Origin of the sequence: Hymenobacter gummosus, assembly GCF_003970915.1 — a bacterium.
Lineage (GTDB): Bacteria > Bacteroidota > Bacteroidia > Cytophagales > Hymenobacteraceae > Solirubrum > Solirubrum gummosum.
The window spans coordinates 56,103-283,511 of sequence record NZ_RXOF01000003.1; the positions used below are offsets into that span (position 1 = coordinate 56,103).

Annotated in this window: 196 protein-coding genes and 2 tRNA genes (2 of these 198 running past the window's edge); 112 read left to right on the top strand and 86 right to left on the bottom strand. The window is 65.9% G+C overall.

Going from position 1 to position 227,409, the window contains the following annotated elements; all coding sequences use genetic code 11:
- Positions 1–78, bottom strand: the beginning of a protein-coding gene (locus EJV47_RS06365) for a MarR family winged helix-turn-helix transcriptional regulator (protein ID WP_126692318.1). It extends 588 nt beyond the left edge of the window; only the first 78 of its 666 coding nucleotides appear in the window; its start codon is at positions 76–78; its stop codon lies beyond the left edge, outside the window.
- Positions 79–326: 248 nt separating this feature from the next.
- A complete protein-coding gene (locus EJV47_RS06370) occupies positions 327–1,301 on the bottom strand; it encodes an NAD(P)H-quinone oxidoreductase (RefSeq protein ID WP_126692319.1) in 975 nt (324 codons plus the stop codon).
- A 148-nt stretch (positions 1,302–1,449) separates the two neighbouring features.
- Between EJV47_RS06370 and EJV47_RS06375 the strand changes: the two genes are divergently transcribed.
- From EJV47_RS06375 to EJV47_RS06385, 3 genes are read left to right on the top strand one after another with little or no spacing between them, the layout of a single operon-like run.
- Positions 1,450–1,983, top strand: coding sequence for a hypothetical protein (locus EJV47_RS06375; RefSeq protein ID WP_165903642.1), 534 nt, complete (start codon positions 1,450–1,452; stop codon positions 1,981–1,983).
- Between the two features lie 34 nt (positions 1,984–2,017).
- The gene (locus tag EJV47_RS06380) at positions 2,018–2,518 is read left to right on the top strand and encodes a glycine-rich domain-containing protein (protein WP_126692321.1); all 501 of its coding nucleotides are present in this window, start codon (positions 2,018–2,020) and stop codon (positions 2,516–2,518) included.
- A complete protein-coding gene (locus EJV47_RS06385; RefSeq protein ID WP_126692322.1) occupies positions 2,518–3,336 on the top strand; it encodes a hypothetical protein in 819 nt (272 codons plus the stop codon). Before EJV47_RS06380 ends, EJV47_RS06385 begins: the two co-directional genes overlap by 1 nt.
- Before the next feature lie 182 nt (positions 3,337–3,518).
- Here the strand turns inward: EJV47_RS06385 and EJV47_RS06390 are convergent, their stop codons facing one another.
- A complete protein-coding gene (locus EJV47_RS06390) occupies positions 3,519–5,705 on the bottom strand; it encodes a glutamine synthetase III family protein (protein WP_126692323.1) in 2,187 nt (728 codons plus the stop codon).
- Between the two features lie 264 nt (positions 5,706–5,969).
- Here EJV47_RS06390 and EJV47_RS06395 point away from each other — a divergent pair, with 264 nt between their 5' ends.
- Positions 5,970–7,838, top strand: a complete 1,869-nt coding sequence (locus EJV47_RS06395; RefSeq protein ID WP_126692324.1) for an LTA synthase family protein — start codon at positions 5,970–5,972, stop codon at positions 7,836–7,838.
- A 20-nt stretch (positions 7,839–7,858) separates the two neighbouring features.
- Complete coding sequence (locus EJV47_RS06400) at positions 7,859–8,224, top strand: hypothetical protein (RefSeq protein ID WP_126692325.1); 366 nt, start codon at positions 7,859–7,861, stop codon at positions 8,222–8,224.
- 187 nt (positions 8,225–8,411) lie between these two features.
- Here the strand turns inward: EJV47_RS06400 and EJV47_RS06405 are convergent, their stop codons facing one another.
- On the bottom strand, positions 8,412–9,137 hold the full coding sequence (locus EJV47_RS06405) for a hypothetical protein (protein WP_126692326.1): 726 nt from the start codon (positions 9,135–9,137) through the stop codon (positions 8,412–8,414).
- Between the two features lie 165 nt (positions 9,138–9,302).
- On the opposite strand from EJV47_RS06405, the gene mtaB reads away from it, so the two are divergent.
- Positions 9,303–10,652, top strand: a complete 1,350-nt coding sequence (mtaB, locus tag EJV47_RS06410) for a tRNA (N(6)-L-threonylcarbamoyladenosine(37)-C(2))-methylthiotransferase MtaB (RefSeq protein ID WP_126692327.1) — start codon at positions 9,303–9,305, stop codon at positions 10,650–10,652.
- Between the two features lie 80 nt (positions 10,653–10,732).
- Here the strand turns inward: mtaB and EJV47_RS28370 are convergent, their stop codons facing one another.
- The 3 genes from EJV47_RS28370 to EJV47_RS06425 all read right to left on the bottom strand — a co-directional run bounded on the left by EJV47_RS28370 (position 10,733) and on the right by EJV47_RS06425 (position 13,599).
- A complete protein-coding gene (locus tag EJV47_RS28370) occupies positions 10,733–11,164 on the bottom strand; it encodes a hypothetical protein (RefSeq protein WP_207895840.1) in 432 nt (143 codons plus the stop codon).
- A gap of 724 nt (positions 11,165–11,888) precedes the next feature.
- On the bottom strand, positions 11,889–12,314 hold the full coding sequence (locus tag EJV47_RS06420; protein ID WP_126692328.1) for a hypothetical protein: 426 nt from the start codon (positions 12,312–12,314) through the stop codon (positions 11,889–11,891).
- Positions 12,315–12,348: 34 nt separating this feature from the next.
- A complete protein-coding gene (locus EJV47_RS06425; RefSeq protein WP_126692329.1) occupies positions 12,349–13,599 on the bottom strand; it encodes an ABC transporter permease in 1,251 nt (416 codons plus the stop codon).
- Positions 13,600–13,861: 262 nt separating this feature from the next.
- On the opposite strand from EJV47_RS06425, the gene EJV47_RS06430 reads away from it, so the two are divergent.
- The 6 genes from EJV47_RS06430 (at position 13,862) to EJV47_RS06455 (ending at position 21,171) form a co-directional block, all read left to right on the top strand.
- Complete coding sequence (locus EJV47_RS06430) at positions 13,862–15,136, top strand: asparagine synthetase B (protein WP_126692330.1); 1,275 nt, start codon at positions 13,862–13,864, stop codon at positions 15,134–15,136.
- Between the two features lie 288 nt (positions 15,137–15,424).
- Entirely contained in the window at positions 15,425–16,009 is a 585-nt protein-coding gene (locus EJV47_RS06435; RefSeq protein WP_126692331.1) for a hypothetical protein, read from the top strand.
- Between the two features lie 137 nt (positions 16,010–16,146).
- Complete coding sequence (locus EJV47_RS06440) at positions 16,147–17,289, top strand: glycoside hydrolase family 53 protein (protein ID WP_126692332.1); 1,143 nt, start codon at positions 16,147–16,149, stop codon at positions 17,287–17,289.
- Between the two features lie 116 nt (positions 17,290–17,405).
- Positions 17,406–18,173 carry a DUF6252 domain-containing protein gene (locus EJV47_RS06445; RefSeq protein ID WP_126692333.1) on the top strand — a complete coding sequence of 256 codons (768 nt, stop codon included), beginning with the start codon at positions 17,406–17,408 and terminating at the stop codon, positions 18,171–18,173.
- An 80-nt stretch (positions 18,174–18,253) separates the two neighbouring features.
- Positions 18,254–20,134 (top strand): glycoside hydrolase family 2 protein, encoded by a 1,881-nt coding sequence (locus EJV47_RS06450; protein WP_126692334.1) that lies wholly within the window; start codon positions 18,254–18,256, stop codon positions 20,132–20,134.
- A 59-nt stretch (positions 20,135–20,193) separates the two neighbouring features.
- A complete protein-coding gene (locus EJV47_RS06455) occupies positions 20,194–21,171 on the top strand; it encodes an SRPBCC family protein (protein WP_126692335.1) in 978 nt (325 codons plus the stop codon).
- 40 nt (positions 21,172–21,211) lie between these two features.
- Here EJV47_RS06455 and EJV47_RS06460 read toward each other — a convergent pair whose 3' ends face one another.
- From EJV47_RS06460 to lpxK, 4 genes are all read right to left on the bottom strand, one after another.
- Complete coding sequence (locus EJV47_RS06460) at positions 21,212–21,673, bottom strand: hypothetical protein (protein WP_126692336.1); 462 nt, start codon at positions 21,671–21,673, stop codon at positions 21,212–21,214.
- Positions 21,674–21,765: 92 nt separating this feature from the next.
- A complete protein-coding gene (locus EJV47_RS06465) occupies positions 21,766–22,407 on the bottom strand; it encodes a MiaE family protein (RefSeq protein ID WP_126692337.1) in 642 nt (213 codons plus the stop codon).
- Between the two features lie 142 nt (positions 22,408–22,549).
- Positions 22,550–24,517, bottom strand: coding sequence for a putative porin (locus tag EJV47_RS06470; RefSeq protein ID WP_165903644.1), 1,968 nt, complete (start codon positions 24,515–24,517; stop codon positions 22,550–22,552).
- Positions 24,510–25,568, bottom strand: coding sequence for a tetraacyldisaccharide 4'-kinase (lpxK, locus tag EJV47_RS06475; protein WP_126692339.1), 1,059 nt, complete (start codon positions 25,566–25,568; stop codon positions 24,510–24,512). The genes EJV47_RS06470 and lpxK overlap by 8 nt, the downstream gene beginning before the upstream one ends.
- Positions 25,569–25,670: 102 nt before the next feature.
- Between lpxK and EJV47_RS06480 the strand changes: the two genes are divergently transcribed.
- The 15 genes from EJV47_RS06480 (at position 25,671) to groL (ending at position 40,949) form a co-directional block, all read left to right on the top strand.
- Complete coding sequence (locus tag EJV47_RS06480) at positions 25,671–26,384, top strand: uracil-DNA glycosylase family protein (RefSeq protein WP_243651040.1); 714 nt, start codon at positions 25,671–25,673, stop codon at positions 26,382–26,384.
- A 51-nt stretch (positions 26,385–26,435) separates the two neighbouring features.
- Positions 26,436–27,434, top strand: a complete 999-nt coding sequence (locus tag EJV47_RS06485) for a hypothetical protein (protein WP_126692340.1) — start codon at positions 26,436–26,438, stop codon at positions 27,432–27,434.
- A gap of 252 nt (positions 27,435–27,686) precedes the next feature.
- Positions 27,687–28,790 (top strand): Nif3-like dinuclear metal center hexameric protein, encoded by a 1,104-nt coding sequence (locus EJV47_RS06490; protein WP_126692341.1) that lies wholly within the window; start codon positions 27,687–27,689, stop codon positions 28,788–28,790.
- Positions 28,780–29,526, top strand: coding sequence for a zinc ribbon domain-containing protein (locus EJV47_RS06495; protein WP_126692342.1), 747 nt, complete (start codon positions 28,780–28,782; stop codon positions 29,524–29,526). The genes EJV47_RS06490 and EJV47_RS06495 overlap by 11 nt, the downstream gene beginning before the upstream one ends.
- Before the next feature lie 74 nt (positions 29,527–29,600).
- On the top strand, positions 29,601–31,142 hold the full coding sequence (locus EJV47_RS06500) for a tetratricopeptide repeat protein (RefSeq protein ID WP_126692343.1): 1,542 nt from the start codon (positions 29,601–29,603) through the stop codon (positions 31,140–31,142).
- Entirely contained in the window at positions 31,139–32,404 is a 1,266-nt protein-coding gene (locus EJV47_RS06505; RefSeq protein WP_126692344.1) for an anthranilate synthase component I family protein, read from the top strand. The genes EJV47_RS06500 and EJV47_RS06505 overlap by 4 nt, the downstream gene beginning before the upstream one ends.
- A 153-nt stretch (positions 32,405–32,557) precedes the next feature.
- Complete coding sequence (miaB, locus tag EJV47_RS06510; RefSeq protein ID WP_126692345.1) at positions 32,558–33,997, top strand: tRNA (N6-isopentenyl adenosine(37)-C2)-methylthiotransferase MiaB; 1,440 nt, start codon at positions 32,558–32,560, stop codon at positions 33,995–33,997.
- Positions 33,997–34,320 (top strand): hypothetical protein, encoded by a 324-nt coding sequence (locus EJV47_RS06515; protein WP_207895841.1) that lies wholly within the window; start codon positions 33,997–33,999, stop codon positions 34,318–34,320. Before miaB ends, EJV47_RS06515 begins: the two co-directional genes overlap by 1 nt.
- 2 nt (positions 34,321–34,322) lie before the next feature.
- Positions 34,323–34,538 carry a type II toxin-antitoxin system HicB family antitoxin gene (locus tag EJV47_RS06520; RefSeq protein ID WP_126692346.1) on the top strand — a complete coding sequence of 72 codons (216 nt, stop codon included), beginning with the start codon at positions 34,323–34,325 and terminating at the stop codon, positions 34,536–34,538.
- 83 nt (positions 34,539–34,621) lie between these two features.
- Positions 34,622–35,944, top strand: a complete 1,323-nt coding sequence (locus EJV47_RS06525; protein ID WP_126692347.1) for a sigma-54 interaction domain-containing protein — start codon at positions 34,622–34,624, stop codon at positions 35,942–35,944.
- Positions 35,931–36,476, top strand: a complete 546-nt coding sequence (lptE, locus tag EJV47_RS06530; protein WP_126692348.1) for an LPS assembly lipoprotein LptE — start codon at positions 35,931–35,933, stop codon at positions 36,474–36,476. Before EJV47_RS06525 ends, lptE begins: the two co-directional genes overlap by 14 nt.
- 146 nt (positions 36,477–36,622) lie before the next feature.
- Positions 36,623–38,272 carry a hypothetical protein gene (locus tag EJV47_RS06535; protein ID WP_126692349.1) on the top strand — a complete coding sequence of 550 codons (1,650 nt, stop codon included), beginning with the start codon at positions 36,623–36,625 and terminating at the stop codon, positions 38,270–38,272.
- Positions 38,273–38,689: a preprotein translocase subunit SecG gene (gene secG / locus EJV47_RS06540; RefSeq protein WP_126692350.1), complete on the top strand. Its 417-nt coding sequence runs from the start codon at positions 38,273–38,275 to the stop codon at positions 38,687–38,689.
- A 293-nt stretch (positions 38,690–38,982) separates the two neighbouring features.
- A complete protein-coding gene (groES, locus tag EJV47_RS06545) occupies positions 38,983–39,273 on the top strand; it encodes a co-chaperone GroES (protein WP_059070617.1) in 291 nt (96 codons plus the stop codon).
- A 32-nt stretch (positions 39,274–39,305) separates the two neighbouring features.
- Positions 39,306–40,949, top strand: coding sequence for a chaperonin GroEL (gene groL, locus EJV47_RS06550; RefSeq protein WP_126692351.1), 1,644 nt, complete (start codon positions 39,306–39,308; stop codon positions 40,947–40,949).
- 119 nt (positions 40,950–41,068) lie between these two features.
- Here groL and EJV47_RS06555 read toward each other — a convergent pair whose 3' ends face one another.
- Both EJV47_RS06555 and EJV47_RS06560 read right to left on the bottom strand, forming a co-directional pair.
- The gene (locus EJV47_RS06555) at positions 41,069–42,694 is read right to left on the bottom strand and encodes a peptide MFS transporter (protein ID WP_126692352.1); all 1,626 of its coding nucleotides are present in this window, start codon (positions 42,692–42,694) and stop codon (positions 41,069–41,071) included.
- A 186-nt stretch (positions 42,695–42,880) separates the two neighbouring features.
- Positions 42,881–44,311 carry a peptide MFS transporter gene (locus EJV47_RS06560; protein ID WP_126692353.1) on the bottom strand — a complete coding sequence of 477 codons (1,431 nt, stop codon included), beginning with the start codon at positions 44,309–44,311 and terminating at the stop codon, positions 42,881–42,883.
- A 236-nt stretch (positions 44,312–44,547) separates the two neighbouring features.
- On the opposite strand from EJV47_RS06560, the gene pckA reads away from it, so the two are divergent.
- Positions 44,548–46,170 (top strand): phosphoenolpyruvate carboxykinase (ATP), encoded by a 1,623-nt coding sequence (gene pckA, locus EJV47_RS06565; RefSeq protein ID WP_424321754.1) that lies wholly within the window; start codon positions 44,548–44,550, stop codon positions 46,168–46,170.
- An 83-nt stretch (positions 46,171–46,253) separates the two neighbouring features.
- On the opposite strand, the gene EJV47_RS06570 is transcribed toward pckA, so the two are convergent.
- Both EJV47_RS06570 and EJV47_RS06575 read right to left on the bottom strand, forming a co-directional pair.
- Positions 46,254–47,216: a hypothetical protein gene (locus tag EJV47_RS06570; protein WP_126692355.1), complete on the bottom strand. Its 963-nt coding sequence runs from the start codon at positions 47,214–47,216 to the stop codon at positions 46,254–46,256.
- Positions 47,217–47,296: 80 nt separating this feature from the next.
- Positions 47,297–48,271 carry a phosphatidylglycerol lysyltransferase domain-containing protein gene (locus EJV47_RS06575; protein WP_165903645.1) on the bottom strand — a complete coding sequence of 325 codons (975 nt, stop codon included), beginning with the start codon at positions 48,269–48,271 and terminating at the stop codon, positions 47,297–47,299.
- A gap of 586 nt (positions 48,272–48,857) precedes the next feature.
- Between EJV47_RS06575 and EJV47_RS06580 the strand changes: the two genes are divergently transcribed.
- Positions 48,858–49,139 (top strand): hypothetical protein, encoded by a 282-nt coding sequence (locus EJV47_RS06580; protein ID WP_126692357.1) that lies wholly within the window; start codon positions 48,858–48,860, stop codon positions 49,137–49,139.
- Between the two features lie 67 nt (positions 49,140–49,206).
- On the opposite strand, the gene EJV47_RS06585 is transcribed toward EJV47_RS06580, so the two are convergent.
- A complete protein-coding gene (locus tag EJV47_RS06585) occupies positions 49,207–50,406 on the bottom strand; it encodes an SDR family oxidoreductase (RefSeq protein ID WP_126692358.1) in 1,200 nt (399 codons plus the stop codon).
- Positions 50,407–50,549: 143 nt separating this feature from the next.
- Between EJV47_RS06585 and EJV47_RS06590 the strand changes: the two genes are divergently transcribed.
- Positions 50,550–51,386, top strand: coding sequence for a S1/P1 nuclease (locus tag EJV47_RS06590; protein WP_126692359.1), 837 nt, complete (start codon positions 50,550–50,552; stop codon positions 51,384–51,386).
- Between the two features lie 78 nt (positions 51,387–51,464).
- On the opposite strand, the gene EJV47_RS06595 is transcribed toward EJV47_RS06590, so the two are convergent.
- Positions 51,465–52,214 (bottom strand): plasmid pRiA4b ORF-3 family protein, encoded by a 750-nt coding sequence (locus EJV47_RS06595; protein WP_126692360.1) that lies wholly within the window; start codon positions 52,212–52,214, stop codon positions 51,465–51,467.
- Between the two features lie 47 nt (positions 52,215–52,261).
- Between EJV47_RS06595 and EJV47_RS06600 the strand changes: the two genes are divergently transcribed.
- Positions 52,262–52,972: a 16S rRNA (uracil(1498)-N(3))-methyltransferase gene (locus EJV47_RS06600; protein WP_126692361.1), complete on the top strand. Its 711-nt coding sequence runs from the start codon at positions 52,262–52,264 to the stop codon at positions 52,970–52,972.
- 80 nt (positions 52,973–53,052) lie between these two features.
- Here EJV47_RS06600 and EJV47_RS06605 read toward each other — a convergent pair whose 3' ends face one another.
- Positions 53,053–53,793 (bottom strand): hypothetical protein, encoded by a 741-nt coding sequence (locus tag EJV47_RS06605; protein ID WP_207895842.1) that lies wholly within the window; start codon positions 53,791–53,793, stop codon positions 53,053–53,055.
- A 79-nt stretch (positions 53,794–53,872) separates the two neighbouring features.
- Complete coding sequence (locus EJV47_RS06610) at positions 53,873–54,457, bottom strand: Crp/Fnr family transcriptional regulator (RefSeq protein WP_126692362.1); 585 nt, start codon at positions 54,455–54,457, stop codon at positions 53,873–53,875.
- A 160-nt stretch (positions 54,458–54,617) separates the two neighbouring features.
- Between EJV47_RS06610 and EJV47_RS06615 the strand changes: the two genes are divergently transcribed.
- Entirely contained in the window at positions 54,618–55,286 is a 669-nt protein-coding gene (locus tag EJV47_RS06615) for a DUF4159 domain-containing protein (protein WP_126692363.1), read from the top strand.
- A gap of 162 nt (positions 55,287–55,448) precedes the next feature.
- Here EJV47_RS06615 and EJV47_RS06620 read toward each other — a convergent pair whose 3' ends face one another.
- From EJV47_RS06620 to EJV47_RS06640, 5 genes are all read right to left on the bottom strand, one after another.
- Positions 55,449–56,297 (bottom strand): methylated-DNA--[protein]-cysteine S-methyltransferase, encoded by an 849-nt coding sequence (locus EJV47_RS06620; RefSeq protein WP_126692364.1) that lies wholly within the window; start codon positions 56,295–56,297, stop codon positions 55,449–55,451.
- 174 nt (positions 56,298–56,471) lie between these two features.
- Positions 56,472–57,029 (bottom strand): 1-acyl-sn-glycerol-3-phosphate acyltransferase, encoded by a 558-nt coding sequence (locus EJV47_RS06625; protein ID WP_126692365.1) that lies wholly within the window; start codon positions 57,027–57,029, stop codon positions 56,472–56,474.
- 43 nt (positions 57,030–57,072) lie between these two features.
- Positions 57,073–57,864, bottom strand: coding sequence for a patatin-like phospholipase family protein (locus EJV47_RS06630; protein WP_243651042.1), 792 nt, complete (start codon positions 57,862–57,864; stop codon positions 57,073–57,075).
- 2 nt (positions 57,865–57,866) lie between these two features.
- Complete coding sequence (locus EJV47_RS06635) at positions 57,867–58,715, bottom strand: MBL fold metallo-hydrolase (RefSeq protein WP_126692366.1); 849 nt, start codon at positions 58,713–58,715, stop codon at positions 57,867–57,869.
- A 69-nt stretch (positions 58,716–58,784) separates the two neighbouring features.
- A complete protein-coding gene (locus EJV47_RS06640; RefSeq protein WP_126692367.1) occupies positions 58,785–58,970 on the bottom strand; it encodes a hypothetical protein in 186 nt (61 codons plus the stop codon).
- A 315-nt stretch (positions 58,971–59,285) separates the two neighbouring features.
- On the opposite strand from EJV47_RS06640, the gene EJV47_RS06645 reads away from it, so the two are divergent.
- Positions 59,286–59,540 (top strand): hypothetical protein, encoded by a 255-nt coding sequence (locus EJV47_RS06645; RefSeq protein WP_126692368.1) that lies wholly within the window; start codon positions 59,286–59,288, stop codon positions 59,538–59,540.
- Positions 59,541–59,760: 220 nt separating this feature from the next.
- Here EJV47_RS06645 and EJV47_RS06650 read toward each other — a convergent pair.
- From EJV47_RS06650 to EJV47_RS06660, 3 genes are all read right to left on the bottom strand, one after another.
- Positions 59,761–59,834: transfer RNA gene (locus EJV47_RS06650), tRNA-Asp, on the bottom strand.
- A 202-nt stretch (positions 59,835–60,036) separates the two neighbouring features.
- Positions 60,037–61,116, bottom strand: coding sequence for an FKBP-type peptidyl-prolyl cis-trans isomerase (locus EJV47_RS06655; protein WP_126692369.1), 1,080 nt, complete (start codon positions 61,114–61,116; stop codon positions 60,037–60,039).
- Positions 61,117–61,298: 182 nt separating this feature from the next.
- A tRNA-Asp gene (locus EJV47_RS06660) sits at positions 61,299–61,372 on the bottom strand.
- A gap of 262 nt (positions 61,373–61,634) precedes the next feature.
- Between EJV47_RS06660 and EJV47_RS06665 the strand changes: the two genes are divergently transcribed.
- Positions 61,635–62,585, top strand: a complete 951-nt coding sequence (locus tag EJV47_RS06665) for an acetyl-CoA carboxylase carboxyltransferase subunit alpha (RefSeq protein WP_207895843.1) — start codon at positions 61,635–61,637, stop codon at positions 62,583–62,585.
- 157 nt (positions 62,586–62,742) lie between these two features.
- On the opposite strand, the gene EJV47_RS06670 is transcribed toward EJV47_RS06665, so the two are convergent.
- Both EJV47_RS06670 and EJV47_RS06675 read right to left on the bottom strand, forming a co-directional pair.
- On the bottom strand, positions 62,743–63,726 hold the full coding sequence (locus EJV47_RS06670) for an ADP-ribosylglycohydrolase family protein (protein ID WP_126692371.1): 984 nt from the start codon (positions 63,724–63,726) through the stop codon (positions 62,743–62,745).
- Between the two features lie 241 nt (positions 63,727–63,967).
- A complete protein-coding gene (locus tag EJV47_RS06675) occupies positions 63,968–70,072 on the bottom strand; it encodes a carboxypeptidase-like regulatory domain-containing protein (RefSeq protein ID WP_126692372.1) in 6,105 nt (2,034 codons plus the stop codon).
- A gap of 382 nt (positions 70,073–70,454) precedes the next feature.
- On the opposite strand from EJV47_RS06675, the gene EJV47_RS06680 reads away from it, so the two are divergent.
- Entirely contained in the window at positions 70,455–70,700 is a 246-nt protein-coding gene (locus tag EJV47_RS06680; RefSeq protein ID WP_126692373.1) for a hypothetical protein, read from the top strand.
- 258 nt (positions 70,701–70,958) lie between these two features.
- On the opposite strand, the gene EJV47_RS06685 is transcribed toward EJV47_RS06680, so the two are convergent.
- The 6 genes from EJV47_RS06685 to EJV47_RS06710 form a co-directional block, all read right to left on the bottom strand.
- Positions 70,959–72,032: a DNA polymerase beta superfamily protein gene (locus tag EJV47_RS06685; RefSeq protein ID WP_126692374.1), complete on the bottom strand. Its 1,074-nt coding sequence runs from the start codon at positions 72,030–72,032 to the stop codon at positions 70,959–70,961.
- A 75-nt stretch (positions 72,033–72,107) separates the two neighbouring features.
- On the bottom strand, positions 72,108–72,872 hold the full coding sequence (locus EJV47_RS06690) for a nucleotidyltransferase domain-containing protein (RefSeq protein ID WP_126692375.1): 765 nt from the start codon (positions 72,870–72,872) through the stop codon (positions 72,108–72,110).
- A 252-nt stretch (positions 72,873–73,124) separates the two neighbouring features.
- Positions 73,125–73,910 (bottom strand): class I SAM-dependent methyltransferase, encoded by a 786-nt coding sequence (locus tag EJV47_RS06695; protein WP_126692376.1) that lies wholly within the window; start codon positions 73,908–73,910, stop codon positions 73,125–73,127.
- Positions 73,903–74,937, bottom strand: a complete 1,035-nt coding sequence (locus EJV47_RS06700; RefSeq protein ID WP_126692377.1) for an SRPBCC family protein — start codon at positions 74,935–74,937, stop codon at positions 73,903–73,905. The genes EJV47_RS06695 and EJV47_RS06700 overlap by 8 nt, the downstream gene beginning before the upstream one ends.
- A gap of 39 nt (positions 74,938–74,976) precedes the next feature.
- A complete protein-coding gene (locus EJV47_RS06705; RefSeq protein ID WP_126692378.1) occupies positions 74,977–75,510 on the bottom strand; it encodes a GbsR/MarR family transcriptional regulator in 534 nt (177 codons plus the stop codon).
- Between the two features lie 24 nt (positions 75,511–75,534).
- Positions 75,535–76,473: a TIGR01777 family oxidoreductase gene (locus EJV47_RS06710; RefSeq protein WP_126692379.1), complete on the bottom strand. Its 939-nt coding sequence runs from the start codon at positions 76,471–76,473 to the stop codon at positions 75,535–75,537.
- Between the two features lie 363 nt (positions 76,474–76,836).
- Here EJV47_RS06710 and EJV47_RS06715 point away from each other — a divergent pair, with 363 nt between their 5' ends.
- From EJV47_RS06715 to EJV47_RS06760, 10 genes are all read left to right on the top strand, one after another.
- Positions 76,837–77,652, top strand: coding sequence for an SDR family oxidoreductase (locus EJV47_RS06715; RefSeq protein WP_126692380.1), 816 nt, complete (start codon positions 76,837–76,839; stop codon positions 77,650–77,652).
- Positions 77,653–77,771: 119 nt separating this feature from the next.
- Positions 77,772–80,537: an MGH1-like glycoside hydrolase domain-containing protein gene (locus EJV47_RS06720; RefSeq protein ID WP_126692381.1), complete on the top strand. Its 2,766-nt coding sequence runs from the start codon at positions 77,772–77,774 to the stop codon at positions 80,535–80,537.
- A gap of 239 nt (positions 80,538–80,776) precedes the next feature.
- Positions 80,777–81,421: a cyclase family protein gene (locus EJV47_RS06725; RefSeq protein WP_126692382.1), complete on the top strand. Its 645-nt coding sequence runs from the start codon at positions 80,777–80,779 to the stop codon at positions 81,419–81,421.
- A gap of 216 nt (positions 81,422–81,637) precedes the next feature.
- Positions 81,638–82,624, top strand: coding sequence for an NADP(+)-dependent, decarboxylating phosphogluconate dehydrogenase (locus EJV47_RS06730; protein ID WP_126692383.1), 987 nt, complete (start codon positions 81,638–81,640; stop codon positions 82,622–82,624).
- A 93-nt stretch (positions 82,625–82,717) separates the two neighbouring features.
- Positions 82,718–83,350 (top strand): hypothetical protein, encoded by a 633-nt coding sequence (locus EJV47_RS06735; protein ID WP_126692384.1) that lies wholly within the window; start codon positions 82,718–82,720, stop codon positions 83,348–83,350.
- A 51-nt stretch (positions 83,351–83,401) separates the two neighbouring features.
- On the top strand, positions 83,402–85,132 hold the full coding sequence (locus tag EJV47_RS06740; RefSeq protein ID WP_126692385.1) for a M28 family metallopeptidase: 1,731 nt from the start codon (positions 83,402–83,404) through the stop codon (positions 85,130–85,132).
- 295 nt (positions 85,133–85,427) lie between these two features.
- Positions 85,428–86,891: an MBL fold metallo-hydrolase gene (locus EJV47_RS06745; protein ID WP_126692386.1), complete on the top strand. Its 1,464-nt coding sequence runs from the start codon at positions 85,428–85,430 to the stop codon at positions 86,889–86,891.
- A gap of 60 nt (positions 86,892–86,951) precedes the next feature.
- Positions 86,952–87,686, top strand: coding sequence for an energy transducer TonB (locus EJV47_RS06750; protein ID WP_126692387.1), 735 nt, complete (start codon positions 86,952–86,954; stop codon positions 87,684–87,686).
- A 39-nt stretch (positions 87,687–87,725) separates the two neighbouring features.
- Positions 87,726–88,952, top strand: a complete 1,227-nt coding sequence (locus tag EJV47_RS06755; RefSeq protein WP_126692388.1) for a hypothetical protein — start codon at positions 87,726–87,728, stop codon at positions 88,950–88,952.
- Between the two features lie 494 nt (positions 88,953–89,446).
- Positions 89,447–89,815 (top strand): hypothetical protein, encoded by a 369-nt coding sequence (locus tag EJV47_RS06760; protein ID WP_126692389.1) that lies wholly within the window; start codon positions 89,447–89,449, stop codon positions 89,813–89,815.
- 87 nt (positions 89,816–89,902) lie between these two features.
- Here EJV47_RS06760 and EJV47_RS06765 read toward each other — a convergent pair whose 3' ends face one another.
- On the bottom strand, positions 89,903–91,510 hold the full coding sequence (locus tag EJV47_RS06765; protein WP_126692390.1) for a T9SS type A sorting domain-containing protein: 1,608 nt from the start codon (positions 91,508–91,510) through the stop codon (positions 89,903–89,905).
- A gap of 156 nt (positions 91,511–91,666) precedes the next feature.
- Positions 91,667–94,468 carry a polynucleotide kinase-phosphatase gene (locus EJV47_RS06770; RefSeq protein WP_126692391.1) on the bottom strand — a complete coding sequence of 934 codons (2,802 nt, stop codon included), beginning with the start codon at positions 94,466–94,468 and terminating at the stop codon, positions 91,667–91,669.
- An 81-nt stretch (positions 94,469–94,549) separates the two neighbouring features.
- On the opposite strand from EJV47_RS06770, the gene EJV47_RS06775 reads away from it, so the two are divergent.
- The 4 genes from EJV47_RS06775 (at position 94,550) to EJV47_RS06790 (ending at position 100,389) form a co-directional block, all read left to right on the top strand.
- Positions 94,550–95,065, top strand: a complete 516-nt coding sequence (locus EJV47_RS06775; protein ID WP_165903647.1) for a hypothetical protein — start codon at positions 94,550–94,552, stop codon at positions 95,063–95,065.
- A 4-nt stretch (positions 95,066–95,069) separates the two neighbouring features.
- A complete protein-coding gene (locus EJV47_RS06780) occupies positions 95,070–95,594 on the top strand; it encodes a hypothetical protein (protein ID WP_126692393.1) in 525 nt (174 codons plus the stop codon).
- 18 nt (positions 95,595–95,612) lie between these two features.
- A complete protein-coding gene (locus tag EJV47_RS06785) occupies positions 95,613–97,067 on the top strand; it encodes a hypothetical protein (protein WP_126692394.1) in 1,455 nt (484 codons plus the stop codon).
- Positions 97,068–97,455: 388 nt separating this feature from the next.
- Complete coding sequence (locus tag EJV47_RS06790; RefSeq protein WP_126692395.1) at positions 97,456–100,389, top strand: tail fiber domain-containing protein; 2,934 nt, start codon at positions 97,456–97,458, stop codon at positions 100,387–100,389.
- Between the two features lie 97 nt (positions 100,390–100,486).
- On the opposite strand, the gene EJV47_RS06795 is transcribed toward EJV47_RS06790, so the two are convergent.
- The 3 genes from EJV47_RS06795 to EJV47_RS06805 form a co-directional block, all read right to left on the bottom strand.
- Positions 100,487–100,930, bottom strand: a complete 444-nt coding sequence (locus tag EJV47_RS06795) for a DUF5991 domain-containing protein (protein WP_126692396.1) — start codon at positions 100,928–100,930, stop codon at positions 100,487–100,489.
- Positions 100,931–101,023: 93 nt separating this feature from the next.
- Positions 101,024–103,006, bottom strand: coding sequence for an OmpA family protein (locus EJV47_RS28375; RefSeq protein ID WP_207895844.1), 1,983 nt, complete (start codon positions 103,004–103,006; stop codon positions 101,024–101,026).
- Positions 103,007–103,264: 258 nt separating this feature from the next.
- A complete protein-coding gene (locus tag EJV47_RS06805; protein ID WP_126692397.1) occupies positions 103,265–103,666 on the bottom strand; it encodes a winged helix-turn-helix transcriptional regulator in 402 nt (133 codons plus the stop codon).
- A 158-nt stretch (positions 103,667–103,824) separates the two neighbouring features.
- Between EJV47_RS06805 and EJV47_RS06810 the strand changes: the two genes are divergently transcribed.
- Positions 103,825–104,196 carry a DoxX family protein gene (locus EJV47_RS06810; RefSeq protein WP_126692398.1) on the top strand — a complete coding sequence of 124 codons (372 nt, stop codon included), beginning with the start codon at positions 103,825–103,827 and terminating at the stop codon, positions 104,194–104,196.
- 88 nt (positions 104,197–104,284) lie between these two features.
- Positions 104,285–104,767 carry a hypothetical protein gene (locus EJV47_RS06815; protein ID WP_126692399.1) on the top strand — a complete coding sequence of 161 codons (483 nt, stop codon included), beginning with the start codon at positions 104,285–104,287 and terminating at the stop codon, positions 104,765–104,767.
- A gap of 41 nt (positions 104,768–104,808) precedes the next feature.
- Here the strand turns inward: EJV47_RS06815 and EJV47_RS06820 are convergent, their stop codons facing one another.
- Positions 104,809–106,281: a 3' terminal RNA ribose 2'-O-methyltransferase Hen1 gene (locus tag EJV47_RS06820; RefSeq protein WP_126692400.1), complete on the bottom strand. Its 1,473-nt coding sequence runs from the start codon at positions 106,279–106,281 to the stop codon at positions 104,809–104,811.
- Positions 106,282–106,372: 91 nt separating this feature from the next.
- On the opposite strand from EJV47_RS06820, the gene EJV47_RS06825 reads away from it, so the two are divergent.
- The 3 genes from EJV47_RS06825 (at position 106,373) to EJV47_RS06835 (ending at position 107,809) form a co-directional block, all read left to right on the top strand.
- Positions 106,373–106,615: a hypothetical protein gene (locus tag EJV47_RS06825; RefSeq protein ID WP_126692401.1), complete on the top strand. Its 243-nt coding sequence runs from the start codon at positions 106,373–106,375 to the stop codon at positions 106,613–106,615.
- A 6-nt stretch (positions 106,616–106,621) separates the two neighbouring features.
- A complete protein-coding gene (locus EJV47_RS06830) occupies positions 106,622–107,122 on the top strand; it encodes a hypothetical protein (RefSeq protein ID WP_126692402.1) in 501 nt (166 codons plus the stop codon).
- A gap of 123 nt (positions 107,123–107,245) precedes the next feature.
- The gene (locus EJV47_RS06835; RefSeq protein WP_126692403.1) at positions 107,246–107,809 is read left to right on the top strand and encodes a hypothetical protein; all 564 of its coding nucleotides are present in this window, start codon (positions 107,246–107,248) and stop codon (positions 107,807–107,809) included.
- Between the two features lie 85 nt (positions 107,810–107,894).
- Here the strand turns inward: EJV47_RS06835 and EJV47_RS06840 are convergent, their stop codons facing one another.
- Positions 107,895–108,416: an NUDIX domain-containing protein gene (locus tag EJV47_RS06840; RefSeq protein WP_126692404.1), complete on the bottom strand. Its 522-nt coding sequence runs from the start codon at positions 108,414–108,416 to the stop codon at positions 107,895–107,897.
- Positions 108,417–108,520: 104 nt separating this feature from the next.
- Between EJV47_RS06840 and EJV47_RS06845 the strand changes: the two genes are divergently transcribed.
- On the top strand, positions 108,521–109,957 hold the full coding sequence (locus tag EJV47_RS06845) for a DEAD/DEAH box helicase (RefSeq protein WP_126692405.1): 1,437 nt from the start codon (positions 108,521–108,523) through the stop codon (positions 109,955–109,957).
- 157 nt (positions 109,958–110,114) lie between these two features.
- On the top strand, positions 110,115–110,594 hold the full coding sequence (locus tag EJV47_RS06850; RefSeq protein WP_126692406.1) for a hypothetical protein: 480 nt from the start codon (positions 110,115–110,117) through the stop codon (positions 110,592–110,594).
- A gap of 90 nt (positions 110,595–110,684) precedes the next feature.
- Here the strand turns inward: EJV47_RS06850 and EJV47_RS27935 are convergent, their stop codons facing one another.
- From EJV47_RS27935 to EJV47_RS06860, 3 genes are all read right to left on the bottom strand, one after another.
- Positions 110,685–110,858, bottom strand: a complete 174-nt coding sequence (locus EJV47_RS27935; RefSeq protein ID WP_165903648.1) for a hypothetical protein — start codon at positions 110,856–110,858, stop codon at positions 110,685–110,687.
- Between the two features lie 667 nt (positions 110,859–111,525).
- A complete protein-coding gene (locus EJV47_RS06855) occupies positions 111,526–112,107 on the bottom strand; it encodes a helix-turn-helix domain-containing protein (protein ID WP_126692407.1) in 582 nt (193 codons plus the stop codon).
- Between the two features lie 418 nt (positions 112,108–112,525).
- Positions 112,526–114,313 (bottom strand): L,D-transpeptidase family protein, encoded by a 1,788-nt coding sequence (locus tag EJV47_RS06860; RefSeq protein ID WP_126692408.1) that lies wholly within the window; start codon positions 114,311–114,313, stop codon positions 112,526–112,528.
- A 418-nt stretch (positions 114,314–114,731) separates the two neighbouring features.
- Between EJV47_RS06860 and EJV47_RS06865 the strand changes: the two genes are divergently transcribed.
- Positions 114,732–116,531: a M1 family metallopeptidase gene (locus EJV47_RS06865; protein WP_126692409.1), complete on the top strand. Its 1,800-nt coding sequence runs from the start codon at positions 114,732–114,734 to the stop codon at positions 116,529–116,531.
- A gap of 165 nt (positions 116,532–116,696) precedes the next feature.
- The gene (locus tag EJV47_RS06870; RefSeq protein ID WP_126692410.1) at positions 116,697–117,623 is read left to right on the top strand and encodes a cyanophycinase; all 927 of its coding nucleotides are present in this window, start codon (positions 116,697–116,699) and stop codon (positions 117,621–117,623) included.
- A gap of 139 nt (positions 117,624–117,762) precedes the next feature.
- On the opposite strand, the gene EJV47_RS06875 is transcribed toward EJV47_RS06870, so the two are convergent.
- A complete protein-coding gene (locus EJV47_RS06875) occupies positions 117,763–118,737 on the bottom strand; it encodes an isoaspartyl peptidase/L-asparaginase family protein (protein ID WP_126692411.1) in 975 nt (324 codons plus the stop codon).
- Between the two features lie 368 nt (positions 118,738–119,105).
- Here EJV47_RS06875 and EJV47_RS06880 point away from each other — a divergent pair, with 368 nt between their 5' ends.
- From EJV47_RS06880 to EJV47_RS06895, 4 genes are all read left to right on the top strand, one after another.
- On the top strand, positions 119,106–119,522 hold the full coding sequence (locus tag EJV47_RS06880; protein WP_126692412.1) for a DUF3127 domain-containing protein: 417 nt from the start codon (positions 119,106–119,108) through the stop codon (positions 119,520–119,522).
- Positions 119,523–119,625: 103 nt separating this feature from the next.
- Positions 119,626–120,507, top strand: coding sequence for an SDR family oxidoreductase (locus EJV47_RS06885; RefSeq protein ID WP_165903649.1), 882 nt, complete (start codon positions 119,626–119,628; stop codon positions 120,505–120,507).
- A 258-nt stretch (positions 120,508–120,765) separates the two neighbouring features.
- Positions 120,766–121,020 (top strand): hypothetical protein, encoded by a 255-nt coding sequence (locus EJV47_RS06890; RefSeq protein WP_126692414.1) that lies wholly within the window; start codon positions 120,766–120,768, stop codon positions 121,018–121,020.
- Positions 121,021–121,355: 335 nt separating this feature from the next.
- Complete coding sequence (locus EJV47_RS06895; RefSeq protein WP_126692415.1) at positions 121,356–122,000, top strand: AlbA family DNA-binding domain-containing protein; 645 nt, start codon at positions 121,356–121,358, stop codon at positions 121,998–122,000.
- Positions 122,001–122,088: 88 nt separating this feature from the next.
- On the opposite strand, the gene EJV47_RS06900 is transcribed toward EJV47_RS06895, so the two are convergent.
- A complete protein-coding gene (locus EJV47_RS06900) occupies positions 122,089–122,640 on the bottom strand; it encodes a DinB family protein (protein ID WP_126692416.1) in 552 nt (183 codons plus the stop codon).
- A 175-nt stretch (positions 122,641–122,815) separates the two neighbouring features.
- Here EJV47_RS06900 and EJV47_RS06905 point away from each other — a divergent pair, with 175 nt between their 5' ends.
- A complete protein-coding gene (locus EJV47_RS06905; protein WP_165903650.1) occupies positions 122,816–125,881 on the top strand; it encodes a T9SS-dependent choice-of-anchor J family protein in 3,066 nt (1,021 codons plus the stop codon).
- Between the two features lie 131 nt (positions 125,882–126,012).
- Here the strand turns inward: EJV47_RS06905 and EJV47_RS06910 are convergent, their stop codons facing one another.
- Both EJV47_RS06910 and EJV47_RS06915 read right to left on the bottom strand, forming a co-directional pair.
- A complete protein-coding gene (locus tag EJV47_RS06910) occupies positions 126,013–126,783 on the bottom strand; it encodes a hypothetical protein (RefSeq protein WP_126692418.1) in 771 nt (256 codons plus the stop codon).
- Positions 126,756–127,460 (bottom strand): VOC family protein, encoded by a 705-nt coding sequence (locus tag EJV47_RS06915; protein WP_126692419.1) that lies wholly within the window; start codon positions 127,458–127,460, stop codon positions 126,756–126,758. Before EJV47_RS06915 ends, EJV47_RS06910 begins: the two co-directional genes overlap by 28 nt.
- A 114-nt stretch (positions 127,461–127,574) precedes the next feature.
- Between EJV47_RS06915 and EJV47_RS29120 the strand changes: the two genes are divergently transcribed.
- Positions 127,575–128,087 (top strand): YkvA family protein, encoded by a 513-nt coding sequence (locus EJV47_RS29120; RefSeq protein WP_424321753.1) that lies wholly within the window; start codon positions 127,575–127,577, stop codon positions 128,085–128,087.
- Here the strand turns inward: EJV47_RS29120 and EJV47_RS06925 are convergent.
- Positions 128,084–128,902 (bottom strand): DUF4184 family protein, encoded by an 819-nt coding sequence (locus EJV47_RS06925; RefSeq protein ID WP_165903651.1) that lies wholly within the window; start codon positions 128,900–128,902, stop codon positions 128,084–128,086. The genes EJV47_RS29120 and EJV47_RS06925 overlap by 4 nt on opposite strands.
- Positions 128,903–129,127: 225 nt before the next feature.
- Here EJV47_RS06925 and EJV47_RS06930 point away from each other — a divergent pair, with 225 nt between their 5' ends.
- The 3 genes from EJV47_RS06930 to EJV47_RS06940 all read left to right on the top strand — a co-directional run bounded on the left by EJV47_RS06930 (position 129,128) and on the right by EJV47_RS06940 (position 132,650).
- Positions 129,128–131,374, top strand: coding sequence for a S46 family peptidase (locus tag EJV47_RS06930; RefSeq protein WP_424321755.1), 2,247 nt, complete (start codon positions 129,128–129,130; stop codon positions 131,372–131,374).
- A gap of 64 nt (positions 131,375–131,438) precedes the next feature.
- Positions 131,439–132,029 carry a hypothetical protein gene (locus EJV47_RS06935; RefSeq protein WP_126692422.1) on the top strand — a complete coding sequence of 197 codons (591 nt, stop codon included), beginning with the start codon at positions 131,439–131,441 and terminating at the stop codon, positions 132,027–132,029.
- A gap of 24 nt (positions 132,030–132,053) precedes the next feature.
- Entirely contained in the window at positions 132,054–132,650 is a 597-nt protein-coding gene (locus tag EJV47_RS06940; protein WP_126692423.1) for a hypothetical protein, read from the top strand.
- Positions 132,651–132,661: 11 nt separating this feature from the next.
- Here EJV47_RS06940 and EJV47_RS06945 read toward each other — a convergent pair whose 3' ends face one another.
- Positions 132,662–134,074: a metallophosphoesterase family protein gene (locus EJV47_RS06945; RefSeq protein WP_165903652.1), complete on the bottom strand. Its 1,413-nt coding sequence runs from the start codon at positions 134,072–134,074 to the stop codon at positions 132,662–132,664.
- A gap of 147 nt (positions 134,075–134,221) precedes the next feature.
- On the opposite strand from EJV47_RS06945, the gene EJV47_RS06950 reads away from it, so the two are divergent.
- Positions 134,222–135,511 carry a metal-dependent hydrolase family protein gene (locus EJV47_RS06950; protein WP_207895845.1) on the top strand — a complete coding sequence of 430 codons (1,290 nt, stop codon included), beginning with the start codon at positions 134,222–134,224 and terminating at the stop codon, positions 135,509–135,511.
- A gap of 261 nt (positions 135,512–135,772) precedes the next feature.
- Here the strand turns inward: EJV47_RS06950 and EJV47_RS06955 are convergent, their stop codons facing one another.
- A complete protein-coding gene (locus EJV47_RS06955; protein ID WP_126692425.1) occupies positions 135,773–136,534 on the bottom strand; it encodes a glycosyltransferase family 2 protein in 762 nt (253 codons plus the stop codon).
- A 112-nt stretch (positions 136,535–136,646) separates the two neighbouring features.
- On the opposite strand from EJV47_RS06955, the gene EJV47_RS06960 reads away from it, so the two are divergent.
- Both EJV47_RS06960 and EJV47_RS06965 read left to right on the top strand, forming a co-directional pair.
- On the top strand, positions 136,647–136,946 hold the full coding sequence (locus EJV47_RS06960; protein ID WP_126692426.1) for a YciI family protein: 300 nt from the start codon (positions 136,647–136,649) through the stop codon (positions 136,944–136,946).
- Between the two features lie 54 nt (positions 136,947–137,000).
- Positions 137,001–137,879: a DUF1571 domain-containing protein gene (locus EJV47_RS06965; protein ID WP_126692427.1), complete on the top strand. Its 879-nt coding sequence runs from the start codon at positions 137,001–137,003 to the stop codon at positions 137,877–137,879.
- Between the two features lie 262 nt (positions 137,880–138,141).
- Here the strand turns inward: EJV47_RS06965 and EJV47_RS06970 are convergent, their stop codons facing one another.
- A complete protein-coding gene (locus EJV47_RS06970; RefSeq protein WP_243651045.1) occupies positions 138,142–139,017 on the bottom strand; it encodes an SDR family oxidoreductase in 876 nt (291 codons plus the stop codon).
- Positions 139,018–139,157: 140 nt separating this feature from the next.
- On the opposite strand from EJV47_RS06970, the gene EJV47_RS06975 reads away from it, so the two are divergent.
- Entirely contained in the window at positions 139,158–139,982 is an 825-nt protein-coding gene (locus EJV47_RS06975) for an SDR family oxidoreductase (RefSeq protein WP_126692428.1), read from the top strand.
- 171 nt (positions 139,983–140,153) lie between these two features.
- Complete coding sequence (locus EJV47_RS06980) at positions 140,154–141,404, top strand: BaiN/RdsA family NAD(P)/FAD-dependent oxidoreductase (protein WP_243651047.1); 1,251 nt, start codon at positions 140,154–140,156, stop codon at positions 141,402–141,404.
- Between the two features lie 2 nt (positions 141,405–141,406).
- Here EJV47_RS06980 and EJV47_RS06985 read toward each other — a convergent pair whose 3' ends face one another.
- Positions 141,407–141,910, bottom strand: coding sequence for a DUF6756 family protein (locus EJV47_RS06985; RefSeq protein ID WP_126692429.1), 504 nt, complete (start codon positions 141,908–141,910; stop codon positions 141,407–141,409).
- A gap of 96 nt (positions 141,911–142,006) precedes the next feature.
- Here EJV47_RS06985 and EJV47_RS06990 point away from each other — a divergent pair, with 96 nt between their 5' ends.
- Entirely contained in the window at positions 142,007–142,474 is a 468-nt protein-coding gene (locus EJV47_RS06990) for a PA2169 family four-helix-bundle protein (protein WP_126692430.1), read from the top strand.
- A gap of 241 nt (positions 142,475–142,715) precedes the next feature.
- Here the strand turns inward: EJV47_RS06990 and EJV47_RS06995 are convergent, their stop codons facing one another.
- A complete protein-coding gene (locus EJV47_RS06995) occupies positions 142,716–144,641 on the bottom strand; it encodes a DEAD/DEAH box helicase (protein ID WP_126692431.1) in 1,926 nt (641 codons plus the stop codon).
- Positions 144,642–145,059: 418 nt separating this feature from the next.
- The gene (locus EJV47_RS07000) at positions 145,060–145,251 is read right to left on the bottom strand and encodes a cold-shock protein (protein WP_059070568.1); all 192 of its coding nucleotides are present in this window, start codon (positions 145,249–145,251) and stop codon (positions 145,060–145,062) included.
- A gap of 248 nt (positions 145,252–145,499) precedes the next feature.
- Between EJV47_RS07000 and EJV47_RS07005 the strand changes: the two genes are divergently transcribed.
- Entirely contained in the window at positions 145,500–146,198 is a 699-nt protein-coding gene (locus EJV47_RS07005; protein ID WP_126692432.1) for a DNA alkylation repair protein, read from the top strand.
- 170 nt (positions 146,199–146,368) lie between these two features.
- Here EJV47_RS07005 and EJV47_RS07010 read toward each other — a convergent pair whose 3' ends face one another.
- Positions 146,369–147,067, bottom strand: a complete 699-nt coding sequence (locus tag EJV47_RS07010; protein ID WP_126692433.1) for a hypothetical protein — start codon at positions 147,065–147,067, stop codon at positions 146,369–146,371.
- A 91-nt stretch (positions 147,068–147,158) separates the two neighbouring features.
- Between EJV47_RS07010 and EJV47_RS07015 the strand changes: the two genes are divergently transcribed.
- Positions 147,159–147,587, top strand: coding sequence for an acyl-CoA thioesterase (locus EJV47_RS07015; RefSeq protein ID WP_126692434.1), 429 nt, complete (start codon positions 147,159–147,161; stop codon positions 147,585–147,587).
- 36 nt (positions 147,588–147,623) lie between these two features.
- The gene (locus tag EJV47_RS07020) at positions 147,624–148,211 is read left to right on the top strand and encodes a hypothetical protein (protein WP_126692435.1); all 588 of its coding nucleotides are present in this window, start codon (positions 147,624–147,626) and stop codon (positions 148,209–148,211) included.
- A gap of 23 nt (positions 148,212–148,234) precedes the next feature.
- Here EJV47_RS07020 and EJV47_RS07025 read toward each other — a convergent pair whose 3' ends face one another.
- On the bottom strand, positions 148,235–148,630 hold the full coding sequence (locus EJV47_RS07025) for a hypothetical protein (protein ID WP_126692436.1): 396 nt from the start codon (positions 148,628–148,630) through the stop codon (positions 148,235–148,237).
- Positions 148,631–148,730: 100 nt separating this feature from the next.
- Between EJV47_RS07025 and EJV47_RS07030 the strand changes: the two genes are divergently transcribed.
- On the top strand, positions 148,731–152,855 hold the full coding sequence (locus EJV47_RS07030; protein WP_126692437.1) for a UvrD-helicase domain-containing protein: 4,125 nt from the start codon (positions 148,731–148,733) through the stop codon (positions 152,853–152,855).
- Positions 152,856–152,868: 13 nt separating this feature from the next.
- Here EJV47_RS07030 and EJV47_RS07035 read toward each other — a convergent pair whose 3' ends face one another.
- Positions 152,869–153,933 carry a hypothetical protein gene (locus EJV47_RS07035; protein ID WP_126692438.1) on the bottom strand — a complete coding sequence of 355 codons (1,065 nt, stop codon included), beginning with the start codon at positions 153,931–153,933 and terminating at the stop codon, positions 152,869–152,871.
- Between the two features lie 211 nt (positions 153,934–154,144).
- Here EJV47_RS07035 and EJV47_RS07040 point away from each other — a divergent pair, with 211 nt between their 5' ends.
- Together EJV47_RS07040 and EJV47_RS07045 are read left to right on the top strand one after the other, a co-directional pair.
- The gene (locus EJV47_RS07040; protein ID WP_126692439.1) at positions 154,145–154,618 is read left to right on the top strand and encodes a (2Fe-2S)-binding protein; all 474 of its coding nucleotides are present in this window, start codon (positions 154,145–154,147) and stop codon (positions 154,616–154,618) included.
- A 195-nt stretch (positions 154,619–154,813) separates the two neighbouring features.
- A complete protein-coding gene (locus EJV47_RS07045) occupies positions 154,814–157,024 on the top strand; it encodes a xanthine dehydrogenase family protein molybdopterin-binding subunit (protein WP_126692440.1) in 2,211 nt (736 codons plus the stop codon).
- Between the two features lie 50 nt (positions 157,025–157,074).
- Here EJV47_RS07045 and EJV47_RS07050 read toward each other — a convergent pair whose 3' ends face one another.
- Positions 157,075–158,256, bottom strand: coding sequence for a hypothetical protein (locus EJV47_RS07050; RefSeq protein ID WP_126692441.1), 1,182 nt, complete (start codon positions 158,254–158,256; stop codon positions 157,075–157,077).
- A gap of 326 nt (positions 158,257–158,582) precedes the next feature.
- Positions 158,583–159,107, bottom strand: coding sequence for a vitamin K epoxide reductase family protein (locus EJV47_RS07055; RefSeq protein WP_126692442.1), 525 nt, complete (start codon positions 159,105–159,107; stop codon positions 158,583–158,585).
- A 132-nt stretch (positions 159,108–159,239) separates the two neighbouring features.
- Here EJV47_RS07055 and EJV47_RS07060 point away from each other — a divergent pair, with 132 nt between their 5' ends.
- From EJV47_RS07060 to EJV47_RS07070, 3 genes are all read left to right on the top strand, one after another.
- A complete protein-coding gene (locus tag EJV47_RS07060; protein WP_126692443.1) occupies positions 159,240–159,785 on the top strand; it encodes a GNAT family N-acetyltransferase in 546 nt (181 codons plus the stop codon).
- Positions 159,786–159,896: 111 nt separating this feature from the next.
- A complete protein-coding gene (locus EJV47_RS07065) occupies positions 159,897–160,220 on the top strand; it encodes a hypothetical protein (protein ID WP_126692444.1) in 324 nt (107 codons plus the stop codon).
- Positions 160,221–160,302: 82 nt separating this feature from the next.
- On the top strand, positions 160,303–160,608 hold the full coding sequence (locus EJV47_RS07070; protein ID WP_126692445.1) for a hypothetical protein: 306 nt from the start codon (positions 160,303–160,305) through the stop codon (positions 160,606–160,608).
- 278 nt (positions 160,609–160,886) lie between these two features.
- On the opposite strand, the gene EJV47_RS07075 is transcribed toward EJV47_RS07070, so the two are convergent.
- The 3 genes from EJV47_RS07075 to EJV47_RS07085 all read right to left on the bottom strand — a co-directional run bounded on the left by EJV47_RS07075 (position 160,887) and on the right by EJV47_RS07085 (position 162,627).
- Positions 160,887–161,513: a hypothetical protein gene (locus tag EJV47_RS07075; RefSeq protein WP_126692446.1), complete on the bottom strand. Its 627-nt coding sequence runs from the start codon at positions 161,511–161,513 to the stop codon at positions 160,887–160,889.
- Position 161,514: 1 nt separating this feature from the next.
- Positions 161,515–162,132, bottom strand: a complete 618-nt coding sequence (locus tag EJV47_RS07080) for a hypothetical protein (RefSeq protein WP_126692447.1) — start codon at positions 162,130–162,132, stop codon at positions 161,515–161,517.
- Positions 162,133–162,207: 75 nt separating this feature from the next.
- Positions 162,208–162,627: a hypothetical protein gene (locus EJV47_RS07085; RefSeq protein ID WP_126692448.1), complete on the bottom strand. Its 420-nt coding sequence runs from the start codon at positions 162,625–162,627 to the stop codon at positions 162,208–162,210.
- A gap of 143 nt (positions 162,628–162,770) precedes the next feature.
- On the opposite strand from EJV47_RS07085, the gene EJV47_RS07090 reads away from it, so the two are divergent.
- The 7 genes from EJV47_RS07090 to EJV47_RS07120 all read left to right on the top strand — a co-directional run bounded on the left by EJV47_RS07090 (position 162,771) and on the right by EJV47_RS07120 (position 172,220).
- Positions 162,771–165,890 carry a PD-(D/E)XK nuclease family protein gene (locus tag EJV47_RS07090; protein ID WP_126692449.1) on the top strand — a complete coding sequence of 1,040 codons (3,120 nt, stop codon included), beginning with the start codon at positions 162,771–162,773 and terminating at the stop codon, positions 165,888–165,890.
- Positions 165,891–166,009: 119 nt separating this feature from the next.
- On the top strand, positions 166,010–166,444 hold the full coding sequence (locus EJV47_RS07095) for a nucleoside deaminase (RefSeq protein ID WP_126692450.1): 435 nt from the start codon (positions 166,010–166,012) through the stop codon (positions 166,442–166,444).
- Between the two features lie 97 nt (positions 166,445–166,541).
- Positions 166,542–166,847 (top strand): hypothetical protein, encoded by a 306-nt coding sequence (locus tag EJV47_RS07100; protein WP_126692451.1) that lies wholly within the window; start codon positions 166,542–166,544, stop codon positions 166,845–166,847.
- Positions 166,820–167,206 (top strand): magnesium citrate secondary transporter, encoded by a 387-nt coding sequence (locus EJV47_RS07105; protein WP_126692452.1) that lies wholly within the window; start codon positions 166,820–166,822, stop codon positions 167,204–167,206. Before EJV47_RS07100 ends, EJV47_RS07105 begins: the two co-directional genes overlap by 28 nt.
- Positions 167,207–167,319: 113 nt before the next feature.
- Complete coding sequence (locus EJV47_RS07110; protein WP_126692453.1) at positions 167,320–168,159, top strand: mechanosensitive ion channel family protein; 840 nt, start codon at positions 167,320–167,322, stop codon at positions 168,157–168,159.
- A gap of 418 nt (positions 168,160–168,577) precedes the next feature.
- On the top strand, positions 168,578–171,565 hold the full coding sequence (locus tag EJV47_RS07115; RefSeq protein ID WP_126692454.1) for a sensor histidine kinase: 2,988 nt from the start codon (positions 168,578–168,580) through the stop codon (positions 171,563–171,565).
- Positions 171,566–171,659: 94 nt separating this feature from the next.
- On the top strand, positions 171,660–172,220 hold the full coding sequence (locus EJV47_RS07120; RefSeq protein WP_126692455.1) for a hypothetical protein: 561 nt from the start codon (positions 171,660–171,662) through the stop codon (positions 172,218–172,220).
- Between the two features lie 246 nt (positions 172,221–172,466).
- On the opposite strand, the gene EJV47_RS07125 is transcribed toward EJV47_RS07120, so the two are convergent.
- Complete coding sequence (locus EJV47_RS07125) at positions 172,467–173,162, bottom strand: GDSL-type esterase/lipase family protein (RefSeq protein ID WP_126692456.1); 696 nt, start codon at positions 173,160–173,162, stop codon at positions 172,467–172,469.
- 105 nt (positions 173,163–173,267) lie between these two features.
- Positions 173,268–173,903, bottom strand: a complete 636-nt coding sequence (locus EJV47_RS07130) for a response regulator transcription factor (RefSeq protein WP_126692457.1) — start codon at positions 173,901–173,903, stop codon at positions 173,268–173,270.
- A gap of 168 nt (positions 173,904–174,071) precedes the next feature.
- Between EJV47_RS07130 and EJV47_RS07135 the strand changes: the two genes are divergently transcribed.
- The 4 genes from EJV47_RS07135 to EJV47_RS07150 all read left to right on the top strand — a co-directional run bounded on the left by EJV47_RS07135 (position 174,072) and on the right by EJV47_RS07150 (position 184,246).
- Complete coding sequence (locus EJV47_RS07135; RefSeq protein ID WP_126692458.1) at positions 174,072–175,271, top strand: T9SS type A sorting domain-containing protein; 1,200 nt, start codon at positions 174,072–174,074, stop codon at positions 175,269–175,271.
- Positions 175,272–175,494: 223 nt separating this feature from the next.
- Positions 175,495–178,857: a tail fiber domain-containing protein gene (locus EJV47_RS07140; RefSeq protein WP_126692459.1), complete on the top strand. Its 3,363-nt coding sequence runs from the start codon at positions 175,495–175,497 to the stop codon at positions 178,855–178,857.
- Between the two features lie 193 nt (positions 178,858–179,050).
- Complete coding sequence (locus EJV47_RS07145) at positions 179,051–182,284, top strand: tail fiber domain-containing protein (protein WP_126692460.1); 3,234 nt, start codon at positions 179,051–179,053, stop codon at positions 182,282–182,284.
- A gap of 183 nt (positions 182,285–182,467) precedes the next feature.
- Positions 182,468–184,246, top strand: coding sequence for a chloride channel protein (locus EJV47_RS07150; protein WP_126692461.1), 1,779 nt, complete (start codon positions 182,468–182,470; stop codon positions 184,244–184,246).
- An 85-nt stretch (positions 184,247–184,331) separates the two neighbouring features.
- Here the strand turns inward: EJV47_RS07150 and EJV47_RS07155 are convergent, their stop codons facing one another.
- The gene (locus tag EJV47_RS07155; RefSeq protein ID WP_126692462.1) at positions 184,332–184,751 is read right to left on the bottom strand and encodes a ribosomal maturation YjgA family protein; all 420 of its coding nucleotides are present in this window, start codon (positions 184,749–184,751) and stop codon (positions 184,332–184,334) included.
- A gap of 114 nt (positions 184,752–184,865) precedes the next feature.
- Between EJV47_RS07155 and EJV47_RS07160 the strand changes: the two genes are divergently transcribed.
- Both EJV47_RS07160 and EJV47_RS07165 read left to right on the top strand, forming a co-directional pair.
- Positions 184,866–185,654: an oxygenase MpaB family protein gene (locus EJV47_RS07160; RefSeq protein ID WP_126692463.1), complete on the top strand. Its 789-nt coding sequence runs from the start codon at positions 184,866–184,868 to the stop codon at positions 185,652–185,654.
- 127 nt (positions 185,655–185,781) lie between these two features.
- On the top strand, positions 185,782–188,604 hold the full coding sequence (locus EJV47_RS07165; RefSeq protein WP_165903654.1) for a T9SS type B sorting domain-containing protein: 2,823 nt from the start codon (positions 185,782–185,784) through the stop codon (positions 188,602–188,604).
- Between the two features lie 103 nt (positions 188,605–188,707).
- On the opposite strand, the gene EJV47_RS07170 is transcribed toward EJV47_RS07165, so the two are convergent.
- Positions 188,708–189,838: a putative sensor domain DACNV-containing protein gene (locus tag EJV47_RS07170; protein ID WP_126692465.1), complete on the bottom strand. Its 1,131-nt coding sequence runs from the start codon at positions 189,836–189,838 to the stop codon at positions 188,708–188,710.
- A gap of 217 nt (positions 189,839–190,055) precedes the next feature.
- Here EJV47_RS07170 and EJV47_RS07175 point away from each other — a divergent pair, with 217 nt between their 5' ends.
- Positions 190,056–191,297, top strand: a complete 1,242-nt coding sequence (locus EJV47_RS07175) for an aminotransferase class V-fold PLP-dependent enzyme (RefSeq protein WP_126692466.1) — start codon at positions 190,056–190,058, stop codon at positions 191,295–191,297.
- 244 nt (positions 191,298–191,541) lie between these two features.
- Here the strand turns inward: EJV47_RS07175 and EJV47_RS07180 are convergent, their stop codons facing one another.
- Together EJV47_RS07180 and EJV47_RS07185 are read right to left on the bottom strand one after the other, a co-directional pair.
- A complete protein-coding gene (locus EJV47_RS07180; RefSeq protein ID WP_126692467.1) occupies positions 191,542–192,486 on the bottom strand; it encodes an N-acetylornithine carbamoyltransferase in 945 nt (314 codons plus the stop codon).
- Between the two features lie 52 nt (positions 192,487–192,538).
- On the bottom strand, positions 192,539–192,907 hold the full coding sequence (locus tag EJV47_RS07185; protein ID WP_126692468.1) for a copper resistance protein NlpE N-terminal domain-containing protein: 369 nt from the start codon (positions 192,905–192,907) through the stop codon (positions 192,539–192,541).
- A gap of 443 nt (positions 192,908–193,350) precedes the next feature.
- Between EJV47_RS07185 and EJV47_RS07190 the strand changes: the two genes are divergently transcribed.
- From EJV47_RS07190 to EJV47_RS07200, 3 genes are all read left to right on the top strand, one after another.
- Positions 193,351–193,947, top strand: a complete 597-nt coding sequence (locus EJV47_RS07190) for a Uma2 family endonuclease (protein WP_126692469.1) — start codon at positions 193,351–193,353, stop codon at positions 193,945–193,947.
- A gap of 815 nt (positions 193,948–194,762) precedes the next feature.
- The gene (locus EJV47_RS07195; RefSeq protein ID WP_126692470.1) at positions 194,763–195,071 is read left to right on the top strand and encodes a hypothetical protein; all 309 of its coding nucleotides are present in this window, start codon (positions 194,763–194,765) and stop codon (positions 195,069–195,071) included.
- Positions 195,072–195,111: 40 nt separating this feature from the next.
- Positions 195,112–195,633, top strand: coding sequence for a hypothetical protein (locus EJV47_RS07200; protein WP_126692471.1), 522 nt, complete (start codon positions 195,112–195,114; stop codon positions 195,631–195,633).
- 217 nt (positions 195,634–195,850) lie between these two features.
- Here the strand turns inward: EJV47_RS07200 and carB are convergent, their stop codons facing one another.
- From carB to EJV47_RS07240, 8 genes are all read right to left on the bottom strand, one after another.
- On the bottom strand, positions 195,851–199,099 hold the full coding sequence (gene carB, locus EJV47_RS07205) for a carbamoyl-phosphate synthase (glutamine-hydrolyzing) large subunit (RefSeq protein ID WP_126692472.1): 3,249 nt from the start codon (positions 199,097–199,099) through the stop codon (positions 195,851–195,853).
- A gap of 66 nt (positions 199,100–199,165) precedes the next feature.
- Complete coding sequence (locus tag EJV47_RS07210; protein WP_126692473.1) at positions 199,166–199,564, bottom strand: hypothetical protein; 399 nt, start codon at positions 199,562–199,564, stop codon at positions 199,166–199,168.
- Positions 199,565–199,669: 105 nt separating this feature from the next.
- The gene (locus EJV47_RS07215) at positions 199,670–200,059 is read right to left on the bottom strand and encodes a hypothetical protein (protein WP_165903655.1); all 390 of its coding nucleotides are present in this window, start codon (positions 200,057–200,059) and stop codon (positions 199,670–199,672) included.
- A 163-nt stretch (positions 200,060–200,222) separates the two neighbouring features.
- Complete coding sequence (gene carA / locus EJV47_RS07220) at positions 200,223–201,308, bottom strand: glutamine-hydrolyzing carbamoyl-phosphate synthase small subunit (RefSeq protein WP_126692475.1); 1,086 nt, start codon at positions 201,306–201,308, stop codon at positions 200,223–200,225.
- A gap of 481 nt (positions 201,309–201,789) precedes the next feature.
- Positions 201,790–202,929, bottom strand: a complete 1,140-nt coding sequence (locus EJV47_RS07225; RefSeq protein WP_126692476.1) for an aspartate aminotransferase family protein — start codon at positions 202,927–202,929, stop codon at positions 201,790–201,792.
- 134 nt (positions 202,930–203,063) lie between these two features.
- Positions 203,064–204,044, bottom strand: a complete 981-nt coding sequence (argC, locus tag EJV47_RS07230; RefSeq protein WP_126692477.1) for an N-acetyl-gamma-glutamyl-phosphate reductase — start codon at positions 204,042–204,044, stop codon at positions 203,064–203,066.
- Positions 204,034–205,227 (bottom strand): argininosuccinate synthase, encoded by a 1,194-nt coding sequence (gene argG, locus EJV47_RS07235; protein WP_126692478.1) that lies wholly within the window; start codon positions 205,225–205,227, stop codon positions 204,034–204,036. The genes argC and argG overlap by 11 nt, the downstream gene beginning before the upstream one ends.
- 237 nt (positions 205,228–205,464) lie before the next feature.
- A complete protein-coding gene (locus EJV47_RS07240; RefSeq protein ID WP_207895846.1) occupies positions 205,465–206,097 on the bottom strand; it encodes a GNAT family N-acetyltransferase in 633 nt (210 codons plus the stop codon).
- An 830-nt stretch (positions 206,098–206,927) separates the two neighbouring features.
- Between EJV47_RS07240 and EJV47_RS07245 the strand changes: the two genes are divergently transcribed.
- Genes EJV47_RS07245 through EJV47_RS07255 form a run of 3 tightly spaced genes read left to right on the top strand, consistent with a single transcriptional unit; the run spans position 206,928 to position 209,198 of the window.
- Positions 206,928–207,317 carry a hypothetical protein gene (locus EJV47_RS07245; protein WP_126692479.1) on the top strand — a complete coding sequence of 130 codons (390 nt, stop codon included), beginning with the start codon at positions 206,928–206,930 and terminating at the stop codon, positions 207,315–207,317.
- A gap of 40 nt (positions 207,318–207,357) precedes the next feature.
- Entirely contained in the window at positions 207,358–208,140 is a 783-nt protein-coding gene (gene argB, locus EJV47_RS07250; RefSeq protein ID WP_126692480.1) for an acetylglutamate kinase, read from the top strand.
- Positions 208,128–209,198: a M20 family metallo-hydrolase gene (locus EJV47_RS07255; protein WP_126692481.1), complete on the top strand. Its 1,071-nt coding sequence runs from the start codon at positions 208,128–208,130 to the stop codon at positions 209,196–209,198. Before argB ends, EJV47_RS07255 begins: the two co-directional genes overlap by 13 nt.
- A gap of 84 nt (positions 209,199–209,282) precedes the next feature.
- Here EJV47_RS07255 and EJV47_RS07260 read toward each other — a convergent pair whose 3' ends face one another.
- The gene (locus tag EJV47_RS07260) at positions 209,283–209,747 is read right to left on the bottom strand and encodes a VOC family protein (RefSeq protein WP_126692482.1); all 465 of its coding nucleotides are present in this window, start codon (positions 209,745–209,747) and stop codon (positions 209,283–209,285) included.
- Between the two features lie 200 nt (positions 209,748–209,947).
- On the opposite strand from EJV47_RS07260, the gene argH reads away from it, so the two are divergent.
- From argH to EJV47_RS07275, 3 genes are all read left to right on the top strand, one after another.
- Positions 209,948–211,249 (top strand): argininosuccinate lyase, encoded by a 1,302-nt coding sequence (argH, locus tag EJV47_RS07265; protein ID WP_126692483.1) that lies wholly within the window; start codon positions 209,948–209,950, stop codon positions 211,247–211,249.
- 582 nt (positions 211,250–211,831) lie between these two features.
- Positions 211,832–212,368 (top strand): TetR/AcrR family transcriptional regulator, encoded by a 537-nt coding sequence (locus EJV47_RS07270; RefSeq protein WP_126692484.1) that lies wholly within the window; start codon positions 211,832–211,834, stop codon positions 212,366–212,368.
- A gap of 15 nt (positions 212,369–212,383) precedes the next feature.
- Positions 212,384–213,178 (top strand): hypothetical protein, encoded by a 795-nt coding sequence (locus tag EJV47_RS07275; RefSeq protein ID WP_126692485.1) that lies wholly within the window; start codon positions 212,384–212,386, stop codon positions 213,176–213,178.
- Positions 213,179–213,182: 4 nt separating this feature from the next.
- On the opposite strand, the gene EJV47_RS07280 is transcribed toward EJV47_RS07275, so the two are convergent.
- Positions 213,183–214,379: a cation:proton antiporter domain-containing protein gene (locus tag EJV47_RS07280; protein ID WP_126692486.1), complete on the bottom strand. Its 1,197-nt coding sequence runs from the start codon at positions 214,377–214,379 to the stop codon at positions 213,183–213,185.
- A 103-nt stretch (positions 214,380–214,482) separates the two neighbouring features.
- On the opposite strand from EJV47_RS07280, the gene EJV47_RS07285 reads away from it, so the two are divergent.
- Complete coding sequence (locus EJV47_RS07285; protein ID WP_126692487.1) at positions 214,483–215,721, top strand: TIGR03862 family flavoprotein; 1,239 nt, start codon at positions 214,483–214,485, stop codon at positions 215,719–215,721.
- Here the strand turns inward: EJV47_RS07285 and EJV47_RS07290 are convergent.
- Genes EJV47_RS07290 through EJV47_RS07300 form a run of 3 tightly spaced genes read right to left on the bottom strand, consistent with a single transcriptional unit; the run spans position 215,718 to position 217,081 of the window.
- Positions 215,718–216,062 (bottom strand): hypothetical protein, encoded by a 345-nt coding sequence (locus tag EJV47_RS07290; protein ID WP_126692488.1) that lies wholly within the window; start codon positions 216,060–216,062, stop codon positions 215,718–215,720. The genes EJV47_RS07285 and EJV47_RS07290 overlap by 4 nt on opposite strands.
- Positions 216,063–216,122: 60 nt before the next feature.
- Entirely contained in the window at positions 216,123–216,764 is a 642-nt protein-coding gene (locus tag EJV47_RS07295) for a hypothetical protein (protein WP_126692489.1), read from the bottom strand.
- Between the two features lie 56 nt (positions 216,765–216,820).
- Positions 216,821–217,081, bottom strand: a complete 261-nt coding sequence (locus EJV47_RS07300; protein WP_126692490.1) for a hypothetical protein — start codon at positions 217,079–217,081, stop codon at positions 216,821–216,823.
- Between the two features lie 220 nt (positions 217,082–217,301).
- Between EJV47_RS07300 and EJV47_RS07305 the strand changes: the two genes are divergently transcribed.
- Complete coding sequence (locus EJV47_RS07305; RefSeq protein ID WP_126692491.1) at positions 217,302–218,756, top strand: diadenylate cyclase; 1,455 nt, start codon at positions 217,302–217,304, stop codon at positions 218,754–218,756.
- Positions 218,757–219,009: 253 nt separating this feature from the next.
- On the opposite strand, the gene EJV47_RS07310 is transcribed toward EJV47_RS07305, so the two are convergent.
- Positions 219,010–219,999 carry an aldo/keto reductase gene (locus tag EJV47_RS07310; protein WP_207895847.1) on the bottom strand — a complete coding sequence of 330 codons (990 nt, stop codon included), beginning with the start codon at positions 219,997–219,999 and terminating at the stop codon, positions 219,010–219,012.
- A 207-nt stretch (positions 220,000–220,206) separates the two neighbouring features.
- On the opposite strand from EJV47_RS07310, the gene EJV47_RS07315 reads away from it, so the two are divergent.
- Positions 220,207–221,214: a bestrophin family protein gene (locus tag EJV47_RS07315; protein ID WP_126692493.1), complete on the top strand. Its 1,008-nt coding sequence runs from the start codon at positions 220,207–220,209 to the stop codon at positions 221,212–221,214.
- A 67-nt stretch (positions 221,215–221,281) separates the two neighbouring features.
- Positions 221,282–221,794, top strand: coding sequence for a DUF4112 domain-containing protein (locus tag EJV47_RS07320; RefSeq protein ID WP_126692494.1), 513 nt, complete (start codon positions 221,282–221,284; stop codon positions 221,792–221,794).
- Between the two features lie 196 nt (positions 221,795–221,990).
- On the opposite strand, the gene EJV47_RS07325 is transcribed toward EJV47_RS07320, so the two are convergent.
- On the bottom strand, positions 221,991–223,403 hold the full coding sequence (locus tag EJV47_RS07325) for a chloride channel protein (protein ID WP_126692495.1): 1,413 nt from the start codon (positions 223,401–223,403) through the stop codon (positions 221,991–221,993).
- Positions 223,404–223,736: 333 nt separating this feature from the next.
- On the opposite strand from EJV47_RS07325, the gene msrB reads away from it, so the two are divergent.
- Positions 223,737–224,300 (top strand): peptide-methionine (R)-S-oxide reductase MsrB, encoded by a 564-nt coding sequence (gene msrB, locus EJV47_RS07330; protein ID WP_126692496.1) that lies wholly within the window; start codon positions 223,737–223,739, stop codon positions 224,298–224,300.
- 109 nt (positions 224,301–224,409) lie between these two features.
- Here the strand turns inward: msrB and EJV47_RS07335 are convergent, their stop codons facing one another.
- On the bottom strand, positions 224,410–225,057 hold the full coding sequence (locus EJV47_RS07335; RefSeq protein WP_126692497.1) for a hypothetical protein: 648 nt from the start codon (positions 225,055–225,057) through the stop codon (positions 224,410–224,412).
- 247 nt (positions 225,058–225,304) lie between these two features.
- Between EJV47_RS07335 and EJV47_RS07340 the strand changes: the two genes are divergently transcribed.
- Together EJV47_RS07340 and EJV47_RS07345 are read left to right on the top strand one after the other, a co-directional pair.
- On the top strand, positions 225,305–226,942 hold the full coding sequence (locus tag EJV47_RS07340; RefSeq protein ID WP_207895848.1) for a pectate lyase family protein: 1,638 nt from the start codon (positions 225,305–225,307) through the stop codon (positions 226,940–226,942).
- Positions 226,943–227,137: 195 nt separating this feature from the next.
- Positions 227,138–227,409 carry the beginning of a sialate O-acetylesterase gene (locus EJV47_RS07345; protein WP_126692498.1) on the top strand. It continues 1,180 nt past the right edge of the window, so the window shows 272 of its 1,452 coding nt (coding positions 1–272); it begins with the start codon at positions 227,138–227,140; its stop codon lies beyond the right edge, outside the window.

Here is a 227,409-nt window from a genome sequence, read left to right on the forward strand (position 1 = left end):
GGCGCTGTGGCTGGCCTGCTGGTGCTGTTCGAAGGCTTCGACCTGCTCCAGCAGCTGCTTCAGCAACGAGTAATCCATGGCGGCGGGAAGCAAGAACGGGGGAAGGCCCGGCAGGTCGGCGGCAAGCTCGGCCTGGGGCGACGCGGCAACTCCCGATAGCGCAGGAGTTGTTTTTTTGTTGCGGAATCAGGTTAAAAATCCGCAAACGGGCGGACGACCGCCTGAGTCAGAACGGTTACGGCACTGTCGTGGCGCGCGACGCGCGACATCCGGGTGGGTATCGTTGACTGACTTCACTCAGATGTCGCGCGCCATGACAGCCGGGCCTACCGGTTCACGCGCAGCACAATCTTGCCGATATGCTCGCTGCTTTCCATCAGGCGGTGGGCCAGCTCGGCTTCGCTGAGGGCAAACTTGCGGTAGATGACGGGCTTGAACTGCTTGTTGACCAGCAGGGGCCACACGTGCTGCTCCACCGCGGCCGTCAGGGCGGCTTTGAAGTCGGCGGAGCGGGGGCGCAGGGTGCTGCCGGTGATGGTAAGGCGGCGGCGCATCACCTCCAGGGCGTTGAACTCGGCCTGGGCGCCCTTCATGGCGTTGATGAACACCAGCCGGCCGTCGTCGCGGAGCAGGCGCAGGTTCCGGGCCGTGTAGTCGCCCCCAATCATGTCCAGCACCACGTCGACGCCCTTTTTCTGCAGCTCGGCCTCAAAGTCCTCGGTGCGGTAGTTGAAGCAGCGGGTGGCGCCCAGGGCCTCGCAGGCGCGGCACTTCTCGTCGGAGCCGGCCGTGGCGTACACCTCGCTGCCCAGCAGCCGGGCCAGCTGAATGGCCGTCACGCCGATGCCGCTGCTGCCGCCGTGCACCAGCAGCGTCTGGCCCGGCTGCAGCCCGCCGCGCTCAAACACGTTGTGCCACACCGTCAGCACTGTTTCGGGCAGGGCGGCGGCTTCGGTCATGCGCCAGCCGGCGGGCACCGGCAGGCAGTGCCGGGCGTCCACCACGGCGTAGTCGGCGTAGCCGCCGGCCGTGAGCAGGGCGCACACTTCGTCGCCCACCTGCCAGCGCGCCACGCCCTCCCCCACTTCCTGCACCACCCCGGCTATTTCCAGGCCCGGTACGGTGCCCGTCACGTCGCCGCTGCCGCCGTACTTGCCCTGGCGCAGCAGCACGTCGGGGCGGTTGACGCCGGCGGCCAGCACCTGCACCAGCACCTGGCCGGGCGCGGGGCGCGGGGCATCGAGGTGCTGGAGCTGTAACACTTCGGGGCCGCCGGGGCGGCTAATAACAATGGCGTGCATGCTAGGCAGAGGGGTCGGTGAAGAAGGGCGCGAGTCAGGCCGCAGCGGCGTGTACGGCTTGAATCCGCAATAGAACGATTCTGCCCGCGTCGTGCAAGCTTCGGCGGGCAAATTCCGGGGCCGCCGCCGCGCCACTTTTCCCCGGCATTTGCGTTTCTTGCCCTCGATGAAAGCCCCCAGCATCTTCCCCACCCTGCTCGACGCCACCCGGGCCCTGGGCTTGCGCGCCTGGCAAACCGGCCCGCTGTTCCGCAAAGCCTTTCGCTCGGCCGCCGACGCGGTGCAGGAAGTGCTGCGCGCCGAGGTGCAGAAGGGCAACGCCAAGCTGGTGGCCGACTTCCTGATCGACAAAGCCGCCCCGGCCGCCAAGGCCCTGCTGCTGGAGCGCATGTCGGTGCGGCTGCTGGCCCGGCTGGGTTTGCGCGGGGCCCTGGCGTCCAACGTCGTGGGCTGGATTCTGCCCTTCGTGGTGGAGAAAATCGTGCGGGCCGTGCTCAAAACCGAAGCCGCCGCCCGGCTGCAGCAGCACCCCACCGTGACGAACGTGCGCCGCACCCTCGACGAGCTGACCAACCGCCTGCGCCGGGCCGTCCTGCCCGATTTCGGCTCCCGGGCCGAGGTGCTGGAACACGATTTGCCCGAGCTGCCCGCCCCGGCGGCTCCAACCGCCGAGGCCCCGTAGCGTAAAAAGCTCGTCCGCTCCTACTCGCCGCCCCATGCGCCCCGACTACCTCGCGCTCTGGCAGAAAATCGAGGCCTTCGAACTCGACGACCCGCACGCGGCCCTCACGTTTACTGACCGCTTGGCCCGCGAAAACGGCTGGCCGCTGAGCTACAGCCTGCGCGCCGTGCAGGAGTACAAGCGCTTTATGCTGCTGCTGTGCGTGTCCGAGCACCCGCTCACGCCCTCCGACCAGGTCGACCAGGTCTGGCACTTGCACCTGCTCTACACCCGCTCCTACTGGGACGAATTCTGCCCCCACGTGCTCGGGCGCCCCGTTCACCACGGCCCCACCCGCGGCGGCGCCCAGCAGCAGGCCCAGTTTACCGACTGGTACGCCCGCACCAAAGAGCTGTACCAGACTACCTTCGGTCACGCCCCACCCGCCGACCTCTGGCCCGACGGCGCCGAGCGGTTCGGCGACATCAACTTCCGGCGCGTCAACCTCGGCCGCTACTGGCTGCTGCCCAAATTCCGCTTCTTTCGTCGTTTCTGATGCAGCTGGCCCGTCTTGCCCCCGCCGAAATCATCGTTTTGCAGCGCACCCGCGAGGCTCCCGTCCGGCACATGCTGCGCCTCACCTTCGCCGACCTGGTGCTGCGCGACGTGCTGCGCCTGGAACACCGCCCGTTCCAGCCCCGGCCCCAGGATCCGCCCGTCGACTGCTACTACGTGCGCCCCGGCGACGCCTGGGGCCGCGAGCCGGCCCGGCCCCACGAAGTGCCGCTGCTGCGGCCCCTGCCCCCCGGCCGGCAAATGCTTCTGCTGCGCAACTACGTAGCCGTGCTGCTGGAGCAGATACCCCCGCGCTACCAGTACCGCCTGCTGGTCACCGAAAGCCCCAGCCTGCGGGGCTGCGTGCGCTGCACCGCCTGGCAGCAGCTCTGGCAGACGTTTGCGCTGACGCCGGCGGGCCTGGACCTGCTCTACACCGTGGACGCCGAGCTGGCCCAACTGCCGCGCGGCCCCCGGGCGGCGGCGCTGCTGCCCAGCCTGCACGGCAAGGCCCTGCTGCTGGGCGCCCCATTGCCCTTCGAGCTGCGCCTGTTCGATGCGGAGCTGCTCCGCATGCTGGGCCTGCGCCGGGGCCAGCCGGAAGTAGTCGGCGGCGACACCGGCGGCAGCTGGGACGCCGACACCAGCAGCGAAGGCAGCGACTTCGGCGGCTCGGACTTCGGCGGGGGCCACTCCGGCGGTGGGGGCGCCAGCGGCGACTTTGGCGGGGATAGTGGCTGCTCCTCGGGCTGCTCCTCGGGCTGCTCCGGGTGCAGTGGCAGCGGGTGCAGTGGCTGCGGGGGCTGCGGCGGGGATTGAGCCTGAGAACGTAAAAGCCCGTCCAGCCACAGGAGGCCGAACGGGCTTTTGGGTCGCCGAAAAATCGACTAAAAATGAAAAAACCCGCCGGCTCCCGCACTTGCTGCGGGGCCAACGGGCTTAGTGGCGAGCCGGTCGAACTGCATTCCCACCCGAATTCGAACCGGCTGCACCGGCGGCTGCTAATGCAAGAAAAGCAGCTCGCGGTATTTGACCAGGGGCCAATCTTCATCGGCCACCAGGAGTTCCAGTTTGTCTACCTGCCGACGAATAACGTCGAACAAGGGACGGATATTGGCGCCGTACGCCAGGGCCCGCTCGCGCGTGTCCTCCAGCTTGTTGGCTTTCTTACGCTCCTCAATCATCTCGCCCACCGTCGTCTTGATGGTGGCGATGCGGCGCGAAATTTCCTTGATGGAGTCCACAGTTACCTGTGAATGCTCGTCGTCAAGGCCCAGTTCGCGCAAGCCGCGCACGTTTTGCACTAGCTTATTCTGGTAGGCAACCGCGGTCGGGATGATATGGTTCACGGCCAAATCGCCCATTACGCGGCTTTCGATCTGCACCCGCTTGATGTAGTCCTCGAGCAGGATTTCGTGGCGGGCGTGCAGTTCGACGTGCGAATATATACCCAAACGCTCAAACAGCTGCGAAGCCGACTCGGTCACGAAGGCGTCGAGGGCCGGCGGCGTGGTCGGCACGTTCGACAAACCGCGGCTGGCGGCCTCTTCTTTCCACTCGTCGGAGTAGCCGTTGCCCTCGAAGCGGATGGCTTTCGAGTCAATCACGTACTGGCGCAGCACGTCGATAATGGCCATTTCCTTTTTGCGGCCGCCCTCGATGAGCGCGTCCACTTCCTTGCGGAACACCTCCAGCTGGTCGGCCACGATGGCGTTGAGCACGGTCATGGCCGAGGAGCAGTTGGCCGACGAACCCACGGCGCGGAACTCGAACTTGTTGCCGGTGAAGGCGAAGGGCGAGGTGCGGTTGCGGTCGGTGTTGTCGAGCAGGATGGGCGGAATCTTGTCGATGCCCAGCTTCAGGTACAGGTTGTCGCCCTTGTCGAGGGGCAGCTTGGCGTTGCGCTCCAGCTCGTCGAGCACTTCGGTGAGCTGCTTGCCCACAAACACCGACATGATGGCCGGCGGGGCTTCGTTGGCGCCCAGGCGGTGGTCGTTCGAGGCCGAGGCAATGCTGGCGCGCAGCAGGTCGGCGTGGGTGTACACCGCCTTCACCGTGTTGATGAAGAAGGTCAGGAACTGCAGGTTTTCCTTGGGCTTGCGGCCGGGCGAGAACAGGTTCACGCCGGTGTCGGTGCTCATTGCCCAGTTGTTGTGCTTGCCCGAGCCGTTGACGCCCGCGAAGGGCTTCTCGTGCAGCAGCACCTTGAAGTTGTGCTTGTCGGCCACCTTGTCCATGACGTCCATCAGGAGCTGGTTGTGGTCGATGGCCAGGTTGGCGTCCTCGAAGGTGGGGGCGCACTCAAACTGGTGCGGGGCCACTTCGTTGTGGCGGGTGCGCAGCGGAATGCCCAGCTTGGTAGACTCCTCCTCGAACTCCACCATGAAGGAGTGCACGCGGGGCGGAATCGAGCCGAAGTAGTGGTCTTCGAGCTGCTGGCCCTTGGCCGGGGCGTGGCCGAACAGCGTGCGGCCGGTCATCAGCAGGTCGGGGCGGGCGTTGAACAGCGCCTTGTCGACCAGGAAGTACTCCTGCTCGATGCCCAGCGTGGTGTTCACGCGCTGCACGTCCTTGTCGAAGTAGTGGCAGATGGGCAGGGCGGCGGCTTCCAGGGCGGCCAGCGACTTCAGCAGCGGGGCTTTGTAGTCGAGGGCCTCGCCGGTGTAGGCCACGAAGATGGTCGGAATGCACAGCGTCTTGGCGCCGGCCGTTTCCAGGATGAAGGCGGGGGACGTCGGGTCCCAGGCGGTGTAGCCGCGGGCCTCGAAGGTGTTGCGGATGCCGCCGTTCGGGAACGACGAAGCATCGGGCTCCTGCTGCACCAGCGCCGAACCTTTGAAGTTCTCGATGGGGCGGCCGTCGGAGTTCAGGTCGAAGAACGAGTCGTGCTTTTCGGCGGTGGCGCCGGTCAGGGGCTGGAACCAGTGCGTGTAGTGCGTGGCCCCCTTGCTCATGGCCCAGGTTTTCATGGCCCCGGCTACGGCGTCAGCCACGCTGCGCTCTACCGGCTGGCCCTGCTTGATGGCGGCCTGCAGCTTTTTGAAATAGTCGCCGGACATGGTGGCGCGCATGGCCTCCAGGTTGAACACATTGCGCCCGAACGACTCGGAGCGACGTTCGGAGGAAGTCACCGGCACAGGCTTGCGCTGGTCGACCAGATTCAGAGCACGAAAACGGAGGGTTGCCACGAAACGGGAAAAGGTTAAAAAGCGGGGAAATGCTTTTGATAGGGCCAAAGGTAGAAGCGAAAGTTATTTTTCACAACTACCCCCTCTTTTTTTAGCCTCTTTTTCGACTAAGCAAACGATTTCATCGACTATACCCCTATTAAATCAACACTAACTCCTGAAAAGCCACTCTCCAATGTCACCTTGAACTTGCCGGGGTAGCCTTGCTGCGGGCCGGGCGGCTTATCGGACGGGCGCTTACCTTTGCGGCTTCGCTCCGCCTCCGTGAGAAACCGCTTTCATTTCCAGCCGCGCTACTTTCTGTATTGGCTGCTGCTGTTTGCCTTCGGGCGTGCTGCTTTCCTGCTCTACCACTGGCCCCAGCACACGGCCGACCTCGACGCGGGCACCATCCTGCGCACCTTCGTCTACGGGGTGCGGCTCGACGGCTCGGCGGCGGCCTACCTCTGCTTGCCGGCCTTCCTGCTGCTGGCGGTGGCGGGCCTGTTTCCGCGCTGGCGGGGTGCCCGGGCGCTGGGCGCGTACACGGCCGTGGTCGGCACCGGGGTGGCCCTGCTGACTACCGTCGATTTGGAGCTGTACCGGGCCTGGGGCTTCCGCCTCGACAGCACCCCGCTGCAGTACCTCGACTCGCCGGGGGAAATGGCCGCCTCGGCCGGCTCGGCCCCCATTCTGCTGCTGGTTGGCATCTTTCTGGCGCTGCTGGCCCTGGGCTACGGGCTGTACCGCTGGCTGCTGGTGCCGCTGCCGCTGGCGCCGACCTGGTTCCAGCGCTGGCGGGCGGTGCTGGTGGCACTCCTATATATAGCCCTGCTGGTGGTACCCCTGCGCGGCGGCCTGCAGCAGATTCCCGTCAACCAGAGCGACGTGTACTTCTCGACCCAGTGGCCCTTTGCCAACCACGCCGCCATCAACGTGCCCTGGAATGTGGTGCAGTCGTTACCCCTGGGCGAGCTGCGCCAGAACCCCTACCAGTACCTGCCCGACAGCGCCGCCCGGCAGGCGGTAGCCGAACTGTACCGCCCCGCCGCCGATTCGGCCCCGGTGCAGCTGCTGCGCACGGCGCGGCCCAACGTGCTGTTCGTCATTCTGGAAAGCTTCACGGCCAAGCTGGTGGGGCATCTGCAGGGCGAGCGGGGCGTCACGCCCACCCTCGACAGCCTGGCCCGCACCGGCGTGAGCTTCGCGCAGCTCTACGCCAGCGGCGACCGGAGCCAGAAGGGCATTGTGGCCCTGCTCAGCGGCTACCCCAACCAGCCGACGACCAGCATTATCAAGTTTCCGCGCAAAACCGAGGGCCTGCCCAACCTGGCCCGGAGCCTGGGCCGGCAGGGCTACCAATCGGCGTTTTACTACGGCGGCGAGCTGGCCTTTGCCAACATGAAATCCTACCTGCTGGCCGCCGGCTACCAGCGCCTGGTGGAGCGGCAGGATTTCAACCGGCGCGACCAGAACTCCAAGTGGGGCGCCCACGACCACGTGCTGTTCAACCGCATTCTGCGCGACCTGCACCAGGCCCCGCCCCAGCCGTTTTTCCTGACGGCCTTCACCCTGAGCAGCCACGAGCCCTTCGAGGTGCCCATGCGCCCGCGCTTCCCCGGCCGCGATGAGGAAAACCAATTCCGCAACTCCGTGGCCTACACCGACCACGCGCTGGGGCAGTTTCTGCGGGCGGCCCGGCAGGAGGCTTGGTGGGACAACACGCTGGTGGTGCTGGTGGCCGACCACGGCCACACGCTGCCGGGCGAGTCGGCCCTGCCCTCGCCCGAGCGGTTTCACGTGCCGCTGCTGCTCAGCGGCGGGGCGCTGCGCCCCGAGGCGGCCGGCCGGGTGGTGCGCACCTACGGCAGCCAGACCGACGTGGCCGCTACCCTGCTGGCCCAGCTGAAGCTGCCCGCCGCGGAGTACGCCTGGAGCCGCAACCTGCTGGCCCCGACGCCCCCGGCGGCGCCCGGCGGCTTTGCCTTCTACTGCTTCACCGACGGCTTCGGCATCGTAACGCCCGCCGGCGAGCTGTCCGTCGACAACGTGTCGCGGGAGCTGATTTACCGCGACCCGCAGGTACTCGACCAGCAGCTACACCAGGGCCAGGCCTACCAGCAGGAGTCGTTTGCCGATTTTCTGCGCCGCTAACGCCCTCTTTCGCCTTCCCGATGCGGCAGCTGCTGTTCGTCTACAACGCCACCTCCGGCCCGGGCCACGCCCTGCTGGATTCGCTGCACAAAGTGGTGTCGCCCGGCACTTACCCGTGCAAGCTCTGCGGCCTCACCTACGGCTTGACCAGCATGCGGGCCGAGTGGAAGCAGTTTCTGCAAACCCTCCCCCTGCCCGCCCGCTTCGTGTACCGCGACGAGCTGCCCGCCGCATATCCGGCGCTGGTGGGCCAGGCGCTGTCAGCTATTTTCCTGGAGGATGAGGCCGGCCGCGTCGAGCCATTAATTACGGCGGCGGAAATGCAGCCGCTGGACCTGGCGGGGCTGATGGCGCTGCTGCGGCAGCGGCTGGGAGCGGTAATATGAGACGCAGCATCGAAGCTCCCATAATGCGTGATTTGATCCAAGCGCGTTTTTCCGTGGATGGCTTTATCTGAAGTTCTGTGCCGGGTGAAGGGCCAAATTGCACCTCTACTTTTAACTGGATCTTTAACAGTGATTTTTCAGCCTGACTCCCGCTTGTCAACGACCCACGCGCAATAAATGTGGAAGCTTAGAATTCTCTACAGTGGTGCAACGAGACCCCAACAAGCCGCTCGATACTATCAGCCGTGGCAACCGTGAATAACTCTGCATCAGCATGCGTAATGTCTTCCACCCGTTTCACCAATTCACTGTCGCTCATTTTCATGCGCTGCAGCACTCCGCCGTATAAGTTTTGACAATCCCAGTTGGTTCTTAGCCATAGGTAAGCCAGTGCAGTGACCCATTCTGCGTGTCGTCGTTTGGCTAAGACCGGCGTACGTGTGTTTTTGAGTGAGCGAATAGGCTCTGCGGCATTGAGTTGCGCAACGTATGGTTGCACGATTAACCAATCCAGGATTAAAGCGTCCCCGACTACGGCAAACACCAGTGTCAGCGGCACAGCACCTAAAAAGGCTGATAAACCTATTTGTTGTAGGCTGTGCGCCATTTCGGGTACAACCCGGGCTACCAACTCGTTACTAAGTTCTTCTTCCCAATTGTGAGGACTAGCAATGAATGCCCGTCGCACTTCGCTACGCTCCGTTACAAAATCATGCTCCTTAGCCTGCACCGACCACGCGTAGGGACGGAGCACGTAGGCCTCAATTAAAAAGTTATTGAGCTTCTCCTCATTATTGGCTTGGTGCTGAACATCCGTCTGACGTCGCCAGATATACCAAGGCACTACGCATGCTATACCTGCGAACATTGCGGAGAATACCGACACTATTAACGCGATAGTTCCTTGGTTCATCAGTTTAGAGGTCAGGAAACAATTTTAACTAAAGTAATCAAGATTCCTTTCTGCCAAGTAGTGCAGTCAAAAGCGGAACTTTTCCTTTTTATCACGAAGTATAGTAATCCGATGACCCGTGGCCTGCTGCATGGCCCCGCGCCGTGTTGTATCTTTGCCGGTCCTATGAACACGCGCACCGTTGCCTTTTACACGCTGGGCTGCAAGCTCAACTTCTCCGAAACCTCGGCCCTGGGCCGGCAGTTCGAGGAGCGCGGCTTCGCAAAAGTAGCCTTCGAGCAGGGCGCCGACATCTATGTCATCAACACCTGCTCCGTCACCGACCACGCCGACCGTAAGTGCCGCAAGGTGGTGCAGCAGGCCCTCAAGCACAACCCCGAGGCCTACGTGACCATCGTGGGCTGCTACGCCCAGCTCAAGCCCCAGGAAATTGCCGAAATTCCGGGCGTGCACGCCGTGCTGGGCGCTGCCGAGAAATTCCGCCTGGCCGAAATCCTCGACGAAACCGCTTTCCGCAAGCCCGCCGCCGGGCAGCCCGGGCAGGTGTTTGCCTCGCCGATTTCGGAGGCTACCGAGTTTCACGCCGCCCACTCCTTCGGCGACCGGACGCGTACCTTTCTTAAGGTGCAGGACGGCTGCGACTATTCCTGTTCGTTCTGCACCATTCCGCTGGCCCGCGGCAAAAGCCGCTCCGGCTCGGTGCAGAGCGTAGTGGAGCGCGTGCAGCGCCTGGCCGAAACGGGCGTGAAGGAAATCGTGCTGACGGGCGTGAACCTGGGCGACTTCGGCCTGCAGGGCGCCGACCGGCAGCGGCTGGAGACGTTTACCGATTTGGTAAAATCCCTCGACCAAGTAGAAGGCATTCAGCGCTTTCGCATCAGCAGCTGCGAGCCGAACCTGCTCACCGACGAGATTATCCGCACGGTGGCCGCCTCGCAGCGCTTCATGCCGCACTTCCACATTCCGCTGCAGTCGGGCTCTAACAAGATCCTGGGCTTGATGCGCCGTCGCTACCGCCGCGAGCTGTACCAGGAGCGCGTGGCCCTGATCAAGGAAGTTATGCCGCACGCCAGCATCGGCGTCGACGTGATTGTGGGCTTTCCGGGCGAAACGGAGGCGGATTTCCTCGAAACCTACCAGTTCCTGAACGAGCTGCCGGTGTCGTACCTGCACGTGTTTCCCTACTCGGAGCGCGAAAACACCCTGGCCCCAACCCTGCCCGGCCGGGTGCAGGACCGCCTGCGCCACGAGCGGACGACGCAGCTGCGCAGCCTGTCGGAAAAGAAGAAGCGCTTTTTCTACGAGCAGCACGTGGGCCAGCAGACCGAAGTGCTGTTCGAGGACGACCTCGGCCCCGACGGCCGCATCGAAGGCTACACGCCCAACTACATCCGCGTGGCCGCCAAGTACGACCCGCTGCTGGTAGGAGATCTGAAAAAGCTCCGGCTGACGGAAGTCAATCCGAACGGGCTGATGGAAGTTGAAGAGCTGGGCTTCGAGGTACTGACGCACTAGGCGCCCAGCCTCGCCCGCCCCCAACAGCAAGGCCCGCCCGGACTATCCGGGCGGGCCTTGCTGTTGGGGGCGGAAGTATTTTACCGACCCTGGCGCAGCAAATCCACCATTTGTTGCAGGAGTTTTTGCTGGTCCAGCAGGCTTTGATTGCGCAATTCCATCATTTCCTGCTGCTGCTGCTGCTGCTCCCGCAGGTGCTGGTTGCGCAGCTCAGCCAGGGCCAGCTGGTGCTGCAGCTGCTGGGCGTACAGGGCGGCTTCCCAGCCCACCACGGGCGCCCCCGGAACCGCCGGTGCAGGCGCGGCCGGGGCCGTAGCGGCGGCTGCCGGCGTGGGCGTGGGTACTTCCGGCGGGGCCGCTGTCGGCGCGGGGGCAGCAGGCGCTGCTGCCACGGGCGGCGTGGTTACTACCGGCGCCGTCTGCTCGGCTTCGTTTTCAGCAAGGGCAACAGCCGCTACCGGAGCTTCGGCGGCGCTTGCCGCGGGCGCGCTGCCGTTCGGTACGGTTGGCATGGACACGTGCAAAGCACTGGCAGCAGTTGCCGGAAACATGCTTCCTTCGCCCTGCAGCAACCAATCCTTTGACACATTTGGATAAACCTCAAATATCTTGCACAAAAGGTCGAACCCAGGTTTATTACGCTCTTCTACAATATGTTGAATTACGGTAGCCGTTTTATCCAGCGACAAGGCAAAGGCGTTTTTGGACATACCTAGTGCTTGAATGAGCTGACTGAAACGCTGCCCCACGGTGCTTACAACGACCATAAACCAAATGTTAAAACAAGAGTTTCTGCGACAAATATACACAAATGAATAAATACAGTTTCAGGCTTTCGCTCAGCATCTATTACCGCATCGTCAGCAGTTGCGCGGCGGCGCCTGAAGCTGCTACTCCGGGCGTGCCGTGCAGCGGCCCGCCATCAATTAGCAGCTATGCTGCGGCTGCTGCCCCTGGCGAAGCTGCTAGCACGGTCCGCAGACGCAAAGCCTAGCTGGTATGGGCAAGGGCTACCTGCCAGTTGCTAGCCGCAACAGTTCCGCCGCGTCGTGTATCCGAAATTGCTCGGTAGCCATTCAGCCGACGCCTACCCGTCAGCGGGCTTCAAAAGCGGCGGGCTGATGCTGTCGGCAGAAACTGGTGCTGCGCTAAGGTGGTGGCCGGCGGCGTTACGCCCGGGCCCGCTGGGCAGGGGCAGCAAACCCTATCCCGACCGTTGCAAACCTCGGCCGCCTCTCACAGCCCGGCGCCCTGCCGCCAGCGCTGCACGTCAATTGCCAGCGCCTCCAGGGCCTGCTCATCAATGCTGCCCGAACCGAACCACAGACCCTGCTCCTGCCGCAGCAGCGTCAGCAGCTGCTCGTCGGTTTGCGCCTTGCCGAGCTGGTAAATGACGGTGCGCGTCAGCTCGGGGTAGTAGGCATTGGTCGGGGCGGCGGGGCCTGTGCCGGCCGCATCGTGCTGCACCAGCAGCTGCAGCAGCTCCTCGAAACGCGGGCCGAAGGCTTCACGCACGCGGTGCTCCTCGGGAATGTGCTGGTGAATCAGCTGGCGCCGCTGGTAGGCCAATAGCTCCCGGCGCAGCTGCCGTTCATCGGCGCGGCTTTCCGTGCGCTGGCCCAGCAGCCCGACAAGCCAGGTAAACAGTCGTAGCCCGAGCATGCGCAGGGTGGTTTGACGCAAGGATCAGCGCCGCCTACTCGTAGCGCAGCGACTCGATGGGGTCGAGGCCGGCGGCTTTGCTGGCCGGGTAGTAGCCCGAGCCCAGGCCCACCGTCACGCAGATGGCCAGGCCCAGCATCATCCACACCCAGGGCACCAGGAAGGCCCCCTCGCCCACCAGCAAGGATACGGCGTTGCCCATGCTCACGCCCAGCAGAATGCCCAGCGCCCCGCCGAGCACGCAGATAACAATGGCCTCGATGAGGAACTGCTGGCGAATCTGCACGGCCGTAGCCCCAAGAGCTTTGCGAATGCCGATTTCGCGGGTGCGCTCCGTCACCGACACCATCATGATGTTCATCAGGGCAATGCTGGCGCCGAGCAGGGTAATAAAGCCCACGATAAAGCCGCCCACGCGCATGGTGCCCGAGAGGCTGTCGAGCTTGCTGGCCAGCGAGTCGCTGCTTTCCATTTCGAAGCTGTCTTCCTGCCCGAGCCGGTCGTGGCGCACGGCGCGCATCAGGCCGCGGGCCTGGTCCATGGCGAAAGGCAGGTTTTCGGGCCGCAGCACGGACGTCTTGATGTCGTAGGTGAGGGCCTGCTTGCGGGGCATCTGGTTGCCGGTGCTCAGGGGCATGAGCACGAGGCGGTCGGCCCCGCCGCCGCCGCCCATGCCGGAGCCGCTGCGCTCCAGCACGCCCACCACCAGGAAGCGGCGGCCCAGCAGGTACACGTACTTGCCCACCGCCGCCGCGTCGCCGACGTTGCCGAACAGCTTCTCGCGGATTTCGCCGCCGATGAGCACCACGTTGCTGCCGTTGTCCAGCTCCAGCTGCGAGAAGGCGCGGCCGGCCGAGAGGTTGTAACTCTGGTTGAGCAGGTAGTTTTCGTCGCCGGCGGTGACGTTGGTGTTGGGGTTGGTTTCCTTGCTGCCGGCCTTCACCTTCACGGCCCCGGCAATAAAGGCCGAAATGCCCACCCGGCCCTCGTCGCCGAGCTGCTGCTTGTACTGCATGGCCTGCAGGTAGCTGATGGCCGGGTAAATGTGCCCGCGCATGCCGCCGCGGCGGAATTTGTTGGAGTAGCCCTTGGCCTCGATGTCGAAGGAGTTGGCGCCGAGGCTGGCGAAGGTGGCGTTCAGCGAGGCCTTCATGGCGTCGATGGCGGTAAGAATGCCCACCAAGGACATGATGCCGATGCTGACGATAAGCGCCGTGAGAATCGTGCGCAGCAGGTTGCTTTGAATGGAACGGAACGCTTCGCGAATATTTTCCAGCAAATTCATGCCCACCGAGACGAAAAAAGTCTACAAATCCAACCAACGACCGGCCGGCAGCTGCGGGCCACTATTCGGTCGGCCGAAAGGTAGCGGCTTTCCCCCAAACCTATAAGCGTTTCGCTACATTTGTTTGGGCCGCCCGCGCCAGCCGCTGAACCCGGCCGGGCGCGGGCTGGTTGGTAGCATTGGCCGGAACGCAGCCGGCCCCGGCGCCGTTCACCCATGCAACGGCCCGCCCGCCGCCCTTCTCTTTTGCTTCGTGAAGTCTATGCTCTATACCCGCCTGCTTGCGCCCCTGCTGCTGCTGGCCGCCACGCTGCTGCCCGCCGCCGCCCGGGCCAGCGAAATTCTCATCCCTATGGATGGGGCCCAGAAAGAACACCTCAAGGCCTACGGCGCCGCTTACTGGCTGCTGTCGAAGGAAGTGGAGGTCGACTGGCTGCTGAACTACCGCGGCGGGGCCTTTGCCTGCCCGGCCATGCAGGGCATGGAGCAAGAGCTGGCCATCCGCGGGGTGAGCTACCAGGTGGTCAGCGACGCGCAGTACGCCGGCATCCTGGCCCAGATAGCCGACCCCAGCGCCAACATGGACGTGATGAAGCTGGAGAAGCCGCCCAAAATTGCCGTGTACACGCCCAAGGGCAAACAGCCCTGGGACGACGCGGTGACCATGGTGCTGACCTACGCCCAGATTCCCTACACCGAAATTTACGACGACGAGGTGCTCGACGGCAAGCTCACCAAGTACGACTGGCTGCACCTGCACCACGAGGACTTCACCGGGCAGTACGGCAAGTTTTTCGCCTCGTACCGCAACCGGCCCTGGTACCAGCAGCAGCAGCGCGACGCGGAAGCCGCCGCCAAGCGCCACGGCTTCGGCAAGGTGTCGCAGATGAAGGCGTCGGTGGTGACCAAAATGCAGGAGTTCGTGGCTGGCGGGGGCTTCCTTTTCGCCATGTGCTCGGCCACCGATACTTACGACATTGCCCTGGCCGGCCTGGGCGTGGACCTGGTAGAGAGCATGTACGATGGCGACCCGGCCGACCCGCAGGCCCAGCAGAAGCTCAACTACAACCGCACGCTGGCCTTCAAGGACTTCCAGATTGTGCGCGACCCGTACCAGTACGAGTACAGCAACATCGACATGCAGCCCTACGAGCGGGGCGTGGGCGAAGACAACGACTACTTCCAGCTCTTCACCTTCTCGGCCAAAAACGACCCGGTGCCCACCATGCTGACCCAGGACCACGAGAAGACCATTAAGGGCTTCATGGGCCAGACCACGGCCTTCCGCAAGTCGCTCATCAAGTCCGACGTGCTGGTGCTGGGCGACAACAAGGCCTCCGGCGAGGTGCGCTACATGCACGGGGAATTAGGCAAGGGCACCTGGACCTTCTTCGGCGGCCACGACCCCGAGGACTACCAGCACCTGGTGGAGGAAGAGCCCACCGACCTCAGCCTGCACCCCAACTCGCCCGGCTACCGCCTGATTCTGAATAACATTCTGTTTCCGGCCGCCAAAAAGAAAAAGCAGAAAACCTGATGCGCACGCTAATCCGCCCAAAGAAAAACGGCCCTGGCAGGCCGTTTTTCTTTGGGCGTGCAGGTTCTATTAAATTGCATCTCCTAATATGTTTTTTCAATGAATCGTCCTAAAGCGCTTACTGCGTGGCTGGTGTTGTGCGGCTTCGTTTTACTGCTTGTCTTTACTGGCTGCCAGAAGGAACCGGACCCGGAACCTCCTACCACTGGCGGCCTGACCGGCACCATTAGTCCGGCGGGTGCCATTAGCCGCGTCACGGCTACTGACGCTGGCGGGCTTACTTTTCCCGTGGCCCCCGATGCCGCGACGGGCGCCTTCGGCCTCCCGTCGCTGGCCCCGGGCACCTATTCCCTCTCCTTCACGCCCGCCAGCGGCTACCGTCAGCCGGCCTCGCGCAGCATCAGCATTGTGGCCGGCGCCACCACCGACGCGGGCACCGTGACGGTGGCTTCCGATGGCAGCATCAAAGGCGGCAGCGTGAGCTGGACCGTCAATGGCGTAACCCACACGGGGGTGGTTCCTACCGGTAGCGTCGACGTGGCCCGGGGCGATTTTACTTTCCTCGCGCTTGCCACCCAAACCGAGCAGCTGCGGGTGGACATAGTCACTACCTTCAGGGGCGTGGGCACCTACAACCTCAATATCCCATTTGCCAGCACCGTGCGCACCACGGCCGATTATGTGCGCACTACGGGCGGGACTACCAGCATCTACGGCAACACTCCCACCGCGGGCAGCGGCAGCATCACAGTAACGGCCTTCGACGCCAATGCCGGCACGGCGGCAGGCACGTTTTCCTTCACCCTGGTGGGCCTGAACAACACCCCGGGCAGCGTAAACGTGACCGATGGCCGCTTCTCGCTCCGTTTTTGAGCGCGGCAAGAAGCCGCCCAGGCTTCGCTCCCAGTCCTGCACCGGCCCGCGAACTGCGCAGCTCATTCCCGCTGCTTCAGGTCCGGGCCTCGGTCGAGTAACAAGAAAAAGCAGAAAACCTGATACCCCACCCCATTATGCCCTTTTTACCTCTTGCCCCAGCCCGCCTCGGCCAAGTGCTGCTAGCGGGTGCCCTCCTGCTGAGCGGCTGTAAGGACAAGCCCTCGGAAGTGAAGCCCGACCCGGACCCCACCACCGCCACCACGTTTTACCGCGGGGCCGATTTGTCGTTTTCGCCCGAAATCGAGGCGGCGGGTACGCGCTTTACCGACCAGGGCCGTAGCGCTACGCCGCTGTTCCTGCTGAAAGAGCGCGGCATGAACCTGGTGCGCCTGCGCCTGTGGCACACGCCGCCCACGGGCCACAGCCACCTGAATGAAGTGGCCGACTACGCCCGCCGCGCCAAGCAGGCCGGCCAGGCCGTGCTCCTCGATATCCACTATTCCGACACCTGGGCCGACCCCGGGCAGCAGACCACGCCCCGGGCCTGGCAAAACCTGCCCGCGGCCATTCTGCAGGACAGCGTGTACCAGTACACCCGGCGGGTGCTGCGCGTGCTGGAAACCCAGCAGGCCCTGCCCGATCTGGTGCAGGTCGGCAACGAAATCAACGGCGGTATGCTCTGGCCGCAGGGCCGCATCCAGTCGCCGGCCGACTACCCGGCCCTGGCCGCCCTGCTGCGCCGCGGCCTGCAGGCCGTCGTCGACGCCGACCCGCAGCGCCGCATCCGCACGGTGGTGCACTTCGCCGGCCCGGCCGGAGCCGATTACTTTTTTGGGCAGCTGGCCCAGCAGAACGTGAGCTACGACGTGCAGGCGCTGTCGTACTACCCGCAGTTTCACGGCCGCAGCCTGGTTACGCTCAGCCAGCAGCTCACGGCGCTGGTCAACCGCTACCAGAAAGACTTGCTGCTGGTGGAAACGGCCTACCCCTTCACCCTGAGCTGGAACGACTACACCCACAACTCCGTGGGGCAGGCCGACCAGCTCGTGCCGGGCTACGACGCCACGCCGGCCGGGCAGCGCGCCTATATGCTGGAGCTGCGCCGGCTGCTGAAGGCGCTGCCGGGCGGCCACGGCATCGGCTTCTGCTACTGGGCGCCCGATTGGGTGGCCTTCCGCGGCCCCACGGCCACCAACGGCTCCGCGGCCGAAAACCAGGCCCTGTTCGACTTCACCAACACCGGCGTGCTGGCCCTGGAAGCCTTTCAGGCCGAGTAGTCTGGCCACAGCCAACTACCCGCCGTTTCTCCCGCCAAAGCATAGCCGATTTGCTATGCTTTGGCGGGATTTTTGCGCTTGGCGGCGCTCTGTCGGAGCCCACCGCATATTCCCGTATGGCTGATAACTCTACCTCCCTCCGTTTTGGCTGGTTCGCCCTGCTGGTATTCTTGGCGGCCTGCGTGTCGCCCGAGCAGCCGGTTGCCCCCACCGGCAGCACTTTGCGCGGTTACGTGCGGCCGGCCAACGCCCTGGCGACGGTTACGGCTACCGGGGCCACGGGCGGCGTATCCCGCCCGGCCACCGTCGATACCGTCAGCGGCCTTTTCACCTGGAACGACTTGCCGGCCGGCTCCTACTCGCTGGATTTTGACCAGGCCCGCGGCTACGACAAGCCCCTGCGCCGCATCGTTAATCTGCCCTTCGGCAAGGCCACCCAGCTTGACACCCTGCGGCTGTGCCGGGATGGGCAGGTTAAAGGTGGCACGGTGACGTGGATTGCCAACGACACCGCCTTCAGCGCCACCCGCGTGCGGGGCCTCATCGAAACGTCTTTCAATAACACGCTGCTGCTGACGGCCGAAACGCGCAACGGCAGCCGCACCGAAATGCTGGATTTCAAGCTGCAAGCGCGGTTTACCGGCCCGGGCACGTACGCCCTCAACGCCTTGCCGCAGGCCGCTTACTCGTCCTATTTGTACCGCGACACCGTCCGGGCGACCTACACGACGAGCGGCAGCACCGGGGGCACGCTGGTCGTCGACTCCTACGACGCCTGCACCGGCGCCATCACCGGCACGTTTGCGTTTACTGCCACCGATCCGCGCGCCACTCCGGCCCGCCAGCGGCGCATCCGGGCCGGCCGTTTTGCCCTGCGGCTGTAGCGGCGCGGCTACTTCTGCGCTCTAAAGCATCCCCGAAGCCGGTCTTTCCGTTTGAAAGGGCCTGTACCTAGCCCGACTGCATGGATACCGAGCACGTGAACTACGGCCTCTCCGCCGCCAGCGCCGAGGAAAAAACGCCCATCGAGGAAACGCCCAACCCGCTGCCGCGGGCGGTGCTGCGCCTCAGCACCACCATGCTGCTCGACGGGGAGTGGCGCTTCGCCCTCGATGCCCACGACGCGGGCCTGCGCGAGTGCTGGTACCTGGGGCGCGATTACGAGCACGTGGCCACCTGGCCCGGCTCGGTGGAAATGCACCTGGCCGAAGCCCGCGGGCAGAGCGACCCGGCCCGCTGGCACGACCAGGTGGTGGCCTGGTACGAGCGGGAATTCACCCTGCCCGAGCAGGGCGAACCGGCCAGCCAGTCCATGTACCAGCTCACCTTCGGGGCCTGCGGCTACGAGACGCGGGTGTGGCTCAACGGCCGGCAGCTGCGCACGGTGGAAGGCGAAGACGTGCACTACGGCGAGTACACCTCGTTTTCCTTCGAGCTGCACGCCGATTTGCTGCGCCCCGTCAACCGCCTCACGGTGCGCGTGGCCGATACCATGGACGCCGAAACGCCCCGCGGCAAGCAGGAGTCGCACGTGTACAAGCGCGGCGGCATCTGGTACCAGACCTACACCGGGGCCGTGCGCTCGGTGTGGCTGGAGCTGGTGGAGCGCAACCGCCTCCGCTCCCGCGTGGGCGTGGTGAGCTTGGTGGAAGACCGGCTGGTGCGCTTCAACCTGACCACCCGCATCCACGACCCGGGCCAGTACACGCTGCGCCTGCAGGTGTTCGACCGGCACCACGGCCCCGATACCGGCGCCGAGCCGCTGGCGTCCTCCGACTTTCCGCTGCGCCTGGAGGCCGGGCAGAAGCAGCAGCGGGTGGTGCTGGAGGTGCCCGAGGCGGAGCTTTGGTCGCCCGAGGCGCCCAACCTGTACCGCCTCGTCGCCCAGCTCATCGACCACGACGGCTACGCGGCCCAGATTGAGGCCCGCTTCGGCCTGCGCAAGATTGAGGCCCGGGGCCGCTACGTGTATCTGAACAACCAGCCCATCTACCTCGACGGCATTCTGTACCAGCCCGGTACGGCCACGTTCGAAGAAATCCAGCGGCACTTCCACGCCATGCGGGAGCTGGGCTGCAACCTGGTGCGCGTGCACATTGCCGGCGTCGACCCGCGCATCTACCAGCTGGCCGACGAGCTGGGCCTGCTGCTGTGGGTGGAAGTGCCCAGCCCGCATACCTCCACCCCGCGCAGCCGCCAAAACCACTACGCCGAGCTGCAACGCATGCTGGCTTTGCTCGAAACGCACCCCTCCATCGTCATCTGGAGCCTATATAACGAGGACTGGGGCGCCCAGGACATTGCCTCGAACCCGGCTACCCGGCGCTACATCATCGACACCTACCACTACATGCACATCGAGCACCCGCAGTTTCTGGTGGTCGACAACGACGGCTGGCAGCACGTGTCGTGGGAGGGGCGCCTGAAATCGGACCTGCTCACGGCCCACCTGTACACGCCGGCCCTGGACCGCTGGCGCGAGCTGCTCGACCAGCTCATCGCCGGCCAGATGGAGGGCGTGGCGGCCTTCCCGCTGGTGGTCGGCGACCCGTTTTTCTTCCGCCACCAGGTGCCGCTCATCGTCAGCGAGTGGGGCGGCTTCGGCTTTCCCGACTACGGCGGCCCCCAGGACGCGGCGGCCCGCACCGAGCAGATCCGGCAGTTCAAGCACGAGCTGCGCCAGCGCCCCATTGCCGGCGACGTGTACACCCAGGCCACCAACATCGAGGATGAGCGCAACGGCCTGATTGACCCGCACACCGGCGCGCTGTCGGTGCCGGCGGGGCTGCTGAACTCGCGCGTGACGCCCGAGCCCCCGCAGGACCCGCCGTTGCCGGCGGTCTGAACCTGATTTTTCAGGCTGGTTGATGCGGGCTAATCAGGCGGCCGGGCGTAGTTTGCCGCATGATTCGCCCGTTTCTCCAGCGTCCCTCCCGGCCGCGCACCCTGCTGCTGGGGCTGGCCTTCGGGGTGGCTTACGGCTTGTTTGGCATGCTGCTGGTCAGCCTTACCCACCAGGCGGTATCGGTCAGCTACATTTTCGTGCTGCCCCTGGTGCTGGGCGCCATTCCGGTGCTGTTTTCAACCCGGCAGCAGCTGCAGGCCTACCTGAGCTACCTGGTGCTGCCCTGGGTGGTGGTGCTGACGACCTTTTTCCTGAGCGGGGTGGCCGGCCTGGAAGGGCTGATCTGTTTGGTAATCATCGTGGGGCCGTTTGCCCTGCTGGGCAGCATCGGGGCCTTCGTGGTGCGCTGGCTGGCCCTGCGCCACCAGCCCCAGACCCCGCTGTACACCTCCCTGCTGCTGGCCCTGCCCTTTCTGGCGGGCGTCATCGAGCAGTTTATCCCGGCCACCGACCAGGAGCACACCGTCGTGACCAGCTGCGAGGTGGCGGCGCCGGCGGCCGTGGTCTGGCAGCAGGTGCAGAGTGTACGGGCCATCCGGCGGGCCGAGCTGCGGCCCCACTTCGTGCACCGCATCGGCGTGCCCCGCCCCCTCGACGGCCACCTCGACCGCCCCGGCGTGGGCGGCGTGCGCCGCATCAGCTGGGAAAAAGGCCTGCGCTTTCAGGAACGCATTACTGCCTGGCAGCCCGGCCGTGGCTTTGCCTACAATATCGACGTGGACCCGGCCTCCATTCCACCCCAGACGCTCGACGAGCACGTGCTCGTGGGGGGCCGCTACTTCGACGTGCTGCGCGGGGGCTACCAGCTGCAGCCGCTCGGGGCCGGCCGCTGCCGCCTCACGCTCCGCTGCACCTACCGCGTCAGCACCAACCTGAACGGTTACGCGCGGCTCTGGGCCGATTACCTGCTGAATGACTTCAACGAGGCCATTCTGGAAGTGGTGCAGGCCCGCAGCGAAGCGGCTGCCCGGTCGTAGCAGCACCAGCCGCCGCTGTAAGCAGGCCCCGTTACCACCGCTAGCGCGTGAGGTGCACAATCTGCTGGGCTACCTCGGGCAAATCGGCCGTTTTTTCGGGGTCGACTTCCATGGTCAGCTGCACCAGCAGGGGCTGCCCTTTGGCTACGCCGTAAAACAGCAGCTGGTAGGCCATGCCTTTGTCGGTGGGGTAGCTGAGGTGGTAGCCTTTGGCTGGCTGGTCGAGAATAAACCCGTCCAGGGGACGCTGCTCCATGCCCTTGTGCTTCTTTTTCTCCTGCTTCAGCACGGCCTCTACCACCGGGTTGAGCTGCGGATAGTTGAAGTACGCCCACTGCAGCTCGTATTTGTCGCAGCGCAGGCCATACTTGTTGTCGGCCACGCAGCCCGCGGGCAACGGAATATCGGTGCCGCAGAAATTCGGGGTTTCCTGGGCGGCCGGCGCTTGGGCGTGGGCCAGACCGGCAGACAACATTAGCAGCAGGAACAGGAAGTAGCGCATGAGCAGAAGCACATAAAATTGGGGTAATATACAAGATATTTTATAGTCCTGCACGCCTTCCCCGCGCCTGCTGCCGCCAACGCCCCGCCGGCTTAGTGCATCCGGTCGTCGCGCACCGGCAGGCTGGTCACGATGTCGCCCTCGATTTTGAGCAGCTCCTGCAGGCGCCGGTCTACTTCCTGCGGGTCGCAGTATTCCTTGGCCAAATCCACGTAGGCCACGAAATGGCCCGCTTCGGACACCATCAGCTCGTAGTAGAACTTGCTCAGCTCCTGGTCGGGAATGTGCTTCCAGAGCAGCTTAAACCGCTCGCAGGAGCGGGCCTCGATGAGGGCTGATACCAGCAGCTGGTCCATGAGCTGCCGCTCGCGGGCCCCGCCGCGGCGCACGTGCTTGAGCAGCTCCACCACGTACTCGTCGCGGCGCGGGCGGCCCAGGGGCAGGCCGCGCTTGCGCAGCTCCTGCAGCACCCGCTCGAAGTGACTCCACTCCTCGGCCACCAGTTCGGTCAGCTCGTCGACGAGGCGGGTTTTCTCGGGGTAGCTCACGATGAGCGAGATGCCCGTGCTGGCGGCTTTCTGCTCGCAGTAGGCGTGGTCGACCAGGATGTCACCGATGTTTTTGCTGGCAATGTCGACCCAGCGCGGGTCGGTGTTGAGCTTGAGCTTGAGGATGGTTTTTTCGCGCTTCTGGGCCTCCTCGGCCGAGGGCAGCGCCGCTTGAAAGTCGGACATGGTAGTCAATTGTTAAATTGCTGAATGGCTAAATGGTTGGATGGTCAAATGGCTGGTCGTTCTTACCTAAAGCGCCACTTGCGGCAGGGTGGTCGAACAGTCAACAATTTAGCCATTTAACAAACCAGCCATTCAAAGTCATTTAGTCGAAGAAATTCCACTTCAGGCCTAGCTGGAAGCTGCGCGGATTGCCGGTGTAGAAAGGTGCGGCGAAGTACCCGGCGCGGCCCAGGCCCTGGTTGACGTGGGCCATTTTCAGGAACACCGACACGGTTTTGATGTCGGCCGTCAGGAACACGTCGGCCACGGCGAAGGTGCCGGCGGTGAAGTGGTCCTGCACGTAGAACTGCTGGGTGCTCGGGTCGTAGTCGTAGGGCGTCCAGCGCGACTGGGCGTAGGTTTCGATGCCCACCTGGGTGAACAGGGCCTTCTTGAACAGGAAGCCCTCGGCGTACACCCGCGAGTTGCCCACCAGCTTGGGAATACGCAGCCCTTCCGTTTCGCCGCCCTCGGTGTAGGTGAGCTGGTTGTCGAGGCGCAGAATGCCGTAGCGCAGCTGGTGGCGCACAAAGCCCACAAACAGCTGCTTGCTGCCGCCGAGCTGCATGGGCAGCAGCCCCCGCGGCGACACGCCCGACTCGCCGTAGTACACCAGCTTCAGGATGGTCACGAAGCTGGCCGAGGCCTGCACCCGCTGCTGCAGGCGGGCATCGGCGCGGCCCAGGCGCTGGTCGAGGCTCACGGTGAGCTGGTCGACGGTGGTGTTGTCGAAGCCGGCCTTGCGGTTGACGCGGGCCCATTCCTGGTGGTTGCCGCTGAACTGCTGCTGGGTGAGCGTGGGCGCGTAGGAGGAGTGCAGCACCTCGCCCACGAGCGGGCCGAAGCGCAGCCGCCCGCGCAGCCACACCTCGTCGAAGAACTTGTACTCACCGGCCACCTGCACGTCGAAAATCTTGCGCCAGCGGAAGGCCATGTTGCCGCCCACAAACAGCTGATTCAGCGTAGTATCGGGCAGAATCTGGCGCATGGTTTCGGGGTTGCCGAAGTTGGTCCGGTTGGTGAGCAGGGCGTTGCGGTAGCGGCCGTAGAGGCGGTACTCGGCCCAGTCGGTGCGCCCGAGCAGGCCCAGCGTGTTTTCGATTTGCCGGTAGGTGGCGCGCTCCTCCGTCTTGGTGGAGTCGTGCAGGAAGCGGGAGTAGTAGTCCCGGTCGTCGGCGTCGACGGTGAAGTCGTCGTTGTAGCGGTTGTACTGGCGCCGCCAGTCGAGCACGTGGAAGGCCGTCACGCCCCGGCCCAGCAGGTTGTAGGTGTGGGCCAGGTGAAACTGGTCGCGCTTTTCCTCGTTCTGGGCCTGCCGCAGCCACACCAGCTCGTCGCGGTACTCGAAGAGCTTCGACAAGGTGTCGCCGTCGGTGGCGCTGGGCCGGATGCCGCCCTGCTCGATGGCGCGGTGCTGGGCCACGTAGTAGTTCAGCAGGGCGTGGTACCGGTCGTTCTTGGTCTGGTAGCGGGCGAAGATGAGCACCCCGGAGTGGGCCACCTGCTGGTCGCGGCTGATGGTGGTGCCCAGCTGCTTGTTGGCCCCGAACCGCTCGTAGGCAATGCCCACGTTTACCGCTTTCTTGACGCTACGGCTGTACATGCCCTCGAACACCTGCTCGCCCAGGCCACCCTGTACGAAGCGAAAAAACGTGTAGGGCGAGCGGGTATCGTAGTACGGAATGGTGGTCTGGTCGCGGAAGTACGGGTTGAAAGCGTCGCGGCCGTTGCGGGCCCCGAGCTGGGTATTGGGCGCCCACAGCAGGCGGCGCGAAGCCAGGCCCACGTTGCCCAGCGTCTGCTGGAAGGTACTGTCGTAGTACCAGTTGCGCGAGTTGTGCATGCCCGTCAGCGTGGTATCCAGCGGCTGGCCGTCGGGCTGGTTGCGCAGCACGTCCACCTCGCGCACCACCAGCGTGGTTTTGGGGCCGTAAAGCACCTTGGTGGAGTCGTCGATAATCTGGGCGCGGCCCAGCCGGGGCAGCAGCAACAGGGCCAGCAGCCCCGGCAGCAGGTACAGGCGGCCGAGCCGCCGAAGGCGTAGCAGAAAGGGGGCAGAAACGTCAGGCAACGGCACGGGGCGTAAGCAAGGGCGTGAGCAGGGCCAGCAGGCGGGCAGCGCCGTCGGCTAGGAAGGAAACCCGAATGGGCAGGTACAACAACGGCAAAGCGGCCGCGCTGGTGTGCAGGGCCGCGTCGCGCAGGCGGGCCGCGTCTTTTTCGGTGGTGACGACCACAGCCCCGGCCGGCAGCTGCCGGCGAATCTGCTGCAGCTCGGCGGCCGTGAAGGCGTGGTGGTCGGGGAAGCGGTGGTGCTGCGCGACGGGGTAGCCGCGGCGCGTCAGCTCGGCGCGCAGGGGCTCGGGCTGGGCAATGCCGGTGAGCAGCACCACGGGCATGCCGGGCGTCACCGCCACCGGCGCCAGCACCGGCTGCAGCGCTCCGTACTCGTAGCTCGAACACAGCACCGGCACGCCGGGACGGGCGTAGCGCCGGGCCCGGGCGGCCGCGCGCTGCTGCTCGGCGGCGGGCCAGTCGGGCGGGCACTTGGTCAGGATGATAACGTCGGCGCGGCGGGCCCCGCGGCGGCTCTCGCGCAAGCGGCCCGCGGGCAGTACGTGGTCGAGCCAGAACGGGCGGGCCTGCTCGGTGAGCAGCACGTTCAGCTCGGGCCGCACGCGGCGGTGCTGGTAGGCGTCGTCGAGCACCACGGCCGATACGGCGGGCACCAGCCGGGCCATTTCGGCCAGGCCGTGGCGGCGGTCCTCATCGACCACCACCGGCACCCGGCCGCCGAAGCCGCGGAAGTGCTGCCAGGGCTCGTCGCCGATGCTTGCGGCCGTATCGGCGGCGGTAGCCAGGCGGAAGCCCGTAGTCTGCCGGCCGTAGCCGCGGCTGAGAATGGCCGGCTGCTGATCCAGGTGCAGCAGCTGCTCCACCACCCAGGCCACGTGCGGGGTTTTGCCGGTGCCGCCCACGCGCAGGTTGCCCACGCCAATGAGCGGCACCGTGGCACCGGTGCTGGCCCAGATGCCCCGGTCGTAAAGCCAGTTGCGCACGGCCGCCACGCCGGCGTACAGCCAGCTCAGCGGAAGCAGCAACAAGGTCAGCAAACGGGACATGGGAGGCTAATCGGCCGGGCCACCGGGCGCGGCGGGCGGCAAAAATACGCGAAATGCCGCCGGCCCGGCCTCGCCGGGCTTCGTTGCGTAAGGATTTCGTCTATGATGCCCGCTCCCACCTTCGCCGACGGCCTGCTGGCCCTGCTCACCGGCTTTCCCGCCGCCCCGCCCCTGCCCGACGGCGTGGAGGCGCTAAACCCCTACCAGGCCGAACCCGCCCGCGACCTACTCACCCGGTTTGCCCGGCACTACTACGCTGACGCTCAGCCCCGCGTGGCCCTGCTGGGCATCAACCCCGGCCGCTTCGGGGCGGGCAGCACCGGCGTTGCCTTTACCGACCCGGCCGCCCTGGCGCTGCACTGCGGTATTGAAAACGAGCTGCCCCGCCGCGCGGAGCTGTCGAGCCAGTTCGTGTACCAGCTGATTTACGCCTTGGGCGGCCCGGCCGAGTTTTACCAGCACTTCTACCTGGGCTCCTTGTACCCGCTGGTGCTCGTGCGCCAGGGCCGCAACTACAACTACTACGATTCGGCGGCCGTCACGCGCACGCTCTGGCCCGATATGCAAAAGTCTCTACGGCAGCAGGCGGCGCTGCCCAGCCTGCGCCGCGACGTGGCCGTGAGCCTGGGCCGGCGCAACGGGGAATTTTTCACTCGGCTGAATCAGGAACTGGGGCTGTTCGAGCAGGTTATCGTGCTGGACCATCCGCGGTTTATCATGCAGTACAAACGCCGGTTCGTGCCCGACTTCGTGACGGAGTACGCGCGGGTGCTGGGGGAATTGCTCAGCCCTTCTACTTTTGAGAGGCCCACTTGACGAGGCAATCTATAACTGAGCCACTACAGAACCAGATCATTTACAATAAGTATGCGCCAGAAAACATCTTTTTTTAGCACATCAAGACCCTCGGATACCCATGTTTTCTTTATGCATAGGACTCGACGGGCAAGATATTTTCTGTGTGCCCTAGGTGTATGGGGAGGTGTGGGGGGCGCGACAGCACAGGCTCAAAAGGTTAGCTTACTGATTGAGGCACAACAAGCCTTTGGCCAGCGACTGGAAACCACCTTACGCTACCAAGAAGCTGTAGAACGCGAAGGTGTAACAACTATAAAGCGGAGTTTACAAGTGGGGAAACGTGCTTATGAATTGGAACACTACAACGCCACCGTGGCAGGTTATGGACGTGTGAAGGAACTGTTTCTGTTGCAAAGACAAAACAAGGATACAGTTAGCACCAGCATAGCTAAGTTCCGGCTGAGTCATGAAGTGACGAGTCAAGGCAAAACCGTTTGCTCAGGTGTATTTCATAGATACTTGTCGCCACTGGCTATTGAGGCTGGGCAATTTTTTATAGTCAAGGACTTCAACCCCGCTGCCTTTCTAACGTTGGCACCAAGCCTGATACCTACCGGGCAAACGCTGTACGTCCTGAACGAGGATACGGACGTGCGCGGTGACACACTCGCCTGTTACCAACTAACACGCGCCGAGTCAGGCCAACCCTCCCTTCACTTGTATGAGCGTCGTACAGCAGCCAGCAGGCGCTGGTATAACAACAACCGTCTTACGTGTCGGTGGGATGCAGATTTGACTCATAAAACGCTGCTTGTTATGCAAATACTAGCCGATGGTAGACCGGGGCTCCAGTGGGTGCGCAGGTACGCTAACCAAACAGATTTCTTTGAAAGCCATTTCTACTTCGAGCCAGGGGTTCAAGATGGCGACGGAATGGTCAAAAGGGAGTTCTACCGCCGCGAGTTTAAGCAACGCAGCGGGCAGCAGGCGCTGGACCACTACACGTTGAATTTACAAACAGAGCCTCCCAGTACTCTTTCCTTTGACATCACACATTATCACCACTGAGCAGATGAAATTGCAGCTAAAAGCTACATCTGAGATATAAAGGCATTGTAGGCTTCCCATCAGGGCCACTCGAAAGCAGAGGGAAACAGCCTCTTTTTCTATCCTCTTCTGTATCGTCACAAAGTCGTTTCGCGACGCCGGCAACAGGCAGCCCCAACGGTAGCCGGGCCTCCGCTCGTAAGTTGCGCCACCCACACCGGCTGCACGTTAGCCCTCACGCCAGAAGCAGCCACTTCCGCTACTTTTGAGTTTATGTCCGTCACCGTCCAAGACCTTACCCGCGCCCTCGAAGCCTGGGCCCCCCTGGCCTACCAGGAAAGCTACGACAACGCCGGCCTGCAGTGCGGCGACCCGCAGATGCTGGTCAAAGGCGTGCTCATTGCCCTCGACTGCACGCCCGCCATCATCGACGAGGCCGTGCGCCGGGGCTGCAACGTGGTCGTGGTGCACCATCCCGTCATCTTCATGCCGCTGAAGCGCCTGACCGGCGCCACCGAGGTGGAGCGCACCATCATGCGCGCCCTGCGCCTCGATGTGGCCGTGTACGCAGCCCATACCAACCTCGACAACGTGCGCCACGGCGTGAGCCGCCACCTGGCCGAGAAGCTGGGCCTCACGAACCTGCGCGTGCTCGACCCCAAAGCGGGCCTGCTGGCCAAGCTGGCCGTGTACACCCCGCCCGAGCACGCCGAACAGGTGAAGCGCGCCCTTTACGACGCCGGCGCCGGCCAGATCGGCAAGTACCACGACTGCAGCTTCCAGCTGCCCGGCCAGGGCACCTATACCCCCGATGCCGACGCCAACCCCTACGAGGGCGAGCCGAACAAGCCTGAAACCGCCGACGAGCTGCGCATTGAGGTGCTGCTGCCCCTGCACCGCCAGCACCAGGTGCTGCAGGCCATGCGTAAGGCGCACCCCTACGAAGAAGTGGCCTACGACCTCATTAAGCTCGAAAACCAGCACCAGGACGTGGGCTCCGGCATGGTGGGTGAGCTGCCCGAGCCCCTGCCGGCCAAGGACTTCCTGCGCCGCCTGCGCGAGCGGCTCGGCGTGCCCGTAGTCAAGCACACCGAGTTTAATGCCGTGATTCGGCGGGTGGCCGTGTGCGGCGGGGCGGGCTCTTTCCTGACCCGCAAAGCCGTAGCCGCCGGCGCCGACGCTTACGTCACGGGCGACATCAAGTACCACGAGTTTTTCGCCCCCGAAGGCCGCCTGCTGCTCTGCGACGTAGGCCACTACGAAAGCGAACAGTACACGGGAGAATTATTCCAAAAATTGCTTATGGATAAATTTGCGCGTACTTTTGCGGTCTTGTTAGCCGAAACCCCCACGAACCCTGTTCGCTATGATTTCTAATTCCGCTTCGGACATCACCGTAGCCAGCAAGCTGGAAGCCCTGCTCAACCTGCAACGCCTTGACTCGCAGCTTGATGAAATCCGGCGCGTACGTGGTGATCTGCCCGAAGAAGTGCGTGACCTGGAAGACGAAATTGCCGGCTACGAAGTCCGCGTATCGAAATTCGACGAGGAAGTAGCGGCGCTGAACGACCAGATCAAAGCCCGCAAGCAGGCCGCCAAGGACGCCGAGGCGCTGATTCGTCGCTACGAGGACCAGCAGCAGAACGTGCGCAACAACCGCGAGTACGAAGCCATCGGCAAGGAAATGGAGCTGCAGAAGCTCGAAATCCAGATTTCCGAGAAGAAAGTCCGCGAGGCCCAGTACCAGATCGACCAGAAAAACCAGGAAATCAGCGGCACCAAGCAGCGCCTGGACGAGCGCCGCAAGGACCTCGCCAACAAGCAGTCGGAGCTGCAGGTGATTGTGGGCGAAAGCGAAGCCGACGAGCAGAAGCTGCTGGCCGAGCGCGAAGTAGCCGCCAAGCCCATCGAAGACCGCCTGCTGTCGGCCTACACCCGCATCCGCGGCAACGCCCGCAACGGCCTCGCCGTGGTGCTGGTGAAGCGCGACGCCTGCGGCGGCTGCTTCAACACCGTGCCCCCGCAGCGCCAGGCCGACATCATTGCCCACAAGAAAGTCATCGTGTGTGAGCACTGCGGCCGCATCCTGGCCGACGTGGAAAGCCGCGCGTAAGCTTCCTTGGTTTGATTTTGTAAAAAGGAACGGCCCCGCGTCGTTCCTTTTTTATTGTTCGCTTGTCCGTTCTGATGTCAGTTCCCGCAGAGGTTCGCAAAGGTCTACGCAGAGGTTCGCTGAGCGCGGCCCTGCTCCTAGCGTCTGGCTCCGCGAACCTCTGCGCAGCCCTCAGCGAGCCTCTGCGAGAAATAAAGCAGGACGAAAGCGCCGCCGAACCCGCCGGCCCCGACCAGCTCAGCCCGCACGCCCGCCGCGCCTACGCTGAGCTGCTGAAGCTGCGCCCCGGCAACGGCCGCGCCTTCGCCCAGCGCGGCACCGACGCCGGCGCCCTGCTCATGCTGGAGGGCGCCGCTTTTACGGAACTAGTGGTAACGCAGGACCCGAAGCGCTACGAGGCGGCCATCGAGGCCCAGGACGCGGCCTTGGCCCGGCTAGACCAGCAGCCCCGCTCGGCCCTGCGCGACTACGCCCGCGCCGAAATTCGCCTGCACCAAGCCGCCGCCCAGGTGATGTTCGGCCACGAGCTGCAGGGCGCCTGGAGTCTGCGGCAGGCTTACCTGCAGGTGCAGCAGAACTACAAGCGCTGGCCCGATTTCCTGCCCACGCAGAAGACGCTGGGCCTGTGCCAGTTCCTGATCGGCTCGGTGCCCGAGGGCTACCGCTGGTTTCTGAACCTGCTGGGGCTGCCCGGCAATACCCAGGCTGGCCTGCAGCACCTGCGCACCGCCGCTCAGCGCCCCCACGACTTCCAGATAGAGGCCCGGCTTCTGCTGGCCCTGATCCGCCAGACCTACTACGGCGCCGATGAGGAGGCCGCCGCCCTGCTCAGTCGCCTCACCCGCGAACAGCCCGACAACCTCTTGTTCAGCTACCTGGGCATGTCGGTGCAGAAAAAGCTGCACCACACCGCCCAGGCCCTGAGCTACTACCGCAGCCGCCCCACCGGCCCCACCTACTTGCCCGCCGCCTACCTGCACCACATGGCTGCCGACCTGCTGCTCTACCAGGGCCAGTACGCGGCTTCGGAGCAGGCCAACCAGCTGTTTTTGAGCGAGTACCGGGGCGTGCATTACCGCAAGGACGCCTGGTTTAAGCTCTACCTCGCCCACTGGCTCGGCGGCGACCAGGCCCAGGCCGAGCGCTGCCGCCAGCAGATAGCCAAGGGCGGCGACACCAGCGTGGAGGAGGACCGCTACGCCCAGCGCTTCGTCGACGACCAGCTGCCCCTGAACCGCTACCTCACCCGCGCCCGCCTGCAAATCGACGGGGGCTACTACCGGCCGGCCCTGGCCACGCTCGGCGACTTCCAGGCCACGGCCGCCACGCCGCTGCGCGACCGGCTGGAGGAGCCTTACCGCCGCGCCCGCGCCTACCACGGCCTCGGCCGCCTCGACTCGGCCCGGCTCTACTACGGGCGCTGCATCACGGCCAGCGGCACGGCGCCGTACTACTTTGCCCCGCAGTCGGCCCTGCAGCTGGGCTACCTTTGCCAGGAAGCCGGCCAGAAAGCCCAGGCCAAAGCGTACTTTGAAAAAGCGCTGAGCTACGGCAAGCACGAGTACAAAACCAGCACCGACGCCAAGGCCAAGGTGGCGCTGGCCAGTTTGCAATGACGCCGACAATTTCCCCGGCCCAGGCCCTGCGCTGGGCCGCCCAGTTTCCCTGCTGCGCCTACTACGTCCCGGCCGTGGACACTGCCGCGCCCGGCGGCGCCTTCGCGCACCTGCTAGCCGTGGGCACGACGGTTCAGCCTGCGCCTGCCACGCTGGCGGAGCTGGACCAGTGGCTAGCGGCGCAGACCGACACCGCCGCCCCACGCTGCGGCCTGCTCACCTACGACCTCAAAAACGAAGTGGAGCCGCAGCTCGGCAGCCGGCACCCCGACGGCCTGCACTGGCCCGCCCTGCACTTTTTCGTACCCGACAAGCGGCTGCGCTGGCACCCCGATGGCCGCCTGGAAACCCACGGCCTGAGCGCCGACGACCTGCGCGCCATCGAGGCCGTGCCCACCGAAGCCGTGCCTCCTGCCCCGGTGCCCGCGCTACGCCCGCGCCTGCCCCGCACCGAGTACCTGCGGGCGGTGGAAGCCGTGCGCGAGGATATCCTCAACGGCGAAGTCTACGAGCTGAACCTCTGCCAGGAGTTCTTCGCCGAGGGCGTGCAGCTCGACCCAGTGGATACGTTTCTGCGGCTGCTTCAGGCCTCGCCCACGCCTTTTGCCGGCTTCTACAAGTGGCAGGACCGGTTTCTGCTCTGCGCCTCGCCCGAGCGTTTTTTGCGCCGCGAAGCCGATCAGCTGCTTTCCCAGCCCATCAAAGGCACCAGCCGGCGCGGCGCCACGCCCGCGGAGGACGAGCAGCAACGCCAGGCCTTGCTGCACGACGAAAAGGAGCGCGCCGAAAACCTGATGATTGTGGACCTGGTGCGCAACGATTTGGCCCGCGTCAGCCTGCCCGGCACGGTGCAAGTGCCCGAGCTGTTCGGCCTCTATCCCTTCCGCCACGTCTGGCAGATGATTTCGACGGTGACCAGCCAGCCGGCGCCCGGCACCACCCTGGCCGACGCGCTACGCGCCGCCTTCCCCATGGGCTCGATGACCGGCGCGCCTAAAATCCGCGCCATGCAGCTCATCGAGCAGTACGAGCGGGCCCGCCGCGGCCTCTACAGCGGCAGCATCGGCTACGTCTGGCCCGGCGGCGACTTCGATTTCAACGTGGTCATCCGCTCCCTGCAGTACCGCCAGGACACCGGCTACCTAAGCTTCCAGGTCGGCTCGGCCATTACCTACGACTCTGTGCCGGAACGCGAGTACGCCGAGTGCCTGTTGAAGGCCAAAGCGCTGCTGGAAGTGCTGGGTAGTGAAATTGTTGAATAGTCAAATGGCTAAATGGCTGGTCGTTCTTTCTTCCTCAAAGAATAATCAGCCATTTAACAGTTTAGCCATTTAGCCACTCCCTAAAACTGCCAAACTGTCATTTCTCCCCGGGAAGCCGTACCTTTGCGCTCCTTACGCTGATTTTTCGAGGCCATGTCTCAACCCCTGCTTACGCTCGATTTTCTGGACAACGCCCCCGCGCCGGCCGCCGACCAGCTGCCCGCCGACGTGCGCGTGACCGAAGCCACCCATACCGGCCGCCAGCGCCGCCTCTACATCGAGAGCTACGGCTGCCAGATGAACTACTCCGACTCCGAAATCGTGTCGAGCATCCTCTACGACGAGGGCTTCGACACCACCACGGAGCTGGCGGAGGCCGATCTGGTGCTGCTCAATACCTGCTCCATCCGCGAGAAGGCCGAGGTAACGGTGCGCCAGCGCCTGCAGCAGATCAACGCCCACAAGCGCAAGCGCCCGGGCCTGCTGGTGGGCGTGCTGGGCTGCATGGCCGAGCGCCTCAAGAGCAAGTTTCTGGAGGAAGAGCAGATTGTGGACCTGGTGGTGGGGCCCGACGCCTACCGCGACCTGCCGCGCCTGATCAAGGAGGTCGACAACGGGCAGCGGGCGGTGAACGTGCTGCTGAGCCGCGAGGAAACCTACGCCGACATCACGCCGGTGCGCCTGAACTCCAACGGCATCACCGCCTTCGTGAGCATCATGCGCGGCTGCGACAACATGTGCTCCTTCTGCGTGGTGCCCTTCACCCGCGGCCGGGAGCGGAGCCGCGACGCGCACAGCATCGTGGAAGAGGCCCGCGCCTTGTTCAACCAGGGCTTTAAGGAAGTCACGCTACTGGGCCAGAACGTAGATAGTTACAAGTGGCAATCGGCCGACGGCACGGAGTTCGTGAACTTCGCCGGGCTGCTGGAACGCGTGGCCCTGGTCAGCCCCGAGCTGCGCATTCGCTTCTCCACCTCCCACCCCAAGGACATCACCGACGAGGTGCTGCACACGATGGCCAAGTACGACAACGTGTGCAACTACATCCACCTGCCCGCCCAGAGCGGCAACTCGCGGGTGCTCAAGCTGATGAACCGCACCTACGACCGGGAATGGTACCTCGACCGCGTGGCCGCCATCCGCCGCATCCTGGGCGAAGACTGCGGCATCAGCACGGACATGATTGCCGGCTTCTGCTCCGAAACCGAAGAGGAGCACCAGGACACGCTGAGCCTGATGGAGCACGTGTACTACGACATGGCCTACATGTTCTTCTACTCCGAGCGCCCCGGCACCCTGGCCGCCCGCAAGCTCACGGACGACGTGCCGCTGGACGTGAAGAAGCGCCGCCTCACCGAAATCATCGACCTGCAGCAAAAGCACAGCGCCCGGCGCAACCAGCTGGCCGTGGGCAAGGTGCACCGGGTGCTCGTCGAGGGCGTGTCGAAGCGCAGCGAGGAGCACCTGAGCGGCCGCAACGACCAGAACAAGGTGGTCATCTTCCCCCGCCAGCACTTCCAGAAGGGCGACTACGTGAACGTGCTGGTGCACGAGTGCACCAGCACGACGCTGCTGGGGAATGCGGTGGCGTAATGAGCCAGTTGGAAAAGTTTGTGGCGGCGCTGCTCAGCGGCCAGTCAGATAGAAATATCGACTTCGCTGCTTTATGCGGCCTGCTGCTCAAACTGGACTTTGCGCAGCGCATCAAAGGCAGCCACCACATCTTCACCCGTGAAGGCGTTGAAGAAATCATCAACCTGCAGAGCGGTACGGGTGGTCAGGCCAAACCGTATCAGGTTAAGCAGGTTCGGGAGCTGTTGCAGAAGTACCAGCTGTCGTTGAAGCCCGCCCCTGCTTTAAAAGTTGTCGTCGCCCCGCCGCCGCAGGAATCCATTCGTCTCAAACGCAAGAAATAGTCATGGAAAACGCGCAGTATCCCGTCGTGATTTTTTGGAGCGCCGACGATGAAGCGTTTATTGCCGAAGTACCAGACCTGCCCGGCTGCCTAGCCGACGGCCGTACCCAGGCAGAGGCGCTGGCTAACGTAGCCGTCGTTATTGAAGAATGGCTGGAAACTGCGCGGGAGCTGAATCGTCCGATTCCGGCCCCGCGCCCGCGGCTACGCTACGCCTGATACTGCCGGGCGCTGCTTTCGACCTTTGTCCGTAAAATATCCGCCGCCGCTGTTCGTCTACCCCCCCCGAAAACCACTCGGATTTGACACCTTCAGAAATACAGTCCATCAAGCAGCGCTTCGGCATCATCGGCAACGCCGCCTCGCTGAACTTCGCCATCCAGGTGGCGGCGCAGGTGGCCCCGACCGACATGACCGTGCTCATCACGGGCGAGAGCGGCTCGGGCAAGGAATCGTTTTCCAAGATCATTCACGCCCTCTCGCCGCGTAAGCACGGGCAGTTCATCGCCGTCAACTGCGGTGCCATCCCGGAGGGCACCATCGACTCGGAGCTGTTTGGCCACGAAAAAGGCTCGTTTACCGGCGCCACGGAGGCCCGCAAGGGCTATTTTGAAGTGACCAACGGCGGCACCATCTTCCTCGACGAAATCGGGGAAATGCCGCTGGGCACCCAGGCCCGCCTGCTGCGCGTGCTCGAAAACGGGGAGTTTATCCGCGTGGGCTCGTCGAAAGTGCAGAAAACCGACGTGCGCGTGGTGGCCGCCACCAACGTGAACCTGCTCAACGCCGTGCAGGAAGGCCGCTTCCGCGAAGACCTCTACTACCGCCTCAACACGGTGCCCATCACGGTGCCGCCCCTGCGCGAGCGGGGCGACGACATCTACCTGCTGTTTCGCAAGTTCGCCACCGACTTTGCCGAGCGCTACCGCGTCAAGCCCATCACCCTCAGCGCCGACGCCCAGCAGGAGCTGATGCGCTTCCGCTTCCCCGGCAACATCCGCCAGCTCAAGAACATAGCCGAGCAGATGTCGGTGCTGGAGACGGACCGCGAGGTGGACGCCCGCGGCCTGCGCCGCTATTTGCCGCAGGACCAGTCCTCGAACCTGCCCATGCTGCTGGGCGCCACGGCCGACGGCACCGCCCCGCAGGGCCTTTCGGAGCGCGACCTGCTCTACAAGGTGCTCTTCGACATGCGCCGCGACATGACCGACCTCAAGCGCCTGGTGCTGGAAGTGGCGGCCGGCGCGGCCCGCGGCGGCGACGGGGGCCAGGCCCAGGAGCTGGTGCGCCAGAACAGCCACCTGTTCACCAACGTCGGTAACAGCCTGAGCGTGACGCCCTACGACGGCGGCGCCCGCCTCAGCCCCCGCCCCACGGAGCCCACCGAGCCCTACATCATCAGCACCGACGCGGCCACCGACTACGAGGACGACGACGAGGTGCAGCGGGTGGAGGACATTCCGCACGAAACCGAGGAAGAAAGCCTCTCGCTGGAAGCCAAGGAAAAGGAAATGATCATTAAAGCGTTGAAGAAGCACCACAACAAGCGCAAGTACGCCGCGCAGGATCTGGGAATTTCCGAACGCACCCTTTATCGTAAGCTCAAACAGTATGATCTGGAATAAGTCGTTGACGCGGCGCCCCTTCGCGGTGGTGGTCGCGCTGCTGCTCAGCCTGCTGCCGCTGGCCGGCTGCGGCGTGTACTCCTTCACGGGCACCAACCTCGACCCGTCCATCGAGAACTTCTCGGTGGCGGTGTTTCAGAACAACGCCTCCAACGGGCCTTCCTTCCTCTCCCAGCGCTTCACCGAGGACATGAAGGACTACTTTCTGCGCAACACCACCCTGAAGCTGGTGCCGCGCGACGGGCATTTGCAGTTTGAGGGGCAGATTGTGGCCTACGACTTTGCCCCGGCGGCCATTCAGAGCACCAGCGGGCAGGATCAGGCCGGCATCAACCGCCTGACCATCCAGATTCGGGTGAAGTTTACCAACCTCAAGGACCCCAAGCAGGACTTTGAGCAGACCTTCCAGAGCAACGCCGACTTCGCCGCCTCGACCAACATTCAGAGCATTCTGAACGACCCGGTGGCTAACCGTCGCATCACCGACCGCATCATTACGGACGTGTTCAATAAATCGGCCGCCAACTGGTAAAACTGGCCGGGGCTGCTGGCCAAATGGCTAAATTCCCGTAATGTTGCGGCCCCCTTAGCCAACCGGTCGGCTGACCGGACCGGCCACGGTCGTCGTCCGACAACTGCCCCAGCCGGCCAGCCGCTTCACCCCCAGTCCGTTACCCAATGACCCGCGCCTCCCTGCTCAACATCCTGGACCACGCAACCGGTATTTCGGAGGCCGAGGTGCGGGAGCTGGAGCAGCTGGCCGTGGCCTTTCCGTACTGCCAGACCGCGCACCTGCTGCTGGCCAAAGCCGCCCACGACCGGGGCAGCATGCTGGCCAGTCAGCGCCTGCGCCGCGCGGCCACCTACGCCGCCGACCGGGAGCTGCTGCGCTATTTGATCGAACAGCCGGCCGGTACCCTACCAACTGCGGCCCAACTGGCCCCGGTAGCCGCCCCCGAGCCGGCCGACTACGATGGAGCAGCCGCCGCGCCCCTGGCGCCCGATCTGCCCGCAGCCCCTAGCGCCCCGGCGCCGGACAGCCTGGCAACCCCGACTGAGCCCGCCGCGGCTGCAACGCCGGATTTGCAGCTGCTTGAGGCGGAACCGGCCGTGGCTCTAGCGCCGGAAGCGGCTCCGCTGGTGGCCGAAGGGCCCACAACCGCTGCCGAGGCGCCGGAGACTGAACCAGTCGCGCCCCTCGGCGCAGCGCCGACAGTGACCGAGCCAGCTGCATCGGCGGCGGAACCGGTCAATGCTTCGGAAACGGGGGCGTCAGTGCTGGAGGACGAGCCCGCTGCGCCGGCGCCGGCCGAAGATCCGGCTGCCGATTCGGAAGACGCTGAGACGCTTGAAGCGGCAGCAGCCGCACCGGCCGCAGCTGATCCTGAAACCATTGCCCCGGACGCGCAGCCTCCGCTGAGTGCTGAGCTTCCAGCAGCTGACGCGGCTCCGGCCGCCGAACAGTCCGACCTTTCAGCTCCCGAAGAAGCGGCTGATACCGCCAGCGCCGCGGCCCAACCTACGGCGGAAGCGGCAGATACGGCCGAACCGGAAGACACCCGCGAGCCGGATGACCCGCAAACGGCTGGCTCTGTTGCAGCTGCCGAAACCGGGTCTGCCACGGCGTCCACCCTGGCGCTAACGGCAGATGCCGCCGCGGCTGCCGGCGCTGCCAGTAGCAGCGGGGCCGTTCCGGCCTTGCTGCCCGAAGCCGCGGACGAGCTGCCCCCGGCCGCGCCGCCCATCCGCCCGCCGGTGGAGGCCGGCAGTTCGCGCTTCGAGTTTGGCCTGGGCGAGGCCCCCATCCCGACCCCGGCCTACCAGCTGCCCGAGCTACCGGCCGAAGAGCCGGCTTCCGCGGCCGTCCCGCCCCTACGGGCCGATGAGCTGCTGGCCTATGCCCTAAGCAGCGGCAGCCGCCTGGGCTCTGCCCTCACCCTGCGCGACGCCGAGCTAACCCACGATTTGCCCGCCGCGGCGGAGTGGCACCCCGACGCCGTAGCGCTGGCTCACCTGGCCGCCCACCGCCCGCTGCCGCCGCCCGCGCCCAGCTCCCTGGCCCTGATTGACCGGTTTCTGCGCAGCCAGCCGCGCATCAAGAGCAGCACCGGCCGCCCCGCCCCGACCGACGCCCCACAGGCCGATTTGTCGGTGCGCAGCACCAGCGCGGCGCCCAGCCTGGCTTCCGAGAGCCTGGCCAAGATTATGGTCAAACAAGGCAAGCTTGACCGGGCCATTGAAATTTATGGCCAGCTGATGCAGCGGCAGCCGGAAAAAAAGGCGTATTTTGCCGCTCAAATTGACTTACTGAACCAACAAAAGGAGTAGATGTACTACGCTATTATTGGCCTTGCCCTCTTCGTCTGCGTACTGCTGGCCCTGGTGGTGCTGGCCCAGAACTCGAAGGGCGGCGGCCTGGCCGGTGGCTTTTCGGCCGGCGGCACGGCCCAGCTCATGGGCGTGAAGCGCACCGGCGACCTGCTGGAGCGCCTGACCTGGGGCTTTGCCATTGCCCTGATTGTGCTGACCCTTGGCTCCTACGTGGTGCTGGCCAACTCCAGCAACGGCCCCGTGCGCAGCGTCAACCAGCAGAAGGCCATGGAAGCGCCCCGCTTGCCCACTGCCCCGGCCCCCACGGCACCGGCTCCCGGTGGCGCTGCCGCTCCGGCTCAGCCCGGCGCCGCGGCTCCCGCAGCTGCCCCGGCCGCCCAGCCCGCCGCTCCGGCCCCTGCCCCGGCTCAGTAAATCAGCCCGGCCCGCCTTGTCAAAACCGGCGGCTTCTTGCAGCAGCGAGAAGCCGCCGGTTCTTTTTTTGCCGGTTTCCGGCGCCAGTTTACCTATACTTGCGCCGCTTCGGCCGCCGTCCTGTCAGCTTCGTGTCAGGCCGCGTGACAAAACTCGGGCGGAAAGTTCCCCGTACGGGGGCATTCTGTCAGTTTTGGGCCGATTGGCTGCGGCTGGCACAAGAAATGCCCGGCCGCTGCCGACTCTTATAGTCTTTCCCTCCAACTTCAACATACCAAACCTAACACCACAGTATGGCAGTTAGCATCAAACCGCTGGCCGACCGCGTCATCATCGCGCCGGCTGCCGCCGAAGAGAAAACCAAGTCGGGCATCATCATCCCCGACACGGCTAAGGAAAAGCCGCAGCGCGGCGAAGTAGTGGCCGTAGGCGAAGGCAAAGTGGCCGACAACGGCACTTTGGTGAAGCCCTCGGTATCGGTGGGCGACCAGGTGCTGTATGGCAAGTACGCCGGCACCGAAATCACCGTGGACGGTCAGGACTACCTGATCATGCGCGAATCGGACATTTTCGCCATTCTGTAAGCATTTCCCCCCTAATACCATAGCACAGCCCCATGGCCGCTAAACTCGTTCATTTTGACATTGAAGGCCGCAACAAACTCGTTGCCGGCGTAGATAAACTGGCTAACGCCGTGAAGGTAACCCTGGGCCCGAAAGGCCGCAACGTGGTTATCGACAAGAAATTCGGTGCCCCGAGCATCACCAAGGACGGCGTGACCGTCGCCAAGGAAATCGAGCTGAAGGACCCCATCGAGAACATGGGCGCCCAGCTGGTGAAGGAAGTGGCCTCCAAAACCGCCGACCAGGCCGGTGACGGCACCACCACCGCTACCGTGCTGGCCCAGGCCATCTACCGCGCCGGCCTCAAGAACGTGGCCGCCGGGGCCAACCCGATGGATCTGAAGCGCGGCATCGACAAGGCCGTGCAGGCTGTCGTAGCCAACCTGAAGCAGCAGTCGAAGAAGATTGAAAACTCGTCGGAAATTGCCCAGGTAGGCACCATTTCGGCCAATAACGACCAGGAAATCGGCAAAATGATTGCCGACGCCATGGACAAAGTGGGCAAGGAAGGCGTCATCACCGTGGAAGAAGCCCGCGGCACCGAAACCGAAGTGAAAACGGTGGAAGGCATGCAGTTCGACCGCGGCTACCTCTCCCCCTACTTTGTGACCAACGCGGAGAAGATGGAAGTAGAGCTGGACTCGCCCTTCATCCTGATCTACGACAAGAAGGTCAGCACCATGAAGGAGCTGCTGCCGGTGCTCGAGCAAGTGGTGCAGACGGGCAAGCCCCTGCTGATCATTGCCGAGGACGTGGACGGTGAGGCCCTGGCTACCCTCGTAGTGAACAAGCTGCGCGGCTCGCTGAAGATTGCCGCCGTGAAAGCCCCGGGCTTCGGCGACCGTCGCAAGGCCATGCTGGAGGACATTGCAGCCCTGACCGGCGGCACGGTTATCTCGGAAGAGCGCGGCTACAAGCTCGACAACGCCACCCTGGACTACCTCGGCCAGGCCGAGAAAATCATCGTTGACAAGGACAACACGACCATCGTCAACGGCAAAGGCGGCAAGGACGACATCAGCGCCCGCGTCGGCCAGATCAAGGCCCAGATCGAGACGACCACCTCGGACTACGACAAGGAGAAGCTGCAGGAGCGCCTGGCCAAGCTGTCGGGCGGCGTAGCCATCCTCTACATCGGTGCCAGCACCGAAGTGGAAATGAAGGAGAAGAAAGACCGCGTGGACGATGCCCTGCACGCCACCCGCGCCGCCGTTGAGGAAGGCGTGGTGCCCGGCGGCGGCGTAGCCCTGGTGCGCGCCATCGAAGCCCTCGACAGCGTGGACACCGCCAACGGCGACGAGAAAACCGGCGTGCAGATCATCCGCACGGCTATCGAAGCTCCCCTGCGCACCATCGTGGCCAACGCCGGCGGCGAAGGCTCGGTGGTGGTGCAGAAAGTGCGCGACGGCAAAGGTGACTTCGGCTACAACGCCCGCGAGGACAAGTACGAGAACCTGATGGCCGCCGGTATCCTCGACCCGACCAAGGTAACCCGCCTGGCCCTCGAAAACGCTGCTTCCATCGCCGGCCTGCTGCTGACCACGGAGTGCGTGATTTCGGAGGAAGCCGAGGAGAAAGCCGACGCCGGCCACGCTGGTGGCATGGGCGGCATGGGTGGCATGGGCGGCATGATGTAATCAGCCGGCCGATTGAACGGTTGTTTTAGCCACTAAAACGGATTCGTTCGATCAGCTTCCCCCCTACTAAAAAGCCCCGCCGGACTTGGTCCGGCGGGGCTTTTTGCGTTTGCGCCCGGTTACGCTGCTGCCGGCTCGTTCATCATCCGCGTCAGCCGGCGCTGAATGAGGAAGAGCAGCAGCGAGGCGGCCACCGACAGGGCCACGAAAATCAGGAAGAACGCGTAGAGGCTGCTGATTTCGAAGCCCAGGAAGTACGGGGCGGGCTTGCCGCGCTCGGGGTACAGGCCGCTGAGCACGCCGGCCAGCTTGTTGCCCGCGGCCGTGGCCAGAAACCACACCGCCATCAGCAGCGAAGCAAAGCGGGCCGGCGACAGTTTGTTGACCAGGGCCAGCCCGATAGGTGACAAACACAGCTCACCGAAGACGTGAAACAGGTACATGGCCACCAGCCAGAACATGCTCACTTTGGTGGTCGGTGCCACGCCGTGCACCCCGAAGGCAATGATGAGGTAGCCCAGCCCCAGCAGCAGCAGCCCGAAGGCCATTTTGAGCGGTGAGGACGGCTCCAGGCCGCGGCGGCCGAGGGCTGTCCAGAGCACGGCAAACAGCGGCGCCAGCGTAATGACGAACAGCGCCGGGGCCGACTGAAAATACGAGGCGGGCATGGTGTAGCTGCCCAGCTGCCGGTCGGTTTGCTCGTCGGCGAAGAAGGTGAGCGAGGCACCGGCCTGCTCATAGGCGCCCCAGAAAAAGATGACGAAAAAGCTCAGGATAAAGATGACGTAGATTTTCTCCTTCTCGCGCGGGGTCAGGGAAGCATCGGCCAGCACCACCAGCGGCACCACCAGCATGGCGGAGAAAACCAGGGCGCCGAACCAGTCGCCGCCCATGTACCAGGCAATGGCGGCGTACACGGCCGCAAACAGCGCGGCCAGGGCCAGCAGCCGCCCCGCCGTAATGCCGGTAGCCGGGGCCGGGGCGGCCAGGGTTTCGCTACGTACCGGGGCATCCGGGGTGAGCGGAACGACGGGCGCGGCGGCCACCTGCCGCTCGGGCCGGGCACCGAGCGGCGCCCCGGCGGCATCGACTACGTAGCGGTGCTTGAACAGCTCGAAGGTGGTGATGCCGAGCAGCATGCCCAGGCCCGCCGCCAGAAAGCCCCAGCGGAAATCGGCAGGGTTGTCGGTGTCGCCCAGGTAGCCGCACACCAGCGGCGCCAAGAACGCGCCGATGTTGATGCCCATGTAAAAAATGGTGTAGGCCGTATCGATGCGCTTGTCGCCGGCGGGGTAAAGCGTGCCGACCATCGACGAAATGTTGGGCTTAAAGGAGCCATTGCCGAAAATCAGCAAGCCCAGGCCGAGGAAAAACAGCCAGGTCTGCGCCGCACCGGCTGCCGGTTGCCCGGGCACGTAGAGCGAGGCGCTGCCGAACAGGCAAAACTGCCCCAGCGCCATCAGCAGCCCGCCGATGAGAATGGAGCGGCGGTTGCCCAGGTAGCGGTCGGCGAGGTAGCCGCCGAGCAGGGGCGTGAGGTACACCAGGCTGGTGTAGTTGCCGTAGAAGCGCGAGGTCAGAGCCTTGTCAAACAGCAGGGCCTTGCCCATGTAGAGGCTCAGCAGGGCCCGCATGCCGTAGAAGCTGAACCGCTCCCACATTTCGGTCATGAACAGCACGTACAGGCCCTTGGGGTGGCCGTTAGCCGCCGCGGGTCTGGTCGTCACAGTAGAGGTTGCTTGCATGTAGTCAGGGATTGAGAAGAAAGAAGCGGCGGGGACGCCGGCCGGGTGCGGGCAGTACGCACCAGCTAAGGAAGCAAGAGCGGGCCCGGCGTTGCTTAGCGGCTCTCAGGGCCGGCGCCCAACGCGAAAAAAAGCCCCGCCGGAGCGTTCCGGCGGGGCTTTTTTCTGGCGCAGCAGCGCGGACTTTTAGCCGCGGCCGTGCATCATGTGGAACAGCTTCTTGGCAATGACAATCAGCAGCAGACCGGCCGCAATAACGAAGCCGGCAATCAGGCCGAACACCGTCAGGGCGCCGAGCTCTTCCACGTACTTGGCAATGTAGCCACCGGCAATCTGGGCCACGAAGGGCGCCAGGAACCACACGCCCATGAGCATGGACGTGAGCGAGACCGGCGAGAGGCGCGACACCATCGAGAGGCCGATGGGCGAGAGGCACAGCTCGCCGATGGTGTGGAAGAAGTAGGTGGCCAGCAGCCAGAGGATGCTGGCTTTGATAGAGGTATTGGCCACGTCGCCGCCGCGCTCCATCACGGCACCGACCATGAACAGGAAGCCGGCGCCGAGCAGGATCATGCCCAGGCCCATTTTCACCGGGATGCTCAGGTCCTTGCCCTTGCGGCCCAGAGCCAGCCAGATGCCGGCCGTTACGGGAGCAAAAGCCACGATGAACAGCGGGTTTACCGACTGGAACCAGGAGGTCGGAATCAGGAAGCCGAAGACATCACGGTTGATGTACTTATCGGTGTACAGGGTCAGCGAGGAACCGGCCTGCTCGAAGCCGGCCCAGAAGAACACCACGAAAATGGTGATGATGAAGATAACGGCCATGCGGTCGGTTTCTTCCTTGGTCAGCGGGGTTTTCTCCACCACTTTGTTGTCGGCGCCTTTGCCTTCGGGGTACATCCCCACCTCGCCCAGGTACTTTTTACCGAGCAGGTTGAAGGCCAGCTGACCCAGCATCATGCCGATGCCGGCGGCCAGGAAGCCGTAGCGGAAGCCGTAGCTGCTCACCTCCGTCACGCCGTTGACGACGGTCTTGGTGGCAAACAGGTCTTCGGCCAGGTAGCCGCACACCAGCGGGGCGAAGAAGGCACCCACGTTGATGCCCATGTAGAAAATGGTGAAGGCCGCGTCGCGCAGCGGGTCGCCCTGCTGGTAGAGCTTGCCCACGATGGTCGAAATATTGGGCTTGAAGAAGCCGTTGCCCAGAATCAGCAGCAACAGGCCCACGGCCGTGGGCCAGGGCATGCCAAACACGGCCGGCACGGTGGACAGGGCTGGCTGCATAAACAGGAACAGCTGGGCAATGGCCATGGTCACGCCCCCGATCAGAATGGCGCGGCGCTGCCCGATGTATTTATCGGCCAGGTAGCCGCCGATGATGGGCGTGAAGTACACGAAGCCGGTGAAGTAGCCGTAAATCAGCGTGGCGCTGGCCTCGGAAATGCCCAGGCCGCCCTGTACGGCCGTTTTGGTGAGGTAGAGCACCAGCAGGCCGCGCATGCCGTAGTAGCTGAACCGCTCCCACATTTCGGTGAAGAACAGCAGGTACAGCCCCGGAGGGTGCTTGGAGCTGGTGGGAGTCGGCGGCGGCGCCTGGGCGGTGGCTACTTGCATGAGTGCGGGGAAGAAGGAGTAAGAGAGAGTGAAAAAGGTAGCAAAAAAGCCCGACAGCGGCCGGGGGGGCACTGGGGCTTACGGGTAAATCTAAGAAATCTTTCCCATTTCGCCCGCCGTAAGCAACCTTACAGGTGTTAGCGCAAACGTTTGCAGTGCTAAAGGTTTTTCGCCTACTTTTGTCTGACCAATCCCTGTCCCCACCCCCATTTCCAATCCCACATTCTGTGCTTATGATGGAAACTGCTGCTTCCACCTCTGCCCTGAACCGCCTCCAGCCGCTGGGCATCCGCCAGGCCAAAGAGGTTTGCCTGAACCTGACGCCCGCCGAACTGGTGGAAGAGGCGCTGCGTAACGGCGAAGGCACCCTGACCGACACCGGCGCGCTGATGTGCGACACGGGCAAGTTCACCGGCCGCTCCCCCAAGGACCGCTTCGTGGTGAAGGACGCCACCACCGCCGACTCGGTGTGGTGGGGCGACATCAACATCGCCTTCGACCCCGCCAAGTTCGACCAGCTGCACGAGAAGATGGTGGCCTACCTGGCCGACAAGAAAATCTACGTGCGCGAAGCTTACGCCGGGGCCCACCCCGCTACCCAGCTGAAGCTGCGCGTGGTGAACGAGCTGGCCTGGCACAACCTGTTCTGCCACAACATGTTCCTGCGCCCCGAAGAAGGCGCGGATACGTCCTGGACGCCGGACTTCTCCATCATCTGCGCCCCCGGCTTCGAGGCCGACCCGGCCGTGGACGGCACCCGGCAGGCCAACTTCGCCATCCTGAACTTCGCCAAGAAGATGATTCTGATCGGCGGCACGGGTTACGCGGGCGAGATGAAGAAGGGCATCTTCGGGGTGCTCAACTACCTGCTGCCCCACGAGCACAACACGCTGGCCATGCACTGCTCGGCCAACGTGGGTAAGGACGGCGACACGGCCATCTTCTTCGGCCTCTCCGGCACGGGCAAAACCACCTTGTCGGCCGACCCCAACCGCGGCCTCGTGGGCGACGACGAGCACGGCTGGATGCCCGGCGACGCGGGTATCTTCAACTTCGAGGGCGGCTGCTACGCCAAGGTCATCGACCTCTCGCGCGAGAAGGAGCCCGAAATCTGGGACGCCATCCGCTTCGGCGCCATCGTGGAGAATACCCGCTTTATCCCGGGCACCCACACGGTGGACTACGCCAACAAGTCGGTGACGGAAAACACCCGTACGGCCTACCCCATCCACTTCATCCCGAACGCGGTAGAGCCCTCGGTGGCCGGCGTGCCGAAGAACATCTTCTTCCTCACCGCCGACGCCTTCGGCGTGATTCCGCCCATCAGCAAGCTGGACAAGTCGCACGCTATGTACCACTTCATGTCGGGCTACACGGCCAAGGTGGCCGGCACCGAAATGGGTGTCACCGAGCCGCAGACGACTTTCTCGGCCTGCTTCGGCCAGGTGTTCCTGCCGCTGCACCCGACCAAGTACGCCGAAATGCTCGGCCAGAAGATGGAGGAGCACCCGGACGTGCACGTGTGGCTGATCAACACCGGCTGGACCGGCGGCAGCTACGGCGTAGGTTCGCGCATGAAGCTGGGCTACACCCGCGCCATGATTACGGCCGCCCTGGAGGGCCAGCTGGACGATGTAGAATTCCACAAGCACCCGATTTTCGGGGTGGACGTGCCCGCCCAGGTGCCCGGCGTGCCCGCCGACATTCTGGACCCGCGCAACACCTGGGCCGACAAGGAAGCCTACGACAAGACGGCTAATGAACTGGCCCACAAGTTTGTCGACAACTTCCAGCGCTTCGCCGACTTCGCCAACGAGGAAATCATGGCCGGCGCCCCCAAAGCCGCCGTGGAAGCCTAAGCTTCTCACTTTCCACTACCTCACTTCACTCACCAGGAAAACCCCGCTGGCTTTGGCCGGCGGGGCTTTTTATTGGCCCTTACTTAGTCCTCATAGTCGTCCGAAATAGGGTGGCCGAGGCTCTGGAGCAGCTGGCGCAGCTGCTCGTACGTGGCTACGTCCACTTCGAGGAACTTTCCGTTAACGGCTTGCAGGTACAGACATTGAAAGCAGATATTCAGCACGCTCACGATGCGGCCGGCGGCGTCGTGAAACACCAGCGCGTCGCGGTAAATCGGCCGGCAGCCCGACACCATGTGCAGCTTCACCGGTGCGGTGAGGATAGCGCCCAGCCGTTCTACCAGGCCAGGGTGGCGGTTTGATTGGGCTATGGGGCAGGCTAGGGGGCTGATACTGCCCGCGGGCGTGAGCAGCGCAATGTACTCGCCGGCCTGCTCCAGCTCCGCCAGCTGCCGGTGCAGCGCGGCCTGGCGCATGTAGCGGGCCGTGGCTAGTTCCTGCTTCGTGGCCTCAATGAGTTGCTCATTGGCCCGCAACTGCTCCTGCAGCGCGGAGCCGCGGTTAAACGAGTAAGTCGTCACGTACTCGAAAGGCGGCAGCTTCTGCCAGTATTCGGCGCTGGTCATAGCTGGGCGGGGGCAGGCTCGTCGGTGGCCAGGCGGTGCTGCTCGGTGAGCTGACTGATGGTGCTGGCGGCTTCGCTCTGCACCGTAAGGGCCCGAATGAGCATGATGCCCCCCGCCGAGAATAGCCCCGTAAAACAGCAGGAAGACGTGGTCCATCAGCAAATAAGCCAGCAGGCTGGCCACGACGCCAGCCGCCAGCAGCAGCCCGCCGCCCAGCTTCTGGGTTTCGGCGCTCTGACTACGGCGGCGTTGCTCATCCATTTGGTAGAGCAGGAAGTTGCGGAAGTAGTGCCGGGCCAGGCCGGGCGCCTCTTCCGGCGTGGCGCCTTCCTCAACGAGCATCTGCGCCACGTCGGCCGGCGGGTGGCCCTGGGTATACATTTCGGTGGCCCGCTGGTGGCTGTATTTAACGCGACGCATAGCGCGGAGCGAGTAAGACCGGCCAAGATAAGCCCGGGGCCGGGTTCGTCCAAGCCTTCGTTCGTCCGGGCGCGGCGCCGCTACAGGATGTGGTTGGCGCGGGCCAGCCGCAGCAGGGGCAGCAAGGGCAGCCGGTGCGGGGCGGCCAGGTAGCGGGGCAGATCGGGGCCGGCAAACTCGAACTTGTTGCGCGAGAGGTTGGTGAGCGGGTGGTACCGGTCGATGAGGCGGAAAGTGGTGTCGCGGCAGTAGTCGTACACGGCGGAAGCGGGCAGCGGCTGGGCGCCCTGGCAAGCCGCCCCGATGCAGCCGCCCAAGGACAGAGCCGCGTGGCCTTCGGTGCGCAGCTGCTCGGCCAGCGTGGCTACCACCGAGAGAAATACGCCCCAGATTTTGGTGGGCAGCAGCCGGAACTGGTGCAGCTGGTAGCCCTTCAGCCGGGCGCCCTCATACCAGGGGTCGAGCACGCAGAAACCGATGGGCTGCGCCTCGGCCCCGGCTTGGATGACGAAGAAACGCACGTCGGGCTCGGGAGCCAGCTGCAGGGCCCGGGAGATAAAGCCGATTTCCTTTTTGGCGGGCGAGAGGCGGATAAACTGCGCGTTGATGGCCTGCAGCTGGGCATACTCGGCGGGCGTCAGGGCGTTCAAGTCCCGCTCGACCACCTCCAGACGGGCCTTACGGGCTTTTTTCAGGGCGCCCAGGATGGCCGGTGAAAAGGCCGCCTCACGTTGCAGCTCCAGGCAGCGCTCCACGCCGATGCGTACGAAGCGCAGGCGCCGGCCCTCGGCCCGGGCCAGGGCCGCGGCCCCTGCCTCGCTCAGGTACCCGAACACGCTGCGCGGATGGGCCCGCCGAAACGCCGCCAGCAGCTCGGGCAGGCGGGCGGGCTCGGCCACCGGGTCGCCCAGCACCACGGGGCCAGCCAGGGCGCGGCGGTAGGCCACAAAGCCGGCGGGGTGGTCGAAGTACTGCAGGCCGGGCTGCAGGGTGGCGTAGGCGTTGGGGTCGGCGGCGCAGCGGCGCAGCTGTTCGAGGCGGGCTTCGGTGGTCATCGGGGGCGGCAAAAGCACAAAGGGCGTACAAGTTAACTCCGGGCCACGCCACCAGGCAAGCCGCGGCGGCCCGGTAGTCAACGGCGGAGTCAACACCCGAAAATACCGGGGCCACCGGGGCCGGGGCATAACATCTTCGGGGCCCGCAGCACCGTGCCGCCGCAGATGCGTCCACACCGGCCGCAGCCCAGCATGCACCCAATCAGGCACTTACCGCCGGGCCTCGAACCAGCCGCCGGCCACCCGCCTCACATGCTTGTGTGGTTGCCCGCGGCCGGCGGCCGGCCCACCTTCGCAGCCACCGACGAACGGGCCGCCGGCGGCGCCCTCTGCTGCCGCCGGCCCCTCCCACTATGCACCTTGCCCAGCCCCGTACTCCGGTTATCGAAGTAGCACGCCGCGTCACCATTGCCGCCCCGCTGGCGGCCGTTTTTGCCATGGCCGCCGATTTACGCCACGATGCCCGCTGGCGCCGCGAAATTCACCAGACCCTGCTGGACGCCCCCGCGCCGGGCCTGCACGTGGTAGCCACCGAGGACGCGTTCCTCTCCCCCGCCTGCCCCACGCCCGCACGCGCCTGGCCTACGTGGCCTACCAGCCCGGGGCCTACGTGCGCTGCACGGCTCTGGCCGGCGAAGCCACCTGGCAGGACGTGGAGCGCCATTTCCGCCCCCTTGGTCCCACCCGCACCGAGCTGACCTACACCCTGCGCTTCGAGCGGGCCCTGGTGCAGCGCGGCCTGGGGTTTGCCCCGCCCCTGTGGTTTCTGCGCTGGTACACCGGCTGGATGATGGGCCGCTACCTGCGCCGCCTGCAGCAACAGCTGGAAGCTGGCTGGCGGCCCGCCCCGCAGCCGACAACCGCCTGAACGTTCAACTAAAAAGGTCACTCCCGCGCGGGAGTGGCCTTTTTGAGGCTGCAGGTCAGCGCCCGGACTACGGCAAATCCTCGTGCCGGGTGTGCGCGGAGTAGCGGTGGTCGGGGGAAGTCCAGGAGCCGCTGGTGCCGCCCTGCTGGTTGAGGCTGGCGGCGTAGCCGGCGGGGCGGCCGTCGTCGGGGGTGCTGGCGGGGTGGTGCTGGTCGGGGCTGCCGGCCACGTAGCTGCGGCCGTTGCCCCCGCCGTGGCTGCGGGCCTTGCTCAGCCAGGTGGCCAGGGCCAGGCCGGCGCCCACCGCCAGGGCGGTTTTCAGCACCGGGCTCTTGCTGGTCACGGCCTCGGTGTAGTAGCTCGTTTCGCGGGTATGGCCGGGGTAGTTGCCGCGCTCTTCCAGGGCACCCATGGGCCGGTCGAGGGCGTTTTGGTGCAGAGGGCGCGGGGCGTAATCAGCCTTTTCCTGCTTCACGAAGGCTTTTTCCATAAACTTATCGAGCAGGCCGGGCGTCCACTGCTCCATGCTGATGAAGGCGCGGCCGCCGCCGCCCACCACCACGTTGCGCTCGGGCGCGGCGCAGCTGTGCAGAATGGCCCGGGCCACCGTTTCGGGGGCGTAGGCGGGCGGGGCGTGCTTGGCCTCGCGCTCCATGTAGTTTTTGGCGTGGATGGGGTACGGCGTGTCGATGGCAGCGGGCTGAATGAGCGTGACGGACACCGGGGCGCCGTCCATTTCCAGCTCCATGCGCAGCCCGTCGGTGAAGCCCTTCACCGCGTGCTTGCTGGCCGAGTAGATGGTCTGCAGAATGGCCGTAATGTCGGACAGGATGCTGCCCACGTTAATCAGCGCCCCGCCGCGGGTCTTGAGGTGCTTCACGGCCTCCAAAGAGCCATTGACCAGCCCCCAGAAGTTTACCTCGAACAGCTGGCGCATGTCCTCAACAGGCGTGTCCTCCACCTTGCCGTAGATGCTCACGCCGGCGTTGTTGACCCAGGTATCGAAGCCGCCGAACTCGCTCTGGGCTTTCTGGGCGATGCTACGAGCGGCGTCGGGCTGGCTCATATCGGCCACGATGTAGGCGGCCTGCCCGCCGGCGGCCTTGATTTCCTGGGTGAGCTGGCGCAGCGCGTCCTCGGAGCGGGCGGCCAGCACCACTTTAGCGCCCTTCTTGGCGGCCATGCGGGCCGTGACGAGGCCGATGCCGGAGGAGGCGCCGGTGATGACAATAACCTGGTCTTGGAGTTTCTTGAGTTTAAGGGCCATGTTCGGGTTGTGGATTTTGGGTTGATGAGGTGTAAGCTTTCTACTACGGATACGCGGGGGCTTCGATTTGGTCGAACTTTCCCCGACCTTTGCGCCCCCGTTTTGCCGCCCGGATTGCGGCCCCGGCTTTTTCCCTGCTCTTTATGTTTCGTATTCTCCCCGCTTTCCGGCGCCGCGCCGCGCATGGGTCGTTGGCTAATTCGCTGACTGCCATCCTGCTCGCAGCTCTGCTGCTCACGCCCCAGCTGCTGCAGGCCTGGGGCCGCGAAGGGCACCGCGCCCTGGCTTTGATTGCCGAAAAGCACCTTTCCCGCAAAGCCGCCGCCCAGGTCAAGGACTTGCTGGGCGACAAATCCATTGCTGACGTGGCCTCCTGGGCCGACGAGGTGCGCAACCAACCCGAGTACAAGGGCACCGGGTCCTGGCACTTCGTCAACCTGCCCCTGGGCATGGGCTACGCCGACTTTGAGCGCGCCCTGAAGGCCAAAACCGAAGTCAACGCCTACCAGGCCCTGCAAGCCAACATCAAGCTGCTCGGCGACAAAAAGCAGCCCCGCGAAAAGCGCATCGACGCGCTCAAGTTCGTGGTGCACCTCGTCGGCGACATCCACGAGCCCATGCACGTGAGCCGGGCCGAAGACAAGGGCGGCAACGACATTCAGCTGCAGTTTCAGGGCGAGGGCAGCAACCTGCACCGCATGTGGGACAGCGGCCTCATCCACGCCCACGGCATGAGCGACGACAAGCTGGCCGCCGAAAACGACCACCCCGACCACGCCTCGCGCCTGGGCTGGGAAAACTCCTCCGTGGAGCAGTGGCTGTTCGAGTCCTACCTGCTCAGCACCCAGCAGTACGCCGAGGTGCCCAGCGGCAGCAAGCTCGACGAGCAGTACTACAAAAAGCACATCGGCGAGGTGCAGCTGCGCCTGCAGCAGGGCGGCATCCGCCTGGCCCAGGTGCTCAACGAGACGCTGAAGTAAGCCGGCTCTGAAAGCGCAACAGCCCGCTGCCGGCATGCCGGCGGCGGGCTTTTTTGCGGGCGGCCGGACTACCGCCGCTTATTTTTTCGGCTTCTTCGGCGGATCGGTCGCGGCCGCCATCATGGCGGCCAGGGCCTCCAGCAAATCCGTGGCGGCCAGCTCGGTCCGGTGGGCGGGCGGCAGCTGGGCCAGCTGCCGGGTGTGGGCGGCCAGCATGGCGTCCTCCTCGGCCACGATGGCGCGCAGGTTGGCCAGGTCCTGGTTAAAGGAATCCAGCTCGAACTCCTCCGGGTCGTACTTGCCCAATCCCGCAAAGTGACTGGGCAGGCGTTTGCGCTGGCCGGCGGCTTTTTCTGCCAGCACGTCGAGCAGCTCGTAGTAGCCGGGCAGCCCGCCGATGTCCTCGGGCGGGGCGGCGCGGCGGCCCGCCAGGCAGCGCACGGCGGGCGTGGGGTGGCCGGGTGCCAGCGCCTGCACCTGCTCCACCAGCACGGTATGCTCCCAGTAGTCGCCCAAATCGTACACGTAGGCCAGCTTCTGCTTCGGGGCACTCAGCACGTCGGCCAGGGTCACATCGCGCGCGTCCTGCTGCCACTCCGGCAGCTCGTCGGCCAGCGTGGGGTCCACGGCGGGCGGGCCGGCCAAGAACTCATCGGGGGCACCCCGCCCCTGCCGAAACTCGAACAGGTGGCTGCTGTCCCAGTCGAAGAGAATCTGCAGCACGAAGTGAAACTCCCAGAACGTAAGCGTATCGGGCACTTCCACCCGCCGCCACACGGGCGGCTTGGTGCCGTAGAGCGTTACTTTGAGCTGCAGAACCTGCGTCATGGTCAGGAAGCGGCGGCTGGTGCCGTGCCCTGCAAAATAAGACAATCATGCCCCATACATTCTACGCCCCCGACCTGAGCGGCCCGAGCTACACCCTGCCCGAAGACGAAAGCAAGCACGCCGTGCGGGTGCTGCGCCTGCAGCCCGGCGACGCGGTGGAGCTGCTCGACGGCCGCGGCGGCGTATTCCGGGCCCAGGTGGCCGACGACAACCCCAAGCGCTGCCAGCTGCGCGTCACCGATGAGCAGCGGGTGCCGCGCCGCCCTTATACCGTGCACGTGGCCGTGGCCCCCACCAAAAACCTCGACCGCATGGAGTGGCTGGTGGAAAAAGCCACCGAAATCGGCATCGACCGCCTGTCGTTTCTGCGCTGCGCCCGCTCCGAGCGGCGCGAATTAAAGCTCGACCGGCTGGAGCGCATTGCCGTCAGCGCCCTGAAGCAGTCGAGCCAGGCCTGGCTGCCGCAGCTCGACGAGCTGACCGATTTCGCCGCCTTTGTGCGCGCAGTCGAGGCCGAAACCACCTTTATTGCCCACCTGGCCGAGGGTGAGCGGCGGAACCTGAGCCAGGTGGCCGCCCAGGGCACCGGCTGCTGCGTGCTCATCGGGCCCGAGGGCGACTTCACGCCCGAGGAAATCCGGCTGGCCTTGGAGCGCGGCATCCGGCCGGTGGCGCTGGGCCACTCCCGCCTGCGCACCGAAACAGCCGCCCTGGCCGCCTGCCACACCGTGCACGTGGCGCGCGAGCTGGCTCAATAAGCTGAACCGCAGCCGTTGCGACAACGGCAAATTCGTCTCGCTGGCCCTGCCACCCGCTCACAGCCCGCGCCACCAGCGGCCTAAGCCGTTGCGGGCTGGTCGGTCCCGGGTTGCTCCGAGCCGGCGGCACTAGCGGCCGGGTAGCTGCTGGAGCGAGCGAGCAGCTGCCAAATCGCGGCAAGGTGGGCCAGCAGCACCAGCGGTACCACCACGCTGGGCAGCCACACGAACGGGAACTGCAGGACGGCCACGTTGGGCTGCTCGAAACCCCAGCGCTGCCAGGGCGAGGGCACGGCCAGCAGCGCATTCACCATGATATTGAGCAGCAAGCCCAGCCCGAGCAGGTTCCAGGCCAGCAGCGCGGAACGGCCCCAGCGCGGGCGCCGAAACCCCAGGTAGTACACCAGCGGCGCGGTCAGGCCCATCAGGATGTCCCAGTTGCGGCCCTCGAAGGTCATCAGCCGGGGCACGCCCCCGTACCAGTACAGTCCCAGCAGCACCAGCTCCACCGGTAGCCGCACCACGTGCAGCAGCGTCAGCGCATCGGGGCGCAGACCGGCCAAGAAACGGCGGCCGGCGGCGGTGGCAAACAGCGCGCCGATGAGCAGCACGGGCGGGCCGATAAGCAGCGCTGGCCGGGGCGGCAGGGTGCCAGCGACGGTGTAGAAGCCCGTCAGCGTTACCGCACCCTGCACGAGCAGCCATCCCAGCAGCAGGCGCAGCACCGGGGCCGGTCGGTGCGTGGCCCGGCAAAACAGCCACCCGGCCAGGGCGGTGGTCAGGCCAAAAATCAAACTCAGGAAAAGGGGAAAGTGGGGCATGGCCGTAGGCATTTGGTACGGCCCAAAGGACGGGAGCCGGCGCCTCCCGCCGGCTTGCCAAATGACAGGAAATGCAGCCCTATTTTTTCGGCCGGGCCGCGTTGCGGATGCGGCTCAGCGACGTGTCCGTCACGCCCAGGTACGAGGCCACGTCCTTGAGCGGGGCGTGCCGGAGGATTTCGGGCTGGGAGGCCAGCAGGTGCTCATAGCGGGCAGCGGCCGGGGTCGTTATCATCTCCAGCATCCGGGATTTGAGCGTGGCCAGGGCCCGCGCCAGCACCGAGCGGCCAAACTCCCGAAACTCCGGCCGGGCGTGAAACAGACCATTCATCTGCTGGTAAGTCAGGCTCCAGCCTTCGCAATCGGTCAGGGCCTGCATGGTTTCCGGCGAAGGCGTGCGCGTGAAAAAGGATGAGGGCTCCAGCACCACCTGCCCGCGGCCGAAAAAGCCGGTCGTCACCTCGTCGCCGGCGGTGTTGTGGACGAAGGCCCGCACGACGCCGCTGCTCAGCAGCAGGTACTCGTCGCTGACCTGGCCGGCGCGCAGCAGCAGTTCGTGCCGGCGCAGGTGGCACGGCCCGAATGCCGGGGCTATGTCGGCGGCCTGCTCCGGGCTGATCAGGCCCGTGCTTTGCAAAAACTGCAGTAGGATGTCTTGGCTCATTTATAGCGGGTAAAAAGCAACGGCGGGTGCACTACGCTCCTCGCAGGAAAGCAACGCGGCCGCCTTACCTTGCGTCGTTGCAGCGGCTGTGGTCCGGTTTTGCTGAACTTTCCGCCCCGGTCCAAAATTATAGCGCCAGCGCCCTTTCCCTCGCCTTCTCATGCTTCGTCCTCTGTTACTTGCCGTTGCGCTGCTGTTTGCCCTGACCGCCGCCGGTCCGGTCGCCCCGGCGCCCAGCTTCCAGATTGCCCGCCTGCAGTACGGCGGCGGGGGCGACTGGTACGGCAACAAAACCTCCCTGCCGAACCTGATCCGCTTCTGCAATCAGACGCTGCACACCAACATTGCCCCCGAAGAAGCCGTGGTGGAGCCCGGCTCCCCCCTGCTCACGCAGTACCCTTTCGTGCACCTGACCGGCCACGGCAACGTGCTCTTTACCGACGCCGAGGCCAAGAACCTGCGCCGCTACCTGCTCGGCGGCGGCTTCCTGCACATCGACGACAACTACGGCCTGGACAAGTATATCCGGCCCGAAATGAAGAAGGTCATGCCCGAGCTGGACTTCGTGGAGCTGCCCTTCTCCCACCCCATCTACCACCAGAAATTCGCCTTTCCCAAGGGCCTGCCCAAGATTCACGAGCACGACGGCAAACGGCCCCAAGGCTTCGGCCTCATCTACAAAGGCCGCTTGGTGTGCTTCTACAGCTACGAGTGCGACCTGGGCAACGGCTGGGAAGACCCCGAGGTGTACAAGGACCCGGTGGAAAAGCACCAGGAAGCTCTGCGCATGGGCGCCAACCTGCTGGCCTACGCCCTCACGCAGCAGTAAGCCAGGTGACAGGTTAGGGGTGATGAGGTGACCCGTCACCAACTTTCTACCGCCAACAACAGCAAGGCCGGCCGCTCGCTTGAGCAGCCGGCCTTGCTGTTGAAGCAGCTGTCTGACCGACAAAAAACCTGTCACGTGTTACTTGTCACCTGTCACCCGTTTTCACCCAAAACGCGCCATTTCCCAGCCGATCAGCGCCTTTTTGGTAGCTGAGCCCCAACGGTACTCGCCCAGCGCACCTTCCTTGCGGATAACGCGGTGGCAGGGAATGAGCACGGCCACCGGGTTGGCGCCCACCGCCGAGCCTACCGCCTGCAGGGCCTTGGGCTGTCCGATGGCCCGGGCCACGTGCTGGTAGCTGACCACCTGCCCGGCCGGCACCCGCAGCAACGCCTCCCACACCTTCACCTGGAAGTTGGTGCCGCGCACCAGCAGGTGCAGCGGCCCCGCCGCGGCCGGCGCAAAGGCCTGGGCGGCCAGTGGCGCCGTCAGCGCGGCATCGGCCACCAGCTCGGCCTGGGGCCAGCTGTGGCGGACGGCGGTCAGGGCAGCCGGCTGGTCGGGCTGCAGGGCGTCGAGTAGGTGCAGGGCGCAGAGGCCGCGGTCGGTGGCGGCCAGCAGGGCCGGGCCGAAGGGTGTGGCGTGCACGCCGTAGGCTATGCGCAGACCCGCCCCGCCCGTGCGCACCTGTTGCGGCGTGGCGGCTTCCAGGGTCACCAGCAAATCGTGCAGGCGCGAGGGCGCCGAGAGGCCCGCGTCCTCGGCAGCTTCGGCCAGGGAGCCGGCCGCGGCCAGCCGCTGCTTCAGAAAATCGGCCGTGAGAAACTGCACGAAGCGTTTCGGGCTGATACCGGCCCACTCGCTGAACAGGCGCTGGAAATGAAACGGGCTGAGGCTGACGGCCGCGGCAACCTCCTCCAGGTTGGGCTGGCGGCGGAAGTTTTCTTCCAGAAAGCGGATGGCCCGGGCAATGCGCTGGTAATCGGGGCTGCTGGTTTCGGCGCTAATCATGGGGCAAAGCTACCGCCACCACCCAGCCCGCTCCGACCCGATTCTTGCGGACTTTGGCCAAGGTGTATTTCTCGCAGAGGTCCGCAGAAAAGCCGCAGAGGCGCGCGGAGCTGCGCTAGAACAACTCAGCGCACCTCTGCGCAAACCTCCGCGGACCTCTGCGAGAAACCAGCTTTACCGAATGCCCTGCTCCGGGAAACGGCCCTTCTTGGTCCGGTAGAAAGCTTTGATTTTCTCCTCGTCCTGCTCGTAGTTGCCCGTGGGGTACACCACCGGCCCCACCCCGGCTTCCTTGCGGCTGTAGTCGAGGAAGCCGAGCAGGATGGGCACGCCGGCGGCCTGGGCCACGTGGTAGTAGCCGCGGCGCCAGCGGGGCTGGTACTTGCGGGTGCCCTCGGGGGTGATGAGGATGATCAGGTCGGGGTACTTCTGAAACAGCTCCGTCATGGCCTCCACCATGCTGTTGTTCCGGCTCCGGTCGATGGGCAGCGCGCCCAGGCTTAGCAGCAGCTTGCCCAGCAGGGGAATATTGGTCCACTCGTGCTTCACGGTGAAGCGCACGTTGCGGCGCATCAGAAAGAAGGCGGCGCGGGCGTACATGAAGTCCCAGTTGCTGGTGTGCGGGGCGGCAATCATCATGGCCTGCCGCACCTCGGGCGGAATGCTGGAGTGCAGGCGCCAGCCCGTAATCTTAAACCAGAACTTGGAAAAGGCCAGCCAGAAGCTGTTCATAGAAGCGGTGGAAAAGGTAGCGTCGGGGGAAAAGCCAACAAAGCTAGCCAATTTCCCCGGCGGGGGCGGTCAGCAAGGCTTGCAGCGCCCCCGCCTGCTGCCGGGTGTGCCGGTAGCCAATGTCGAACAGGGCCGCGGCGTGGCGCAGATCGGCCACGCGGTAGTGGCGCAGCTCGGGCGGCTGCAGCACGAGCGCGCAGCGGGCCAGCCGGGGCGTCACGTTGTTACCGATGGCCAGCATGAAGGTGCGCTCGGCCACGTGGCGGATGCTGTCGATGCGCCCGTCGGGGTTAAACACGTTGGTGTGCGCGCCCACCACCGCCAGCTCGGGCCGGTCGAGCAACGGCTCCACCGGCAGGTTGTTGAGCAGCCCGCCATCCACCAGCACCCGCCCCTGGTACTCGATGGGCTGACAGAGCACCGGCACCGCGCCCGTGGCCAGCAGCGGCGGAATCAGCGGCCCCTCGTCGAAAAACACGGTTTCGCCCGCCCCCAGATCGGCCGCCGACAGCGTCACCGGGATGCTGAGGTCAGCGAAGGTCTGGCTGCCGGGCAAATGGGCCGCAAACAGCTTTTCCAGCAGGGCCAGGCTCACCAGCCCGCGCCGGTAGGCCGGCCGAATCAGGCGCAGAAAGCGCGTGTCGGTGAGCAGGCGCAGCACCTCCCGCGGCGGAATGCCGGCCGCGTAGAACACCGCCGCCAGCCCGCCCGAGCTGACGCCCGACATGGCCCCGATGGGCAGCTCCAGCTCCCGCAGCGCCTCCAGCATGCCCAGGTGGGCAATGCCCCGCGCCGCCCCGCCCGACAAGGCCAGGCCCAGTTTGCGCGCGGCCACGGCTATAGGTCGGTCAGGCGCAGCGTTTCGTGCAGGCGCACGCCGCGCTCGGTCAGTTGCACGGTGCAGGCCTCGGTGCGGGCGTCGTGCTCCAGCACCAGCACCCACTGCTCCTCGGCGGCGCGGCGCAGCACGGCCTCCTTCTCCACCAGCGTCTGCAGGGGGCGCACGTCGTAGCTCATCACCCAGGGCATGGGCAAATGGGCCGTAGAAGGCAGCAAATCGGCCATAAACGCCAGCTTACGGCCCCGGTAGTCGAGCAGCGGCACCATCATTTTCTCGGTGTGCCCGTCGGCAAACACGATGCCTTGCAGCATGGGCAGCTCGGCCGGCACGCCCCGGGCGGGGTCGACGAAGCGCAGCTGCCCGCTTTCCTGAACGGGCAGGATGTTTTCGGCCAGGAAAGAGGCTTTTTCGCGGGCGTTAGGCTGCACGGCCCAGTCCCAATGGCTTTGGTTCGACCAGTACGTAGCGTTCGGGAAGGCCAGCTCCAGCTTGCCGCCCGGGGTGCGCGTCACCGCGCCGCCGCAGTGGTCGAAATGCAAGTGGGTGAGAAACACGTCCGTCACGTCGGCGGCCGTGAAGCCGTGCTGGCGCAACGAGTTTTCCAGCGTCGCGTCGCCGTGCAGGTAAAAGTGCCCGCGGAATTTCTCGTCCTGCTTGTTGCCGATGCCGGTGTCGACAAGGACCAAGCGCCCCGCATCCTCGATAAGCAGGCAGCGCATGGCCCAGGTGCACATGTTGTTGTCGTCGGCGGGATACTGCTTGGCCCAGAGCGACTTGGGCACTACGCCGAACATGGCGCCGCCGTCAAGCTTGAACAGGCCGGTGTCGAGGGTATACACGTTCATGCCCGCAAGATGCACAAAGCCGCCGGACCCTGCCACGAGGGTCCGGCGGCTTTAGCAGCAGCCCGGGGCTTAGCGCACCCAGGCCAGCATTCCTTTGAAGGGGTTGCCGGCGCCGCGGTAGGGCGTGTAGTTAGGGCGGTGATGACCGGGTTTGCCCTTCATCACGGCGCGCACGTAGCGGGGCCGCGGACGGGCTTCGACGGAGCCGGCGGTGCCGAGCAGAAACAGAGCGAGCAACAGTACCAGTTTGTTCATAACTCAGAAAGGTGTTAGACCGAACGTTGATACAAAGTATAACATTACTTATCCAATCACCTAATAATTTCTAAAATAATATGATTATTTAAGCACGCACTAATTTAAATCATATTTCAAAACAATTGTACTTAAATTATAATAGCGTAGATTTATGTTATCCAGCGTCCCCAATTCCTGGTCCTAGGCCTCATTGGCAGCGGTAGCGAGGGTGGGCAGCAGGTACCTCACATCATCATGTGATACCCTCGGGCTCGGCTTTCACGTTAGGCTCATGGTCGGGCGCAGGGCCCGGCGGTAGGTAGCCTTTAAACTATGGATGACCATTTCCTAGCCCTGGGTTTTGAGCGGTGGACCAGTCAGTTGCCGCTGCAGACCACCATGTACGTGCATGCCCACGCCGCCTGCGACGGGGCCCGGCTGTACCTGGCCATTCCGCGCACCGCCCCCACCCCCGATGCTGCTGACGAGTACCGGCGCCTGGCCGAAACCGTGGAAAGGTTTTTTCGCAAGCACGGCGGCCGCCAGCCCGCCCCGCTGGCCGAACGCCCGAGCAGCCTGCTGGCCTGAGCAGCACCAACCACATCAATGTGTGGTACCGCCACGCCCGGCGGCAGGCTACCTTTGCCCCGCGCCGTAGCCCAACAGCGCTGTTTTGGTGAAAAATGGAGAAGCCCTGGCCAACCGGCCGGGGCTTTTTCGTGCTGGCAGCGGCGCGGCGCTCATTTCGCCGGCCGCCCCACGGCCGAAAAAGCAAAAGGCTCTCCAGCGTGCTGCTGAAGGGCCTTTGCGGTCCGGACGGGACTCGAACCCGCGACCTCCGCCGTGACAGGGCGGCATTCTAACCGACTGAACTACCGAACCAGGTAACCCGCTCTTGAGGCCGTGTGCCTTTCGTTAAGGTGCTGCAAAGGTAAGGCGGGTTTTCACATTTCAAAACCTCAAAACCGAATTAGGCGCTAAAAAAATGGCCATTGGAGCGCACAAAACTGGTTTTGAGAGATATAGCCGGCAACATTTTTTTCACCGAGACCTTGCCAGCGCCGCCGACTCAACGGGTCAGCCCCTACCGCACGGGGGCGGGCGCCGGGGTGGCGGCCTTGATGTCCACCAGTTCCACGTCGAAGCGCAGAATGGCGTGGGGCGGAATGTCGGCGCCGGCGCCGCGGGCACCGTAGCCCAGGCTTGAGGGAATCAGCAGCACGGCTTTGCTGCCCTTGCTGAGCAAGGCAATACCCTCGTCCCAGCCGGGAATAACCGAGCCCACGCCCAGCGGAAATTCAATGGGCTGGCCCCGCTTAAGCGAGGAATCAAACTCTTTGCCGTCGAGCAAGGTACCGCGGTAGTGCACCGCCACGATTTCTCCTTTGGCGGGCCGGGCGCCGCTGACGGGCTGCGTGATAATATAGTACAGGCCCGAGGCTGTTTTCTGGGCCTGGAGGCTGTTTTTCTGCAGATATTCCTGAATCAGCTTGTCGTCGATGGGCTTCTGCTTTTCATCAGCCAGATTGGCCTTGGCTTGCATGGCTTCCATCAGCTTTTGCTGGGCGGCCATAGCCTCGGCCTGGCTCTGGATGGCGGCCACTTTCACCAGCAGGCGCATGGTGTTGCCGTGGCGCTTGACCACCGCCGGGGCGGGCTGGCCGGTGGTCTTCAACGACAGGGAATCGGCGTTGAAGCGAAACACGGCCGAGTCGCCGGCTTGCAGCAGGGAAATGGCCTCCTCCAAGCCGCCCTTGACGGTCACGGTCTGCAGCGGCACGCGCACCGGGAAGCCCATCTGCTGCCTGCGCGACTGGAACAGCACCGAGTCCTTGGCCGTGCGGTACTCCACGTGCAGGGCCATGATCTGGCCCACGCGCTTGGCATAGGCCGCCGCGGCCGCGGCCGGCACCAGGGCGGGCTGGCGCACGTAGCGCCCATTCACGCGCTTGTAGATGCGGTACTCCGTGCCCGACTTCAGGCGGTTGTAGGCCGGCGGGGTTGCCGGCGCCGCCTTGGCCGGGGCGGGTTTGGCTGCCGTGGGCTTTTTCGGGGCGGGCTTGGTTTGGGTGGGCTTGGTCTGAAAAGCCAGCAGGGCGCTCAGGCCCAGACAGGCCAGCAGGGCGCCGGCCGGGCGGGTCCGGCGGGTCATTGTCGTCGACATCAACTAAAAGGAATGAGCCGACAAGATAGCCGGTCGGGCCAGAAAAGCCCCGGAACCAGCCGAGCCGACGCCAGGTCCCTCCCCCGGCGGCTCGGGCGCGTCAGGTACTGGCCGGCAGGGTAGCCGCAGCGGCCGGGCCGGAAAAGCAAAAGGCCCTCCAGCGTGCTGCTGAAGGGCCTTTGCGGTCCGGACGGGACTCGAACCCGCGACCTCCGCCGTGACAGGGCGGCATTCTAACCGACTGAACTACCGAACCAGGTTTGCAATTTGCCGGGGCGTTTCCCCGATTGCGATGCAAAGGTAGGGGGCGGATTTGGCCTGCTGCAAGCCCTGGGCAAAAGTTTTTTACCAAATCGTTACCAACTCGACCGTTCTGGCTGATTGCCAACCACAAAATTTTTCGCCGCCGGCCCCGAAAATTGCCGGCGCATGCTTGGCGCGCGTCGCTTACCTTTGCCCTCCCCCATTTTCCACCGTTAAGAACAACTGGGCGACGGCCGCGCGCCGCCCGTTTGCTTATGCTGCTCGACTTCGAACAACCCATTGCCGCCCTGGAGGGCAAGCTCCGCGAGATGCAGAAACTGGCCCAGGAAAGCCAGGTCGACGTGTCGGAAGCCGTGGAGGCGCTGGAAACCAAAATCCGCGCCCTCAAGAAAGAAACCTACGCCAACCTCACCCGCTGGCAGCGCGTGCAGCTCTCGCGCCACCCCGACCGCCCCTACACCCTCGACTACATCGAGGGCATGAGCCAGAAGTTCGTGGAGCTGCACGGCGACCGGACCGTGGCCGACGACAAGGCCATGGTGGGCGGGTTTGCCGAACTGGACGGGCGCACCGTCATGTTTATCGGGCAGCAGAAGGGCCGCAACACCAAGCAGCGGCAGCTGCGCAACTTCGGCATGCCCAACCCCGAGGGCTACCGCAAGGCCCTGCGCCTGATGAAGCTGGCCGAGAAGTTCGGCAAGCCCATCGTGACGCTCATCGACACGCCGGGCGCCTTCCCGGGCCTGGAGGCTGAGGAACGCGGGCAGGGCGAGGCCATTGCCCGCAACCTCAAGGAAATGTTCATGCTGAAGGTGCCCGTTATCTGCATCATCATCGGCGAGGGCGCCTCGGGCGGGGCCCTGGGCATTGCCATCGGCGACCGGGTGCTGATGCTGGAAAACACCTGGTACTCGGTGATTTCGCCCGAGTCGTGCTCCAGCATCCTGTGGCGCTCCTGGAACTACAAGGAGCAGGCTGCCGAGGCGCTGAAGCTCACCGCCACCGACATGCTCAAGGCTGGCCTCGTGGACGGCATCGTGAAGGAGCCGCTGGGCGGGGCCCACACCGACCCGGACAAGATGATTCAGACGCTGAAAAAGACCCTCATCAAAACCCTGGACGAGCTGGACACCCTGCCCGCCGACGAGCGGATTTCGCAGCGCATCGACAAGTTCAGCCGCATGGGCGTGGTCGTGGAGGCGTGATTAGGTGATTAGGTGATTAGGTGCCTACGGCTGCCGGATGAAAAAACAGAACGTCATCCTGAGCTTGCGAAGGACCTTCCTCTAGCCCTGGACCAGCCAACCAGCACAGTTCCCAACAAAGCAAGCGGCCCCGCAGCAGTTGCGGGGCCGCTTCTTTTTAGCTGACCGCGGCGGCCATGCGGGCCGCCAAGTCTTCAATATCAGCGCGGCGGGCCAGGGCCTGCAGCCACTCGGGCGGAATGGCCTGCTCGCCGTAGTAGAGGCCGGCCAGGCCGCCGGTGACGGCGCCGGTCGTGTCGGTGTCCTCGCCCAGGTTGACGGCGGCTAGCACGGTTTCGGCGTAGCTGTCATAGCGCAGCAGGCACCAAAGGGAGGCTTCCAGCGTGTGCAGTACGTAGCCTGAGCCGCTGATTTCGTCTTCGCGGTACTGCGGCAGGGGCAGGATTTCGTAGTCGCCGTGGGGCTGCTGCAGGATGCGGTGGAAACGGTGCTGCTCGGCCAGTAGCACCGGGTCGGTAGCAATGGTTTGCGAAACAATCTGCCGCGTGGCTTCAAAAGCGACGTGCTTTTTTGCGCCTAGCAGCAGCTGACGGGCCATTTCTAAGTAGATAAAGCAGCCCAGCACGGAGCGCGGGTGGGCGTGCGTTAGGCTTGATACCTCGCGGGCCTGTTGCAGCCGCTCAGTCACAGGTTGGTTTCGCGTGTGGAAGGCCAGCGGCAGAATGCGCATCAGGGAGCCATTACCGTTGCTGTATTCATCGGTGCCGCCGGCCAGCAGCGGCGGCGTACCCCGGTGAAAGCGCCGCAGGGCTTCGGCTGTGGCCACGCCCACGTCGAACACCTGACCATGCGGAGTCCAGTAGCCGTGTTCATACCAGTTGACGCAGCGGCGGCCCAGGTCGTCCAAGTCGTAGCCGCGGCTAAGGCTTTCGGCCAGGCAGAACGTGAGCGAGGCGTCGTCGGACCAGGTGCCGGCGGGCTGGTGGTGGGTGCCGTATTCGCGCATGTTCACAACGGGGTCGATTTTGCGGCGGGCGCGGCTTTCAAACTCCACCGGCACGCCGAGGGCGTCGCCGACGGCCAGGCCCAGCAGGGCGGCGCGGATTTGGGTTTCGAGGGTGGATGGGGAGTTGGTGGGCATAGATGTGGCGGGCGGTTAATCGGCGGGAAGGTAGAACGAGCAGTTGGGAAAGTTGTGGAACGAGTACGCCGTGAGTCGGCGGGCCGGCCTTGGGCTCTGCGGTCCAAGGCTGTTGATTACTATTCAGCATCAACACGCGAGATTCTTCGCTGCGCTCTGAATGACGTTCTGCTGGGCCTCTTTAACCAAGAAAAAAGCCCGCCGGAAACCGGCGGGCTTTTCAGCAAACGGATGGTCCCTCCTACTGTACCACCGTTTGCTTGCTGTCGGTGCGGCCGAACTTGGTGGGGAAGTACACCAGCTCGGCTTTGGCGGGATTCAGGGTGTAGCGGCCGCGGTAGCGCGGCTGCAGGCTGATGCGGAAGGTGTGGCGGCCCACGGGCAGGTGGTCGAGGAAGATGCCGGTCTGGTGGCGCAGGTACTCGCGGTGCACCTCGTAGCCGTTGGCGGGGGCCTTGGGGCCGTAGGAGCAGCCGGCCGGAATGGGCACTTCCACCAGCACGTAGCGGGCCTCGGCCTTCACGTCGACCGAAACCAGCAGCTCGGCGGGCTGGCCGGCTTTCAGGCTCACGCGGCGGCCCGATTGGCCGGCCAGGGTGGTCGTCACCGCAAAGTCGCCCTGCCGGGCCGCGGGGGCGGGGTTCCAGAAGCTCTGGTAGGCGGTGGCGTACACGGGCTGCAGGCCTTCCTTGCGCAGGCTGAGCGGGGCCGCGGCGGCGGGCAGCGTTGTCTCGAAGGGCATCTGCTTCTCCCCGATTTCCTGCGGCTGGCCGCCGCCGAGCGTCACGCGGGCGGCCACGGTGCCGCGGCCGGGGGCAAACAGGTCGGGGCCGATGGTTTCCAGAATCTGGGCGGCCTCGTAGGTGCTGCGCCAGTGGCCGGCGCGGCGCAGCCCCAGCAAATACACCCGCAGGCGCGTCAGCTCGGCCTCGTGCCCGCCTTCCCGGCGCAGGATGCGGTAGGCCAGCAGGGAGCTGCCCACCCGGTTGTCGAGCAGGTAGCGGTAGTAGGCGCCGGGCTGCAGGGTATCGGCGTAGTACACGCCGCCGAGCTGGGTGCGCAGACGGTAGCGGCGCAGGGTATCGAGCTGGTAGGGCTGCTGCAGCTGCTGGCGCAGCTCCGTCAGGGCCAGGTACCGGTCGAGGGGCTGGCGGCCGCGCTGCAGCCGGGCGAGGCGGCGCAGGTAGGTGGCAAAGCCGGTGGGGCTCTGCAGCTGGTGGAGCAGGCGCAGGAGGCGCAGCACGTCGTCGGGGAAGTAGAAATCGGGGTTCTTGGGCCGGGCGGCAGCGGCTTCGGCCCGGCTCAGCTCCTCGTCGAGGCGGCGGCCCAGGAAGTCGAGCAGCTCGGCCTGGTCGAGCTTCACCGCGTAGCCGGCCGTGCGCGCTTCCAGCAGGGCTTCGACGACGTGCGTGCTGGCCCAGTAGCTCACGGGCGAAGTGGGCCAGGTGCCCCAGAGGCGGCTGTCCTTGTAGCGGCCGGCCAGCAGCTTGCGAATGAGGTAGTTTACGGCCTTATCCCCCCCAAACTCCTCCCCCATAGCCACGCGGATGCGCCGTTCCAGCAGCAGGGCCTTGAGCTTGGAGGCGGCCTGCTCGTTGCAGAGGTAGGCGTAGGCCTGCACGTGCTGGATTTCCGACAGCAAGGCCGGTATCGGGTCGGTTTCCAGCCGCAGCGTAACGGGGCCGCGCTGGGCGTCGAAGGCGGGCAGCTGCACGGTGGTATCGGGAGCGGTGAGGGTGAGGAAGCTGCCCGTGCGCTCCAGCGTGCCGGCCGGCAGGATGGGCACCGGGCGCTGCTCCCCGTCCTGGTAGCCGGCGGCGCCCGTCAGCCCGAAGCTCAGCAGCAGCGAGTCGCCGGGCGTGGCCGGGGCCACGAGGGTGAGCGTGTCGACCACGGCGCCGGCCACGCGGTGCTGCTGCCGGCGCACTTCGGCCCCGCCGACGCGGAAGCTGGTAGCCACCCGGGCCGTGTCGGGCAGGTAATTCAGGGTCTTACCAATAATCTGGGTTTGGTCGCCGGCCACCAGGAAGCGGGGCACGGCCAGCTCGGCGCGCAGCGTCTTGAAGGAGCGCAGCAGCCCGGCCGCCGAGCCGGTGCGGCCGTGGTTGTCGGAGCCGAGCACGAAGCTGTGCCAGCCGGTCACGTCGTCGGGCAGGGTGACGGTGGTGCGGGCCTGGCCGCGGGCGTCGGTGACGAGCGTGGGCCGCCACCAGCCGTAGTCGGAGAAGCGGCGGCGCAGGGCCAGGCGCGGGTCTTGTCCTCCGGCAGCCTCCAGGTCGGCGGGGGCCGCTACCAGGTCGGATTTGGTGGTGATGAGGATGACGCCATTGGCGCCGCGGGCGCCGTAAACGCCCGTGGCCGCCGCGTCTTTCAGGGTGGTAATGTTGGCAATAGTGGCCGGGTCGAGGTCTTCCAGCCGGCCGTTGAAGGGCAGCCCATTGAGGATCAGCAGCGGCTGGGCGCTGCCCGTCAGAGAATTGGCGCCCCGGATGCGGATGTTGGCGGAACTGGCAACCGATACGCCGGCCACCCGGCCCTGCAGGCTGCTAGTTGAATAGGAAGCCGTCAGGCTGGAGCGGCTCACGGTGCCGTAGCCGACCACCACCACTTCCGACAGCTGCTTGGTATCGGCCGACAGGCCCGCGTTCAGCACGGAGCCCCCAATCCGCCGCTCCACGGTCACGTAGCCGACGCTGGAAACGCTCAGCGTAGTGGCCTCGGGCGGTACCTGCAGCGAGTAGGTGCCATCGGCCATGGTAGAAGTGCCGGTGGTGGTGCCTTTCACCATGATGGTCACGCCCGGTATGCCTTCCCCGGTGCTGTTGTCGATGATTTTGCCGCTGATGGTCGACCAGCCCGGCTGCACTACGGCGGGTTGGGTGGCCCGAATGACGCGGTGCTCTTCCCGGGCGGGCGCGGCAGCCGTTGGGCGCGGCACGCGCTGGCGCACCAGCCGGCCGATGCGGCGGCTCAGCGCCCCGGGCTTCTGCCAGTCGGCGGCGCGCAGCTGCAGGTAGGTGGTGCCGCCGGGCTGCACCGTCACCAGCTCGGCGGGAACCCAGCAGGCGCTGTCGGCGCGGAGCACGGCCACGCGGTAGCGGCCGGGCGGCAGGGCGTGCACGGTGGGCAGCCCGGCCAGCAGGCGCAGGAATTTGGGCTGATCGGGGCGGGTGACGAGCAGATACAGCGCCTCGGGCCAGAGCTGGGACGGGTCTTTGGGATTGGGCGGCTCGGGCAGGCGCAGCTGCAGCCGCCCCTGCCCGGCGGGCGTGCCGGCGGGGTTGTCGAGCACCGGGGTGTAGTAATAGTGCGCCCGCGGGCTGTACCCGTAGCCCAGGCCCCCCACGGCGGGCGTACCCGGCTGCGGGCGCAGCATGGCTTCGGTGTAGGCAAAGCCGTCGAGGGGCAATCGGGCGGGGAAGCCCGAGCCGCTGAGCGGACCGAACGCGGCGGGGTCGACGCAGCGCATTTTCAGTACGCCGGGCTCCAGGGAATACTTAAACAGGCCCTCGAACATGAACCGGCGTGGCTTCCCCTCCGCATCGTTGCGCAGCAGCACCGAATCGGGCCGGAGCGGGCCGCCGACGCCCAGGTAGCGGTTGAACCCGAGGCTCTGCACGGGCTGCAGGCGGTTACCTTGGCGCAGCAGCGTGCCGGGGCCGAACGAGCCCGGGTCCAGCAGCAGCAGGCTGCGGGCCAGGCCCAGCTGCTCCTCGGGCAGGAAACGGGGCCGCGCCTCCACTTTCAGCTCCTGGCAGGGCTGGTTTACGTCGACGCTGAAGGTGAGCTTGTGCAGGTGGCGCAGCTGCACGTCGCGCAGGGTAACCAGCCGCTTGGCCGTCCGGATGCTGATGGTGTGCGGGCCGGGCTCGGCCACGAAGCTGTAGGGCTCGTTCTGGTTTACGTCGTGCACGTAGGCCGGCACCCCGTCGATATACACGGCAATGGGCGGCTGCACCCGGCCCGAATCCACCACGAACGGGGCCACCTGCGTGAGGCCGCCGGGCGCGGGCCGGTACTCGTAGAACTGCCCGCCGGCGGGGTACAGAAAGTCGTAGAAGCGCAGCGAATCCAGGCCCAGCTGCGGGCGCCAGCGCTGCCAGTCGAGCAGGCGCTGCCGGGTGGTGCCGGGGTTGTTTTCGAAGCTGAAGTCGTCCAGCTCAAAGCGCCGCCGCGACACCCGTCCCAGTACGCGCCGCTCGAAGCCGGGTAGCGCGGGGGCCACCGCCTGCTCAAACCGGCTGGTGTGGGCGTAGCTGGTGAGGTCGGCGCCGGCCACGGGGCGCCCGCCGCCGTCCGTCACGGTGTAGCGCAACTCGATGCGCTGGCCGGGGTAGGCCACGTCGGGCTGCTCGGCCGTGATGCGCAGCTGCTTCCGAAGCAGCGGCACCACGAACTCGCGGCTGAGCATTTCCTCGCCCCAGAGGTAGTGCACCGACACGTACCAGGGCTCATCGGAGGCCGCCGGCAGGGCCAGGCGCCAGTCGGGCCCGCCGTAGCTGCGGTGCACCAGCTTGTCGCCGCGGTACACGAAGCGCCAGCAGGCCAGCCGGCGCGGGTTGTCGAGGGCCAGGAAGATGGAGTCGTGGGTGCGGTCGGACTGCAGGTTCAGCCCGGCGTTTTCTTCTTCCAGGTTCACGCTGGCCTGGTGGCCGAGGCTGTCGGTAATGGTATAGCCGTAGGCGCGCGGGTTCACCGGCAAGGTCAGCGGCAGGCGCACCGGGCCTTCCCGCAGCGGACTGGTTTCCAGGTCGGTGCCGCCCGTTACTTTCAGCTGCGCCCGGTGCGGCCGCGACTGGCCCAGGTGCAGGTAGCGCAGGCGCACGGAGTCGCCGTGCAGCTCGGCGCTGAGCTGGCCGGGGTCGAGCTGGTAGCTCACCGTGGCCGATTCAGCGTGCCGCTCGTTGTCGGCGTTGAGGAAGGTGGCCTGCACCTGGTAGCGCAAATCGGCGGCGGGCAGCACGCGGGCGGGCAGCTCCAGGCGCGTTTCCCCGGCCGCGTCGAGCGGGCCGGCGTGGCGCCAGAGCGTATCGGGCACGAACACCGAGCGGCCGGCAAAGGCAGCGGGCGGGCCGGCGGGCGTCACGCTCAGCGTCACGCGGGCGTCGAGCAGGCTGAGGTCGTTGGCGTCGGTGCCGCGCAGGAAAAACGCCTGCTGGGCCCCGCGGCGGTGCTCTTTTTCGCCCACGCGCAGGGTGTATTTAGTGTTATTTAGTTCATAGTCTTCCAGCCGGAACTGCCCGCTGGCCAGCGTGAGGCCCCGGGGCGTGGCCAGGCGCACCTGCACCACGTTGTCGGCGCGCAGGCCCAGGCTGTCGGTCAGCGGCAGCGTGTACTCGTAGGAGCCGGGCCGCACCGGGCGCAGCTCGGCCAGCTTTTTCGAAGTGCCGTCGGGGCCGCCCAGCCAGAGCACCATGCGGCGGCGCAGCGGGCGGCCGTCGGGGCGGTGGAGCAGGCGCATTTTCAGGCGCAGCGTGTCGCCGCTGGGCCGGTAGCGCGGCTTGCTGAAGGCCACGTAGCTCGTCCACTGCTGGCGGCGGGCCCAGTTGCTGCGCTGGCCCCGACGACGCTGCTGCCGCTCCTCGCGCACCTCCTCGCTGAAGACGGAGCGGCCCATGCCCACCACTCCGGTAGTGGTGTACCGAAAGTGCACCACATCGAGGATAAGCCGGCGCGTGGGCACCACCAGGTAGCCCAGCGGAATGCCGTAGGCCACGCGCTTGACGCCGCGCAGCAGCTTGGGCGGCAGCGCGGCCAGCTGCATCCCCAGCCGGTCCCAGCCTTCCTCGTCCATGTAGTCGGGCGGCGCGGGGAAGGTGCGCTCCAGGCTGTGAAAGGTGGTGCGGCCGCGATAGGTTACGGCCACCAGGCCGGCGCGGCCGGCGCGGGCCCGGCGGTGGGTGCGGGTAGCCGCGTCGTAGGGCACGGGGCGGCGGCGCAGCTGCACCTGGGCGGCCTCGCCCAGCAGGCGGCCCAGCGAGTCGCGCACCACCAGCACCAGGTCCACCTGATTGTCGAGCACGGTTACGAGGCGGTCGGTTTCGCTGCGCAGCCAGTACACCAGCTGCGGGCCCTCGGTGTGGGCCACCAGGTAGTAGCCGGGCGGCAGCGGGCGGCGCTGGTAGAAGCGGGTGCTGTCGGTGGGGAAAGAGTCGACGGGCTGGCGAAAAAACTCGGGCCGGGCGCCGTGCAAATTGTGCTCGTAGAGGAAGCGCGCCTGCTCGTTGGTGAGGCGGAATACTTTGGTGAGGTAGCTGGATTGGCGGGCCTGGGCCAGGCGCTGCTGGGCGCGCAGGGGCGCGGCCAGCCACAGCAGGCAGAGCCCACAGAGTAGCAGTCGGAGCATAAAGCGGTACGGCGGGGCGTGGAGAGAGGCGCACTGCCCGGCGGTGGCCGGCCGCGGCGGAGCAGCTTCACAGGATGGATGTGCCTTCGGCCCCGATTCCACACCGCGGCAGCAAAAAATTCCGGATGCCCCAACATCCGGACCTCACCAAAGCCGGAATAATTTGGCTCTTTCCAAGGCTGCTATAATTTTTTTCAGAGCCCGGGAATTATTTGGCCGATTGATAAAATCGTCAATTTCATCGCAACAGGCCATTATTAAGCGCAGGCAAGGCCCTGCTTCGCCGTCAAACTCGCAGCTGCGCCGAAAAAACTGGCACACAATTTTCAAGTACCCTGGAGAGTTTAATAGCCACCACCGCCACTCCAACCTTCTCTCTCCAATGATCCGCATCCTCCTTCTCTGCTTCGCGCTGCTGGTGAGCAGCGTAGTCTCGACGCCGGCCGAAGCCGCCCGCATCAGCTCCTACGCCAAGGCCAAAATGAAGGGCCGCATCTACACCCACCGCCCCAGCTACAAGGCCTACAAAGGCCGCAAAAAAGCCAAGCGCTTCAGCCTGCGCAAAACCGGCAAGAGCAGCAAAGCCAAGACGCTGTTCCGCCCCAAGCACAGCACCACGCGTTTCTAATTCGCGGAGGTAAAGGGACATAGTAGAACGTCATCCTGAGCAGAGCGAAGGACCTTCCTCACACCCCGCACCGCCGCCGCTGCCAACGTGCTGCCGTTAATCGGTCAAAACGATAAAAGCACCGCCACCAACGCTCTGATGTTGGTGGCGGTGCTGTTTTATTGCCCCTGTGTAAGAGCGTTGGTGCTTGGACTTTGGCGGCGGTGCGGGGTGTGAGGAAGGTCCTTCGCTCTGCTCAGGATGACGTTCTGTTTTACCTCAACGGCTGGCGTAGAACCGCTGCCGCGTCTCGATGAGCACCTGCTCCACGGCTCCGCGGTCGGGCTCGGCGGGTAGGGCGCTGGCGGCAAAGGCGGCGTCGACGCGGGCTACCAGCTCCTCGGCCTGCTGTACCAGGTCGGCGTACTCAAACTCGCCGCGGCGGATCTGGAGCAGAAAGTCGCGGTTGGGGCGGCGCACTTGCAGGCGGCCTTCGCGGGCAATTTCTTCGGCCATTTGCAGCAGGCGGAACACGTGCAGCATGTTTTTGGCGTCGTAGTTTTTGCCGTGCTGCACGGTGTTCTGGTAGCGCTCCGCGTTGCGCTTCTGCACCCAGTCCCAGTACTCGCGGTACACCCGGCAGTAGGTGCTGTAGCCGTTGCGGTTGAACGAGAGGTAAGCCACCGGCTCCTCCCCTTTCGGCACGGCCGAGAGCTGCACGTCGTTGCTCACGTCCGCGTCGCGCACGAGGCCGCGGTAGCCCAGGCGGCCGTCGGGCGAAGGGTCCACGAACAGGGCGTAGAGGTCCTGCAGGTGGGGCACCTTGGCCAGGCCGCACTGGGCGGCGGTCAGGTTCTGGCGCTGCAGCCAGGTTTCGGCGGGCTGGGCGCCGGCTCCGCGGGTCACGTAGCAGAAGTCCAGCACCGATTTGCGGGCCGGCGGCTCGGGGTTGTTGATTTTCTTGTTGAGGCCCTTGGCTTTCTTGATCTGGGCCACGGCGTAGTCGGCGAAGGTCTGCCGGCAGAGTTTGGAGAGAAACAGCTCGGGCCGGAACGCCCCGAACAGCGGGTCCCGGTGCCGCACGCAGTCGGGTGGCGAGGCCAGCAGCTCTAGCACGTTGGGGTTGTTTTTCAGAGCCAGCTCCACGAAGCGGCGCAGCTCGTAGAACACCTCGTCGTTGGAGGCGTTGGCCACCTGCGGCTCGTAGTCGAGGCCTAGGAACTGCCGCTCGGGTAGCACGAACACGCCCTTCAAATCGGTGTCGGAGTGGGCCAGGTTAGTGCCATAGGCCCGGCTGCCGCTCACGGCTTCGAAGAGGATGAGCTGCTGCTGGCGAAGGTCTTGGATGGTCATTCTTTTCGGGGTGGGTGGCAGCAGGCGTCAGTTCCCGCAGAGGTGCGCAGAGGGTTGCGCAGAGTTTCGCAGAGGCTAAAAGGCGCGCGTTATCAATTGCTGAAACAGCTCGTTCAGGGCCGGCGTCGGGTCCGGGCGGCGGGGCGGGGCCAGGGTGGCGCGGGCGGCCTGGCTGGCGGCGTATTCGGCTTCGATAAAGGCAGCCAGGGCGGCGGGACGCGGTACGGTGGTTTTCTCGGTGGCCCGGGCTTTCCGGCGCAGCAGCTCGTCGACTTCGGCCCGCAGCTCACTGGGCAGCAGCTCCCGCAGCCGCCGAAACTCCATGGGCGGCACCGTCTGCCGCTCCCGAATCCAGCGGGCGGCCAGGGCGGAGCGCAGGGCGTAGAACAGGCGCTTGAGGCGCGGCTGCTCCTGCGGCAAATCCTCTTCTATGCCGCGGCGCACCAGGCCCAGGTAGTGGTGCAGCGTGGCCAGCGGGTTGAAGCACTCGGCCAGCCGGGGCTGCACGGCGGCGCGGAAGTCCAGCGCCTCCAGGTACGTCTGCGGCGACTGTAGCCACTCCAGCAGGGCCGCGTTGGAGCCGCGCAGCAGCTTCAGGGCCTTGCGCAGGTCCCAGCCGGCCAAATCCAGCTCCTCGTCGACGGGAAAGTTGAGCGTGTCGGCGCCCTCGTCGAGGGTCAGGTACCAGCCCGGCGGGCGGCAGTAGATAAAGCGCACGTCGTAGTCGGAATCGGGCGAGGGGAAGCCCCAGGCGCGGCTGCCGGCTTCGCAGGCGTAGAGGATGCGGACGTGGTGCAGCTGCTCCAGGCGCAGCAGCTCGGCGTGGATGCGGGCGTGCATAGGCCGCAAATTAGGCCCGGCGCCGCCCGCCCGGCAAACGCGGCACCTTTTTAAAGCGTCGTGCGCGACTGAACTGCTTGCAGCTCGGGTGCCCAAGCCGAGCCGCCACCGGGGCGGCTGCCCTGGAGCTGCCGGCGGGCAATAACCTCTCTCCTTGTTATTACCACACGCCGCCAGCCCCGGACGCAGCCACCCCAGTGGCGGCCGAAGCCCGGGCTTCCCTCGTGCAGGCTGGCCCGTTGTTTCCTTGCCTTACCGCGCCCGCACGCCCGTCAGCGCCGTGGCGCAGCCCAGCAGCAGCGGCACCCGCCGCAGATGCCCGAAACCGGCCGCCCGCAAGGCGTCTGCCACCGCGTCGAGGTCGGGGAAGGCGTGGGCGTAGAAGGGTAGGTAGCGGTGCAGGGCGGCCCGGCCCCGGCTCAGCCAGGCCACCAGCGGCAGCACCAGCTGCAGGTAGCGCCAGAACGCCGCCCGCCGCCAGCCCTGCGCCGGTAGGGTTAACTCCAGCAGCAGCACCGTGCCGCCCGGGCGCAACAGCCGGCGGGCTTCGGCGGCCAGGGCGGCGTAGCGGCTGCTATCCAGGGTCTTGAGGCCGTAGCCGCACACCACCGCATCGGCCGCGCCGCCGGGTAAGGGGCAGCGCAGAGCATCGGCCAGGTGCAGCTCGGTGCGGGCGTGGCGCGCATCGGCGTCGAGGCGGCGGGCGGCGCCGGCCAGCATGGCGGGGGCAAAGTCCACAGCGTGCAGCTGCGTTTGCGCGCCCAGTCGGCGGCGCAATGCCGGCCACATTTCCCCGCTACCGCTCATCAGATCCACCACCGTGGCAGTGGGGGGCAGCGCGGGCAGCAGGGCCGCCGCCTGCTGGCGCCAGTAGTTTGTCAGGCCCAACGACATCCACTGGTGCCAGCTGTAGCTGTCGGCCAGCTGGTTGAAGAGGTGGCGCACGAAGCCGGGCTCGAACAGCGCGGCGGTGGGCCGTACATCGGCCGCCGAGCGGCGGCGGGCGGCGCGGGGCCGCCCCAACACGCGGCTACTCATGCTCCGCCCGGGTCTTGATGGCCGTCAGCACGCGCAGGTGCACATCGTCGAGCAGGTAGTCGCTCCACAGCTGCCAGTAGCCGCGCGGGCCGATGCTGTGGCGGTACACGGTACGGGCTTCGAGCAGCGTCGTGCCATCGGGCCGGGCGTGCAGGCGGAAGGTGCCGCTGTCGACCCGGAAGAAGCCGTGCAGGTGCGGGGCGTGAATGCGCGGGTACGGGCTCAGCTCCCGCATGGGCGCGGGCATAACGGGCACCACGAAGGTCAGCTCCCGCCCCGGCTGCCAGCGCGTAACCGGCAGCGTAGCGGCGCCCTGCGAGTAGTTGCAACGCAGGCGCGGCCGCCCGTCAGCCCCCCGCTCGATGGCCGTGCGCGTGGGGTAAGCCACCCCGGCCCGGAACAGCCAACCCACTTCGGCCGGGTACTGCACGGGCTGGCTGATAACCTGCCAGACGCGCGCGGGCGGCGCCTGAATCAGCAGCCGGGTGCTGACCAAGTGCGGCGCCGGCGGGGCCGCCCGCTCCGCCTCCCAGTCCTGCCCCAGCGGGTAGAGCAGCACCAGCAGCGTAAACATATAGCCCGAGCGCGCCGGCCCCAGCAGGTCCGCCAGCTTCTCGCCGAGCCAGGCCCCGAGCAGGGCCATGACCAGGGCCAGCGGGGCGGCCATAGCCACGCAGATCAGGCCCTCCAGCGCCGTACCTATCAGCAGCGCCAGGGTGCAGAGCACGGCCAGCACAATCACCACGTGCATGGCAATCAGCGACTTGTGCCGCGCCCCATTCAGGCGCGTGTAGATGGCATTGGCCACCAGCCCGCAGATAAAGGGCGAGGCCAGAAACACCGAGGCCCCGTAGGCGCGGTAAACGTTGGTCGACAGGAAGGTGAGGCCGGTGCACAGCACCGCGGTGGGCAGCACGGCCAGCGTGGCGCAGCCCAGCGGGGTGCCCAGCAGCCAGTGGCGGAAGCCCCGCGCCGGAGCGGGCGCGTCGTCGTTGTAGAAGTCGGGTTGGGGGTTGGTGGGGTCCATTCGCAAACCAGGAGGTTAGGGAGCGGACCGCGGCCCGGCCTACAGGAACATTCGCAAAAACTTGTCGATGAGCCAGTTCTTCTCCGCCTTCATCACCCCCGACAGCACCGAGTCGGCGCTGTCGGTCAGCTGCTGGATGTCGCCGAGCACGCGGTGAAACTCGCGGTACTCGGGGTCGGCGGGGTCGCCGGGCAGGGCGGCCAGCTGGGCGAGGCTGCGCTTCATGGCGTCCAGCTCGCGGCGCTTCCGCTCCCGGATGATGCAGCGCGTGACCTGCAGCATGTCCTTTTCGGCCACGAAATACTCGCGCCGCTCCCCGGGCTTCAACTCCTTGTATACCAGACCCCAGTCCATCAGCTCGCGCACCGTCATGCTGGCGTTGCCGCGCGAAATCTGCAGCTGGGCCATCAGCTCCTCGGTGCTCAGGGCCGCGGGCGACACGAGCAGCAGGGCGTGCATCTGGGCCAGGCTGCGGCTGATGCCCCAGTTGGCGCTGCTGGCGCCCCAGAGCTGGATAAACTGGGCTTTGGCTTGTTCGAGGGCGGGGTTGGTTGGGGTGGGCTGGTCGGGCATACTATCGGAAGCGCGGGGCCAAGGTCAGGCCGCTACGCTCCGCCGAATATCGTCAACTGCGGCTTCGCAGGTGGGAAAAAGAAACGTGAAGCCCCATTCGAGCAGCCGCTGCGGGTACACTTTGCGGCTTTTCAGGATGAGCTCGGGCTCGGTGCGCAGCAGCCAGGCGCCCAGCTCCAGCAGCCACTCGGGCTGGGGCAGGCGCAGCAGCGGCGGGCCGAAGTGCCGGGCCAGCAGCTGGTTGAAGGCCCGGTTGGGCAGCGGCTCGGGGGCGCAGAGGTTGAAAGCCCCGCTGGCCTGGGGCTGGGCGAGCAGAAAATCCACCGCCCGGCAGAAATCCTGCTCGTGCAGCCAGCTCACCCACTGCTCGCCCGAGCCCTGCGGGGTGCACAAGCCCCAGCGGGCCAGCCGCCGCAGCGTGGGAAAAGCCCCGCCCCGGTCGCCCAGCACCACGGCCGTGCGCAGGGCCACCCGCCGCGTCTGCGGGGTGTCGGCGGCCCAAAAGGCGTCTTCCCAGGCCCGGGCCACCTCCACCGAAAAGCCCCGCCCGATCAGGCCGTCGGCCTCGGTATTGGCGGGCCGCTCCCCGGCGGTATGCTCGTAGATGGTGGCCGTGGAGGAGTTCAGCCACACCCGCGGGGGCTGCCGGCAGGCCGCCACGGCCGCGCCCAGGGCCTTGGTACTGAGCACCCGGCTGTCGACGATGGCGCGGCGGTTCTGCTCGGAGTAGCGGCAGTCGACGCTGCGGCCAGCCAGGTTGATGAGGGCCGCGGCGCCTTCCAGCTCCCGGGCCCACTCCCCCACCGTGCGCCCGTCCCAGCGCACGAAGCGCACGTTGGCGTAGGCCGGCAGCTGCTCCCTCGACAGCACCACCAGCTCCACCGGCCGGCGGCGGTAGTGGCGAATCAGGCACTGGCCCAGAAAGCCGGTACCACCGGCCAGGATGATGCGTGCGGGAGCCATAGCGGCGGCGAATGAAGCGGTTAGCAGCGTACTGTTGCCTTATCCGGCTCAAATGTATCACAAGTTTCAATAATTATTGAAACTTTTGATACACAATTAATAATAGCTTAAATATCAGCGAGTTTATTTTGCATAAGCAGGCTCCTGCCCGGCTCACCGGCGGCTCAGATGCCCCGCCGAAGGCACCTGGAAATCAGCCCGCAAGACCGACCTGGCGTTTCTTCACCCAAACATCAGACGGGCCGGTGCTGCTTGCCGGGGCCAGCGGCGCCGGGTGGTGGGTACGCCGGGGTAACCACCCGGGCGTAACCCCCGGGGCGGTTTTACTGTCTAGCACTTGATTGTTTCTCCTTAACCGCAGCCATGACACCTCCTAGCGCTTCTCCCCTACAGAATCAGATTGCCCTCGTGACGGGCGGCAGCTCCGGCATCGGCTACGGCGTGGCCGAGGCCCTGGCGGCGGCCGGCGCCACCGTCGTCGTCAACTACCACAAGGAAGCCGAACCGGCCGAAAAGCTGGTGCAGGATATCAAGAGCCGCGGCGGCGAGGCCCTGGCCGTGCAGGCCGACGTGAGCAAGGAAGAGGACGTGCAGCGCATGTTCAAGACCGTCGTCGACACCTACGGCACCGTGCACATCCTGGTCAGCAACAGCGGCATTCAGCAGGACGCGGCCTTCCTGGACATGACCACCAAGCAGTGGGACAGCGTCATCGGGGTGAACCTGACGGGGCAGTTTTTGTGCATGCGCGAGGCGGCGCGCGAGTTTGTGCGCCGCGGCCCGCAGCCCGATATTTCCAAGGCCACGGGCAAGATTATCTGCATGAGCTCGGTACACGAGGTCATTCCCTGGGCCGGGCACGTGAACTACGCCGCCAGCAAGGGCGGGGTGATGCTGCTGATGAAGAGCGTGGCCCAGGAGCTGGCCCCGCACAAGATTCGCGTCAACAGCATCGGGCCGGGGGCCATTGCCACGCCCATTAACGCCGAAGCCCGCGACACGCCCGAGGAAGAGCGGGACCTGCTCAAGCTGATTCCCTACGGCCGCATCGGGGAGCCGTCCGACATCGGCAAGGTGGCCGTGTGGCTGGCCTCCGACGAGTCGGACTACGTGACCGGCCACACGCTGTTTGCCGACGGCGGCATGCTGCTCTACCCCGGCTTCGTGGGCAACGGCTGATGTAGCGCGGGCTTTAGCCCGCGTCCGCCTGGCCGATTGCCGTAGCGCATATAACGCCGGACAGGCCACTGGTTCACTATCTGACGGACGCGGGCTGAAGCCCGCGCTACTTTTCGCTTATGTCGACCACACCCGACACCCCCGAACACCAACGGCTGGCCGCCGCCAACAACCCCGACGACGCGACGCGCTGGCGGCGCTTCGGGCCCTACCTGTCGGACCGGCAATGGGGCACCGTGCGCGAAGACTACTCCGCCGGCGGCGACGCCTGGCGCAACGTCACGCACGACATGGCCCGCAGCTACGCCTACCGCTGGGGCGAGGAGGGCATCGGCGGCATTTCCGACGACAAGCAGCGGCTGTGCTTCGCGCCGGCCTTCTGGAACGGGCACGACCCCATCCTGAAGGAGCGGCTGTTTGGGCTGAGCGGGCCGGAAGGCAACCACGGCGAGGACGTGAAGGAGCTGTACTACTACCTCGACAACACGCCCACGCACAGCTACATGCAGATGCTCTACAAGTATCCGCAGCGGGCGTTTCCGTACGAGTGGCTGGTGCAGGAAAACGGGCGGCGCAACCGGCTCAAGCCCGAGTTTGAGCTGCTTGACACGGCCGTCTTCCACGAAAACCACTACTTCGACATCTGCCTGGAGTACGCCAAGGCCGGGCCCGAAGACCTGCTCATCGAGCTAACCGTGTTCAACCGCGGGCCGGAAGAAGCGGAACTGCACGTGCTGCCCCAGTTGTGGTTCAGAAACACCTGGAGCTGGGGCTGCGACGCGTACCGCCCCGAGCTGCGCGCCGACGCGGACGGGCACCTGAGCGCAGCGCACCGGCAGCTGCCCGATTTGCGCCTGTACTGCGAACCGCTCGACGGGCAGGCCCCGGAGCTGTGGTTCTGCGACAACCACACCAACTGCCAGCGCCTCTACCAGGTGGCTTCGCCTGAGTCGGAGCAGTACTTCAAGGACGGCATCAACGACCACTTGCTGCACCAGAAAGAGGGCGCATTGAACCCCGACCGGGTGGGCACCAAGGCCGCCGCGCACTACTACCTGCGCCTCGGCCCCGGGCAGCAGCAGCGGCTGCGCCTGCGGCTGGGCCCGCCCGAGCTGGCCGAACCCTTCGCCGACTTCGACGCGCTCATGCAGCAGCGCCGCGACGAGACGGACCAGTTTTACGCGGCGCTGCAGGAGAACATCAGCGACGAGGACGCCCGCAACGTGCAGCGCCAGGCCCTGGCCGGCATGCTGTGGAGCAAGCAGTTCTATTACTACGACGTGCCCGAGTGGCTCGACGGCGACCCGGCCTCCCCGCCCCCGCCGGCCCAGCGCCTGCGCGGCCGCAACGCCCACTGGCGCCACCTCAACAACGCGGACATCATCTCGATGCCCGATAAGTGGGAGTACCCCTGGTACGCGGCCTGGGATTTGGCCTTTCACTGCCTACCGCTGGCTATGGTTGATGCCCAGTTTGCCAAGCACCAGCTCCAGCTGCTGCTGCAGGACTGGTACATGCACCCGAACGGGCAGCTGCCGGCCTACGAGTGGAACTTCGGCGACGTGAACCCGCCGGTGCACGCCTGGGCCACCTGGCGGGTGTACAAGATGGACCAGAAGCAGAATGGCGGGCAGGGCGACGTGGATTTTCTGGAAGGCGCCTTCCACCGGCTGCTGCTGAACTTCGCCTGGTGGGTGAACCGCAAGGACGTGGAAAACCGCAACGTGTTCGAGGGCGGCTTCCTGGGGCTCGACAACATCGGCGTGTTCGACCGCTCGGCCGATATGCCGCCGGGCACCTTCATGGAGCAGGCCGACGGCACGGCCTGGATGGCCATGTACGCCCTGGACATGATGCGCATTGCGCTGGAGCTGACCAAGACCAACCCGATTTACCAGGACATGGCCAGCAAGTTCTTCGAGCACTTCCTCTACATCGCCGACGCCATGTTCGGCAGCAGCGGCGGCCCCGACAGCTTGGACCTCTGGGACGAGGAGGACGGTTTCTACTACGACGTGCTCAGCACGCCCGAGCGCGGGCGGCAGCCGCTGAAAGTCCGCTCCCTGGTGGGGCTGGTGCCGCTGTTCGCCGTGGAGGTGCTCGACGAGGATTTGATGCGCGAGATGCCCAAATTCGTGGGCCGCATGAGCTGGTTCTTGGAGCACCGGCCCAAGCTGGCGGAGCTGGTGTCGCGCTGGCAGGAGCCGGGCAAGGGGCAGCGCCACCTGCTGAGTCTCTTGCGCGGGCACCGCATGAAGCTGCTGCTCAAGCGCATGCTCGACCCCAACGAGTTTCTTTCCGACTACGGGGTGCGCTCCTTGTCGAAGTACCACCAGCAGCACCCCTACACCTACCGCACGCCCGAAAAAGACTTCACGGTGCGCTACGAGCCGGCCGAGTCGGAAACGGACTTGTTCGGGGGCAACAGCAACTGGCGGGGCCCGGTGTGGCTGCCAATGAACTTCCTGATTATCGAGTCGTTGCAGCGCTTTCACCACTACTACGGCGACGATTTTCAGGTGGAATACCCCACCGGCTCGGGCCAGTACACGACCCTGCTCGGCATTGCCGACGCGCTGACCCAGCGCCTGACCCGCTTGTTCCGCCGCGACGAGCAGGGCCGCCGCCCCGCCCTCGGCCCCGACGCCCACCTGCAGAACGACCCACACTTCAAGGACTTTTTGCTTTTCCACGAGTACTTCCACGCCGAAACCGGCCAGGGCCTCGGCGCCAGCCACCAGACCGGCTGGACCGGCCTCATTGCCAAGCTGCTGCAGCCCCGCCGCCCCGACGGCTACTTCTTCGCCGGCGTCACGGACGAGCAGGAGGACCAGCAGCAGATCGAGGAAATGCAGGCCCAGGAAGCCCAGCCGCCCGGGAAGTAGCCAACCTCAGAACGTCATCCTGAGGCGTAGCCGAAGGACCTTCCTCAAACCCCGCACCGCCGCTTGTGCCAATGTGCTGACGCAATCAGTCAGAACGAGAAGCGCAGCCACCAACGCCCTGATAGTAGAACGTATGCTCATTGTAGGGAGCGGCGGTGCAGGGTTCGAGAAAGGTCCTTCGGCTACGCCGTACGCCAGATAAAGGATGACAGCCGATTACTCACCGACTCAACCAACTCATGCCCCACGACTCCCCTACCGCCGCCCCCTGGCTGGATCTGACCACGCCCATCACCGACCAGATGCTGCACTGGCCCGACAACGCCCCGGTGCACATCCGCCTGACGCGCAACATGGCCTGGGGCGACGCAGCCAACGTGACCGAGCTGAGTTTGAGCGCCCACACCGCCACCCACGTCGACGCCCCGCGCCACTTCCTGGCCGACGGCGCCGACGTGACCAAGCTGGACCTCAATACCCTCATCGGCCCGGCCCGGGTGCTGCGCATCGAGCACGCCGAGTTTGTGACGCGCGCGGAATTGGAACGGCTGCTGCCCGACCTGCCGCCCGGGGAGCGGCTGCTCTTCCGCACCCGCAACACCGAGCGCGACTGGGCCCGGCAGCCCTTCACCCAGGACTTCGTGAAGGTGCGCGCCGACGCGGCCGAGTGGCTGCGCGACAAGCAGGTGGTGTGCGTGGGCGTCGACTACCTCTCCGTCGGGCCGGCCGATACGCACAAGATTCTGCTCGGGGCGGGCATCACCGTCATCGAAGGGCTGCACCTGCAAGCCGCCGAGCCGGGCCGCTACGACATGATCTGCCTGCCCCTGCTCATCGAAGGCGCCGACGGGGCGCCGGCGCGGATTATTGCCAAACGACTGTAAAGCTGGCGCCGGTTACGCAACTTTCAGTTGCTAAACCGGCGCCGAAAATAAGGCAGGCTTTCAGCCTGCGTCCGGCGCCCGCACGAGCTGACCAACCTCGTGTAGCACCGTTTCACGCAGGTTGAAAACCTGCTTTATATCGGGCACCGGTTACACTCGCTTTGCTCGCTAAACCGGCGCCATTCTCACTAAATCAGCAACTCACTAAATCACCGCATGAGCAACACCCAAATCGGCATCGTGGGGCTGGGCAAGATGGGCGCGGCCCTGGCCCTGCAGGCGGCCGAAAAAGGCTACCCCGTGGTGGGCATGGACATCCGCCCCCGCCCCGACCTGGAATCGGAAATGATTAACGTCGTCGGCTCCTTGCAGGAGCTGGCTAAGCGGCTAGAGCGCCCGCGCAAGGTATTCATGTACATCCCGGCCGGCGCGGCCGTCGACGGCATCATCGCGCAGCTGCTCGAGGTGCTGGAGGAAGGCGACATCATCGTCGACGGGGGCAACTCCTACTGGGGCGACTCCATCCGCCGGGCCCGGCACCTGAAGGAGCGCGGCATCCACTTCATCGACTGCGGCACCAGCGGCGGCCCGGGCGGCGCCCGCACCGGCGCCTGCTACATGGTGGGCGGCGACGCGGAGGCGGTGGCCCTGCTGCAGGACTTTTTCGTGGCCACGGCCGTGCCGGGCGGTTTTCTGCACACGGGCACCGCGGGCACCGGCCACTACGTGAAGCTGGTGCACAACGGCATCGAGTTCGGCATGCTGCAGGCCATTGCCGAAGGCATGGGCCTGCTCACGCACTTCCGCGAAAAGCTGGATATCAGCGCCATTCTGCAGCTGTGGAACAACGGCTCGGTGGTGCGCTCCTGGCTGGTGGAGCTGATGAAGAAAACCTACGACCAGGAAGGCGGCTTCACCGTGCCCAGCTACATCGAGGACACCGGCGAGGTGAACTGGCTGGTGGCCGACGCCTTGCACATGGAAGTGCCCATCCCGGTCATCACCCAGTCGGTGGTGCAGCTGTTCACCTCCCGCGACAAAGACCCCACCTGGGCCAAGGCCATTGCCATGATGCGCCACGGCTTTGGCGGCCACCCCTACGGCGAGGATGCCGGCATCCGCCACGAGCGGCAGTTCGGCCGCGTGGGCGAGTACGAGCAGCCCGAGCAAACCGGCGAGCAGCCGGAAAACAACCCGAAGTGAAGCGTGAATCAGGCCGTACGAATGCTGAATTTCGGGCGGGCGGTTTCCCGCCTGCGGTTCCGCTTTCGTACGGCCTGACTCAACCTTCCTTCCATGACTTTTCTGCTGCGCAGCGTAGGCTTCCGCCGCGGCACCTGCTGGGTGCCGCCGTTTGAGCTGCGGCCGGGCTGGCTGGTGCGGGTGTACCTTCCCAATTTCAGCCAGCGCAGCAACGAGCCGCTGGGCCGGGACCTGGCCCAGCAGATAGCCCTGGTGCTGATATTCCTGGCCAAGCCCGACCGCCTGCTGCCCTACGCGCGACCCTACCAAAACCGCCGGCGCGACTATTGGCCCTGGCCCCCGACGGTGGCCCGCTACCTGCGCAAGCAGCACCAAGCCTCGCCCGAGCAGGTGCGGCGCATTGCGCAGGAGCTGGAATTAAACGAGCGGCAACCCATGCGCGAGCTAGGTCTACCCCAACGCCTGGCCCTGGATATGAAAGGCTTGTGGCTGCGCTACGAGGCCGTGCAGTTTGATTTCTACGGGCTGCAGGCCGATTCCGTGGCGTGGCTGGAGCAGGTGCTGGCCGCGGAGCTGGCGCGGGGCAAGGCTGCCATCGGCTTCGACAACCTGCAGCTTCTGCCGCCGCAGGAGCCGCTGCTGTATACCGAGCGGGTCGTCGTGACGGAGCCGGGCGGCGGGCACTGGGCCTTTGAGCGCGACGCTAGTTCGCCCCCGCCGTCGTAAGTTGCCGGTCCGCGCGGCGCCCTTTGGCCGCCGCCCCAGCCTGCTACTGCCATGCCGATTCCTGCTTTCTTCCGCCTTACCGCGCCGCTGGGCCTGCTGGCCCTGCTCGGCGCCTGCCGTACCCAGCCGGCCGCTACGGCTACTGCTTCCCCCGCCGCCAGCACCCCGCCGGCGCCCGCCGCTACCACGAGCGCCGCCCCGGCGGCCGAACCCCTCATCACGGCCGGCACCATCGGGCGCTACCTGCGGGATGTTTCGTCCGATGACATGCTGGGGCGTAAGCCGTTTACAGAGGGCGAAAAGCGCATTACCGCTCACCTGGCGGCCGAATTCAAGCGGCTGGGGCTGCAGCCGACCCCGGGCGGCAGCTACTTTCAGCCGGTGCCGCTGGTCGAAATTACCGGCGCGCCTTCGCCCGCTATGCTCATCAAGGGCGGCAAGGGCCCGGCCCTGAGCCTGCAGTACAAAACCGACTTCGTGGCCTTTACCCAGCGCGAACAGCCGCAGGTGCAGGTCACGAACTCCCCCCTGGTCTTTGCCGGCTACGGGGTGACGGCGCCCGAATACCAGTGGGACGACTACGCCGGGCTCGACGTGAAGGGTAAGACCGTGGTGGTGCTCGTCAACGACCCGGGCAACGCGGGCACCGATACTGCTCTGTTCCGGGGCAAGGCCATGACCTACTACGGGCGCTGGACCTACAAGTACGAGGAAGCCGCCCGGCACGGGGCCGCCGCCGTGCTCATCGTGCACGATACGCAGCCGGCCGCCTACCCCTGGTCGGTGGTGCTAAGCGGCGCTATCAGCCCTAAGCTGCGGGCCCAGACCGCCAATAAGGGTGCCGACAAGTGCGCCCTGGAAGGCTGGCTGACCCTGGACGCGGCCAAGCGCCTCTTTCAGGCCGCCGGCCAGGACTACGACGCCTTGTATAAAGCCGCCAACACCCGGGGCTTCCGCCCGCGCGCCCTGGCGGGCCTCACGCTCACGGCCGGCATTCAGAACCAGCTGCGCCGCCAGACCTCGCAGAACGTGCTAGGCGTGCTGCCCGGCACCACCCGCCCCGACGAATACATCATCTACTCCGCGCACTGGGACCATTTTGGCGTGGGCAAGGCCATTGCCGGCGACTCCATCTACAACGGGGCCGTGGACGACGGCACCGGCCTGGCCGCGTTGCTCAGCATTGCCGAAGCCTTTCAGCAGAGCAAGCAGAAGCCTGGACGCAGCATCGTGTTTCTGGCCGTGACGGGCGAGGAACAGGGCTTGCTCGGCTCGGCCTACTACGCCCGCAACCCGGTGTTTCCGCTCAGCAAAACCGTGGCCGACCTCAACATGGACATGCTCTGGCCCTACGGCCCGATGAAGGACCTGACCGTTATCGGCTACGGGCAGTCGGAGCTGGAGGACTACGCCCGGGCGGCGGCCAAGGCCCAGGACCGCTACCTGCTGCCCGACCAGACGCCGGAAACCGGCATGTTCTACCGCTCCGACCACTTCAGCTTTGCCCACGTGGGCGTGCCCTCGCTCTACGCCGCCGGGGGCTACGAAAGCCGCGCCCAGGGCAAGCAGTACATTGCCGACAAGCGCCGCGAGTACACCACCAGCATGTACCACAAGCCCGCCGACCAGTTCGACCCGAGCTGGAACCTGTGGGGCATTGCCCAGGATGCGGAGCTGTACTACCAGGTCGGCCAGCGCCTGGCTTCCGAAACCACCTTTCCGCAGTGGCGACCAGGCTCGGAGTTCCGGGCGGCGCGGGAGAAGAGCCTGGGGCGGCCCTGAGCGCCATAGCGCGGCGCAGACCCGGTGTCCCCCTTCGCTTCACCGGACCAGCTCCCAAGGGCACAGCAAGCTATAGCTAGTTCCCCTCCTCAGATGAGGAGGGGCTAGGGGTGGTTGAAAAACTAGAGCTAGAAAGCCAGAAGCTAGATGTCGTTCCAGAACAACATCAACCACCCCCAACCCCTCCTCATCTGAGGAGGGGAGCTAACTTTTAGCTTCTGGTTTTGGGGTACCGCCTCGTTTGGCTTAACTAGCTCCGGCGGCGCGCCTTTGTTCGTTCCGTTTCCTATTCGTTATGCTGCTACTCATCCGATTCATCGTGGGCGCCCTGCTCTTGCTCGGGGCCTCTGCTGGCCCAGCCCGCCGCCGGCCGGCCGACGACCTCGCCCGCTGCTGGCGGCAGCAAGGCGGGGAACTGGGCAACCGCGCCCTGCGCTTCGCCTTCACGGAGCAAAGCCAGGAGCTGGAGCACAGCCAGTACCCCTGGCAGGCCACCGCCTACGCCAAGCAGGGCACGCTGACGGTCAACGCCCGTGCCTTTCTCAAGCTCGACTCGCTGCGCCAGGGCAGCCGGCTCTACACCTCCCAAACCCAGCTCGGCCCGGAGGAGCTGCTGCGCCTCGACTACGGCGACAAAGACCTGCTGCCCGCCACGCCCGCGCTCTACGCCGAGCACCTGCTCGGTACGGCCCGGTACTCGCCCCTGCCGCTGCTGCGCTACTTCGTGGAGCAGCGGGTGGCGCCCTCCCCCTCGGCCGCGGCGGGGCTGGCCCGCTACGAAACCCGCCTGCACGGGGCCGTGGTGCGGCTCTTTATCGATAAAAAGCCGGGGCTGCTCGACCGCATCGAAATCCTGAGCCATGACGAGCTGTTCGGGGATGTGCTGACCACCATAACCTACCGCGACTACGCCGCGCTGCAAAACCTGCGCTTCGCCCGGAAGGTGAGCATCAGCAAGCTGGGGGGCAAGCTGCAGGACGAGGTGCAGCTGCGCGGCGCGACCCTGGTGGCGCAAGTCACGCCGCTGCTTACCCGCCCGGCCGGCTACGCCCTGCGGGAGCCCGCCCTGCCCCCGCCGCCGGTGGCGCGGCGCTTCCGCCCCAACCTGCACCTGCTGGCCCTGGCCCACACCGACGACCGGGTGCTGGTGGCGGAGTTTCGCGACTTTCTGGTGGTGGCCGAGGCCCCGCTCAACAGCCGCAATGGCGAGGCCATCCTGACCGCCGCCCGCGCCCTGGCCCCCGGCAAGCCCGTGCGCTACTTCGTAGCGGGGCACTACCACCCGCACTACCTGGGCGGACTGCGGCCCTTCGTGCGGCACGGGGCCACCATCCTCTGCGGCCCCGGCACCGCCGACTACGTGCGCTACCTGGCCTACGCCCCGCACACCCTGCAGCCCGACAGCCTGCAGCTGCGGCCGCGCATCGCGCAGGTGGAAGAAGTCAGCGGCAGCAAGACCATTACCGACGGGCAGTTCACCATGCAGATTCACCACATCGGCGCGGCCTCGGCCCACACCAACGACTACCTGGTGTACTACTTCCCCACCGAGAAGCTGCTGTTCGAGGACGATTTGGTGTGGATTAAGCGCGAAGGTGCGCCGCGCAAGCCCAGCGCCCGGCAGACCGGCCTCTACCAGGCCATCAAGGCCCGGGGCCTGGCCGTGGATACCGTCCTGCAATCCTGGCCCGTCACCGACGCGGGCGTCAAAACCATCATTCCCTTTGCCGACCTGGAGCAGGCCATGCAGGTGAAGTAAGCCGTGCCGCGGTCCGCATTGCCGGATGAAATAGACCAGCGGGCCCAACGTTACCGGCTCATGCCAGTCCATTCCCGCATCCCTTACGGCTTGCTGACAGTTGCCGGCCTGCTTCTCGGCAGCTGCCAGGGCCCCGCCGAGTCGCCAACCGAGGTGCCGGCCGACGCGGCGCTGGCCACGCCCGACCCGCCGCGCTGCGCGCAGGGCATGGTCGAGGCGCTGCGGGACTTCGGTCAGGGCCACTACCAGCTGCATTCGGTGGAATTTCAGCCGCCCGACAGCCGCTACCTCGCGGTGCTGGCCGAGCGTTACCACATCGGCTGGCGGTTCGTGGAATCCGCCGCGCCGGGCACCTATTACGGCTGCTACGACTCGCTCATGCTGGGGCAGCTGCAGAAGCGCTACGGCCCGGACTTTCTCGCCCGGGCCCAGCAGATGGCCGACAGCCTCGACGCTATCAGTCCCTGGTCTGCTTACCCGGATTTTCCGGGCGGCGTCGAGGCCCTGCAGGCTTTTATCTACTCCCGCCTCAACTGGCAGCTGGCTCCGGCCCTGCCGGATACGGCCGGCCGGCCCTGCGCCGTGCATGTACAGTTCCGGCTGGACGAACGCGGCCGGGTGCAGCAGCCGCAGGTGCTGAAGGGATTGGACGCGGCCCATAACCAGGAGGCCCTGCGCGTGGTGCGGCGGCTGCCCCGCTGGCAACCGGCCTACCAACGGGGCCGGCCCATAGCCATTACCTACACCCTCATCGTGCGGTTTAGCCGAGCCAACCAAACCCGCTACCAGCGCTAAGCCCCGCCGGCCGGGCTGCCCGCTTCTTGGCCCTCTTTGATGAAACCTACCACGGCTTTTCTGCTTAGTGCCGCTATAGGGTGGCTGTTGCTGGCCGGCGGCTGCGCCCCGGCCCCTAAGCCCCCGGTGCCGGCCGAGCCCGCGTCGTACGCCGCGGTGCTGCGGCGTGCCGGCTTGGTGGCGCCCCTGCCCCGGCACCGGCGCTGGCTGCACTTCTGCGACACTACCCGGGACGCGCGGTTTCGCCTGGGCCGGCAGCTGCCGCAGGTCTGGGCCTGGCTGGCCGATTATTATGAGCGCGTCGAGGCCGGCAACGTGCCCGAGCCGGCGGAGCTGGTGCGCCTCAGCCGGCCGACGCCCCCGGATTCGTTGCCGCCGCCTTCGCCCCCACCGCCCCCGCCTACGGTGCGCTTCCATTCACCCTCGGCCGCCGCGGAGCAGCAACGCCAACGTCAGGAAAGGCAGCAGCGACTTCAACAACGGCAGCAAACGGCCCGGCTGCTAACGGCCATGCAGCGCGCCGGCCTGCTGCCCGGGCCGTGGCGGGCCCAGGCCACCCAGCTGCAGCTGCTTGCCTGCGCCGCCGACCGGAGCGAGCTGCTGTACCTGCTGGCCCAGCTCGCGACAGTGGCCGATACCCTGCGCCGGGACACCCTGCTGCTGCCGGCGCTGCAGCGGGCGGGCCTGCTGCGGCCCGAACCGGCCCGCCGCCTCCGCCGGGCGCTGGCCCGGCAGCATATCATCGACCCCATCGAGGTGCTGCCCTACCTCCGCTCGCCCAGCTGCACCTTCAGCCGGGCGGAGTACCCCGCGGCGCCGGGGGCCTACCTGCGGCAGCTGCACCAGGACGTGGCCGGGCTGCTGGGCCTGACGCTGACGGACTTCCGCTACCAGATGCGCATTCCGCCCGACGTGCTGCCCTGCGCCCCCTACTGCCCCGACAACCGGGAGCTGACGGTAAGCTTCCGCGTGGACGGGCGGCGCTACGCGTACCGCAGCGACTGGGTACCGGTGGGCAGCGAAATCGACCACGATGACTTCTGCCAACTCTTCAACCGCATCCTGGCGGAGCGGGACTCGGCCTATCGGCTGGTCAGCGTCGGCTCCAGTATCAGCCAGAACGTCGGCTGCAGCCCGGACCGCTTCGGGCTGTGGCTGCTCACCGCCGCCCAGGCCCGCCGCTTGGAAGCCGCCGATGGCCGCCTGCGCCAGCTGCGCGCCGGCTACGACTCGGTGGTTTTTCAGATGCTGCCGCCGGGGCTGTAAGGGGACGCGGGGGGCTCCCGGGCGCGTACCGGCCCCTTCGTTTGCCGCGCGGCTATGGTTTCCGCGGGTAACTCCAGGCTAGCCCGGCCCTTTTCCCTGCGTGAACCGCCGTTACTGCTCCCATTCAAGTCCTTTCCAAACCCTCCGCAAGACTTTAACAACCCTCGGGAAGTCTTTCCAAACCCTCACCAGGTCTTCCCGAACCCTCCGGAAGACCTGGCGAGGGTTCATTTGGTCTTCCTGAACCCTCGCCAAGTCTTTCCGAACCATCGGGAAGTCTTTCCAAACCCTCCGGAAGTCTTTCCGAACCCTCGGCAGGTCTTTCCAAACCCTCGGGAAGACCTGCCGAGGGTTCGGAAATGCCTTTGACAAAGCGGTTAGCCGCCAAAATTCAGTGCTAGCACTGATGTGCAGCGTTCTGGCAACCTGCATTTTGGAGTCCACTTCGACCGGGTTGGCCGGCGTGTTATTCTCCACCTTTTTCTCCTTTTACCATGGCGTACAAGCTGCGCGACTCCGATTCTATTACCAGGGCCAAGCAACGGCTGGCCGGCCTTAATGCCATCGAGCCCTCGGGCAAGCTGGACTTGGGCAACGGCTACGGCACCGAAAGCCTGGCGGCCAAGATTGAGGAAGCTGAAAACCGGCTGAACGATTACAATAAGTCGCTAAAGAACCTCAGCGCCATGAAAAACGAGGTCGACAAGGTCGAGCAGGAGCTGGACCGGCTTTCCTCCGGGGTGCTGACGGCCGTGGGTCAGAAGTACACCAAGGACAGCAACGAGTACGAGCAGGCCGGCGGCACCCGGGAAAGTAAGCGGGCCAAACCGGTGGCGAAGTCTCGTAGCAAGACCGTCGAGTAATACCTCTGGCTGCTTCTAAACGCGGACGCCGCGCTTCCCCGGGGGAAGCGCGGCGTCCGCGTTTAGAGCCGGTATGCTCGGGGGCGGCTATTCCAGCACTACCCGCGTGCTTTGCCGGCCCTGGCCGGTGCTCAGCTGCACCACGTACAGGCCCTTGGGCAGGTCCTGCACCGGCCAGTCGTAGCGCCAGGCCCCGGGCATGGCCGGCACGGCGGTATTCTTGACCACCTGGCCGAGGGCGTTGGTCAGCACCAGCCGGGCCGGGCCGCTCAGGGGTGCGGCGGCGCGCAGGTGGAGCAGGCCGGTGCCGTTGGGATTGGGGTACACGCTCCACTGGGCCAGCTGCGCGGGCCTACTGGCGGTGGCGGTGTTGCTGAGCTTGCCCACAAAGGCGCTCAGGCCCGCTGAAGTGCCGTTGCCGGCCAGGATGATGCTGCCGGCCGTCCCGCCGGAGTTCCGGTAGTTGCCGGCCACGTACAGCTCGTCGTTGCCGTTGGGCACCAGGGCAAACACGCGCTCCAGGTTGTCGTGCCGCGTCCACTGCTGGGTGCCGGCCGCATCAATGGCCATAATGCGGCCGCTCGCGCCGATGTACGTCGTGCCGGTGGCGGTGGTCACGGCCGCACGGGAGTAATCCCCCGGGGTTCCCGTCACGTCCTGGGCCCAGACCAGATTCCCGGTGGAGCTGTACTTCGCCAGGTAGGTCTGCCCCGACACGCTGGTCGAACCGAATTGGATGAGGCCGTTGCCACCGTTGGTACTACCCAGCGCGTACACGTTACCGGCCGCATCGGGCGTGGCGTCCATGTTGTAGACTTTCCCGGTGCATACGGCAGCTTTGGCCCACTGCAGGCTGCCGGCGCTGCTGAGCTGGGCCGTAAAGCCGTTGGGGAGTTGCCCGGCTTGGCTGCTCAGCGTCACGGCGCCGGCGCCCGTCCCAAACACCCCGTTCCCGGCGAAGCTGCCGGCGGCTACCACCTGTCCCTGGCTGCCCATGCTGAGGCTCTGTACCAAGCCCGCCATCGGCGTATTCCAAAGCACGGTCCCGGCCGCGTCGTACTTGGTTACGCCCCCCATCCCGGCGTACACGTTGCCGGCCGCGTCCACGGCCAAGGCGTTCGGGGTGTGCCAGGTGTTGCCCAGGTCGCCACTGAACACGCCCTGCACGCCCCACTGGGCCACGCCGCTGCTGTTGAACTTGGCCAGGAAGGTGTAGCTCTGCCGGCCCGGCAGGCCCGGCAGGCTGCTGCTGCCGATGGTCTGCGGCCCGGACAGCCGGCCGGCCACGTACACGTTGCCGCTGGCATCGACAGCCACGCGCGTGCCGCCGTCCTCGCCCGGGCCGTTGAGCGTGGTGGTCCACTGCACCGCGCCCGTGGCGTTGAGCTTGGCCAGGTACAGCCCGGTGTTGTAGTTGAAGTTCTGGTCGTAGGGCGCCACGGTGGGCAGGGCGGCGGTGCTCTGGGTGCCGGCGCCGTTGTACCAGCCGGTCACATAGAGGTTGCCGGCCGCGTCGCGCGCCAGGGCCCGGCCCCACATCGTACTCGTGGTGGTCAGGCCGGTGGCCCACTGCCAGCCGTAGGGCGCAGTTGTTTGGGCCTGACTGGCCCGGCCGGGCAGCAGCGGGGTCAGCAGCAGCAGCGGCAGCAGGCGCCGCGCGGCCGCGCGGGTCCAGTGGGTAAAGAATTGATTCATGGGCTGTATAATATGAAAAGGGTGATGTTCGGACGAAAACCCCGTGGAACCTGGGGCTTGGGCATTCGAGGTCTTAATTAACAGAAAGCCGCCGGCAAAACCCAAGGCCGGCGGCGCGTGGCCGAAGACCTTGGGTTTTGCCGGCCCCCGGGCCCCTTACAGGCGCGGGTCGATGGCTTCGCTTTCCAGGGCCAGCACGCCGAACACGCACTGGTGCACCTGCCGCAGCGGCTGCCGGGCCACGAAGCGTTCCAGGCCCTCCACGCCAAGGGCAAACTCGCGCAGGGCCAGGTTGCGCTTGCTCTTGACGGCCCGCTCGCGCAGGCGCTCCAGGTTGCCGGGCAGCAGGTAGTCGGGGCCGTAGATGATGCGCAGGTACTCGCGGCCCCGGCACTTGAGGGCGGGCTGCACCAGCTGCTTCTGGCCCGCGGGGATAAACTCGTAGGGCTTCACCACCATGCCTTCGCCGCCGGCCTCGGTGAGGTCCAGCCACCACTGGGTGGCCGCTTCCACGTCGGGAATGTCGTGCAGCTTGACTACCCGGTAGGGCGTGGCGCGCAGCAGGGCCTCGTCGGCGCGGCAGAGGGCGTGCAGGGTTTCCATGTGCCAGGCGTGGTCCTTGTCGAAGTAGGTGCGGCCCTCGGTGGCCAGCAGGTGGAAGGGCGCCAGGCGCAAATCGTCGAGGCCTTCCACCGGCCAGCAGTAGCGGCGGTAGGCCTGGGCGTAGTGCTCGGCCGCCGCCTGCCGGGCCACCGTGCGGGCCAGCAGGGCTTCGAGGCCGTCGAGGCCGCGGGTGGCCGCCTGGCTGAGCACGGCCGTGGCCTCGGGCAGGGCGGCACCCGCAGCGGCGGCCACGGCCGCGTACTGGTTCTTGATCAGCTCCTGGGCCTTGGCCGACCAGGGCAGCAGCTCCGCGTCGAGGCAGACCCAGTCGGTGCCGAACCGCTCCCAGAACCCGCTGTTGCTCAGCGCCTGCTGCAGCCGGGCCAGGAAGGCTTGCTCCAAGGTTTCATCGGTGAAGAAGTTGCGGCCGGTGCGGGTGTACACCTTGCCCGGCCCCTCGCCCACCACCCCGAAGCGGCGCCGGGCGGCGTCTTCGCTGCGGGCCAGCACCACTACCACCCGGGAGCCCATGTGCTTTTCCTCGCACACCACCCGCTCCAGGCCCTGCCGGCGGAAATAGTCGAACACCTCGGCCGGGTGTTCCAGCAGATCGGGCAGGGCCGAGGTTTCGGGGGGCGACATGGTGGGCGGCAGGTAGAGCAGCCACTTCGGGTTCAGGGCGAAGCGCGACATGACCTCCAGGGCCGCCGCCGCGTTTTCCTCCCGGATGGTCACCGAGGGCAGCAGGCGCACCTTGATAATCTGCTTGCCCAGCACATCGGTGAGGTCGAGCAGGGCATCGTGCTGCTGCTGGGCGGTGAGGTCGTTTTTCGTTGTTTGTTGTTCGTTGTTCGTCTCCTGGGGTTGGTTTTCCGTTGTTCGTTTTTCGTTGTTCGGGTTCTGTTGGTCATCTGAGCCGAACAACGAAAAACGATTAACGAACAACGAATCAGGGCGCAGCGGGCGCACCGGCTCGCAGTACACCCGGGCGGCCGGCACCGACACCAGCTCCCGCTCGGGGTAGCGCAGGGCGGTGAGCTGCCCGCCGAACACGCAGCCCGTATCGATGTCAATGGTGTTGTTGAGCCACTCCGCGTCGGGCACGGGCGTGTGGCCGTACACTACGGTGGCCCGGCCGCGGTACTCCGAGGCCCAGTTGTAGCGCACCGGCAGCCCGAACTCGTCGATTTCGCCGGTGGTTTCGCCGAACAGGGCAAAAGCCCGCACCGCGCCCGAGCCCCGGCCCTGCATGTCTTCGCGCATGCCCGCGTGGGCCACCACCAGGCGGCCGCCGTCGAGCACGTAGTGACTTACGAGGTCGTCGAGGAACTGCCGCAGCTGGTTTTTGAAGGTATCCGACTCGCCGGCCAGCTGCTGCACGGTTTCGGCAAAGCCATGGTTTTCGTTGACCTGCTTGCCGCCCAGGTAGCGTAGCAGCTTGATGTCGTGGTTGCCGGGCACGCACAGGGCCAGCCCGTCCTGCACCATGCGCATGACCAGGCGCAGCACCGCCGGCGAGTCGGGCCCGCGGTCGACCAGGTCGCCCAGGAAGATGACGCGCCGCGGCGCCCCGCTTCCGTCCCGCCCCCGCGCGGGCAACGAGCCGGCCGGTAAGGCAGCGTCTGCCGCTTCGGCGGTAACTACCGAGCCGGCGGCCGGACCGTTCTCCCGGCGCGTCACGCGCACGCCCAGGTCGCGCACGTCGTTTACCGGCTCAGTTTCCACGTCGTAGCCCAGCCGGTCGAGCAGCTGCACCAGCTCCTGGTAGCAGCCGTGCACGTCGCCGATGATGTCGAAGGGGCCGGTTTCCTGCTGGCGGTTGCTGTAGAGCGGGTCGCGCACGACGCCCTGCACCGCGTCGATTTCCTCGGGGCCGCGCAGGTGGTAAATCTGGCGGAAGCCTTCCCCGCGCAGCATTTTCAGGGAGCGGCGCAACTGCTGGCGCTGCTGGGGCACCACGTGGCGGCCCAGGTGCTGGCGCTCGGCGCGCTGGCGGTTGCGGTCCTCGGCCACGCGGTCGGGCACGTCGAGCACCACGGCAATGGGCAGCACGTGGTAGTCGCGGGCCAGCTGCACCAGGGTCTTGCGCGCCTCGGGCTGCACGTTGGTGGCGTCGACGACGGTGAGCAGGCCGCGCTTGAGGCGCAGCCCCACCAGGTAGTGCAGCAGGGCAAAGGCGTCGGTGGTGGACGACTGGTCGTTTTCGTCGTCGGCCACCAGGGCCCGGCATTGGTCGGAGGACACAATTTCGGTGGGCCGGAACAAGCGGCGGGCAAAGGTACTCTTGCCCGCGCCCGAAGTGCCGATGAGCAGCACCAGGGAGAGTTCGGGCAGTTTGAGGGAGGTCAGGGGCATGAACAGTCGGAAATAACGGGAGTGGAATACAGCTATTTTTGGCTTGGCGGGGCCCAGGCCGGCGCTGCTACGCTGTAAGCAATGGATGAAAAGGTAAAAGAGCTGCTGCGGGCCGTAGCCCGGGGGCAAATATCGTATGCGGAGGCCGCGGCCCGGCTGCCGGCCGGCTTTCAGCTCACAAAAGAACACGTGGAGGCCGAAGTCAGGGCCGCCATGGGCCAGTCTGACCCGGATGAGCTGGATTTGGCCCTCAACCTGCTGTGGCTTTATAACGACGACGCGCAGTTTATCGACCTGCTGAACCTGTTGCTGCTCGTGCCCCACCATTGGAGCCATCAGGTGGTGGCCCGCACCCTGCAAGACGTAGCCAGCCCTAGCAGCATTCCGTTTATCCGGGCCGCCCTCGAATCGACCTTCGACTACCTGGAGTACACCGCCTCCGAGCCCGGGGTTATTGCCAAATGGTTCAGCTGGGCCCTGTGCAGTATCGGCACGCCCGAGGCCATTCAGACCATCCGCGACTTTACCACCCGGGGCCGCAAGGGCGTCCGGCGCGAAATGCGCTACCGCCTGCAACAAATGGGGCTGGAGCCCTGAGCTTATGAAGATATCCGTCGAGCGCCTGATTAAGGAGGGCGACATCAGCCCCCTGCGCTGGGGCATGAACGGGGACGACCTTGCCCGCGTGCTGCCCGGCTCCTTCGGCATTATTCAGGATTACCGCCGCCAGCGGTGCCCCTGGCTGGACTTCGACGGCATCGAGTTTTACTTCGACGAGGACTTCTACCTGGGCCTCAACCAGCTCATCATCCAGGCCTGGCGCATCACGCGCCGGGACTGGGCCCACCACCGCCACTTCGACCTGGCCTGGATCCGGCAGCGGCTCACGTACCGCAAGGTACTGGGCCACTTGCAGCGCCTGGGCTGGGCCTACGAGGTCTGGCCGTCCGGGGGCGCCTATCAATCCCCGCTGCTGCTGGTGCAGGGGCGGGCCGCCTTCCTGTTTTATTACGACGAGGTGGCCACCGACGACCTGGAACTGTGTAAAATCGTGCTCTACAACCCCGGGCAGGCCCAGTGGCTGCGGCAGCGGCTGGCGGACATGCACCCGGGGGCAAACCGCTAAATGCTGTCTTTTCAATCTATGCTCCGCTTCGTTACCGGCCTGCTGCTCGTTCTGTTGCCCCAGCTCCTGTTCGCACAAGGTTGGGAAAGGCTGCCCGACTACGAGTTTGGGCCGGGCGGACGGCAGCAGGTAGCGCGTATCATCTGGCGCGAAGACGCGGACAAACCTTCCCCGGGCTTCGCGCGGCTGCGCGACAGTTCCTCCACCGACGAGCTGCTGCGCCTGAGCCGCCGCCGCAACCAGGCCTGGCAGCTGTACGCCGCCCTGGCCCTGGCCGACCGCAACTACCCACGCCTCTACGAGGTGTTCGGCCGGCTTATCCGGCGCGACCATCCGGTGCGGCAGTCCAGTTTTTCCCACGGCACGGAGCGTATCTACTTCCTGCACGCCTCGGAAGAGGTCTGGAACCGGTACGCGGGGCGCCGCTTCGAGGTGGCGAAGATGCAGCGCGCGGATAGTCTGCAGTTCGTCGGGCAGCTGCACCGCATGGACAGCGTGGCCCTGCAACTAGCCCTGCAAGGGCACCACGTGCACGGCAGCCTGCTGGAGGATTGCCTAGAGCACAACGCGGGCTACGCGGGCACTTACTCCATCGTTCGGGCGCTCTACCTCAAACCCTCCCAGCACCGCAAGCACCCCGAAGCCCTGGCGGCGGCCCTGGCCGCGTACCGGCGGCCCGAAGACGTAGCGCTGCTGGGGCAGGAGAAGGAGTATACGCTGCTGGCCGCCGCGGCGGAATTTCCCCACCCTGCCTTCCGGCCCGTTGTCGAAGGCTACCGCTTTTCGGACAATTCCCACAATGTGCTGGCCGCCGTGGCCGCTTACGCCGATGCGCGGGCCGCCCGCTTGTTGGACAGCCTGCTCACCACTGCCACGGGCATCTACCACGAAAGCACCCGTTCCAACCTGTTGCACGTGCTGTCCAAGCACTACACCCCGGTGTTTGACAGCCTGAACTGCCGGCTCTGGCTGGAGCACCACCTGATTGAGCCCGAGTTCATCCGCTACTTTGCCCGGCAGAACCCGCGCCTGGCCACCGCGGTTTTCAGCCAAGGCCTGCTCCGGTTCACCAAGCAGGATTACTGGCCCGGCTACCAGGAAAGGTGGCAGCTGCTGCCGATGCTACAAGCCATCCAGCACACCGACACGGCGGCCTACCGGCGGGTCTGCCTGCACGGCATACAGGTTTTTGAGACCGAGCCATTGGAGGCCTTGTGCGACCAGCTGCCCGGCAACGCCGCCAGCTGGAGCACCCCGGCGCTGCTGGCGCGGCTGCAGGAAGAAGACCACGCGGTCAGGCTGTTTCCCCTCGCCAAAGTCTTGCTGTCCTTCAACCAGGGCGGGCTGAGCCAACGGGTAGTCCAGACGCTGGCCCAAAAACCGGCCCGGGCGTTTCCCGGCGCCTGGCGCTCAACCTTCAATACGCTCCTGCAGGCCCAGGGGCTGCCCCGCCTGCCCGACGCGCCGCAGTAGCCGCCGTCGTTCAAATCCAGCGGCCCGGCTTTCCGAGTTCCGGCCGGCGGGCGCGGGCTTCGTCGGTAAGGTCGCACGGCACTGCTCGAAGCTTTCGACCACCGCAGCAGCCAGGGGCGGGCTTCGGCTCTGCGGTAGCCCTGGCCCGTGCGGTTCCTGCCCGAAGATGCGCGGAGCTTCAGGCGGCTGCGGCCCGGCGTTCCGCGCGGATAATCAGGCGGATACAACCTGCAAACAAGCCTTTGCGACGTGCGTGAAAGCGCCCCGGGCGGCGGCGTGCTTGCTTTGCCGACCCCGCAACGCGCCGACGGTTAGCGTGGCCAACGCTGCTGCGCGCCGCGGCCGGGGCCTGGTTTGCCTGGTTGTACCCTTTCCCCGCTGCCCTCCTATGAAACAACTGCTATCCTCCCTCCTGCTGGTACTGCCGGGCCTGCTGCTGGACACCCCGGAAGCCCGGGCCCAGGTGGGCGTGGGCACCACCACGCCCCACGCCTCGGCGGCCCTGCACGTCAGCGCCGCCAACAAGGGCCTGCTGCTGCCCCAGGTGAGCCTGACCTCCCTGACCGACGCGGCCACGGTGCCCAGCCCGGCCCCCAGCCTGCTGGTATACAACACCAACGCCGCCCTGGCCGGGGGCGTGGGTTACTACTACAACGCCGGCACCGCCGCCGCCCCCAGCTGGACGCGGCTCAACACCGGCACGGCCCCGGCCGGCGCGGGCTGGCTGCTGACCGGCAACGCCGCCACCGACTCGGCCAGCCACTACGTGGGCACCACTGACCTGCGGCCGTTGCGCTTCGGGGTGAACGGCCAGGAGCAGGCCCGCCTGCACGTCGACGGGGCCTGGTGGCTGGGCGGCGCCATCCTGGGCAGCCCGTCCTTCCCCGACAACAACCTGCTCATTGGCTACCAGGCCGGTAAAAAGCTCCCTCCGACAGCCTACAACAACCAGTTTGTGGGTTATCAGGCCGGGCTCAAGGCCACCGGCACCTTCAACCAGTTCAGCGGCTTTCAGGCCGGCTACAATACCACCACCGGGGCCGAGAACTACTTCAGCGGCATGCGGGCCGGCTTTGCCAACACCACCGGACAGCAGAACTTTTTCGAGGGCAAATCGGCGGGGCAGAGCAATACCACCGGCAATGGAAACTACTTCGTGGGCTTTCTGGCGGGGCAGAGCAATACCACCGCCAGCGCCAACCACTTCGTAGGCTACCAGGCTGGCTACAACAACACCACCGCCGGCGCCAACCACTTTGAGGGCTATCAGGCCGGCTACGGCACCACCACCGGGGCCGAAAACCACTTCAGCGGCTACCGGGCCGGGCGCGCCAATACCACCGGCTACCGCAACCTGTTTGTGGGCTACCGGGCGGGCATGGCCAACGCCACCGGCCGGGGCAACCTGTTTGTGGGCGCGGGTGCCGGCCGCCGCAACACCACCGGCGACGCCAACGTGGCCCTCGGCCACGGCGCCTACGCCGGGGGCCTCGACGCCTACGCCAACGTGGTAGTGGGCGACTCGGCCGGCAACAAGCTCAGCGACGATTCCAACGTGCTCATCGGGTTCGAGTCGGGGCTGAACGCCACTACGGCCTCCGGCAACGTGGGCGTGGGCCGCGCCACCGGCCGCTCCCTCACCACCGGCGACGAGAACGTGCTCGTCGGGCAGCAGGCCGGCGCCAGCCTGACCACCGGCAGCGGCAACGTGCTGCTGGGCTACCAGGCCGGCAACGACAACACGGCCAGCGCCAATACCATCGTGGGGGCCAACGCGGGCGTCGACAACACCACCGGCAGCGGCAATGTGTTTCTGGGCTACTTCAGCGGCAACGACAACACCATCGGCTCGGCCAATACCTTCCTGGGCTACGAGGCGGGCCTGGCCAACGGCAGCGGCGACGACAACACCTACGTGGGCCACCAGGCCGGCCGGCAAACGCCGGTGGGCGCGCGCAACACCTTTGTGGGCAGTGGCAGCGGGCTGGGCGCCGGGGCCGGCAGCAACTCCCAAGACAACACGGCCCTGGGCTACCACGCCGGCCGCGCCCTGGATTTCGCCTTCAGCAACACCTTTGTGGGCAGTGAGGCCGGCCCCCTGACGACCACCGGCGGCTACAACGCGTTTGTGGGCAGCAAGGCCGGCTGGAAAAACACCACGGGCGGGGCCAATACCTTCCTGGGCAGCGGGGCCGGGCTCTACAACACCACCGGCGCCCGCAACGTGCTGGTGGGCAGCACCGCCGGCCGCAACGCCCAGACCAACAGCGACAATACTCTGGTGGGCAACAACGCCGGCTACAGCAACCTGGCCGACGACAACACCTTCGTGGGCAGCACCGCCGGCCTCGACAACACCACCGGCGTGGGCAACGTGTACGTGGGCTCCCAGGCGGGCCGCGGCGGCACCGGGCAGTACAACGTGGCGGTGGGCTTCGACGCCGGCTCGGGTACCAACTTCAACGGCAGCAGTGGCAGCACCGCTGCCAGCAACACCACCCTGCTGGGCTACCGCGCCGGCCGCCAGAACACGGCCAGCGGCCTCACCGCGCTGGGCTACCAGTCTGGGCTTGGCAACACCGGCGCGGGCAACACCTTCGTGGGCTACGAGGCCGGCCGCATAAACGGCGCGGGCACCGACAACACCTTCGTGGGCAGCTCCGCGGGCATCATCAACACCAGCGGCAGCCGCATCACGGCCCTGGGCAGCGGGGCCGGCCCCTCGGCCGGCCAGCCCGACCTGGTCAACTGCACCTTCATCGGCTACGGCGCTCAGTCGAGCTACGACAACATCATGGTGTTCGGCAACCGCGACGTGGACTACTGGATTTTCGGGCGCCAGACGCCGGGCACCGGGCAGGTGCTGACGGTGGGCACGGGCGGCACCGTGCCCACGGCCGGCAACGGAGCCGGCCTGAGCACCGGCGGGGCCTGGACCAACGCCTCCGACGTGCACCTGAAGGAAAATATCCAGCCTGTCGACGGGGCCGAGGTGCTGGGCCTGCTGCGCCAGCTGCCCATCACGCGCTGGCAGTACAAGCACACCAACGGCGAAACCCACCTCGGCCCGATGGCCCAGGACTTCTACCGCCTCTTCCGCCTGGGCATCAACGAAACTAGCATCAGCTCCATCGACCCGGCCGGGGTGGCGCTGGTGGGCGTGCAGGAGCTGGCCCGGCAAAACGAGCAGCTGCGCCAGGAAAACGAGCAACTCCGCCAGCAGCTGCTGACCCTGCAGCGCGGCCAAACCACCCTGGAAAGCCGGCTGACCGCCCTGGAGCAGACCCGGCGGCTCGCCCCGGTGGCGCAGGCGCGGCGCTAAAGCCGACGAGGCAGAAGCAGCCGCTGAATAAATTTCCGCGGCTGCCACGGCCTCTTAAGCCAAACAGCAGGCTGATTTGCGGCTAGAGGGCCGGGCTTTATTTCCGCACGAAAGCCACCTGCCCGTCCTTATAGGTTTCGAGCAGGCGAGGCTTGAGCTTCACCCAGTAGGTCTGCACCTTGCCGTTTGGGGCCTTGTGCAGGCGCAGCAGCACGTCGCCGGGCTTGAGCTGCTGGTAGCCCTGGCCCTCAATGCCCTGCACGAAGATGATTTGCGCGTCGGTGGGGCTGCCCGAGGCACGCACTTTCATTTGCATAAAGGTTTGCTGGCCTTCCACGCCCAGCTGCCCGCCGAGGGCGCCGCCGGCCTGGGGTTGCAGGCTGAGTTTCCACATCATGGCCATGCTGTAGCCGGCCAGGGCCTTCACGGGCGTTTCCTCGTATTGATAGTTGCCGGCCCAGCTCTGCACACCGGCGGCCGGCGCGGGAGCCGGCGTCAGCAGAGAAACCCAGGTGACCAGGGGCAAAAACAGCGTCATCATGGCGAAGTCAGGATGCTGGAACTCCTCCTGTAACGCAATTCCGGAGCCAACGGTCGGGCCCGGGCGGACCGACGCGGCCCAGGCCCGCAGTGGCTAGCGGGCCACGCCCGTCACCCGAAACTCCACCCGGCGGTTGAGCTTGCGCGTTTCTTCCCGCTCGTTGCTGGCCCGGGGCTCGGCCCCGCCCAGGCCCTTGCCGCTGATGCGCTCGGCCGCCACGCCGTGGTTGACGAGGTAAGTCTTGACGGCCGCCACGCGCTGCTCGCTCAGCGTCACGTTTTTCTGCGGGTCGCCCACGTTGTCGGTGTGCCCGCGCAGCTCGATGGTCATGCCCGGGTTTTGCGCCAGCAGGGCCGCTAGCTGGTCGAGGGCGGCGAAGGACGAAGACAGCAGCGCGGCCTGCCCCTGCTCGAACTGCACCTTGTCGAGGGCAGTGGTGGCGCCCACGGCCAGGGGGCGCAGCAGAATGTCCTGTACCGAAGGCCCGGCCGGCAGGGTGTAGAGGCTGTCGGCGGCCAGGTAGCCGGCCAGCTCGGCCTGGGCCGCGTACGGAAAGCCGGGCTGGCCTGGGAAGGCAAACGTGCCGTCGGCGGCCAGGGCCACGGCGGTGGCGGGGCCCGCGCCGCGCAGCTGCAGCCGGGCCCGGGGCAGGGGTTGGCGCGTTACGGCATCGAGCACGCGGCCGCGCCAGGTGGCGGTGGGCTGGGCGGCGGCACTGGCCGCCGCCGGGGCGGGGTTGGCCCCGGGCGGGGGCTGGCGCCGGAAAAGGTTGCAGCCGGCCAGGTCGGTGTACACGCCGCGGCGCACCCGGCGGGCGTCGCGGTAGCCCAGGTTCACCTCGTAGAGCGACTTGGGCCCGGCCAGGTACAGGCGCTTGCGGCCGGCAGCGTCCTTTTGCATCAGCAGGTCGCTGTAGCCGCCGCGCTCGGGCAGGCCCTCCAGGGGCAGCAAATCGGGGTCGGCCTTGAGGCTGCGCCGGTCGATGCGCAGCAGGGCGCCGTCGGTGCTGTACACCTGGTAGATGGTGCCCTCGTCGTCGAGGCAGAAGTTGGCGTGGGTGCCGGCCCCGGGAAAGCCGATGGCGGCGTAATACGGCGCCTGCTGCACCGGGTCGTTGCGCCACACCACCGTCACCTGCCCGTCGGCGGGGCTCACGCGCACCAGCTGGGCGGCGTCGGAGGTGATGAAGTAAAGGCGGCCCTGCTCGTCGGTGGCAGCCGAAATCCAGACGCTTTCCCCGCCCTGGGCCGGCAGCCGCCAGGTGGTGTAGGCGCCCTGCCGGGTGGCCGGGTCGTAGCGGTACACCAGCTCGGGCGCATCCGACGGGGCTTTGGTGACGGAGTAGAGGCAGTTGTCGAAGCCCTTAGCCAGGGCGTAGGACTGGAAAGGCAGCACCTGCCGGTGCACCTTGGGCGGGGCCGCCAAGTCGGCGGTGTTGAACTCATGGATGGTGCGGCAGTCGTCCTCCCACACGCCGTTGTGGGCGCGCAGGGCCGCAATGCCGTACATCTTGTCGTCGCAGCCCAGCACTTCGGCGGGCCGGGCCGTAGCCGCACCACCCGCCGGGCCGGTGAACACCAAGGACTCCACCAACTGCTGGCCCTCGGCCAAATAACGGTTGTCGGCGGCCGGGGCGCGGTATTCGAGCTGAAACTGGTAACTCCCGCGCCAGAGCCGGCGGCCCAGCACGCGCTGGCGGCCGGCGGCCGTGGCGTAGCTGTAGTCGTAGCGCAGCTCCTGGTGGGTATCGGCCGCGCGCTGCTCCAGGCGCAGCACCTGGGCCTGCGGCAGCTGCCGGATGCGGCGCCAGAGCGAATCCTGCGCGCCTTGGGCCAGCGCATCGGCCGGGGCGGCGGGCAGCACCTGGCTGCTAAGCGTGGCGGCGGCCGGCGGGTTCTGGGGCGAGTCGCCGGCGTAGAAAGTCACGGCGGCCGGCTCCTGGCTGACCTGCCAGCTGAGCGGGTACGTGAGCCGGTAGCCCAGGCGGGCGTCGGCGTAGGCCTGCCCGGCCGCGGGTACCTGGGCGCGCAGGCTCAGCCCGCACAGCATCAGGACCAGCGTCAGCAACACCTTCATAGGCAAGTAAACAACGTTCAGCGCGGAGGGGCCGAAAATAAGGCTTCCGGCCCGCCTGTAACGCCAAACTGCGCCCGGAATGCTCCCCGGCCCGGCAATTTTCCCGCCGCCAAAGCCCGCATGCGGCTTGCCCGCCGCCGGTGCGCGGCTGATTATCAAGGCTGAAGCCCAGCCGAGCGGCCCGCCCCGGCCCGCGGATTTTTTACCGCCGCCACTACCCTCACTGCAAGCTCAGCCCGCCCGGACCGCGCCAGCCGCCTACGCCGAAGCCGCGTTCAGCCACTCCGCCGCCGCGGCCTCGGGGTGCATGATGTGGCGGCGGTGCTGCTGCCCCCACAGGCGCAGCGCCTCAATGACCGGGTAGAGCGTGCGGCCGTAGTCGGCCAGGGTGTAGGTCACGGCCACCGGGGCCGCGTCGGCCTGCACGTAGCGGGTGATGAGGCCGTTGATTTCCAGTTCTTTCAGCTCCTTGCTGAGCATCTTGGCCGTGATGCCCGCCACCTCGCGCTGCAGCTGCTTGAAGCGCAGCGGCCCGCCCGTCAGGCCCACGATGATGGGCAGCTTCCACTTGCCGCCGAGCAAATCGAGGGCGTCGCGCACGGGGCGCATGGCGGCGTTGCATTCCTGGGGCGTGTGCGGGGTCGATGAGTTGGGAAGCATGCCGGCAAAGCTCGTTATAAATCAGGCCACTATACCGGCGCATACCGGTATACTCCGGTAAACCGCTATCCGGAATACACCGCGGGCCGGGCACTTTTACCGGCAGTTGCGGGCCGCAGCCGGTCCGCCGTTCGTTTCACCTTCCACCGTCTATTCCGATGGCACTCAACAAGAAAGCCCTTGCAGTCGGGCTGGTCACGGCCGTTCCCGCCCTGATGATTACGGCCAGCGGCATCATGAAGCTGGTCGGCGCCCCTGAAGTCCGCGACGCCATGAGCAAAGCCGGCATAGCCCACCTCACCGTCCCGCTGGGCCTGATGGAGCTGGTATTTACGGCCCTGTTCATTTATCCGCGCACCATGAAGCTAGGCCTGCTGCTGCTCACCAGCTACTTCGCCGGCGCCATTGCCACCGACCTCACCCACGCCAAAAGCCCCGGCCCGGCCGCGCTGATTCTGACCCTGGTCTGGATTGCCGCCTTCGTGCGCGACCGGTCGGCTTTTCTGCCCGGTCCGGCCGCGCAGGCCTGAGCCAGCCTAATTAGCCGGGGCGGGCTGTTTGGGGCGCCCCCTCACCTACCCGCCCCGGGCCTTATCTTGCGGGCCGTTCTGCCGCCCGATGCCTGCTATTTTCCGCCGCTTCCCTGTCGTTCTAACCGGGCTGCTCCTGTCAGCCTGCTCCGGCGGCTACCGCAGCGGCGCCGACCTTTCCGCCGACGAACTAAGCCAGCTGCAACGCTTGGGCGTGCTGGCGTCCGGCGAAACCATCCGGCTGTTTGATTCCCAGGACGGCTTCGGCCGGGTGCGGCTGGCGGGCAACTTCTTTACCGACCGCCGCCTGGCCGCCTACTGGATCGACCAGTATCACCCCAGCCGCACCGGCATCCACTCGGCCTTTTACCCGGCCATCGACACGATATACTTCGTGCCGGCCCAACCGGCGCAGTTCAACGCGGCCTTCCTGGAAGTCCGGCGCCGCGACGGGCAGCGCTTCAACGTCTACGTGGGCACTGACAGCACCAACGCCCAACACTTTTTCCGAGCGGCCTTTGCCGAGTGGCAGCGCCATAAGTCTGCCCGCCCCGTACCAGGCTCCCACTAGCAATCTGTGGCGGCGAGCCAGCTGCGGCGCCAACCCCGCGCCTACCGCTCGAACACGGCCAGCTGCGAAGGCGCCCCGACTGCGGCATCCTCGGGCCCGAGCGGCTCCAGGTACACCCGGTAACCGTGCCGCCCGGCCACGCCGGCGGCCCACTCCCCGAACTGCGCCCGCGTCCACTCGAAGCGGTGGTCGGCGTGGCGGAATTCCCCGGCCGACAGCGTTTCGTAGCGCTGGTTGTAGTCGGCGTTGGGCGTGGTGACGAGCACGGCACCCGGCCGGGCCTTGCCGAAGACTACCTCCTCGAACGCCGCCAGCCGGCCCTCGTCGAGGTGCTCGATTACTTCTACCACGGCCGCCGCGTCGTAGCCGGCCAGGCGCGCATCGTGGTAGAGCAGGGAGCCCTGCGTCAGCGTGAGCCGCTCCCGCTGCTTGGGCGACATCTCGGCCACGTGCAGCCGCTGCTGCGCCCGCTGCAGCTCCTGCCACGACACGTCGAGGGCCAGCACGTGCTCCACCTGGGCCAGCTTCAGCAGGCGGCGCACCAGCTTGCCTTCGCCGCAGCCCAGATCGAGCACCCGCCGGGCGCCGAGGCGCTGGATGACCTCGGCCACGCGGTCGAGGCGCTGGTTGTGCAGGCTCTGCTTTTTCTCCGGGGCGTGGGCGTCGTCGGTAGCTGGGGACTCGGCCAGAGTACCAGACGCTGCCGCCGCCGTAGCCGCGGCGGTAGTTCCGGCTCCGGCCGGCCCCGTCGGCGCGTCGTCGGACGGGGCTTCTTCGCCTTCGAGCAGCCGCTCCAGGGTGGGATTCACGTACTGGGCCAGGTTGCGCAGGTAGCGGCGGGTGATAAACTCCTTTTCCGGGTGCTGGGGCAGCCAGCCGGCGCCGCGCAGCAGCAGCTTCTCGCCCTCGGCCCGGTCGATCCAGTAGTGTTTGTCGCCGCGGTCGAGCACCGGGATGAGCACGTAAAGGTGGCTCAGCAGGTCGCGCAGGCGCAGGGCCGGGTGGCTGAGGCGCAGCGTGAAGTAGCGGCTGTCGCCCCAGGCCGGCACGGTCGGGTCGAGCGGGTGCGCCTCGGTCTGCACCTCGTAGCCCAGCGGCTCGAACAGGCGGCGCAGCTGCTCGGCGCTGGCGGCGGGCATCACCGCCACGGTAGCCTCGAGCGGCAGCAGCGTCTCGGGCAGCTCGGGGCGGTCCTTGCAGGTGCCGTTCATGGCCGTGTTGAAGGCCTTGGCCAGGGCCGCGCTCAGAAACGACGAGGCCGCGTAGGGCCCGTCGTTGACGTACTGCTCCAGGGCAAACCCCTCCCCGGCCGGGCCGCGGTGGCTGCGCACCAGCGCGATGGGGTCCACGTCGAGCAGCAGGGCGGCAGTGCAGCGCTCGGCCGTGGCTTCGGGATAGAAGATGTGGGCCTGCCCGGCGGCCACCTCCAGGGTTTGCAGGCGGGCGGGGTTCTTGTGCAGTAGGTAGCCCAAATCGGTAGCAGGCTGATAGGTGGTGGTGATGGTCAGCAGCATAGAATAGCGGCGCCCGGGGCGCGTTTAGGACACATAGACGGTTAGCTTCGCGCACCAAAGCCCGCCGGGCGGCCCGCAAAATAGCGCATTGATGAGTGTTTTTCGTCCCTGGCTGCTGCTGCTGCCGGCGCTGGCCGTCTGCCAGCCGGCGCCCCAGGCTGATCCGGCCACGGCCTACCCCTCCTTCCGGCCGCCCATCGTAGCGGATACCGGCTCCGCCGTGGCGCGGGCGCCGCGCCGGGCCCGCCGGCTGGCAACCGGCAACTACGCCCCGCTCTACGTGGGTCCTTACCAGTCCCGGCTCCGCGCCGCCCACCAGCTCGGCCAGCGCTAGCACGACTTGGGCTTCGGCCCTGGCAATGGGGAAGCGGAGCCCCTGCCCACCCGGCTGCGCCTGCCCGACTCCACCCGCCTGCAGATTCTGGTCGACACCACCCAGCACCTGACCGACTACGCCCAGGTCTGGTACCCGGTCCGCCAAGAACTCACCGGGGCCGTTTTTGCCGCCTACCCCGTGTTTCTGGTCAACCGCAGCCCCGATACGCTGCTGCTGGGCGCCGGCAGCCACCCGCGCCTGCAGCTGGAAGCCTGCGACCCGCAGCGCCAGTGGCGCCCCATCGAGCGGCCGTCCAGCTACCTGTGCGGCGTGGGCCTGCGCAGCATCCAGCTCCGGCCCGGGCAGCTGGCCCTGATGACGGTGCCCCGGCAAGCAGGCCGCTACCGCACCCGCCTGCGCCTGCGCTTACCCTGGGCGCGGCACCCCGGCCCCGCGGCCAGCCCCGTCTCCGCCGACTTTGCGGGCGCCATCGAGCTGAGCCAGTTCGAGGAACATTACGAGTAAGCCCACGGGCCCCGCATTTCGATGAAACCCAGCCAATCGTGGCCGAAGCTGCGCGGCGGGGCGCGGGCAGTTGCGTATTTTTGCCGGCTGATTGGCAGTTGTTGCTCGTCCTCCCTCCCGCATATGAAGAAATTTTCCGCCCTGCTCGCGCTGCTGACCCTCGGCACCGTGGCCGCCCACGCCCAGTACCTGCCCGGGGCTGAGCGCAAGAAGTACATGATGCCCAAAAAGGACACGGAGTGCCCCTACGTGCTCAACGTGACCAAAAACACCGAGGACGACCAGGAAGTGGAGGGCACCTTTACCCGCCTGGCCTACCGCCCCTACAGCGAGCTGCTGACGGAAATCAACGAGCTGCGGAAGATGAACAACTGGGCCGACTCGACTTACCAGCGCCGCTTCAATACCCTGCCCGCCGGCGGGGCGCTGGTGGTGACCATGCACCGCAAAGGCCCCAAAAACGCCGACCCCAGCCTGCTCACCGTGGTGGCCTCCACCAAGGACGGCAAGCAGCTGATGAGCCAGCAGCTCACGCCCGGCACCGGCCGCTTCTGGAACCGCGACCTGTACATGAGCACCCGCACTATTCCATTTGTTAAAACCGAGCAACCCGGCCCGGTGCAGGTGGTCATCACCGACGACAAGCTCAAGCAACACTTTGACTACGTAGTCAATACGCAGCAATAACCCTCTAGCCAGGCCCATAATAAGCCGCGGCGGGCCGGACCATTTTAGTCGACCCGCCGCGGCTCGTTTTACCAATTGGGCATAGCTACACTTTGTTGAGTTGGGCCCACTGCACGGCAATCAGGGTCTTGGCGTCGCGCCAGGGGTGGGTTACCATTTCCTCCCAGCTCAGGCGCACGAGGCTGATGTTTTCGTTTTCGCCTTCAGCCCCGCCGCCGGCGCTGGTTTGCTGGCTGACCTCGGCGTAGTACACCCCGATCTGCTCGGCATTGCCGCCCGGCGAGGGATACATGTCCACGATGTGCTCCAGATGGTGCACTTCGGCGTAGCCTAGCTCCTCCTCGATTTCGCGGCGCAGGGCCTGCTCGGGCGCCTCGCCTTGCTTGTCGAGCATGCCGGCCGGAATTTCTTCCACTTCGGCTTCGGCTCCAATGCGGAACTGGCGCACGAAAACATATTGCTGGGCGTTGGTGTCGTATACCAGCGCCGCCACGGCCCGGCCGGGCTCAAACCGCTCCCGCGTCAGCTGCTGGTCGCCGTCCTGCACGGTGAGTTTGCGCAGCTTATAGAAGCCGTCGTAAACCGTTTCTACCTTTGTAATCTTCATGGGGTGGGTTGGACAAGGTTCAGACCTGATTCCTTACGCCAAATATGCGGGCCAGTGTTCGGCCTGCCAGCCTCCCCGGCCGCATTTCTTTTTTTCCGCTGATTTTGACTTTTAACGACCTCCACCTGCTGCCCGAGCTGCTGAAAGCGCTCCACGCCACGGGCTACGAACGCCCCACACCTATCCAGCAGCAGGCTATTCCGCACGTACTCGACGCCCAGGATTTGCTGGGGGTGGCCCAGACCGGCACCGGCAAAACCGCTGCCTTCACCCTGCCGCTGCTGCAGCGCCTGACGCAGACCCGCCCGCAGAACCAGCCCACCGGCGCCCGGGCCGTGCGCGCCCTCATCCTGACGCCCACCCGCGAGCTGGCCATCCAGATTGGGGAAAGCTTCGAAACGTACGGGCAGTTTCTGAAACTGCGCCACGCCGTGATTTTCGGCGGCGTGAGCCAGCACCCGCAGGTGCAGGCCCTCAAGCGCGGCGTCGATGTGCTGGTGGCTACCCCCGGCCGCCTGCTCGACCTCATCGGGCAGGGCTTCATCGATTTGAAGCGCCTGGAAATCTTCGTGCTCGACGAGGCCGACCGCATGCTCGACATGGGTTTCATCAACGACATCCGGCGCATCCTGCCCCTACTGCCCAAGCAGCGGCAGAGCCTGTTCTTCTCGGCCACCATGCCGCCCACCATCCGCGAGCTGGCCGATACCATCCTGCGCAACCCGGTGCAGGTGGCCGTCACGCCCGTATCGAGCACCGCCGAAACCGTGGAGCAGGCCGTGTACCTGGTGGAAAAGGCCGATAAGCCCTACCTGCTGCTGGAGGTGCTGGAAGACCCCGATTTCCGCCGCGTACTCGTTTTCACCCGCACCAAGCACGGCGCCGACCGCGTAGCCAAGGGCCTGAACGCAAAAGGCGTCGGGGCCGAGGCCATCCACGGCAACAAGTCGCAGAACGCCCGGCAGCGCGCCCTGCAGAACTTCAAGTCGGGCGAGACGCGGGTGCTGGTGGCTACCGACCTGGCCGCCCGCGGCATCGACGTGGACGAGCTGAGCCACGTGATAAACTACGAGCTGCCCAACGAGCCCGAAACCTACGTGCACCGCATCGGCCGCACGGGCCGCGCCGGCGCCGAGGGCCGCGCCGTGTCCTTCTGCGACGCGGAGGAGCGCGCGTACCTGCAGGACATTCAGCGCCTGATCAACCAGCAGCTGCCGGTAATCGACACCCACTCCTACGCCCAGAACGACGTGGCGCCGGTGCCGCTGAAAGGCCCGAACATCACCAAACCCAAGGGCCCGGCCGGTCGGCCGCCGCGTCCCGCCCGCGGCCCCGCCGCGGGCGGCGGTGCTCCGAAGGCTCCCAAAGCGCCCCGCGGCGAGCAGCAGCCCCGAACCGCCCAATCGGCCCCCCGCCCCAAGGCGGAGCGCAGCGGTCAGCCGCCGCGGCCCGCCGGTACGGCCGCGGCGGGCGGCAGCAAGCCAGCCGGCAGCGGCCGCTCGGGCCGTCGCCGCCGCGGCTCCCGCCCCAGCAGCCGCTAGCCGTAGCCAGTTTCGCCAAAGCCCCAGCCGCCCGTCTTCCCCGACGGGCGGCTTTTTTTGGTGCCAGGCCCGCCGGCTGAACAAAACCGGGCGGGTTGTGCTTATAAGGATGGCTCGGCGACGGTGCCGGGCGTTCCATCTCCCCGCCTGTCCGATTATGGCTAGCTGTTCGCTCCCGGTTATTGAAGCGCTGCGCCACACCGCCCAGCGCCTGAGCACCCAGGCTCCCTACCAGTGGGGGCACATGGGCAGTTGCAACTGCGGCCACCTGGCCCAGACCGTCACCCACCTAAGCAAGGCCGAAATCCACGCCCGCGCCCTGCGCCGCCACGGCGACTGGGACCAGCAGCTGCGCGACTATTGCCCGGCCAGCGGCCTGCCCATGGACGAGGTCATTGATGAGATGCTGGCCCTGGGCTTCACCCGCGCCGACCTGGCCCACCTCGAACGCCTCTCCGACCCCGCCATCCGGGCGGATATTCCCCTGGAGCGGCGCCTGGCCCTGCGCCACAACTACCGCGACGACGTGGTGCTGTACCTGCGCACCTGGGCCCGACAGCTCGAAGACCAGCTACTAGGGCAGCTCCCGCTACCAGCTTTGCCCGCGGCCGCCGAGCCTGCAGCGGTGGTCCAGTAAAGATCAATACGCTCAAACGCCAACCGCCCCACCTGACTTAGTGTCGGGTGGGGCGGTTGGCGTTAGGGGGCGGCAAGGCCGCTGCCCGGGTTACTTAATGGCGTTCGGGTTGCTGCTCTGCGCTTCGCGGTAGCCTTCGGCCCGGTGGCTGCGCTTATAGGCAGCATCGGCATTGGGGTCATCTTCAGCTTTCGGCGGGGGCGTGCACGACGTGGCCAGCACGGCCACCCAGGCAAACATAGCGAGCAGGCGGGTCTTCTTCATGCCCCAAAGGTAAGCAGCGCCCGCGGATTCCGGCAAATAGTCTTCGACAGAAGGATCCACATTTCTCCAGCAGCTAATTCGTCCCTGCGCCAAGAGAAGCCGTTTACATCTTAGCAACGGCTGCGTCTCGGAGCAGGCGGCCTCAGCTATGCTTATAAATTGTAAACACAACCATTAACCGCAACACAGCATCATATCTCGCAAACAGCACTACTTACAATTCTACACAGCCACGCATCAACCAAAAGTATACTAACCAAATTGGCCAGAAGGCCTCTCGCCTAACTATAACTTTTCAAACATAGCACTGTTTGCTGTTTTTTAGCAATTATTCCATATTGGCGCTTCCGCAATACAACTATATACGGGCGTCTTAAAAACATAACATTACATATCAAAAAACGACTCCAATCAACTGTAATAACCAATTCAAATAAACTATTACTTAATACTGATTTACAGTATATTATAAAAGCAAATTCCTAAAAACCACGCACCATAACCACTACCTGACAATTTTAAATAAACCAATAAAATAAGCCAGCATCAAGACACAGCCCCGTCAGGCATTTACACTTGAATTCGCAGGCTTATGTTCCAAGAGCCAACCAAGTACCTATTATTGCACAATGGCCATCAAACTTGGCTGCTGCCCCCTTAAAAGTGGTCAGAAAGCATCCTGAGATGGGCTAAAATCGGCAAAAGTCCCGTCGCTGTAGAAAATGAGCACCCGACGGATGGACTTTGAGGAGGAGGCCAGTAGCGGAACCACGGCGGGGTCGATAGCGCCAGTCGGCACGGTTGCAGCCAGCGTGGGTTGGCCTTGCTTAACCGGAGCTATGCTAGGCTCCTCGGCAGTTTGGCTGATCGATGCGGCCTCCTGTTGGGCGCCAGAGGCCACCACCGGCTCGGAACTAGCCGATACCTGCCTGCTGGGCCCGTCAGGGCTCTGAGGACTACGGCGTGGGGCCTTAGTCCGCGGTGTAGGCTCGGGCGTGGCAGGCGGCTCAGGGGCAGTAGCCGCGGCAGCCGGCAAGGCCGCGGCTAGCATGTCGCCCTGCCCGGAAAGCAACCAGGGCAACGCAACATCAGGAAAAGCCGCAATGATTTTCTGGACCACTTCCAGGCTGGGCTTGTTGCGCCCGCCCAGAATATGGCTGACAATGGGCCGGGCGACGCCGATAGCGTCGGCGAACTGTGTGGGGCTAAGCTGTCGGGCCTGAATCAGCTGGCGGATGCGTTCTACCATAGCAAAGCGGTTGAGTTTACAAAATTACAAGCATATACCGGACTCTCAAGGCTGGATACACTGGCCCCGGATATCGGTGTTTACATAGATAAACATTGTAAACTACGCCTGGCTTCACCCTGATTACATCTGTTCAGCTCAGTTTACATTTATACATATGTAAACTGAGTTCGTTCAGCGCTTCACCCACCGTTTGCCCAACGAGTGCCCCTGCTTCTCTACAAACAATAAGGCATAGCCCACGGGTGCCCCAGTAAATAATCGTGGCGTTAGGAATAGCGGGCAATGCCGTGCAGCAGCCGAGGCGTAAAAGCGCGAGGGCGCCACCTCCTTTCCGGAAGTGGCGCCCTTGTTTGCAGGCTATAGTGCAGCGGCCGGTTATGGTACGGCGGCCTTAGTGGCGGCCCGTCTCAGCAAATCAGGTGCTGAAGTACTCGCGGGCCAGGGCCTGGTCGTGGCCATAGATGTCGTCGCGGAAATGCAGGTTGCCGGCGTCATCAACCCAGGCGGTAAAGTATACCAGGTACACGGGCAGCTTCTCGGGCAGGGCCACGTATTGCTCCTTCCCTCCCGCAATGGTTTCCTGGATTTTGCCCATGTCCCAGCCGGGCTTGTTGCGCAGCAGGTACTCGGCCAGCACCAGGGGTTTCTCCACCCGTACGCAGCCGTGGCTGAAGCCGCGCCGGTTCTGGCTGAACAGCTCGTCGTGCGGCGTATCGTGCAGGTAGATGTCCATGGAGTTGGGGAAGATAAACTTGGCGTCGCCCAAATCGTTCTTCGGCCCCGGCCGGCGGCGCAGGGTGTACTTCCAGCTGTCCTGGGTCAGGCCAGCCCAGTCGATGCTGGTCGGGTCGACGGGCGTAGCTTTGGCACCCGAGCCCTTCACTACTTCCATGTCGAAGCGGTTGAGGGTGCCAACCGGATCGGCGGCCAGCTTCGGGCGCAGTTCCTTGTCGATGATGCTGAAGGGCACGTTCCAGTACGGGGCCAGCACCACGTACTCCATCTTGTCGCTGAAGACCGGGGTTGCGTTCAGGGTCTTGCCGACGATGACGCGCATGTCGAGAGCGGGCTTGCCGTTCTCATACACCCACATGTGGTAGTCGGGAATGTTTACGAGCAGGTAGTTCGGCTCGAAGCGCTTGGGTATCCAGCGCCAGCGTTCCATGTTGACGATGATTTGGTCGATGCGCTGCTGCAGCGGCACGTTGAGCAGCTTCACCGTTTCGGGGCCCAGGTTGCCGTCGGCGCGCAAGCCGTTCTGCTGCTGAAACGCTTTCACCGCGGCCGACAGCTCGGCATCATACACGTGCGATTCGCGCGGGCCGGCGGGCTGCTGCCCGGGCTTGTTGGATACCGGCACGGCCTGCACGGCGCCAGTCGTCACGGCCGGGTTGGGGGTGCCGTCGGGGCTAAAGCCGAGCAGGCGGCGGCGCAGCGCGGGCACTACCGCCGACGAGTCGCCGGGGCGCAGGGGCTTCTTCAGGGCGGGCACGGGCTGCCAGCCGCCGTTGCGCTGCATGGCGCGGTAGCGGGCCAGGGCCGTCCGCAAACGATCATACTCCGGGTGCAAAGGCGCAAATTCGTAGTACGGGTAGGTACTTTCGCGCTCCTGCAGAATGGTCATAAGGGCCTTGTGCAACTTGATTTTGTTGCGCTTGACCTTCCAATCGATGTTTTTTACTTCGCGCGGGTCTACAATCCCACGATAAAAATCGTCGGCCCAGTTGAAGTAAGTAGCTGATAACGCGACATCTGCCTCTTTTTCCAAGGCATTGCGCGCGGTGGTATCGGGGGCTTTCTTGATCTGGTCGAAGAGCTTGTCGAAGTCCACGACCTTGTACTTCTTGGGGTCGAGGCCGTTCTCGCCGGCTTTGTTCAGCTCGGCCAGCATGCGCTCGGTCTGCGGTACCAGCTCGTGGTTTTTAAACCAGCCCAGCCGGCCGCCCCGCTCCTTGTAGAACTTCTTGCCCCACTCGATTTCGTCTTTGAAGGCCGGCTTGGAAGCCATGTACTTCTCGGCGTACACGGTATCGACGAGCGGCTGCGGCCCACCCAGCTTGCCCTTGCCGGGCAGTAGGTCGGCGGCTGCGTCCTGCACCTTTTCTTTCTGCTCCTGGCTACACGCACTGGTACCCAGCAGCAGGCAGATGGCCAGCCACAGCATGAAGGTTGAATAGAAAACGGTTTTAACCGAGGATTTCATTGAGGAAGGAAGGGTGGAAAAACAACGCGGCAACTGATGCGCGGCCGGCTCAGGCACCAAACACTTGTTTGGCCCGGGCTGCGCCTGCCCCGTTGTACTCCGCCCAAGCCCGGCAGGTTGCCCGATTCCGGCGGTTTCCACGTCGCAAGATAGTTGAAAAGCCAACGCCGAAAACATTTCTAAACAGATATATACCGTTCGGACTACACCCTTTTGTGGGCTGCCGCGCTGCCCTGTTTCCGGCCCCGCCCTCCCACTGCATGGCCTGTTGCCTTTGGCGGCGCGGGTGAAATTTGGGCTTTGGCACCAGCCCGCCGCACCGCCCAGCTACCCGCAATTCTGCCCGCGCCGTAAACCCTGCCGCGGGTCGGCGGTTATCTTTGCCGTCCCCACTCACCTCACCTACTCCTTATTATATATGGCCGCTTTCCCGCTTGCCGCCGACCCGCACAGCTGCGCCCGTCCCGCCGAGGCCGTAGTGCGCCACCTCTCACTCGACCTCGCCGTGGACTTCGACGCCCGCGTGCTGCGGGGCCGGGCCACCTGGCAGATTGAGGTGCAGCCGGGCGTGACGGATCTGTGGCTCGACACCCGCGACCTGACCATTGAGGCCGTGGCGCTGGAAGACGGCGTAACCCTCACCCGCTTCGAGCTGGCCGAGCAGTCCGATGCCGTGCTGGGCCAGCCCCTGCGCATCCACGTGCACCCCGACGTGCGGGCCGTGACCATCGTGTACCGCACCGCGCCCGGGGCCGCCGCCCTGCAGTGGCTCAGCCCGGAGCAGACGGCCGGCAAACAGCACCCTTTCCTGTTTACCCAGTCGCAGGCCATCCTGGCCCGGACCTGGATTCCCTGCCAGGATTCGCCCGGGGTGCGCTTCACCTACGAGGCCACCGTGCGCGGCCCCCAGCAGTTGCTGGCCCTGATGAGCGCCGAGAATCCGCAGCAGCTCTCGGCCACGGGCGAGTACCACTTCCGCATGCCCCAGCCCATCCCGGCCTACCTCATGGCCCTGGCCGTGGGCGACCTGCAGTTTGAAGTCCTGAGCCCGCGCACCGGCATTTACGCCGAGCCCGCCACCCTGCCCGTGGCCACCGCCGAGTTTGGCGACCTGGAAAACATGGTGGCCGCCGCCGAGGAGCTGTACGGCCCCTACCGCTGGGAGCGGTACGACCTGCTGGTGCTGCCGCCCTCCTTCCCCTTCGGCGGCATGGAAAACCCGCGCCTCACCTTCGTGACGCCCACCATCCTGGCCGGCGACCGGAGCCTGACCAGCCTGGTGGCCCACGAGCTGGCTCACTCCTGGTCGGGCAACCTGGTGACCAACGCCACCTGGAACGACTTCTGGCTGAATGAGGGCTTCACGGTGTATTTCGAGCGGCGCATCATGGAGCGCCTCTACGGCCGCCCCTACGCCGACATGCTGCAGGTGCTCGGCCAGACCGGCCTGCACCACACCATCGATGAGCTGGGCAAGGAAAGCCTCGACACGCACCTGCACCTGAACCTGGCCGGCCGCGACCCGGACGAGGGCCTGAACGAAATTGCCTACGAGAAGGGCAACTACCTGCTCCTGACCCTGGAAAATGTGGTCGGCCGCGAAAAGCTCGACGCCTTTATTACCCAGTACTTCACCGAGCAAGCTTTCCAGGCCATGGATACCGCGCACTTCGTGGCTTATCTGCGCCGGGAGCTGCTGGACCAAGTGCCCGGGGCCGAGGAACAGGTGCAGCTCGACAAATGGATAAACGCGCCCGGCATTCCGGCGGTGGCCCCGCCGGTGCAGTCGGAGCGCTTTGGGGCGGTGGAAGCGGCCCTGCAAAGCTGGCGGCACGGCGCTGCTCCGGCTTCGCTCGAAACCGCCGAGTGGAGCACGCACGAGTGGGTGCACTTCCTGCACGGCCTACCCGAGCACATCAGCGCCGGGCAGCTTACCGATTTGGACCAGGCTTTCGGCTTTACCAAATCGGGCAACGCCGAAATCCTGACGGCCTGGCTGCCACTGACCATCCGGGCCGGTTACTCCGCCGCCGACGAGGCGCTGAGTGGCTTCCTCACCCGGGTGGGCCGGCGCAAATTTCTGGTGCCGCTCTACAAGGCCCTACTGACCACGCCCGCCGGGCAGGCCCGCGCCCGGCAGATTTACGCGCAGGCCCGGCCCAACTACCACTCGGTATCCACCAGCACCCTGGATACGTTAGTAGGCAAACCGCAGTAGCTTCGCGCCTGCCCCGACCGCCGAGAATATCGTGTCTTGCCGGCCGGAATTTGGTGATTTAAGCGGCCGGTGCTTTTTTGCCGCCCGCCTCCGGGACTGACTTGGCCCCAGGCTTGCAGTGCACCGGTTTCGTTTTTCATTCCCAAGTCATCTTTCCTTCGCTAGTTGAACACTCCGAAACCACTGGGTAAGCTCATTGCCGTGGGGGGCAACGAAGACAAAGGCACCTACCCCAGCCTCAATCCCCGCCGCAAAAAGAAATACTACCTCAACTTCTTCGAGCTGGGGATTCTCAAGCGCGTGGTGCTGGAAAGCGGCCAGGCCTACCCGCGCATCGAAGTGGTGACGACGGCCTCCATGATTCCGGAGGAAGTCGGCGCCATCTACGTCTCCTCGTTCGGCATGCTGAACTGCCTGAACGTGGGTGTGCTCGATATCCGCGTGCCGGCCGATACCGACCAGCCCGAGTACCTGCAGCGCCTGGCTCAGGCCGACATCATCATGTTCTCGGGCGGCGACCAGTCGCGGCTCAAGGAAATGTTCGGCGGCACGCGCTTTCTTGAGCTGCTGACCCGGCGCTACCAGCAGGAGCCCAACTTCGTCATTGCCGGCACCTCGGCCGGGGCCATGGCCATGTCGCAGATCATGATTCGCGGCGGCTCGGTGCCCGAGGCCCTGATGAAGGGCGCCGTGAAGATGGGCACCGGCCTCTCGCTGATTCAAAACGTGGTCATCGACTCGCACTTCGTCAAGCGCGGCCGCTTCGGCCGGCTCATCGAAGCCGTCGGGCTGCACCCCAAGCTCATCGGCATCGGGCTGGGCGAGGACACGGGCGTGCTTATCCGCGAGGGCAACCTCATCGAAACCATCGGCTCGAACCTGGTCATCATCATCGACGGGCACAACATCCGCCACAACAACACGGCGGCCGCGGCCAAGGGCACGGCCCTCTCCATCGAGAACATGACCATGCACGTGCTGGCCAAGGGCAACGTGTACGATATCCGCGAGCGGAAATTCTTCGCCGACAAGCGCAGCCACGACGAGGCCGTAACACCCCGCCCCGACTCGGTGGAAACGCCCGCCTCTTAGCGCGCCCACTCCTTATTATATAAGCCGCGGCCCGGAACGAGCTTCGTTCCGGGCCGCGGTGTTTTCGGTGCGCAAGCAGCACGTCATGTCTCGGCTGCGCTCGGCATGGCGTGCTGCTTAGAGTTTGAGTCCGGCCGGGCTACTGCTCGTCCTTGTAAATCCCGACGAACAGCTCCGACTCGCTGCTAAGGCTGGCGCGGTACATGCCCTCGGAGTTGAAGGGCAGCGCGATGTTGCCGCGGGCATCCACCGCCACCAGTCCGCCCTCCCCCCCGATGGGCGCCAGCTTGTCGTGCACCACCACGCGGCAGGCCTCGGCCAGGCTCAGGCCGCGGTACTCCATCAGGCAGGCTACATCGTGGGCCACCACGGCGCGGATGAAAAACTCGCCGTGCCCGGTGCAGCTGATGGCGCAGGTTCGGTCGTCGGCCCAGGTGCCCGCCCCGATGAGCGGGGAGTCGCCGACGCGGGAGAAGCGCTTGTTGGTCATGCCCCCGGTGCTGGTGGCGGCCGCCAGGTGCCCGTGCTGGTCGCGGGCCACGGCCCCGACGGTGCCCATCTTCTTTTTCGGGTCTTCGTCGAAGGCCATGGGCTCCTGCAGCGGGGCGTCCTGGCTGTGGTCGAGGCGCACCTGCCCGCTGGCCAAAGCTTCCTGCAGCTGCTGGTAGCGGTGCTCGGTGAAAAAATACTCCGGCGGCTGCATGGCGAGGCCCTGCTGACGGGCAAACTCCTCGGCACCCGGCCAGGCCAGCAGCACGTGCTCCGATTTTTCCATCACCAGCCGGGCGGCGCGGATGGGGTTCTGCACGGCGCGTACCCCCGTCACGGCCCCGGCCAGGCGCGAGTGGCCGACCATCACCGAGGCGTCCATTTCGTGGTGGCCATCGTGGGTAAACACCGCGCCGCGGCCGGCGTTGAAGAGCGGGCAGTTTTCGAGTTGCACGACGGTGTGCTCCACCGCGTCGAGGGCGGAAGCGCCCTGGCGGAGCAAGTCGTAACCGGCGGTGAGGGCGTCGCGCAGGGCCTGGCGGTACGCCCGCTCGGCTTCGGGGGTGAGCAGGTGGCGGGCAATGGTGCCGGCGCCGCCGTGCAGGGCAAGGGCAATGGGTGGCATGCAGCAAAGATGGCGGATACGCGCTCAAGTACGGCGGCCCGGGCGTACGGTTGAGGTAGCCGACTCCTTATTATATATAGCACCACCGAACTCAGGCCCCGGCGGCTTCGGCCAAAACGCCGGCCCCGGGTATTGCCTTGGGTAAGCTGGCCCAGCCCATACTACTTTAGTTAGCACAAGTTCATCCTGGGCGCACTTACTAATTTTTTGAGCTAATTTCCTGACTCGCGGCATCCACTTCATTCCCTGTCTCTTATATTAGCAGCCGGAAATAGCCCCGGGCCCAACCCGGTTTTTGGCCGCGGCCGGGGAATTATTTTTCGTAGATTTGGCTTACTGATTTTCAAACCTCCCCCTTCTTTTTGACTATGGCTTACGAAGCTACCGGCCGCCTGCACGACATCATGGACGAGCAACAGGTGAGCGAGAAATTCCGCAAGCGCGAGTTCGTGCTGGAAGTCGTAGACGGCCAGTATCCCGAGCATATCAAGTTTCAGCTGGTTCAGGACAAGACGGCGCTGATCGACCAATACAAAATCGGTGATGAAGTGCGCGTGCAGTTCAACCTGCGCGGCCGCGGCTTCAACAAGAACGGCCAGATGCTGTACTTCACCAACCTGGAAGCCTGGCGCATCGAGCCGGCTGGCGGCGCCCCCGCCGGTGGCAACCAGGGCGGCGGCTACGCGGCTCCGGCCGCCAACCAGAACCCCGGCCTGCGCCGCGACGCCCAGCCCCAGCGCCCGGCCCCCATTGCTTCGGACGACGACAACGACCTGCCGTTCTAAGCTGCTCGGCCGCTCTGATTTCTGAAAATGCCGCCCCCGACCGCCGGGGGCGGCATTTTTGCGTATGTACCGGCACCGGCCCGGCCGGCCGCTCCACCCCGCCATGAATCCTGACTCTGCCGCCTCCTCCCTGCAGGGCCGCACCGTACTGCTTACCGGCGCTTCGGCCGGCATTGGGCTGGCCGCCGCCCGGCAGCTGGCCCGCCTGGGCGCCCACCTCGTGCTGCTCTGCCGCGACGCCGACCGCGGCGAACAGGCCCGCGCCGCCGTGCAACTGGCCGCGCCCCACGCCCCCCGGCCCGAACTACTGCTGGGCGACCTATCGGTGCAGGCCGAGGTGCACCGCCTCTGCGACGAACTTCTGGCCCGCTACCCGCGCCTCGACGTGCTCATCAACAACGCCGGCGTGCTGCCCGACCAGCTTCACCGTACCCCCGACGGGCACGAGCTGTGCTGGGCCACCAACCACCTGGCGCCGTTTATCCTCACCAACCGCCTGCTGCCCCTGCTGATGGCCGCCGGCCCGGGGGCCCGCGTCATCACGGTGGCCTCGGAGGCGCACCGGCTGGGTGAAATCGAGGCCAACGCGGCCGCCCGCGCCGACCCCGGCCGCAGCAGCGCCTTCACCGCCTACTGCGACTCCAAGCTAGCCAACGTCTTGTTTACCAAAGCCCTGGCCGAGCGCCTGGAGCTGACGGGCATCACGGCGCACTGCTTGCACCCCGGCGTGGTGCGCTCCAATCTTTGGTCGCACAGCTCGCAGCTGGTGCGCCTGCTCATGCTGCTGGCCCTGCCCTTTGCCCGCTCCTCCGAAAAGGCGGCTGAGACTATCGTGCAATTGGCGACGCTCCCGCAGCCCCAGAAAGCCAACGGTCAATACTTCAAGAATGGCCGGGCGGTTTCGGTATCCAACCGGGCCGAAAACCGCTCTGAAATGCACCGGCTGTGGCGAATTTCGGCCGAGGAAACGGGCATTGCAGAATAGCAGCAATTGGAGTGAAAGCGCCGAAAAAGCAGGAATAAGCGAACTTATTATTTTCGAATTAATAACCACTCCGAATGGCCGAAACGGCAGCGGCTAATTCAGGATTACACAGCTTTTTTATATATAAAAGGGCATTTACAACCTGCTACGCGGGTTTATTAGCCACCCAAGTAAAAAAAATACTGTTCCAGCGCAGCTTTATTTTTTATTTCTCGTTCCTTTGTCCAGATTTCGCACACTCCTACTCTGCACATACCCATGGCTGAACTTAACCTGCAACATCTACAGAAAGTCCTGACGGACGCGACGCGCAACGAAAATCTGGTGCGCGAAATCCGCCGGGCCCACGGCAAAGTACAGACGGCCCTGAACGAACTGGCCGAGCTGCTGGATCCGGCCTACGAGCCCACGGAGCGTAAAAAGCCGGGCCGCAAATCGGCTCCGGCCGAGGAGGGTGAAGGCCGCCGCCGTGGTCCGGGCCGCCCGCCCAAAAACGCCGCCAACAACGGCTAATTGCCAACATAATCAAGCTGTTAAAGCCCGCCAACCAGTAGGTTCGGCGGGCTTCTTTTTTAGGCTTTCGCACGAAATTATTGCGGGGCTCGGCCTAAGACCCGTTTCCGCGTAAAAGCCTTCGGGGCTGGTCAATGCGGCGGCTACCGGCGCAGTAATGTGGCGCCGCCGCTGCGCCGTAGACGGGCCCAATAAGCGGGGCTAATTGCGGGATTAACGCCGCCCTGGGAAACCCTGGCTCGTGCCTGGCAGTTCTGGTATCAGCCGGGCCCTTCCGGTACCCGGGAATTATGCTTTTGCCGAACCCCGGCGGCCGGCATTTACTAAACCAATCCATGCCCCTCTCCTCCTACCAATTGCGCGAATTGATTGCGCAGGGCGAAGGCGAAACGCTTGAATTTAAAAAGCGGACCACCCACCCCAGCCGGATTTCGCGCACCCTCGCCTCACTCGCCAATGCCCGCGGAGGCCGGGTCCTGGTGGGCGTGGAGGACAACGGCCGGCTGGTGGGCGTGCGCGACGCGGAGGAAGAGCTGTTTCTGCTGCGACAGGCCGCCGCGCAGTACGTGGAGCCCCCGCTGACGCTGCAGGTGGAAGAAGTGGAAGACGAAGGCCGCACGGTATTGGTGGTGACGGTGCCCGAAAGTGCGCGCAAGCCCCACCGCGCCCTGGTCGGCGACGGGGACTGGCGCGGCTACGTGCGCGTGGGCGACCAGAGCGTGCAGACCAGCCAGCTCACCGAAAAAGTGCTGCGCAACGAGCCCGCCCCCGGCAGCCAGTTCGAGCGGATTCCGCTCAGCCGCCACGAGCAGGCGGCCCTGGACTTCGTGCGCCAGCAGCCCCGTCTGACGCTGAATCAGTACGTGAAGCTCATCAACGTCTCGAAGCGGCGGGCCCACCGCATGCTCATCAAGCTGGTGCTGCACGGCTACCTGCGCTACCACGACAAGGAAAAGGAGCCCTACTATACCAAGGCCTAATTAGGGTAAGAGGGTATGGGGGTAGGTGGGTAGGAGTTGTCAAAAACGATAACTCCTACCCACCTACCCCCATACCCTTCATAAATAATCAGGCTTCCAGGGTGAGCAGGGGCAGGTAGCGTTCGGCCAGAACGGCCAGGTGGTGGGCCTCGTGGCCGGCGGTGATGAAGAGCAGGGCCCGGGCCGTGGCGGGGCGGTTGTTGGCCGTGCCGGGCCGGTCGAGCTGCTCGGCGGTGAGGTGGCTGAACAGGGCCAGCGTGGCCTGGCGCACAGCGGCGTACTCGTCGAGCAGGCTGCGCAGGGTCCGGTCGTCGGCACCGGAGAGGTCGGCGTAGGAGTTTTCGTCGAAGCCGGGCAGGCTTTGGGCCTCGCCGCGGGCAAAGCTCAGGGCGCGGAAGGCAAATACCCGCTCGGCATCGGCCAGGTGCAGCACCACCTGCTTGATGCTCCACTTGCCGGGGGCGTAGCGCAACGTGGCCTGCTCTTCGCCCACCGCGGCCAGCAGCTGGTGCAGGGCGGTGGGCTGCACGGCCAGCACATCCAGGGGGCTAAGCTCGGCGCCGATGCGGCCGATGTAGGTGTCGAAGTAGGCCGGGTAGGAACCGGGCTCGGGGCGAATGGTGAGGTCGGGCGTTTCCATATGCGGCCGGCAAGATATCAGCGCGCCCAGCAAATCGGCGCCTAAGGCTCCGGCTTCATCTGCCGAACACCTTCACAATGATTATCTTGCACCTCCTAATTCTTTCCGTAACCTGCCGGTAACGTTGGGCTCACGTGAAAAGGTTAAATTTGTACCAAATGCCTTTCCCCTTCTTATGAAGAGAACCTTACTTTTTGGCTTGCTCGGTAGCGGCCTGCTGACTCTGGCGGCGGCCCCGGCCTGGGCGCAGGCCCCGACCCCGGTAACGCTGGGCACCACCCCCTACACCGAAAACTTCGACAACCTGGGCACGGCCCTGCCCGCCGGCTTCGGCGTGTACACCGGCGCCTCGGCCTCGCTGCCGGGCACGGCCGCGACGTTTGCCACGGCCCCGGCGGCCTGGAACGGCACCAACGGCGCGTTCAAAAACTTCGCCTCGGCCCTGGCCACGGGCCTGACGGCCGGCTCGTCGGCTGCCGACCAGAACGCGGCCACCAACCGCGCCCTGGGCGTGCGCCAGACCGGCTCCTTCGGCGACCCGGGCGCGGCGTTCGTGTTCCAGGTGGCCAACACCACCGGCAAAACCGGCTTCGAGGTCAGCTTCGACCTGCAGTCGTTGGACAACGCCTCGACGGTGACGCGCGCGGTGGAGTGGAAGGTGGATTACGCTGCGGGCGCCAACCCCACGGCCTTCACTGCCCTGACCTCGGGCACCGGCACCACCAACAACACCTTCGGCAGTAACCGCATCACGGCCAGCTTCGGCACGGCGCTGGACAACCAGCCCGGCCCGGTGTGGATTCGCATCGTGGCCCTGAGCCCCAGCTCCGGCACGGGCAGCCGCCCCTCGTCGGCCATCGACAACTTCTCGCTGAGCTGGCAGGGCAACCCCAACGCCCCGACGCTGACCACGGCCCCGACTTCGCTGACTTTCGGCAGCCAGAACATCGGCACCACCTCGGCCGCCCAGAACTACACGCTGACCGGCAGCAACCTGACGGCCGACGTGACCGTGACGGTGACCGGGCCCTTCACCGTGTCGAAAGACAACACCACCTTCGGCACCTCGGCTACGCTGACGGCGGCCGAAGTGGCGGCGGGCAAAACGCTGAACGTGAAGTTTGCCCCCACCGCGGCCGGCTCGGCCACGGGCAGCATCACCCACACCAGCCCCGGCGCTACCACCCGCACCCTGGCCCTGACGGGCACCGCGGTGGACCCTTCGCAGCTCTCGTTTGACTTCCAGAGCTGCACCGGCACCGCCGCGCTGTCGGATGGCTGGACGCAGTTCAGCGTGACGGGCGCCCAGACCTGGGCCTGCACCACCTTCGGCCGCAACCCCGCCGACCCGGCGTCGACGGCGGCCTTCCCGAGCGCGGTGCAGATCAACGGCTTCGCCAACAGCACCAACAACGCCAACGAGGACTGGCTGATTTCGCCCGCCCTGAACCTGGCCGGCACGAACTTCCCCCTGCTTTCGTACTGGAGCCGCGTGGCCTTCGCCGGCCCGGCCCTGCGCCTGAAGGTGTCGACCAACTACTCCGGCTCGGGCAGCCCGCTGGCCACCGGCGTGACCTGGACCGACCTGAACGCCTACTTCCCGACCCTGGCCCAGACGACGGCCTGGACGCAGACCAGCGACATCAACCTGAGCGCCTACAAGCAGGCCGGCGTGTACGTGGCCTTCGTGTACACCTCCACCACCTCCGACGGGGCCCGCTGGACCATCGACGACGTGCGCGTCACCAACTCGGCTACGGCGCCCACCCCGGGCATCCGCGCTACCGCCAACAGCGTGGCCTTCGGCTACGTGGCCCCCAACGCCACGGCTACCCGCACCTTCTCGGCTTACCTGACCAACCTGACGGCCAACGCCACCATTACCTCTTCGGACGCCGCCTTCCAGGTGTCGACGGACGGGACGACCTTCGGCAGCTCGGCCACGGTAACGCCCGCCGCGGCCGCCGCCGGCCCCGTGACGGTAACCGTGCGCTTCGCCCCGACGGCCGCCGCCCGCAACTACACCGGCACCGTGACGCTGGCTACGGCCGGCGCTACCAGCACCGTGGTGAACGTGAGCGGCGACACCTACGACGTGGCCAACACGCTGGAAGTGGTGAACTGGAACATCGAGTGGTTTGGCTCGGCCGCCAACGGCCCGACCGATAACCAGCTGCAAGACACCAACGTGCGCGCCGTGCTCAACTCGCTGAACGCCGACGTGTACGCCCTGGCCGAAGTGGTGGACACCGTGCGCCTGCGCAACCTGGTGGCCGCCATGCCCGGCTACGCCTACCGCGTGTCGGACTTCGGCTCCTACGCCGACAACCGCCAGGACCCCGACTACGCCGAAGCCCAGAAGCTGGCCTTCGTGTACCGCACCAGCGTGGTATCGAACCCGCAATTCCAGGCCTTCTTCCGCTGCACCGAAGCCCAGAACTGCCCGCAGTTCAACGCCTGGTCGTCGGGCCGCTTCCCCTTCGTGATGACGGCCAACGTGACGCTGGACGGCACCACCAAGCAGGTGAGCTTCGTGCTGATTCACGCCAAAGCCAACACGGCCCCGCTGATTACCTCGTACGACCGTCGTAAGGCCGGCGCGGATGCCCTGAAAGCCAAGCTCGATGCTGACTACCCCACGGCCAACGTGGTGGTGCTGGGCGACTTCAACGACGACCTGGACCAGACCATTACGGCCGGCGTTACCCCGCCCGTCACCTCGTACAGCGCCTTCACCACCGACGCCACCAACTACCCGGCCCTGACCCTGCCGCTGAGCCTGGCGGGCCAGAAGTCGACGGCCAGCTTCAACGACGTGATTGACCACGTGGTGGTGACCAACGAGATGAACGCCTACTTCGTACCGAACTCGGCCGCCATCCAGACCCAGGTAACGGGCCTGGTGACCAACTACGCCAACACCACCTCGGACCACTACCCGGTGCTGACGCGCTTCTCCTTCTCGCCCACCACGGCCACCGGCAAGCCGCGCTTTGCCCAGCTGGGCCTGTACCCGAACCCGGTGAGCAAGTCCATCCGCGTGGTGGTGCCGGAGCAGGGCCTGGGCCTGCAGCTGCAGGTGCTGACCACCGACGGCCGCCTGGTGCTGACCGGCAACGGCTCGGTGGAGCAGCTCAACGAGCAGCTGAACGCCAAGGTAGGCGGGCTGAACGCCGGCATGTACGTGGTACGGGTGGTGGGCCAGCAGCAGACCTACGTAGCCCGCTTCGTGAAGCAGTAAGCTTCCCGGCCGCTTCGGCTTGATGAAAAAGCCCCGCTCCGGCATTGGAGCGGGGCTTTTTTTTTGCCCGGCGCTTCGCCGAGCCTTTGTCAGCCGAGACAGTGCTTCGGCTGATAAAGGCCGCGGCGTTGTCAGCGGGCCTGGGCAAACACCAGCCAGTTCGACTGCCGGGCGGTTTCGGTGCGCCGATGACCCAGCCTGACGACCTCCCCACCGTTGCGGTACCAGCCTTCGTCCCAGTCGCCCATGTCGAGGTAGAGGGCGTGGCGGGCACCAAGCTCGATTAAATCGGCGGCGAACTGCTGCATGGTCAGCTCGTCGGCCTGGCTTTCGACGACGGCCAGGCGGTGGCCGGCCAGCTCCACCAGGGCCCGGCGCTGAAACGCGCTGCCGCCGGCCGGGCGCTGGTTCCGGCCCTCGAACACCAGCAGCTCCTGCAGCAGCAGGGTGCCCCGGCGGCTGCGTACCCGCGCCAGCTCGGCGGCGGGCGGCGTCTGGCCCTTGTCGATACGGCCGATGGTCAGGGAGTCGCCGATGATGGTCAGCACCCCGTCGAGGAAGCCCACCTTCGCCGCGGGCTGCAGCGGCCGGCCGTTGCACACCAGCAAGTCCAGGGGCTGGTCGGTGTCCAGATCGGTGTAGGCCGCGGCGACGCTGAGCTGGTACGAACTGTTTTGCGGGCTCGGGCGGCTGGTGACGACCTGCACGCGCAGGCCGTCGGGGTGAAAAACGGTGTAGCGGCGGCCGGCGGCGGTGCTGCGGCCTTCGGCGGTTACCTGCGGGCTGCCGGGCCGGGAGCAGGCCAGCGTGGCGGCGCAGCTCAGCAGCAGGCCAAGGGAGAGGATGCGCATGACGGGGCGGGTGGTGAGGCGGCTCAGGCGGGCCGGTTTGGGTATAGCCACGGGCTGCGGCCATGCTCCCACTGCGTGTGGAGCCAGTAGTCGACGCCCTGGCCCCATAGGTAATGGGACTCGGCCGGACGGCTGGTCGGAAACCACGGCCGGCCCTCCCGCACCAGGATCAGCAGGCCCCGGTCGTCGCCGATGGCGGCGAAATCCTCGCGGACGGGGCCACGGGAAAAAACATCCACGGCGGTTTCGGCGCGGACGCGCTTGACCGCCGCTGGCACGTCGGCCACAACGAGCCCGACCTCACTGATGCCCAGCAGGCTGGCCGCGGAAAAGGGCGCGGTGCTGGCATTAGGCAGGTCGTGACGGGCAATGCATTCGAGCACGTTGCCGCCCGGGTCGAGGAAGTAGAAGGCGTGGGCGTTCCAGTTCACGAAATTGGCTACTACGCCGCCAGTGGGCAGCGGCAGCAGCTCCGCGCGGGCCTGCACCCACTGCTGCGCCTCGGCCAACTGGTTGTGCGGCACGGAGAATGCGACGTGGTAGAACGGCTGGTGGCCGGGCGGCGCGGGGTAGAACAACAGCTCGGAGTAGCCTACTTCGACTCGGAGGCCCGGCAGCTCATTGGCATACTCATCCCAATCCGTCACGGGCAGGCCCAGCACCGTGCCGTAGAAATGGCGCAGGGCGGGAAGTTCGGCGGTCAGCAGGCACAGGCGGGTAATTTTCATGGACGGGCAGCTGGGACGCCCCAACTTAGCAAGCCGCGCTGGCAATTCGCGCACAACACCCCAGCCAGCCGCCCCGTACACCGGCTCAACTCCACTTTCTCCCCTTCCCTATTTATGGCGACCCTGACCGAGCGCGGCCTGCAGATTTCCAAGAACGCGCTGTTCAACATCTTTACCTCCCGCGCCGGCAAGCTGCTGGGCAAGCCCTTCAAGGCCATCCTGGTGCTCAACGAAGTGGCCGACAAGCTGGCCAGCGAGGAAAGCAAGGACAACAAGTTCAAGCAGCTCTTCGACGCGGCCCTGACGCTGGTGCGCCTGCTGCGGGCCTACATCAACGGCTCCTACCGCGAGGTGCAGACCGGCACCATCGTGTCGGGCCTGGCCGTGCTGCTCTACGCCCTCTCGCCCATCGACCTGGTGCCCGACTTCATTCCGGTGCTCGGCTTTCTGGACGATTTGAGTTTGATCAGCTGGTTTATCGGCAAGTTCCAGGGCGAAATCCGCCGCTTCCGCGAGTGGGAGGATACCTCCGCCGCGGCCGATGCGCCCACCACGGCCCTGGCGCCCCAGGCCTCGGCCTCATCGGCCCAGAACGCGGTGGCCGTGGCCGAAATGGGGCACTCCTAAGCCTCAGTCCGTTCAGCGGCCCGAACCTGAGCCGGCTCCGCGGAGCCGGCTTTTTCGTGCCCGCGCCGGTACCACAGGCCGAAGCCCAGCAGCCCCAGCCACAGGAAGGAACAGGTGGCCACGATGCTCTGCACGATAACCCAGCGGATGGCGGCGTAGTCGTGAAGCGGCGGGGCCTGCCAGGCGTTGTAGGCCACGCCCAGCGCGGCGGCGCCCAGCAGCAGCGCGGCCAGCCAGCCCAGCCGGTGGCGCAGCGGCGGAGCGGCGTCGGCGGCGGGCTGCCGCCACAGCCAGCGCCCGGCCCACCAGGTCAGCAGCAACGCCCCCACGCCGGTGCCGATGAGTTGCAGCAGCTTGCAGATGGGCATGTGGGCGAAGTACGGGAAGGGAATTTCGTGCAGCAGCAGCGGCCAGTGCTCGGCCACCCAGCCGTCGGTGTGGGTGAAGGCGTCCCACACGTCGTGGGTGACGGCCCCGACCAGAATACCGGCGCAGATGGCCGCCAGCCGCCGGCCGGGGCCGAAGCGGAACGGCTCGGTGGCGGCCCCGGCGGCCCGGCGGCCGGCCCAGGCGGGCAGCAGGGCCGCGGCGGGGTATTTCTGCACGCGGTGCCACAGCCAGAGCACCAGCAGGCTCAGCGGCAGGCAGGAAAAAAACAGCCCCCAGAACGAGTGGCCGAACTCGCCCTCGGCTTCGAGCTGCAGGAAGTAGATGAAATCGGGGCTGAGGCTGCCCACCCACAGGGCCGACAGGGGCAGCCGCAACGGGCGGGCCAGCGGCACGGCGGCGGCGGGGTGGCTGAGGGTGAAAGGCATCCGGCGGAAAGCTGAGCGCGAAACGAGGGCAGACGAAGCCGCAAAGGTAGGCCCCACCGCGCAGCCGGCCACCTGCTCGGCGCCCGAACGCCGGTGCGCCCGCCGCTCAAGCCCCCGCCGGGCGCGTCTGGCCGCTACGGCGTATTTTTGCCCTACCCGATTTTCCCAACACATCCTTACTCAGTGACAAACCGCTTTTTCCCCCGCGCCGGCCGCGCCTGGGCGCTGCTGCTCACCCTGCTGCTGCCCGCCCTGGCCGCCCGCGCCGACGAAGGCATGTGGCTGCCGCTGCTGCTGAAGCAGCTCAACGAGGCCGACATGCAGCAAAAAGGCCTCAAGCTCAGCGCCGAAGACATTTACTCGGTCAACCGCGGCTCCCTCAAGGACGCCATCGTGCAGTTCGGCGGCGGCTGCACCGGCGAAATCATCAGCAACGAAGGCCTGCTGCTGACCAACCACCACTGCGGCTACGGGCAGATTCAGCAGCACTCCTCGGTGGAAAACGACTACCTCACCAAGGGCTACTGGGCCATGACCCGGGAGCAGGAGCTGCCCAACCCGGGGCTGACGGCCACCTTCATCGTGCGGATGGAGGACGTGACCGGCCCCGTGCTGCAGGGCATCCCGGCCGGCATCCAGGAGGCCGACCGCGAGAAAATCGTGCAGCAGCGCATGGCCGAAGTCAGCCAGAAGGCGGTGCAGGGCACGCACTACAAGGCTTTCGTGCGGCCGATGTTCAACGGCGGGGAGTACTACCTGTTCGTGACCGAAGTGTTCGAGGACATCCGCCTGGTGGGCGCCCCGCCGAGCAGCATCGGCAAGTTCGGCGGCGACACCGACAACTGGATGTGGCCCCGGCACACCGGCGACTTTTCGATGTTCCGCATCTACGCCGGCCCCGACAACAAGCCCGCCCCCTACTCCAAGGACAACAAGCCCTTCCAGCCCCGGCACTCCCTGCCGATTTCGCTCAGCGGCGTGCAGCCCGGCGACTTTACCCTGGTCTTCGGCTTTCCCGGCCGCACCACCGAGTACCTGACCTCCTGGGGCGTCGATGAAACCTACTCGGTATCGGACCCGGCGAAGGTGAAAATCCGCGACACCAAGCTGCGCATCCTCGACGCCGATATGAAGGCTTCGGACAAGGTGCGCATTCAGTACGCGGCCAAGTACGCCTCGCTGGCCAACTACTGGAAGAAGTGGATCGGCGAAATGCGCGGCCTCAAGCGCCTCGACGCGGTGCGCCGCAAGCAGCAGCAGGAGCAGCAGTTCCGCCAGTGGGTGCAGGCCGGCGACGCCACCCGGCAGGCCAAGTACGGGCAGATTCTGGGGCAGCTGGAGCAGCAGTACCGCACGGTGCGCCCCTACGTGCAGGCCCGCGACTACGTGATGGAAGCCGCCCTGGGCATCGAGCTGCTGACCTACGCCAACGCCATGCAGCAGTACGTGGATCTGGTGAAGGACAAGGCCCCGCAGGCCGAAATCAGCGCGGCGCTGGAGAAGACGCGCCGCGGCACCACCGGCACCTTCCGCAATATCAACATCAGCACCGACCAGAAGGTGGCCGCCGCCCTGCTGCCCATCTACGCCGAAAACACGCCCGCCGAGCTGCTGCCCGACCACATCAAGGCCCTGCGCCAGAAGAACACCACGCCCGAAGCCTGGCAGCGCTTCGTGGCCGACCTCTACTCCCGCAGCCGCCTGACCTCGGAGGAAAGCGCCCAGAAAGTGCTCGACGAGGTGGCCAAGGGTAACATCAGCGGCATCCTCAACGACCCGGCCTACCAGCTGGTGGCGCCCATCGTGGCCACCTACCGCCAGAAAGTGCTGCCGACCTACACCCAGGCTCAGGACCAGATTACCCTGCTGCAGCGCACTTACATTGCCGGCCTGCGCGAGCAGCAGCCCCAGCGCAAGTTCTACCCCGACGCCAACTCCACCCTGCGCGTGGCCTACGGGCAAGTAGCCGGCTACCAGCCCGCCGACGGCGTGCAGTACGACTACTACACCACCCTCGACGGCATCATGCAGAAGGCCGACCCCACGAACGTGGACTTCGAGGTGCCGCAGCGCCTGGTGGAGCTGTACGAGAAGAAGGACTACGGCCCCTACGCCGTGAATGGCACGGTGCCGGTGGCTTTTACGGCCACCAACCACACCACCGGCGGCAACTCCGGCTCCCCGGTCATCAACGGCCGCGGGGAGCTGATCGGCACCAACTTCGACCGCAACTGGGAGGGCACCATGTCGGACCTGATGTACGACCCGGACCGCGTGCGCAACATCACCCTCGACGTGCGCTACATGCTGTTCGTGGTGGATAAGTACGCCGGGGCCACGCACCTGGTGAAGGAAATGAAGCTGGTGGGCGGCCCCGGCCAGGCTTCGGCCGCCCCGGCGGCCGGTGACGACAAGAAGGTGAAAAAGCAGAAAGTCAAGGTGAAGCGCGAAAAGGCCGCGGCCGTGAACTAGCCCGCCTTGCCTTGGCCGCCGAAAACCCGGACCTTGCCCCGCAGGTCCGGGTTTTTCGTTTTCTATGTTTTCCGCTGAAGTACTGGCCGAGCTGCAGGAGCTGGTGCGGCGCCTGCCCGGCCTGACCACCCTGCGCATCCGCTACACCCGCTCGGCCCTGCTGCTGACCACCAACCTGCCCGACGAAGACGGCTACGCGGGAGTTAGCATGTTCCTGTTTTTTCTGCTGGCGTTTTGCGCGAGTGGCATTTCCATAGCGGCCATGTACCGGGCCTGGGGCGTGGTGGCCGCCGGCTTGCTCGCCGGGGCCGGGCTGGGCTACCTGCTGTACCGCATCAACCGCCGGATCAACAACAGCGGGAGTTGGCCGCCGAACTTCATCGTCGATGCCGCTACGCGCCGCCTCACCCTGCCGGCGCCCAGTACCTGGTGGACCAAGGCGGCCGCGCCCGAGTTTGGGTTCGAGCAGGTGGCCGATATTCAGGCCCGGCTGCTGTGGACCGATACCGGCTACGGCGAAGGCGCCGAAGTGACGCTGCGCCTGCGCGGCGGCCACTCCCAACCCATGCTGACTATCAACAGCTACGCCTTTGCCCAGCAGCTGGCCGTGGTGCTGCGGCTGATCGTGCACGCACCAGAAGCCGCTGAGGCGTAGGTTTGCCGTCTTAGCCCCTTTTCCGTGTTTTCGCCCGCTCAGCTGCAGCAATTGCGCGTCCTCAGCGCGGAGGCCGCCCGGCGCAGCTCCATCCTGATTCGCTACACCTCCACCGAGCTGCGCATCACCGCCGACGTGGAGGCCGCCCTGGGGGCCGAGGAAGGCACGGCCGTGGCCTATGCCTTTGGCCTGTTTGGCGTAGTTGTGTCCCTGATTGGAGCCATGAGCGCGGCCTGGTGGGTGGTGGGCAGCGGCCTGCTGCTGGCGGCGGGCCCCGTGGTGCTGGGCCGCTACCTGCTGAAAGCTAACCGCCCCGCCCTGCAACGCCCGCCCGACGTGGTGCTGGATACCGGTCGCGGACAGTTGCGCGTGGGCCCGGCCGCCGCGGGCGCCCCGCTGCCAACGTACCCGCTGAGCAGCATCACCGCCCTGCGCCTGGTGCTGCTGCCGCCGCTACGGCGCTCCGGGGGTGCGGTGGAGCAGGCCCGGCTCGAAGTGGCGGTGCACGGCGCGTACCGGCCGCTGCTGCGCGTGGAGCAGCACGCCGTGGCCCGGCAGCTGGTGGCCCTGCTCGGGCAGCTGCTGGCGGCCCCGGTTGAAACAGCGGCGGCGCCCCAATAAGGTGCCGACTTTCAGCGCCGGGCCAGCCGCTGCTGCAGCCGCTGACCGCCCACCTGCACGGTGGCCAGGTACAGGCCCGCCGCCAGCCGCGGCAGCAGCACCAGGTGGTTGGGACCGGGCTGCACCGGCTGCTCGGCCTGCCACACCACCCGGCCCAGGTCGTCGGTGAGGGTGAGCGTGGCGGTGGCAGCCCCGGCCGCGGTGATGTCGACGGCCAGCTCCTGCTCGAAGGGGTTCGGGTACGTGCTCAGGGCCAGCGGCAGGGCCTCGAAGCGCACCGGTACCGGCCCGAAGTACGCCGGCGGCCCCTGCTCGTCGTCCTGCCGCAGCCGGTAGTAGCGCAGGCCCAGCTTGCCCGGCGCCGCGTCGGTGAAGCTGTAGCGGCGCGGCGTGGTGCTGGTCGGCGTCGGGCTGGCCACGAAGCCGATTTCGCGGAAGCTGCGCCCGTCGGCCGATACTTCCACCCCGAACCCGCGGCAGTGCTGCTCCTGGGCCGTGGTCCACGTCAGCACCGCCGCCGCGCCCTCGCGCCGGGCGGCCAGGGCCGTCAGCGTCACCGGCAGCGGCGCGGCGCGCAGCAGGGTGTGCGCGTCGATGAGCTGCCCGGTGCGGGTGTAGAACTGCATCGACAGCGTGGTGGCGGAGGCGTTGAGCAGCATGGCCCCGTAGTCGGCCGCGTAGAGGGCCTGGGTGTAGGGCCCCGGCTGCCCGATGCCGTAGAGGCTGCGCCCGCCCAGCCCGTTCACGATGTAGGGCAGCCCGTCCACCGTCAGCCGCTCGTAGTGGTGGTTGTGCCCGGCCATGACCAGCGAGGCGCCCCAGGCCTTGAAGGGCCACTGCATCGTGGCAATGTTGCCGTACTGGCCCGAAGAGTAGGGCGCGTGGTGGAAGTACACGATTTTCCAGGGCTTGGTGGACGCCGCCAGCCGCTGCTGCAGCCACTGGGCCTGCGCGGAGGTGCTGCTCACCCCGTCGGGCTCGTGGGCGTCGCTGTCGAGCACGAAGAAGTGCACGTTGCCCCGCACGAAGTCGTAGTACCGCTCGTTGCCGGGCAGGGCGAAGAAGCTCAGGTAGCCCTGGGCGTTGGCCGTGGCCCAGTCGTGGTTGCCGAGGCAGGGGAAGAAGCGGTTTTCATGGCCGGGCGAAGCGGCCCCGTAGCCGCCGCTGTAGGGGTAGATAAACTGGTGGTAGTACTGCCCGATGTTCTGGTCGATGGTGCTGGCCTCCCCCCACTCGTAGTTGTTGTCGCCCATCGTGATGATGAACTCAGGGTTCCAGCCCGCCACCATCGTAGCCACCTCCCGCTCCGGCGCGCCGGCCAAGCCAAAGTCGCCGATGCAGGCGAAACGCTGGGCCCGGGCCGCAAACCCACCGCCGCCGCTGACCATCATCAGCCCGCAAACCGCTGCCGTGCTCCACTTCATGCGCCTATCTGGTTGAATTAATACCATGCTCTTGATAAATATAGTACAATTAATTATTAATTAAAATCTATAAACACATTGATTGCTGCCCTATGCAGGAGCTTATCAGGCTGGTGCCGGGCAAGCATTTGTCGGCTAGCTTGCGGCATGATTCACCGACTGCTTGCGCGCTGTTTACTTGGCGGCCTCTGCCTGCTGGCGGGCCCCGCCCCGGCCCAATCGGCCCCACCGGCCGCCTGGCTGCTGCAGCCCGCAGCCGTGTTCGACGGCCAGGCCCTGCACCCGGGCTGGGCGGTGCTGGTAGAGGGCAGCCGCATCAAAGCCGTGGGTCCCGCCGCCCAGCTGTCCGCCCCCGCTGGGGCCCAAGTGCTGCCCCTGCCCGGCCTGACGCTGCTGCCGGGCCTCATCGAGGGGCACTCCCACCTGCTGCTGCACCCCTACAACGAAACCAGCTGGGACGACCAGGTGCTGCGCGAGTCGCAGGCGCTGCGGGTGGCCCGGGCCACCGAGCACGCCCGCCGCACCCTGCAGGCCGGCTTCACCACCGCCCGCGACCTGGGCACCGAGGGCGCCGACTACGCCGACGTGGGCCTGAAGCAGGCCATCGAGCAGGGCATCATCCCCGGCCCCCGCCTGCTCATCGCGACCCGCGCCCTGGTGGCTACCGGCTGCTACGGACCCAAGCTCAGCCCCGAGGTGGCGGTGCCCCAGGGCGCCCAGGAAGTCAGCGGCGTCGACGAAATCATCCGGGCCGTGCGCGAGCAGGTGGGCCGCGGCGCCGACGTGGTGAAGGTCTACGCCGACTACCGGCTTAGCGCCGGCGGGCCGGCCGTGCCCACCTTTTCGCAGGACGAGCTCAGCGTGCTGGTGGCCACGGCCCGGGGGCTAGGCCGGCCGGTGGTGGCCCACGCCTCCACGCCCGAGGGCATGCGCCGCGCCACCCTGGCCGGCGTCGAAACCATCGAGCACGGCGACCAGGGCACGGCGGAAGTATTCCGGCTGATGAAGCAGCGCGGGGTGGCCCTCTGCCCCACCGTGGCCGCCGGCGACGCCATCCTGCAGTACCGCGGCTGGCGCAAGGGCCAGGACGCCGAGCCGGAGCGCATCAGCCAGAAAAAAGCCAGCGTGGCGGCTGCCCACAAAGCCGGCGTCAGCCTGGTCGTGGGCGGCGACGTGGGCGTATTCCCGCACGGCGACAACGTGCGCGAACTGGAGCTGCTGGTGCGCGAGTACGGCCTCACGCCGCTGGAAGTGCTGCGCGGCGCCACCAGCGGCAACGCCCGCCTGCTGCACCTGCCCGACCGCGGTCAGGTACAGCCCGGTCTGCTCGCCGACCTCGTGGCCGTACCCGGCGACCCAACGCAGGACGTGGGCGCCCTGCGGCGGGTGCAGTGGGTGATGAAGGGCGGGGTGGTGATTAAGGGATTAAGGGATTAAGGGATTAAGGGATTAAGGCGTACTGCCTGCTGCGAGTTGAGTTTCGCCCGCAGCCGCGTAGCGGCGCCATGTTGGTAGACCTGACGGGCGTAAAACGGATGAGCTGCAGCGCAGCGACATGGCATTGCGGACGTCCACGCGTCCCGGCCAATACCGTGTTGCTGCGCTGCAGCTCATCCTGTTCCGTTGCGGGAACAATTCTACCAATATGGCGCCGCTACGCGGCTGAGGGCGACATTTAGCTTGTCACTTATCACCTAATCACCCCATTTCCACGCCCAGCGCCTTGAGCTGGTCGGCGTACTTGTCGTAGATGACCCGCAAATCGGCGCCGTGCTTTTCGGCGTCCACGCCGATGCTCACGTTGGCGCGGTGGAAGCGGTGCAGGTGGCTCAGGTGCGGGCAGATGACGGGCAGGTGCCCGGCCAGCAGGAAGCGCACGTAGAGGTCCAGGTCCTCGGCCATGCGCAGCTGCTCGTCGTAGCCCCCCACCTCGTCGAAGAGCTGGCGGCTGTAGCACACGTTGCCCTGAATGAAGTGCTCGGCCCGGAAAATGGCCCGCAGCATGTCGGCCGGCGTGTCGAAGCGCCAGGCGTAGTAATCCTCGCCGGGCAGGTAGCGGCGCTCCTCGTCCACGCGCAGGAAGTCGGCCACCAGCCACTGCTTGCCGGGGTTGGCCTCAATCTGGGCGCCGTAGTGGTAGAGGCAGCGCTGCAGCAGCAGGTCGTCGTCGTCGAGGGGCACCAGCCAGGCCTGGGCGTCGGTCTGGCGGATAAGCTGGTTGCGGGCGGGGCCGGGCAGCAGGCGCTCGGGGCCCGGGTGCTGCCAAGTGCGGATGGGCGGCCCCTCCCAGCCGGCGGTTTCGCCCAGGTAGGCGGCCGTGTCGTCGGTGCAGGCGTTGTCGAGGATGAGGTGCTCGTACTGGGCATCGAGCGGGGCCAGCACGCTGGCGCGCACGCTCTGCACGGCTTCGGGCAGGAAAGCGGCCCGGTTGTGCGTGGGGGTGATGACGGCGAATTGCATATGGCTGCTTGTTCGGCTTGCAGCCAAAAAAAGTTACCTTCCCCGGGCTACTGCCAACTTTCCGTGCGGCGGCGGCGTTTACCGGCCAACTCCCATTTGCCCCCACTCCTTTATGGGCCTGTACGTTGTCACGCTCCGCTTCCCCGAGGCCTTCGACGAAGAATTTGTGGCCTTGATTCCGCGCCATCGGGCGTTTATCAACAACCTCATCGAAGAAAACATCATCCTCTCCTACGCCATCAGCGCCGACCGCTCCCGCGGCTGGGTCACCATGTACGGGGCCTCGGCCGAAAGCGTGCAGGGCGTGGTCGAGCAGTTTCCCCTGTTCCGCTTCCTGCGCCAGGTCGAAGTCGACGAGCTGTTCGTGTTCGACAGCACGGCCACGCGCCTGCCCAAAATCAGCCTGAACTAAGCCCCGCCGGCTTCCGGCCCGTCGCTTTTCTCCACTCTTGAGCTTTCCGCCCGCATGATTTCCCCGCTGCTCTGGCCGCTACGCCTGCTCGCGCTGCTGCACCCGGCCACCGCACCGCCCCCTGCCCCCCAGCCCGCCCTGGCCGTGGCTCCCCCCGCCGAAACGCCCACCGTGGACGTGCTGCTCAACCGCCTGGGCACCACCATCGGCAAGCTGCAGACCCTGCGCTGCACCGTAAAGGCCACCGAGCGGCACCCCGACGGCTACCAGCCGGCCCGCACGCTGATGAAGCTGGCTTTCAACCCGCTGCGCATCTATTTGCGCAATCAGAAGGGCATCGAGGTGCTCTACGTGGAGGGCCAGAACAACGGCGACGCCTGGGTGTACCCGGCCAAGTTTCCCTACGTCACCGTCAGCCTCGACCCCAACGGCGCCCTCATGCACCGCAGCCAGCACCACTCCGTGCTCGATGCGGGCTACGGCGTCATTGCCGATTTGATCCGGGTGCCGCCGCAGCGCTCCGAGGCCTACCGCCGCTCCTTCCGCTACCAGGGCGACACCACCATTCAGGGCCGCCCCTGCTACCTGCTCCGCTCCGATTTTCCGCAGTTCAAGTACGTAACCTACAAAACCACCGGGGGCGAGACGGCGGCCAAGATTGCCGAGCGGTTCGGCTGCGGCGAGTTTCGCATTGCCCAGCGCAACGACCTCGGCTACGAGGACGTGCTGCCCGAGGGCAAGACGCTGCAGGTGCCCAACGCCTACGGCCGCCGCACCATCCTCTGCGTCGACCAGAAAATGATGCTGCCCCTGGCCGTGGCCGTGTGGGATGATAAAGGCCTATTCGAGTCGTTCGAGTTTTCGCAGGTCGTGGCCAACCAGCCCATCCCCGCGGCGGAATTCACCAAGGAGTTTCCGGGGTATAAATTCTAGGACGGAAACACTGGCAGTCATTGCGAGGCGTAGCCGCGGCAACCGTAGGAAGGCGTAGCCAATCTTTCCTCTCGCGGTACGACGCCCCAACTCGCAGAAACCCAAAAACCGTCAGCACGAAAACGGCACCGCCCGAAACCAGCAGGTGGTTTCGGGCAGTGTTTGTTGTTTTGTCGGCAGGGATTGTAGCGGCAGCACGTTGACCAAGACCGATTGCTTCGGCTGCGCCTCGCAATGACTGCCACTCGCACCGGCGCAGGACCTACCGGCGCATCGTCTTCTCGATCATGTCCCACATATCGGACGTCAGCAGCTCCAGCTTGTTGAACTCGCCGGCGCCGTTGAGCCACTCCCCACCGTCGATGGTCACCACTTCACCGTTGATGTAGCTGGCAAAGTCGGAGACGAGGAAGGCGGCCAGGTTGGCCAGCTCCTGGTGCGAGCCGACGCGCTTCAAGGGCACTGAGGCGGCCGGGTCAAGCTTGGAGGCCAGCGGCTCCGGGAAGAGGCGGCTCCAGGCGCCCTCCGTCGGGAACGGCCCGGGGGCAATGGCCACCGAGCGGATGCCGTACTTGGCCCACTCCACGGCCAGGGAGCGGGTCAGGGCCAGCACGCCGGCCTTGGCCGTGGCCGAGGGCACCACGAAGGCCGAGCCCACCGAGGCGTAGGTGGTGACGATGTTCAGGATGGTGCCGGGCTGCTGCTGGGCTATCCAGTGCTTGCCCAGGGCCAGCGTGCAGTTGTAGCTGCCCTTCAGCACGATGTCCACGATGACGTCGAAGGCCTTGTTCGACAGCCGCTCGGTGGGGCTGATGAAGTTGCCGGCGGCGTTGTTGACCAGGATATCCACCCGGCCAAATTCCTCCACGGTGCGCTGCAGCAGCTTTTCCACCTCATCGTACTTGCGCACGTCGCACTGCACGGCCAGCACCTTGCCGTGGGTCTGCTCACGCAGCTCGTTGGCGGTGGTTTCCAGCACGTCGAGCTTGCGGGAGCTAATGACCACGTTGGCCCCGAGCTGCAGGAAGTAGGTGGTCATGGCGCGGCCCAGGCCGGTGCCGCCGCCGGTGACGATGATGGTTTTGCCGGCGAGGGCGCCGTCGCGCAGCATGGGTTGGGCGTAGGGAGCAGTGGACATCAGTGGTTCGGGGGTTGAGGTGGGAAATGCGGTGACGCAAGAACGGCATTTACCGGAAATTGTATGCATGCCGCATACTTTTCCGGCCGTGCCGCCGGAATATTACCGATTGTTTGGTCGCGGCCCCGCTTCTTTGCCCTATGAATGCCACTTCCATTGCCGTCCTGGGCTGCGGCTGGCTGGGTTTGCCCCTGGCCCGCACCCTGGCCGCCGCCGGCCACGCCGTAGCCGGCAGCACCACCACGCCCGCCAAGCTGCCCGCCCTCGAAGCCGCCGGCCTGCGCCCTCACCTGCTCCAGCTCGGCGGGGCCACTGCGGCCGACGCAGCCCCGCTGCTGGCCGGCGCCGAGGTGCTGGTGGTGAGCGTGCCACCCTTCCGCGCCGCTACCGACCGCAGTGCCTACGCCGCCCTGCAGCCCGTAGCCGAGGCGCTGACCGCCCACGAAACGCTGCGCCGGGTGGTGTTCATCAGCTCCACCGGCGTGTACCCCGACGAGCCGCGGCTGATGCTGGAAACCGACGCCGTAGCCACTGCCGAAGCCGAAAACCACCTGCTGCGGGCCGAGTGGCTGTTCAGCCAGCCCGGCCGGCCCTGGCAAGCCACCGTGCTGCGCCTGGGCGGCCTGATGGGCCCGGGCCGCCCACCCGGCCGCTTCCTGGCCGGCCGCACCGATGTTGCGCAGCCGCAGGCCCCCGTCAACATGCTGCACCTCGACGACGCCGTGGGCGTTATCCGGGCCGTTATCGAGCAAGACGTCTGGGGCCCGACGCTGAACGTGTGCGCCGCTCAACACCCTTCGCGCTGGCAGTTTTACGAGGCTGCTACCACCCTGCTCGGTCTACCCGCCCCGCAGTTTCGGGAAGACGGCCGCGGCGGTAAGCGCATCAGCACCGCGCGGCTGCGCGCCGTTGTGCAGTACCGGTTTCAGCACGACGACCCGCTGGCGGCCCTGGCCCATTGCTAAGTGGCATAAGCTTTAGCTTGTGCTGGCGCGGTACGCGCCAATCCGGGCCCGCGCTGTCAGCTAGGCCGCCCAACGGCGCATCTCCATCTTGCAGCCTCTGGCTGCAGCACAAGCTAAAGCTTATGCCACTGGCAGGCGGCAAGCATGGTCACCTGCCGTACCTTTGCCCGCGTGAAAGACCTGCTGACTGCCGACGTGGCCGTGCTGGGCGGCGGGGCCGCCGGCTTTTTCGGGGCCATTGCCTGCGCCGAGGCCAACCCGCGGCTGAGCGTGGTGCTGCTCGAAAAAACTACCAAGCTGCTGAGCAAGGTCCGCGTATCGGGCGGGGGCCGCTGCAACGTGACGCACCACTGCTACGAGCCTGTGGAACTGGCCCGGCACTACCCCCGCGGCGGCAAGCAGCTGCAGGAGCCATTCCGGCAGTTCGGCGCCCCGGATACGGTGCGCTGGTTTGAAGCCCGCGGCGTCAAGCTCAAGACCGAGCCCGACGGCCGCATGTTTCCCGTTACCGATTCCAGCGAAACCATTGCCCAGGCCCTGGAGGATGCCGCCCGCCGCGCCGGCGTGCGGGTACTGACGGGCACCGCGGCCGAGCACATCGAGCCCGGGCCCGAGGGCGGCTTCCGCATGGCACTCAGCGGGGCGCAGGCCCCGGCCCGGGAGCTGCGGGCAGCCAAGCTGCTGGTGGCCACCGGCGGCAACCCCAAATCCAGCGCCTACGACTGGCTGCGCCGCCTGGGCCACGGCATTCAGGAGCCGGTACCGTCCCTGTTTACCTTCAACGTGCCCAACTCCCCGCTCAAGGAGCTGATGGGCGTGAGCGTGGCGCACGCACGGGTGGTGCTGGCCGGCGAAAAGCTGGAGTACGAAGGCCCGCTGCTGGTCACGCACTGGGGCGTAAGCGGCCCGGCCGTGCTCAAACTCTCCGCCTGGGGCGCCCGCCGCCTGCACGAGCTGCAGTACACTGGTACGGCCCTCATCAGCTGGCTGCCCACCCAGCAGGAGGAGCCGCTGCGCCAGTGGCTGCACCAGTTCCGCGCCGAGCACGGCAAGAAGACCGTGCTGGCCAACCCGCTCTTCGGCCTGCCGCAGCGGCTGTGGCGCACCCTGGTGGAGCAGGCCGGCATCGGCAATGAAACGCGCTGGAGTGAGCTGGCCGGCAAGCTGCAGAACCGCCTCATCGAGCTGCTGCTGCGCATGCCCCTGCAGGTGCGCGGCAAAACCACTTTCAAGGAGGAATTCGTGACCTGCGGCGGCATTCCGCTGGCCGAGGTGGACATGAAGACTATGCAGAGCCGCCGCGTGCCCGGCCTGTATTTCGCCGGCGAGGTGCTGGATATCGACGGCATCACCGGCGGCTTCAACTTCCAGGCCGCCTGGACCACGGGCTACCTCGCCGGGCGGGCAATGGCGGGTGTTTAGCCCTACCGGCTTTGCTGCCTGCGGGCGGGCAGTTGCTGCATCCGCTCAACCATCGGCGCACCATAGCCCAGGATGGCGTCGTGGTGGTCCAGGTACAACATCCACTCAAAATGCTTGTCCAGCAGGCCTATTCGGGTGCACCGTATTTCGTCGAGCAGGGCCAGGATGGCAGTTGCCGAGCCTTGGTACCACCAAAGCTTCTGCCGTTCGTTCCGCACGTCGTCGACGAACACAAAGCAGCTAGCGGTGCCGCAGATCAACTCCGCTACCTGCGCAGCCGGCTGCGTGTAATCGTAGGCCAGCTCGGCCGTGGGCTGTTTCACCGGGTACTGTTCCCATAGCCACGCGCGCTGCGCTATCGGGCCGCCCGTCTCGCCGAAAGTAAGCCGCATCCGCTTTTCCACCGCCGGCCACTCCGTCAGCCCCAGCGGCCGGAACTGCTCCGGCGTCAAGCCTAATTCCTGCCGCACCCGTTCGATTTCCCGTCGAATATCAGTCCACATCATAGGTTATCATACTGCACCGGCCGCAACCTTCTACCGGCCCCGGCAGTAAAGTATGCTATTCCATCCTGATTCATTCCACACAACCTTCCAAACACCATGGCCAGCGAAAACACTGCCCTCAAGACCGTCCTGAACGAACTGGTAGAAACTCTGAAAGACGGCGAGCGGGGCTACTCCGAAGCTCTGACCGACGTGAAAGACACCGACCTGAAGGACATCTTCAAGAAATACGCCCTGCAGCGCGACGGCTACCTCACGGAGCTGGAAAACGCCATGCACAACCTGAATCTGCACCCCGAGGAGTCGAAGGAAAGCAAGACCGACAGCATCGTGGGTACCGCGCACCGCGCCTGGATCAACATCAAAGCCGTGGTGACCGGCAACGACCGGCACGCCATCTTGGCTGAGTGCGAGCGGGGCGAAGACTACGCCAAGAAAGCCTACGAAAAAGCCTCGCAGGCCCAGGGCATTCCGTCCGACATCAAAGCCATCATCGACAAGCAGTTCTCGGGCATCAAAGAAGCTCACGACACCATCCGCAACCTGCGCGACTCGTCGAAATAAATCACGGATTCGGGCGGATTTGACGGATTGCACGGATTTCGTGGACGATTAATCAGAACGCCTGATTCCAGCCTTTCGGCTTATTTGGATTTCGTAGGCGGATACGTTCCGCCGGCCACGCAAGCCGACAAACAAGAAGGCCACCTCACTGAGGTGGCCTTCTTGTTTTCAGGTATCAGAGCTTCTGGATTAATCGTCCACGAAATCCGTGCAATCCGTCAAATCCGCCCGAATCCGTGGTTTATTCGTCGAAGCCGCCCTCGTTCCGGTCGCGGCGGGGCTTGTAGCCGCCTTCGCTGTCGCGCCGGCCGCCGTAGCTGCCCCCGCCGCGGTTGCCGCCGTAGCCGCCCTCGCGGCGCTGGTAGCCGCCTTCCCGGTCGCCGCCGCGGTAGCCACCGCCACCGTAGCCGCCCTCGCGGCGCTGGCCGCCGCCGTAGCCGCCGCGGTTGTAGCCACCTTCGCGGTTACCGCCGCCGTAGCCGCCTTCGCGGCGCTGGTAGCCACCCTCGCGGGGGCCACCGAAACCGCCGGTGCGGCGCGGACGACGCTCTTCGCCTTCAGCACCTTCGGCCCCGGCTTCGCGCTGGGTAGCCAGGCTGAACGATACCGGGCGGCCGTACAGCGAGGTGCGGCCCAGCTGCTCCACAATCTCCTGCACGTTCTCGTTGGGCACTTCCACGAAGCTGAACTTGTCGTACAGCTCGATGTCGCCGACGCGGCCCGGGGCGATGCTGGAGGACGACACAATCAGGTCGACCAGGTCGCGCGGGTGCAGGCGGTCCTTCTTGCCCATGGTCACGAACAGGCGGGTGTACCCTTCGCGGGGCGTGCCTTTGGCCCGGTCCGATTCCAGGGCCTTTTCGGCCTGCTTGGTTTCCTTCATCACCATCTTGAGCAGGGCGGCGGCAATGTCCAGCGACGTTACCTCTTCTTCCTGGTCGATCAGGCGCTGCACGCGGCCGATGTACTTGTCCAGGTTGCCCTTCTCGATGACTTCCTTGATCTGGCCGAGCAGCACGGTGGTTTTCACCTCCGACACGTCTTCGAAGGACGGAATGCGCTCCTGCTTAATCTGCGCCTTGGTGAAGCGCATGATGTCGCGCAGCTTGTAGATGTCGCGGCCCGACACGAAGGTGAAGGCCTTGCCCGACTTGCCGGCGCGGCCGGTGCGGCCGATGCGGTGCACGTAGTACTCCTCGTCGGCGGGCAGGTCGTAGTTTACCACCGCTTCCACGCTGTCCACGTCGATGCCGCGGGCGGCTACGTCGGTGGCCACGAGGATTTCCAGGGTGCCTTTGCGGAACTTGTCAAGCGTGTTCTGGCGGGCCTGCTGGCTCATGTCGCCGTGCAGGCCGTCGGCGAAGTAGCCGCGGGCCTGCAGGTCCGACACGATGTCGTCGACCATGCGCTTGGTGTTGGCAAACACGATAACCGACTTGAGCGAGTACATGTCGATTACGCGCGACAGCACATCCTTTTTCTGCGGGCCGCGCACCTCGTAGTACATCTGCTCGATGTTCGAGACGGTCATCTCCTGGTGGTTGACCTTCACGATCTGCGGGTCGCGCTGATACTTCTTGGTCAGCTCCATGATGGGCTTGCTCATGGTCGCCGAGAAGAACACCGTCTGGCGCTCCTCCGGCATCTGCGACAGCACCGTTTCGATGTCGTCGCGGAAGCCCATGTCGAGCATTTCGTCCGCCTCGTCGAGGATGATCATCTTGCACTGGTCCAGCTTGAGCGTCCCGCGCTCCAGGTGGTCCATTACGCGGCCGGGGGTACCGATAACCACCTGCACGCCGCGCTCCAGGGCCTTAAACTGCCGGTCGTACGACGAGCCGCCGTAAATCGGCACGGTCGAGAGGCCGCGCTTGTACTTGCCGAGCTTTTGGATTTCGCCGGATACCTGCACCGCCAGCTCGCGGGTGGGGCAGAGCACGAGCACCTGCACCTCGCGGGAATCGGTATCGAGCTTTTCGATGGCGGGAATGCTGAAGGCGGCCGTTTTGCCGGTGCCCGTCTGGGCCTGGCCGATTACGTCTTTGCCTTCGAGCAGCACGGGAATGGCGGCCGTCTGGATGGGCGAGGCTTCCTCGAAACCCATATCCGTGATGGCGCGCTGCAGCTCTTGCGAGAGCGGCAGCTCTTCAAATTTTACTTTCTCCATTGGTCTTGTAGGGAGTGGACAGAACAGCAATCGGAAACCAGCGCGTTCCTTTCCCTACGCAACACGACAGGACAACGGACGACGACAGCAGACAGACTCTCTTTTTCTTGAGGCAAGCGGCAGACAACACTAACCGCCACGGCCGGGACGCGGACCGATTTGCAATTGCGGGTGCAAAGATACGGAAAATATAGCCGAAAAGCGAGGTAGTATAGTAATCTTCCGTCGCCGTGCCTCCGGCGGCCCGGGCAGCGTGTGCCCGCAGCGGCCGCGGCTCCATGGGCCGCATCAGTGCCCCTGCCGGACGCACGGCGGCCGGCATTAGTTCCACCGGTACGCGGCCCGCCAAAACAAAGCGGCCCGCCTCAGGGGAGGCGGGCCGCTTTGGTGACGGTATATCCGTTGCAGGCAGCGCGAACTAGGCGCGGCGTACTTGCACGGCATTCAGTCCTTTGCGGCCTTCGGCCACTTCGAACTGCACTTTGTCATTCTCGCGGATTTCGTCGATCAGACCGGTTACGTGGACGAAGATGTCCTGGCCAGTCGCGTCGTTTTTGATGAAACCGAAGCCCTTGGTTTCATTGAAGAATTTTACCGTTCCTGTCTGCATGGTAAGGAGGTGATGAAGAAAAAAATTTAAGCCAAACCGCACCAGAACCCTGCGAAAACAACCGGCAAATACCCGAATGCATCACAGTGAAACGGAAGCATTTTATCTTAAACGCCGGTAAATATAGTCGGAATTCTCTCCGGTAAAAGAAAATCTTGCGCGGGGGTGCAACCCGGCTACATATTGCCCCTGGGGCCGGCAGGCCTTATTTTCGGCGTTACAATTCGTTAGCTCCCACCCTTGCAGCCATGACTTTCGAGGAAATCTTTGCCCAATTGCGCGCCCTGGGCAGCGAACAGACCCGCGCTATTTACCTGCGCCACGGCTTCGGCACCAATACTTTCGGAGTGAGCTACGCCCACCTGGGCCAGCTGAAAAAGCAGCTGGTGGGCCGCGGCAAAGACAAAGCCCACGCCCACCACGTAGCCCAGCAGCTCTGGCAGAGCGGCAATTTCGACGCGCGCACCCTGGCTACTATGGTGGCCGATGCCCAGCAGCTCACGCCCGCCGAAGCCGAAGCCTGGGCCGCCGACGTGCGCAACCACAGCCTGGCCGACGCGCTGGCGGGCCTGGTAGCCGGCACGGGCTTCGCCTGGGCGCAGGCCGAGGCCTGGATGCAGGCCCCCGACGAGTACCGGCAGCGCCTGGGCTACGCCCTGCTCAGCCGCCTGGCCCAGCAGGACGCTACCGCACCGGATGCAGTATTTGAGCCGTACATCGTCCGCATTGAGCAGCAGCTTCAGCAGGCCCCGAACCGGGCTAAGGAAGGTATGAACGGGGCCCTGCTGGCCCTGGGCGGCCGCAGCGAAGCCCTGCGCCGGCGCGTGGAAGAAGCCGCCGACCGCATCGGCCCCGTCAGCATCGACCACGGCGACACGGCCTGCCAGACGCCAGCCATCCGGCCCTACCTGGCGAAAATGTGGGCCCGCAAGACGGTAAAGGCCTAGCCGCTGGCTCCCAAAACCGAAAAAGGCGCGAAGCTGAGCTTCGCGCCTTTTTCTATGTGCCTGCTGGCCGGCGAATCAGGCGGCCAGCCGTGGCTAATAGCAGGGTACTAACCCTGCCAGGAACCGCCCGGCAGCTACTCTCGTCCTGATACTGGCTACTAATTACCTACTTAGCGGCGGCGGTTGTCGCGCCGGTCGTCCTCGTCGGGGTAGTGGTAGCGGCCGTCCCGGTCGTCGCGGGCCCGGTCGCGGCCGGGGTAGTTATCGTCACGGTAGCGGTTGTCTTCGCGGTAGCGGCCGCCCTGGCTGCTGCCGTCGTAGCCGTCGTGGCCGTACTGGTCGTCGATCTGGCGCACCCGCTCACCGGGCTGGCCGTAGCCCGAGGGCCGGTCGTAGCTGCGGCGGTCGTCGTAGGGGTCGTGCTGACGGCCGCGGCTTTGGGGGCGGTCGGCCTCGTGGCCGCGGCGCCAGCGCGGGTCTTCGTCGGAATAGTAGCCGCGGCCGCCGCGGTAGTCGCCCTCGTACTGGCCGGGGCCCAGGCCGCCGTGGAAGGCGCGGGGGTTCTGCCGCTCGCGCGAGGTGCTGTAGGAGTTGTCGACGTCGTAGGGGTCGTTGTACTCGGAGCGGCGGCCGTAGCTGAAGGAGCCCGGCTCGCGGCCGTAGTCGCCGCGGGGCTGGCTGCGGTCGTACTCATCGTGCCGGTCGCCGCGCTGGGGGGTATCGTGCTCGTAGCGGCTGCCCTGGCGGCGCCGGTCGTCCCCGGAGCGGCGGTTATCGTCGTGGTGGTGGTGGCCGTGCTGGTTGCGGGGCTCGTCCTGGGGGCGCCGGTCGTTCATGGGCCGAAACTCAAAGTCCTGTTCGTAAGGCATGACTAAAGGGTGCAATGGTTGGTGCTAGGGTGTACTGCCGGGCCGCGGCGAAGGTTTTTGCGTACGAGCACCTTCCTTTGCAGCTCCGCCCATGACTACCCCTGACTCCCCTACCCCCGCCTTCCGCTTTTCCCAGCCCGTCACCGTCGTCGACGCCCACATCGACGAGCTAAACCACGTCAACAACGTGCAGTACGTGCAGTGGATTCAGGATATTGCCGGGGCGCACTGGCTCACGGCTTATCCCGCGGGCGAGCGGGAGCAGTACGTGTGGGTGGTGCAGGAGCACCACATCCGGTACCGCAAATCGGCCCTGCTGGGCGAGGAGCTGCGGCTGACGACCTGGATTGGGGAGTTCAAGGGCGCTACCTCGCAGCGCTTTACCCGTATCGAGCGGATTGCGGACGGGGCATTATTGTGCGAGGCCGAGACGAAGTGGGTGCTGCTGGACCCGCAGACCGGGCGGCCCAAGCGGGTGGAGCCCGGCGTGGTGGAGCGGCTGTGGGGGCCGGTGGGGTAGCTTGGCGGCGTTTCACCGGGTTTATAATTTAGCTTTATGCCGCAGCGCCTGATCCTGATTGCTTTTTGCCTGGGCTGGCCGGCGCTGCTCTTCGGGCAAACAGCCGCTCGGACTGCTTTTGTCACGCGCGTGAGCCAGCAGTTGGCCTACGTGGGCCAGCTTAAATGCGAGCTGGTGGGCCGGGCGCCGGTTACGCCGCGGCAGTTCATCCGCTTTGATTCGCTGCGCCGCTACTGCAGCAACGCCGAGCTGCATGCCTTGCTGCAGCACCGCTCTCCGGTGGTGCGCAGCTACGCCCTCTGGGCGCTTTCCGAACGGCCGGACGCGGACCTACTGCCGCTGCTGCGCCAACACCGGCGCGACCGGGCCACGTTTGAAGCGCAGTGCGGGTGCATTGGCACGACACGCAATGTCGTGGATTTTATGCTGCAACGGTATCGCGCCACTCCGCAGTACCGCGTCGACACGCTGGTCCGGGCGAACAAGGTCCTGCTGACGCATTTGGAACGCCAATCAGCAGCCCGGACGCTGCGCTGGCTCCACGCGCAACGCCAGTTGAGCTGGCCTCAGAAGCGGCGGCATATCCGACGGTATCAGCAACTGGCAGCCCGTGACGACGATTAGCTGCTAATGCCCGTGCGGCAGCTCTAGGCCCGTACCACTCTTTTCTGCCACTGCTTGTAAAGCATCAGCAGCCCATAAAAGCTCAGCAGTGTGCTGGTGTACATCAGCCCGCTGAACCACTGCAGTTTGCTCAGGTCTAGCACGGGGCTGGAGACGACCTGCTCACTGACGGCTGCGACTAAGCGGTGAAGCAGTGGAACGGCCAGCAAAGGAAGGAGCAGTTGGTCGAACCAGCGGCGGAGCCCGGCTGCCAGGGTTAGCAGCAGCCCGCCTAGCAGTAGACCACCCAATGCCAGTTGCTCATCGACCTGGCCCATGCCGCCTTTCACGAAGGGCGAGTCCAACCCGACTGCCATCAGCGCTACCAGCCCTGCCACCAAGAGGGCGTATCCCCACCAATATCTGCCTGTTGCTGTCATGTGCTAAGGGCGCGGCGGAATATCCTAGTTGTATTGGCCGACGGCGCGGCCAATTTAGAACGATTCCCCCGACCTTTGCCATCTGCTTTTACCGCCCCCAATGCCCGCTACCTTCCGCATTTATTCCGCTTCTGCCGGCTCCGGCAAAACCTATCAGCTCACCAAGGAATACCTGCGCCTGGCCCTGGGCGCGGGCGAAGCGGGCTACTACAAGAGCATCCTGGCCATTACCTTCACCAACGCCGCCGCGGCCGAAATGAAGGAGCGCATCATCGGGGCCCTGCGCGGCTTCGTGCACCCCGGCACCGATGCGAAGGCCGACGCGCTACTGACTGAATTGGCCCGGGAAATGGCCGAGGACGGACTGCTGCCGCCCGACGCACCCGAGCTGCAGGAGCAGGAGTTGCGCCGCCGCGCCGAGCAAACGTTCCGGCTGGTGCTCTATCACTACGCCGATTTCGCCGTCAGCACCATCGACTCCTTCGTGCAGCGGGTGGTGCAGGCCTTCACGCGAGAGCTGGGGCTGCCGGCGGCCTTCGAGGTGGAGTTGGACGACGAGTCGGTGCTGCACGCGGCGGTGGCGCTGCTGCTGGACAAGGTCAACCGCGGGCAGGAGCACGAGCTGCTCACGCGCACCCTGCAGGACTACGCCCTGAGCAAGGCCGAGGAAGGCCGCAGCTGGAACATGCTGCCCGAGGAAATCATGCGCTTCGGCAAGTTTCTGCTCAACGAATCGGTGCACGAGGCGGTGGCCCAGCTGCAGCAGATGGAGCTGAAGCAGTTTCGGCAGCTGCACAAGACGCTGAAGGAGCGGCGGGAGCAGATTCGGGGCGAGTTTGAGGCCGCCGGCGCGCGGGCCGTGGCCGCGCTGGAGCGCCACGGCCTGCTGCCCGACCAGTTGGCCGGCGGCAGCCGGGGCGTGCACTCGCACTTCACCCGGCCCCTGCGCTGGCTGGACGACCCCGCCGGCACGCCCACCAGCACCGCGCGCAAGGCGGCCGAATCGGGCAAGTGGGGCAGCGGCGACGCCATGAAGGGCGCGCTCAAGCCTGCGCTGGAGGCCGTGGCCGGGGAGCTGACGGAGGCATTTGAGGAGCTGGAATTGCTGCAGCAGCGCTACCTGAGCCAGTACCTGCTCATCGAGGGCCTGTTGCCCCAGCTGTTTCACGTGTCCTTGCTGAGCGAGCTGAGCAAGGCCGTGCAGCAAGTCAGCCAGGAGCGCAACGTGGTGCTCATCGGGGAGTTCAACCGCCGCCTCGCCAGCATCGTGCTGCGCGAGCCAGTGCCCTTCCTGTACGAGCGGCTGGGCGAGCGGTACCAGCACTTGCTCATCGACGAGTTTCAGGACACCTCGGAGCTGCAGTGGAACAACCTGCTGCCGCTGGTGGAAAACGCCGTGGCTTTCGGGCACCTAAGCCTGGCCGTGGGCGACGCCAAGCAGGCCATTTACCGCTGGCGCGGCGGCGAGATGGAGCAGATTCTGCGCCTCTACCAGGGGGCACCCCGGGCGCTGGTGGAGCGGGCCCAGGACCTGGACATGCGCGCCATCCTGGCCGAGCGCTACATCGGGCTGGCCGGGGCGCTGGAGCCCCGCTCCCTGCAAACCAACTTCCGCTCGGGCCCGCAGATTATCGAGTTCAACAACGACTTTTTCACCCACGTCTCGCAGGGTCACCCGGGGTTCCCGTTGGTACAGCAGATTTACGACGAGGGGTTTGTGCAGGAGGCGCCTTCAAAGGCCTCACCCCCCGGCCCCCTCTCCCGTGGAGAGGGGGAGCCGGACGATTCCGTGCAACGGGGCGGAGCTGCTCCGCTCACGCTCCGCAGCCCCGCTGCCGACGAAGTGTTGCAGCCGCACGGTACGGTTAGGGAGTTTGTGATGACAGCTGACGCGCGCACTTGGGATAAGACGTCGGAATTTTCGAAGGAAATGCGTCGTCGCCCCACGCCGGCCGAGGACGCACTTTGGCAAGAACTGCGTGACGAAAAGCAGGGCGCCAAGTTCCGGCGCCAGCACGTCATTGGCTCCGTCATCGTGGATTTCGTGTGCATCCCGGCCATGTTGGTGGTCGAAGTCGACGGCGAGGTACACAACGACCCGCAGCAGGCAGCCTACGACGCCGGCCGAACCTACGAGCTGGAAGGTCTGGGCTACCGGGTGATTCGCTTCACCAACGAGCAGGTGCTGCAGGACATATCCCAGGTGCTGAGCAGCGTCCGCCAGGCCCTATCGGCAGCCGACAACGCCGTTGCTGAAGCCCGCGGCGGGGCTGCGGAGCACCAGCGGAGCAGCTCCGCCCCGTCAGAACAACAATCGTCAGGCTCCCCCTCTCCGCGGGAGAGGGGGCCGGGGGGTGAGGCCCACGTCGAAATCCTGCTCACCCAGCACGACGCCCCGGCCCGCCTGTACCGCCCCGCCGAGGGCCGCTACGCCGAGCAGCCCCTGCCCGGCCACCTCGACGCCGAGGTGCTCGACTACGACGAAAGCACGCTCTACCTCACCCTGGCGCTGGTGGAGCAGGCCCTCACCGACGGCTTTCGGCTGGAAGACGTGGCCGTGCTCTGCCGCCGCCGCGACCAGTCGCGCCGGGTGGCCAAGTTTCTGAAGGAGCGCGGCTACGACATTATTTCGGCCGATTCGCTGTCGTTGGAATTTGCGGAGGTAGTCAACCTGCTGGTGGCCATTCTGCGGGTGCTGCACCAGCCGGCCGACACGCTGGCCCGGGTGGAAGCCCTGCTGCTGGTCGACAAGGTGGTGCGCGGCGTGCCCCCCACTCCGACCCGCGCCCGGCGCATCGCCGAAATTGCCAAGGAGCCGCGCAGCCGGCCCTTCTTCGACGAGCTGCGCCGCCTGGGCTACGACGTGCAGGAGCAGCAAACCGGCAACCGCGACCTGTACGAGCTGTGCGAGACGCTCATGGGCCTGTTTGGGCTCTTGCACCGCCGCGAGGAAAGCGAGTACCTGTTCCGCTTCCTCGACCTGACGCTGGAATACTCCCTGCGCTACGGCAACAACCTAGGCAACTTCCTCAGCTACTGGGACCAGCGCAAAGCCAACCTGAGCATCAACGCCCCGGCCGGGCGCGGCGGGGCCGTCACCATCACCACCGTGCACAAGGCCAAGGGCCTAGCCTACGGGGTGGTCATCGTGCCCTGGGCCGACTGGAGCCTGGAGCCGACTTCGGCCTTCGGCGGGGCCTACCTCTGGGGCCGGCTCGCCGACGAAGACAAGCCCGTGCCCGACATGCCGCCGGTGGCCGTGGTGAAGCAGCGCAAGGAGCTGACGCAGACCGTGCTGGCCGCACAGTACGCCGAGGAGCGCGAAAAAACCTTCGTGGAGGCCCTGAACTTGCTCTACGTGGCCTTCACCCGCCCGCGCCAGCGCCTCTACATCCTCACCCGCCGCCCCGACGCCGGCCGCGCCGCCAAGGACGACGCCACCGCGCCCGCCGGCAACGTGGCCCAGCTGCTGCACCGCTACCTGACGGACCGCGGCCTCTGGAACGAGGAGCAGATGAGCTACGTGCTGAGCGCCGGGGAATTAATTAATAATGAAGAATTAATAATTAATAATTCGCAGACGGACGCTGCCGGCAACGAGCAACTGCTGGAAGACGGCAGTCAATCGACAGCCAGCACCGAAAAACCAATAACGAACAACGAAAAACGCGACACCCTCTTCCCGCTGACCAACCTGGCCACGGCGGCCTGGGAGGAGCGGCTGCGGCTGCGGCGGCACGCCAGCACGGTGTTCGACTTCTCGGAGCAGCAGCAGCAGCGCGACTGGAACCGCAAGCTGCACTTCGCCCTGCGCCGCGTCATCACGGCCCAGGACGTGGAGCGGGTGGCCGGGCAGCTTACGGCCGAGGGCCTGGTGAGCCGCCGCGAGCAGCCCGAGCTGCTGCAGCGGCTGCGGCAAATCGTGCAGAACGCGCAGCTGGCACCGTATTTCCGGCCCGAGGTCATTGCCGAGACGGAGCGGGAAATCCTGGTGGGCGGCACCCCGCGCGAGGACTACAAGCCCGACCGGGTGGTGTTCGAGCCCAACGAAGGGCCGGCGCCGGGCCGCGTCACGCTCATCGACTTCCGCGTGCCCCCGCCCGAGCCGCGGCACCAGACCATGCTGCGTCAGTACGGGCAGCTGTTCCGGCGCCTGGGCTACCAGGACGTGCGCGGGCTGGTGTACTACTTCGAAACGGAGGAAGTAGTGGCGTTTGGGTGCTGACGGCTATGAATCACTACTTCTGCAGTTGGTAGCGCACGGCTCCGCTCAGCGTGTCGACGTAGAAAGTTGGTTTATCGGCCCCGGAATGCAGTTGGATGTCGACTTCCGTCGGGCGGCGGGGTGCGCGGAATTTTGTCAGCTTCGCCCAGGGCAACAGTTGCGACTGGCGAGGCTGCTCGAAAGGCAGCAGGCGTAAGGTGCGGTTGACGTCGTCGAACAGGTAGTGCGTGCGCGTCTGGGGCAGGTAGGCGGCCCGGAGCTGGTAGCCGATTTCGGCCGCCAGGCCATTGAGCTGAAAGCGGCCCAACTCCCGCCCATTCAAGTCCAGCAGCCGCGCGTTCGGGCCGGGCTTGCGGCGCGGGCCGCCGCTGGCCTCGTTGCCCGTATCGTACACGGCCAGCACGGTTTGGTTGTTCAGCAGGCGGGCGGCCGCCAACTGCCGGTCGGGCCGCTCCAGCGACACGCGGCGGCCATCGGCGTGGATGATATCGGCCGTGGCCAGCAGGGCGCGGCCGTCGGGCGTCAAATCGAGGCGGTGCTCGGGTCCGGCAAACCAGTGCAGCTGGGTGATGCGCCGGGGTTGGCCGCTGGCTGCATCAAGCAGCAGCAGGGCCGCGCCGCCGTCGTCGGTGCCATCGAGGTAGAACATCACGGAGAAGGCTAGCAGGTTGGCCTGGGGCCAGTAGCCCAGGTACTCGGGCGCTTCGGCCGTGCAGATGGTTACGTGCTCCTTGCCCATGGCCGCGCCGAAGTCGGGCTTGCGCAGCCGGGTGGTAAAGCGGGCCCGGCCGCCGGCGTCGCTGAGCCGGATGGTGTAGACGGCGTCGAACCCGAAGCCCTGCGGCACCATCACGGAGTCGGCTGCGGCTTGGGCCGAGTCGGTTTCGGTTTCGGCGTAGTCGGCCGGCACCGGCAGCGGGCGTTGGCGGTCGGTGCGGGCCGTGGCTTCGATGCGCAGCAGCTGCCCATTCAGGCGCACGGCCGGCTGGCCCCGCACCGAATCGGTGGCCTCCACCAGCTTGCCGAACGTCACGGCCACCGGCGGCCGGGTAGCTGCCACTGCCGGCGTAGCGCGCATTACCGAATCGGGCGGAGCGGCACTGGCGTCGGGAGCTGAGCGACGTGCTTCGCAGGCGCTCAAGGCACTGCAGGCTAACAGAAATACCGCTTTTCGCATAAGTCGGCTGGTAGAATCGTTCGGGTTGTGCTGCCGGCAAAATAAGGCTGGCCCGCCGACGCGCGCATCCTTTTCCCAACCTCCGCAGTAACTTCCCCCAAACGCCTCCCTCATGGAAGAAGCCGACTTCACCCTGCACGTCAACGGCCAGGCCCATCAGGTGCGCGCCGACCCGGCCACGCCCCTGCTCTACGTGCTGCGCAACCAGCTGGGGCTGAACGGCCCCAAGTTCGGCTGCGGCCTGCAGCAGTGCGGGGCCTGCATGGTGCTGGTCAGCGGCTTTGCCCACCCCAGCTGCCAGCTGCAGCTGCACCGCGTGGGCGCGGCGCCCATCACCACCCTGGAGGGCCTCACCCGCCCCGACGGCACGCTGCACCCGGTGCAGCAGGCCCTGGTGGAGGTGCAGGCGGCCCAGTGCGGCTTCTGCCTCAACGGCGTGGCCATGTGCGCCGCCGGCCTGCTGCGCCAGTACCCACGCCCCGACGAGCAAACCATCCGCAACGCCCTGCTGCGGGTGCTCTGCCGCTGCGGCACCCACGAGCGGTACATCCGCGCCGTGCAGCGGGCCGCCGAGCTGGGCGGGTAAGCCGACCTAACAACTTTTCCCACAACGCCGAAAGCTGTTAGGTACGCGCCGACCTAACGGTTCTTCGCGAAACGCCTGGAACTGTTAGGTTCCCGCCGACCTAACAGTTCATTCCGAAGCAGCCTGCACCGTTAGGTAATTCCGCTGCTGCAGCCGGCCCGCCTGGTTTTCATCTGCCCTCACGTCTCCTGATTCATGCCCACCCGCCGCACTTTCCTCAAAGACTCCGGCCGCCTGACCATTGCCTTCTGCCTGCTCGGGGCGCTGCCCGCCGCGGCCGAAGCCCCGGCCGCCGACGACCCGCGCCCCGGCTCCCTGCAGGATAATCCGCGCCTGAACGCCTGGCTGGAAGTGCTGGCCGACGGCCGCGTGCGGGTGCTGACGGGCAAGCTGGAGCTGGGTCAGGGCATCACCACGGCGGTAGCGCAGATGGCGGCCGAGGAGCTGAATACGCCCTTACGCCAGGTGGAAGTGCTGCTGGCCGAAACCGGCCGCACGCCCGACGAGCGGTACACCGCCGGCAGCGCCTCCATCGAGCAGAGCGCCCTGTCGGTGCGCTGGGCGGCGGCGGCGGCCCGGCAGCAGCTCGTGCAGCTGGCCGCCAATCGTCTGCGCGTGCCCGCCGCCCAGCTCGTCCTGGCCGATGGCACCGTGCGCACCGCCGACGGGCGCCGGCAGCTCACGTTTGCCGAGCTGCTCGGCGGCCGGCAGCTCACGGGCGAAGTGCCGCTCGACACCCGGCTCAAGCCCAAATCGGAGTACCAGGTGGTGGGCCAGCCCCGGCCCCGGGCCGACATCGAGCGGATGGTGCGGGCCGAGCCGGTGTACGTGCAGGATCTGCGCCTGCCCGGCATGGTGCACGCCCGCGTGTTGCACCCGCCCGGCCCCGGCGCCCGTCTGCAGCCCGGCTTCGATGCCGAGGCCCTGCGCCGGGCCGTGCCCGGGGTGCTGCAAGTGGTAGTAGATGGCTCCTTTGTGGCCGTCATTGCCGACTCGGAGTGGGCGGCCATCCGGGCCTACGACTGGGCCAAGCCGCGCCTGCGCTGGGCGGCCGGCCCCGCGCTGCCGGCCGGCAAGCCCCTGGCGGAGGTGCTGCGCAGCCTGCCCGCCCAAACCGAGGAAGTGGCCCGGCAGGGCGCGGTGGACGGGGCCCCGGCCGCGGGCGAAAAAACCTTCCGCGCTACCTACTTCAAGCCCTACCTCATGCACGGCTCCATCGGCCCCTCGTGCGCGCTGGCCTTGTTTGATAAGGACCAGCTGCACCTGTGGACGCACAGCCAGGGCGTGTACCCGCTGCGGGCTTCGGTGGCCAAGCTGCTGGGCCTGCCCGAGGACCGGGTGCACGCCAAGGGCGTACCCGGCGCGGGCTGCTACGGCCACAACGGCGCCGACGACGTGGCCGCCGAAGCTGCCCTGCTGGCCCGCGCCCTGCCCGGCCGCCCCGTGCGCCTGCAGTGGATGCGCGACGACGAGCACCGCCACGAGCCCTACGGCTCGGCCATGCTCTTCGATTTGCAGGCCCGCCTCGACGCCCGTGGCCGCCTCACGCACTGGCACATGGAGCTGTGGTCCGACACGCACAGCTCCCGCCCCGCCGGCCAGCCCGACAAGCTGCTGCCCGCCCAGCTGCTCGCCCGGCCCGTGGCTTACCAGCGCAACGAGCTGAGCGGGGGTACCTCGCGCAACTCCGAGCCCCTGTACCAGATTCCCAACCTGCTCATCCGCACGCACTCCGTGCAGGGGCCGCTGCGGGTATCGGCCCTGCGCAGCCTGGGGGCCTTCGGCAACGTCTTCGCCCTGGAATCGGGCGTGGACGAGCTGGCCCAGCTGGCCGGGCAGGACCCGTACGAGTTTCGCCTGGCCCACCTCACCGATGAGCGGGCGCGGGCCGTCATCAAGGAAGTGCGGCGCCTGACGCAACGGGTGCATCCCGGCCCGCACGAGGGGCTGGGCCTGGCCTTCGCGCAGTACAAGAACAAGGCCGCCTACCTGGCCGTGGTGGCCCGCGTGTACGTCGAGCCGGAGCAGCGCGTGCCGCACGTGCGCCAGCTCTGGGCCGCCATCGACGCGGGCGAAGTCATCAACCCCGACGGGCTGCGCAACCAGACCGAGGGCGGCCTCATCCAGGCCGCCAGCTGGACCTTGCTGGAACAGGTGCGCTTCGACGAGCAGCAGGTACGCTGCCACGACTGGGAAACTTACCCCATCTACCGCTTCGACGAGGCGCCGCGGGTGGAGGTCAGCATCCTGAACCGCCCCGACCAGCCCCCGCTGGGCGCCGGCGAAGCCGCCCAGGGCCCCACGGCCGCCGCCATTGCCAGCGCCGTGCAGCGCGCCTGCGGCGTGCGGGTGCGCGAGCTGCCCATCCGCCCCGAAAAGCTGGCCCCGCCGATTACCGAAACCTAAAGCAACTGATAGAAAGCCGATTCCCCCCTCAGCAGAGAAGTGGCCTCTTCCTACCTCAGCCCCAGTACGGGCGCGGGCGGCGGCTGGTAGCGCAGCGTCCCGCTCAGCGTGTCGGCGTAGATGATCAGGCTGGTTCCGAGGCCGGCGGGCAGGCCGAAGCGGACTTCGCTGGGGCGCTGGGGCAGGCGGAAGCGGGACACGGCCGCCAGGCGCAGGCGGCGCAGCTCGGTGGGCCGCTCCCGCGGGAGGAGCAGTAGCGTCTGGTCGTCGGGGCTGAACAGGTAGTGCGTGCGCGTCTGGCGCAGGTACTGGTAGCTCAGGCCGCGGCCGTCCTGGTAGCCGGTGGCGGTGGGGCCCAGGTGGAAGCGCGTCAGCACCCGCCCGTCGACCAGGTCGAGCAGCAGGGCGTTGGCGCGGGGCAGCGGCGTGGGCAGGCCCTGCTCGTCCACGTCGGGGGCGTAGGCCACCAGGGCGGCGCGGGTATTGAGCAGGCGGGTGCCGGCCACCTGCAGGCCGGGCAGGGCCAGTTCCACCGGCGGGCGGCCCGCCGTCAGCACGGCGTAGCGGGTGAGCAGGGTGCGGCCGTCGGGCGTGAGCACGCCCGGGGCGGGCTGGTCCTGGGCGCGCTGCTGCAGGCCCAGGTAGCGCAGCTGCCCCGTAGCGGCGTCGAGCAGCACCAGGGCGGTGGCCGTCCAGTCGGTGTCGAAGGCGTTGAAGCGCACGGTGAAGGCCAGGGCCCCGAAGCGCGGCAGGTGGCCCACAAACACCGGCGCCTCGGGCACGCTCTCGGTCACCAGCTCCGGCCCCAGCGCGGCGGCAAAGTCGGTTTTGCGCAGGGTGGTGGTGAACTGCGGCGGCCGGTCGGGGCGGCGCAGGCGCAGGGTGTACACCGCATCGAAGCCCGAGCCGCTGGCCCGGCGCCGGGTCAGCTCGGCCGGGGCCAGCTGCCCGGCCAGGGAGTCGCGCAGCACCAGCTGGTGCCGCCCATCCACCCGGGCGCTGGTTTCGACGCGGTAAAGCTGCCCGTCGAGCTGCACGCTGCGGGACGCGGGCTCGGTGGGCAGCGGCTGAAACGGCAGCACGGTGTCGGCCACGGCCGCGGGCGCCGCGGGGGGCAGGGGCACCTCGGCCGCGGCATCGGCGGGGCCCGGCGGCACCGGCCGGCAGCCCGTCCCGAGCAGGCCCAACCCCAGGCCCAGCAGCCAGCTACGCAGCGTCGTGGAATGCATCATTCACCAGTAGTACCGAAAATTCGGGCCGCAAGATGCACCGCTGCGGCGGAATGTCGCGGCGGCAGCCCGGGCCGGGCCAGGACTGCCGCTGTAACGGAGGCGAACGTGCATGCATCCCGGCTGAGCGGCGGCTGGTGCGACGCCTCGCCGCCAACGGGCCCCTTCGCCCCGTACCAAACGCGAGGCAGCCGGGCATCTGGTATCCCGCGATGTTGCGCCTTTATTCTGTCGACAGCGTTGCAGCTCTGGCTCCTCGTACTCTGTGAGGTGGCCCGCCCGGGGTGGCCGACGGGCGCTGGCAACTGGCCCAAGCCGGCCGGTACGCGCTACACCTGGGCCACGCTGTTGGGGCCGCTGTCGAGGGCGTTTTTGCCGGCCCGGATCAGCTCGGGCACGGCCAGGGCCAGCGAGGCTACCGACACCACCGTGGCCGTCTGGCAGTAGAAGCACAGGGCTTTGTTTTCCTTCCACTCCTCGCGGGCCAGGGTGAGGTTGGTGGCAATGTCGCCCAGGAGCTTGGCGCCCATCAGCAGCGGCAGCCAGGGCTTCATCAGGGCGCGGTCCTTGCCGCCGGCCGAGGCCAGGGCCGTAGTCAGCCCGTAGGTGATAATCATGCCGGCCGCGTCGGGCGTGTCGAGGCGCTTGTAGGCGTAGTCGGAGGCGTCGACCTTGTCGGAGTCGAAGGGGCCCACGGGCGGGTCGGGCAGGTGCCGGACGATGCCGGTCTGGTAGAGCGTCACAATCTGGCCCAGGGCCACGCCCAGCAGGGACAGGCCGATAATCCAGCGGCGGCGCTGCAGGTCGGGGGTGCGGGCCGTGCGCAGCTCACGGCTGAGTTGGGTAGGATTCATAGGATAGGGTACGAGGGTGTGAGGGTACGAGTCATCAAGGGGTACGCGGGGCCGGCGCGCGGGTTCTTGCCGAGCGGGGCGGCTGGCGCGCTGCCGGGGCCGCGTCGGCCAGCATTACTTATCTTGCCGCCCATGTCTTACCAGTTGCCCGAAACCGCCCGCCTGGCCCTGCGCCCCATCACCGCCGCCGACTTCGACCTGTACCTGCGCTTTCAGTCCGACGAGCAGATCATGCAGCACATCGGGGCGCCCCGCTCCGCCGAGGTGGTGCGCCAGTACCTCGACAACATGCCCGCCGACTACGCCCGCTGGCCCGGCATGGGCCGCTGGTTTACCGTCGAAAAAGCCACCGGGCAGGTGGTCGGCATTCACCTGCTCAAGCCCCTGGACACCTCCGAGCACATCGAGCTGGGCTACCGCCTGCTGCCCGAGGCCTGGGGCAAAGGCTACGCCACCGAAATGGGCCGGGCACTGGTCGACTACGGCTTCCAGCAGCACGGGCTGCGCCAGGTGGTGGGCATCACCTCCGCCGAAAACGTGGCCTCCCAGCACGTGCTGGAAAAGTGCGGGCTCAGCTTCCGGGGCATGGCCCACTACTACGGCCACGAGCAGCGCTTCTACGCCATCGACAACCCTACTGAACCAGTAGCCAGATTACGGCGGGCCGCTTGGCCCTGATGCTGACTACCGCGTGTTCCGGGGGGCCACGGTGGTCTTTCCGACGGCGGCTGGCTGAAACGCATCCACCCACACCCTGACACCTGATAATCAACGCCTAACGCGCTTACCGTGCCCGCCGAAGCCCAGCTCCTACTCGTTGTGGAAACCACCTTGCGCCTGCCTGGCTTGGGCACGCTCGTGGGCTCCGGCCGCCACCAGGCCGCCCTGCGCCGCTTTCCGCTGCACAGCAGCCTGGAAGTGGAGCTGCGCCGGCCCGATGGCCCGCAGCGGCTGCCCGCCACCGTGGAGGAGCTGCAGCGCCCCGCCGACGCACCCGACGCCGACGCCACGGCCGACTACGTGCTGCTGCTCGACGCCGACGCCGTGGGCGAGCTGCCCGCCGGCACCGAAGTGTGGCTGCCCGCCGAGTGGGCCGACATCTACGGGCTGTAGCGGCGGCCGATAAGTTGGCCCGGCCCAAGAACCGGTTTTCCGGCGCCGCCCTTGCGTCGGTCCACGTGCTCCTGACGACCCTATGCTCCTACCCTTATTCGGACTTGCTTTCGGCGTTGTAATTAGTTCTGTGCTCGGAGCGGCCGTCATTGCGGTTCACCCCCAATGGAAGCTTAACTCAACCAACATTACCTTGTTTGTCGTCGGCTCTTTTACGGCTGCGGTGTGCTCCTCCCTGGTCTATACCTGGATTTTTGCGGACGAAAACCGCCGCTTGCATTCCGCGGCAGCAGTTTTGGGTTATCTGGCCACGCTTTTGGTAGCGGTATTGCTGGGTGGCACTTTAGCGGTTTTCATTGGCCGGAAATTGTTCCGGCCTTCTGAGTAGCCGCTGCTTCGGAACCAAAGCAGCCGGTTGAGGCAAAGCGGGCCGGGCTGTACGCGCAGGCCCCCACCAGGCGGCCAGAGCAGTAGAGCCAAGCATAAATGTACTCAACCAGCCAGCCGCAGGCAGCCTTTCGGGGAAGCGTAGCGGCGGGCCCAAGCGCCGACGCCCCCAGTAGCCTCGGCCCCGCGCCGCACCTGCTGTACCGGCTGGCCGCGTGCAGCAGGCCCAAGCGTCGCTCCTGGGGAAGTTGCAAAACCAGGCCGCCAATCGCGCCCGGCTTACTGACCCGCCGCAGCCGGCGCGGGCTGCAGTTCCAGCCGGATCTTGCCCACCTGCTGGTTCCAGCCATCGATGACGTTGGCCGGCGCTTCCGGGGCGTGGTACAGCGTATGTTCGCCCGCTTCCGCCAGCAGCTGCCAGGTCTGCGTGGCCGGGTCGGCCCAGCCCAGCCACGACGTGACGGCCGCCCCGTCCGCCGCGGCTTCGACCACCTGCAGCAGCAGGCCCCCGTGCCAGGGCTGGCTAAACGCCGTGACCAGCCGGCCGTGCAGGCCGGGCAGCGGCGGGGTGGTCGAGGCCAGGCTTAGCGGATTCTGGTCACCGGTATCGGCCCAGTCGTCCCACAGCTGCTCCTGTTCGGGAGCCCAGCCCGCGTCATCGTCCAGCAGCTCGATGCGCAGCGTGGGCGTATCCAGCAAGCACACCGGCGGGGCAGGCGTCGGGGCAGCCGGGACTGGCTGGGGCGAAGCCGGGCGCCACCGATTCCACGCGAGGTGGTGGAGGCCGGCCAGGGCCAGCAGCACCAGAATGCCCGCGGCCAGCACCAGCAGAAAGACCGCACCGACCTTGTCGGCCAGGGTCTCGGCCGGCCGGGGCGTCACTACTCTACTTACGAGCCAGCGCATATCAGTGCAGGCAGCCCATGTACAGGCTGCTCTTTACCCGAAAGGCCCGGGGCGCGGTGCGCCGCACCACGGCCAGCAGGCTGTCGGCGGGGCCGGGCTGCTCGAAGATGCCGGCTACCAGGGCCATGCTTTTGGGGTGGGCCGGGGTATAGAGCACGGTGTATTCCACGCTCAGGGTGGAGTCGCCCAAGCGGCGCGGGTAATAGTCGCCGGCGTACAGGTCGTCGAAGGACTTGTCGCCGGGCGGCGCCTCGTCGGGCAGGCGGATGAGGTTCTTTTTCGCGTCGTAGAAGCGGCCCATGGAATCGATGCGCTGGGCGGTGGCGGCCTGCAGGCGCAGCATCTGCCGCAGCAGTGGGCGGTACTGCCGGCTGGTATCGGCAATGACCACGTAGCGGATTTCCGTCTCGTCGGCAAGCGAATCGGCCGCCTCGTTCGGGGACATTTCGTTCGGGACGGCCGTAGCAGCCACCGGCGCCGCGGGCGGAGCCGCCGCGGGAGTATCGGCGGCAGTGGCCAGCGCAGCCGTGCGGGCGGGATTGTCGGCCGATGAGTTGCAGCCCGGCAGCAGCAGGACCAGGGCGGCGGGCAGCGTAGCGGCCAGAAATAAGCGGGGCATAAAGCAGATACGGCTAACGTACGCCCCAAGATAGGCAGGGGCGGCGGCGCCAGCAACGTCCGGCGGCCGCTACGCTCAGGCAACCTGCCGCAGCCAGGCGGCGGCTTCCTGGGCGCTGTTGAACACGCGGTAGTGCAGGGCGCCTTCGCGGGCCCCTTGCATGAGCGTGCTCATGGCCAGGCGGGCAAATACATCCTCGGGCAGCAGCACGGCGGCCACCATTTCGCGCTGCACGGCGTGGCTGACCTGCAGCCACTGGTCCTTGATCCAGGTGCGCTCCTCGTCGGAGAAAGGCGCCAGCAGGCGCTGGTTGGCCAGCATCTTGTTCCAGCCCCGGCGCCGCAGCAGGTGCTCCAGGTGGTTGAGAAACGCCTGGAACTCGCTCAGCACCCGGGGGCCGGCGTTGTAGTCGACCACCACGTAGCCGTCGGGGTGCTCGTAGAGGCGGCCGATGGGGTTTTCAAAGTACAGCGGCAGGCCCGAAAGAATCAGCATACAAGCAAAAGCAGGAAGAAACAAAGGGCGGCAACCAGGGGGCAAAACTAGGCGCGGGCTGGGGAAGTTCCTACCCGGGCCCGGCTGCTTCTGGCGGGCCCGGCTACCGCCGCCGGGCCTTTCGGCCGTATCTTTACCCTTGCATGAACGCTCCCGCCCCCGCCCTACCCCCGCCCGCCGTCGACGCGGCCCAGCTGCAACCCTTTCTGCGCCAGGCCGCCCAGGATTTGCTCCGCCGCTTTTCCGGCGCCGAGCTGTCGGACCTGGTGGTGGTGGTGCCCACGCGCCGGGCGGTGGTGTACCTGAAAAACGAGCTTGCCCTGGCCGCCCCGCTGGGCGAGGCCCTGTGGAGCCCGCGCGTCACGTCGATGGAGGACTACATGGTGGACCTGGCCGGCGTGCAGGTGGAGGAGCCCATTGCCCTGCAGCTGCTGCTCTACGACATCCTGCGCGAGCTGGACCCCAACCTGGATTTCGACCTGTTCACCGGCTGGTCGCGCCTCTTGCTCGACGACTTCTCCAACCTCGACCAGAACCTGGCCGACCCGGGCAGCCTGTTTGAGTACCTCTCCGAAGCCAAGGCGCTGGAGCGCTGGGACCTGACCGACACCCCGCCCCGGGCCTCGGCCACCACGGCCTGGTTTAAGTTCTGGGACGACCTGGAGAAGGTGTACCGCCGCCTGCGCCGCCGCCTGCAAATCGACAAGCTGGCCTACCCCGGCCTGGCCTACCGCCTGGCCGTGGACGCCATGCAGCGCCGGCTGGAGCGCGAGGAGCCGGTGCCGCGCCACGTGTTTCTGGGCCTGGGCACCCTCTCGCGTTCCGAGCAGCGCTTGCTGAAGCTGCTGCTCAAGGCCGACAAAGCCGAAGTCCGCTTCGACACGGACCGCTTTTATACCGAGCCGGGCACCGTCAACCGGGCCGGGATGCCCTTCCGCACCATCCGCGAGTACCTGGACCTGGGCGCGGAGGCCATGGGCTTCGCCGAAACCGGGGCGGTGGACCTTTTGCGCACCTTGCCGCGGCAGGTGCGCCTGATCGGGGTGGCCAACAACTCCATGCAGGGCAAGGTGGCCGGGCAGCTGGTGGCCGAGGGCCTGCAGCTGCGCCCCCGCGGCACGGTGGCCGTGGTCTTGCCCGACGAGACGCTGCTGCTGCCGGTGCTGCACGGGCTGCCGCCCGCCGAGGTGCCGCAGTTCAACGTGACCATGGGCCTGAGCTTCCGCAGCACCCCGCTGTTCAACCTCATCGACCTGCTCTTCGAGGTGCACCTGACCGGCATCCGGGAGGGTGAAACCGCCTCCGACTACGGCGTCCGCCGCTACCACCACCTGACGGTGACCAAGCTGCTGGCCCACCCCTTCCTGCGCCGCTACGAGCAGTGGCTCAACCAGCAACCCGAGCAGCCCGAGTTTCACCACGTGCTCGACCACCTCTGCCGGCAGATCGTGCAGCGCAACGCCGTGCTGCTGACCGAGGACGAGCTGCGCGAGCTGGGCCGGCACCACCCGCTGGTGGAGGCGCTGTTTCGCCCCTGGCGCACCTGCGACGACGTGGTGCGGGCCTGCTACGACCTCATCGACCGGCTGCGCGAGGTGTACCAGCACGAGCACACGGCCATCGAGGCGGAGTACCTGTACCTATTTTACACCCTGGTGCGCCAGCTCGATTCGGCCTTCGACCTGCGCACCCAGCGGCCCTCGGTGCGCTCCTTCCGGCGCTTTCTGTACGAGCAGATGACGCGCACCCGCCTGCCCTTCGCCGGGGAGCCCATTGCCCAGGTGCAGGTGATGGGCCTCTTGGAAACCCGCGCCCTCGACTTCGACCACGTCATCATCCTGAGCTGCAACGAGCAGATCCTGCCCGCCCCCAAGCGCAACAACTCCCTCTTTCCCTACGACGTGCTTACCAAGTACGCGCTGCCCACCTACGCCGAGCACGAGGCCGCCACCTCGCACCAGTTCTGGCGCCTGCTACAGCGCGCCCGGCAGGTCGATCTGGTGTACATTCTGCCCGGGGCCGAGGGCGTGCAGGCCGGCGAGCGAAGCCGCTTCCTGCTGCAGATCGAGCACGACTTGCGCGACCAGAACCCCAACCTGCAGGTGCTCGACCTGACTGCCTCCGCCACCGTGCTGCCCTCGGGCGAGCTGGTGGGCGGCGAAATAGCCCGCGGCTCGGCCACCTCCCCCACCGCCGGCATCCCCCTGGATCAGCAGCCCTTGGAAGGCGCCGCGCCCCCGCCCGCCGCCCCGCAGTCGGCCAGCCAGAAGTACGAGGGCGACCTGGTGCTGGAAAAGGACTACGAGCTGCGCGGGGCCATCCGCGGGCTGCTGGAGCGCGGGCTGTCGGCCTCGGCCCTAAACGAGTTTCTGACCTGCTCGCTCCGGTTCTACTTCTCGCGCATTGCCCGCTTTCAGGAGCAGGAGGGCGTGCAGGAAGAGCTGGGCGCCGACGTGTTCGGCACGGCCGTGCACTACGTGCTGGAGCAGCTGATGATGCCGTTTTTCAAGAGCCAAACGCCCATCACCGCCGCCGACCTCGACGCCTGGCTGCCCCGGATTTCGGGCCTGCTGGAGCTGGGCCTGGCCCTCGACGACGGGGCCGAAACCGAAAACCCGCGCCAGCAGCTGCCCGACGAGGGCCTCAACCACGTGCTGCGCGGCGTGGGCGTGCGCCTGATTGAGCGGTACTTGGAAACCCTGCGCCAGCAGATAGAAACCGACGGGCCGCTGCGGGTGGTGGGCCTGGAGGAGGAGCTGCACGGCACCGTGTTCGTCGACGTGCCCGAGGAGGGGCGCGTGGCCGTGCGCCTGGTGGGCTACGCCGACCGCGTGGACGAGCTGCCCGACGGCCGCCGCCGCATCGTGGACTACAAAACCGGCGCGGTGCACGGCGGCGGGCTAAACCTGCTGGGCGGCCCGCGCAAGAAATACACGCCCGAGGAAGCCCTGGAACGCCTCGTGACCGAGCCCGGCGGCGGGGCCGAAAAAGTGCGGCAGCTCTGGCTCTACCGCCTCATGCTGGCCCAGCGCGGCTTCGCGGCCGCCCAGGCCGCCATCATTCCCCTGCGCGACCCGAAACCCGAGCCCCTGGAAGCCGACCTGTCGTTCCTCACTTCCGACGGCCAGCTCTTCGAAGAAGCCAGCCAGCAGGCCATGACCCGCCTGGTCACCCGCATGCTCGACGCGCAGGAGCCCATCCGCAAAACCGACGACCTGAACGTGTGCCAGTACTGCCCCTACAAGGGCATCTGCGCGCGGTAAACGGGGCTGACGGCTCACCCTGCTGTCATTGCCGCGCTTCGCTCGCAATGACGGCCGGTGCCGCCCTCTTCGCCGGATACTTTTGCATCTTCGCGTTTTACTCTGATTCCCTTTCTCCCATGGACGAATTTATGCAAGTCGCCATCGACGAGGCCCGGCTGGGCCGCTCGCAGGGTGGTATTCCGATTGGTGCCGCGCTGGTGCGCAACGGCGAGCTGGTGGCCCGCGGGCACAACAAGCGCGTGCAGGAGCTGAACCCCATCCTGCACGGCGAAATGGACTGCCTCAACAACGCCGGCCGCCAGCGCACTTACCGCGACACGGTGCTCTATACCACCCTGATGCCCTGCTACATGTGCGCGGGTACCATCGTGCAGTTCAAGATTCCGAAGGTGGTGGTGGGCGAAGACCGCACCTTCGGCGAGTCCCGCGCCTTCCTCGAAAGCCACGGCGTGCAGGTCGAAATCCTCGATCTGCAGGAGTGCGTGGACATGATGAACGAATTTATCGAAGCCGAGCCCACGCTCTGGAACGAGGACATCATGGAGCTGTAGGCCCGTTTAGCCTCCCTTCGGCGCCCCGCCGCCCGCGGGCCCCGTTCACATCTTTGTGTGAGGGGCTGATGCGGGCGGCGGGGCGTACTTTTGGGGCATGGAACAGGCCCCGCTTTCCGCCACCAAGCGCTGCCCCCACTGCGGGCAGTGGTCGGACTACCGGCAGCAGCCCGACGACCGGTGCCAGCACTGCCACGAGCTGCTCGACCCGCTGGGCCCCCAGCGCGCGGCCGAGATGGAGCAGGCCTGGAAGTGGGAAATGCCCCCGGCCATGCTTATTCCCATCCCCGAAACCGAACCGGCCTGGCTGCGCGGGCTGAAATACGTGGTGCGCGGCGGGCAGCTGCTGTTCGCGGCCACCGTGTCGTTTATCGTATGGTTTCTGACCACCCTGGCCGGCTAGCCCTGGCGCCGCTGCGCCGGCCCCTGTTCGGGGCCTGCGCCGGGCTCTACGGCGGCTACCAGCTGCTCAGCCGGGGCCTGCACCAGCCGCTGCCGGGCTGGGTCACCAGCTGGCTGGCCGATGCGCTGGCCATGCCCGTCATCCTCACCCTGGCCCTGGTGGCCCAGCGCCTGCTGCGCCGCCGGCCCCGCTTCGTGCTGCCCGACGCGTGGCTGCTGGCCGCCTGGCTGTACGTCAGTCTGTGGTTTGAGCTATTGGCCCCGCGCCTACACCCCGCCCGCTACACCGCCGACTGGCTCGACGTGCTGGCCTACGCCCTGGGTACCTGGGCTTTCCGCCGCTGGCTGAACCGGCCCTAGCCCGGGGCAGCCTGGCGGGGTCAACCTCGTCCCCTGCTTTCTGCGTAGACCTTCATTGCCGCCCGCCGCGCCCTGTGCCCGGCGGGCGGCTTGTTTCCACCAACCCCTCCCGCATGGTTTTCGACGATTTGCACCGGGTTATCAATACCTACTGGACCCAGTTTTTGTACCTGCTGCCCAAGCTCGGGGTGGCGCTGCTGCTCCTCATCATTGCCGTGTTCGTGGCCAACCGCCTCAGCCGCCTCATCGGCGGGCGGCTGCACGGCCAGTCGCACGACCCGCTGCTGGCCGAGTTTCTCACGCGCCTCATCAAGTGGGCCCTGCTGCTGGTGGGCCTGATGCTCTGCCTGCAGGTGCTGGGCATGACGGGGGTGGTCAGCGGCATGGTAGCCGGCGCGGGCCTGACGGCCTTTGTGGTCGGCTTCGCGCTCAAGGACATTGCCGAGAACTTCCTGGCCGGCGTGGTGCTGGCCTTCAACCGCCCTTTCCGCATCCACGACACCATTCAGATCAAGGACAACAAGGAGCTAATGGGCCGGGTGGAAACGCTGAACCTGCGCACCACCCTCATCAAGACCTTCGACGGGCGCCACATCTACCTGCCCAACGCCCTGGTGCTGCGCGAGGCCCTCATCAACTTCACCCGCGACGGGTTTATCCGCCCCGACTTCCAGGTGGCCGTCGACATCGGCCCCGACGGCAGCTCCGAGCGGGTGCAGCAGCAGATTATGGAGGTCGTGAGGGCCGCCCCCGACGTTATCGACGAGCCCCAGCACCGGCCCTACATCACCCTGGACAAGGCAGAGGGCACGGTGCTGACCCTGCACGTGTACTTCTGGACCAGCTCCGAGGATTACCGCCGCGGCGTGCTGGAGCTGAAAAGTGAGCTGATGCAGGCCGTGCGCCAGCACCTCGGCAAGCAGGGCTACCCCAAGCCGGCTACGGTGAGCTAGAGAGACGGAATTATTTTCGCGCCCCTGACCCAATTCTTTAGTAGTCAACAGAATCAGCTCAGCCTCTGACTAGCCGCGGAGCGGCGCCACGTCAATAGCATCCGTCTGCAGGAAATGCCCCCGAGCTCCGGGGAGCGGCACCCTACCCACACGGGCAAGGTGCCGCTCCTCCGGAGCTCGGGGCGTTCTGATCCGTCTGCTGCTATTGAGGTGACGCCGCTACGCGGCTGGCAGGTGGGACCAGAGCTACCACATTGCCCGATTGGACCAGCCCGTCATGCCGACCACTGGGGCCTCCTACCCGCTGATGGCCGCCGGTAATTTCCGGCCCTGATAGGTAGCACCGCCCAACGCGCCGCGGCGGCGTTGGGCCGGGCGGCGGCTTCTGCCTATTTTAGCCGGTCTTTTCCGCCGCCGCGTGCCCCAGCTTCCTTTTCTGCGCTGCTTGCTGTTCCTGCTGCTGCTCTTGGGGTTGCGCCCCGCCGGGCGGGCCCAGGGCTGGCAGCCCGATGCCACGCTCAGCCGCCTGCTGATTCACCAGCTGGTGCAGGACCCGAGCGGCCTGCTCTGGGTGGCGGCCGAGGAAGGCCTGTTTCGCTACGACGGCTACGACCTGGTGCCCCTGGCCGACCTGGCCGCGCTGCCTCCCGGCCTGCGCCTCGACCGCGCCGTGGTGCTGACCCTTGATAAGCAGCAGCGGCTCTGGATTGGTAGCAGCCGCGGGCTGTTTTGCCTGCAGGGCCGCCGCCTCACCCAGCTGGCCCTGCCCGGCGTGGGCACGGCCCCGGTGGTGGTCAATGCCCTGCTGCGGCACCCGCGCAGCGGCGCCCTGTGGGTGGGCTACGCCGATGAGGCCGTGGCCGTGTTTGCCGATGCTGCCCGCCCCGGCCGCCGCGTGCCGCTGGCCCTGGGCACGCCCGCCGTGTGGCTGGGCCCGGCCGACGACAGCGCCGTGTGGGCCGTGTCGGCGGCGCACCGGGTGGCGTACTGCACGCCCCGCCGCGGCACGGTGCGGCCCTACCGGCCGGTGGCCGAGCTGCGCCCCCTGGCCGGCACCCGGCCGCTGCAGCTGCTGGGCACCCGCTCCCTTTACCAGGAGCAGCCCGATGGCACGCTGCGCCCGGTGCTGCGCTGGCTGCCCGGCCGCGACGAGGCCAACTTCGTGCCCGGGCAGCGCGGCTCCGACTGGCAGTGGGCGGTGGCCGGGCAGCTGGTGCAGCTCAGCCGCCGGCCCGGTGCATCGGCGTCGGATCAGCTGCCCCAGGTGCGGCTCAGCCCCGCCGCCTTCGAGCGGGCGGGCCAGCTGCCCCGGCCCTACACCGTGGTAACCGACGCCAACGGGCTGCGCTGGGCCTACTGTCCCTCGCAGCGCGGCTGCTACAAGCAGCGCGCCGGGGCCGAAGCCATTGAGGCCCTGCCCTCCCGCCCGCTGGCCCGCTACAGTACCCGCACCATTCTGCGCCTGCCCGACGGCCGCCTGCTCGTCAGTGCCTACGGGGCGGCGCTGGTGCAGCCCGCCGACAGCCCGCAGGCCCCGCTGCGCCCCTGGCCGCTCTACGAACACGGCCGCCCTTCCGAAGCCGTGCTGCTCGACGCGCTCAGCACCCCGGCCGGGCAGGTGGTCTTTGCCGAGGAAAACCACCCCTTCGGCCTGCTCGACTACCGGCGTGGGCAGCTGCGCCGCCTGGCCCTGCCGGCCACCGATACGGCCTTTATCAGCAGCCTGTGCGTGCTGCGCGACAGCAGCGGGGCCGTGTGGGGCGGCAGTAGCCGCGGCCTCTTCCGCCTCGATCTGGCGCGCGCCCAGGCCCGCCCCTACCAGCACCCCGGCCGCGCTGCGCTGCCCTTCGATAAGCTCGAAATCCAGAAAATAGCCGCCGCGCCCGGGGGCTGGCTGTGGCTGGCTACCAGCGGCGGCCTGTACTACCTCCACCCTCCTACCGGCCGCCTGCGCCACTTCGGCACCGCCGAGGCCGGCCCCGCCCGCCTGCCCACCGACGACCTGCTCAGCGCCTGGGCCGCCGCCGACGGCAGCGCCTGGGTGGCCACCCGCGCGGCCGGGCTGCTGCGGGTGCACCCGCGGCAGGGCCTGCGGCGCCAGCTCACCACCGCTACCGGCCTGCCCAGCAACACCGTGGGCACGGTGCTGACCGACGGGCAGGGCCAGGTCTGGGCCGGCACGTTTGCCGGGCTGGTGCGCTACGACCCGGTGCGCGGCCGCCTCACCGTGTTCAACGAAACCGACGGCCTGGCCGACGCTGAGCTGAACCGCCAATCGGCCTGGCGGGCGCCGGACGGGGAGCTGTACTTCGGGGGCGTGGGCGGCCTGCACCGGGTGCTGCCCGCGCGGGCGGCCGGCGGGCGGCAGCGGGCCCCGCGCCTGCTGCTGAGCGCCTACACCCAGCACCACAGCCGCCCCGATACCACCCAGACGCACCACCTGCCCGGCCCCCGGCCGCCCGCCCTCACCCTGGCCCCCACCGACGCCTTCGTGGAGCTGCACCTGGCCCTGACCGACTACCTCGCCCCCGAGCAGGCCCGCTTCGAGTACCGGCTGACGGGCAGCGCCGACGAGCGGTGGCGGCCCCTGGGCAATACCCACGTGCTGAGCTTGCGCGGCCTGCCCGCCGGCGACTACACCGTGGCCCTGCGCGGGGTATCGGGCCGGGGCGTGGCGGCCCGCAACGAGCTGCGCGTGCCCCTGACGGTGCAGGCCGTGTGGTGGCGCCGGCCCTGGGCCTGGCTGCTGGCCGCCGCGCTGCTGGGGGCCGGGCTCTACGGGCTGCACCGCCGCCGCCTGGCCCGGGTGCGGCGGGTGGAGCGCCTGCGCAGCCGCATTGCCGCCGACTTGCACGACGAGGTGGGCACCCTGCTCACCCGCGTGAGCCTGCAGGCCGAGCTGCTGCGCCAGACCCAGCCCGAAGCCAACCCTACCCTTGACCGCCTGCTGAGCAACAGTCGCCAGGCCGCCGGCACCATGCGCGACATCGTGTGGGGCATCGACGCGCAGGCGGATACCGCGGGGGCCCTGCTCGACCGCATGCGGGACCACCTCGACCAGACGGCCGCCCCGGCCGGGCTGGCCACCGAGCTGCACGTGCGCGGCCTGCGCGACGCCCAGCCGCTGCCGCCCGAGCTGCGCCAGCACCTCTACCTCATCTTCAAGGAGGCCGTCAGCAACGCCGCCCGCCACGCCCAGGGCGCCACCCGCCTCGACGTGACGCTGGCGCGGGAGGCCGGCACGCTGACGCTGCGCGTGGAAGACGACGGCCGGCCCACCGGCGCGGCCACCCGCAGCGGCATGGGCCGGCGCAACATGCAGCAGCGAGCCGGGCTGCTCCACGGCACGCTTACGGCCGAGGCCCGGCCGCAGGGCTTCGTGGTGAGCCTGCAGGTGCCGTTCTGAGCAGGAGCCGCCCCGCCGCCGGTTTTGAAGCCGGGCAGTTGGCCCGCGTCGACGAGGGGCCTATCTTACCGCCTCAGCTTTAGCAATTAGCAGTATGGCGCGGGTTATCAATAACCTCCTGACGAGAGGCCTGAGCGGGGCCGTAGGAGGCCTGGTGTTTCGGCAGGTACAGGAGCAAACGATAGTTTCGGCGGCGCCCAACAAGACGGCAGCGCCGGCGTCGCCGCGGCAGCAGGCGCACCGCCGCCGCTTTTTCGAGGCCCAGTGCTATGCCACCGGCCAGATGCAGGACCCCGCGGCCAAAGCCTTGTACGCCACCGGCATCGACGCGCGGCGCACCAGTGCCCGGGTGGTAGCCATTGCCGACTTCATGAATCCGCCGGCCGTGGTAGCAGCCGATTTGGCGGGCTACCACGGCCGCCCGGGCGACATCATCAGTGCCTGGGCCACCGACGACTTTGCCGTGACGGCCCTGACCGTACGCCTGGTTTCGGCGGCCGGGGTGCTGCTGGAGGAAGGCCCGGCTACTCTCCTCCCCGATGGCTCCTGGCGCTACACCTTAGGGCAGCCCCACCCCGCCAGCGCCGGCACCCAGGTACACCTGACGGCTTTCGACCGGCCCGGTAACGCCGGCAGCCGCACCTACCTGCTCTGACTTGGCGCACGTCCGGCAGAATCCAATTCAGGACCACCGCTCTACAGAGAGAGGTAGCACGAAAGTCTAGAGGCAGTCTAGACAGACTCTAGACGGAGTGTAGAGGCACTACGTAGGAAATATCCAACTTCACCGCCCCCCCATCCGCTTACCCGTGTCAGGGAATGCCGTGGCTACAATGGCAACCGGCTGCCCGTCTCGGGCCGGTCGGGCTTGCCGCGGCCCAGGGCGGCAGGGGGCCGGGGCTTACTGCCGCAGCAGGGCGACGACGGGGGCAATGAGCTTCTGGGAGCCGGCGGCGTCGAGGTGGATGCCGTCGGGGCTCATGGTTTCGATGTCGAGGCCGGGGGTGTGGTAGCCGTCGACGAACAGGCAGTGGGTGCGCTGGGCCACTTCGCGGAAGGCCGGGCTCAGCTGCGCCACGCGCTGGTTGCCGCCCTGGTACTTGGCCGTGGCTTCGGCCCGGCGGCCCTGGGGCGGCGGGGCGATGATGATGAGGCGGGCCCGGGCCAGCGCCGGGTACGGGCTGCCCTGAATGCGGCGAACGAGCTGCTCCAGGTGGGCGGGCACCTCTGCCTGCCGGTTGGCGAATACGGCTTTGGCGTCGTTGGTGCCCAGGGCCAGCACCACGTAGTCGTAGGGCCAGTCACGGGTGAAGTCGGCGGCCCGGCGCAGGTTGTCGTCGATGACCAGCAGGGAGTTGAGGCTGCTGTCGCCGTTGTTGACGAAGCCGATGGTGCGGCCCGATTTGCTGAGGTTGAACACCCGCGTGTTGGGTAGGGCGCGCCCGAGCTGCTGCGGCCAGCTGTGGGGAAAGATGCCGTTGCTGTCGCCCAGCGTCAGCACGTTGAGGGCCTTGCGGGACGGCGGGGGCGTGCGGGCGGCCAGGCCGGCCAGCAGGCCCAGCAGCAGGACGGCCCAGACGCAGCATTGCTTGCTCATGCGGGTTGGTCGTTGGGCGGCACGCGGCGCCGCGGCCGGCAAGTTAGCGGGGCGCCGCGGCCGGCGCCAGTTCCCGGCGGCGAGCCGGCCCGGGCCGGGCCGGGCTCAGATCTGCCCGCGGGCGGCGCGGCTCACCAGCTCGGTGCGGGAGCTGACCTGCAGCTTGCGGTAGATGCGCTTGACGTAGGTGCGCACGGTTTCGACCGACAAATCGAGGCGGGCGGCTACCTGCTTGTCGCCCAGGCCGTCGACGATGGCCTGCACCACTTCCCGCTCGCGCTCCGACAGCAGATCGGACTGCATGCTGGGGCTGGGCTTGAAGTGGGCCAGCACCTTGCGGGCCACGGCCCGGCTCATGGGGGCCCCGCCGCTGACGACTTCGAGCACGGCGGCCTTGATGTCGGCCAGCGGGGTGTTTTTGAGCACGTAGCCGGAGGCGCCGGCGCAGAGGGCGCGGTAGATGCGGTCGGCGTCGTCGAACACGGTTTGCATGAGCACGTCGGCCTCGGGCAGGCGCTGGCGGATGAGGGGCAGCGCGTCGAGGCCGCTCATGCCGGGCAGGTGAATATCGAGCAGCACCACCTGCGGGGCGGCGGCCAGGTCGGGCAGCTCGCGCAGGAAGGCTTCGACGGAATCGGCCACGAGCACGCAGCTGAGCTCGGGCTGACGGCAGAGGTAGCCGCACAGCAGCTCGCGCACTTCGGGGTCGTCTTCGACCAGGGCCAGGCGAATGAGATTCATAAGGACAAAGGACGGAAGGTGGTGGAGCGAAACCAAAACCGGCGACGTCCCCAAATGCGGTACACGGCCGGATTGCGGATGGGATTTTGGGCTGCCAAGTTTGCACCGTTGGTCGGCGCCCCGGCGGCGCGGCCCCGCCAGCTGTCTTCTCCCAACCTCTTTTTCCTGATGAAACAGACCTTTACCCTACTGGCCACCGCGCTGCTGACGCTGCCGGCCCGGGCGCAGGCGCCCATCACGCTTACCCAGAGCACCTTCCCGGTGTCGGCCACCTCCACGGAGCAGTACCAACCGGCCGGCACCGCGGGCGTGAGCAGCCCGACCACCGGCGCAGGCCAGAGTTGGGACTACCGCACGCTGACGCCCAGCGGCTCGGCCTACACCACCCTGAATTTGTCGGTGCCGCCCAACAGCGGCATCACCGGCGCCCAGTGGACGCGGGCCAAGCAGGCCGTGTTCGGCACCATTGCCTACGCGTACACCGGCTACTACGCCCTGGCCGGCACCGGCCGCCTGTCGCTGGGCCGCACCGTCACGCGGCAGGCTCTGTCGATTGCCCAGCGCACCGGCGGGGCCAACGACTCGCTGGTGATTAACCGGCAGACGGCCCTGTACGGCAGCGGCCCCGGCGGCATCGTGGACTTCCCGCTGCCTTTCACCGCGGGCGGACGCAGCCAGTCGGCCTTCCGCTTCGGGGTGGCGGGCACCATCACGGCCGCGGCGGCGGGCCTGAGCCGGGCGCCGTTCCGCATCGTGCAGCGCTACACCTACGTCGACTCGGTGGCGGGCTGGGGCACGGTGCGCATCCCGGTGGCCGGCCGCCCCACGGGCTCCGATGCGCTGCCGGCGCTGCTGGTGCGCAGCCGCGTGGTGCGGCAGGACAGCGTGTACCTGAACGGGCAGCCGGCCCCGGCCACGCTGCTGGCGGCCTTTGGCATCACGCAGGGCGCCGTCACCGTCACGTACTACGACCATTTCTGGCGCACGGGCGCCTCGCAGCCGCTGCTGGAGCTGTTCTACCCCACCCGGCAGTACACCGCGCCGAATTACGTGGACTACTCCACCGAAAGCAACGTGCTGGCCGTGCAGGCGTCGTCGGCCCTGGCGGCGCAGTGGCAGGCCTGGCCCAACCCGCTGGCGGCCGGGCAGCCCCTGCGGCTGGCTTTGCCAGGCGCCCAGCCCACGCAGCCGGTGCAGCTGACCGTGGCCGACGCGCTGGGCCGCGCGGTGCTGCAAGAGCAGCTGCCGCTGCTGGGCGGCGGGGCCACGCTGCCGGCCACGGCGACGCAGCAGTTGCCGGCCGGCGTGTACACGCTTACGGTACGGCAGGGCGCGCACCGGGTCAGCTCGAAGCTGCTGCGCGAGTAGCCGGTTTGCCCGCCGTTTGCCCCCCTGAGCCCCGCCGGATGGTTTCCGGCGGGGCTTTTTCGGGCCGGGCCGCCGGTGTATCCGGCCACCTGGTTTCCTTCGGGATACCCCCATTTGCGGTACACGAAAAAATTGCCTTTGGACTTTGCCTAGAGGAAGTTTGCGGTATCGGTGCGGGGCCTGTCCCGGCCGGCTCCACGCCTTCACTCCCTCCCCCAACCGTATGCAACAACTGTTACGCCGCTCTGTGCCGCTGCTGGCGGCTGCCCTGGGGCTGAGCCTGGCCGCGCGGGCCCAAACCCCCAACGCGGTGGGCATCGGCACGACCGCGCCGGCGGCCTCGGCCCTGCTGGACCTGAGCTCCACCACCAAAGGCTTCCTGGCCCCGCGCATGACGGCCGCCGAGCGCACGGCCATCAGTAGCCCGGCCCGGGGCCTGCTCGTGTACCAAACCGACGGCCTGCAGCTGGGCTTCTGGTACTACACCGGCGCGGCCTGGACCTACCTCAACCCCACGCCCGCCGGCGACAACCTGGGCAGCCACCTGGCCACGACCAACCTGGGGCTGAACGGCAACTGGCTCTCCAACGCCCCCGGCACGGCCAATGGCCTGCGCGTGGATAACCAGGGCAACGTGGGCGTGGGCGTGGCGGCCCCCCAGCGGCCCCTGGACGTGGGCGGGCCGGCGGTGCTGCGCGGGCGCCTGACGCTGGGCCCGCAGGACGGGGCCGACCCGCTGGCCAACCTCACCTGGAACCTGGATAACCTGAACGGGACCCTGCGCATGTTCCGGGAAAACAACCTGGGCGGCGGCGGGGGCGTGGTGCACCTGGGCGTGCAGGGCAGCACCGGCAACGTGGGCGTGGGCACCGACAACCCGCAAGCCCGCCTGCACGTGGTGGGCGCGGCGGGCACCCCCAACGTGCGCCTGGAAAGCCTGGGCGGCACCGGCACGCGCATGGTGGTGACCGACGCCGCGGGCAACCTCAGCTCGGCGACCCTGCCCACCGGGGGCGACAACCTGGGCAACCACACGGCCACCCAGAACCTGAACCTGGCCGACAAGCAGCTGGTAGGCAACGGCGGCACCCAGGGCCTGGCCATCAGCAGCGGCGGCAGCGTGGGCATCGGCACCACCACGCCGGCGGCGTCGGCCCTGCTGGACGTGACCTCGACGGCCAAGGGCTTTTTGCCCCCGCGCATGACGCAGGCCCAGCGCGACGCCATTGCCAGCCCCGCCGCAGGCCTGGTGATTTACAACACCAGCACCAATCACCTGAATTTTTACGACGGCACGTACTGGACCGAAACCGTGGCCTCGGCCCAGCCCGCCGGCCTCAACCTGACGGACGGAAACCAGGGCACCTGGACCGTGCCGCCGGGCGTGACCAGCGTGCAGATCGACCTGGCCGGGAGCCAGGGCAGCTCGGCTTCCACGCCCAACCCCAACGGGAATACCATTTACTCGGTGGGCGGCAAGGGCGGCCGGGTACGCGCCACCCTTACGGTAGTGCCCGGCCAGACCCTCTCCGGCACTACCGGCAGCATCAGCGGGGCGAGTACCGTATCAGTCTACAACCCTGGCACCAGCCAGTGGACCCTGGTGGCCGTAGCTGGCGGCGGGGGCTCGGCCGGGCGGGCCACCGCCAGCTGGGGCGGCACGCCGCCCACGGCCCACGGCGGGCCGGGTGGGGGCCTGGTGGGGGGCCAGGCGCCCAACATCTCCACGCCTTCGGGCAACGAGGGAGCCTACGGCGGCACCCAGTCGGCCGGCGGCGCCGTTATCCGCCGCACCTACGGCGACATCACCCAGCCAGCGCAACCGGGCTCCTTCGGGCGCGGCGGCGAAGGCGGCACTTCGTATTCCATGACGGGCTTCGGCAACACGTACTGGTATGGCGGGCGCGGCGGCGACGGGTACTACGGCGGGGGCGGCGCCAATCCGCTGGCCGGCGGCGGGGGCGGCAGCTCCTACACGCACCCTACCCTGGCCACCAATGTACTACACGACCAGGGCACCCAGACCGGCAACGGCTACGTGCAAATAACGACCGTGCGCACCGCCGACCAGCCCGTGCTGGATCTGAGCAACTCCACCATACCCCAGACCGACGGCGCGGTGCTCTTCGCGACGAGCGGCAAGCTGAACGGCAACGCCACTAAGCTCTTCTGGGACAACACTGCCAACCGCCTGGGCCTGGGCACCAACACCCCCGCCGCCACCCTCGACGTGACGGGCACCACGAACCTCAACGGCGCGACCACCCTGGCGGGCCCTACTACCCTGAACGGCACTACCAGCGTGGGCGGCAGCGTGGGCCTGAACCAGAACGACTTGCGCCTGAGCGCCCCCACCGACGGCAACCACGGCCTGGGCTACTACGGCGGCAGCAAAACCTGGAGCGGCGGCAACGTGAACGGCCCGGTGCTCTTCGGCTTCGACGGCGGCCGCCTGGGCGCCAACCAGAGCGGCACCCAGAGCACGGCCCTGAGCTGGGCCGCCAACGGCTTCGTGGGCATCGGCCCAGGCATGACTACCCCCAACGGCCCGCTGGAAATCCGCCGCGACGACGCCGACGCCTACGTGGTGATGCACGACCCGAGCAACAACTGGTTTTCCTTCGGCCAGCACCGGGCCGACGGCAACAAAATTAAAATCTCGGACGGCAACGCCTTCGGCGGGACGAACTACCTGACCATTGCGCGCGGCTCGGGCAACATCGGCATCGGCACCACCAACCCCTCGGCCAAGCTGGAAGTCAGCGGCGTGGGCAGCATCGGCAACTACAACTACGCCTACTACGCCTACAACGGGGGCGTGTTCAACGGCGTGGCCAACAACGGCACCGGCAGCAACGTGAGCATCTGGGCCGCCGGCCGGGTGGTGGCCGCGGAGTTCAACGCCACCTCCGACCGCCGCCTGAAGAACATCATCGGCCTCTCCGACCGCGCCGCCGACCTGGCCCTGCTCCAGCGCATCCGCATCACCGACTACACCATGCGCGACCGGGCCGAGTACCAGGACCGCCGCTTCAAGAAAGTCATTGCCCAGGAAGTGGAGGAAGTGTTTCCGCAGGCCGTGAGCCAGCACCGCGGCTTTGTGCCCGATATCTACGCCCCCGCCACGGCGGCCGCGGCCGAGGGCGACTCCCTGCTGCGCCTGACCCTGCCCGCCGCCCCCACGGCCCAGGCCGGGCAGCGCGTCAAGCTCATCGGCCCGGCGGGTGAGGTTATTGGTACCGTACAGGCGGTCAGCGGCAAGACGCTGGTCGTGCGCGGGGTGCGGCAGCTGGCCGGGCAGGCGGTGTTCGTCTTCGGCCTGGAGCACCCGGATGTGCGCTCCGTCGACTACGAGGCGCTGGCCATGCTGAACGTGTCGGCCACCCAGGAGCTGGCCCGCAAGGTAGCCGAACTCGAAAAGCAGAATGCCCAGCTGCGCCAGCAGAACCAGGCCCAGGGCACGCAGCTGACGCGGCTGCAAACCAGCGTGCACGAATTGCAAACCCAGGCCGCCCAGACCACCGAGCTGGCCCAGCGCCTCAAGGCCCTGGAGAACCTGCTCGGAGCCAAGGCCGACGCCCGCTAGGCCGGTCTGCTCTTTCCCTTTCTACGCCACGGCGGTTTCGGCAGGGGGCCGGGGCCGCCGTGGCGTCGTTTTGGGGCCGCTACCCCCATTTGCGGTACACGCAAAAATTGCCGTTGGACTTTGCCGGGAGGAAGTTTGCAGCATCGGAGTGGGCTCGACCTACGCCGCATGAACTCCGCCTCTCTCCACCAATATGCAACGACTCCTACGCTTCACGTTACCGCTGGCGGCGGCCCTGGGGCTGAGCCTGGCCGCGCGGGCCCAAACCCCCAACGCGGTGGGCATCGGCACGACCGCGCCGGCGGCCTCGGCCCTGCTGGACCTGAGCTCCACCACCAAAGGCTTCCTGGCCCCGCGCATGACGGCCGCCGAGCGCACGGCCATCAGTAGCCCGGCCCGGGGCCTGCTCGTGTACCAAACCGACGGCCTGCAGCTGGGCTTCTGGTACTACACCGGCACCAGCTGGACCTACCTCAACCCCGCCCCCGCCGGCGACAACCTGGGCAGCCACACCGCCAGCCAGGGGCTGAACATGAACGGCAACGCCATCAGCTTCGGCACCTTCCTGGGCCAGCAGCTGAACCTGTGGAACGCCGACTACGGCATCGGCATTCAGCCCGGCACGCTGGCCTTCCGCTCCGGCGACAATTTCGTGTGGTACCGGCGCGGCGTGTACTCGGCCACCCAGAACGACGCCGGCCAGGGCGGCAGCCTGCAGATGATTCTCAACGACGCGGGCAACCTGGGCCTGGGGGGCCTGACGGCTCCCGCAAACCGCCTGGACCTGGCGCTGGGCTCCCGCACGGGCACCCATGCCACCGGCCGGGCGTTGTACGCGACGGGGGACTTCGGCGAGGCCAGCGGCGGGGTGGAGTTCCGGCACTCCAACGGGACGCAGGGCGTGGGCATTGGCTTCAACTCGCTCTACGCCAGCGGCTCCAACGCCAACCAGTACCTGAACCTGATGCCCAAGGGCACGGGCGGCGTGGGCATCGGCACGCTCACGCCCACCGAGAAGCTGGACGTGGCGGGCAACGTGAAAATCAGCGGCACCGGCAACGGCCTCATCTTCCCCGACGGCTCGAAGCAGACCACGGCTACCACCGGGGGCGACAACCTGGGCAACCACACCGCCACCCAGAACCTGAACCTGGCCGATAAGCTGCTCGTCGGCAACGGCGGGGCGGCGGGCCTGAGCATCACCAACGCGGGCAACGTGGGCATCGGCGGGGCGGCGGCCGCCTCGGCGGCGCTGGACGTGAACAGCACCAGCAAGGGCCTGCTGCCGCCGCGGCTGAGTGAAGCGCAGCGCGACGCCATTCCGACGCCCGCTCCCGGCCTGCTGGTGTACAACACCAGCACGGGCGCGCTGAACCAGTGGGACGGCACGCGCTGGATCAGCTACCTGAGCGTTTCCAACGCCAATACCATCCCCAGCACGACGTTCAACTTTACGGGTGGCCCGCAAACCTACCGCGTACCGCTCGGGGTGACGAAGCTGGCCGTTGACCTGGCGGGTGGCGCCGGCTCGACCAACATCGTGGGGGGCACCTTCCAGGAAGGTGGGCGGGGCGGCCGCGTGCAGGCCACGCTGACGGTGACGCCCGGCCAGGAGCTAACCATCTACGTGGGCGGCAACGGCAACTACGGTGGCAACAACAACAACAACGGCGGCGGTGGAGGCGGCACCGACATTTCCATTGGCGGCACGCGCGTGCTGGTAGCGGGCGGCGGGGGCGCCGCCGGGCAGCCGGGCCGTTACGGTCCGGGCTGGGGCACGGGCAGTCCGGGGGGCCCTGGCGGGGGCACCGTGGGGGGCGCGGGCGCGGGGGCGGCCGGCGGCCAGGGCGGCACGGGCACCGGTCCGGGGGCGGGCGGCGCGAATGCGGGGCTCTACTACACGCCCGGCAACAGCGGCGCGGGAGCCATAGGCGGCAGCCCCGTCAGTTTATACGACGCGGTGAGCGGCGGCGGCGGCGGCGGCTACTACGGTGGCGGCAGCGGCGGGGCGGGCTACTATGGCGCCGCCAGCGGCGGCGGCGGCGGCAGCTCCTACGCCGCGCCGGGCCAGACCAGCAACGTGGTGCACACGCAGGGCTACCAGACGCTGCACGGCTACGTCACTATTACGCCGGCCCCGGGCGTACCGGCCCCGGTGCTCAATGGCGCCAACTTCCAGAACGTGCCCGGCGACAACCTGGGCAACCACCAGGCCACGCAGGCTCTTCAGTTCCCTGCCACCACCAGCTCGAAGGTGAACCTGTTCAACGGCGACTACACCATCGGGGTGCAGGGCGGCACGCAGTATTTCCGCACCGGCGACGCGTTTGCCTGGTTTAAGGGCGGTGGGCACAACGACGGGCAGTTCAACAGCGGCGGCGGCGCCGTGCAGATGGTGCTGACCGGCGGGGGCAGCCTGGGCCTGGGCACGAGCAGCCCGGTGGCCAAATTCGACATACCGACCGGCTCGGTACGCCTGCCCGGCGCGGGCGGCAGCGACACCTGGTTCAACTACCCCGGCGACAACAAAAACTACCTGCGCGGCAGCACCATCATTGCCGACGGGGGCGGCTACGTGGGCATCGGCACCAGCAGCCCGGCCTACCCGCTCGACGTGAACGGCTCGGTGACGCCCGGCAACTTCACCTACGGTTACCTCAACACCGGCGGGGCGGGCGGCAACGCCACCAGCACCGGTCCCATCAGCATCCGGGCCAGCCACCGCATCCTGGCCACCGAGTTCAACGCCAACTCCGACCGCCGCCTCAAAACCATCATCGGCCTGTCGGACAAAGCGGCCGACCTGGCCCTGCTCCGGCAGCTGCGCATCACCGACTACCAGATGCGCGACCGGGTGCAGTACGGCCAGCGGCGCTTCAAGAAGGTCATTGCCCAGGAAGTCGAGCAGGTATTCCCGCAGGCGGTTAACCAGCAGGTGGGCTTTCTGCCCGACGTGTACGCCCTGGCCACGCAGGCCGAGCTGCAGGCCGATTCGCTGCTGGTGCTGACCCTGCCCGCCACCCCGGCCACGGCCCCCAAAGCCGGCCAGCGCGTGAAGCTCATCGGCAAGACGGGCGAGGTTATCGGTACCGTAAAGGCGGCCAGCGGCCAGCAGCTGGTGCTGCGCGGGGCGCGGCAGCTGGCGGGGCAGTCGGTGTTCGTCTTCGGCCTGGAGCACCCCGACGTGCGCTCCGTCGACTACGAGGCGCTGGCCATGCTCAATGTGTCGGCCACGCAGGAGCTGGCCCGGCAGGTGCAGGAGCTGCAGCAGCAGAACGCCCGGCTCCAGCAGCAGAACCAGGCCCAGAGCGGCCGCCTCGACCAGCAGCAGGCGACGCTGCAGACGCAGGCCGCGCAGACGGCCGAGCTGGCCCAGCGCCTCAAGGCCCTGGAAGCCCTGCTCGGGGCCCGCGCCGACGGCCGCTAACCTCTTTCCCGCGCTCCTTCCCGGCGGCGCCGGCTCCGTTACGAGCCGGCGCCGCCGTCGTTGTGGCGGCTGCCGCCCCGGCTGATTTCACCATTTCCGCATTTCCCCGTATCATGCAGGCAGCCCGGCGGCGTTAGCAGCGCGGCTTTCCGTTCCACCCCGCCGGCCGCTTTGCCGCCCCGCATGTCCAAGAGCATTATTCACCGCCTGCTGAGCCCCCTGCTGCTCTGGCGCCTGCGCCACGTCAGCGACCGGGTGTACCTCATCCTGGTAAGCGTGCTGGTGGGGCTGTTTGCGGGCCTGGCGGCGGTGCTGCTCAAAAACGCGGTGCACTGGGGCCAGGAGCTGCTCTATGGCTGGGTGCCCGAGCAAAACCGCGTTTTTGCCCTCTTCCTCTACCCCATCATCGGCATCGGCCTGACGGTGTTGTTTGCCCGCTACGCGCTGGGTGGCAACCTGGGCCGCGGCATCGGGCCCATCATCTACTCGGTGGCCCGGCAGGGCAGCATCGTGCCGCGCTCCAAGCTGTACTCGCAGTGGATCAGCTCCTTGCTGACGGTGACGTTCGGCGGCTCGGCCGGTCTGGAAGCCCCGATTTCGGTCACCGGCTCGGCCATCGGCTCCAACCTGGCCCGCATCCTGCGCGTGAGCCGGCGCGAAAGGCGGCTGCTGGTGGGCTGCGGGGCGGCGGCGGGCGTGGCGGCCATCTTCAACTCGCCCATTGCCGGGGTGCTGTTCGCGGTGGAAGTGGTGCTGAGCGAGCTGTCGGCCCCGTTTTTCATCCCGCTGCTGATTTCCTCGGCCACGGCCACGGTGGTGTCCAAGCTCTTGTTTGCGGGCCAGCCCTTCGTGCTCATCACCACCAGCTGGTCGCTCGATACCATCCCGTTCTACCTGGTGCTGGGTTTGGGCGCGGCCCTGTTGTCGGTCTACATGATTCGGGTCTACTTCGCGGCCGACAAGGTGTTTGAGCGGTGGCGCGGCACCTTCCGCAAGGTGGCAGTGGGCGGCGTGGGGCTGGGCGTGCTGGTGTTCATCTTTCCCCCGCTCTACGGCGAGGGCTACAACATCGTGCAGCACCTGCTCAGCGGGGAGCCCCAGCACCTGCTCGACGCGAGTATCTTCTCGGTGTACCGCGACGAGAACGTGTGGATTCTGCTCTCGGTGGCCTTTCTCACGATGCTGCTGAAGGTGTTTGCCACCTGCATCACCATCGGGGCGGGCGGCAACGGAGGCATGTTCGGCTCCTCGCTGTTTGCTGGGGCGCTGCTGGGCTTCATCATTGCCCGGCTCATCAACATCAGCGGCTTTTTCGTGGTGCCGGAGGTGCACTTCGTGGTGCTGGGCATGGCCGGGGTGCTGGCCGGCGTGGTGCACGCCCCGCTCACGGCCATCTTCCTCATTGCCGAAATTACCGGCGGCTATGCCCTGTTCGTGCCCCTGATGGTGGTGACCAGCTGCACCTACCTGATTACCCGCTACTTCGAGCCCTACTCGGTGTACACCCGCAAGCTGGTGCAGCGCGGCGTGTACGTGCACCAGGACCGCGACCGGGGCCTGCTGGCCCAGCTGGATCTGGCCCGCCTGCTCGAAACCGACTTCGAGCCGGTGCAGCCCGAGGCCACCCTGGGCGAGCTGGTCGACATCTTCCGCCACGCTACCCGCAACCTGTTTCCGGTGGTCGACGAGGACGGGGCCCTGGTGGGCATCATTTCCCTCGACCAGGTGCGCGACGCCCTCTTCGACGAGGAGCACTACACCACCACCCGCGTGCGCGACCTGATGAGCGAGCCGCCCGCCACCGTGAACGTGGACGATACCCTGCTCGACACGCTGCGCTGCATGGAGCAGCTGAACGTGTGGGCCTTGCCGGTGCTCAACAACGGCCGCTACGTGGGCTTCCTGCTGAAGTCGGCCATCCTGGCCAGCTACCGCAAGCAGCTTATCAAGGAAAGCGAGTAAGCCCCGCGGTTTCGCCTTCAGGCCGCTGCCGGTCGGCACAAATGTCCGCTGCATCCGTTCCGGAGTTGGAAACCCACGAGCGACGCTAGGGCCGGGTGCGGCGACGCTGCCCCAGCCGCTCTAGTCCTACGCCCAGCCCCACGCCCCCGGCGTAGCACAGCAAATCCGACCACAGAAAGCCCCGGCCCAGCACCAGCGCGCCCAGCGTGGTGGCCCGCAGCGCCTGCAGCCACGGCGCCTGCCAGAGCTGGCTCAGCTCGACGGCCAGGGCTATACTGGCCGCCGCACCGGCCCGCCACCCCAGGGCCCGGCGCGGCCCCAGCAGGCTCACCAGCCAGAACACCAGCAAAGCCCAGAGCACGTCGCCGGCGTACAGGCCCACCCAGGCGGGCAGCCCGCGCTGAAAGCGCCGCGAGGCCAGGCCGAGCAGGCCGGTGAGCAGGGCCAGCGCGGCGTAGCGTCGGCGCAAAGCCCCGGTAGACGGGGCGGACGAGGAAAGGAACATGGGCGTAAAATCAGCACGGCAATTTCAACTACATACTTTGCATTACAAAGTTCTTTGATAATTTTACTGCCGCAACAGCCCTGTCCGCGTCGGGGCGGGCTCACCAACACCGCTATGGAGTATTTCGTTTCGCCGCATTCCATTGTGCGCACCATCTGGGGCAAGGCCGATACGGTGCTGTTCATCTTCGCCGGGGCCGCGGCCGAGTTTGCCCTCAACAAGGCCGTGGACTGGCTCTACTTCACCGGCCGCCTGCCCGCCGACCCGCTGGGCCGCCTGTTTTCCACCGTGGAGTACGCCCGGCGCATCGTGTTTGCGGGGCGCGCCGACGCCGAGCGGGCCATCGATACCATTGCCGCCATCCACGCCGCCGTCGAGCAGCAGCGCGGCATGCGCATCCCCGACTGGGCCTACCGCGACGTGCTGTTCATGCTCATCGACTACTCCATTCGCGCCTACGAGGCCCTGGAGCGGCCCCTTACGCCGGCCGAGCAGGCGGAGGTGTTCGACGTGTTCCGGCGCGTGGGCCAGCGCATGGGCATTCCGGAGCTGCCCGCTACCCTCACCGCGTGGCAGCAGGCCCGCCGCCAGCACTTGGCCGACAATACCGCGCCCAGCCGCTACACCCACGATTTGTACCGGCAGTACCGCCGCCACCTCGGGCCACTGCGCTACGGGCTGCTGCGCCAGGGCCAGGGCCTGGTGGTGCCGGAGCGGGTGCGCGGGCTGCTGGGGCTGGGTCGGGGCGCGGTGCTGCGGCCGGTGGTGGGGCTCTACCGCCACCTGCAGCACCTGCGCCTGAGCCAGTGGGCGCGCACCAGCCTGCTGCCCGCGGCGTTTCGCCAACAAATTGCGGCCCTGGATGTGGAACCGGCGCCGCTTGCGCATCTACCTATGCGGTAGCCCGGCGGCTCCTTCAGGCGAGATAGACAAGTCGCTGGCCGGCCAGTACGATTTTTGTGCGGCCCGACGTTACCTTTTGGCTTTAGTATCGGTCTACCGGTTGTCCACCTCGCCATTTCCGTCTGCCATGGCCCCACTTATACTCCGCCGCTTATTCTTCCTGCTCGGCCTGCTGCCCCTGCTCGGGCTGTTGGCGCCGGCCCGCGCCAGCCACATCCGGGCCGGTGACATTCAGGTCAAGACCGACACCACGGCCGCCCGCAACCCCTTGCGCGTGTTCTGCAAGATGGTGACCTACAACGACCCTACCAGCGGGGCCAACCACCAGCTGGACGACGTGTACGTCTATTTCGGCGACAATACCCGGGCCCAGGTACCGCGCGCCTCCCACGTCAACATCGGCAACAACATCTACCGCGACATTTACTATTTCGAGCATACTTACAATGCCCCGGGGCGCTACGTTATCAGCCATGTGGGCGAGCTGCGGGCCGATGCCATCCGCAACATTCCGTTCTCCAACACGCGCAGCTTTTACATCGGCACCCAAATCACCATCGACCCGCTGCTGGGCGTGAACCGCTCCCCGGTGCTCAACGCGCCGGCCGTGGACCGGGCCACCAGCGGGCAGGTGTTTCTGCACAACCCGGCCGCCTCCGATGCCGACGGCGACTCCCTGGCCTTCAAACTGTTGATTTGCCAGTACGAGCCGCGCGCGGCCAGCGGCATCACCCAGCCCAGCCCGCTGAACCTGCCGGGCTACACCTACCCGGAAGTGGCCTCCGGCGGCGTGCAGGTGCCGTTTCCGGGGCCGCCCGTCGGGCAGCCCGGCCAGGCGGCCCGGCTCGATTTGAACGAGCGGGACGGCCTGCTGGTGTGGAATGCGCCCAACCTGCAGGGCGACTACAACGTAGCGTTCAAAGTAGAAGAATGGCGCCGCGACGCCTTTGGAGCGCGGCGCAAGCTGGGCGAGGTCATCCGCGACATGCAGATAACCGTGGCCGCCACCAACAACACCCGGCCCACCGTGCTCATCCCGCGCGACACCTGCGTGGTGGCCGGTACCAGCCTGGTGCGCAACGTGCGCGCCACCGACCCCGACAACCACAACATCCGGCTGACGGCCTTCGGCGGGGTGCTGCCCCCGGCTACCTTCGTGCAAACGCTCAACCAGCCGGGCCGGGCCGCGGGGCGCTTCAGCTGGAGCACCAGCTGCACCGACGTGGCCTCCGACCCGCACATCATCGTGTTCCGGGCCGAGGACCAGCCCGCGGCGGGCGTGAGCCTGGTCGACATCCGGCCCTGGCTGGTGACGGTGGTGGGCCCGCCGCCGACCAACCTGCAGGCGCGGCTGCAGGCCGGCAACCGGGTGCAGCTGACCTGGGACCGGTACTTCTGCCAGAACGCCACCCGCATCCTGATTTACCGCAAAGTGAGCAGCTCCGCCTGGCGCCCCGGCGACTGCGAAACCGGCATTCCGGCCCGCGCCGGCTACACCCAGGTGGGCGCCGTGGCCGCCAACCTGGCCACCTTCCTCGACGACAACGGCGGCCGGGGCCTGGCGCGCGGCCAAACCTACTGCTACCGCATCTACGCCGAGTTTCCGCGGCCGGCCGGCGGGGCCAGCATTGCCTCGCAGGAAGCCTGCCTGCCCGTGCCCGGCCGCTCCATGCAGTTTACCAACGTCACCGTGGACCGCACCGACGCCGTGAACGGGCAGATTACGGTGCGCTGGACCAAGCCGGCCCCGGCGGCGGCCTTCCCGGCCCCGGCGGGCTACCGCCTGTCGCGCGGCGTGGGTCTGCCCCCGACTACGTACACCCCGGTGCGCACCTTCACTAACCTCGACGACACGGTGCACGTCGACCCCGGGCTGAATACCCTCGACCACGCTTACACGTACCGCCTGGATTTCTTCTTCACCCCCGCGCCTGGTGCCCCCGAGACGGTGGAATCGGCCGGCCCGGCCAGCAGCGTGCGGACGGAGATAATTCCGAATCCGGGCCCGACCTCGACCATCGAGGTGCGCTGGCGCCACGACGTGCCCTGGGACAATGCCGGCAGCCGCACCCGCATCTACCGGAAAGTAGCGGGTGCCCCGGCCTACAGCCTGCTCACCGCCACGGCTACCAGCACCGCCTCGGGCGGCAGCTTCATCGACCGTGACCCGGCCCTGCGCCTGAACACGACCTACTGCTACTACGTGGAAACCGAGGGCGGCTACCCGGCCCCGTCCCCGCTGGTGGGCCTGCGCAACCTGAGCCAGGAACAGTGCGTGCCACTGATGCCCCGGCTCTGCCGCCCGGTGCTCACCCTGCAGGGCCCCGACTGCGAGCGGCTGGGCGAGCAGGCCCGGCAGTACCCCTCGCCCCTGCCCCGCCCGCTCACTTACACCAACACCCTGAGCTGGACGCTGAGCAGCCTGCCCACCGGCTGCCACGGCCGCGTGGTGGAGTATCGCGTGCTCTACAGCCCCGCCTGCGACAGTACGGCCTTCCAGGAAATCGGGCGCACGGCTACTACTTCCTTCAGCCACGGCGGGCTAAGCTCGGCGGCGGGCTGCTACCGGGTGCTGGCCGTGGATTCGGCCGGGGTGACGGCGGCCAGCAACATCGCGCAGGGCGACAACTGCCGGGTGTTTGTGCTGCCCAACATCTTCACCCCCGACAACGACCAGCGCAACGACGTCTTTCGCCCGCTGTTTGCCAGCCCGGTAGTGGGGGCGCGGGTCAAAATCTTTAACCGTTGGGGCGCCCAGGTCTTCGAAGGTAAAGCCGGCACCGACCTCACGCTCTGGGACGGTGGCGGCGCCCGCAGCGCCGAAAGCGGCGGCCGCGACACCGGCGCCAAAGCCGCCGCCGGCACTTACTACTACCACATCGAGGTGGAGTTTGCCGACCGCGCCCACTCCCGCCAGGTCTTTAAAAGCTGGGTGGAAATCGTGCGCTGACGGCGGCCGGCAGTTGCGCAACCCAGCCCGTCATTCCGAGCCCGTCGAGGAATGACGGGCTTTTTGGGCCGTTCCCTCATCGCCCAACGGCGCCCTGCCCGGCTCACAGCAGCAGCACGTCGATGCGGTGGGCGTGGACGCACTGCCACTTCGCCGACCAGGCGAAAATGGTGAAGAAGCCGTCCTGCGAGGCCACCATGGCCAGGGCGTCGCGCTGGTCGTGCACGAACTGGGCGGCGGCCAAGTGGCGGGTACCGCCGTTCTGGGCCGGGTGGGTGCGCCGGGCCGCGCTGCCCAGCACCGGCTCAGTTATCATCATTTCCTCCACCGCCGTGCTGCCCGTGGCCCGCGCCACCTTGGCCCCGAACGCCAGCAGATGGTAATCCTGGGTGATGATGGTGGCTCCGTCGACGGAGGTGAAGCCGCCCACGATGCCAATGGCCCGGCGCAGGTCGCGCGCCCAGTCGGGGCCGCCGGGACGGCGGACCAGCAGCTGGCTGATGCCGCTGTAGGCCGGCGTGACCGGGTACGACATGGGCTGTACGATGGACCGCCGCCACTGCTCCGAGGCCGGGGGCACCACCAGTACCAATCCGCCGCGGCCATGGGCCCGCATACTGGCGGCCAGCTCCACCAGCACATCATCGGCTTCGCCGGCCGCGTCGGGCAGGCCACCGGGCAGAAAGCGGCGCAGGGCCTGGCAGTCGGCCACGCCGTGGTTGTCGTTGTCGACCAGCTGCAGCTGGTCGCCGCGCAGGATGGCCACGTTCACGAACTTGCCGAAGCCGTCGGCCCGCGGGTGCTTCACCACCAGCAGGCCCGGCTCGATAACCTCCAGCACAAAGCACAGCGGCGGCAGCTCCGTGACGGTGCCCCACACGAACAAGCCGTCCGCGTCGTGCCACACGCCCAGGTGAATGCCGGGCTGCTCCACGGCCGGGGCCAGCTTGATCAGGCTGTGCGGGGTGAGGCGCTTGCGCTGCCCGAGCACCAGCGGCTGCCGGGCCGCCTCGGGCGGCAGCAGGGCCAGGGTGATTTTGGGCGGGTGGCCCTCCTCGCGCCGCAAGCTGGCCCAGAACGTCACGTCGATGACGGCCTCGATGACGGCGGCCTCGGGCGGGGCGGCCAGCAGCGGCCGTTGGGCGGCTGGGGCCAACAGGCGGTGGTCGCGGAAGTGCTGCTCGATGGTGGGCGCCGCCATGCGGGCGGCCAGGTAGGTGGGTTCGGAAAGCATGAGCGGGGGTACGGATAGCACGGGCGGGCAACCTACGACGAGCAGGCCATAAAGTGGATGGGGTGCAGCATCAACCGCAGCGCGGGCCAACTGTTCAGCCGCCCGGCCTGCCGGATAATACGGAGCCGATTTTCCGTATTTATTGAACCGCCGCCCGGGCTGGGCGGGGCGTATTGGGGGACTATTCCGCCAGCCCGCTTTGCCTTTTCCCGCCCAAATGACCTTTCAGCAGCCCGCCTCCACCCTGCCCCGTAAGCCCCTGAGCTGGGACGCCGTGCGCGCCCAGTTCAACCTTGCCCCCGACTACCTGCACCTCGGCGCCTCGCAGTTTATTGCCTCGCACCCGCGCCCCGTGCGCGAGGCCCTGGCCCACTACCGCCGCCTGCTCGACGAAAACCCGGTGCTCAACACCCTGGCCCTGGAAAACGACGCCATGCAGCAGGTGCGCCGGGCCGCCGCCCGTTACCTGCAAGCCGACAACCCCGACCACATTGCCCTCACCGACAGCACTACCATGGGCCTGGGCACCCTCTACACCGGCCTGAATCTGCAGCCCGGCCAGGAAGTCCTGACCACCGTCCACGACCATTATTCCCAGCATGAATCCATCCGGCAGGCCACCCAGCGCACCGGCGCCACCTTTCGCAAGGTGCGCATGTACGAGCGGCTCAACCACGCGACGGAAGACGAGATGGTAGAGCGCCTTCTACGCGAAGTGCGCCCCGCCACCCGCGTGCTGGGCCTGACCTGGGTGCACTCCAGCACCGGCCTCAAGACGCCCGTGGCCCGCATTGCCCAGGCCCTGCAGGAGGTGAACCGCCGGCGCGACGAGCCCGACCGCGTGCTGCTGCTCGTCGACGGGGTGCACGGCTTCGGCATCGAGCGGGAAACGTTTCCCGAGCTGGGCTGCGACTTTTTCGTCACCAGCGGCCACAAGTGGCTGTATGGCCCGCGCGGCACCGGGCTGGTAGCTGCCACCCACGCCGCCTGGCAGCGCGTGACGCCCATTATCCCCAGCTACACCGAGGCCATGGACCTCATCATCGAGGATGCCCGGCGGCCCACCCGCATGGACGGCAAGCAGATGACGCCCGGCGGCTTTCATTCCCTGGAGCACCGCTGGGCCCTCACCGCCGCCTTTGAGTGGATGGAAAGCCTGGGCCGCGAGCGGGTATGTGAGCGGGTGCACCAGCTGGCCCGTCAGTGCAAGGAAGGCTTGGCCGCCATGCCCCACGTGACCCTGCACACGCCCCTGGCCGACGAGTTGTCTTCCGGCATCGTGTCATTCGAAGTGCGTGGCCTCGGCCCCGACGCGGTCATCGAGAAGCTGAAGGAGCAGAAGATTATTGCCACCAAGGCGCCCTACCACGATTACCAGTACGTGCGCTTCACGCCCGGCATCATCTACACCGAGGAGGAAGTAGACCGGGCCCTTGCCGCCGTGCGGGCGTTGGGATAAGTGGACAAAGCAGAACGTCATCCTGAGCAACGCGCAGGACCTGCCTCACACCCCGCACCGCCGCTACCGACGAAGCGCCGGCGCTTTTGACGTTTGGCTGAAACAAGGCGCAGCCACCGCGGCCCAAATGCATGAGCGTTGGTGGCTGCGCTTTTCAGTTGGTGCAGGGTTGGAGGAAGGTCCTTCGGCTGCGCCTCAGGATGACGTTCTACTTTCCCCGTTCTGTGTTCACGTTTGCCCGAAGCTACTTCAGCATCTCGTGCAGCACCGTTTGCATGGAAAACACGCGGTTGCCGGCCTCCTGAATCACCAGGGAGTTGGGCGAGTCCAGCACCGCGTCGCCGACTTCCACGTTGCGGCGCACCGGCAGGCAGTGGATGAACTTGCCGTTGTTGGTCAGGGCCATGTGGCGGGCGTCCACCATCCAGCTCGGGTCCTGGGTGATGACCTGCCCGTAGTTGCGGTAGCTACTCCAGTTCTTGGCGTACACGTAGTCGGCGCCTTCCAGGGCCTTGGCCTGGTCGTACCCGATGCGGGCACCCTTGGTGAACTGCTCGGCCAGCTCGTAGCCCTCGGGGTGGGTGATAACGAAGTCCACCCAGTCGACTTCCGAAAACCAGTCGGCGAAGGAGTTGGGCACGCACTGCGGTAGGGCGCGCACGTGCGGGGCCCAGGTCAGCACTACTTTCACGCGCTCGGTCTGCTTGGTCTCGGCCACGGTGATGAGGTCGGCGAAGCTTTGCAGCGGGTGCAGGGTGGCGCTTTCCAAGCTGATGACGGGCACGGTGGCGTACTGCAGAATCTTGTTGAAGACCACCTCGTTGTAGTCCTCGTCGCGGTCCTTGAGGCCGGGAAAGGTACGCACACCCAGCACGTCGCAGTACTGGCTCATCACGGCAATGGCTTCCTTGATGTGCTCCTGCGTGCTGCCGTTCATCACCGCGCCGTCGGCCATTTCCAGGGTCCAGGAGTCGGCGCCGGCGTTGAGCACCCAGGCTTGCGCGCCAAGGTTGTAGGCCGCCTTGATGGAGCTAAGCCGGGTGCGCAGGCTGGGGTTGAAGAAAATCAGCCCGACGGTCTTGTTGCGGCCCAGGTGCTGGTAGCCGAAGGGGTTCTGCTTAATCTCCAGCGCCTGTTGCAGCAGGGCGCGGTAGTCGGGTACGTCGGCGAACGAGGTGAATTTTTTCATGGGTGTTGTAGCGCGAAGTTTCACTTCGCGTTTCGTTGCGAGGGTTGAGGTACTAATCAGGTTTCCGCTGGAGAATAAGGGTTTTGTAACGCCTGTAGAAGTCGTAATCCTTGATTGAATCTTCTTTCGAGTAAAGCTTAAGCGTGTCGCCTTTCACTCTAAAATATTCTTTGTAAAAAAAGCCTTTTGGCTTTCTGCGGCGCGAATTCAGCACCAGGTAGTTTCCCTTTCGTTGCCAAGTGCCCTTATCCTTCAGCACGCCTCTGCTATGATGGTACCAGGAAGAATAGGCAAAGGTTGAATCCGAATGAAGAGTAAGCGTAATTCCAGAATAGCGCGGTCGGCCTCCTTCATATACCTGAGCAGGGTCTGCGGCTAGAAGCAAAGTCGCTGCTAGCGCAGAGCAGATAAGTAGTTTCATATGAAAGTTGTTAACGGCATTGAGGACAACGAAGCGGTAAGGCCAAAACAAGGAGCGGAGCTGGCTGGCTCCGCTCCTTGCCAACCCCGGTTAGCCGATCCAGTGCCGGGCCACGGCGGTTAGTACCGCCTTGACCAGCTCCTGAACCAGCCACCACCAACGGAAACCATTTTCGGGCTGCGTTGGTATAGGTTTGCGAAGGCGGACGTTACGTCTTACCTTCGATGCACGCTTTCTACTCATTGGACCGAGAAGTTAGGTGCTCCAACACCTTCTTCTTCGAAGCCCTGGCTGTGTCACCAGTCAGGGCTTCACCTTTTCAGGAGGCAGCCGTGTGGTGAGGTGGAATAACCGTGCGGTAGGGCGAAGGTACGAAGCGCCGCCCTGCGCTATTCCTCCTGCCCGGCCCGTATATTTACAATAGCCCCATTCCCCTGATTGCCATGACCCTCGCCGATATCAACTATGCGGTGGTGCTGCGCGGCCCCTTGCTGACCCGGTTCACGGACGAAGAGTTTTTCCAGCTCTGCCAGCAAAACCCCGACCTGCGCCTGGAGCGCTCCAACAATCATGAACTTATTGCCATGCCGCCCGCCGGAGCCGAATCAAGCCGCAAGTCCGGCGAAGTATATGCACAGCTCTGGCTGTGGAACCGTCAGCACCAGTTAGGCTACGTTTTCGATTCTTCGGCCGGCTTCACCCTGCCCGATGGCTCCGTCCGTTCCCCCGATGCCTCGTGGGTACCCAAAGCCGCTTACAACACCTTGAGCGAGGAGCAGAAGCAGCGTTTTCCACCTTTATGCCCCGCCTTCGTGGCGGAGGTTCGCTCGCCCTCGGATGGCCTAACGGCCTTGCGCCGCAAGATGGAAGCGTATCTGGAAAATGGCGTACAACTCGGCTTCCTCATCGACCCCAGCAGCGAAACCGCCACCATTTACCGCCCAGACCAGGAACCGGAAGAAGTCAGCAGCTTCACGGGCAGCCTGAGTGCCGAGCCACTGTTGCCCGGCTTCGCGCTGGATTTGCGGCCCCTGCGGTAGGGCTGATTGGTGAGCAACCATTGCATGGTAAGCACCTTCCTAGTGGTAGTTGCTCGAAAACCATCGTTTCCGAGCAACTCCCCAGTGGCAGGAGCACATAAACAATGGTTTCCAGGCAACTTCCACTAGGAAGTGGGCCAAAACCAACTAATTCCGGTCTCCTTCCTAGTGGAAGTAGGGCAAAAACGATGGTTTCCGAACAACTTCCACTGGAAAGTTGCCCGGAAACCATGTATAAAAGCCTGATGCTACCGGCTTACAGCACCGGCTCGGTCTGCGCCTTACACTCCTTCCAACGATTGATTTCTCACGTTCGGCACTAGTTACGCTGCACATTTGCCGCGTAAAACAAGGAGCGGAGCCAGCCGGCTCCGCTCCTTGCCAACCCCGGTTAGCCTATCCAGTGCCGGGCCGCGGCGGTAAGCACCGCCTTGACCAGCTCCTGAACCAGCCACCACCAACGGAAACCATTTTCGGGCTGCGTTGGTATAGGTTTGCGAAGGCGGACGTTACGTCTTACCTTCGACGCACGATTTCTTCTCATTGCGACAAGAAGTTAGGTGCTTCTTCCACCTACTTCTCGAAGCCCTAGCTGTTCCACCAGCTAGGGCTTCACCTTTTCAGGAGGCAGCCGTGTGGTGAGGTGGAATAACCGTGCGGTAGGGCGAAGGTAGCCGTTTGGCGGCGGGCTTGGGCGGTTTTGCCGACGCAGATTTGATAAATAACAATTTATTCCAGTTGAATTTACACAAAGCTTGCATGATAAAATATTGTATATATCTTCGACAAAAGAAGACACGTAAATCAAAGAAGCCATGAATGAGTCCCTGGCAATAATAGGAACCGTTTTACTGATCTATATAGCAATAAGATATTTAGGCTCTAATAGTAGCAACATTGAGCACATAGACACTAGGAGTAAAGAGGATAAAGTTAATTCTTTGAAAGCAGAAATAGACGCTCTTGAAAAAAGATTAAACAATATAAACAATCATATTTCACTTGAAGGCGGATCGGGCTATCTTGACGACGAAACAGAAGACTTATTCTCCAAGAGAAGAACAATAGAAGGAAATCTACTTCATCTAAAAGCAAAACTATCCGAAATAACTACAGCAAAATAATTTAGCCTTTCCAATAAACACCAGAGTCGCTAGTAATATTATGGACAACTTCAATCCCAACGCTTGGATAAGCAAGCGTTACGGGGTACATAATTTCGACCAACTAACAAAAGGCAGCAATTCCATGTACTTCGTTTGGGTATATGCAATGTTTGAAAGAGAAGTTATAAGCAAAGGACAAGGCGATAATATGATAAATAGAATATTATCAGCGCTAACTCAAGTGCATCAAGAGTATATCAATATAGATGAACATATATTATTTTTCAGAGGAAGATACTTTGACAAACAAAACAAACCAACAAAATACCTCAAGTCACTTCGCTTTCCAAAAAGCCATTTTGCGCAGCTAAAACGCGCATTACTTGAAGAAGAAACAAGTAAGGAATCAAAAATACAAGTCCTAATTCTAATCACGTATAGCTTTCGTTGCAACTTATTTCATGGAGGCAAAGACCCTCTCCTCTGGCATGGATTTGACGATGTATTTTCGGTATTGATTGAGTTGCTGACGCAGGTAATAGATCATCAGAAGAACAATACCTACAATGCAATACAGTAGCATATGTAAGCTGCCCGAAAACCATCGTTTTCGAGTAACTTCCTGGTGGCATGAGGACATAATCAATGGTTTCCGGGTAGCTTATACTGGGAAGCAGGCCAAAACCAACTGATTCCGTCCACCTTCCTAGTGGAAGTAGGGCAAAAACGATGGTTTCCGGGCAACTTCCACTGGGAAGGCGCCCGGAAACCATGCGTTTCGGCCCGATGCTACCGGCTTACAGCACCGGCTCGGTCTGCGCCTTAAACTCCTTCCAGCTCTTGATGCTCAAATCCTGCATTTTCAGCGTGGTGAAGGCGTGGATGAAGGCTTTGGCCAGGCGGGCGTTGGTGATGAGCGGGATGTTGAAGTCGACGGCCGTGCGGCGGATTTTGTAGTCGTTGTCCAGCTCGCCCTTGGTCGTGTTCTTGGGAATGTTGATGACCAGGTCGATTTTCCGCTCGCGCAGGTAGGTCAGGGCGTTGGGCTCCTGCAGCTCGTCGGGCCAGTAGACCAGGGAGCTGGGCACGCCGTTTTCGGCGAAGAAGCTGTGCGTGCCGTGCGTGGCGTAGATGGTGTACCCGCGTTGCACCAGCACCTGGGCCGATTCCAGCAAAGCCACTTTGGACGTCAGCGGGCCGCTGGACATCAGCACCGTCTTCTCCGGAATGCGGTAGCCCACCGACAGCAGGGACTTCAGCAGCGCTTCCTCGGCCGTGTCGCCCAGGCAGCCCACTTCGCCGGTGCTCGTCATGTCCACGCGCAGTACCGGGTCGGCGCCCTGCAGGCGGGTAAAGGAGAACTGCGAGGCCTTCACGCCCACGAAGGGCAGGTCGTACACCAGCTCGCTCGCGTCGCGGTCGACGTGCTGGCCGAGCAGCACCTTGGTGGCCTTCTTGATCAGGTTGTTGCCCGATACCTTGCTCACGAACGGGAAGGAGCGCGAGGCGCGCAGGTTGCACTCGATGACGCGGATTTCGCGGTTTTTCTCCAGGAACTGGATGTTGAACGGCCCGCTGATCTGGAAGCGCTTGGCAATCTTCTCGGCAATGACCTTGAGCTTGCGCACCGTGCCCACGTACACGCGCTGCGGCGGGTAGTACATCGTCGCATCACCCGAATGCACGCCGGCAAACTCCACGTGCTCGGAAATGGCGTACGACACGATTTCGCCCTTGTCGGCCACCGCGTCCAGCTCGATTTCCTTGGCATCCTGGATGAACTGCGACACCACCACCGGGTACTCGGCGCTGACCTCGGCGGCCAGCTTCAGGTACTCCTCCAGCTCCCGCGGGTTCGACACCACGTTCATGGCCGCGCCCGACAGCACGTAGCTCGGCCGGATCAGCACCGGGAAGCCCACCTGCTTCACGAAGTCGTAGATGGCCTCCATGGTGGTCAGCTCGCTCCAGCGCGGTTGGGCAATGCCCAGCTCGTCCATGATGCTGCTGAACTTGTGGCGGTTTTCGGCCTCGTCGATGCGGGAGGCGGCGGTACCCAGGATGGGCGCGCCGGCTGCTTCGAGGCGGGTGGCAATGTTGTTCGGTATCTGCCCGCCGGTGCTCAGAATCACGCCCTGCGGCGCCTCGAAGTCCAGAATGTCCATCACCCGCTCGTAGCTCAGTTCCTCGAAGTACAGGCGGTCCGACACGTCGTAGTCGGTCGAGACGGTTTCGGGGTTGTAGTTGATGATGATGGACTTGTAGCCCTCCTCGTTCACCGTCTGGGCCGCATTTACGCCGCACCAGTCAAACTCCACCGACGAGCCGATGCGGTACACGCCCGAGCCCAGCACCACCACCGACTTGTCGGTTTCCGGCGCTAGGTCGTTTTCGGTGCCGTGGTAGGTCAGGTAGAGGTAGTTGGTCTGGGCCGGGAATTCGGCCGCCAGCGTGTCGATTTGCTTGACCACGGGCAGCACCCCCAGGGCCTTGCGGCGGGCGCGCACCAGCATTTCGTTGGCCTTCACCTCGGCCGGGCCGAGCAGCTGCACGGCCAGCTGCTGGTCCGAGAAGCCCGATTTCTTGGCCTGGCGCAGCAGGTCGGTGTCGAGGGCATCAAGGCCGCCCTGCTGGCGCTTCTCACCCAGCTCCAGGCTCAGCTGGTAGATGCCGTAGAGGCGCTGCAAAAACCACCGGTCGATGCGCGTCAGCTCGTACACGCGCTCCACGTCGTAGCCGGCCTGGAAGGCCTCGTTGATGGCGAAGATGCGCTCCTCGTTCGGCTCGCTCAGCAGCCGGTCGAGGTCCGCCAGGTCGATGGGCTCGGGCTTGTTGGCCACGAAGCCGCGCCGGCCGGTATCCAGCATGCGCAGGCCTTTCTGCACGGCTTCCTCGAAGGTTTTGCCGATGGCCATAACCTCGCCCACGCTCTTCATGGCCGAGCCAATCTGGCGCTGCACGCCCGCAAACTTGCTTAAGTCCCAGCGCGGCAGCTTCACCACCAGGTAATCGAGCGAGGGCTCGAAGAAGGCCGAAGTGGTCTGCGTCACGCTGTTTTTCAGCTCGGCCAGGGAGTAGCCCAGGCTCAGCTTGGCGGCCACGAAAGCCAGCGGGTAGCCGGTAGCCTTGGAAGCCAGGGCCGAGGAGCGCGACAAACGGGCATTCACCTCAATCACGCGGTATTCCTCCGAGTGCGGGTCGAGGGCGTACTGAATGTTGCACTCGCCCACGATGCCCAGGTGGCGGATAGTCTTGATGCCGATGCTGCGCAGCTTGTGGTACTCGCGGTTGCTCAGGGTCTGCGACGGGGCCACCACGATGCTCTCCCCGGTGTGGATACCGATGGGGTCGAAGTTCTCCATGTTGCAGACGGTGATGCAGTTGTCGAACTGGTCGCGCACCACCTCGTACTCCACCTCTTTCCAGCCCTTCAAGGACTCCTCCACCAAGATCTGGTCCGAGGTCGAGAAGGATTTCTGGGCCAGGGTGCGCAGCTCGTCCATGTTGTTGGCGAAGCCGCTGCCCAGGCCGCCCAGCGCAAAGGCGGCGCGCACGATGATGGGGAAGCCAATCCGCTCAGCCGCGGCCAAGGCGTCCTCCATCGTGGTTACGGCTTCGCTGCGGGCCGTGAGCACGCCGATCTGGTCGAGCTTTTCCTTGAAGATGTCGCGGTCCTCGGTGTCGATGATGCTCTGCACGGGCGTGCCGAGCACGCGCACGTTGTACTTCTCGAACACGCCGGCGCGGTACAGGGCCACGGCGCAGTTAAGGGCCGTCTGGCCGCCGAAGGCCACCAGAATGCCGTCGGGCTGCTCCTTTTGTATGACGCGTTCCACGAAGTAGGGCGTCACGGGCAGGAAGTACACGTCGTCGGCAATGTCGTCCGACGTCTGCACGGTGGCAATGTTGGGGTTGATGAGGATGGTGCGGATGCCTTCCTCTTTCAGCGCCTTGAGGGCCTGCGAACCGGAGTAATCGAACTCACCGGCCTCCCCGATTTTGAGGGCACCGGAACCGAGGATGAGAACTTTCTGTGGTTTTTCCATTCTAGGAGTGAAGCAACAGCCCTATGCGGGGGTCGTGTTAAAAGTCTTGTTGAAGCTGGCTACAGCTTATTCGCTTGCCTGCGCGGCGGCAGTTTTCTTCGCGCTAAACAGCGTGTCGGTTTTGATGATGTCCCATTTCCCGGCTCGCCGCTTGACCATCCAGAGCTTGATGGTGGCGTCGCCCCGCTCGCCTTGCAGCAGGAACTGAAAAACGTTCGTGTCTTTCTTGGCTCCGAGCTGCTGCACCTTGAAGTTGGTGCCGCTTATTTCGCCGATGCGGTTGGTGATGCGCGGGGAGTATTTGGCCGACTTCATGGCCCGAGCCACCAAGTCGCCCGGCTCCCCGAGCACCGCTTTCAAAATGGTCTTCTGGCCCACGAACTTGCTGAACAAGTACACGGCAAGCACCAGGGCGCCAGCTACGATAAACACCCAATTCGGCAGACCTCTACGTTTTTCTGGCATATGGAAAGTGCGTTTGAGGGGGCGAATTTAGAGGGTGAGTTTGCGTGTGGTGCAGAATGTCATGCTGAGCTTGTCGAAGCATCTTTACCGCTTCGTTGGACGCGGTTACTTCCCTCTGAACCATATGCCAGTGAGAACTATCACAGGAGCAATGGTCCAAAACCAGGTAAATACTCTTTTTATTCTCTCATGATGCTGTACCAGCAAACTGACAGGAAATCTGTGCAAGTTTTCTTGGTTATTTTCTTCATGAAATCCTCTCACCATATCTACCATCAATATTGAAAACTGATTCATTATCGACAGCATGATAATTAGTTGAATCGAATTAGCTATAGAGGATAAAATACTTCCCTCGGCATCAGCTGATGGGCTAATATAAGCTCTCATTAGAGCCGCAAAGCCAATCAACAACACAAACGAAAGCACCAACCCGATTACTAACTGCTTTCTTGTAATCCGTTTGGGGAGAACAAGTAGCATGTAGTAGTTCAAGGCCAGAAATAAGAGGTAGAAAACTATGTTCATTGAGTTTCAAACAACGTTTCTACCTTTTCTAATTTCAGTTGCAATTCTGAATTGCATGGCGAAGCGGTAGAGATGCTTCGACAAGCTCAGCATGACGTTCTTTTTCGTCGTGCTGAGGTTGGTCGTTCGGCTACTTGCCAGCCTTGTACTTCTCTACCTCGTCCAGGAACTGGTCGAAGAGAAACTCCGTGTCCTGGGGGCCGCCGGCGGCTTCGGGGTGAAACTGGGTGGAGAAGAAGGGCTTGGTTTTGTGCTTGATGCCTTCGCAGGTGCCATCGTTGAGGTTCTCGAACAGCATGTCCCACTCGGCGGGCAGCGTCTTGGTGTCCACCGCGAAGCCGTGGTTCTGGCTGGTGATGTAGCTGCGCTGGGTGCCGGTGAGCTTCACGGGCTGGTTGTGGCTGCGGTGGCCGTACTTGAGCTTGAACGTGTCGCCGCCGGCCGCGAGGCCCATGAGCTGGGAGCCCAGGCAGATGCCGAAGATGGGCTTGTCCTGCTGCAGGGCTTTTTGCAGGTGCTCGATGGTGGGCACGCACATTTTCGGGTCGCCGGGGCCGTTGCTCAGGAACAGGCCGTCGTAGTCGAGCTGGGTGAAGTCGTAGTCCCAGGGCACGCGGATGAGCTCCACGTCGCGCTCCAGGAAGCAGCGGATGATGTTGGTCTTGGTGCCGCAGTCCACCAGCACGATTTTGTGTTGGCCGGTGCCGTAGTGCTGCACGCCGTCGGGGCTCACCTGCGCCACCAGGTTGTCCTGGTTGGGGTCGTGCAGGGGCACGTCCTGCTCGGCCACGATTTTGCCCAGCATGGCGCCCTTCTCGCGCAGCTTCTTGGTGAGCATGCGCGTGTCCACGCCGTAGATGCCGGGGATGTTGTACTCGGCCAGCCACTCGCCCAGGCTCTTGGCGGCGTGCCAGTGGCTGTGCTCCTCGGAGTAGTAGTTGACCACCAGGCCGGCCACGTGAATCTTGTCCGACTCGAAAATCTTGGAAATCGACTCGTACAGCTCCTCGCCCGGCACGCCGTAGTTGCCCACGATGGGGTAGGTCAGCACCAGGATCTGCCCGGCGAAGGACGGGTCGGTGAGGTTTTCGGGGTAGCCGGTCATGGCCGTGCTGAACACCACCTCGCCCGCGGCCGAGGTGAAGGCGCCGAAAGATTGGCCCTCGATTTCGGTGCCGTCTTCCAGCACCAGCTTCACCGATTTAGCGTTTTCCACTCTGTTTTGCGAAAAAGGGTTTACTCTGTTGATTTTCTGCGGGGACCTCACCCCCCGGCCCCCTCTCCAAAAGAGAGGGGGAGCCAGACGACAGTGACGAGGCCGTTGTTTGTCAGAACGCACCCCTCTCTTTTGGAGAGGGGCCGGGGGGTGAGGTCCGAACCGCCCGGATACAATTTCGGCTGGAACAGAACCAAACAGTAGGGGTCTATTCCAGCCGAACGAGGGTAACCAAACGGGAGCGAACGAAGGTAGATCAATCGGTCCCGCGCCCGGCCGCTCCCAGATGCCAGGCATCGGGAAATCGGGCGGGCAGGCCTGCTGGAAGAAAGGGGATTGGGTGGCCGTGCTTTCGGGGAAAGAACCGGCCAGGGGCTGCGCAATTAGTTGAAACGGCAGCGTGCAGCTGATCAGAAGGTGAGCGTTGCTCGTGAACCTTGTGGTGCCACTCATTAAGGCCGCAAGTTAGGCCACAAACCGCTTAACTCCTTACTTCCGCCGGAATAATTGCGTACAGCGCCCGCAAAAACTGGTCGACTTCCTCGCGCTTGATGTTCAGCGGCGGCAGCAGGCGCAGCACTCCGGGGTCGGAGGCGTTGCCGACGAAGATGTGGTACTCCGTCAGCAGCTTGTCGCGCAGGTCCTTGATGGGGAAGTCGTATTTGATGCCCACCATCAGGCCGCGGCCGCGCACTTCCTGGGCGCCGGCGTTGGCCAGCAGCTCCTGGCGCAGGTACTCGCCCATTTCCGCGGCGTGGGTTAGCAGGTTTTCCTGCTCGATGACTTCCAGCACGGCCAGCGCGGCGGCGCAGGCCAGGTGGTTGCCGCCGAAGGTGGTGCCCAGCAGCCCGTACGAGGCCTGAAATTCCGGCGCAATCAGGATGCCGCCGATGGGGAAGCCGTTGCCCATGCCCTTGGCCACCGAGATGATGCCCGGCCGCACGCCGGCGTGCTGGTGGGCGAAGAACTTGCCGCTGCGCCCGTAGCCGCTCTGCACCTCGTCGGCAATAAGCACCGCGCCGTACTGCCGGCACAGCTGCTCCAGCCCCTGCAGAAACTCATCCGAGGGCATGATGATGCCACCCACGCCCTGAATCGGCTCGATGATGACGGCGCAGGTTTTGTCGCCCTGCAGCACGTGCTCCACTTCGGCCAAATCGTAGGGCAGGAAGCTGATCTGGTGCCCGGCGTTGAAGGGCGCCACGATTTTCTGGTTGTCGGTGGCCGCTACCGCGCCCGAGGTGCGGCCGTGGAAAGCGCCTTTGAACGCAATGACGTGGCTCTTACCGGTGTGGAAGGAAGCCAGCTTCAGCGCATTCTCGTTGGCCTCGGCCCCGGAGTTGCACAAGAACAGCGCGTAATCCGCGTAGCCCGACACCGCGCCCAGCTTCCGGGCCAGCTCGCGCTGAATCGGGATGTGCACCGAGTTCGAGTAGAACCCGATTTTCTGCACCTGCTCGGTGATGCGCTGCACGTAGTGCGGGTGCGAGTGGCCGATGCTAATCACGGCGTGGCCGCCGTAGAAGTCGAGGTACTGCTGCCCCCGGTCGTCCCAGAGCTGGGCCCCGAGGGCGCGCACCGGCGTGATGTCGTTGAGCGGATAGACGTTGAAAAGCTCCATTTCTTTGATTACCCCACCCCCGGCCCCTCCCCTCTGGGAGAGGGGTGCGTTCTGGAGTATTGGGCTTTTGAGTTTGAAAAATTCGTTGTTCCCGTGGCTCCTCTCTCCCGGAGGGGAGGGGTCGGGGGTGGGGTTTAGAACAGCACCGACTTAAGATTCAAACCCGTCGTTTCGGGTAGGCCGAAGAGCAGGTTCATGTTCTGGATGGCCTGGCCCGAAGCGCCCTTCACCAGGTTGTCGATAACCGAGGTGATGAGCAGCTGCTTGCCGAATTTCTGCACGTGCAGCAGGCACTTGTTAGTATTAACCACCTGCTTCAGGTGCACCTCCGCGTCCGACACCGTGGTAAACGCCGCGTCGGCGTAGAACTCCTTATATAGTGCCCGCGCCTCGTCCTGCGTCAAATCCGAAGGCGTGTAGACCGTGGCGAAGATGCCGCGGGTGAAGTTGCCGCGGTACGGGATGAAGTGCATTTCGCTTTCCAGCTCCGGCTGCAGCTGCGTCAGGCTCTCCCCTATTTCGCCCAGGTGCTGGTGCGTGAAGGGCTTGTAGATGGACACGTTGCTGCTGCGCCAGGAGAAGTGCACCGTTTCCGAGAGGCTCTGCCCCGCGCCCGTCGAGCCGGTAATGGCCGATACGTGCACGTCCTCCGTCAGCTTGCCGGCCTGGGCCAGCGGCAGCAACGCCAGCTGAATGGCCGTGGCAAAGCAGCCAGGGTTGGCAATGCTCTGCGCCTGCTGAATGCGCGCCCGATTTAGTTCCGGCAGCCCGTACACGAACTCGCGGTCCTGAAACTCCCGGTCGGCGCCCAGGCGGAAGTCGTTGCTAAGGTCGATGACGTGGGTGGTTTCCGGCAGCGGGTTCTTTTCCAGAAACGTCCGCGAGTTGCCGTGCCCCAGGCAGAGGAACACCACGTCCTCATCACCCGCCAGCGCGGCGGCAAAGCGCAAGTCCGTCTCGCCCACCAAATCGTCGTGCACCTGGTACACCGGGCTGCCGGCGCTGGAGGAGGAGACAATGGCGCCCAGTTCCACAAACTCGTGGTGGAGCAGAATGCGAATCAGTTCGCCCGCCGTGTAGCCGGCCCCGCCGACGATGCCAACCTTAATTTTCATCGTTGAAAGAGGAGTGAATGCGCAACTGGTTGCTGAAAATCTTGATGAAGCCCTTCGCGTCGCGCGAGTCCCAGGCGTTGTTCTCCTCGCCGTAGGTGGCCACCTTCGACTGCATCATATCGAACTGCGACTCGATGCCTAGTAGCTCAAACTGATAGGGCTTCAGCGACACGTACACCGTGCCCGACACCCGCTCCTGCGACGACTCCAAAAAGGCTTCCATGTCGCGCATCACCGGGTCGAGGTACTGGGCCTCGTGCAGCAGCGTGCCGTACCAGCCCGCGATGTAGTCCTTGTGCAGCAGCTGCCAGCGCGACAGCACGTGTTTTTCCAGTAAGTGGTGCCCCTTGATGAGGATGAGCGGCGCCGGGGCCTCGAAACCCACGCGGCCCTTGATGCCCAGGATGGTGTCGCCCACGTGGGTGTCGCGGCCGATGGCGTACTGCCCGGCCAGCTCGTTCAGGGCCACGATGAGGTCCACCGGCTTCATCTGCTCGCCGTTCAGGGCCACCGGCTCCCCTTGCTCGAAGGTGATGCTGATTTCCTGCGGCTCGTGCTTGCTCAACTGGGTCGGCCAGGCCGACTCGGGCAGGCCCTGGCGCGAGGTCAGCGTCTCGACGCCGCCCACGCTGGTGCCCCAGATGCCCTTGTTGATGGAGTATTTGGCTTTTTCCCAGCTCATTTCCACCCCGTTCTGTTGCAGGTACTCGATTTCCTGCTGGCGCGAGAGGCGCAGGTCGCGGATGGGCGTCAGGATTTCGGTGTTGGGCGAAATCACCGAGAAGGCCACGTCGAAGCGCACCTGGTCGTTGCCGGCGCCGGTGCTGCCGTGGGCAATGTAGTCGGCCTTATTCTCGCGGGCGTACTCGGCCAGCGCCAGGCTCTGAAACATGCGCTCCGCGCTGACGCTCAGCGGGTAGGTGTCGTTCTTCAGAATATTTCCCGCCAGCAGGTAGCGCAGGCACTGCTGGTAGAACCGCTCGGTGACGTCGATAACCTCGTGGCGCTTGGAGCCCATTTCGTAGGCGCGCTTTTCGATGCCGGCCAGCTCCTCCTGGGAGAAGCCGCCCGAGTTGACGATGACCGTGTGGACTTCCAGCCCTAGTTCGCGCGTCAGATACACGACGCAGTAGGACGTATCCAAGCCGCCGCTATAGGCGAGAACTACCTTTTTTTGGGACATGAGACTGTGAGAGGGTTCTTAAGAGAGTGTGCGTTGTTGGGTCGGGCGTCGTGGCTTGATCCGAACGACACCGCTAGAACGTCATGTCGAGCTTGTCGAGACATCTCGCGTACTGATGCCCGATAGTAGAATCCTCGTTCAACGAGAAGATTACTATCCAGCGAGATTGGCTTGCGCCTTCCTTTGGTTCCTCGGCTGCGCTCGGAATGACGTTCAGTTTTGAACGCCAGAGGCGCTTTAGATGCTGAAGTTCGAATTCGGCGCCACGGCCGGTTCTTCCGAGCCGGGCGCGTCCTTGGGCTTGTCGAGGAAATCGATGGTAGCCTGGGCCTGCTGCCCGTACTCGTCGTTGAGGTTGTCGTAGACCATACCGGTGCATAGGCACATGCGGCGCTGGTTTTCCTCCAGGATTGGGTAGTACTTGCAGGAGGAGCAGCCTTTCCAGAAGTCGTCCGACTGCGTCAGCTCGGGGAAAGCGACGGGGCGGTAGCCCAGGTCGGTGTTCATCTTCATCACCGGCCCGGAGGTGGTGATGCCGAACAGCTTGGCCTGCGGAAACTTCGTGCGCGAGAGTTTAAACACCGCGTGCTTGATAGCGCGGCCCAGCCCCTCCTTGCGCATCTGGGTATTGACAATCAGCCCCGAGTTGACGACGAATTTCTCGTCCTCAAACGTCTCGATGTAGCAGAACCCGGCCAGCTGGTCGTCGAGGAAGGCAATGATGGCATTGCCCATTTCCATCTTCTTGGTCAGGTATTTAGGGTCGCGCTTGGCAATGCCCACGCCGCGCTGCTTGGCCGATTCCTCGTACCATTGGCAAAGCGTGTCCACGTACTGCACATCGGCAGCATTAGCAACTCGGAGGATCATGGGGCAGGTGACGATGGTGCCGACCACTTGCAAAGGGCGCGGCAGAAAGTCGAAGAGGGTTCAGGAAATTCAGCAGATGTACCGTGCGAGCGGTACGCGGCGCGAAGCAACCCTGGGTGGCGGGGTGTCGCAACGACCAGCCGGCTCCGATGAGCGGCCGGTATCCGGGAAAAGTGCCAGTTGGGGAGGATTGGCTGGGGGCGGGCAACGCGCCCTCGGGGGCGTTGCGCAGGCGGGGACTAAGTCAACCCACCATCAGTACAGTTACCGCGTCCTACACTCGTGCAGCCAGTTTGTGTCGTTAGAGTCCTCTCCGCTCGTGGGCCACGCCGGTATTGGCGGCTACCACTCCTGAAATTTTTCGCAAACATACTCGTCAGTCGTTACAATGCAAACGCGCCGGAATGCCGATGGCGGCGGGGGCGGGCTGACTGGCCGGGCAACCGAAGCCGGAAAGCTGGCTAACTTCTACGGTTGCGGGGGCTTGTCGACTGAAATCGGGCAGAGAAAAAACCGGCGCGTAGCAAAAAAATAACGCAACCGGCCGCCCAAAATCGGTATCAAATGCGGGTAGAGGACCACGACGGCTCCGCCCCTGCCCGCCCGGTGCGCTCAAGGCGCAGCGGCAGCGTGGTCGGTGAGGGTCGTCGGAGCATGGCAGAGGTGGTCATTTCGGCTGCATAATGCGTATGGGGCGAAAATCGTTTCAAAATCGGTCGTAGAATTGCGGGCGGTTTCCGGGCCGGCCAGGGGCTTTTCGGCAGGCACAGCCGCCGCCTGCGCCCGACGGCTCCGCGCTACGGCCCGCCCATCCTTTTCCTGCTTTTTTTATGAGCGAAGGCGCACTTGATTCGCTGACTGACTTTCTGATCCAGATACCCGCTATTGAACCCGGCATCGACCGAGGAACGGCCCCGGACGGGCTGTGGTGGGTGAAATTCAGCATCGATATTCACCACCCACTGGCCTGGCAGGTGGTGCAGGAGCTGGGTCACGTGGTCAATTACCTCTCGGTGAATGAGCGGCTGCCAACCACGTTCTACCCGGTTTCGCCCCCGCCGTACCTGAACGGCGGCCCGGCGGAGTGCCTGGCCTGGGTTATCGAAGCCAAACAGTCGGGTTTCGCGCCGGCGACCCTGAAGCAGTGGCTCGAAGGCCGGCTGCCCCGGCCCGTAAACGATTTGTCGCAGTGGGCGACGGAGGAGGAAGACGAGGATTAGCCCGGCCAACCTCCCTTCGACCACGCAGATTATCAGCACCATGAAACAACTTCTCAAAGTATTCAAAATAGGTGGCGGCGTGCTCGACGACGAGGCGCAGCTGCAGGCCTTCGTGGGCGAATTCAGCCGGGTGGCGGGCCGCAAAATCCTGGTGCACGGCGGCGGCAAAGGCGCCAGCCAGATGCTACAGGAGCTGGGCATTCAGCCGCAGATGGTGCAGGGCCGCCGCATCACCGACGCGGCCACGCTGGACGTGGTGACCATGTTCTACGCCGGCAAAACCAACAAGCAGCTGGTAGCCGCCCTGCAGGCCGCTGGCACCAACGCCCTGGGCCTCTCGGGGGCCGACGGCAACGTCATTCGGGCCGTGAAGCGCTCCGTGAAGGAAATCGACTACGGATTCGTGGGTGACCTGCCGGCCGGCAGCGTAAATGCCCAGCTGCTCGGCACGCTGCTCGAAGCCGGCCTCACGCCCGTGCTCTGCGCCATCACCCACGACGGGCAGGGCCAACTGCTGAATACCAACGCCGACACCATTGCTAGCACCGTGGCCCGCGCCCTGGCCGCGCCGTACGAGGTGGAGCTGCACTTCTGCTTTGAGAAGGACGGCGTACTGGCCGACATCAACGACGAAGCCTCGGTGATTCCCCAGATTCAGCCCCAGCAGTACCAGCAGCTCAAGGCCGAGGGCGTCATTGCGGCCGGCATGATTCCCAAGCTGGATAATGCCTTTGCCGCGCTGGAGGCCGGGGTGGAAAAGGTAGTTATCGAGCACGCGCTAAAAATCAACCAGCCCGTCAAGACCGTGCTATGCCGCAGCTAACCGAGCCGTTGGCAGATGCCGCCATCGGACTGCTCATCAGCCTGATTAAAACCCAATCCTTTTCGCGGGAGGAAGGGCCTACGGCAGAGCTGCTGGCAGACTTTCTGCGCGGCTACGGCATCGAGCCCCAGCGCGCCGGGCACAACGTCTGGGCCCGGAACCGGCACTTCGATGCGGCCAAACCCACCATCCTGCTCAACTCCCACCACGACACGGTGAAGCCCGGCGCTTCCTGGACCTACGACCCGTTCGGGGCCGTGGTGGAGGGCGACCGGCTGACGGGCCTGGGCAGCAACGACGCTGGCGCCTCGGCGGTAAGTCTGCTGGCGACGTTCCTGCATTTCTACGAGCGGGCCGACCTGGCCTACAACCTTATCTGCGCCATTACGGCCGAGGAGGAAATATCCGGCGCGGGCGGCATCCGGAGCGTACTGCCCCTGCTGCCGCCGCTACAGCTGGGCATCGTGGGCGAGCCGACGCAGATGGACCTGGCCGTGGCCGAAAAGGGCCTCGTCGTACTCGACTGCACCGCCCACGGCCGCACCGGCCACGCGGCCCGCAACGAAGGCGAAAACGCCCTCTACAAGGCCCTGGACGACATTAGCTGGCTCAGGCAGTACCAGTTTCCGGAAGTCTCGCCCCTGCTCGGACCGGTGAAAATGACGGTGACGCAAATCCAGGCCGGCTCCCAGCACAACGTCGTGCCCGACCGCTGCAGCTTCGTGGTGGACGTGCGCACCAACGAATGTTATTCCAACGAGCAGGTAGTCGACATTGTGCGCCAGCACGTGCAGGCCGAGGTGCAGCCGCGCTCCACCCACCTGAATTCCTCGCGCATCGGCCCGGAGCACCCGCTGGTGCGGCGCGGCCTGGCGCTGGGGCGCAAAACGTTCGGCTCGGCCACGCTGTCGGACCAGTCGATGATGCCGTTTGACACGGTGAAAGTCGGGCCCGGCGACTCGGCCCGCTCCCACACGCCCGACGAGTACATCCTGCTCAGCGAAATCCGCGGCGGCATCCGGGGCTACATCGAGCTGCTGGAAGGGCTGACGCTGTAGCGCGGGCGTTAGCCCGCGTCCGCCCGGACAATTTCGCCCGAACGATTTGCAGGCGGCGCGAACGGACGCGGGCTAAAGCCCGCGCTACGCCTGTTCCAGCGCGGCAATGTCGATTTTGTGCATCTGCAGCATGGCCGCCATCTTGCGCCGGGCCCGGTCCGGGTCGGGGCTGCTGAGCAGCTGACGCAGGTTGTGCGGAATCAACTGCCACGACACGCCAAACCGGTCTTTCAGCCAGCCGCACTGGCCCGGCTGGCCGCCGTCGGCCGTCAGCGCCACCCACAGCCGGTCAATTTCGGCCTGGTCCTGGCAGCTCACGAACAGGGACATGCCCTCGGCAAAGCGGAAGTGCGGGCCGCCGTTCAGCGCCACGTACTCCTGCCCCGCCAGCCGGAACTCCACCGACATGACGCGACCGGCCGGCACGGGCATTCCCTCCTTATAGTAGGTAGTGTTGGTGATTTCCGCGTCCTCGAACAAACCGACGTAGAGCTTGGCGGCTTCTTCCGCCTGCTGGTCGTAAGTCAGGAAAGTGGTGATTTTCTGCATGGCGGTGGCAGCTTTGTGAAGGCTCAAAGGTAGTCTCCCGTTCTGCCCGGCCGACAGGGCGCTTGCGCCAACCTCCGGGGGCATTTGCGCCAAGCACCGGACCGTCTGCCGCCCCTGCTGCGAAACTGCCGCGGCCTCTGCGGGCCGGAAGCCCTGGCGCCATCGGTAGTCGTACGCGCGCCGCCACTTACTTTTGCCGCATGAAGATTTGGGACAAAGGCATTGCCGTCGATAAGAAGATCGAGCAGTTTACCGTGGGGCGCGACCGGGAGCTGGATATGTACCTGGCGCCGTTCGACGTGCAGGCCTCAAAAGCCCAGGCCAGCATGCTGGCGCAGGTGGGCCTGATTTCGGCGGCGGAAAACGAACAGCTGCAGCAGGGCCTCGGGGAACTGGCCGCCCAGCTCGAAGAAGGCACCTTCGTCATCGAGCCGGAGTTCGAGGACGTGCACTCCAAAATCGAGTACTACCTCACCGCGAAGTTCGGCGACGCGGGCAAGAAGATTCATACCGCCCGCTCGCGCAACGACCAGGTGCTCACGGCCATCCAGCTGTTTCTGAAGGACTACACCGAGCGCGCCGCGGCCAAAATGCTGCAGCTGGTGGACGTGCTGCTGCAGAAGGCCGAGCAGCACCAGCGGGACCTGATGCCCGGCTACACGCACTTCCAGGCGGCCATGCCCAGCTCCTTTGGCCTCTGGTTTTCAGCCTACGCCGAGCATTTGCTCCTCGATTTGGCCCTGTTTGAGGCCGCCCACACCGTGGCCGACCAGAACCCGCTGGGCTCCGGCGCGGGCTTCGGCTCCTCCTTCCCCATCGACCGGGCGCAGACGACCCGCGAAATCGGTTTTGGCAGCCTGGCGGTGAGCAGCGTGGGCGCCCAGATGCTGCGCGGCAAAACCGAGAAGACCGTGGCCTTTGCCCTGGCCGGCGCCGCCGCCACCCTCTCGAAAATGGCCTACGACCTGGTGCTCTACAACTCCCAGGATCTGGCCTTCGTGGAGCTGCCGGCCGCCTTTACCACGGGCAGCAGCATCATGCCGCACAAGAAGAATCCGGATGTGTTCGAGCTGATCCGGGCCCGCTGCAACGGCCTGCAGGGCGTGCCCAACACCATCATCCTGGCCACCAACAACCTGCCCTCGGGCTACCACCGTGACTTCCAGCTTCTGAAGGAGCTGCTGTTCGAGCCCTTGGTGCAGTTTATGGATATCCTCGACATCGTGCTGTTTGCCCTGCCGGAGCTGCGCATCAAGCCCGCCCTGGTGGAGCAGGCCAAGTACGACGCCATTTTCACCGTCGAAAACATCAACCAGCTGATTCAGGCCGGCGTGCCCTTCCGCGAGGCCTACAAACAGGTGGGCCACGCCGTGGAGGACGGCAGCTACCAGCCCCACCGCAAGTTCCAGACCACCCACCTGGGCAGCGTGCACAACCTTGGCCTGGCCGAAATCGAGGCGAAGGTGCGGCGCTTCCGCGAGCAAAGCCGCTTGCTGCAGTAGCGGCAGCCGGGTTTGCCGCAATCCTTTTCGGGAGTGATTCTGCGGGTTCGGCCCCGGTCAGCAATGGCCGGGGCTTTTTGCTGACTAACCTCTGATTGCGGCGTTTTACTGGGCAATTCAAAAAAATACGCACTAAAAACCGCGCAAATAGTAAAAAATTTTACAGACAAAAATTAGCTTATAGTCAGACACTTATAGAACAACTTTCGCATGGTGAGTGCGCACTCACAAAAAAAAGTAAGCTAACACTTACTGGTATCTGCAATCCTTTGCGTAATATTGCTCTCACTAACGGGCAATGACTCCCACTAGTTGCTAGTTAGTTTACTACCACGTTCTGTTCTACCGGCTGTTGTCCCACCCCAGCCGGAACCCTTTCGAGAATCGGCCCCAAGCCGACCTATCGAGCCCCAAGACCGGCCGATTCGGAAACCCCGAGTCGGCCGGTCGTTTTTTTTGGCCTGCCTCTTTGGTATAAAAACAACGCAACTATGCGCCAATGGGGCGAACTTGCAGCGTTTTAGCCATATTTGGCCGATAATCAGCCGGCGCGCCCGGGTTTCGGCCGCACGAACAGCCCCTATGTCCACAATCAACCGCAAACAGCACATCGCTCAGGTAGCCTTGCAGCTCTTTGGGGAGAAGGGCTTCGAAAACGCTTCCACGCAGCAGATTGCGAAGGCAGCGGGAGTTTCGGAAGCCCTTATTTTCAAGCACTTCGGCTCCAAGGACCAACTCCTCGACTTCGTCATCCGCAGCGGCTACAAGCGCATCATTGAGGAAAACCGCGGCTGGCTGGCCGAAACCGACCCGCTCAAGTTCATCCACGCCGTCATCGATTTGCCCTACAAGCTGGTGCAGGCCGAGCCTCACTTCTGGAAGCTGCAGTACCGCCTGGCCGACGTAGAATCGGCGCGGCAGCAGCACGAGCGGTTTATGCAGCCGGTGCCCGCGTTGCTGGAAAAGGCGTTTCGGGCGCTGGGCTACGAGGAGCCGGAAAAGGAATCGGGGCTGCTGCTGATCCTGGTGGAGGCGCTCTGGAAAATCGAGGCCAACAAGACCGACGAGCACGTGCGCGACCTGCTGGAGTTTATCAAGCGCAAATACCAGCCGCAGTAGCCAGCGGCCGCCCCAATGAGCCCGCCCGTACGCGCCCTTGGCCGCTGGACTGTGGTGGCCCTGGGCGCCGGCGTTCTGACGGCGGGCGGCCTGCTGGCCTGGCCACCCCAAACCCGCCCGCAGCAGGCGCCCGAGGATGCGGCGCTGCTGGAGCAGCTTTACTGGCAGGCCGATTCGGTTTACCGGCGGCCCGACAGCGTCTTTGTGGTAAACCAACGGCTGGATACGGTGGCGGTGGCCACGGGCATCTTCAGCTACCTCAAGTACGACTACCCGCTGGAGATGAGTCCGCCGGTGCGCCGCTATTGCCAGCAGGCCGTGGCCCTGGCGCGGCGCGGCCAGCCAACGGCCGCCCGGCAGCAGTTCGAAGGGTTAATCGGCTACTACCGGGATAATTGCCAGCCATACGAAGGCTTCTCAGATACCAACAACTTGCTGACCGTGGGCACGCAGGACGCCATTCTATGCGCCTACGCCTACCAGCAGCTGAACCGACCAGACGCTGCGCTGGCGGTGTTGCGCCCCTGGCTGGCCCACTGCGAAACCAACGGCACGCAGGTGCACCGGCTCTACCTGGAGCTGTGCGTGCAGCGCTATGGCCGGGCGCGGGTGCGGCGCGAACTGGCCCACTCGCCCCAGACCCTACACCGCACCCGCCTGCACGACCCCAACATCCAGCCGGAATTTGCCCGGTGGGTAGTCAACGTGTTCGGCGCGGAAATCGGGGTAGGCGATATTAATGAGCAGCCCACTGTGGCGGAGGTGACGGCGGAGCTGCCGAAGCAAGACTTTTACCAGGTGCTGCGCTGAGGTCTCAGTATTCCCCGATTTCGGGCTGCTCGCGGCCGCTGAGCTGCAGGCCGACGAGCATGAGCAGACCGGTGAGCAGGATGACGATAAACAGGATGTTTTCGCTGACTTCGCCGATGAGGTGCTGCTGCGGAATGCTGTAGAACAGCAGAATGGTAATCAAGCCCTTGGGCGCGATGAACACCTCCGGAATCAGGCTGGTGCGGGCCACGTAGCGCAGGTAGAAAAAGCGGATGAGCGTGAGCACGCCCACGATGAGCACACCCTGCAGCAGCAGGCGCGCGTCCAGGATATTGCCCAGGGAAATGGAGAAGCCGAACAGCAGGAAAAAGAACGTCCGGATGAGGAAGGCCGACTCGGCGGTGATGCTCTGCAGCTGGTGCAGCTCGTCCTGCAGGCGCTCCAGGTGAAACCAGCGCTGCAGCGGCCCGCGTAGGAACACGGCCGCGTTGCGAATCACCAGCCCGAACACCAGCACCACCAGCAGCGAGGACAGGTGCAGCTTCTTGGCCAGGGAGTAAATCAGGATGAGAAAGGCCAGCACCAGGAAAAACTTGACGTGGTGACGAATGCGGTCGAGCAGGAAGGCCAGGACGGCCGTGGCCAGCACCGACACGACGAGGATGGCCAGCAGGTCGCGGGTGAAGGTGACGGCCGAAATGCCCTGGGCGAAGTTGTCCTGGGCCACGAAGTTGAAAAGCATGATGCCCAGGATGTCGGAAAACGTGCTTTCGTAGACGATAAACTCCCGCTGCGCGCTGCCCAGGCCCGACACGCTCGGAATGGCCACCGCCGAGCTGATAACGGCCAGCGGCACGGCGTTGAGCAGGCAGGTCTGAAACGGCACGGCCGCCCCCAGGTACCACTGCAGTAGCGCCCCGATGGCAAAGGCCTGCGCCAGCAGCATCAGCGCCGCCGCCGCGAAGGAGCGCCGCACCAGCGGGCCTTTGTCGCGGCTAAGCTGCAGGTTCAATGACTCTTCCAGCACAATCATAATCAGCCCCACGATGCCCAGCAGCTCCAGGGTCACGCGCGGCAGCATGACGGTGGCGCCGGTGTAGTCGACGGCCTGCTTGATGGCAATGCCGGTGAGCAGCAGCATCAGCACCGAGGGCACCTTGGTGGCCCGGGCGGCTAGGTCGAACAGGTAGGAAAGGATGACGGCAATGCTGAGGTAGATGAGGATGGAGTAGGGTCCCATGCGCCCAACATACGCAACTCAACCGTCTTCGACCGGCGGCAACCGGGCCGGGTGGCTATTTTTGTGGCCCGGCCGGGGCTTCTTCGGCGGTTTTCAGAGCAGCATGATCAATCCTAGCGTAGCCATCATCGGTGGCGGGCCGGCGGGCCTGCTGGCGGCCCAGCATTTGGCCGAGGCGGGCGTGCCCGGGGTGGCCGTGTTCGAGGCCCAAGCCACCGCGGGGCGCAAGTTTCTGGTGGCCGGGCACGGGGGCTTCAACCTCACCAACGGGGAGCCGGTGGCCGATTTCGGGCCGCGCTACGCCGAGCGGCAGCGGGAGTTTGAGCAGTATCTGGCCGCCTTCGGGCCGACGGAGCTGCGGGCGTGGGCGGCCGCGCTGGGCATCAGCACCTACGTGGGCAGCAGCGGCCGGGTATTCCCCACGGAGGAGCACAAGCCGGCGCAGCTGCTGCGGGCCTGGCTGCGCCGCCTGGCCGAGCTGGGCGTGAGCCTGCACACCCGCCACCGCTGGCTGGGCTTCGACGGGGCGGCCGGCCTGCGCCTGCGCGACGAACGAAGCGGCCAGGAGTTCATCTTGCAGCCGCGGGCTACGCTGCTGGCCCTGGGCGGCGCCAGCTGGGCCAAAACCGGCTCCGACGGCCGCTGGGCGGCGGTACTAACCACCGAAGCCGGCGTGCCGGTAGTTCCCTTTCAGCCCGGCAACTGCGGCGTGGAAGTCGGCTGGTCGGCCTTCTTTCGCGAGAAGGTGGGCCGCACCCCGCTCAAGAACGTGGCCCTGCGCTGCGGCGAGTCTACCGCCCGCGGCGAAATCATGCTGACGGATTACGGCCTGGAAGGCACGCCGGTGTACGCCCTCACGCCCGCCATCCGCCAGGCCCTGGCGGCGGGCGGCCCCGCCCCGCTCCTGCTCAACCTCAAGCCCGACGTGGCGGCCGCCGAGCTGCTTATGCGCCTGCAGCAGCCCCGGCGCGGCCGCTCCCTGCCCGAAGTGCTGCGCCAGCAGCTGCGCCTGGGGCCGCCGGTGCCCACCCTGCTGCGCGAGGCCGCCCCGGCCGAGGCCCTGCACGACCCGGCCCGGCTAGCGGCTTTGCTACAGGCTCTGCCCCTGCCCGTCAGCGGCCTGCGCCCCCTCGACGAGGCCATCAGCACGGCCGGCGGCGTGCCATTCGAGGAAGTGGATAAGCACCTGATGCTGCGGCGGCGGCCGGGCACCTTCGTGGCGGGTGAAATGCTCGACTGGGAGGCCCCGACGGGCGGCTACCTGCTGCAGGGCTGCTTCAGCACCGGGGCCTGGGCGGCGCGGGGCATCGCGCAGTGGCTGCAAACCCAGCGCCCGGCTTAGCGCAGCAGGCGGACGGTATCAGCCCGGGGGTTCTTGATCTGCTGGGTGGCGTAGCCCGTCTTTTCCAGCTCGACCACCAAATCGGGGCAGTCAGAAGACAGGGTGCTGACTAGGCCCACGCCCGTGGCAAATCCCCCAGCGGCGTTGGTGCGCGACTCATCGGCCAAATGGCGGCGGCGGGCCTTACCCACGTAGGCCTTCACCGTTACGTCGGGCAGCGGCTGCCCGGTCTGCGCGTCAAGGACGACGCCGGTGCCATCGATTTCACACTCGCAGCTGGTCAGCAGCAGCAGGGCGGCCCCGACCGGGCATAAGCGCCGGAGAATAGCAGGCTGAGCCATGGGAGCATCTTTTAAGAACAGGAGCGGCGAAGGTTGTCCTGCCGTTGCATGAGCGCCCCGCTACCACTCCTGGGGCGGGGCCGGCAGCGGCTCCGTAGCGGGAAAATAGCCGTCCGTGAGGACCGCCAGCAGGGTGAGCTTGTTGTCGAAGGCCGGGTGGGACAGCACGACGCGGCGCAGCCGGTGGAAGAACTGGTGCAGCCCGGCAATGGCCGCTTGCAGGGCGGCGGCAAACTCGGCCCGGGGCAGCCGTAGCCGCAGCTCGATATCCGCCGGCGCGGGCTTGTAGTCGTAGTACTCCGATATGTACACCGTTTCCGCATCGACGCGGGCGTACACCCAGGGGTGGCCAATCCAGATTTCCAGCCACTCGGCGGACGGCGTCAGCAGCTGTTCCCACTCGGCCACGTCGCCCAAATCCCCGCAGCACTGAAAATCCAGGGTGCCGGCCGCCGTTTCCAGGTGCAGCCCCCCGTCGAAACGGGCCAGTTGGTCGGCGTAGTGCCGGGGCCGGATGCCGCGGACCCGCTCGAACAGCAGCCGGTGCAGCAGCGTCTCGCCGATACGCTCCACCCGCAGCGCCTGCTGCCCGCCGTCGGTGCGCAGCAGCGCGTCGTCGGCCCGGGCCAGCTGCATCACAAACGGGTTGGCATCGGATGCTACCTCCAGCAGCGGGGAGGTCAGGGCAAAATACAGGTGCATACGGAACAGTGAGCCGGCAACTTACCACTCCGCGCCTATACTACCGCCGGCCCGGCTCACTCGTAGGGCTCTACCTCGTGGGCGGCGGCTTCGGCCAGGATGCGCTTGGCCTCCTGCACCAGCCGGTAGCCGGGGCTGCGCTGCTCCCGCCACAACAGCCCCAGCAGCACGATAAACGAGACGCCCGGCAGCAGGCAGCCCAGCCCAAACCACAGCCAGAACGACCTCTCGTAGCTGTAGGCGCAGTAGCCCGTGACCAGTGGCAGCCACAAAATCACGCAGAACAGGATGCCGAGGATAAAATCAAGCAGAACCATACGGGGAGGCCGGGCACAAGGGGCCGGGCAGCCTTCCTAAGTTACGGACAATGACGCCCGTACGCAAGGTTTTTATAGCCGGCCGGCGGCTCGCGACGAGGCCCGCTGCCGCCGCTCGGCGGGCCGAATGCGGGCGGGGTGTACCTTCCGGGGGCCTTTCGCCGTAGGTATGCCCGTTCACCGGCGGCCGACCACGGCCGGCGGGCCTGTTCTGCTCCGCATGTGGGATTACCAAAGTCTGTTCCGGGTCTCGGCGCAACTCTTTGCCGAAGGCGTATTCAATCTGCTCGACCGCAACCTGCGCCCCGAAGTGCTGCTGGTGGGCCTGGCCGCCGCCCGCGAAGCCGATGAGCCCGGCGCCGTGCGCCTGGAGCCTGCCCGTCACCGCTACACCCCCGACATCTTCGCCCAGGTAAAAGCCCGCGCCCACGCCCTGGAGCTGGACGGCGCCCGCGAAGTAGTATACCACCTGCAGCACGACGACCAGGACCGGTTCGAGAAGCTGCGCTGGTACGGCATGCTGCGCCGGGCCGTGGAGCTGGAGCTGGCTCCCCTGGCCGCCGCCGACGGCAAAGTGGCCTTCTGCGCCCTGCCCGTGCTCATCAACGGCTACCTCATCATGGCCGTGCTGCAACTCTCGGCCGACACGTTTGACAGTTACTACCGCCTGCCCGGCGACGCCTCCGGCTACGAGCAGCGGGCCGCCTCGCTGCTGCACGCGGTAGTGCGCGAGTTTCTGCTGGAGTGCAGCAAGGCCCTGCGCGGCTCCGACCTCGACCAGGAGGAGGACCGCCCCATTCTCGACCGCGACTACAACGAGTTGCTGCGCTCGGCTGCCCGACGCTTCATGCACGGCCCGGCCGGCGGCAACCACGGCCTCTACGACGCCTGCAACGGCGTGGCCGGCCTGCGCCACGAGGGCTCCGAGGTGCACGGCACCATGCTCATCTCGCGGCGCAACCACCCGGCCGTGGTGCCGGTGCTCACGCTGGAAGCACCCGTGGCCCTGCGCGACCACCGCTCCATCCGCAAGCTTCTGGAAATGAGCGAAGGGCGCACTTCGCTCGTCTCCGATGCGGCCCACGTGTTCGGGCTGGGCTACCTCACTGAGCCCACCGACCCGCTCTACGAGCCGCTGTTTCAGGTGCGCTTTACCACCCACCACAACTGGGAGCTGAGCTTTGCCAACCACGTGATGATGCGCGTGGTATCGGGCACGCCGCGGCTGCCGAAGGGGCGCATCAACGAGCAGGCCTTCGCCGATACCGTGCGCCGCCTCTGGCCCGACCTCGCCGACGCGGACGTGACCAACCTCTGGGAGCTGACCATGCAGGCCACCCACCAGTCCAATGGCACCATCCTGGTCGTGTCCGACAACGCCGGGCTGGAGTCGCAGCGGCTCACGCGGCAGTGCTTCCGGGTAGCCCCGCGCTACATGACGCCCTCGGTGCTGCGCCTGGTCACCAACATCGACGGGGCCGTGCTCATCGACCCCTGCGGCACCTGCTTCGCCATCGGTGCCATCCTCGACGGGCTGGCCACCGAAAAGGGCGACTCCTCGCGCGGCTCCCGCTACAACTCCGCCGTGCGCTACGTCGAGTCGGCCCGCTACGCCACGCTGGCCGTGGTGGTGAGCGAAGACGGCTGGATTGATTTGCTGCCGTCGAAGAAGTAACGGTTCACCCGCTGTCATTGCGAGCAACGCGAAGCAACCGCAGGAAGGCGCAGCCAATCCTTCCTCCAATAGCACCGACGCCACAGTTGGCAGAAACCAAAAAAGGCGACCGAAAGAAAACAGCCCCGCCCGAAACCCTGCGTCTGCAGTTTCGGGTGGGGCTGTTTTCGGGCAGCAAGTATTGTCTCGGCGCCGCTATTAGAGGAAGGATTGCTTCGTCCTTCGTCCTCGCAATGAAGGCCGGTGCTACCGTTTACCGGTTCACGGCCTGCATCATCTCGGCGGGGTAGCGCGGGCCGGCAGCGGCGCCTTTCGGAGCTATTTCGTCGATGTGGCGCAAATCCTCGGGGGTGAGCTGCACCTGCAGGGCGCCCACGTTTTCTTCCAGGTAGGGCACGCGCTTGGTGCCGGGGATGGGCACGATGTCCTCGCCCTGGGCCAGCACCCAGGCCAGGGCCAGCTGCCCGGGGGTGCAGTTTTTCTGCCGGGCCAGCTCGTTTATGCGGGCTACCAGGTCGAGGTTTTTCTGGAAATTCTCGCCCTGAAAGCGCGGGGTGAAGCGGCGGTAGTCGTCCTCGGCCAAATCCTCAAACTTCTGGATCTGCCCGGTGAGAAAGCCGCGGCCCAGCGGGGAGTAGGGCACGAAGCCGATGCCCAGCTCGCGCACCGTTTGTAGAATGCCGTCTTCCGGGTCGCGGCTCCAGAGCGAGTACTCCGACTGCAGGGCCGTAATCGGGTGCACCTGGTGGGCGCGGCGGATGGTGTCGGCGCCGGCTTCGGAGAGGCCCAGGAAGCGCACTTTGCCCTCCTTCACCAGCTCGGCCATGGCGCCCACGGTTTCCTCGATGGGCGTGCTGGGGTCGACGCGGTGCTGGTAGTACAGGTCGATGTAGTCGGTGCCCAGGCGCTTGAGGGAGCCTTCCACCGACTGGCGCACGTACTCCGGCCGGCCGTTGATGCCGCGCTTCGAGGGGTCGTTCGGGTCGCGCACGATGCCGAACTTGGTGGCAATGACGACCTGGTCGCGGCGGCCCTGCAGGGCCCGGCCCACCAGCTCCTCGTTTTTGTAGGGGCCGTACATGTCGGCCGTGTCGAAAAAGGTGACGCCCAGCCCCAGGGCGCGGTGAATGGTGCGGATGCTTTCCTGGTCGTCGCGGCCGGCGTAGAAGTCGGACATGCCCATGCAGCCCAGGGCGGATACCTGCAGGCCCTGGCCCAGCGTGCGGGTCGGTAAGGTGCTCATGTGAAAGTGGTGTTTGGGGGTGATAAGCAGCGTCGGCATCGATAACCGGCCAGCGGGCAAATTGATTGGGCGGACTGCCAAATCCGCCGCCGGAGCCGCTGCGGCGCGGCGCTCCGCAAGGTGCTTGCCGGCCCGGGGCTGCGGAAATATTGCGTTTGCCTATTATTTTCCCGGGCCGCGCCGCGGCTTCTCCCATTCATTGCCGCCATGTACGTAAATCACCACATCCGGCCGGGGCTGATTCTGCGCTTCGCCTGGAAAAACCTGCTCCTTTTCCTGGTCCTCAGCGCGGGCAGCTTCGCGCTGTACTCCTACCTGGGCTGCCGCTACCTGGCCATTCCGTTCTTGCCCATCGGCGTTATCGGCACGGCCGTGGCGTTTTACATCGGCTTCAAAAACAACTCCTCCTACGAGCGGCTGTGGGAGGCGCGCCGCATCTGGGGCAGCATCACCAACAACAGCCGCGCCTGGGGCGTCATGGCCCTGGACTTCGTCAACAACGACTTCGCCCCCGACCCGCTGCCGCCCGCGGCCCTGCAAAGCATCCGCCGCGAGCTGCTGTACCGGCAGCTGGGCTTGGTGTCGGCCCTGCGCCACCAGCTGCGCCGCCCGCAGTACTGGCAGAGCCCGGTGTCGAGGGCGGTGGCGCTGGAGGCCGCCGCCCGCTACGAGCACGCCTGCGGGGAGGATCTGCGCCTGTTTCTGCCCGAGGACGAGGTAGCCACGGCCCTCACCTACCCCAACACGGCCACCCACCTGATCCGGCGGCAGTCGGCGCGGCTGCTGGAGCTGCGGCAGGCCGGGCTGCTCAACGACTTCCGCCACCTGGAAATGGCCCGCATGCTCAACGACATGTACAACCAGCAGGGCGCCTGTGAGCGGATCAAGTCGTTTCCGCTGCCGCGGCAGTACGCCTACTTCAGCGCCGTGTTTACCTGGCTGTTCATCGTGCTGCTGCCCTTCGGTATGCTCGGGGAGTTTGCCAAGGTGGGGCCGCAGTACACCTGGCTGATGATTCCTTTCCACCTGCTCATCAGCTGGGTGTTTATGACCATGGAAACCATCGGCGACACGAGCGAAAACCCCTTCGAAAACGGCATCAACGACGTGCCCATGACGGCCATCAACCGCAACATCGAAATCGACTTGCGGGCCATGCTGGGCGAAACCGACCTGCCCCCGCGGGTGGAGGCCGTCGACGGCATTCTGCTCTGAGCCGCCCGGCGCAGCCCCGGCCCGGCCGTTTCCGTAGAAAGCCCAGCTCCCCAAGTGACTCCTCCCCATGGAAACCGCCCTGCCCAACAAATACAGCCGCCTGCGCCCCACCCTCAGCCCCGCCGACACCAACGCCCGCCTGCGCTGGGTCGACCAGGTGGCCCGTCTCATGGACAGCCAGTTCCGGCTGCCCGGCACCAACTTCCGCTTCGGCCTCGACCCCATCCTGGGCTTTATCCCGGTGGTGGGCGAGCTGGGCACCTTCGCCATTTCGGCCGCCCTCATCGTGACGATGATGCGCCACGGCGCCTCCCGCAAAGTGGTGGTGCTGATGGTGCTCAACGTGCTGCTCGACACCATCGTCGGCAGCATCCCGCTCATCGGCAACCTCTTCGACTTCGCCTACAAGAGCAACGAGCGGAACGTGCGCCTGCTGCGCCGCCACTACGGCGAAGGCCGCTACCAGGGCTCCGGCAAGGGCATCATTGCGGTGGTAGTGCTGGTGCTGCTGGGCATTTTCGCGCTGGTCGGCTGGGCCAGCTACGAGCTGCTGCGCTGGGCCTGGGAATACATTCAGTAAGGCCTGGTACTGTCATCCTGAGCAGAGCGAACCGAAGGAAGGCGCAGCCAAGGACCTTCCTCACACCCTGCACCAACGCCAAAGCGCAGCCACTAACCGAATCGGTAGTGGCTGCGCTTTTGTCGTTCTATCGAAACTGCGTCAGTACGTTGGCACCGGCGGCGGTGCGGGGTTCGAGGAAGGTCCTTCGCTCTGCTCAGGATGACGTTCTGGTATCGTCTTCCCCCTTCCGCTGCTTCTCCACCGCCGCGGCCCCCTCCTGCGCTTCGCTCTGGTGGATTTCGCGGATGTACTGGTGTTTGAGCTGGTCGTAGAAGGAGTGGCGGTTGACCAGGTTCGACACCAGGTTGGCAAACAGCGCGGCCAGCATCAGGTAGAAGATGACGTTGTGGGTGTTGGTCATTTCGATGACCAGGATGGACGAGGTAAACGGGCTGCGCGTGACGGCGGTGAGGAAGCCCGTCATGCCACAGAGCACGATGAGGTTCGTCTCGGTGGGCGACAGATACATCAGCCCCGACAGCGCCGAGCCGATGCTGGCCCCGGCCGTGAGGGACGGCGCAAAAATACCCCCGGCGGCTCCGGCCGAGAAAGTCAGAATGGGCCCCACAAAGCGCAGCAGCGGCACAGACCAGCTCACGTGCTTATCGGCCCCGAACAGCGTGCTGACCATGATTTCCTTGCCCGAACCGAAAGCCCGCTCGTCGATGAGCACGCTCAGCAAAGCCACCGCCAGCCCGCAGGCCACCGGCACCAACAGCCGGCCCACCTGGCTCTGAATGCGGGCCTTGCGGCGCATCACCCAGAGGATGATTTCGGCCATGCCGCTGCCGGCCACGCCCGTGAGCAACGCCACCAGCAAGACCACGAACACAATCCAGACCGGCAGCCCGGTGAGCAGCGGGGCGCCCAGATAGAGGTAAGGTCCGAGCAGGTTCAGGGCCGTGAGGCCGGCAATGATAACGCCGGTGAGCAGGGCCGACTTGAAGTAAGTGAAGTGGGTGCGCGTCAGCTCCTCGATGGCGAAGACGATGCCGCCCAGCGGGGTATTGAAGGCCGCCGCCAGCCCGGCCGCCGCGCCCGTCACCACCATGTTGCGCCTCGACACCTTGGGGTACCAGGCGGGCAGCAGGGAGTTGATTTTGCGGAAGACGGACGCCGCAATCTGAATCGTCGGCCCCTCGCGCCCCGTCACGCCGCCCCCGAAGATGAGCAGGGTGCTCGACAGCACTTTGACCACCAGCACGCGCAAGCTCAGCAGCTGGTCGACGCGGTAGTGGTGGCGCGGGCTCGACAAATCAATGGCCGCGCTGACCTGCGGAATGCCGCTGCCCCGGGCAAACGGGGCGAAGCGCACCACCAGCCACCAGCCCAGCAGAAAGCACAGCGGGGTGACGAGCAGAAACGACCAGCGGGCGTGGTGGTAGATGTAGGCGGTGCCCTGCTCGGCCCAGGCAAAAATCTTGGCGTAGAGCACGGCCACCAGGCCGGTAATAAAGGCGCCCGTCCAGAACGGCAGGGCGTTCAGCAGGTCGCGCTTGAAGCGGAAGTGGTCTAGCGAGTCATAGGCGGTGTGGAGTTGGCGGCGCAGCAGCAGCAATATGTTCATCGGAGGAATTTAGGTGGACCAGGCCGGGCCCCGAACGGGCCGGCGCTTCTCCGGATTCCGGGCGGAGTACCGCAAAGGTCGGGCAAACCAGGTGAGCCCCGCGTGATTTTCCCCGATCAGCCCCAAGCCGGCGGCGCGCTGCCGCCCCGGCCCCCTGCTCCTGCCCATTCCTGGCGCCTCCGGCTGGCGCGGCTCCGGCGGCCCGGCTCCGGCAGCATCGTTGCCCGGCGGCCTCCGGCCTTTCCACGGCTGCCGGGAGTACTTTCCGCCGGGTTGGCTGTTTAAACCAGCGGCCGGGCCGGCTACGTAAGCCGGCCTCCTGCCCCTTGTTCTATGATTTCTCTCCGCATTGCCGCCCTGGCCCTGCTCCTTTTCGGCGGCCTTCCGACGGCCCGGGCCCAAAGCCAGCCACCCAAAACCGCTGCCCGCCCCACCCAGGCCACCACCCGGCCCTCCAACCCCTACTACTCCCGCACCGATACCACCCGCCTGCGGCTGAGCGACGCCCAGTGGCAGCAAGTGCTGGCCCCGGAGGTGTACCGCGTGGCCCGCGGCAAGGCCACCGAGCGCGCCTTCACCGGGCAGTACTGGAACGCTACCGCCCGGGGCACCTACTACTGCGCCGCCTGCGGCAACGGCCTGTTCCGCTCCGACGCCAAATTCGCCAGTAACTGCGGCTGGCCTAGCTTCTTCGAGCCGCTGCGGCCCCGCGCCGTGCGCTACCTCGCCGACCATACCCACGGCATGGAGCGCGTGGAGGTCCTCTGCGGCCGCTGCGACGCCCACCTCGGCCACATCTTCAACGACGGCCCGCCGCCCACCCACAAGCGCTACTGCATGAATTCCATCGTGCTGGACTTCGTGCCCGGCACCGCGGCCTCGCTCGGGGTCCGCTAAGTTTCCCCAGCCACGCCCAACCTTTACCCGGTTGGGCGTGGTCGTTTGCGCCGCCCGGGGCAGGCACGCACCCCGGGCCCATCCGCCAGCCCGGCCACTCGCCAACCAATTAGTACGAAGGCACCAGAAAGCTCGCGCCCTCCTCGTAGCTGTCCAGAAAATCGGCCTGGAACCGGGCCCGCCGCTCGGCCACGTCCGCGGCCGTATCGGAGGACCAGTACCGGTCGACGCACTGGTAGGCGTACTCGAAGTCGGCGCGCCGGGCGTACTTTTCGTCCGAGCCGAAGTACTGGTAGAAGTGGCCGTTGACGCCCTTGCGCTGGTAGCCGACTTCCGTCACGTAAAAGCCCTCCTGCGGCTCTTCCCGGTAGTAGGTGCGGCCGCGCCACCACTGGGCCGTCCACTCGTGCCGGGGCAGGCCCGCCAGGCTCTGGCGCTGCTCCAGCTGCTGAATAGCCCGGGCGCGGCCCGCCACGGTCAGCTGGTCGATGATGTGGTAGCCGTCGGCGCGAAAGCCGTCGATGGTGGAATCGACGGCGAAGAAGCTCCGCAGCTGATCCAGCGGGCTTTCGAACATGATGAGCGTGCACACTGGCACCGGCACGTCGACCAGCTGGGCGTAGCGGTGAAAGTGCTCGTAGCCGACGTTGAAGCCGTACTCGGCCCAGTTGGCGCGCAGCAGTACGTCGCAGTCGGGCGTTAGCAGGCCGGCGGGCTTGAGCAGCGTGGCTTTCTCGTGGTAGATATCGAGTCCCATAAGCGGGCAAGTTAGGCGGCGCCCACTCGGCCACGAACTTTCGGGCGCCGGGCGGCCCTGGTAGCGGAGCCGGGCCTGGAAGAAGACGCGCCTGAGCGGGTACTCACTATTCTACAATCTTTCCCTGCAATTCCGCCCCGGCTTACAGGCGCGCATGCTAAGATTCTACACAGGCTCGAAAAAATGGTATACGGCCGGCCCGCTTGCAGCCCCGACCTTGCAACTGAGTAAACCACTTACCCCGCCCATGAAAACGCCCGTTGCTTTCCTCTCCTGTTTAGGCCTGATGCTGGCCGCCGCCCCCGTCGCCCGGGCGCAGTACCCGCAGATTCCGCCGGACGTGCAGAAAGCCAGCGACGAACTCATGAAGGAAGCCCGCCGCCAGTCGGATATTGCCTGGGCCAAGGCCCTGCCCATCATTCAGAAAGAAGCCCAGCAGGGCAAGCCCTACATTCCGTGGGCGGCCCGGCCCATCGATTTGCCGCAGTCGCCCATCCCGGCCTTTCCCGGCGCCGAAGGCGGCGGCGCCTACTCCTTCGGGGGACGCGGCGGCCGCGTCATCGTGGTGACCAGCCTGGCCGACAGCGGCCCCGGCACCCTGCGCGAGGCCTGTGAGCAGGGCGGCGCCCGCACCGTGGTCTTCAACGTGGCCGGCATCATCAAGCTGAAAACCCCGCTGATGATTCGCGCCCCCTACATCACCATTGCGGGCCAGTCGGCCCCCGGCGACGGGGTGTGCGTGGCCGGCGAGTCGGTGTGGATCAACACCCACGACGTGATTATCCGCTACATGCGCTTCCGCCGGGGCGAGACGAACGTGGGCCGCCGCGACGACGCCATCGGCGGCAACCCCATCGGCAACATCATGATTGACCACGTCTCGGCTTCCTGGGGGCTGGACGAAAACATGTCGATGTACCGCCACATGTACAACGACAGCACCGGCATTGCCGAGCAGAAGCTGGGCACGGTCAACATCACCATCCAGAACAGCATCTTCTCCGAGGCCCTCGACACCTGGAACCACGCCTTCGGCAGCACCCTGGGCGGGGAGAACTGCACCTTCATGCGCAACCTCTGGGCTGATAATGCGGGCCGTAACCCCTCGATTGGCTGGAACGGGGTGTTCAACTTCGCCAACAACGTGATGTTCAACTGGGTGCACCGCTCCACCGACGGCGGCGACTACCGGGCCATGTACAACATCATCAACAATTACTACAAGCCGGGGCCCCTCACCCCGAAAGACTCGCCGGTGGGCCACCGCATTCTGAAGCCCGAATCGGGCCGCAGCAAGCTCAAGTACCAGGTGTACGGCCGCGCCTACGTCAGCGGCAACATCATGGAGGGCAACGACAAGGTGACCAAGGACAACTGGGACGGCGGCGTGCAGGTGGAGGAAATGGCCAACGCCGGCAAGTACCTGCCTGACATGAAGGTGAATGCCCCGCTGCCCATGCCGCAGATTACCATCATGCCCGCCCAGAAAGCCTACGACTACGTGCTGGAAAACGCCGGCGCCACCCTGCCCAAGCGCGACGCCGTCGACAGCCGGGTGATTGAGCAGGTGCGCACCGGCAAAATCAACGCGCTGCCCAACGTGAAGCTGCCCGAAACGCAGTTCAAGCACCGCCGCCTGCCCATCGACTCCTACAAGCAGGGCATCATCACCGACATCAGCCAGGTAGGCGGCTACCCCACCTACGCCGGCACGCCCTACCAGGACTCCGACAAGGACGGCATGCCCGACCAGTACGAGAAAAAGAACAAGCTCAACCCCAACGACGCCTCGGACGCCACCCAGGTGCGCGGCAAGGACGGCTACACCAACATCGAGGAGTACCTCAACAGCCTGGTGGCCGTGAAAAACGTGAAGCCCTCGTAAGGCTGCACGATTTCAACTCTAGCTTGACACTAACAAAAGGCTAGCTCCCCTCCTCGGATGAGGAGGGGTTGGGGGTGGTTGAAAAACTAGAGCTAGAAAGCTAAAAACTAGCTGACGTTCCAGAACAAAATCAACCACCCCCAACCCCTCCTCATCTGAGGAGGGGAGCTAGCCTTAGCCTTTCTCTCCTACCCCATGCCCCGCCGCCCGCTCGCCCTCCTTCTCTTGCTCGTCCTCAGCACCGTAGCCGCCGAGGCGCGGGTGGTGCTGCCGCGGGTGCTGGGCCACGGCATGGTGCTGCAGCGCGAGAAGCCGGTGCCCGTGTGGGGTACGGCCGCGCCCGGCGAGGCGGTGACGGTGCAGTTCCGGGGCCAGCAGCAGCGCACCACCGCCGGCCCCGACGGGCGCTGGCAGGTGCAGCTTACGCCCATGCCGGCCAGCGCCGCCAGCGCCGAGCTGACCATCAC

Bases quoted from the DNA above. Each gene is read 5' to 3' on its own strand.
- EJV47_RS06370 (WP_126692319.1), bottom strand. From the start codon at position 1,301: ATGCACGCCATTGTTATTAGCCGCCCCGGCGGCCCCGAAGTGTTACAG.
- EJV47_RS06380 (WP_126692321.1), top strand. From the start codon at position 2,018: ATGCGCCCCGACTACCTCGCGCTCTGGCAGAAAATCGAGGCCTTCGAA.
- EJV47_RS06385 (WP_126692322.1), top strand. From the start codon at position 2,518: ATGCAGCTGGCCCGTCTTGCCCCCGCCGAAATCATCGTTTTGCAGCGC.
- EJV47_RS06400 (WP_126692325.1), top strand. From the start codon at position 7,859: ATGCGGCAGCTGCTGTTCGTCTACAACGCCACCTCCGGCCCGGGCCAC.
- EJV47_RS06405 (WP_126692326.1), bottom strand. From the start codon at position 9,137: ATGAACCAAGGAACTATCGCGTTAATAGTGTCGGTATTCTCCGCAATG.
- mtaB (WP_126692327.1), top strand. From the start codon at position 9,303: ATGAACACGCGCACCGTTGCCTTTTACACGCTGGGCTGCAAGCTCAAC.
- EJV47_RS28370 (WP_207895840.1), bottom strand. From the start codon at position 11,164: ATGCCAACCGTACCGAACGGCAGCGCGCCCGCGGCAAGCGCCGCCGAA.
- EJV47_RS06420 (WP_126692328.1), bottom strand. From the start codon at position 12,314: ATGCTCGGGCTACGACTGTTTACCTGGCTTGTCGGGCTGCTGGGCCAG.
- EJV47_RS06425 (WP_126692329.1), bottom strand. From the start codon at position 13,599: ATGAATTTGCTGGAAAATATTCGCGAAGCGTTCCGTTCCATTCAAAGC.
- EJV47_RS06430 (WP_126692330.1), top strand. From the start codon at position 13,862: ATGCTCTATACCCGCCTGCTTGCGCCCCTGCTGCTGCTGGCCGCCACG.
- EJV47_RS06440 (WP_126692332.1), top strand. From the start codon at position 16,147: ATGCCCTTTTTACCTCTTGCCCCAGCCCGCCTCGGCCAAGTGCTGCTA.
- EJV47_RS06445 (WP_126692333.1), top strand. From the start codon at position 17,406: ATGGCTGATAACTCTACCTCCCTCCGTTTTGGCTGGTTCGCCCTGCTG.
- EJV47_RS06450 (WP_126692334.1), top strand. From the start codon at position 18,254: ATGGATACCGAGCACGTGAACTACGGCCTCTCCGCCGCCAGCGCCGAG.
- EJV47_RS06455 (WP_126692335.1), top strand. From the start codon at position 20,194: ATGATTCGCCCGTTTCTCCAGCGTCCCTCCCGGCCGCGCACCCTGCTG.
- EJV47_RS06460 (WP_126692336.1), bottom strand. From the start codon at position 21,673: ATGCGCTACTTCCTGTTCCTGCTGCTAATGTTGTCTGCCGGTCTGGCC.
- EJV47_RS06465 (WP_126692337.1), bottom strand. From the start codon at position 22,407: ATGTCCGACTTTCAAGCGGCGCTGCCCTCGGCCGAGGAGGCCCAGAAG.
- lpxK (WP_126692339.1), bottom strand. From the start codon at position 25,568: ATGTCCCGTTTGCTGACCTTGTTGCTGCTTCCGCTGAGCTGGCTGTAC.
- EJV47_RS06480 (WP_243651040.1), top strand. From the start codon at position 25,671: ATGATGCCCGCTCCCACCTTCGCCGACGGCCTGCTGGCCCTGCTCACC.
- EJV47_RS06485 (WP_126692340.1), top strand. From the start codon at position 26,436: ATGCGCCAGAAAACATCTTTTTTTAGCACATCAAGACCCTCGGATACC.
- EJV47_RS06490 (WP_126692341.1), top strand. From the start codon at position 27,687: ATGTCCGTCACCGTCCAAGACCTTACCCGCGCCCTCGAAGCCTGGGCC.
- EJV47_RS06495 (WP_126692342.1), top strand. From the start codon at position 28,780: ATGATTTCTAATTCCGCTTCGGACATCACCGTAGCCAGCAAGCTGGAA.
- EJV47_RS06500 (WP_126692343.1), top strand. From the start codon at position 29,601: ATGTCAGTTCCCGCAGAGGTTCGCAAAGGTCTACGCAGAGGTTCGCTG.
- EJV47_RS06505 (WP_126692344.1), top strand. From the start codon at position 31,139: ATGACGCCGACAATTTCCCCGGCCCAGGCCCTGCGCTGGGCCGCCCAG.
- miaB (WP_126692345.1), top strand. From the start codon at position 32,558: ATGTCTCAACCCCTGCTTACGCTCGATTTTCTGGACAACGCCCCCGCG.
- EJV47_RS06515 (WP_207895841.1), top strand. From the start codon at position 33,997: ATGAGCCAGTTGGAAAAGTTTGTGGCGGCGCTGCTCAGCGGCCAGTCA.
- EJV47_RS06520 (WP_126692346.1), top strand. From the start codon at position 34,323: ATGGAAAACGCGCAGTATCCCGTCGTGATTTTTTGGAGCGCCGACGAT.
- lptE (WP_126692348.1), top strand. From the start codon at position 35,931: ATGATCTGGAATAAGTCGTTGACGCGGCGCCCCTTCGCGGTGGTGGTC.
- EJV47_RS06535 (WP_126692349.1), top strand. From the start codon at position 36,623: ATGACCCGCGCCTCCCTGCTCAACATCCTGGACCACGCAACCGGTATT.
- secG (WP_126692350.1), top strand. From the start codon at position 38,273: ATGTACTACGCTATTATTGGCCTTGCCCTCTTCGTCTGCGTACTGCTG.
- groES (WP_059070617.1), top strand. From the start codon at position 38,983: ATGGCAGTTAGCATCAAACCGCTGGCCGACCGCGTCATCATCGCGCCG.
- groL (WP_126692351.1), top strand. From the start codon at position 39,306: ATGGCCGCTAAACTCGTTCATTTTGACATTGAAGGCCGCAACAAACTC.
- EJV47_RS06555 (WP_126692352.1), bottom strand. From the start codon at position 42,694: ATGCAAGCAACCTCTACTGTGACGACCAGACCCGCGGCGGCTAACGGC.
- EJV47_RS06560 (WP_126692353.1), bottom strand. From the start codon at position 44,311: ATGCAAGTAGCCACCGCCCAGGCGCCGCCGCCGACTCCCACCAGCTCC.
- pckA (WP_424321754.1), top strand. From the start codon at position 44,548: ATGGAAACTGCTGCTTCCACCTCTGCCCTGAACCGCCTCCAGCCGCTG.
- EJV47_RS06570 (WP_126692355.1), bottom strand. From the start codon at position 47,216: ATGCGTCGCGTTAAATACAGCCACCAGCGGGCCACCGAAATGTATACC.
- EJV47_RS06575 (WP_165903645.1), bottom strand. From the start codon at position 48,271: ATGACCACCGAAGCCCGCCTCGAACAGCTGCGCCGCTGCGCCGCCGAC.
- EJV47_RS06585 (WP_126692358.1), bottom strand. From the start codon at position 50,406: ATGGCCCTTAAACTCAAGAAACTCCAAGACCAGGTTATTGTCATCACC.
- EJV47_RS06590 (WP_126692359.1), top strand. From the start codon at position 50,550: ATGTTTCGTATTCTCCCCGCTTTCCGGCGCCGCGCCGCGCATGGGTCG.
- EJV47_RS06595 (WP_126692360.1), bottom strand. From the start codon at position 52,214: ATGACGCAGGTTCTGCAGCTCAAAGTAACGCTCTACGGCACCAAGCCG.
- EJV47_RS06600 (WP_126692361.1), top strand. From the start codon at position 52,262: ATGCCCCATACATTCTACGCCCCCGACCTGAGCGGCCCGAGCTACACC.
- EJV47_RS06605 (WP_207895842.1), bottom strand. From the start codon at position 53,793: ATGCCCCACTTTCCCCTTTTCCTGAGTTTGATTTTTGGCCTGACCACC.
- EJV47_RS06610 (WP_126692362.1), bottom strand. From the start codon at position 54,457: ATGAGCCAAGACATCCTACTGCAGTTTTTGCAAAGCACGGGCCTGATC.
- EJV47_RS06615 (WP_126692363.1), top strand. From the start codon at position 54,618: ATGCTTCGTCCTCTGTTACTTGCCGTTGCGCTGCTGTTTGCCCTGACC.
- EJV47_RS06620 (WP_126692364.1), bottom strand. From the start codon at position 56,297: ATGATTAGCGCCGAAACCAGCAGCCCCGATTACCAGCGCATTGCCCGG.
- EJV47_RS06625 (WP_126692365.1), bottom strand. From the start codon at position 57,029: ATGAACAGCTTCTGGCTGGCCTTTTCCAAGTTCTGGTTTAAGATTACG.
- EJV47_RS06635 (WP_126692366.1), bottom strand. From the start codon at position 58,715: ATGAACGTGTATACCCTCGACACCGGCCTGTTCAAGCTTGACGGCGGC.
- EJV47_RS06640 (WP_126692367.1), bottom strand. From the start codon at position 58,970: ATGAACAAACTGGTACTGTTGCTCGCTCTGTTTCTGCTCGGCACCGCC.
- EJV47_RS06645 (WP_126692368.1), top strand. From the start codon at position 59,286: ATGGATGACCATTTCCTAGCCCTGGGTTTTGAGCGGTGGACCAGTCAG.
- EJV47_RS06655 (WP_126692369.1), bottom strand. From the start codon at position 61,116: ATGTCGACGACAATGACCCGCCGGACCCGCCCGGCCGGCGCCCTGCTG.
- EJV47_RS06665 (WP_207895843.1), top strand. From the start codon at position 61,635: ATGCTGCTCGACTTCGAACAACCCATTGCCGCCCTGGAGGGCAAGCTC.
- EJV47_RS06670 (WP_126692371.1), bottom strand. From the start codon at position 63,726: ATGCCCACCAACTCCCCATCCACCCTCGAAACCCAAATCCGCGCCGCC.
- EJV47_RS06675 (WP_126692372.1), bottom strand. From the start codon at position 70,072: ATGCTCCGACTGCTACTCTGTGGGCTCTGCCTGCTGTGGCTGGCCGCG.
- EJV47_RS06680 (WP_126692373.1), top strand. From the start codon at position 70,455: ATGATCCGCATCCTCCTTCTCTGCTTCGCGCTGCTGGTGAGCAGCGTA.
- EJV47_RS06685 (WP_126692374.1), bottom strand. From the start codon at position 72,032: ATGACCATCCAAGACCTTCGCCAGCAGCAGCTCATCCTCTTCGAAGCC.
- EJV47_RS06690 (WP_126692375.1), bottom strand. From the start codon at position 72,872: ATGCACGCCCGCATCCACGCCGAGCTGCTGCGCCTGGAGCAGCTGCAC.
- EJV47_RS06695 (WP_126692376.1), bottom strand. From the start codon at position 73,910: ATGAGTAGCCGCGTGTTGGGGCGGCCCCGCGCCGCCCGCCGCCGCTCG.
- EJV47_RS06700 (WP_126692377.1), bottom strand. From the start codon at position 74,937: ATGGACCCCACCAACCCCCAACCCGACTTCTACAACGACGACGCGCCC.
- EJV47_RS06705 (WP_126692378.1), bottom strand. From the start codon at position 75,510: ATGCCCGACCAGCCCACCCCAACCAACCCCGCCCTCGAACAAGCCAAA.
- EJV47_RS06710 (WP_126692379.1), bottom strand. From the start codon at position 76,473: ATGGCTCCCGCACGCATCATCCTGGCCGGTGGTACCGGCTTTCTGGGC.
- EJV47_RS06715 (WP_126692380.1), top strand. From the start codon at position 76,837: ATGACACCTCCTAGCGCTTCTCCCCTACAGAATCAGATTGCCCTCGTG.
- EJV47_RS06720 (WP_126692381.1), top strand. From the start codon at position 77,772: ATGTCGACCACACCCGACACCCCCGAACACCAACGGCTGGCCGCCGCC.
- EJV47_RS06725 (WP_126692382.1), top strand. From the start codon at position 80,777: ATGCCCCACGACTCCCCTACCGCCGCCCCCTGGCTGGATCTGACCACG.
- EJV47_RS06730 (WP_126692383.1), top strand. From the start codon at position 81,638: ATGAGCAACACCCAAATCGGCATCGTGGGGCTGGGCAAGATGGGCGCG.
- EJV47_RS06735 (WP_126692384.1), top strand. From the start codon at position 82,718: ATGACTTTTCTGCTGCGCAGCGTAGGCTTCCGCCGCGGCACCTGCTGG.
- EJV47_RS06740 (WP_126692385.1), top strand. From the start codon at position 83,402: ATGCCGATTCCTGCTTTCTTCCGCCTTACCGCGCCGCTGGGCCTGCTG.
- EJV47_RS06745 (WP_126692386.1), top strand. From the start codon at position 85,428: ATGCTGCTACTCATCCGATTCATCGTGGGCGCCCTGCTCTTGCTCGGG.
- EJV47_RS06750 (WP_126692387.1), top strand. From the start codon at position 86,952: ATGCCAGTCCATTCCCGCATCCCTTACGGCTTGCTGACAGTTGCCGGC.
- EJV47_RS06755 (WP_126692388.1), top strand. From the start codon at position 87,726: ATGAAACCTACCACGGCTTTTCTGCTTAGTGCCGCTATAGGGTGGCTG.
- EJV47_RS06760 (WP_126692389.1), top strand. From the start codon at position 89,447: ATGGCGTACAAGCTGCGCGACTCCGATTCTATTACCAGGGCCAAGCAA.
- EJV47_RS06765 (WP_126692390.1), bottom strand. From the start codon at position 91,510: ATGAATCAATTCTTTACCCACTGGACCCGCGCGGCCGCGCGGCGCCTG.
- EJV47_RS06770 (WP_126692391.1), bottom strand. From the start codon at position 94,468: ATGCCCCTGACCTCCCTCAAACTGCCCGAACTCTCCCTGGTGCTGCTC.
- EJV47_RS06775 (WP_165903647.1), top strand. From the start codon at position 94,550: ATGGATGAAAAGGTAAAAGAGCTGCTGCGGGCCGTAGCCCGGGGGCAA.
- EJV47_RS06780 (WP_126692393.1), top strand. From the start codon at position 95,070: ATGAAGATATCCGTCGAGCGCCTGATTAAGGAGGGCGACATCAGCCCC.
- EJV47_RS06785 (WP_126692394.1), top strand. From the start codon at position 95,613: ATGCTCCGCTTCGTTACCGGCCTGCTGCTCGTTCTGTTGCCCCAGCTC.
- EJV47_RS06790 (WP_126692395.1), top strand. From the start codon at position 97,456: ATGAAACAACTGCTATCCTCCCTCCTGCTGGTACTGCCGGGCCTGCTG.
- EJV47_RS06795 (WP_126692396.1), bottom strand. From the start codon at position 100,930: ATGATGACGCTGTTTTTGCCCCTGGTCACCTGGGTTTCTCTGCTGACG.
- EJV47_RS28375 (WP_207895844.1), bottom strand. From the start codon at position 103,006: ATGAAGGTGTTGCTGACGCTGGTCCTGATGCTGTGCGGGCTGAGCCTG.
- EJV47_RS06805 (WP_126692397.1), bottom strand. From the start codon at position 103,666: ATGCTTCCCAACTCATCGACCCCGCACACGCCCCAGGAATGCAACGCC.
- EJV47_RS06810 (WP_126692398.1), top strand. From the start codon at position 103,825: ATGGCACTCAACAAGAAAGCCCTTGCAGTCGGGCTGGTCACGGCCGTT.
- EJV47_RS06815 (WP_126692399.1), top strand. From the start codon at position 104,285: ATGCCTGCTATTTTCCGCCGCTTCCCTGTCGTTCTAACCGGGCTGCTC.
- EJV47_RS06820 (WP_126692400.1), bottom strand. From the start codon at position 106,281: ATGCTGCTGACCATCACCACCACCTATCAGCCTGCTACCGATTTGGGC.
- EJV47_RS06825 (WP_126692401.1), top strand. From the start codon at position 106,373: ATGAGTGTTTTTCGTCCCTGGCTGCTGCTGCTGCCGGCGCTGGCCGTC.
- EJV47_RS06835 (WP_126692403.1), top strand. From the start codon at position 107,246: ATGAAGAAATTTTCCGCCCTGCTCGCGCTGCTGACCCTCGGCACCGTG.
- EJV47_RS06840 (WP_126692404.1), bottom strand. From the start codon at position 108,416: ATGAAGATTACAAAGGTAGAAACGGTTTACGACGGCTTCTATAAGCTG.
- EJV47_RS06850 (WP_126692406.1), top strand. From the start codon at position 110,115: ATGGCTAGCTGTTCGCTCCCGGTTATTGAAGCGCTGCGCCACACCGCC.
- EJV47_RS27935 (WP_165903648.1), bottom strand. From the start codon at position 110,858: ATGAAGAAGACCCGCCTGCTCGCTATGTTTGCCTGGGTGGCCGTGCTG.
- EJV47_RS06855 (WP_126692407.1), bottom strand. From the start codon at position 112,107: ATGGTAGAACGCATCCGCCAGCTGATTCAGGCCCGACAGCTTAGCCCC.
- EJV47_RS06860 (WP_126692408.1), bottom strand. From the start codon at position 114,313: ATGAAATCCTCGGTTAAAACCGTTTTCTATTCAACCTTCATGCTGTGG.
- EJV47_RS06865 (WP_126692409.1), top strand. From the start codon at position 114,732: ATGGCCGCTTTCCCGCTTGCCGCCGACCCGCACAGCTGCGCCCGTCCC.
- EJV47_RS06875 (WP_126692411.1), bottom strand. From the start codon at position 118,737: ATGCCACCCATTGCCCTTGCCCTGCACGGCGGCGCCGGCACCATTGCC.
- EJV47_RS06880 (WP_126692412.1), top strand. From the start codon at position 119,106: ATGGCTTACGAAGCTACCGGCCGCCTGCACGACATCATGGACGAGCAA.
- EJV47_RS06885 (WP_165903649.1), top strand. From the start codon at position 119,626: ATGAATCCTGACTCTGCCGCCTCCTCCCTGCAGGGCCGCACCGTACTG.
- EJV47_RS06890 (WP_126692414.1), top strand. From the start codon at position 120,766: ATGGCTGAACTTAACCTGCAACATCTACAGAAAGTCCTGACGGACGCG.
- EJV47_RS06895 (WP_126692415.1), top strand. From the start codon at position 121,356: ATGCCCCTCTCCTCCTACCAATTGCGCGAATTGATTGCGCAGGGCGAA.
- EJV47_RS06900 (WP_126692416.1), bottom strand. From the start codon at position 122,640: ATGGAAACGCCCGACCTCACCATTCGCCCCGAGCCCGGTTCCTACCCG.
- EJV47_RS06905 (WP_165903650.1), top strand. From the start codon at position 122,816: ATGAAGAGAACCTTACTTTTTGGCTTGCTCGGTAGCGGCCTGCTGACT.
- EJV47_RS06915 (WP_126692419.1), bottom strand. From the start codon at position 127,460: ATGAAAATTACCCGCCTGTGCCTGCTGACCGCCGAACTTCCCGCCCTG.
- EJV47_RS29120 (WP_424321753.1), top strand. From the start codon at position 127,575: ATGGCGACCCTGACCGAGCGCGGCCTGCAGATTTCCAAGAACGCGCTG.
- EJV47_RS06925 (WP_165903651.1), bottom strand. From the start codon at position 128,902: ATGCCTTTCACCCTCAGCCACCCCGCCGCCGCCGTGCCGCTGGCCCGC.
- EJV47_RS06935 (WP_126692422.1), top strand. From the start codon at position 131,439: ATGTTTTCCGCTGAAGTACTGGCCGAGCTGCAGGAGCTGGTGCGGCGC.
- EJV47_RS06945 (WP_165903652.1), bottom strand. From the start codon at position 134,074: ATGAAGTGGAGCACGGCAGCGGTTTGCGGGCTGATGATGGTCAGCGGC.
- EJV47_RS06950 (WP_207895845.1), top strand. From the start codon at position 134,222: ATGATTCACCGACTGCTTGCGCGCTGTTTACTTGGCGGCCTCTGCCTG.
- EJV47_RS06955 (WP_126692425.1), bottom strand. From the start codon at position 136,534: ATGCAATTCGCCGTCATCACCCCCACGCACAACCGGGCCGCTTTCCTG.
- EJV47_RS06960 (WP_126692426.1), top strand. From the start codon at position 136,647: ATGGGCCTGTACGTTGTCACGCTCCGCTTCCCCGAGGCCTTCGACGAA.
- EJV47_RS06965 (WP_126692427.1), top strand. From the start codon at position 137,001: ATGATTTCCCCGCTGCTCTGGCCGCTACGCCTGCTCGCGCTGCTGCAC.
- EJV47_RS06970 (WP_243651045.1), bottom strand. From the start codon at position 139,017: ATGTCCACTGCTCCCTACGCCCAACCCATGCTGCGCGACGGCGCCCTC.
- EJV47_RS06975 (WP_126692428.1), top strand. From the start codon at position 139,158: ATGAATGCCACTTCCATTGCCGTCCTGGGCTGCGGCTGGCTGGGTTTG.
- EJV47_RS06985 (WP_126692429.1), bottom strand. From the start codon at position 141,910: ATGATGTGGACTGATATTCGACGGGAAATCGAACGGGTGCGGCAGGAA.
- EJV47_RS06990 (WP_126692430.1), top strand. From the start codon at position 142,007: ATGGCCAGCGAAAACACTGCCCTCAAGACCGTCCTGAACGAACTGGTA.
- EJV47_RS06995 (WP_126692431.1), bottom strand. From the start codon at position 144,641: ATGGAGAAAGTAAAATTTGAAGAGCTGCCGCTCTCGCAAGAGCTGCAG.
- EJV47_RS07000 (WP_059070568.1), bottom strand. From the start codon at position 145,251: ATGCAGACAGGAACGGTAAAATTCTTCAATGAAACCAAGGGCTTCGGT.
- EJV47_RS07005 (WP_126692432.1), top strand. From the start codon at position 145,500: ATGACTTTCGAGGAAATCTTTGCCCAATTGCGCGCCCTGGGCAGCGAA.
- EJV47_RS07010 (WP_126692433.1), bottom strand. From the start codon at position 147,067: ATGCCTTACGAACAGGACTTTGAGTTTCGGCCCATGAACGACCGGCGC.
- EJV47_RS07015 (WP_126692434.1), top strand. From the start codon at position 147,159: ATGACTACCCCTGACTCCCCTACCCCCGCCTTCCGCTTTTCCCAGCCC.
- EJV47_RS07020 (WP_126692435.1), top strand. From the start codon at position 147,624: ATGCCGCAGCGCCTGATCCTGATTGCTTTTTGCCTGGGCTGGCCGGCG.
- EJV47_RS07025 (WP_126692436.1), bottom strand. From the start codon at position 148,630: ATGACAGCAACAGGCAGATATTGGTGGGGATACGCCCTCTTGGTGGCA.
- EJV47_RS07030 (WP_126692437.1), top strand. From the start codon at position 148,731: ATGCCCGCTACCTTCCGCATTTATTCCGCTTCTGCCGGCTCCGGCAAA.
- EJV47_RS07035 (WP_126692438.1), bottom strand. From the start codon at position 153,933: ATGCGCGCTACGCCGGCAGTGGCAGCTACCCGGCCGCCGGTGGCCGTG.
- EJV47_RS07040 (WP_126692439.1), top strand. From the start codon at position 154,145: ATGGAAGAAGCCGACTTCACCCTGCACGTCAACGGCCAGGCCCATCAG.
- EJV47_RS07045 (WP_126692440.1), top strand. From the start codon at position 154,814: ATGCCCACCCGCCGCACTTTCCTCAAAGACTCCGGCCGCCTGACCATT.
- EJV47_RS07050 (WP_126692441.1), bottom strand. From the start codon at position 158,256: ATGATGCATTCCACGACGCTGCGTAGCTGGCTGCTGGGCCTGGGGTTG.
- EJV47_RS07055 (WP_126692442.1), bottom strand. From the start codon at position 159,107: ATGAATCCTACCCAACTCAGCCGTGAGCTGCGCACGGCCCGCACCCCC.
- EJV47_RS07060 (WP_126692443.1), top strand. From the start codon at position 159,240: ATGTCTTACCAGTTGCCCGAAACCGCCCGCCTGGCCCTGCGCCCCATC.
- EJV47_RS07070 (WP_126692445.1), top strand. From the start codon at position 160,303: ATGCTCCTACCCTTATTCGGACTTGCTTTCGGCGTTGTAATTAGTTCT.
- EJV47_RS07075 (WP_126692446.1), bottom strand. From the start codon at position 161,513: ATGCGCTGGCTCGTAAGTAGAGTAGTGACGCCCCGGCCGGCCGAGACC.
- EJV47_RS07080 (WP_126692447.1), bottom strand. From the start codon at position 162,132: ATGCCCCGCTTATTTCTGGCCGCTACGCTGCCCGCCGCCCTGGTCCTG.
- EJV47_RS07085 (WP_126692448.1), bottom strand. From the start codon at position 162,627: ATGCTGATTCTTTCGGGCCTGCCGCTGTACTTTGAAAACCCCATCGGC.
- EJV47_RS07090 (WP_126692449.1), top strand. From the start codon at position 162,771: ATGAACGCTCCCGCCCCCGCCCTACCCCCGCCCGCCGTCGACGCGGCC.
- EJV47_RS07095 (WP_126692450.1), top strand. From the start codon at position 166,010: ATGGACGAATTTATGCAAGTCGCCATCGACGAGGCCCGGCTGGGCCGC.
- EJV47_RS07100 (WP_126692451.1), top strand. From the start codon at position 166,542: ATGGAACAGGCCCCGCTTTCCGCCACCAAGCGCTGCCCCCACTGCGGG.
- EJV47_RS07105 (WP_126692452.1), top strand. From the start codon at position 166,820: ATGGTTTCTGACCACCCTGGCCGGCTAGCCCTGGCGCCGCTGCGCCGG.
- EJV47_RS07110 (WP_126692453.1), top strand. From the start codon at position 167,320: ATGGTTTTCGACGATTTGCACCGGGTTATCAATACCTACTGGACCCAG.
- EJV47_RS07120 (WP_126692455.1), top strand. From the start codon at position 171,660: ATGGCGCGGGTTATCAATAACCTCCTGACGAGAGGCCTGAGCGGGGCC.
- EJV47_RS07125 (WP_126692456.1), bottom strand. From the start codon at position 173,162: ATGAGCAAGCAATGCTGCGTCTGGGCCGTCCTGCTGCTGGGCCTGCTG.
- EJV47_RS07130 (WP_126692457.1), bottom strand. From the start codon at position 173,903: ATGAATCTCATTCGCCTGGCCCTGGTCGAAGACGACCCCGAAGTGCGC.
- EJV47_RS07135 (WP_126692458.1), top strand. From the start codon at position 174,072: ATGAAACAGACCTTTACCCTACTGGCCACCGCGCTGCTGACGCTGCCG.
- EJV47_RS07140 (WP_126692459.1), top strand. From the start codon at position 175,495: ATGCAACAACTGTTACGCCGCTCTGTGCCGCTGCTGGCGGCTGCCCTG.
- EJV47_RS07145 (WP_126692460.1), top strand. From the start codon at position 179,051: ATGCAACGACTCCTACGCTTCACGTTACCGCTGGCGGCGGCCCTGGGG.
- EJV47_RS07150 (WP_126692461.1), top strand. From the start codon at position 182,468: ATGTCCAAGAGCATTATTCACCGCCTGCTGAGCCCCCTGCTGCTCTGG.
- EJV47_RS07155 (WP_126692462.1), bottom strand. From the start codon at position 184,751: ATGTTCCTTTCCTCGTCCGCCCCGTCTACCGGGGCTTTGCGCCGACGC.
- EJV47_RS07160 (WP_126692463.1), top strand. From the start codon at position 184,866: ATGGAGTATTTCGTTTCGCCGCATTCCATTGTGCGCACCATCTGGGGC.
- EJV47_RS07165 (WP_165903654.1), top strand. From the start codon at position 185,782: ATGGCCCCACTTATACTCCGCCGCTTATTCTTCCTGCTCGGCCTGCTG.
- EJV47_RS07170 (WP_126692465.1), bottom strand. From the start codon at position 189,838: ATGCTTTCCGAACCCACCTACCTGGCCGCCCGCATGGCGGCGCCCACC.
- EJV47_RS07175 (WP_126692466.1), top strand. From the start codon at position 190,056: ATGACCTTTCAGCAGCCCGCCTCCACCCTGCCCCGTAAGCCCCTGAGC.
- EJV47_RS07180 (WP_126692467.1), bottom strand. From the start codon at position 192,486: ATGAAAAAATTCACCTCGTTCGCCGACGTACCCGACTACCGCGCCCTG.
- EJV47_RS07185 (WP_126692468.1), bottom strand. From the start codon at position 192,907: ATGAAACTACTTATCTGCTCTGCGCTAGCAGCGACTTTGCTTCTAGCC.
- EJV47_RS07190 (WP_126692469.1), top strand. From the start codon at position 193,351: ATGACCCTCGCCGATATCAACTATGCGGTGGTGCTGCGCGGCCCCTTG.
- EJV47_RS07195 (WP_126692470.1), top strand. From the start codon at position 194,763: ATGAATGAGTCCCTGGCAATAATAGGAACCGTTTTACTGATCTATATA.
- EJV47_RS07200 (WP_126692471.1), top strand. From the start codon at position 195,112: ATGGACAACTTCAATCCCAACGCTTGGATAAGCAAGCGTTACGGGGTA.
- carB (WP_126692472.1), bottom strand. From the start codon at position 199,099: ATGGAAAAACCACAGAAAGTTCTCATCCTCGGTTCCGGTGCCCTCAAA.
- EJV47_RS07210 (WP_126692473.1), bottom strand. From the start codon at position 199,564: ATGCCAGAAAAACGTAGAGGTCTGCCGAATTGGGTGTTTATCGTAGCT.
- EJV47_RS07225 (WP_126692476.1), bottom strand. From the start codon at position 202,929: ATGGAGCTTTTCAACGTCTATCCGCTCAACGACATCACGCCGGTGCGC.
- argC (WP_126692477.1), bottom strand. From the start codon at position 204,044: ATGAAAATTAAGGTTGGCATCGTCGGCGGGGCCGGCTACACGGCGGGC.
- argG (WP_126692478.1), bottom strand. From the start codon at position 205,227: ATGTCCCAAAAAAAGGTAGTTCTCGCCTATAGCGGCGGCTTGGATACG.
- EJV47_RS07240 (WP_207895846.1), bottom strand. From the start codon at position 206,097: ATGATCCTCCGAGTTGCTAATGCTGCCGATGTGCAGTACGTGGACACG.
- EJV47_RS07245 (WP_126692479.1), top strand. From the start codon at position 206,928: ATGAGCGAAGGCGCACTTGATTCGCTGACTGACTTTCTGATCCAGATA.
- argB (WP_126692480.1), top strand. From the start codon at position 207,358: ATGAAACAACTTCTCAAAGTATTCAAAATAGGTGGCGGCGTGCTCGAC.
- EJV47_RS07255 (WP_126692481.1), top strand. From the start codon at position 208,128: ATGCCGCAGCTAACCGAGCCGTTGGCAGATGCCGCCATCGGACTGCTC.
- EJV47_RS07260 (WP_126692482.1), bottom strand. From the start codon at position 209,747: ATGCAGAAAATCACCACTTTCCTGACTTACGACCAGCAGGCGGAAGAA.
- argH (WP_126692483.1), top strand. From the start codon at position 209,948: ATGAAGATTTGGGACAAAGGCATTGCCGTCGATAAGAAGATCGAGCAG.
- EJV47_RS07270 (WP_126692484.1), top strand. From the start codon at position 211,832: ATGTCCACAATCAACCGCAAACAGCACATCGCTCAGGTAGCCTTGCAG.
- EJV47_RS07275 (WP_126692485.1), top strand. From the start codon at position 212,384: ATGAGCCCGCCCGTACGCGCCCTTGGCCGCTGGACTGTGGTGGCCCTG.
- EJV47_RS07280 (WP_126692486.1), bottom strand. From the start codon at position 214,379: ATGGGACCCTACTCCATCCTCATCTACCTCAGCATTGCCGTCATCCTT.
- EJV47_RS07285 (WP_126692487.1), top strand. From the start codon at position 214,483: ATGATCAATCCTAGCGTAGCCATCATCGGTGGCGGGCCGGCGGGCCTG.
- EJV47_RS07290 (WP_126692488.1), bottom strand. From the start codon at position 216,062: ATGGCTCAGCCTGCTATTCTCCGGCGCTTATGCCCGGTCGGGGCCGCC.
- EJV47_RS07295 (WP_126692489.1), bottom strand. From the start codon at position 216,764: ATGCACCTGTATTTTGCCCTGACCTCCCCGCTGCTGGAGGTAGCATCC.
- EJV47_RS07300 (WP_126692490.1), bottom strand. From the start codon at position 217,081: ATGGTTCTGCTTGATTTTATCCTCGGCATCCTGTTCTGCGTGATTTTG.
- EJV47_RS07305 (WP_126692491.1), top strand. From the start codon at position 217,302: ATGTGGGATTACCAAAGTCTGTTCCGGGTCTCGGCGCAACTCTTTGCC.
- EJV47_RS07310 (WP_207895847.1), bottom strand. From the start codon at position 219,999: ATGAGCACCTTACCGACCCGCACGCTGGGCCAGGGCCTGCAGGTATCC.
- EJV47_RS07315 (WP_126692493.1), top strand. From the start codon at position 220,207: ATGTACGTAAATCACCACATCCGGCCGGGGCTGATTCTGCGCTTCGCC.
- EJV47_RS07320 (WP_126692494.1), top strand. From the start codon at position 221,282: ATGGAAACCGCCCTGCCCAACAAATACAGCCGCCTGCGCCCCACCCTC.
- EJV47_RS07325 (WP_126692495.1), bottom strand. From the start codon at position 223,403: ATGAACATATTGCTGCTGCTGCGCCGCCAACTCCACACCGCCTATGAC.
- msrB (WP_126692496.1), top strand. From the start codon at position 223,737: ATGATTTCTCTCCGCATTGCCGCCCTGGCCCTGCTCCTTTTCGGCGGC.
- EJV47_RS07335 (WP_126692497.1), bottom strand. From the start codon at position 225,057: ATGGGACTCGATATCTACCACGAGAAAGCCACGCTGCTCAAGCCCGCC.
- EJV47_RS07340 (WP_207895848.1), top strand. From the start codon at position 225,305: ATGAAAACGCCCGTTGCTTTCCTCTCCTGTTTAGGCCTGATGCTGGCC.